This window comes from Bradyrhizobium sp. CAR08 (assembly GCF_052871955.1).
In genome coordinates this window covers 1-227,801 of the sequence record NZ_JBIXJX010000002.1, presented here as the reverse complement: position 1 = coordinate 227,801, position 227,801 = coordinate 1, and the positions used below count along the sequence as shown (strand labels likewise).

Below are 227,801 nucleotides of genomic sequence, written 5' to 3'. Positions count from 1 at the left end.
GCCACCGCGCGCACGCGGTCGCTGTCGTCCATGCCTGCGATGTTGACGCCGTTGACGACGGCTCTGATCTCGTCGCGGAACTCGGTGAGAAAGCGCAAGGGATCACGCTGCTCGTTGGCGACGCGTGCGATCAGTCCCGTGATCAGGATCTGACACGCGATCAGCTTGCCGTTCAGTTCGTCCATGCTGCGCTCCCGTTGTGGCGCGTCGATATGACCGATGCCGGTTTCCCTGACAACCGAAACGAGCTCCGCACGATTAGAACCGTCCCTGCCAGCCGTCGCCTTGCGGCCCATGCGCGGCGCCGCTCAGTCCAGAGCACACCGCTTTCGAGCATTGCACAAACTTTGCACGCTGATCGTTCCTGAGGGGGAATGCAGCACGGCACACCGTAGTGACACGGAGCTGCCTAACCCGTGCAAAGCTTTCCAATTGTTTAGGATTCTCAACCGATAGTGCTGTTTACACTGGAACTTGGCGTGTATTATACAAGCCTCCTGGAACCCTATGATTGCCTCATAATTCGTAGCTTAGGGCATAAGAGCCGACACGAGACGATATGAAAAAGTCCCGGCCGATCCTCTGGATTCTGATCATCGCGGCCGTGGCCTCCGCAGGTTACTATGGTTGGCAGAAATTCGGCTCGCCCGACGCCGGAAAAACCCAGACCGCACAAAAGGGGCCGCAGCGCCCGTCCGCCGTCCCTGTGAGCGTTTCGCCGGTTCAAAAGGTGGACTTTCCGGTTTACCTGACCGGTCTGGGCACGGTTGCGGGCTTCAACACCGTCCAAGTCCGAACCAGGGTGGATGGCCAGATCGACAAGATCGCCTTCACCGAAGGCCAGATCGTCAAGGAGGGCCAGCTTCTCGCCTCGATCGATCCCCGTCCCTATCAAGCCACGCTCGACCAGGCCAAGGCCAAGAAGGCCCAGGACGAGGCAAATCTGGCCAACGCCAATCTCGAGCTCCAGCGCGCCATGAAGCTCGGCGAATTCGCCACCGCCCAGCGGGTCGACACCCAGCGTTCCACGGTCGCCCAGCTCACGGCGCAGATCGCCGCCGACGATGCCGCGATCTCCAACGCGCAGACCCAGCTCGACTACACCCAGGTCAAGGCGCCGATCACCGGCGTCGCGGGCCTGCGCCAGGTCGACATCGGTAACATCGTCAACGCCTCGACGCAGACCGGTATCGTCACGATCTCGCAGGTCGAGCCGATCTCGGTGATCTTCACCGCGCCGGAGGATCAGCTGCCCTATATCAGCGAGGGCCAGAAGGCCGGCGCGCTCAGGGTGATCGCCTTCACCACCGACGGCAAGAAGACGCTGGCCGAGGGCAAGCTTGCCGTCATCAACAACCAGGTCGACACCAGCAGCGGCACGATCCGGCTCAAGGCGGTGTTCGAGAACAAGGACCACGCGCTTTGGCCCGGTCAATCGGTGTCGACACGCCTGCTGGTGCGCACCCTCAAGGATGCGACCGTTGTCCCGGATGACGCGGTCCAGCACTCCACCAACGGCCTCTACGCCTATTCTGTCAATCAGGACAACAAGGCCGAGGTGCACAAGATCAAGGTCAGCTACAGCATCGACGGACGTTCGGTCGTCGACGAAGGGCTGACGCCCGGGCAGCAAGTGATCACCGGCGGCCAATTCAAGGTCCAGCCCGGAAGCCTCGTCTCCACGGCCGTGGCGAGTACGGATCCGGCCCAGAACAAGGTCCGACAGGAATGAACGCGGGCGGGATTTCGGCACCTTTCATCCGTTATCCCATCGGCACCTCGCTGCTGATGGCCGGCATTCTCTTCGTCGGTCTCGTCGCCTATCCCCTGCTGCCGGTCGCGCCACTGCCGCAGGTAGACTTCCCGACCATCCAGATCACAGCCAATCTGCCGGGCGGCAGCCCAGAGACCATGGCTTCGTCGGTGGCCCAGCCGCTCGAACGGCAATTCGCCCAGATCCCGGGCATCGCCCAGATGACCTCGACGAGCTATCTGGGCACCGCGTCGATCACCATCCAGTTCGACCTCAACCGCAGCATCGACGGCGCCGCCAACGACGTGCAGGGCGCCATCAACGCCGCGAGCGGTCAGCTGCCGAAGAACCTGCCGTCGCCGCCGACCTACCGCAAGGTCAACCCGGCCGACGCGCCGATCCTGCTGCTGTCGGCAACCTCAGACACATTGCCGCTGACCAGCGTCAGCGACGCGGTCGACGCCCAGCTCGCCCAGCAGATCAGCCAGCTCTCCGGCGTCGCGCAGGTCTTCATCGGGGGCCAGCAGAAACCGTCTATCCGCATCCAGATCGACCCGGCGAAACTCGTCGCCAAGGGCCTGTCGATGGAGGACGTGCGCAGCCAGATCGCGATCACCACGGTCGACAGCCCCAAGGGCAACATCGACGGCCCGAAGCGCGCCTACACGATCTACGCCAACGACCAGCTCACCCAGGCCAAGGACTGGAACGACGTCATCATCGCTTATCGCAATGGCGGTCCCTTGCGAATCCGCGATGTCGGCCAAGCGGTCAGCGGCGCCGAGGACGCCAAGCAGGCGGCCTGGGCCAACGGCAAGCGCGGCGTGTTCCTGGTGATCTTCAAGCAGCCGGGCGCCAACGTTATCGAAACCGTCGACCGGATCAAGGCCACCCTGCCTCGCCTCGTCGCCGCGATCCCGCCCGCGATCAAGATCGAGCTCATCAGCGACCGCACCACGACGATCCGCGCCGCGGTCGAGGACGTCCAGTTCACGCTGCTGCTGACCATAGCGCTGGTGGTCATGGTCATCTTCATTTTCCTGCGCAGTTTTTGGGCGACCGTCATTCCCACAATCACAGTGCCGCTGGCGCTGCTGGGCGCGTGCGCCTTGATGTGGGTCGTCGGCTATTCGCTCGACAATCTGTCGCTGATGGCGCTCACCATCGCGGTCGGATTCGTCGTCGACGACGCTATCGTGATGCTCGAGAACATTACGCGCTACATCGAAGAAGGCGAATCGCCGATGGCGGCGGCCTTCAAGGGCTCCAAGGAAATCGGCTTCACCATCGTGTCGATCAGCATCTCGCTGGTCGCAGTGCTGATTCCACTGCTGCTGATGGGCGGCATCATCGGACGCCTGTTCCGCGAATTCGCCGTCGTGCTGGCGATGACAATCTTCGTTTCGATGTTCGTGTCGCTGACCCTGACGCCGATGATGGCCTCGCGCTTCCTGCGCGCCCATGGCGAGGTCACCCACGGCAAGTTCTACCAATGGAGCGAGCGCGGCTTCGATGCAATGTTGCGCGGCTACGAATGGGTGCTCGACCATGCCCTGAGCTGGCGCCGCACCACGCTCACGATCTTCTTCGCCACCCTTGCCCTGTCGGTCTATCTGTTCGTGCTGATCCCGAAAGGCTTCTTCCCGCAACAGGACGTCGGCCTGATCACGGCGACCTCGGAAGCCTCCCAGGACATCTCGTTCGCGGAGATGCAGCGCCGCCAGGTCGAGCTCGGCAAAATCGTAATGGACGACCCCGACGTCGCAACGATCGCGATGAACATCGGCGGCAGTGGCCGCGCCGGCAACAACGGCAACATGTTCATCACGCTGAAGCCGCTCAGCGTCCGCAATGCCTCGGCGCAGCAGATCATCGCGCGGCTGCGTCCCAAGCTCGAGAAGGTGTCCGGCGCCCGCCTCTACATGCAGGCGGCCCAGGACGTCCGGCTCGGCGGCCGGCCGACGCGTACGCAGTTCGAGTTCACCCTGCAGGACGCCGATCTCGCCGAGCTCAATGACTGGGCGCCGAAGATTCTCGCCAAGATGCAGACCTTGCCGCAACTGCGCGACGTCGCGACCGACCAGCAGACCCAGGGCACCACGGTTCAGCTCAAGATCAACCGCGATACGGCTGCGCGTTACGGCATCCAGCCGCAGCTGATCGACGACACGCTGTACGACGCCTTCGGACAGCGCCAAGTCACGCAGTATTTCACCCAGCTCAACACCTACAAGGTGATTCTCGAGATCCTGCCGGAGATGCAGGGCAGCCTCGAGAGCCTGAACAAGCTCTACCTGAAGTCTCCGCTAACTGGCGACCAGGTGCCGCTGTCGACCTTCGCGACCTGGAGCACCGATCCGGTTCGCCCGCTCTCGATCAGCCACCAGGGCCAGTTCCCGGCGATCACGATCAGCTTCAACCTCGCCCAGGGCGTCGCGCTCGGCCAGGCTACGGAGGCCGTGCAGAAGGCGATGGCGGACCTCGGCGCGCCGCCGACGCTCAATTCGAGCTTCCAGGGCACGGCACAGGCGTTCCAGCAGTCGCTCGGCACCGTGCCGCTCCTCATCCTCGCCGCGCTGGTCGTGGTCTATCTGATCCTCGGCATCCTCTACGAGAGCTACATCCATCCGATCACGATTCTGTCGACGCTGCCCTCGGCCGGCGTCGGCGCGCTCGCGATCCTGATGGCGGCGGGCTTCGAGTTCAGCCTCATTGCTTTGATCGGAGTCATTCTGCTGATCGGCATCGTGAAGAAGAACGGCATCATGATGGTGGACTTCGCCATCGCCGCGGAGCGCGACGAGCACAAGACGCCGGCGGAATCGATCCGGCAGGCAGCGCTGTTGCGCTTCCGTCCGATCATGATGACGACGATGGCTGCCCTGCTCGGCGGCGTGCCCCTGATGCTGGGCCACGGCACCGGCGCCGAGATTCGCCAGCCGCTCGGCTACGCTATGGTCGGCGGTCTGATCGTCAGCCAGGCGCTGACGCTGTTCACCACCCCGGTCGTCTATCTCTATCTCGACGAGCTCAACAACTGGTTCTCGGGCTGGGGCCGCAAGGGTGACGGCGAAGGCGACGAGACGGTCGAGCACGGCACCGTTAAGGAAGCTGCCGAGTAGCAGCTTGCACCGCGCGCCTCACGACGTTACAGCGAGACCCTCGGTTCACGTCAACGCGGTCTTGCCATGCCCATCCAATCCAGACTTGTCGCGCTTGCCGCCGCTGTCCTGTTGTCGGCGGGTGCCGCGCATGCCCAGCAAGGCGCCAAGAAGAACGCAGCTCCGTCTGCCCCGGCGGCACAGCCCGCACCGGCTCCGACGCAGCCGCAGGCTGACGGCGCTGCGGCGCAGCAGCCCGGCTGGGTCGTGCGCTGCACCAGCGTCAGCCGCGACGCACCGCTCGAATGCGCGATGGAGCAGAACGCGGTGCTGACCAAGACCGGCCAGACCATCGTTTTGATCAACATCCGCATCGCGCCCGACACCCGCACACCGGTGGCGCTGCTGCAATTGCCGCTTGGCCTCAACCTTCCCATCGGCGCCAAGCTCCAGGTTGACGAGGGCAAGACGGTCGATCTCCAGATCCAGACCTGCGAGAACCGCGGCTGCTACGCCTCCACGCCGATCGCGCCGGACCTGCTTGCGACCTTGCGGTCGGGCAAGCAGCTCAAGGTCTCCTTCCAGAACATGGCCAAGGAAACGATCGCGATCCCGATGCCGCTCGGCGATTTCGCGGCGGCCTACGACAAGATCAAGTAGCGACGCCTCGCCGTTACTGTTGCATATCCATTTTGCAGCCTAACGCCGCCGATACCGGGCGCCTCCAGGCGGAAAATCGGTCAGTCCACGCCCAGATAAGCCTTCTGCACCTGCGGATCCTCCGCGAGCGCCGCCGCCGTGCCCGACAGCACGCTCTTGCCGACCTGGAGCACCGTGGCGAAATCCGAGACCTCCAGTGCGAGCTCGATCGACTGCTCGGCGAGCAGAATGGTCAGGCCCTCGCGATGCAGGCGGCCGAAGGTCTCGTACATGGACTCGACCACCGCCGGCGCGAGACCGAGCGAAGGTTCATCCAGCATCAACAGCTTCGGGTCGCTCATCAGCGCGCGCCCGACCGCGAGCATCTGCCGTTCGCCACCGGACATGGTGCCCGCACGCTGGTTGCGGCGCTCCTTCAGGCGCGGAAAGATCTCGTAGACACGTTCGAGCAGCGTGGCCTGGCGCGACTTGTCGCGCAGCGGCGTTGCGCCAAGCATCAAATTGTTCTCGACGCTCTGCTGCACGAACAGCCGCCAGCCTTCTGGCGACAGCGCCAGCCCCTTGCGCACGATCGCAAAGGCTCTCTCGCCGGCGATATCCTCGCCGCGAAAGCGGATCGATCCGGAATGCACGGGAATGAGGCCGGCGATCGCGTTCAGCGTCGTGGTCTTGCCGCCGCCATTGGAGCCGAGTAGCGCCACGACGCTGCCTTCAGGAACCTCCAGCGAGACGTCGGACACGCCGATGAGATCGCCGTAGCGCACCTCGAGGTGCTCGATCCGCAGCAACGGCCCGCTCATAGGTCCGGCCCGCCCATCAGTTCGACCGGCGTGTGGCCGGCCGCTGCCTTGGCTGCACGCTTGCCGAGATAGGCCTCGATCACCGCCGGGTTGGATGTGACCTCGCGCGGCGATCCGCGGGCGATCTCCTTGCCCTGGTGGAACACCATCACGCGGCTGGCGAGTGACATGATCACTTCCATGATGTGCTCGACGATCACGAGGGTGATGCCGGAACGATGGATGTCGCGCACGAGGTCGATGGCGAGCCTCACCTCATGGGCGTTGAGGCCGGCCATGGCTTCGTCGAGCAGAAGCACCTTCGGTTCGGTTGCCAGCGCCCGCGCGATCTCCAGCCGCTTGCGACCGGGGGTGCCGAGCGAGCGCGCCGGCGCATCCGCAAGCCTGATCATGCCGACGCGCTCGAGCACCGCGCGCGCCCTGGTCTCGGCGTCCTTGCGATGCGAGGTGCGCAGGAATGCGCCGATCATGACGTTCTCCAGCACCGTCATGCCCTCAAATGTCTGCGGCACCTGGAAGGTACGAGCGAGCCCAAGCCCGGCGCGCAGCTCCGGCGCGAAGTCGGTGATGTCACGGCCCTCGAACAGGACGCAGCCCGAAGTGGTCTTGAGATCGCCAGTCAGGCAATTGAAGAAGGTGGACTTGCCCGCGCCATTCGGGCCGATCAGGCCGAGGATGTCGCCTTGCTCCAAGGTCACGGAGGCATCGTCCACCGCCTTGAAGCTTCCGAACGCCTTCGTAATTTCGCGTGCCTCAAGGAGCATGGCCAGCTCCCGTGTCCTTCGTCGGCTTGCTGCGCCGAGTGAACAGGCTGAGCAGACCGCCGGGCTGGAAGCGCGCGATCACCACGATGATCGCGCCATAGAGCACGAAGGTGAGCCCGGCGCCCTTGCCGCCGAGCCAGCTGTTCGAGATCTCCTCCAGCGGCACCAGGATCGCGGCACCGACCAGGGGCCCGAACAACAGCCCTGCCCCGCCCAGCGCCGCCATGATCAGGATTTTCACCGAAATCAGGATCCCGAACCCGGACTCGGGGTCGACGAAGCCGAACATCATGGCATAGAGCGCGCCGGCGACGCTCGTCAGCGCCGCACTCAGCATGTAGGCGTAGAGCTTGGTGCGACTGGCGGGTGCGCCGAGCGAGCGCGCCGCGCGCTCGGAGTCCTTGATCGCGCGCAGGTAAAATCCCATGCGGCTGTTGGTCATCCACCAGGTGATCAACAGCGTGATCACGAGGATTGCGAGGAAGAGATAGTAATACGGCAGCGACGACAGGAACGAGAGATCGAAGATGTTGCGCGGCACGGTCGGCCCTGAGAGCCCGACGGCCGCACCGAGCCAGTCGGTGTTGGTCACGATCAGCCGCATCGTCTCGGCGACCGCGATGGTCGCCATACTGAAATAATGGCCCGACAGACGCAGCGTCGGCACGCCGATGATCGCGGCCAAGCCCACGGCGAGCACGATCCCGCCGGGGATGCCGAACAGGGGCGACAGGCCGAATTTTGCGTAGGATCCCATCGCGGCATAAGCACCGCAGCCGAAGAACACGACGTGGCCGACCGAGACCTGGCCGGCATAGCCGCCGACGATATTCCACGCAGACGCTGCAATCGCATAGAGCAGCACCAGCGCGCCCAGACGCTGCTGGAACGGCGAGGACAGCAGCAGCGGATAGCAGATCGCGAACGCTGCGACGGCCGAGAGCCAGATCAAGCGCCGCATCACAGCTTTCTCATCAGGTCTTGCCCATCAGGCCCTGCGGCCGGAACCAGAGGAAGAGCAGGAACAGGACATAGACGACGATGTCCTTGTAGATCGCGCCGATCAGATAGCCCGACAGTGACTCGATCACGCCGATCAGCAGGCCCGCGACGAGGGCGCCCGGCACACTGCCAAAACCGCCGAGCGACACCGTGACGAAGGCGACAATGCCGAGCGTCTCGCCGACGGTCGGCACGATGTAGAAGAAGTTCGCAATCAGCGCGCCGGCAAGCCCGGTGGCACCGGCCGCAATCGCCCAGGCGATCGCCTGCATGGTGTCGGGACGGATGCCCATGAGCTGGGCCGCGGTTTGATCCTCCGCCACCGCCAGCATCTTCGAGCCGAGCGAGGTCCGCGTCAGCAGCAGATGCAGCCCGAGGGTAACGAGCAGCGCAACCACGCCGGCAAGCAGCCGCGAGGCCTCGATGCGCAGGCCCGCGAACGCATAGGTGCCGCCCACGATGTCCGGAGGCATCGACAGGAAGTTGGCCCCGAACCACCAGAACACGGAATAACGCAGCAATAGCGCAAGCCCGAAAGTGCCGAGGATCTGCGCCAGCATCGGTCCCTTCATGATATCGCGGATCAGGGCGAAATAGACGACGACGCCGACGGTCGCGAGCACCAGGGTTGCCAGCGGCGCGCCGAGGATCGGCCCTCCTCCCAACAGCGTGTAGACGACATAGGCGACGTACATGCCGAGCATGACGAAATCGCCATGCGCGAAATTGACGATGTTCATCATGCCCCACACCAGCGTGAGGCCTGAGGAAAACAGGGCATAGACAGCGCCAAGCAGAAGTCCGCCGACGATCACCTGCACGAGTACAAAGGACATGAGCCAGCGTTGCTCTGATCAAATCATTTCGGAAATGGCGGGGCGCGCAGCCCCGCCTTCAATCTCACCAGCCCTTGTAGGGCAGCACCGGCGCCTTCGCGGCGTTGGCCTTCGGCCATACCGCGGTGTAGTTCTCGCCATCCTGGAGCTGGATGATGAGCCCGGAGGCGAGGATATTCTGGCCCCTGTCGTCAAACTTCACGCCGTTGTAACCCATCATCAATTGCTCGGGCTTCAGATCGGTCGTCTTCAACGCGGCCTGGATCTTTGCCGGGTCGGTCGAGCCGGCGCGGTCGATCGCGTCGGCCAGCACGAAGAAGCCCTGCATCTGACGGCCGACGGTGTCGTCCATCTCCTCGCCGCTCTTCTTCTTGTACATGTCGGCGATGATGGCCGATGGTGAGCCGGCCGGCCCCACCGACCATGACGAACGGTTGAAGACGCCTTGCGATATCTTGCCGACCGCCTTGATGAAGGAGGGATCGGAATAGCCTGCGTCGTCGGCCAAAAGCACGGCCGGCTTGTAGTCGAGCGACTGCATGGTCTTGGCGAACAGGATCGCATCCGACGTGTAGCTGATCATGATGATCACGTCGGGCTTCTTGTCCTTGAGCTGGAGCACCTGTCCCTGCACGTCGGTCGCGTTGACGGGATAAGCGACGTCAACTGCGATGGCCTGCCCCTTCTCCTTGAAGGCGGCGCTGATCGTGTTGGCGACCGAGGTGCCGTATTCGGTGTTGTCGTGAACCAGCGCGATTGCATCGGTCTTGGCGCCTTGCGCCTTGATGTCGGCGAGGAAATCGACATAGGCCTTGGCGAAGTCGGTGGCGATCGGCGTGGTGCGGAAGAACCATTTGAAGCCCCGCTCGGTGAGATTGGCCGCGACCGACTCGGAGTTCAGAAAGGGAATGCCGTATTTCTCCGCGATCGCGCTCGAGGTCAGCGTGACGCCGGACTGATACGAGCCGAACACGGCGGCTACCTTGTCTTCCGTGATCAGGCGCAGCGCCTGGTTCTGGCCTGTCGCCGGGTTGCCCTGGTTGTCGGCGAACACGATCTCGATCTTGGCGCCGCCGAGGCCCGCAAGGCCTGCGTTCTTGGCCAGCGGCAGAGTGCCGAGCTCGGGATGAGCGTTGTTGATGATGTCCATTGCGACCTCGAGCGCCGCCTTGGCGTGCGCCCCGATCGAGGCGGTGCCGCCGGACATCGGCAGGATCGCGCCGATCTTGACGACCTTGTCCTGGGCCTGCGCGGCTGAAGCGAGCGCAAGGGACATCGCGGCCGCGCAAAGCAGCCCGGTGACGTGCTTCAATCTCATGAAATCAAACCTCCCAAGGGTTTCCCCAACCAGTTTTTTTGGAAGCTCGGCTAAGCGCCCGCTTCCGGTTGTTTATGCCTGGCGATGAGAGGATGGCATGCTGGCCCCGTACCGGCAAGTAAAACGGCTTGCCACGACGCTGCATGGACAAGCACCGACGTGTGGGCCGGGTCAGCGCCCTTACCCCATCACGTCGCTCGCCCGCAGCAGCGTCGTGAAGCCGCCGTAGATCATGCGCTTGCCGTCGAACGGCATACCATCCAACTTCAGCCGCGGGTCCGCCATCACCTTCTTGTTGACGGTGTCGCGAGTCTCCCGGTCGCGATAGACGATCCAGGCGAACACCACGATCTCGTCCTCCTTCGCCATCACCGCGCGCGGAAACGAAGTCAGCTCGCCGTAGGGCACGTCGTCGCCGATGCATTCGACATAATCGAGCGCACCGTGCTCCATCCAAATCGCGCAGGCCGTTTGCGCCAGCGCCTTGTAAGCCTCGATGTTGTCCTTCGGCACGGCCAGCACGAAACCATCGACATAGGGCATCACGGATCTCCTTGGGTTGTGTGTCCGAAGGACGATGCGGTGCGTGACGATCCGACCAGGAACCGTGATTTTCGGATGAGGCAAACGGTCGCGCGCCGCCGCGGCGCTCCGCCGGAGCCCACGATGCCACGGCCCGCACGTCCCATGTGGACCGCAAAACATCCCTGCGTCGCAGCGCTTGCCAGCCCACAGCCGAGCGGGTAGAAACCCTCCACGCCTGAGCCGTGATTTGCGCGATAAGTGCCATCGGCCACAGCCGGACAAATCAACAAGTCATTGAATTTGTTCGGCTATTCCGTTGGGGAATGGTGTAACGGTAGCACAACAGACTCTGACTCTGTTTGTCTAGGTTCGAATCCTAGTTCCCCAGCCACCGCAGGTTAAGCAGCTCACAATCAGACCGTCAGAGGTTGCGCTCTCTTTGAGCGGTGCCGCTAAATCACGACGCGATCGAAGTCGGCGGCGATCCGCGTGTTTGGAAAAATCGTTGTCGCTTCGGCCAGAATCTCTTCGTCGCGATAACGCCCCGACATGTGATTCAGCACGAGTTGCCTGACGTTGTTCGCGGCGGCAAATGAAGCCGCCTCGCGCGCGGTGAGATGACCATAGCCCCGGGCGGTCGCGGCGTCGCGATCGAGGAAGGTCGCCTCGATCACCAGCAGATCGGCGTCGGCGACATGCCTGGACAGCCCGTCAGTGGTTTCGGTGTCGCCGATGACCACAAGCTTCCTGCCGCCGCTCGGCGGCCCCATGACGTCTTCGGGATAGATCGTGCGGCCGGCGATCACGACTGGTCGTGCCGCGGCCAGTTCTCCGCGCAGCGGCCCATCGGGAACACCGAGCTCGGCGAGGCGCTCCCGCTCAAGATGGCGGCGTGCCGGACTCTGGAAGCAAAAACCAAAGCTGTCGGTGTCGCGGTGAGGGACCGGAAAGCAATCGATGGTGAAGTCGCCGGCGTCGATAACCTGTCCTTCGGTCAGCGGTGCGAACTCCACCGGGATCGGCGCCCTGCCCGCGCCCCACAGGCCGGCAAGCATGCGGATGACGACGTCGAGCGTGCCCTGGCCTCCATAGACGGTCATCGCGTCCGATTGCTGACGCAACCCCAGCGTCGAGAAGAGACCGGGGATACCGAGCACGTGATCGAGATGGGCATGCGTCAGCAGAATGCGGTCAAGCCGTCGAAAGCCCGCGCCGCTGCGCAGCAACTGGCGCTGCGTGCCCTCGCCGCAATCGATGAGGACGCGCTTGCCCGTGGCCTCCACCAGGAGAGCCGGATGGTTGCGCTCCGCCGACGGAACGCTGGCGGAGGTCCCAAGGAATGTCAGGGCGAACATGCTCGTCAGTATCCAGGCTTCGCCGCCCCCAATGCCACGTGAGCAGCAGCCCGTACAGAGCCCATCGATCGCGCATAGACCGCGGCAAGCAGTGCGTATCCCGCGATCTGATGGCCAGGCGCCGCCTCCGGCCCCCGACCGGCGGACAGATCTGGTTCCCGTTGCGTGGCCTCCTCATACCATCCGCCAAATTGCATGCTCGATACTCGGATCGATTTGCAGCCGAGCGACATCGACGCGGCGATGCAAGACAATGGAGATCGTGATGCCGCCCGGATTGACCGCCACTGACTGGGACTACGGCTCGATCAGCACATTGCTGAGCGCCCTGCACGCGCGCAAGCTTTCTGCGTCCGAGTTGATCGAGCATACGATCGCGCGCATCGAGGCGCTGGACGGGCAGATCAATGCCGTCATCGTTCGCGATTTCGATCGCGCACGAGACGCCGCGCGCGCCGCCGATACCGCACTTGGTCGCGGCGAGCGGCAGCCATTGCTCGGCATCCCCTTGACGTTGAAAGAACCGTTCAACGTCGCCGGCCTGCCGACGACGTGGGGCTTTCCGCATTTCAAAGATTTCCAACCCGCGGAGGACGCCCTTGTCGTCTCGCGGTTGAAGGCGGCGGGTGCTGTCATCATCGGCAAGACCAATATCCCGATCGGCCTCAGAGATTTCCAGAGCTACAATGACATCTACGGTACGACGAACAATCCGTGGGATTTCGGCCGATCGCCCGGCGGCTCTTCAGGCGGATCAGGAGCGGCGCTGGCTGCGGGATTCGGACCGCTGTCGATCGGCTCGGATATTGGCGGCTCGATCCGGGTGCCCGCGCATTTCTGCGGTGTGTTCGGACACAAGCCGAGCCTCGGCCTCGTCCCGCTACGCGGATACAGCCTTCCGCCGGCACCGCCCGTTGCCGGCCAGGGTGATCTCGCCGTCGTTGGACCAATGACGCGCACTGCCTCGGATCTCGCACTCGCGCTCGACGTGATCGCCGGCCCCGACGAGACGCGCGACGGGATCGGCTATCGTCTTGCGTTGCCGGCCTCACGACACGACCAGCTCAGGGGTTTCAGGATTCTCGTGATCGATACGCATCCGTTGATGCCGACAGGCGATGCCGTGCGTTCCGCCATCGGGCGGTTGTCGGAACGGCTCGAACGATCAGGCGCACGCGTCGCGCGCTCGAGTGCGTCTCTGCCCGATCTCGCCGAATCCGCCCGCCTTTACATGAAGCTGTTGAACGCAGCGCGAAGTCCACGCCTGACACCGGCCGCCCTCGCAGAGGCGCAAGGAGTTGCCGCAGAACTCTCGCCCGACGACCGCAGCCTGCAGGCCGAGCGCGCGCGCGGCTGGGCGATGGTCCATCGCGAATGGCTGGCGACCGACGCGGCGCGCCTGCGGCTGCAACAACGATGGCAGGAGCTGTTCCGCGAGTTCGACGCAGTAATCTACCCGGCCGCCGCCGTACCGGCCTTTCCCCAGGACCAGTCCGAGCCGTTCGACGCGCGGCAACTCGATATCGATGGACAGCTCTATCCCTATGCCGATGCGTGCTTCATCTGGGCAGACCCCGCTTCGACCTGCGGACTGCCTGCAACGGCCGTTCCGATCGAGCGCACGCCATCGGGCCTGCCGATCGGCGTCCAGATCATCGGGCCTTATCTCGAGGACCGCACACCGATTGCGCTCGCCGGACTGATCGAACGCGCGTTCGGCGGCTTCGTCCCGCCGCCGTCGCTGTCTGCCACGCAATCGGTGAGATGATAGAGGCGAAGACGACAACGCTCGTCATGTTCTTGCAGTCGACTGCGCCTCGACCGCCTGCACCGCCACGCTCGCGACCTGCTGCAATGCCTCGCGGTCGGAGCCTGAGGACGCCATCACGCCCATGCCGACCGAGACGGCCGAAACGTAGCGCGCGAGTGCCGCGGGATCCGAGGTCGGCTTGAGATCGCCTTCGGCCTTGGCGCGAACAAAACGATCGCGAAGCTGGTCCTCGTTCTGGGCGCGCCGAGCGGCGAGTTCGAAGGGGACGCTTTCTGATCCGGTGCCGCATGCAATGCCGCCCTGCACGAGCAGGCAACCGGGCGGGTTGGCGGGATCGGTCTGCTTGTCGGCGATGCCCATCAGCATCCGTTCGGCGACGTCGCGGGCAGTCGGCGCTGCCACGACCTCGTCCATCCAGACGGTGCGCAGTTTGGTATAGCGGTCGAGCGCGGCCTTCAGCAGCCCTTCCTTGTTGCCAAAACAGGCGTAGAGGCTGGGCGGATTGATCCCCATGGCCTCGGTCAACTGAGCGATCGTGGCACCCTCATAACCATGGCGCCAAAACACTTCCATCGCCTGGTCCAACGCCGTTTCGGCGTCGAATTCGCGGGGGCGTCCCATGCCCATTTGCCTGTTCTCCTCGAAATCGGCGTCGTCCCTGACCCTAACGCCGGATCCTATCTCTTTGTTCTCGCTTTATTTTCTCTTCCACTTGCCAATACTTGCGGTAAGCGGCTACAATTTTCTTAGCGAATGGTACATAAGTATCTTGCGCTGCGGTATCCAGCTCCACATCTGTAGTGAACACTACATATATGGAGCGCAAATGCCCCCCTCCCAAAATACCACTCGCCCCGGCCATGTCCGCCGCCTTCTGAGCGGCGTCGCCATCGTGGGCGCTCTCGCCGTAGCCGGCTCGATCGCGACCGGCCATTACTTTCGTGCCGCGCAGGCGACCGCGACCGCCGCGGCCGAGCAAGCCGTCCCTGTCACGGTCGCGCTGATCGAACCAAAGCAGACCGTGCTGTGGGACGATTTCTCCGGTCGGCTCGAGGCCATTCAACGCGTCGAGCTTCGCCCGCGCGTGGCCGGCGCGATCCTGTCGGCCAACTTCATCGAAGGCGCGCTGGTGAAGGCTGGTGACATCCTGTTCAAGATCGACCCGGCGCCCTACGCAGCCGAGGTCGACAAGGCCGCGGCCCAGCTCGAAGCTGCGAAAGCGCGCGTCGTGTTCACGCAGAATGAACTTGAGCGCGGCGCGCAGCTGGTCGGCAACGCCGTGGTGACGCGGCGCGACTACGACCAGCGCGACAACGCCAACCGCGAGGCCATCGCCAACGTGAAGGCAGCCGAGGCGACGCTCCAGACCGCAAAGCTTAATCTCGACTACACCGAGGTACGTGCACCCGTGGACGGCCGCGTCGGCAAGATCGAAATCACCGTCGGCAATCTCGTCGCCGCCGGCACCGCCTCCCCCGTGCTGACCTCGCTGGTCTCGGTCAATCCGATCTACGCGTCGTTCGATGCGGATGAGGAGGTGGTGCTGCGGGCGCTGAACTCGATCGCAGATGTCTCCGGCAAGCGCGGCAATTTGGACCAGATCCCGGTGGAGATGACGACCTCAGGCGGCCTCTCGGCCAAGGGCCACATCCAGCTCATCGACAACCAGGTCAACGGCCAGAGCGGCACCATCCGTGTCCGCGCGGTGTTCAGAAACGAGGACGGGCGTCTCATCCCCGGCCAGTTCGCCCGCGTGCGCATGGGCCAGCCCAAGCAGCAATCGCTGGTCATGATCGACGAGCGCGCGATCGGTACCGACCAGGACAAGAAGTTCGTGATGGCGGTCGGCGACGACAGCCGCGCGGTCTACCGGCCGATCACCCTCGGCGGCTCGGTCGACGGGTTGCGTATCGTGACGACGGGACTGAAGACCGGCGATCGCATTATCGTCAACGGCCTCCAGCGCGTGCGTCCCGGCGCCCTGCTCAAGACGGAGATCGCGTCGATGGGCGCGCGCGGGCCGCAGCAGGCCTCCAACCACAGCAAACAGGACGTGGTGCAACGCTAGCATTCTCCGCTTCCGGAGCGCGCGGGCAGCGCGAGCCGGAATGTCGAATTTGTTGAACTACCAAGACATCACTTCTGGATTTCCGGATTTGCGGGCTTTTCCCGCGCCCGGGAATGGCGGGAGGGTCGTCTCTCGCGCAGGGGCAAAGCCATGAATCTCTCGAAGTTCTTCATCGATCGTCCGATTTTTGCCGGTGTGCTCTCGGTCCTGATCTTCCTCGCCGGCCTGATCTCGCTGTTCGCGATGCCGATCTCGGAATATCCCGATGTCGTGCCGCCCTCCGTCCTCGTGCGCGCGACCTATCCCGGGGCCAATCCCAAGGTGATCGCCGAGACGGTGGCGACTCCCATCGAAGAGCAGATCAACGGCGTCGAAGGCATGCTGTACATGTCAAGCCAGGCGACCACCGATGGCGCGATGACGCTGACGGTGACATTCCGGCTCGGCACCGATCCTGACAAGGCGACGCAGCTGGTGCAGAACCGTGTGCAGCAGGCCGAGCCGCGCCTGCCCGCCGTGGTGCGGCAGCTCGGCATCATCACCAAGAAGTCGTCGCCCGACCTCACCATGGTCGTGCATCTGTTGTCGCCCACCGGCCGCTACGACATGACGTATTTGCGCAATTACGCCGTGCTCAATGTCAAGGACCGTCTTGCACGGATCGACGGCGTCGGCGACGTCCAGCTCTATGGCGCCGGCGACTATTCGATGCGGGTCTGGGTCGATCCGCAGAAGGCTGCCGAACACGGGCTCACCGCAAGCGACATCGTCAAGGCGATCCAGGCGCAGAACGTCGAGGCCGCTGCCGGCGTGGTCGGCTCCTCCCCGAATGTCAAGGGCATCGACCTGCAGCTGTCCGTCAACGCGGAAGGGCGGCTTGCGAACGAAGAGCAATTCGGCGACATCGTGGTCAAGACCGGTACGCGTGGCGAAGTCGTGCGCTTGCGCGACGTCGCCCGCATCGAGCTCGGCGCGTCCGAATACGGCCTGCGCTCGCTACTCGACAACAAGCAGGCAGTGGCGATTCCGATCTTCCAGGCGCCCGGCTCCAACGCGCTGGAGATCTCCGATCATGTCCGTGCCACCATGGCCGAGATCAAGAAGAATATGCCGGAAGGCGTGTCCTACCAGATCGTTTACGATCCCACCCAGTTCGTGCGCTCCTCGATCGAGGCCGTCATTCACACGCTGCTGGAGGCGATCGCGCTGGTGGTGCTGGTGGTGATCCTGTTCCTGCAGACCTGGCGCGCCTCGATCATTCCGCTGCTGGCGGTGCCCGTGTCGATCGTCGGCACATTCGCGGTCATGCACGTGTTCGGCTTCTCGATCAACGCGCTCAGCCTGTTCGGGCTCGTGCTCGCAATCGGCATCGTCGTCGACGACGCCATCGTCGTAGTCGAGAACGTCGAACGCAACATCGAGGGAGGGCTGTCGCCGCGCGACGCCACCTACCAGGCGATGCGCGAAGTGTCGGGGCCGATCATCGCGATTGCGATGGTGCTGATCGCGGTGTTCGTGCCGCTCGCCTTCATCTCCGGCCTCACCGGGCAGTTCTACAAGCAGTTCGCGCTGACGATCGCGATCTCGACCGTGATCTCCGCCATCAATTCGCTGACGCTGTCGCCTGCGTTGTCGGCGCTGCTGCTCAAGGGACACAATGAGCCGAAGGACCGGCTGACGATCATCATGGAAAAGGGCCTTGGCTGGTTCTTCCGTGGCTTCAACAAGGTGTTCACACGCTCGTCGGAGAATTACAGCGGCACCGTCACCAAGGTGATATCAGGCAAGGCGGCCGTCATGGGCCTCTATGTGCTCCTGGTCGGCCTCACCGCCTTCCTGTTCCAGCAGGTCCCGAGCGGCTTCGTGCCGGGTCAGGACAAGCAGTATCTGGTCGGGTTCTCACGACTGCCTGATGGCGCAACGCTGGACCGTACCGAAGACGTCATCCGCAAGATGAGCGACATCGCGCTGACCCAGCCCGGTGTCGAGAGTTCGGTCGCCTTTCCGGGCCTGTCGATCGCCGGCTTCACCAACTCCTCCAATGCCGGCATCGTGTTCTCCACGCTCAAGCCGTTCGACGAGCGCAAGGATCCTTCTCTCAGCGGCCCCGCGCTGGCGGCCGAGCTGAACAAGAAATATGCCGGCATCCAGGAAGCCTTCATCGCCATGTTCCCGCCGCCGCCGGTCAACGGCCTTGGCACCATCGGCGGCTTCAAGCTGCAGATCGAGGACCGTGCCGGTCTCGGTTATGAGGCGCTGAACGAGGCGACCAAGGCGTTCATGGCCGCGATGCAGAAGGCGCCGGAGATCGCCGGCGTGTTCTCGAGCTTCCAGGTCAACGTGCCCCAGCTGTTCGCCGACATCGATCGCACCAAGGCGCTCCAATTGGGCGTGCCCGTGACGGAGGTGTTCAACACGCTGCAGATTTACCTGGGCTCCTACTACGTCAACGACTTCAACAAGTTTGGCCGCACCTATTCGGTCCGGGTGCAGGCCGACGCGCCGTTCCGCGCCCGCGCCGACGACATCCGGCAGTTGAAGGTGCGCTCGTCCTCGGGCGACATGGTGCCGCTCTCGGCGCTCTTGAGCGTTCGCCAGAGCGCGGGACCCGAGCGGGCGATCCGCTACAACGGCTTCCTGTCCTCCGATATCAACGCGGCGGCTGCTCCCGGCTTCTCCTCCGGACAGGCGCAGGAGGTCGCGACGCGGATCGCGGCGGAGACGCTGCCGCCCGGCTTTGCCTTCGAATGGACCGACCTGACCTATCAGGAGTTCATCGCCGGCAATTCCGGACTGTGGGTGTTTCCGCTGGCGATCCTCCTGGTGTTCCTGGTGCTGGCCGCGCTCTATGAGAGCCTGACCTTGCCGCTCTCGATCATCATGATCGTGCCGATGGGTCTGCTGGCTGCTATGTTCGGTGTCTGGATCTCCAAGGGCGACAACAACGTCTTCACCCAGATCGGCTTGATCGTGCTGGTGGGACTCTCGGCCAAGAACGCGATCCTGATCGTCGAATTCGCGCGCGAGCTCGAATTCGCAGGCCGCACCCCGATCCGGGCCGCAATCGAGGCGAGCCGGCTGCGGTTGCGCCCGATCCTGATGACGTCGATGGCGTTCATCATGGGCGTGCTGCCGCTGGTGCTCTCGACCGGGGCCGGCTCGGAGATGCGGCGCGCCATGGGCGTCGCCGTGTTCTCCGGCATGATCGGCGTCACCGTATTCGGCCTGTTCCTGACGCCGGTGTTCTATGTGCTGCTGCGGACCGTCACTGGCATGAAGCCGCTGACGCATCACGGCAGCGACACCAGCGCGGCGCCGGTGCAACCCGTCGAGCACTAGATCAGGGAAATCCCCGACAGCAACAACAAAACGAGCACGGTCTTGCGAAAGACCGTCTCGTTGACCCTGTGGAACGCGATCACGCCCAGCGCGGAGCCTGCGAACAGCGCCGGCAGGCTAACCGCGAGATCGACGAAGACCTTTGACGACAGATCCTGATGTCCGAACAGCAGCGCGATCGCGAACAGCTGCATCGCGGCGATGAACGGCTGCACCAGGCCGCGCTGCTCGCTCTTGGGCATGCCGCGCATGTCGCACCAGATCGTCGGGATCGCGCCCGGCATCGCGGTCAGTCCGCCGACCAGTCCTCCACCGAACCCGATCAACGCGACCCAGTGCCGCCCGACCGCCTCGCCGGCCGTCACCAGCGTCGGCCGCAGCAGCATGTAGGCCGCATAGAGCGCAACGATAATGCCGAAGCCGCGCCGGAGCAGATGCGTATCGGTGCTCTGGAGCAGCGACACCGCGATGGCAACGCCGATCAAGCCGCCGACGATCAGCAGCAGACTGCCTTCCCAGCGGATATTGCGCCGAAGCGACCACAGATTGGTGGCCTGCACGCCGATGCTGCACGCCATCATCAGCGGTACGGCTTCGAGCGGCTGAAACACCCGGAGCAGGATGGCGCCCGCTACCGCGGAAAAGGCAAATCCCGAGAGTCCGGAGACAAAGGCGCCGGCGAACACGGCAACGCTGAGCAGCATCAGAGTCGTGACATCAGGCACAATTTGCCCTCCGATCAATCGTAGGGAATTTGCGAGACGGGGACATCGGTGCTCTCGGTGCAAACGGTCGGCACGAGTGGAACCGACGGCTGCGCGTAAGCATGAGATCGCTCCAGCATCGCGAGGCCGACCAGTTCGAGAGCGACGAGCGCTGCCGTCAGCGCGATTGCGACGATGCTGGCGTTACGCACGTTCGAATTTGGGGTCGCTCGTGCGCTCGCGCGGATCAACTCCGTTGGCATTTTCAAAGATATCCTCTTCACGGGAAACGGGAATAATTTCATTCAAACACGGCGCTTCGTGCGGCTGGTCCAGCAGGTGGCGATAGCGCCGCAACACGCGCTCCGCGTCGATTTCCCGCTGCGCGCGGAGTACCGCGCCCATGCGGGCGACGATATCGCGGAATCTTCCTGTCAGAACTGGTGACGCCGTCCGCATGACAATCTCCTCTCAACCTGCACGAGAGATTGACGGAATTCGTTTCCGCTCGCAGTGAGTTGCTTCACAACAATGTCTGGTAGGTCGAACAACAGATCGTGTGACGTCTAGTAGAAGACAACGCGGAAAATCGCGTCATTCGATCGAACGACGTGCGATAACTTTCTAATGATGCTTGTGATTGAACCTATTGCGAGCTACGGCGACTCGCCTGCGTTTTTGAACGCGTCTCAGTGCACGAGCGGATTGGAAAATCCAGCTGCGAGCTTGACGAGATCGGCCTGACGAGAAACGCCGGTCTTGGCGAACACGCGATGCAGATGCGTCTTCACCGTCGTCTCGGCGATACCGAGCGCAACCGCCGTCTCCGGCACGCCGCCGACATCGACGATTGACTGCAAGACCCTCAGTTCGGCAGGCGTGAGCTCGAAGGTGCGGTCAATGAGCCCGGCACACGAGCGGCCGTCGAGTTCCGCTTTCCAGATGAACAGCGCTCCCACTGCCGAACTGCGCTCGGCCACCCCGTCGCGCAGCAATGATGGCAGCGCGATGATTTGCGCGACGTAGTAGGAACCGTCATGCGACATCAACGGATTTTTCCGTCCCGAAGATGCCGCCAACGCGACCTCGCTGGTGTCACGGAAAATATCGCGCAAGGCTGAATTAGCAGCGGAAGATCTTGCCACCAACCTGCCCGAGACAGACCGCAGGACATCGTCGACGTCTAGGATCGTCGCCGCGGCCGGATTGCTGTGGATGATATGACAGGTCGAATCGAGCAGGATGACACCGGCATTCAGTCGGTCCACGACGTCGGCAAGCGCGACCGCGCGCTGCTGCTTCCGCTCGATCGCCCGGTTGATCAACAGCGCCCGGCTCGCATGCGGAGCCAGGAACTGCATTCGCGCCCGCTGTTCCGCGCCGAGCATCTCCCTGCCCGGGATCACGGTCATTAGCATCGGACACGGCGACTTCGACTGCTCCAGCACCACGTTGGCGACGTCGACGCAGCCCTGGGGGCGCAGCCATTCCTGGTAGAAGCGGCCGCGGCGGTATTCGTCGAAATCCACGAGATCAGGGATATTGCGCACCTCGCCATAGCGCGGAAGCCGAGCAAGCGGGTCGTATCGGGAGTAGGTCTCCGCATAGAGCTGAATGTAGTACGGATCGACCCCGCAATAATAATGCGTCGCGCCTGATTTGCTGACCGGGTCCTTCGAAATCAGACCACAGGCTTGGCTGCCAATGAAGGCATTGAGTTTGACAACGACCTCGCTCCACAACTCCGGGTGGAGACCCGCGTCATAGATAGTCTCGATCAACTCGGACGGTTTTGGAGGTCGGGGCATCGGAAGAGCCGATGGTGACACATGGAGATGGCGAAATGTTCTTCATGCCTGGCGGCTTCCGTGAGTCTTTCGCGGGAGCGAAAGGTTCAATCGTGAAGGCAAAATTCAACAGTCTAATTCACAAGCGGATTGGAGAATCCTGCCGCGAGCTTAACGAGATCGGCCTGACGCGAAACGCCCGTCTTGGCGAACACGCGATGCAGATGCGTCTTCGCCGTCGTTTCCGCGATACCAAGCGCGACCGCCGTCTCCGGGACGCCGCCAACCTCGACGATCGACAGGAACACGCGCAGCTCGGCCGGCGTAAGGTCGAATGTCCGCGCGATCAATTCGCCATAGGACTGTCCGCCGAGCGATACCTTACGCAGCAGCGGCGCACCGACGGCATCGACCACCCGCTCGCTGCCGTCCCGCAGGACGGACGACAGCGGCAGGATGTGCGCGACGTAGCGCTCGCCCGAAGGCGAAAGCAGCGAAAACGCATGCCCCTTTGCGGCAAGCAGCGCAATTTCATGGCGGGTCGCGAACGCTTCCCGCAGCGTCTGATTGGCCTCCGCACTGCTGGTCACCAATTGCCCGGCAACGGACCGAACCAGATCCTCCGCCGCAAGCAAGTCGTGCCCCGCGGAATTCGCGTGCACCACCCGGCAGAATCCATCGAGCAGGAAGATGCCGCAGGCCAGATTGTCCGGGACCTCTGCCAGCGCCGTCGCCAGCGTCAGCTGCGAGGTCATGGCGCGGTTGATCAGCAACGCACGGCTGGCGTGCGGGACGATCAGCGAGAGGCGGTGCTTCATCACCGGATCCACCATCCGGCGACCCGACAGCACCGTCATCATCACGGGGCAGCTCGCATTCGAATTCTCGAGCACGACGTTAGCCGCATCGCTGCAACCCTGCGGCCGCATCCATTCCTGGTAAAAGCGTCCTCGCCGATATTCATCGAAATTGACGAGATCCGGGATGCTGACGATCTGGCCATGCGGCGGCAGGACCGTCAGCGGATCGAACTTCGAATGCGTCTCGGAATAGAGCCGGATGTAGTGCGGGTCCGCCCCGCAATAATAGTGCGTGACGCCGAATTTGCTGATCGAGTCCTTGGAAAACAGCCCGCAGGCCTGGCCGCCGACGAAGTCGCGGATGCCGGTGACGACGTTATTCCACAGCGAGGGATCGAGCCCGGCATCGTAGATGGCCTCGACCAGGTCGGGCAGTTTCCGTGGTCCGTGCATGGCTATAAATGGCCTGGGTCATCAATATCACCAAGCATACCACAACCACAGCATGCGGCATCCTCCGATCGGATGAGGCGTCGGCCGGTAACGAGCGGATATTCGTTTCGGGTGCTACTGATGCAGAGTCGCGATACCGCACCGGGATGCTCACATCTCGTCCCAGCCGACCTTCTCCAGATTCTCCGACCAGACCGCGGCGCGATAGATCTCGCGCCCGTCGGCGTTTCTGACCCGGATGCAGGCATCGCGGTCGCGCAAATCGTCGCGCCAGACGAACAGGTGGCTTGCCATCTCGTTGGCCACCACGAATGTCGCTTCGGGGCATTCGAACACCATGCCGCCCGGATCGATCTTCACGATATTGCCGATCATAAGAAAAAACGGCGCATGCAACACTCCAACTGGGGGCGGCGCACGCCCGCCCCTGCCGTCTCCAAGCGGCATTTGACTTGAAACTCAGTCGTGCGCGGTCACGACATTTCGCCGCTCCTGACGTCACTGGGCGTGGCGCCATAAGTTCGACGGAAGCAGCGGTTAAAATAGGAGAGATCGCCGAAGCCGACATCGTAGGCGATCGAGCTGACCGTCCGCTCGGCGTATCCGGGTTCCCGCAACATGCGATGGGCGCGCTTGACGCGTTGTTCGATCACGAAGGACGAGAACGTCTTGCCGTCGGCCTCGAACAGGCGCTGGAGATAACGCGGCGTCACGCCGAGCTCCTGGGCGACTGTGGCCACCGACAGGTCCTGCCGCCAGCAATTGTTGGCGATGGAGACTTTGGCCTTCTGCAGCCGTGCCGCCTTCACGCCGCGCCGCCCGGCCAGCTCCCGGGGCTCGTTGGTGGCACCGAGAACGATTGCCAGAAGATCGTGCAGATGCCCGACCCCGAGCTGGCGCAAATTTGGCGTCGCGAACGCCTTCTCCCGCACCAGTGTCTCCGCATAGTTGACCAGCAATCGAAGTCCTGTCGAGCTCTCCGGCATGACACGCATTACGGCGTCATCGACATCCACGATCATCGGCGCCAGCACGCGTCTCGGCACGCGTAGGGAGAAGCAGCTACCCAGCGACAATCGCTCGAACGTCGTGACGTCCTCCGCGCTGGTCAGGACCGCCTCCCCTGCACGAAGGCTCAGATCGTGTCCCCGCTCGGATATTCCAAGTACGCCAGATCGATTCACGATCAGGGCCAGGCTGTCGTCGCCATCGGCAACCAGGTGTTTGGTGCGACTGACGCGCGCTCCGCACAATCCTCCGATCAGCAATTGGGCTTCCGGCAAGACGTGGGACGTGAAGCTCGCCGTAGCCGGCTTTCCTTCTCTCGCCTCGACCTCCGCCTTCAACACCCCGCGGCAGTAGAAATCGCGAAGCAGCGGGATACGCTCGTTTTCGGGAATTTCGTTCGTCGAAACATTAATAATGGAAAAATCAAACTGGCTCACTGCAATCCTCCAACCGACGAGCAGGTCCGGCCGTGCGCTGTCGTTTCCTCACACTCGCGTTTGACGCCGTCGTCGCATCTCTTCGTGGCGCTTGCTGCTCTTCACTTTTCTGGATCGCGATATACGAAAGTATCAAATGACTCGCGTCCTGCATTCGGAGGACACGGGAGCTCGGCTCATCACAATGCATTGAGATCGCGGCACATATCGGCGAGCCTTGTGAAATGGATCACACGGCGTCGCCACTGCCGTTCGTTCGACGCGCGAATGGAACGGCAAAGCCGGTGGCGATCTTGACCAGGTCGGCCTGCCTGCCGGCGCCGGTCTTCTCGAACAGGCGGCCGAGATGCGTCTTCACCGTCGTTTCAGCGATACCGAGCTTTGCAGCGATGTCGGGAACCCCGCCAATCTCGATAATGGCCATCAATACGCGCAGTTCGGACGGCGTCAGCCTGAAGGCCGCAGCGATCGCATCGGCTGCGAGCCATGTCGCCGCCGAGGCCTTCTGAACGAAGAGCACCGTGGCTGCAGCATCTCGCGATGGAGTGCGATCGCGCTTCAAGGGAAAAGCGTGGAGCAGATAGTGCTGCCCATCAACCGACGTCGCAAGCTCGATCTGGCGGCTGGCAGCGGAACGAGCTTCACTGCCCGATTCGCACAGGCCGCGGAATATTTTGTCGGTCTGGGTGTTGCGGGCCACGATCCGGTCGCCGACCATTGCGAGCAGGCTGGCATCGGCGAACAGCCCGCGGCATGCTGCGTTGGCATGTACGACCCGGCCATCTGCGTCGAGCAGGCAGATCGCCGTGCTCAGCCCATCCAAGACATCTGCAAGGTCGTCCACGGTATGCGAGCGTGCCCTGATCTGCCGGCCCATGATCCTGGAGCGCTGGAGGTGCGGAGCAAGCAGCCGCATGCGCTCACGCATCGGCTCGTCAACGAGTCCGCGCGACCGGTGGCGCAACACCTGCAGGATCGTGGTGCGTGCCTCCGACTTCTCGAGGGCAACGGTTGCAAGGTCTATCGCTCCTTGCGGCTCCACCCACTCGCGATAGAAGCTCGTTGCCAGGAAATCCGCTTGAGGCATGATATCGGCGACGCCGATCGTCTGTTCCGCCGCGAGCATGAGATGACGATCGAGCAGAGGGTCGAGTTCCACATATCGGTCGCGATAAAGCTGGCGGAAGCGGGATTCGCTGCCAAAATGCTCGTGGATCTCGATCGAGAGCCTGGCTCTATCCCTGGACAGGATGGTCGCGGCACATCCGCCGACGAAATGCGAAACCTGTTCCAGCACCCCGCTGCGCAGCGCGGGATCGACCGCGGCGTCGTAGATTTCGCCGACAAGGGACGAGAATCGATTTGCGTGGAGGATTGTCATCGGCCGGACGACGCAATCTGCGTATGGCTCGGGCGTGCGAGAAAGATCGCGATCCGGGGACTGGCGAAGGAGAGGGGCCGTTCAATGGCCGCCTTCGACGGGGAGAAAACGTTGCAACGAAATGCTGGAATATCGAACATCGTCCTTGCGTAACGTCAACCGCAGGATGCGGCTTGGACGTTTTCGCCAAAGACTAGGATAAATGCGAACAGCGCGCGGACTGTATGCGATGAGTCACGCGTGCGATGCGTCAGGCAGCGCGCGCACCGCAGAACCCTGTCGCCACCGATCCCGCCGGCCTCGCATTCGGCTCCGGCAATTTACTTGCGATTCTCCTCGCAGAATTTCAATGCCGCCAGCGCTTCACCGGCACGCGGCACCTGCATCTCGATGCTGTCGTCGTCATCGTCCTCGAAATCGAGCGAGAGACGCTTGGCCCTGGACAGCCGGTCCATCATGGACTGATCGTATTCGAAGATGCCGCGAACGGTGGTCTTGTCCATGACCTCCCACTTGGCCTTCTTCATGATATCGGCGTCATCGGTGCCGACATCGGCCCGGAGGATCTCGCCCACCTTGTCCCACTCCCAGCCGTCATAGATCATGACGATGACGATAGCTTTCTCGGAATAGGTGACGACGATGACGTAGTCCCGGTTCTCGTCTTCCTTGTCCTTGTAGCCGCGGCTCGCATTGCAATGCGCGTCCTGCGTACGCTTTTCGATGGTCCAGTCGCCGACCTTGGATTGTTGCGCCTGCACCGGTCTTGCGGTCAAAGCGACGGCACTCAAGGCGCCGGCCAGCAGCCCGGCGGCGAGAAGAGGTCGTTTCATGTCAGCCTCCAGCGTGTTCCCCGGACCGAGATGACCACCTCTGCCGGTGACCCGCAAGGGCTTCAGGCGGTTGCGTAGGGCGCCGACCCTGCCCTACTCCCGCCGGGGCACGATCGCGATCGGGGTGAAGGTGTAAACCTCCTCGCCGTTCTGATTGAACATCGTCCATTTCACCAGTGCGATGCCCTGCGGCTTCGACTTCGATGGCGTCAGGCTCATGACCTCCCCGACCAGATGCAGGCGGTCGCCGGGCCGCACCGGGATGGTCCAGCGCAGCCCGTCGACGCCGGCACCGATCAGCGGATGCGGGCCGAACGGACGGGTCTGGATCGCGAGGCTCATGGCAATCGCGGCGGTGTGCCATCCCGAGGCAGCGAGACCCCTGAACAGGGTCTGCTTGGCGGCTTCGTGGTCGAGATGCATCGGCTGCGGATCGAACTCGGCCGCGAACCGCTTGATGTCGGCCTCGGTGACGTGAACTTCGGGGGATTTGAACTGCATTCCAATGGTGAGATCGTCGAACCACTCGACCTGCGCCATGATTTCGCCTCGCAATGTGATGCGCCGCCTCGCGGCTAATGGGATTGAGCAAGAGCGGGATGTAGCGGCTCCGCAGCGCACAAACCAGCCCGGGGTTCCCCAAGAAACCCGTTTCCAGATGCGACGAAACACGCCTGAAACAGATGGTCGGTTATCTCGTTGTCAAAAGCATACAGGGACGGCCACCATGCAATTCTTCCTCAACCTGATCTGGGATTATTCCTGCTGTCAGCACCTCGTCGCCCTGCCGCCGCAGGAGGACGAACTATGATCGAGCTGATCTCGGCCTTGCTCGCGCTTTGCAGCGTCGGCGTCTTTGCAGCGCACGCGGTGGATGCCTATCGCTCCACCCATTACTGATAGCCCACGCCCTAGAACGGCCGCCGGTAGAAGTGCTCCGAATGCGTCGCTGGCGGAAACCTGTTGGCGAGCGCGAGAGCTCCCCTTTCGTCGGTTTCGAGCGCGATCTTCTGTGCGAGCATCACGTCGCCGGGAACGAGAAAGCCTGACGGGACGAAGCACCACCCCATCGTCGCATTTCCGGCCTCGTCGATCTCATGGACGTTGGCGGCGGTGCCATAATGGATGCGATAGGTCTTGCCGGTATCGCCGCCGACGACATCGAAATACCGGTGCTGCTCGAATTGGGCGCGCTGCGCCGGTGACAGCCATTCGGCCAGGAGCCGGCGACCGCGAGCATCCGGCGTGTTCTCGCCGAAAAAGCGCCGATAGAGTTCGCGGAGCGCATGCAGACGCGCACGCGCCGGCCCACGGAGCCAAACTGCCGCGATCATGAGCAGCTCAGATCAACCGCCAACCAGGCGGGGATAGAACAGCGTTTCCTGCGCGGTCGGGTCAAACGATCGGATCCGGGTGACTTCGCCAGGTCCGGTTCGCAGCGCGGCGGTGAAGCCCGCTCCGGTCAGCTCCCGAAAGCGCCGCTCGGCTCGCGCCAGCGCTTCGGCATTGCCAGGATCAAACTCGTGGCGCGTGTCGCCAGTCTGGTCCATCACGATCTGGGTTGCCATGTTGAGTCTCCTCATGCCCAGCCCTGTTCGATCAAAGCAAACCTCGTGCCGTCGGTTCCAGTTGGCAACAACTTTCTCTTGCCGGCGCATCACGCCTTGCTGAGCAGGAGCGTTCTCAAGCGAAGTGGATGCCGGTTCGCATAAAGCAAACGCGGCAAAACCAAGAAGCTTGAGCCCCTTCGAAACGCGGCTCTGGTCAGCGCGAGGCGGCCGTACCTCCGCCCTCGTCGATCTGCCGTCCCATCAGGGCGATCGCTTTCTGATAAACGCCGGCGGCATTCCAGGCTTCGATGGCAGCGAAATTCGGCTCGCCCGGCTGGTAACCCGCTCCTGCACGCCAGCCATGGGCCTTGAGGAAATTCGCCGTCGAGTTCAGCGCATTGGCGGCAACTTCGAGATTGCCGGTGCCGTAGGCCAGGATGTTCTTGGGCATGAACTGGGTCTGACCGACTTCGCCGTGCATCGAGCCGCGGGTTGCCCCCGACAGCGTGCCGCGATCGATCAGCTTCAGCGCCGCATAGAGCTGCTCAGTGAAGAATTCGGGACGGCGGCAGTCATAGGCGAGCGTCGCGATCGAAGAGAGCATATTCTGGTTGCCGCGCTGGCTGCCGAACCCGGTCTCCATGCCCCAGATCGCGATCAGCGGCCCCGGCGGGACGCCATAGCGCTGCTGGATCGAGGTGAACAAGGCGGCTTGCGACTGCTTGAGCTGGCGACCCTTGGCAACGATGGTGGTGGCGCCGCGCTTGGCGAGGAACTGGTCGAGCGTCAGCGAGAAGCTGCGCTGGCCACGGTCGGCCGCGATGGTGGCACTGGCGTAATTGGTCTGCATCAGCGCCGAGAGCGCAGTCTGGCCGACGCCCTTGCCCTGCGCCTCCGCGCTGAACTCGCGCTTCCAGGCCTCGAAGCCGGCCGACGAACTGCCGCATTGCGCGGCGTGGGCGGCGGGCGCCAGGCAGCCGAGCAGCGTCATCGCCCCAAAAACCGCCGCAGCTACAGTTCTGCCCCTGATCATGTCCGACGTCCTCTCCCTGGGTGATCCAATGCCCGAGCTTACCCGGACGAAGGCGCCGACTCCATGGCGTGATCATACGACAGTTCCAGTCCATCCAAATTGCCCTCCTGGCGCCACTTGTCCAGCAGCCGCAGGAATGCCACCGGCCCGCGCCAATACTGGCTGTTTCTCGCCGCGATCGGATCGAACACGCCTTCATTGTTGTAATAGCCGGGCGTGCATTCGGCGAGATAGGTCTGGCGGCCGAGCGCAGCTTTGACCACCTCCTCGACCCAGGCGTTCTCGGCATCGAGCGTCGGCTCCAGCGTCCGGGCTTTGCGCTTGCGCGCCTCGGCTATCACATAGGCGATGTGCTGCGACTGCTCGTCGATGATGTGCGGGAAGTTGGCGCTCTGGCCGGCCTGCACCATGACGATCAGGAAGCAATTCGGGAAGCCGCGACTGTAGAAGCCGTGCAGCGTCTTGACGCCATCGCGCCAGCGCGCCGACAGGCTCACGCCGTCACGGCCGTAGACCTCAAAGCCCATGCGGCGGGCGTAGTCGGTGCCGACCTCGAAGCCGCTGGCATAGATCAGGCAGTCGAGCTCATAAGCCCTGCCGTCGACCACGACCGCGTTCTCGGTGATGCGCTCGACGCCCTGTCCCCTGGTGTCGACGAGATGCACGTTGGGACGATTGAAGGTGTCGAGATATTCGTCGTGGAAACACGGCCGTTTGCAGAATGCCTTGTACCAGGGTTTCAACGCCGAAGCCGTCGCCTCATCCTTGACGATCGCATCGACGCGCGCTCGGATCTCTTCCATCTTGCGATAATCGGCCTGCTCGATGACCTTGAGCGCCTCCTCGATCGAAGTCACCGGCTGCGGCTGGCGGCGCGGCGCCAGCAGGATCTCGCCGAGCAGGCCGGTCCAGCCGTCCTGCACCAGATCCTGTTCGAATGGCTCGCCCGAGATCACGGCGGTGAAATTGTCCATGCGTTCGCGCTGCCAGCCGGGCCTGAGCCCCTGCGCCCAGCTCTGATCCGTCGGGCGGTCGTCGCGCACGCCGATCGCCGACGGCGTACGCTGGAAGACGTAGAGCTCCTTGGCCGAGCGGCCGAGATGCGGCACACATTGCACGGCGGTGGCCCCGGTGCCGATGATACCGACGCGTTTGTCGCCAAGACCACTAAGATCACCTTCGGCCGTGCCGCCGGTGTAGGCGTAATCCCAGCGGCTGGTGTGGAAGCTGTGTCCCTTGAAGCTTTCGATACCGGGAATGCCCGGCAGCTTCGGACGGCTCAGCGGGCCGCCAGCAAGGATGACGAAGCGCGCGCGGATGCAATCACCGCGATCTGTCTCGACCAGCCAGCGTGCCTCCTGCTCCCGCCATTCCATGTGGGTGATGACGGTCTGAAACAGCGCGCGCTCATAGAGGCCGAAATGACGGCCGATGCGGCGCGAATGCTCGTAGATCTCGGGGGCTCGCGCATATTTGCGCACCGGCATGTAGCCGGTCTCTTCCAGCAACGGCAGGTAGATGTAGCTCTCGGTATCGCAGGCCGCGCCAGGGTAGCGATTCCAGTACCAGGTGCCGCCGAAATCGGCTGCCTTTTCCACGACCCGGAAATCATCGATGCCAGCTTCGCGCAGTCGCGCGCCGCACAGAAGGCCGCCGAAGCCGCCGCCCACGATGAGCACCTCGGTCTGTTCGCTGACAGCCTCGCGCGCAAATCTGGAATTGGCCCAGGGATCGTCGAGATAGCGTCCGAACTCGCCGGTCACCTCGACATATTGCGCCTTGCCTTCGGCGCGCAGGCGACGATCGCGCTCGTCGCGATAGCGCGCTCGGAGTGCGGCAATGTCGATTGTAGATTCGCCGGCTGCGCCGGTCTTGTGTCTTTGCGCTGACATCCGTTTCCTCCCCCGGCGGACACTGCTTCGCCGGCAGCTAGCATCACTTAGCCCTGAAAAAGTGACGCATGCAATCGCGTCTCTCGCTTTTTGCGTGAACGTGGAGTGGCGTTCCGCTAACCTCAAGCGCACATCACAAGCGTACGTCATGCAACGACATGGCGGTCCGGAGGAGACGATGCAGGGATTGATGATGGACATGCCGCTCCTGATCAGCGGCCTGATCCAGTATGCCGCCGACTATCACGGCGAGGCTGAGGTCGTCGCGCGCGAGATCGAAGGCGACATCCATCGCTACACCTATGCCGACGCCCACCCGCGCATCAAGCGCATGGCGTTGGCGCTCAAGAGGCTCGGCATGATGTCCGGTGACCGCGTCGGCACGCTGGCCTGGAATACGCACCGGCATTTCGAGATGTTCTACGCCGCGCCGGGCATGGGATATGTGCTGCACACCATCAACCCGCGGCTGTTTCCCGAACAACTCGTCTACATCGTCAATCATGCCGAGGACCGCCTGCTGTTCATCGACCGCGCCACGCTGCCGATCGTGGAGACGATCGCGCCGCAGCTGAGATCGATCGAAGCCTATGTCGTGATGTGCTCGCGCGAGCGAATGCCGGAGACCAAGCTTGCCAACGTTCATTGCTACGAGGACCTGCTGGAGAACGAGCACGACACCGGCTTCGCCTGGCCGGAATTCGACGAAAAATCGGCATCCACGATCTGCTACACCTCGGGCACGACAGGCAATCCCAAGGGCGTGATCTATTCGCATCGCGCCGCGATCCTGCAGACCATGGTCTCCTGCAATTTCGACTTCCTGCCCGGGCACCTGGAAGGCGTGCGCGAGGTGATGATGCCGATGGCGCCGCTGTTCCACGGCAACGGCTGGAACATGCCGTTCACCGCGCCCTATACCGGCTCGAAGCTGGTGCTGCCCGGCCGCAATTACGAGCCCGACAAGCTCTACGAGCTGCTCGAAGGCGAGAAGGTGACGCTGTCCGCGGGCGTGCCGAGCTTCTGGCTGATCCTGCTCGACTGGCTCGGGCGGACCGGCAACAGGTTCTCGACACTTCGTGCAACATTGTCGTCGGGCTCGGCACCCCCGCGCGCGATGGTCGAGAGGCTCAAGCGCGAGTATGACATCGACTACGTCCAGGCCTGGGGCATGACCGAAGCCTTGGGCTGCTCGATGCCGGGCTTGCGGCCGGGCTCCGAGCATCTTGAGGACAAGGAGAAGTTCGACCGCCGCCAGGTGTCCGGCCGCGCCTGTTTCGGCACCGCCTTGCGCATCGTCGATGACGGCGGCAACGAGCTGCCGCGCGACGGCAAGAGCGTCGGCCATCTGCGCGCGCGGGGACCGTGGGTTGCGTCCGGCTACATGAAACTCGAAGAAGGCCTGGACCGCGACGGCTGGCTGATCACCGGAGACATGGCCGTGATCGACCCCCAGGGCCACGTCACGCTGACCGATCGCTCCAAGGACGTCATCAAGTCCGGCGGCGAATGGATCTCCTCGATCCAGCTCGAGGACGTCGCCCTGTCTCACCCTGATGTGCTGCAAGCCGCCGTGGTCGCGATCAATCATGAGAAATGGCAGGAGCGGCCTCTGCTCCTCGTCGTCCGCAAGAAGGGCGCGACCGTCGACGGCAAGACGCTGCTCGAGCACATGCGCCCGAAGATCGCGAGCTGGTGGATGCCCGACGCCGTTGAGTTCATGGACGAGTTCCCGATGACCGGCACCGGCAAGGTGCTCAAATCAGCGTTGCGCGAGAAATTTAAAGGGTATCGCGTCGCCTGAGCCGATTGCGCCCGGCCTGTCCATCGACCAAGGAGACAAAGATGCTCTACCCGATGTCGCCCAAAGTCGTCGAGCTCAAGCGCAGGCTCGACAGTTTCATGGACCGGCACATCTATCCGAACGAGGAACGCTTTTATCGCGAGGCGGAGGAGCTGGGGCCTTGGAAGGTCTATCCGGTCGTCGAGGAGCTGAAGCCGCTGGCACGTGCCGAAGGCCTCTGGAATCTGTTCCTGCCGGACTCCAGCCACGGTGCCGGCTTGACCAATCTCGAATATGCCCCGCTCTGCGAGGTCATGGGCCGCTCGCATCTCGCACCCGAAGTCTTCAACTGTTCGGCGCCCGACACGGGCAACATGGAGGTGCTGGAGCGCTATGGCACGAAGGAGGACAAGGAGCGCTGGCTGAAGCCGCTCCTCGCAGGCGAAATCCGCTCCTGCTTCGCCATGACCGAGCCTGCCGTCGCCTCATCCGATGCGACCAACATCGAAAGCTCGATCGTTCGCGAGGGCGACCATTACGTCATCAACGGCCGCAAATGGTATACCACCAACGCGACCGACCCGCGCTGCAAGATCTGCATCTTCATGGGCAAGACCGATCCCGACAATGCGGACCGCCACAAGCAGCAATCCATGATCCTGGTGCCGATGGACACAGCGGGCGTCGAGGTCAAGCGTGCCCTGCCCGTGTTCGGCTTCTACGGCGTGCCCGACCGTGCCTCCGAGGTCGTCTTCACCAACGTGCGTGTCCCCAAGGAGAACATGCTGCTGGGCGAAGGCCGCGGTTTCGAGATCGCGCAGGGCCGCCTCGGCCCCGGCCGCATCCACCATTGCATGCGGCTGATCGGGCTTTCCGAACGCACGCTGGAGAAGATGTGCCGGAGGGTGCGCAGCCGCGTCGCCTTTGGCAAGCCGGTTTCCGAGCAGACGGTGACGCAGGAGCGCATCGCAGAGGCCCGCATCATGATCGAGCAGGCCCGGCTGCTGACGCTCAACGCCGCATACGCGATGGACACCGTCGGCAACAAGGTGGCGACAGCGGAGATCGCGATGATCAAGGTCGCCGTGCCCAACATGGCCTGCCAGATCATCGACTGGGCGATCCAGGCCCATGGCGGCGGCGGCACGTCGAACGACTTTGGATTGACCCAGGCCTATGCGACCGCGCGTTTGCTGCGTCTCGCCGACGGCCCGGACGAAGTCCACAGGAACCAGATCGCGCGGTTCGAGCTGAAGAAATATTCGAACGCCTAGCGTCGCAAGCATTCCGCCCGTGCGGCTCGCTCTCTTTCCTTCTCCCCTTGCGGCAGAAGGTGGCGCGAAGCGCCGGATGAGGGGTCTGCTTCCGCGGAGACAAACCCCTCACCCCAGTGAGCTGCATCAACCAGCGGAGCTGCCCTCTCCCGCAAGGAGCGAGGGCAGGATGACACGCAGCCCGATTACAACCAGCGCCGTGGCGCCCTCACTCAATTCACCACGTACACATCGGGATCGAAGCTTGAGCTCGGCTTCTTGAAGGCGTTGCGCAAGGCGCCCGACATCGGGACGTTGTAATTGAGGCCGTTCGGCGGCGTCGGCGATTCCAGCCACTTCTTGTAGAGGGCCTCGATCTCCGGGCTCGCGTACAGCTCTGCAGTCGCGCGGTCGGCGAGCGCCTTGAACGGCGCGTCCTCCCGCCGTAGCATGATCCCGTAAGGCTCCGGCTTCGAGAAGGTCTCCTCGCTAATCATGAAGAGCTGTGGTTCTTTCGAGCGCGCGATCGCGACCGCGAGCTGCACGTCGTCGAGCGCGTAGGCTTGGGCGCGATCGGTTTCCAGCAGCAGGAAAGCTTCGGCCTGGTCCTTGGCCGGCATCACATTGATGCCGAGATTGCGCTCGGTGTTAACCTTGGCGAGCTGCGTCAGGTTGACCGAGCCGGCCACCGCCGTCACCGCTTTGCCCTTGAGATCGTCGATGGTGTTGATCTTTGCGGCTTTCTTGGCCGCAAATCGCGTGGCGCTGAGGAAGTGCGTGTTGGTGAAGGCGACCTGCTTCTGGCGATCGGCATTGTTGGTGGTCGCCGAGCAATGCAGGTCGAGCGTCCCGTTGACCATCAGCGGAATCCGGTTCGACGATGTCACGGCGAGGGTGTCGACGGCGATGTCGGGTATACCGAGCTGCTTCTTCACGGCATCCACGATCCTGAGGCAGATATCCATGGCAAAGCCGACCGGCTTCTGGTTGCCGTCGAGATAACTGAACGGGACCGAGGCCTCCTGGTAGCCCAGCGTGATTTTCTTGGTCTCTTTGACCTTCTGAAGCGTACCCGACAGGTCTTCGGCGGAGGCGGCAGTTGCAAGGCATGTGAGGGCCAGGACAACGGTGGGTAAACGCATCGGGAACTCCTTGAGGAGGCTTGCGCCCCCATGCCGGGCGCAGCAATCGCGCCGTTGATAGCGCAGGCGCGCGGCAGCCGCCAGACGAGCTTGCACCTATCAGCTATCGCGGCTTGCGATAGGGTGGACCGGCCTTTTGTCCCCCTGGAGTCGGGGCGCTCAAGCGCCAGGATGGCGCTTACGCGTCGATGCCGCGCTGGACCAGGATCCGCTCGGCGCTGTCGTTCCAGACGTCCATCTTGGTGATCTGGCCATTCCGCACCACGAAGCGGTCGACATAGCGGTTGCCCTCGAACGCGGACCCATCCATCCATTCGCCGTAGAGCGTGCCGACGCTATAGACCACGGTCTCGCCGTCGCCGGGGCAGACGTCGAAACGGTCCATCTTCTTCTTGACCCAGCGGTAGCGCTTGGCGTTGAAAGCGGTCGGGCCGCGCGGATGATCGAACTCGCGCCCACCGGTAAAGGTGATCACCGTGCCCGGCGCCATATAGGCAGCCGCGGCGTCCGGATCGGGGATCATCGACGCCGTGAGATAGGCTTCCACGATCCCGGCGTCGGACGACGGGCCGGCTTCGGCTTTTGCGGCAGCGGACATGGCTCATTCTCCAGGGCTTGCGAATACTAGCGCCGCTCTCGGGGAATACGTGCATATATTTTGAACATTTCCGTCGCTACACTGCCGACAATCTGGAGCCGCCAAACGCGGCCGAATGCACTAAATTCCTTCCGCAAGAGCCATGACCGCCCAATCCGCCTTTGACCTCATCTTTCGCAACGCCTTGCTGCGTGGTGCCGCCGACCCGATGGACATCGGCGTCACGCGCGGCCGGATCACCGCCATCGAACCGACGCTCGCTTGCGAGGCCGCCGAAGTCGATGTCGGCGGACGCCTCGCCCTGCCCGGCTTCGTCGACAGCCACATCCATCTCGACAAGGCCTGCCTGCTCGGCCGCTGCGGGCATGATCACGGCAGCGTCTCCGAAGCGATCCGCGCCGTCTCCGAGATGAAGAAGGGTTTCTCGGTCGAGGACGTCTACGCGCGCGGCGCCCGGGTACTCGAACGTGCTATCGTCCACGGCACCACGCGCATGCGAACCCACGTCGAGATCGATCCCCGCATCGGATTGCGCGGCTTCGAGGCGGTGAAGGCGCTGAAGCGTGACTATGCCTGGGCGATCGACCTGTCGCTCTGTGTCTTTCCGCAGGAAGGCCTCACCAACGATCCCGGCAGCGAGGAGCTTCTGATCCAGGCGCTGCGCGATGGTGGGGAGGTGATCGGCGGCTGCCCCTACACGGACACCGACCCGAACGCCCATCTCGCACGCATCTTCGACCTCGCCGAGGCGTTCGACCTGGACGTCGATCTCCATCTCGATTTCGATCTCGATCCCTCCTGGTGGCACCTCGACGAGGTCTGCCGGCAGACCGAGCGGCGCAACTATGGGGGGCGCGTGGCAATCGGCCACGCCACGAAACTCTCCGTACTGCCACCGGAGCGGCTGAGGGCCGCCACCGCGCAGCTGGCCAAGGCTGGCGTTGCCGTCACCGTGCTGCCGGCAACCGATCTGTACCTGATGGGGCGCGAAGCGACCCACAACGCGCCACGCGGGCTGACGCTCGCCCACAAGCTCGCCGCCGACGGCGTGCTGTGCTCGATCGCGACCAACAACGTGCTCAATCCCTTCACGCCGTTCGGCGATGCCTCACTGCTGCGAATGGCGAATTTCTACGCCAACGTCGCGCATGCCTCGGTGAACGACTTCGATACCTGCCTTGATCTCGTGACCGAGCTGCCGGCGCGGCTGATGAACCTTGGGGATTACGGCATCAAGGTCGGAAACCCCGCCGATCTCATCGTGCTCGATACGCAAGACAGCCGCTTCGCCGTCGCCGAGCTGCCGGATGTCGTAATGGGCTTCAAGAGCGGCCGGCAGACTTTTGCGCGGCAACGGCCCACTGTGTTCCGCCCCGGCTCCTGAGCCGCTCTGGACGCATATCTGCATTGAAGCGGGGCGAATTGCCGCGTTATTTCCGTTAGATGTTACCGTCGATCGCTCTCATATTCCGAATCCGGTAGAATACCGGATAGTCGATCCGCGCTGATTGCCGATAGCTGAGCGTATTGCCAGTCCCGCGGTGCCGTTCAAAGCAGAACCTGCACTGAAGTCTGCATTCAACGGGGAAGCATCGACATGTTCAGCGCATTCAGCAGCATCGACCATCGCGCCATTCGAGCGAGAACGCCCGGCGATGCCGCTATAAAACGGCTCGACGGCATCGGGCATGTCCTGTCAAACCTCGATCTGGCGAGCATCCGGACCCAAGATGACTTGACGCGCATGCTCCTGACGCTCGACACCGCCGACAAGTGCATTCGGGTGATCCGCGCGGAATTCCGGACCCAAGTCGCGAACGATCGGCTGGCCCGCAAGTCCGAAGACCTGATGGCGTTGATCGAACACGTCCGCGACGAGCTCACGGGCTGTTGCACCGTAAAATCCTGAGCAAGAGCCGCCCTATTTCTCGCGATTGATCTTCGCCAGGATTCGGTCCGCCTCGATGCGCCAGTCAGCGTTGCGAGCGAACTCCTTGGTACCCTTCGTTCCGAACAGGCCCTCGTCGGCGAGGTCCGCCACCCAGGCCTGCCGCTCGGCGGTGCCCTGCGCGGACCACGGCGTCAGCCCCGCTTCACGCACGGTCTCGGCGACCTCGCGTACTTCCTCGGCGCGGCGGCGGCCATGCTCGATCACACGCTGGAAGCAATAAGCACCCTGCTTCTCCCAATCGATCGTGGGAAAGGTTTCCGCCAGTGAAGCCAGCACCGCATCCTCGACGCCATGGGCGCGCGCGGTGGTGAAGCTTTCGATGACCATGGCCTCCAGCCCCTTGATCATGATGCTGCGACACATCTTCACCGCCGATGAAACACCGAGCTTGTCGCTCGCAACCTTGGCCGCAAAACCCATCGCGTTCAAAAGCGGCTCCAGCTCCCTGGCCCCGGGACCGCCGAGCAGCAGCGGCACCTTGATGCGATAAGGCGGCACCGACGTCATAACCGCGCCCTCGACATAACGTCCGGCGGCGCCATCAATCAGCGCGGCAGCGCGCTGCTTGGCGGCGGGAGACGCCGAATTGAAATCCAGGAACCAGGTGCCCTGATTGATCGCGGCCGCGCAGGCCTTTGCCACCGGCACGGCCTGGCTCGCGGTGACCGCGGAGATGATGAAATCGGACTTGGCGGTCAGCTCGGCGTGCGAGGCTGCGAGCCCCACACCGACTTTTTCAGCATGCTCGTGCAGCGAACCACCCTGCTCGCCCGCGAGCTTGATGTCAAAGGCTGTGACCTTGATGTCCTGCTGGCGCAAATCCTCGGCCAGAATCCTGCCGACCTCGCCATAACCGACCAGCCCGACCTGCCATCGCTTGGGATCGCCCGCCATCAGTTCAGTCCTCGCGTTGTTGCGTCGAACAGGTCCTCAACCGCATAGCGGCGCGGGATCAGCGCCTGCTGGAACGCGTAGTCGACGATCAACTCCAGCGACCTTCTGTTCGCTTCGATTCCGAACGGAACCAGGTCCGGCGTTGCCGCAGGCCCCGCCTGCGCCTTATTTTGCTTGAGGAGATCATAAATGCCCGAAACTACGTCAGGACGCGATTTCGCTAGCTGCTCGGTCACGACCACGAGATGGTTGACCGGCACGACGCCGCGGCGCGCGTACCATATGGCGGCTTCCGCGGCCGGATCGGGGAACAGCGGCCTCAGCTTGGGATCGTTCGAGGCCTCACCAAGGACGACGTCGAGCTCGCCGTCGAGCAGCATCTGAAGTATCTTCTTGTGCTTCGGCGCGCGCTCGGTGGTGTCGACATATTCGGCGACATGCGGGTCTTCGAACGTGACCCAGCGGATCTTGTCGAGGTTGACGCCGTAGTCGTTGGCGAGGATGCCCCTGATCCAGGCGCCGGTCGTAGTCGTGAACGAACGGATGCCGACGCGCTTGCCTTCGAGATCGGACGGCCCGAGGGTTCCCTGCGCAGGACTATAGAGCGCGTAGGAATGCTGGAAGCGGCCGAGCATTGTGGCAGGCAGCAGCACCAAGGGCTTGCCTTGCGCCTTTGCCATCAGATAGGTGACGATCGCCATCTCGCAGACGTCGAACGCTTGCTCGCGCACCATCGGTTTGAACGCAGTGTTGGTCGGCGTGTATTCGATGAAGTCGAGGTCGAAGCGGTTGGAGCGGAGCTCGCCGCTCTTCACCGCCTGGACATGGGGGTGACTGCCGAGCACGGCCTTCAGCTTGAGACGATCCATCGGCCCACTCCGCTGATTGTTTTAGACGTCCTCGGGATTGTCGACATAGACGAGCCCGGCCTTCGCCAAGGCCTCGCGCATGCTGTACATGTCGAGGCCCAGCTCGCCCGAAGCCAGCCGCTTGCGTTTGCCGCCTTCGTCCGCGTTGCGCTTCCTCGCCTTCTCGGCGACCTCGGCCGCGTAGCGCTTCGGCACCGCCACGACTCCGTCGTCATCGGCCACGATGATGTCGCCGGGATCGACGTTGACGCCGGCGCAGACCACGGGGACATTGACCGAGCCGAGCGTCGCCTTCACCGTGCCCTTGGCCGAGACCGCGCGCGACCACACCGGAAAGTTCATCTCGTGCAGTGCCCTGATGTCGCGGCAGCCGGCATCGATGATCAATCCCTGCACGCCGCGCGCCTGCAGCGAGGTTGCGAGCAGCTCGCCGAACATGCCGTCGGTGTTGTCGGTGGTGCAGCCCACGACGAGGATGTCGCCCTTCGTGCACTGCTCGACCGCGACATGAATCATCCAGTTGTCGCCGGGCTGCGCCAGCACGGTGACGGCGGGGCCGGCGATCGCCGCGCCGGCCCAGACCGGCCGCAGATACGGCTTCATCAGTCCGAGCCGATCATAGGCCTCGTGCACGGTCGAGACGCCGTACTCCGCCATCCCAGCGGGATCGGCACGCTTGATGTTGCGAACGACGACCGGCTTCATGCCAGCTCCTCCGCAACCGTCGGAAACAGCCGCTGATAGGCCTCGCCATAGGTCATGGACACGCCGGTGTTGCGGCTGCCCTGGATGCCGCGGTTGAGCGCGACGCGCTCGTAATATCCCCACAGGTGCTTCTGCGCGGCGAGGATCTGGAACGCCTCGTACTTCTCCTTCCAGACCTCGTCGATCTTGAGGAGCAGGTCCGGCTTGTAGTTGCATTGCTCCGGCTGGTGCGGCTCGAACAAAAACACCGGCGGGGCCGAATATTTGTACTGCGCGCCGGGCTTGTGGCCCATCGCCTGCGCGACCACGCGGGTTTCCTGCGCGAAATGCGCCGCGTTCGGATGGTCGAAATTATAGGGATCCTCCAGCGCGTGCGTCAGCACGAAGCGCGGATTGAGCTCGCGGTAGATGTCGACCATGCGGTCGAAATGGGCCTCGGCGAGCTTCAGCGGATAGTCGCCGCAATCGAAGAACTCGATCTCGGCGCCGAGCAGCTTGGCCGCCCGCTCCGCCTCGTCCTTGCGGCCGGCCTTGACCGATTCCAGCGTCGCACCCTTCTCCTTCCAGGCGAACTGGCTCTCGCCGCGCTCGCCGAAAGACAAGCAGACGATCTTCATGCGGTAGCCCTTCTTCGCATGCAGCGCGATGGCGCCGCCGGCGCGCCAGACGAAATCGCCCGGATGGGCCGTGATCACGAGACCTGTTTTCATGGGACAAACTCCCTCTATCGTTCGTCAACGTCATCGGTTCATCGAGTCGCGACAGCGGATTCCTCGCCGTCGAGCACGCGCTTCAGGCGGTCGCCATCGAGTGCGTCTTCCCATTTGGCAATCGCGATGGTCGCGACCGCGTTCCCGATCAGATTGGTTGGCGTCAGCCCCTGCGACATGAGGCGGTGGATGCCGAGCACGAGCGCCACGCTCGTCACCGGAATGCTGCCGGTGGCGGACAAGGTTGCCGCCAGCACGACGAAGGCGGCGCCCGCGATTCCCGCCGCGCCCTTGGAGGTCACGAGCAGGATCAGAAGCAGCTCGATCTGCTCGGCTAGCCCAAACGGCGTGTTGGTCGTCTGTGCCAGGAACACCGAGGCGGCGGCAAGGTAGAGGCAGGTGCCGTCGAGATTGAAGGAATAGCCGGTCGGGATCACCAGCCCAACGACGCTGCGCTCGCAGCCGGCCTGCTCCAGCTTGGTTAGCATCCGCGGCAGCACCGTCTCGGACGATGTCGTGGCGATGCAGATCAAGAGCTCTTCCCAGATGTAACGGATCAGCTTGAGCAGCGAGAAGCCACACAGACGCGCGACCGGGCCGAGCGCCACGATGATGAAGATCACGCAGGTGAGATAAAAGGCGCCGAGGAGCTTGCCCAGCGAGGCCAGCGAGCCGACGCCGAACTTGCCGACCGTGAAGGCGATGGCGCCGAAGGCGCCGATCGGCGCAGCCCACATCACGAATCCGACGATGGTGAATACCATCTTGGCGGCGATGTCGATGAGATGGACCAGCGGCGCGGCGCGCTCGCCGAGCTGCACCAGCGCAAATCCGCACAGTACGGCGATGAAGAGCACCTGGAGGATGTTGCCCTCGGCAAAGGCGCCGACGAACGTCGCGGGCAAAATGTTTATCAGGAACGGCACAAAGCCGATCACGCCCGACTGCTTGACATAGGGCTCGATCGCGCTGGCATTGATGCTGGCGGGATCGATGTTCATGCCGACGCCGGGCTTGAGCAAGTTCACCGCAATGAGACCGATGATCAGCGCGATCGTGGTCATGATCTCGAAATAGACGATCGCCTTGACGGCGACGCGCCCGACACGGGCCATATCGGCCATATGCGCGATGCCATGGACGACCGTGCAGAAGATGATCGGCGCGATCAGCATCCGGATCGCCTTGATGAAGGCGTCGCCAAGCGGCTGCATCCTGGCGCCCCCCTCGGGATTGACGATCCCAAGCGCGATTCCGGCCGCCATGGCGATCAGCACCTGGATCCAGAGCTCCTTCCACCAGGCGCGGCCGCGCGGCTTGTCGATCGCGAGCGCCGTCATTGGTCGAACTCGAACAGCCGCGCTGGATTATCGACGAGGATCTTCTGCTGATACTCCGGCTCCGGCGCGAACAGCGGGATCAGGTCGACGAGATCGCCGTCGTTCGGCATCGCCTTGACATTGGGATGCGGCCAATCGGTGCCCCAGATGACGCGGTCGGGCGCCGTCTCGACAATTTTTCGCGCGAACGGCACGGCGTCGGTGAACGGCGGACCGGCCGATGACACCCGCTCCGAGCCGCAGATCTTGACCCAGCATTTCTCGTCGCGCTGCATCAGCTCGACCAGGATCTTGAACGGCAGCTGGTCGAGCCCTTCGGACGCCTTCACCCGTCCCATATGGTCGATGGTGTAGCTCAGCGGCAGCCTTATCAGCATGTCGGCATGTTCAGGCAGGTCGATCGCATCGAAATGCAGATCAATATGCCAGCCGAGCGGTGCGACCAGCGCGACGATGCGGTCGAACACCTGCTTGTCCGGGACCCCGCCGAGATGGCGGACGAAATTGAAGCGGCAGCCGCGGAAGCCGCCCTCATGCAGCACGCGAAGCTCGCGCTCGGTGATGGTGTCGTCGATATTGGCAACCGCGCGATAGGCCCCGTTGCTCTGCGCGATGGCGTCAAGCGCCACCGTGTTGTCGGTGCCATGCACACTCGCATTGACGATGACGGCACGTCCAACGCCGAGCTTGGCATGCAGCGCGCGGAAATCCTCGAGCGGCGCATCTGGCGGCGTGTAGGAACGCTCCGGCGCGTAAGGGTATTTCGCGCCGGGCCCGAAGATGTGGCAATGCGCATCGCAAGACAGGTTCGGCAGTCTGAACTTCGGCGTGCGCGTGTCCGGATCGGGCGGCGGAATGGTCGGCGTGTACATCATTGCCATCGGATAACCCGCCGAAGAGACCGCGTGTTCAAGTCTTGCTGACGACCGGCCGTCGCCGTGCTGGCGCCTGATCCAGCGCCGGCGCCTGGAACGCGGCCACGGTGGCTTGCACCAATTGCTCGATGGCACTTGCGGCATCGCTGCCGTCGGCCTCGCCGCGCGACAGGCGCGAGACGCGATCCGGCGTCACCAGCGAATAATAGAGTGCGCCAAGCAGGAAGTGGCTGCGCCAGACGATATCGGTGCGCGGAACGTGCGGCAGGCTTTCGTGAACAGCATCGATGAAGGCGTGGCTGGTGTCGTCAAAAGTCTGTGCGATGATCTTTCGCGCGACTTCATTGCCCTCCGCGGACATCACCGCGCGCAGCCGCGTGAACCGCGCCCCGCCCCCGGCAAGATCACTGCCCGAGGTGAAGGCCGGCACGACATAGGCCCGCACCACCGCTTCGAGCCGGTCCTGGAGATCACGCACGCGCTTGGCGGCCGCGAGCAACTCGGAACGGCGCAAATTCATTGGCCCGCAATGACGCCGGTAGATCTCCAGCAGCAGGCCGTCCTTGGTCTTGAAATGATAGGTGACGCTGCCGGGATTGGCGCCGGCGGCCTGTGCAATATCGCGCACCGACACGGCGTTGAAGCCGTTGGTGGCAAACAGCTCCTCGGCCGCGGCGAGAATAGCCTCGCGCATGTTCGGCTTGCGGGCCGTTTCCTTGCTGGCGGGGTTGCGGATCATGTGATTTGTACTATCGTACAAAAGATCAGGTCTCGTCAACAAAAACCATGGATGACACCCGGAAAGGCCGAGAGACCGCCGCTGGGTGCAAAGGAGTGCTGGGAAATGCTGGGTTTCAACAAGACCATCAGCGGTCTGATCGTGGGCGCCGGTCTGCTGCTCGCGGGGACCGCCGCACAGGCCGACAAATATCCGAGCAAGCCGGTCCACATCCTGGTGCCTTATGCGGCCGGCGGCGCCGTCGACGTGCTCGCGCGCACCTTGGCTCAGGCGCTGGCCGGGACTTGGGGCCAGCAGCCGGTGATCGACAATCGTCCCGGCGCCGGCGGAATCGTCGCGTCCCAAGCGCTGACGCAAGCCGCGCCCGACGGCTACACGCTGATCCTCGTCGCGAGCGGCCATCCACTCAACCAGTTCATCTATCCGAGGGTGCCCTATGACACGTTCAAGGATTTCACCGCGATCAGCGAAGTCGCCTCCTCCCCGCTCGCGATCGTCGTGGCCAAGGACAGCCCCTATAAGACGCTCAGTGATCTCCTCATCGCGGCAAAGAAGGAGCCGGATAAGCTCTCCTACGGCATGTCCGGCAACGGCACCTCGGCGCACCTCGCGGGTGAGCTGTTGAAATACATGTCCGGCACCAAGATCGTCGCGATCCCCTACAAGGGCGGCGCCCCCGCGCTGACCGCCGTGATCGCCGGCGACATTCCGCTCAGCATCAATCCACTTGCGGAAGCCATCAGCCAGATCGAAGGCGGCGCGGTGCGCGCGCTCGCGGTGACCTCGGCCGAACGCTCCAAGGCGCTGCCCAATGTTCCGACCGTCGCCGAGTCGGGCGTGCCGGGTTACGACGTCTCCGTCTGGTGGGGCGTTCTTGGTCCCGCAAAAATGCCGCCGGAGATCGTCACGAAGCTCGAAAGCGATCTGAAGGCGGCGCTGCAGGACCCAAACGTACTGTCGACACTCAGCAAGATCGGCGCGGCCCCGGTCGGCTCATCGTCGAGGGATTTCGGCGCCTACATGCATGCCGAGGCGACCAAATGGGAGCCGGTGCTGAAGGCCGCCGACATCCGCGCGCAGTGAGGTGCTTCGCATGAGGACCAGCGCGCTGGACACGATCCAGCGCCAGGCAGGCTTGCGCGGCGCCACGAAGGCCGACGCGCAAGTAGGTCAATTGCGTGCGCTCGCCCGCATCTTCTCCGGCGGCGCGGGACGCCGCACGAAATCGGCGTCATCGTCGCCTCCTCCCGACGGGATCAGGATCGCGCGCTCGCGCGGCAGCGCTTCCGGCATCTCGTCCCGGATGAAGGCGATGAGCTTCTCCCTCATCTCGCAGCGCAGGTCCCAGGACTGCGGCGCGTTCCTGGCGCTGACGAGGGCGCGGAGCTCGATGGTGCGAGCATCCGCGTCGATCACCTGGAGATTGACCACCTCGCCGTCCCAGAGCTTGGACTCCTTCACTGCTTCTTCCAGCCAGCGCCGGATCCGCGGCACGTCGGCACGATAATCGACATGAAACGCAATCACGCCGATCAGGGACGCAGTGTCGCGGGTCCAGTTCTGGAATGGCTTTTCGATGAAATAAGACAGCGGCACCACCATGCGGCGCCAGTCCCACAGCCGGATCACCACATAGGTCGCGGCGATGTCCTCGACCCAGCCCCACTCGTTCTCGATGATGACGGCATCCTCGATGCGGATCGGCTGGGTGATTGCGATCTGCATGCCCGCGATCAGATTGCTCAGCAGCGGCCGGGCGGCAAGACCAACGATGATACCGGCGGCACCGGCGGAGGCGAACAGGCTGACGCCGTATTGCCTGACCGAGTCGAATGTCATCAGCGCGGTCGACACCGTGATGATGACGATGATGATATCGGTGACGCGCTTGAAGACGCGGACCTGGGTGACGTGCTTGCGCGCGACAAAATTCTCGGTGACGTCGCGAAAGTTCTGGAGATACCGTGCCGCGCTCATATCCACGATCCGGATCGAGATCCAGCCGATCAGCGCAATGAAGGCGACGACGAACAGGCGCGTCAGCGGCGTGCGGAAGGCGTCGTCCAGCGGCGCGAGCGGCAGCACCAACGCTACGGCGGCAAGACTGAGGGCCAGCTGAGTTGGGCCCGCGGTGCGGGCGATGAACACGCTCACGAGCGGGAGGCGGGTTCCGAAGGCGCGGTTGAACAGCCAAACCGAGAGGCGATAGATCGACAGGGCGATCAGGATCGCGCCCAAGACTAGAGTGAGGCCGACGAACCACGACGGGATCCACCCGAACATCCTGTCGATGTCGGCCAAAAGGGTCTGCCAATCCATTAATGTCCCCGCATTGCATCCGCGCTTGCGTTCAACGCGTTGCAGCGTCGTTCGCTCCCCCGCTCGGTGCAATGCAGCATCCCTCTGGTGCAATCGTCGCCGAACTGCGCTATTTCTGGTCAATCATGACTCGACGGACCGGCAGCGCCGATCTTCCCCTTCACACTGGCCGGGTTCCGCCCTGGCTGGCGACCCGCATGTCTTCGCTAGGCGCGATCGTCACACAGGCGATCGTCCATCATTACGGGCGCGATGCATTCCTCCAGCGGCTCTCGCACCCTTTCTGGTTCCAATCATTCGGGGCCGTGATGGGTATGGACTGGCACTCCTCGGGCATCACGACCTCCGTGATAGGTGCGTTGAAGCGGGGCTTAGGCCCGCTCCAGGATGAGCTCGGAATTTACGTCTGCGGCGGTCGCGGCCAGCATTCGCGCAAGACCCCGGACGAGCTGTTGCAGTTGGGCGACCGCGTCGGCTTCGACGGCGCAAAGCTCACGCGTGCGAGTCGCCTCGTGGCGAAGGTTGACAGCGCCGCGGTCCAGGACGGCTTTGACCTTTACCTGCACGGCTTCTTCGTCACCGCCGACGCCAAATGGACCGTGGTGCAGCAAGGCATGAACGGCGACAAGCGGCAGGCCCGCCGCTATCACTGGCATTCCGAGGCGCTGAAGAGTTTTGTCGACGCACCGCACAGCGCGATCGACGGGCCGCGGCAAGGCGAGATCGTCAACCTCACCGACCATCGCGCCGAGATCTCGCGCACCGCGCAACTCGAGCTTCTGAGCGATCTCGGCCCGGATCGTATCCTTTCCGAATTCGAGCGGCTCACCGGAACTGCGCCCGCGCCTGCACAGGCGACGCTGCCGCACCTGATCATGCCCGGGCATCACGACGTGCGGCCGAAGGACGTGTTTGCGCGCCGCCTGCACGGCACACTCGCGGCTGCGGCCGAGCGCGGCCCGGTCGACTTTCCGGAGCTGCTGCTGACTCCCGGCGTTGGCGCTCGCACCGTGCGTTCGCTGGCGATGGTCGCCGAAGTCGTGCACGGCGCGCCCTACCGCTTCAACGATCCCGCGCGCTTCTCGCTTGCCCACGGCGGCAAGGACCGGCATCCCTACCCTGTTCCACTCAAGGTCTATGACGAAACCATTCGCGTGCTGAAGGGGGCGATTCAGAACGCAAAGCTCGGGCGCGAGGAAGAGATGCAAGCCATCAAGCGTCTCGACGACCAGGCGCGGCGGCTGGAGCGCACCGCGCATGGGCCATCCGTCGAATCCTATATCGCCGGAGAGCGTGCGGCCTCGCCCGATCTCGATGGCCGTTCCGCGTTCGGCTGGGAGCGTGATCTCGGGCCGACAAAAAAGCAGACCGGCTGAAAGCCGGTCCGCGAGTTCAGCGGGAAGGAACGCCGCTCTCAGGTCTCGTCGGTGCCCGGCTCCTCGTCGAGCCGGTTGGCCGAGTGGTCCTGATATTGTTCGGTTTGGATCGCCTTGCCGTCCATGCCGCGAATGTCCGAGTGCTGCGCCTTGTCGCGGTTTGACAGCACCATGTTGTCGCCGATCTTCTCCTTGGGCACGTCCGTCATGGCACCCGTTCCGTCGCCCTTGCCGTGCATGCCCGATCTGAAATGCGTCTTGCTGCCACGACCACCTGGCATCTTTTTCTCCTCTTGCTTTGATCGCCCGTGCAGCTCAATGCTTCTGCTGTGCCGGCGTCGGTTTCGGCGGCTTGTGTCCGCTTTGGCCGGAATCATTGTGCTTGTTGTGATCGCTTTCCTGGTTGAGGCCGCCTCGGCTCACCGGGAATTCACTCTGTCGCGCCTCAGGTCGCGCCCGGTGAACGGCCGTATTCTCCGGATTGTGGCCGAGGGCGCGCTCAAGCTCTCGCGCGTCTGGGACATCCGGCTTGCGCTCGAGGATGCGAACCTGTTGCTCGTGGGTCTTCTTGCCTTGCATGCTCGTCCTCCGGAGCTATCGGCCTCTTCGGTGCGTGCCACTGCGTGCGATGTCCTTGTCGATGCCGCCAGCGGCGTTCACGTCGTTCTCGACGTCGCCTTCGATCGTGTTCTCGCCCAAGGCGTCCTCGAGGTCCTCAGGCGAGATACCGGCCATCGTTGCGCCCTTCGATCCGCCGATCATGGGGTTATTTTGCATATCCTTTTCCGTCGGTGCGTAGAGTTTGGGTTGCTTGTTGGTCATGCCTCACCTGCCTCCGCCTTTTCCGGCCTCGTCATGCCTGTGGTGTGAATCGTGCTCGCCACCTCCGCCGGAGACGCGGCTGTGGTTGCGCTGCGGGTCGTCCGCCGCGGGCTTCTTCACTTCGAGCGGTGCCTTCGCATTCTCATGCGATGCGCCTGGTCCGCCCTGACGGATGCTGTTCGGTGTCTTGGTGGATGTCGACATGAGGGTCCGCTCCTCAGCGATCTTGCTGATAGCCTTGGTTGGTGGTGTTCTGCTTGATGTTGCCCTGCTGCCCTTGCTGGTCCGGATTTTGCGCACGCTGCTGGCCGCGCGGGGCAGTCGAGGACACTTGCTTGCTGTCGCCGGTTCCCTTCGGACTTTGATTCTCGGCGGGAACAGGTGGCATCTTGCCGGTCATGATGCTGTCTCCTGTTGTTGATCTGCGACATCGACCGGAGGAACTCGTCGCGGCTTTCGATGTCGCAAAAACAACTAGAGCAACGGCATGCCGTTCCTATCGACGAGTGCAGAGAAATTTTCCGCAAGGTGTAAGTCTCAGCAGGCCACTGGCTGGGAACGAACCAACATCGATCCAGCTGATGCTGTCGCCTGTGCTGCGTGGCCGTCGGGCACGACAGGGAGGTTCGCGATCGCTCGCATGCCCGGTCGCTTGCGCCAGTGGATCTGAGACACGTCCACAGCAAAGCCAAGCCGCGGCCATCGCACAAACAACGCTTCCAGGGCACACGCTGCCTCGATGCGCGCGAGTTGATGGCCGAGGCAGAAATGGATGCCCGTTCCGAAGGACATGTGACGGTTCGGCTTGCGCGCGGGATCGAGGCTCTCGGGGCGCTCATGCATCGCCGGGTCCATGTTCGCGGCGGCGAGCATCACCATGACGCGATCGCCCTTCTTGAGACGCACGCCCGCGAGCTCGATATCCCGCCTCACATAGCGGGGCTTGGAGAACTGCACCGGCGACACGAAGCGCAGGAATTCCTCCACCGCAAGCCCGACGCGGCTCCAGTCCTGTGCCAGCCAGTCGCGGACGCCGGGATTTCTGAGGAGCTCGTAGACAGAACCGCTGATGAGATGCGTGGTGGTCTCGGAGCCCGCCGCGAGCAGTAGGAACACCATCGACACCGTTTCGTCCGGCGTGATCTGGCCGCCCTCGCGCTCGACCTGAACCAGCTCCGCGATCAGGCCTTCGCCGCCCCGCACGCGGGCAATCTGCAGCTGCCGTTCGAGGTAGGCTCGCATCTTGCGGAACGCGAACAGCATGCGGAAGAAGCTGGCGACGTTCGTAAGCGAGGACATCGTATTGGCCCAGGCGATGAAGCGAGGGCGATCGGCCAATGGCAATCCGAGCAGCTCGGAGATGACCGCGAGCGGCAGAATGCGCGCATAGCGCTGGACGAGATCGGCCGGGCTTCCTGTCAGGAACAGCTCGTCGGCGAGACCGTCCGCGATGGCGCGGATGCGCGGCTCCATCGCGACGATCGCGCGGCGGCGGAAGGCCTCGTCAACAATGCTGCGCAGCCTTGTGTGGTCAGGCTCGTCCATTGTCAGCATGTTGTTGGCGATGGTTCTGACGTAGTTCGGCATCCACCAGCGCAAACCCGCGACGTCCCCATCCTCCTTGCGCAGCGTGAAATCGGTGCCGTCCTTCAGGACCTGCGCGGTGGCCTCATGGGTCGTGGTGATCCAAACATCGCCGACGAGAGGAAATCGCGCCGCGACCACAGGACCGGACATGCGCAACGTTGCGATCGCCTTGGGCGGATCGCGAAAGAAGGCCTCGCTGGTGAAATCGAGGCGTGGTGCCATGTGATCACCGAAGCGGTTGACGGGGTCTCACCAACATGGTGCACGACGCCGCCCGCGCAAGGGATACGGAACCTCCGCTTCGGCTTCGGTGCAGGCGTGAGAGTCGAGTCTACCCCCGCCCCGGCGAACGCGGGCCGATCTTGCGCTGCTGCTGGTTGGTGTAGGCGTCCCAATTGCTCCAGCTGCCGTTGCTGAGGCTTCGCAGGTCGGTGGTGAGCGGACGGCGCGTGCGCTTGTCGTGATCGGCGATCACGCGCTCGGATTGCACGATCTTGCGCTTGAGTTCCCCGAGCGCCTTCTGGGTCTGGCCGTTCCGCTTCGAAGACGCGATCTCGCCCATCGTGAAGCGCGCGGTTTCGAGCGCCTTCAACTCGGCGCGGTTCTTCTTCAACTGAACCCGGTGCCAGGCGATATTGCTGTCGCTGTCCGCAACCATGTGGGAACTCCGCTGATTCGTTCCCACAGTGTATCGCGTGCCGAATCGACGCCGCAACGGGCGCGCGGCGGCGAAAATACGGTCTTCTTGCGCGGGGGTTCCGGGCTCAGCGCTCGGCGAAGGCCTTTTCGACCACGAATTGGGCCGGCTCGCCGTGATTGCCCTCGACAAGACCCCGCTCGCCGAGGAGCACGCGGGTATCCGCCACCAGCGCCGGGCTGCCGCAGATCATGACGCGATCGTGGGCCGCTTCCAGTGCCGGCAGGCCGATGTCGGAAAACAGCTTGCCCGACGTGATGAGATCGGTGATGCGCCCGCGATTGCGGAAGGGATCGCGCGTCACGGTCGGATAGTAGATCAGCTGGTTGCGGATGTACTCGCCGATCAGCTCGTCCTTGGGCAGCGTCTCGGTGATCATCTCGCCATAGGCGAGCTCCTTCACGTGTCGGCAACCGTGCAGCAGCACGACCTTCTCGAACCGCTCGTAGGTTTCGGGGTCCTTGATCACGCTCAGGAACGGCGCAAGACCCGTACCGGTGCCGATGAGGTAGAGGTTGCGGCCGTCCTCCAGATTGTCGATCACCAGCGTGCCGGTGGCCTTGCGGCTGACGATGATCTCGTCGCCTTCCTTTAGATGCTGGAGCCGTGAGGTGAGCGGGCCGTCCGCGACCTTGATCGAGAAGAACTCCAGCGTGTCCTCGTAATTGGCGCTGGCGACGCTGTAGGCCCGCAGCAGCGGCTTCTCGCCGACCTTGAGCCCGATCATGGTGAATTCGCCGTTGCGGAAGCGGAAGGTCGGGCTGCGGGTGGTCTTGAAGGAGAACAGCGTGTCGGTCCAGTGGTGGACGCTCAAAACGGCTTCCTGATTGAAATTGCTCATCTCACCCTTCCGTGGCGCGTCGTGGCGGTTTTCAAGGCGGCAGCTAGGCGTCGTTTGTATACGATCATTTGTATACTAATGAATAATCCGACTTGATCCCGCGGTCAAGGCTGCCCAAGATCGGAAGCGTTGCAGTTAAGGACAAGGACCCATTCCATGGCGCATGACGCACCCCAGGCCACCGGACCCTCGAAGCTCGTGATCCGCAATATCGGCCTGATCCTGTCCGGCGCGCTGGAAAAGCCGATCCTGGACGGCGACACCATCGTCGCCGAGAACGGCAAGATCACCGCGATCGGCCGCTTCAAGGACCTCAACACCGAAGGCGCGACCACCATCGTCGAGGCCAACGGCACCACGGTGGCGCCCGGCCTGATCGACAGCCATGTCCATCCTGTTGCGGGCGACTGGACGCCGCGCCAGAACCAGATCGGCTGGATCGACAGCAATTTGCATGGCGGCGTCACCACGATGATTTCCGCCGGCGAGGTGCATATGCCCGGCCGCCCGCGCGACGTCGTGGGGTTGAAGGCGATGGCCATCTTCGCGCAGCGTGCATTCTGGAATCTGCGGCCTGGCGGCGTGAAGGTTCACGCCGGCGCGCCTGTGATCGAGTGCGAGATGGTGGAGGAGGACTTCAAGGAGTTGGCCGCAGCCGGCGTCAAGCTGCTCGGCGAAGTCGGCCTGGGCGGCGTCAAGGACGGCCCCACGGCGCGAAAAATGGTCGGCTGGGCCCGCAAATATGGCCTCCAGAGCACGATCCACACCGGCGGTCCTTCGATCCCCGGCTCCGGATTGATCGACAAGGATGTGGTGCTTGAGGCAGACACCGACGTGGTTGGCCACATCAATGGCGGTCACACCGCGCTTCCCGACGACCAGATCCGCTGCATCTGCGAGGGCTGCAAGCGCGGCCTCGAGCTCGTTCACAATGGCAACGAGCGCTCGGCGCTGTTCACGTTGCGCATTGCGCGCGAGATGGGCGATCTGCACCGCGTCATCCTCGGCACCGATGCGCCGGCCGGCTCCGGCGTGCAGCCGCTCGGCATTCTCCGCATGGTGTCGATGCTGTCCTCGCTTGGCGACCTCCCGGCCGAGGTCGCGTTTTGCCTGGCCACCGGCAACACGGCGCGGATGCGCGAATTGGATTGCGGCCTGATCGAAGTGGGCCGCTCGGCCGATTTCGTCATCATGGACAAGGCGCAGCACTCGGCCGGCAAGAACATTTTGGACAGCGTCCAACTCGGCGACCTCCCCGGCATCGGCATGACCATCATTGACGGTATCGTGCGCACCCAGCGCAGCCGCAACACCCCGCCGGCCGGCAGGGTGCCCGAGGTGGTGGCGAAGTGACGCAGCCGGAGCGGCTCGCCGCTCCCGTGCTCCCTTGACAGCATTGAACAAGTCGTCGGCCTGCTGCGTCTAACGCAGGCAGTTCATTGCTGGAACGCTGAGGGAGACATGAAGAATTCGTCGCGGATTGCCGCCGGTGTTGCCGGTGCGGTCGGAGGTTATGTCGCGACCTTTGTGCTGTTTTCAGTGCTCGATCTGGGCAACCGGGCGGACCCGATCACGTCTGGCCTGTTGGCACTGTTCGTCTACTCACCCATCGGAGCGATCGCTGGCGTGGTGCTTGCCAGCTGGCTGGTGACGCGTTCCGGCACGGATGCAGGCAATAGCGGTCTCGCGCGCAACAGCCTGAAATCGCTTGGTGTCGTGGTCCTGCTTTGCGTGGCCGCCGCCGCCACCTACCTGGGCGTCGCGTACATGACGGCCACGCCCTGGCTCAACCGAAACGGCGCCACTCCTCTGCTCGTCTTCGAGGTTCGCCTTCCGGCCGGCGCAACCGTGCCGAAGTCACCGCAAGATATCACCATCGAATTGCAGACGGACCTCAACACCATGCCGGGCCAATCGAACGCAGCTGGCTTCCATAGTGACGGCGATCAGCCCGTCATCGCAGGCGAAGTCGAACTGGCGTTCCGAACCTCGCACCGGCAACTCGCCGTCAACATCCAGGGACAGCCCAGCCGAATCTACCCGATCGGATTGACGGCCTCGGCTCCGCATACGCCGGAGTTCGGAACGTGGCGGCGGCTCGCCGATGGCAGCGAAATCCGCTATCGCGCAAAATGGCCGGGGAAGACGTAGCAGGATCACCGCGGTTTCGCTATCTCACAACGCACATAGGTCTGGCGCTTGCCCGGCCCGACCGGGCTGTTGTCCATCACCAGCTTGCCGTCCGCGGCAATGGAAACCCGGGGACTGGAGCGATACTTCTCACCCTCGCCTTCGCAGGCGAGCTTCATTTTCCAGGCGAGCTTCCCGTCGGCAGTGATCTCGCTGGCGCGGCACCGGGTCTCGTACCAATACAGACGGTTGCCGCCCTCGATGCTCATGCGGTTGGCGCTGTCCTCGTCGCGGCAATCCTTTTTGGTTGACGCCCAGAACCCCTCATAGGCTTGCGCCGCCAGGGCGGGAGCAGACTGGCCCGCCAGCATCACACTCATGCTCAGAGCCATAGCAAACCGGGTCGCCGCTCTCATGTCAAAAACCTCGACAAGACCTTCACCGAGGTTAGTCGCGCCTCACCGCAGCTTGTTCAACAGCGCCATCAGCATCTCGCGCTCCTTTGCCTCGAGCGGCGCCAGCGTCTCTCGTGTGATCGCAAGCGCATTCGGCGCGACCTTTTCCGCCAATTGCTGGCCCGCGCGCGTCAGGCTGACCAGAAGCCGCCGTCCATCCTCCGGATCCTGGCTGGTCTCGGTGAGGCCGCGCGCCGTCAACCGATCGATCACGCCCTTGATGGTCGCCACGTCCATCGCAGTCAGGCGCCCGAGCTGGTTCTGCGAGCATGGCCCGGCCTCGGCGAGCTTCGACAGCGCCGCCCATTGCGTCGGCGTAATGTTGGTGCCGATCTCGCGAGAGAAGATCGCGCTGTGGCGCTGCCAGACCTGGCGAAGGATGAAGCCGACCTGCTCGTCGAGCACATAAGGCGGCTTTGCCGGTTTGACGCTTTTCTTCGCCGCGACGCTTCTCGCCATCCGCTCGATGCCCTTGCCCTTTGCCTTCACAACGACAGATGCGCGTCGCGGATATCCGGACGCGCGTCGAGCTCGGCCATGGTGCCGCCGAAGCAGATGCGGCCGCGCTCGATGATATAGGCGCGATCGGAGATCAGCCGCGCAAAATGCAGATTCTGCTCGGAGACGACGATGCTGACGCCCTCCTTCTTCATGGTCAGGATGGCCTCGACCATCTGCTCCACGATTTTCGGCGACAGGCCTTCCGAGGGCTCATCCAGCAGCACCAGCGATGGATTGCCCATCAGCGTGCGCGCGATGGTGAGCATCTGCTGCTCGCCGCCGCTCATGCGGCCGCCCGGGCGATTTTTCATCTCGCCGAGGTTAGGGAACAGCGAAAACAGCTTGTCGCGAGTCCAGTGCGGCGCGTTCGGGCGCTTCGGCTGGCGGCCGACCTCGAGATTCTCTTCCACCGTCAAATCGGTGAAGATACGCCGCTCCTCCGGCACGTAACCAAGCCCATCCCGCACGATCTCATGTGTCGGACGCGCCGAGACATCCTTGCCTTCGAACATGATCCGCCCCGACCGCTGCGCGACGAGCCCGACGATCGAGCGGAACGTCGTCGACTTGCCGGCGCCATTGCGGCCGAGCAACGCCACGACTTCCCCCTGGCCGACCTCGAACCCGATGTCGAACAGGATATGCGCCGGGCCGTAATGACTGTTGAGATCCTGTACTGTGAGCTTCATGCCGATGCTCCCTCGCGATGCCCGGCCTCGTAAAGCAGGCCCTCGCCGAGGTAGACCGCCTGCACTTGCGGATTGCCGCGGACCTGGGCGGGCGAGCCCTCGGCGATCAGCGTGCCGCGGTTGAGCACAATGATGCGGTCGGCGTGCTCGAACACCACGTCCATGTCGTGCTCGGTGAAGAGAACGCCGATCGATTTTTCCCGGGCGATCTGCGCGGTCAGCCGCATCAAATCGACCCGCTCGCGCGGCGCCATGCCGGCGGTCGGCTCGTCCATCAGCAGCAGCTTTGGCTGGTTGGCGAGCGCGACGGCGAGCTCGAGCCGCTTGAGATCGCCATAGGCAAGCTCGCCGCAGGGGCGATCGGCGTAACCGCCCATGCCGACCAGCTCGAGCAGTCGCCCGGCTTCGCCGCGGTCGAAGTTCGGCGCCGAGCCCCAAAGATTGTACAATTGCTTGCCATGCGAGATCAGCGCGACTTGCACGTTCTCGCGCACCGTCATGGTCGCGAAGGTCGCGGTGATCTGGAAGGTGCGACCCACGCCCATCCGCCAGATCTCGCGCGGCTTCCTGCCGGTTGTGTCCTCGCCGAGCAGGCGGACGTGGCCGGTATCAGGCTTGTTCTGGCCATTGAGCATGTCGAAACAGGTGCTCTTGCCTGCGCCGTTCGGTCCGATCAGCGCCAGGATTTCACCGGCGCGCAGCGAGAACGAGACGCCGCGCACGGCATGGACGCCGCCATAGGATTTGGTCAGTCCTTCGACCGCGAGAAGTGGGGGCGCGACGCTCATTCGGCGGACTCGATCGGCTTGGCAAGCAAGGGTGACCCCGGCGGCGACGTCTTCCTGCGGCGCTGCGCTAGCATCTCCAGCATGCCGACGATGCCCTTGGGGAAGACGACGACGATCAGAACGATGAAACCGCCGAGCACGAGTTTTGACAGGTCGGTCTGACTGACCAGCCAGATGTTCAAGGCCTTGTAGACGATGGCGCCGATCACCGCGCCCGACACCGTCTCGACGCCGCCGAGCAGCACCATGACAAGGGCGTCGACCGAGAGCGAGATGCCGAGATTGTCCGGAAAGACGCTGCCCTTGAGGTAGGCGAACAGCGCGCCGCCAATGCCCGCGGTCGTGCCCGCGATCACGAAGGCGGTCCACTGGATACGCTTGGTGTTGATGCCGACCGCTTCGCTGCGCAGCAGCGAGTCGCGCGTCGCCCTCAGCGCATAGCCGAACGGCGAGAACACCATGGCCCGCAAAGCGATCGTCACGAGCGCCGCAACACCGAGCGACAGCCAATAGAAATGCGATGGGCTCGCCGCCCAGCTCGAGGGCCAGACGCCCAGGATGCCGTTGTCGCCGCCGGTGACGCTCACCCACTGGAACGCGATCGACCAGACGATCTGCGCGAAGGCGAGCGTCAGCATCGCAAAATAGACGCCGGAGAGCTGCACCGCGAAGAAGCCGAACACGGCAGCGCCCATGCAGCCGAGCAGCGGACCGAGCAACAGGCAGACGATCATCGGCAGTCCCGCCATCTTGGCGAGGAAAGCGACGCCGTAGGCGCCGAGGCCGAAATAGGCGGCGTGGCCAAAGGACGCGAGCCCGCCGACCGACATCAGGAAGTGCAGGCTGACGGCGAAGATCACCGAGATCGCGATCTCGGAGCCGACGGTGAGCGCATAGTTGCCGGCGAACAGCGGCAGCGTCGCCGCAACGACGAGCGCTGCAAACGCAGCCAACCGCTCATTCGACGTCAGCGGTCGCCAGGGATTGACGGTGAGACCGGGCGTCTTGCGGGCCGGCGCCTCGGGCCTGCCGAACAAGCCCCAGGGCCGCACGATCAGCACCACCGCCATCACCAGGAAGACCAGGATGATAGAAATTTTTGGAAAGATCAGGATGCCGAAGGCGTTGAGCTCGGAGACCAGCACAGCCGCGACGAAAGCGCCGATGATGCTACCGAGGCCTCCGATCACCACGACGACGAAGACCTCGACGATGATGCGCAAATCCATCGCATGATGCACGGCATCGCGTGGGATCTGGAGCGCACCGCCGAGAGCGGCGAGGAAAACGCCGACCGCAAACACGCTCGTGAACAACCATTTCTGATTGACGCCCAGCGCCGCGACCATGTCGCGGTCCTGCGTCGCTGCGCGCACCAGAACGCCCCAGCGCGTGCGCTGGAACAAGAGCCAGAGAATGCCGAGCACGACCGGTCCGAGCACGATCAGAAACAGATCATAGCTCGGAATGTTCTGGCCGAAGAAGTCGATCGCCCCCTTGAAGCCGGGCGCACGGCGCCCCACGAGATCGTCTGGGCCCCAGATCAGGACGACGAGGTCCTCGACCATCAAGGTCAGGCCGAAGGTCGCAAGCAGCTGGAACAGCTCGGGCGCGTGATAGATGCGCCGGAGCAGCACCATCTCGACGATGACGCCGATCAGCGCCACCGCGAACGCCGCCGCCACGATGCCGCCCCAGAAGCCGAATGCACCTGACAGCCGCTCCGTCAGCGTGAAGGCGACATAGGCGCCGATCATGTAAAAGGCGCCATGCGCAAAATTCACGATCCGCGTCACGCCAAAGATGATCGACAGGCCCGACGCCACCAGGAAAAGCGACGCTGCGCTGGCGAGACCGGTCAGAAACTGTACGACGTAAAAGGCCATCTGCGGTCCGGGTTAAGCGTAAGTCGCAATATTAGGCTTCATCCTTCGAGACGGCGCTACGCGCCTCCTCAGGATGAGGTCCGGGACCCTCATGGTGAGGAGCGCGGCTGCGCCGCGCGTCTCGAACCACGAGGCCCCGGTCTCACTTTGGATCAATCCTTCGGACGCAGCTTCTCGACTTCGGCATCACTTGGTAGATAGTCCGCGCCCTTCTTGTAAGACGAGTCCACCATCACGCCCTTACCGTCCTTCAGCGCGGTCTTGCCGACATAGGCACCGAGCGTCGACTGGTGATCGATCTTGCGGAAGGTGATCTCGCCCAGCGGCGACGGCATCGAAAGTCCTTCCGCCGCAGTGATCAGCTTCTCCGGATCGGTCGAATTGGCCTTCGCCAGGATCGCCGCCGCCGACTTGATGGTCTGGTAGCCAACGATCGAGCCGAGGCGCGGATAGTCGTTGTACTTGGCCTGATAGGCCTTCAGGAACGCGTCGTGCTCGGGCGTCTTGATCGAGTACCAGGGATAGCCGGTGACGATCCAACCCTCGGGCGTCTCCTCCTTGAGCGGATCGAGATATTCCGGCTCACCGGTGAGGAACGAGACGACCTCGCGTCCCTTGAACAGGCCGCGGGTGTTGCCTTCGCGCACGAGCTTGACGAGATCGGCGCCGAAGGTGACGTTGAGGATCGCTTCGGGATTGGCCGCGGCAACCGCCTGCACTACCGGACCGGCGTCGATCTTGCCCTGCGGCGGCCACTGCTCATCGACCCACTGGATGTCGGGCCGCTTCTCCGACATCAGCTTCTTGAACACCGCGACCGCGGACTGGCCGTATTCATAGTTCGGCGCGATCGTCGCCCAGCGCTTTGCGGGCAGCTTGCTGGCCGCTTCCACCAGCATCGCGGCCTGCATGTAGTTCGAAGGACGCAGTCGGAACGTGTACTTGTTGCCTTTCGACCAGGTGATGGCGTCCGTCAGAGGCTCGGCCGCCAGAAAGAACACCTTCTTCTGGTTGGCGAAGTCGCTGACCGCAAGACCGATGTTCGACAGGAACGTACCCGTCAGCATCGCCACGCCCTCGCTCGACACCAGCTCGTTGGCCGCGGTCTGCGCATCTGCCGGCTTGCCACCATCGTCCTTGGAGACGACGATGAGCTTCTTGCCGTTGATGCCGCCGGCCGCATTGATCTCTTCGACCGCGAGCTGCCAGCCCTTGCGATAGGGCTCAGTGAACGCCGGCAGCAGCGAGTAGCTGTTGATCTCGCCGATCTTGATGTCCTGCGCAAGGGCCGAATGAGCCATGCCGCTTGCCAACAGCGCGAACGCCGCCCCGACAAAATAGTTCTTTGCTCGCATCCCAACCTCCACTTTCTGAAAAGATTAACGCAGTCCGTCTTCGCCCTTGATCTCCGCAACGGTCAGCCCGCCGACGCGCGGCAAAGGACGGCCACTGTCGGTGACGGCGACCGCGACCATGATCTCGTTGGCGCGCGGCGCGTCGTTGATCTGCACTTCCATGCCATCGAAATGACTGCGCACGAAGGCTGCATCCTTGTGGCCCAGCGGAACGTCCAGCGTCGTGCCGGGTCCACTGCGCTTCTTCGACGACGGGATCAGCGCAGCGCCTTTGCCCAGCACTTTACGCACCGGCGCGCCCATTTTCGGGTGAAGGATGGCGGCTGCATGCTCCAGCTCGCCATTCTCGCCGACGGCCGCGGCCTTGCCATAGCTCTGCGCCTTGGACCCGTCGATGCCGAGCGCCGCCACCGCGCGCTTCGAGAGCAGCTCGCCGAGCTCCTCGCCAATCGCGATCAGCGGCGAGAGATCCTCGACATACTTTCCAGCAAACGGATTCTCGATCACGGCGATCGCCGCCGCACGCCGCGTCGGCGGTGAGACCTGGCGGCCCATCTCCATCTGCGTCTCTTCGACGACGGTGACGATCTTGCGGATGATCGCGCTCATGATTGTTTCCTCAAACCGCTTCCCAGTTCAGGCATGGACCGCGTTCTCTTGTACAAGCGGGCGCGATCGTTGCCGTTCAATATCCTTGGTCCCGATGACAATCATATCACCACAAAGCTGCAACACGGCACCCTCGATCAATCCGCGATCGAATAATTGCCGTGCACATTCCGCGCCAGATTCGAGCGCGGTGGTGATCTCGTTCTGCGACAATCCACCAACGTTGCGGGTCACGAGCCGCGCGCCAAGATCGCTGTCGGGCTGAAGTTCGTTCGCAGGTTTTCGGATGATGGCGGGATGCTCCGGCAGATCGACGGCGTTCGCAACGATCGTCGCGGCCGCGTCGGCTTGCGACGCCGTTCCGGCCAGCACGGTCACCGCATCGGCAATCCCGAGGGAAAAGCTGCGGCCGTGCCGTCCGCTGGTCGCAATGCCACGCACGGGATCATCGGCGTCCACCCTGATTGTCCGCATCACGCCGTCGCGATCGGGCCGGTCCATCAGGCCGACCGAAAAATGCTCGCCCTCGCCGAGATGCAGGGCAATGTCTCCGCCATTGTTGACATAGGCCCGATCGAGCGCCGCAGCGTTCAGCATTGCGCCCAACACCTCCTCCGCCACGCTGCCGGCCACAGCGGCCATCGGCGTGATGAAGCCATCACCGGCATAGGGCGCCACCGCGGCGTGCATGCGACGCGCCACAACGCCTCTCAACGAGGTCCGCTCCTCGACAGCGGTCCGCAGTTCCGGCAGTTCCGCGCAGAGCTCGTCGAGAAGCCCGGTGAACCGTTCGGCCGCAGCCTTATAGGCCTCGCGCACTGCGTCGGCCGCCCCCCTCGCCTCGACGATCAGGTCAATCGGTCCATCCTGCAAATGCAGCCGCCGGCCGTCAGACAGCAACGCGATTTGCGGGAGCCTTGTCATGCCCGGGGTCCCGGGATCGGGTTCTGCCAGGGCAATTGGCGGACATCGTCGCCGCCCTGAACTTCGGCGAGCGGCTTCACATAATCCATGTGCCCGCCGAGCGCCGCATAGTCCGACAGCTTCATCGTGAATTCGATCGGCGCCACCAGCGCGGGCGTCGGCACGTAACCGAATGCCCCCGCCGGCATCTGCGTCACGTCGACCATGTAGGTGATGCCGCCGCCCGGCCAGACATAGACCGGCGCGCCGCCACTGGTGACGCGCGTCAGCGCGTCCTTCACCGAGCGCGTCAGCCGCACCGGATTGTCGGTCACGCCCGCCCGCAAGGAACCACCGGCGCCCGCCATGAACAGCACCGTACACAGCGCCGGTTCGCAATTCTCCTGAATGCGCTCGACCGAAAACTTGAGGTCCTCCGGCATCTGGGTCTCGACCGGCTTCAAGGCTTCGTCGAGCACGTAATAGGACGAATGCTCGCCCGTCGTGGAGACCATCAGCATCGAGAGGCCAGGCTTGGCCTCCTTCGCGTCGAACGGTCCCAGGATTGCGAGCGGATCGGAGATATTGGTGCCGCCCCAACCCGTGCCGGGATCGGCGACCTGGAAATAGCGGCCGGGCGTCGAGCGGCGCCCATTCATCTTGATGCCGGTATCGGCGATGTCGAGCAGCTTGCCGGCCTGGTGCTCCGAGAGCACGCCGGTGATATGGTCGTCGACCACGACGACCTCGTCGACCTTGCCGTGCCATTGCTTGGCGAACATGCCGATGGTCGCCGAGCCGCAGCCGACGCGCATGCGCTCTTCTTTCATGCCGTTGACGATCGGCGGCTGGCCGGCCTGCACCACCACGCTCGCGCCGCCGTCGATGGTGAGTTCGACCGCCTTGCAATTTGCGAGGTCCATCAGCGTGTCGCAGGTGACGCGGCCTTCCTTCTTGGAGCCGCCGGTCAGATGGTGCACGCCGCCGAGCGACAGCATCTGCGAACCGTATTCGCTGGTGGTGACATGACCGACCGCCTCGCCTTGTGCACGGACGGTCGCCGTCTCCGGCCCGAGATAACGGTCGGTGTCGATCTTCACCTTGATGCCGCAGTACGAGAAGATGCCCTCGGTGACGACAGTCACCATGTCGACGCCATCGACCTCCGCCGAGACGATGAACGGCGCCGGCTTGTAGTCGGGATAGGTGGTCCCCGCGCCGATCGCCGTTACAAAGGTGGAAGGCTCGTGGACGATCTTGCCGTCCCAATCTTCGGTGCGGCTGAACGGAACGAGCTTGCCGCCATGCGACACGGTGCGCTCCAGGATCACATGCGGATCGACGCGGACGAGCTTGCCTTCGTGATTGGCATAGCGGTCGCAGGCGCCCGCCGCGCCCGGCTTGATGTAGCACATCACCGGACACGCATCGCAGCGGATCTTGTCGATGGCGGCGCTCGTAGGTTCAGTCACCATGTCAAAGCCAGCCGACAGTGCAGTTATCATTTGTACACGAACGATGTTGCGCGCCCTCCCGATGACTGTCAAGCGGCGGTGCGGCGCAAAACATACGCCTGCCGCATAAAACCTCATTTGCCTATCCGCCCTGTCCACAAAGAAGGCACTCGCGCTGCACTGCGGCATGTCTGGCTTGCACGTTTGTGTACAAACGGTATCGTCGCAACGTAGATTTTGCGCGGACTTGGAATTCGCGAAGCCTTGGCCGCGGCGCTCAACGACTCGACTTGGGAACGAGGATGACGCAGACACCGATCCGCATCACCGTGAACGGCAGAATCCACGAGATCACTGCGGCGCGAGACACGCCGCTGCTCTACGTGCTGCGCAACGATCTCGCGCTCAACGGTCCGAAATACGGTTGCGGCCTCGGTGAATGCGGCACCTGCACTGTCCTGATCGGTGGCGCTGCGGCGCGCTCCTGCGTCATTCCGATCAGTGGCTGCGCCGGCCGCGACATCGTGACGCTCGAGGGGCTCGGCACCCGCGCCGAGCCGGATGTGGTGCAGCAGGCCTTCATCGACGAGCAGGCCGCGCAATGCGGCTATTGCCTCAACGGCATGATCATGACGACCAAGGCGCTGCTTGCGATCAACCCTCAGCCCACCGAACAGGAGGCGCTGGCGGCGCTGCGCTACAATCTCTGTCGCTGCGGCACGCATATCGAAATCCTTCGCGCCGTGATGCGTGCGTCTGGTCAGCTTGCCGAGGCCGGTGATTGATGGCCTCCCCGCATCCGAACGGAGCTGAGCTGCAATCCGGCTCGCTCGTCGTCGTCCGCACGGTGGACGAGTGCACATCCGAGACCTTCGTCCGCATCACCGCGGACGGTTCGGTCACAGCCTACAATGGTCATGTCGATCTCGGCACCGGCATCCGCACGGCGCTTGGCCAGATCGTGGCTGAAGAGCTCGACGTCTCCTTTGCCCGCCTCGTCGTGGTGCTCGGCGACACCGCAACGGTGCCGAACCAGGGCGCCACGATCGCAAGCGAGACCATTCAGATCACTGCCGTTCCCCTGCGCAAAGCCGCCGCGCAGGCGCGTCACTTCCTGATCGCACGTGCGGCCGAGCGCCTGGAGCTGCCGGCAGCCGATCTCAGGATCGAAGACGGCCTCGTGCGCGGGCACGACAATCGCAGCGTCAGCTATGGCGAGTTGATCGGCGGAGAGACCATTCGTCTCGAGCTTGCCGACGACGTCGCCGTCAAGCCGGTCGGCGATTACGCCATTGTCGGCCAATCGATGCCACGCGTCGACCTGCCCGCCAAGGCCACGGGCGAGCTGACCTTCGTGCACGACATCCGTATGCCGGGCATGCTGCACGGCCGCGTGGTGCGCCCGCCCTATGCCGGCGTCGACGCCGGCCCGTTCGTCGGCACCAGCCTGATTTCGGTCGATGAATCCTCGGTGCGCGACATTCCCGGCATCATGGCCGTCGTACGCATCGGCGATTTCGTCGGAATCGTCGCGGAGCGCGAGGAGAACGCGATCCGCGCGGCGGAGCAGCTTGCGGTGAGCTGGCGACCGACGCCGGATCTGACCGATCTCGCCAACGTCGAAACGGCGCTGCGTGCCAGCCCGTCCACGCCGCGCACGCTGATCGACAAGGGCGACGTCGATGCTGCCATTGCCGGTGCGGCCAAGCCGATCCGGCGCACTTACGTCTGGCCATATCAGATGCATGCCTCGATCGGCCCGTCCTGCGCGGTCGCCGACTTCCAGGACGGCAACATCCGTGTCTGGTCGGGCACGCAGAACCCGCACGTGCTGCGCGCAGACCTGTCACTGCTGATCGAGCGTCCCGAGAGCGAGATCGAGGTCATCAGGTTGGAGGCCGCCGGATGCTACGGCCGCAACTGCGCCGACGATGTCACCGCGGACGCTTTGTTGCTCTCGCGCGCGGTCGGCCGGCCCGTGCGCGTACAGCTGACGCGCGAGCAGGAACACGCCTGGGAGCCCAAAGGCGCCGCGCAGCTCATCGACGTCAATGGCGGTCTGGATGCGGCGGGCGACGTCGCTGCCTACGATCTCGCTACGCGCTATCCGTCGAATGCCGCGCCGACGTTGGCGCTGTTGCTGACGGGACGGATATCGCCGAGGCCGGACGTCCTCCAGATGGGCGACCGCACCGCGATCCCGCCTTACGATTACGGCCACATGCGCGTCGTAGCCCACGACATGGCGCCGATCGTGCGCGCGTCCTGGTTTCGCGGCGTCTCGGCCCTGCCCAACACCTTTGCGCATGAATCCTATATCGACGAGGCCGCAACCGAGGCCGGCGTCGATCCGATCGAATATCGCCTGCGTTACCTGAAGGACCAGCGCGCGGTCGATCTCGTCCATGCGGTCGCCGAGCGGGCGGGCTGGACGCCGCGGCCGGTGCGCGAAGAGAAAGACGGCGAGATCGTGCATGGGCGCGGCTTTGCCTATGCGCTCTACGTCCACAGCAAATTCCCCGGCTATGGCGCGGCTTGGTCGGCCTGGGTCACCGACGTTGCCGTGAACAAGTCGACCGGCGAGGTCAGCGTGACGCGCGTGGTTGCTGGGCAGGACTCCGGATTGATGATCAACCCGGACGGTGTGCGCCACCAGATCCATGGCAACGTCATCCAGTCAACCAGCCGCGCACTGATGGAGGAGGTCTCGTTCGAGCGCGGCGCAGTCGCGGCGCGGGAATGGGGCGCCTATCCGATCATCCCCTTCCCTGACGTGCCCAAGATCGACGTGTTGTTGCTGCCGCGGCCGGACCAGCCGCCGCTCGGCGTCGGCGAATCCGCCTCGGTCCCGAGTGCGGCTGCGATTGCGAACGCGATCTTCGATGCCACCGGCGTGCGATTTCGCGAGCCGCCGTTCACGCCCGAGCGCATCCTGAATGGATTGCACAGCGGCGGGCCGGCCACGCCGCAGGCGCTGCCCGCTCCCGCTGCGCCACAACCATCCCGTATCTGGGAGAATCCATTCGCCAAACGCGCCGGCATCTTCGCGACGGTCGCGGCCGTCTGCACCGCGGCGATTGGCATCGGTGCGGCTGTTTTGCCCGGCCGCGCCATCGCACCGATCGCGCGGCCAGACCCATCGGTCTATTCCGCAGCGACGATCGCGCGCGGGCAACAACTGGCCGCACTCGGCAATTGCGCGGAGTGCCACACCATGATCGGCGGTGCGCTCAACGCCGGTGGCCGCGCGCTGGAGACGCCGTTCGGCACGATCTACGCGACCAACATCACGCCCGACGTCGAGACCGGCATCGGCGCCTGGTCCTATCCCGCATTCGAGCGCGCGATGCGCGACGGGCTGCATCGCGACGGACGGCAACTCTATCCCGCCTTCCCCTACACGCACTTTTCGAAGACTGGCGATGCCGACATGCAGGCGCTTTATGCCTCTCTAATGGCACAGCCTGCGGTGCGCGCGACGCAGCCTGCGAATACGCTCGCCTTTCCGTTCAATCTCCGCCCGCTACTTGCCGGATGGAACGCGCTGTTCCACCAGACGCGAGAGTTCAAGCCTGATCCCACGAAATCCGAGGTCTGGAATCGAGGCGCTTATCTCGTCGAAGGTCTCGGCCATTGCACCGCCTGCCATTCGCCGCGCAACACGCTCGGCGCCGAGCAGCGTGACGCCTATCTCGCCGGCGGTTTTGCCGAGGGCTGGGAGGCGCCGCCGCTGACGTCGCTGTCGCAAGCGCCGATCCCGTGGAACGAAGACGAGCTTTTCGCCTATTTGCGCACGGGCCACTCGCGGTATCATGGCGTCGCCGCCGGACCGATGGCGCCTGTTGTCAGGGATCTCACAGCCTTGCCCGATCAGGACATCCGCGCCATGGCCGTCTATCTCAACTCGTTCTATGACACCGCGACCGACGCGAAAGCGCAGGATGCGATCGCTCTGAAGCTAGAAGCTTCAACGCAAGTCACGATGGCGTCCTCCACCGGCGCACGGCTCTATCAGGGCGCCTGCGCCGTCTGCCACGAAGTCGGTGGCCTGCCGCTGTTCGGCAGCCGCCCCTCGCTCGCGCTCAACAGCAATCTGCACAGCGCCACATCGGACAATCTCGTGCAAATCATCCTGCACGGCATCGCCGAGCCGGTGTCGAGCGATCTCGGCTACATGCCGGCCTTCAAGAACAGCATGAGCGATGCGCAGGTGGAGGAACTGGTCACATTCCTGCGCAAGCAGTTCGCACCAGACAGGCCGGCATGGACCGGCGTGCGTGAGACGGTCACGCGCCTCCGGACCTCAGCACATTAAGCGTGCTTCTTCACGTCCACCGGCGGCGTGCCGTGCGTATGGAAGGACTCGATCGTCTTCAGGCCCCACGCCTGCCCCTTCTTGCGTTCCTCTTCCGTCCATACGATCGGCTTCCAGTCGGGCGCGAGGATGAGGCGCGCGCCGGCATTGGCGACTTCGACGCGATTGCCGCCGGGCTCGTAGACGTAGAGAAAAAAGGTCTGCTGGATCGCGTGCTTGTGCGGGCCGGTCTCGATGTGGATGCCGTTCTCCAGGAAGATGTCGGCGGCGCGCAGGATCTCCTCGCGGCTGTCGAGCGCGTAGGTGACGTGATGGAAGCGGCCGGGCGTGCCGGAATGGTCGAGCGAATAGGCAAAATCGTAGCTCTTGTTCGACATCGTCAGCCACATCGCCGCTTCGCGGCCGTCGTTCAGCACGATCTGCTCGGTGAGCCGGCAGCCGAGATAGTTCTCGAAGAACTCGCGGTTGGCCTTGATGTCCACGGCGAGGCAATTGAGGTGGTCGAGGCGGCGGACATTGACGCCGCGCGCGGGAAAGCGCTGTGCCTGGTTCTTCAGGGCGGGCTTCAGCTCGGGCGGCGCCTGATACCATTCGGTCTCGTAATAGAGCTCGACGATGTGTCCATCGGGATCGCGGCAGCGGAAGGTCGGCCCCTGCCCCATGTCGCCGTCGATCCAGCCGATGTCGAAGCCGGACCCCTTCAGCGCCGCGACGCGGCGCTCCAGCGCCTGCTGGCTGCGCGCACGCAACGCCATGTGCTCCATGCCTGACGTCTTCGACGCCGTCAGTTTGAGCGAATAGCGCTCATAATCGTCCCAGCCGCGCAAATAGACCGACTCGCCCTTTTCTCCGCTGACGGTCATGCCCATCACGTCGACGAAGAATTTCAGGCTCTCGTCCGGCTTCGGCGTCAGCAGCTCCATGTGGCCGAGATGAGCGAGATCGAAGATCGGTTCGGGCTGCATGGGTCTCCTCCAAGACGTGGCTTGCGATCCGCTGGACCGGTCCCGCGATCCGGCGCAGGCTGTAATGCGCTCACGAGCCGGTGGGCGGCAGCGAGGCCGCCGGTTTATTTGTACTAATGTACAAATGATTAGGTCTCGTCAACAAATCCAGCATCGGCGCTGCGAATGACGGGCCGTTCGGGACGACGAGCCGTCCCCAGAAAGGGGACCGACTGCCCGAATGGTAAAATCTTCCTTAAACGTCCCGGGGCCCCGGCCGGCAAAAAGCAGCATTCCCACCGTTTCTGCCCACAAGTATGTATGGGAACAAACCTCGCACCCGAATTGTCGCGGATTTAACGAAGCGCCGGCGCCTGCCGCTTAACCGTTTGTCCAGCGACGGCCGTGCATAGTCCGGGCAACCCGTTGCTCTTGCCAGGTTCATTCATTGTGACATCCTTTGGACGCGTGATTTCGGTTCGCGGATCGCTCGCCCGGGTCGGGCTGCTGGCTGAAAGCCGCATGCCGGTCTCGGAAGTTCGGGCCACCGTCGGCCGCTTCGTCAGTATCCGCTGCGCCAGCTCGGTCATCGTCGCCATGATCACCGAGGTGTCCTGCGAGAACCTCTCGAGCAACGACAATCTGATCGCCATCGCCTCGGTCGACCTGCTGGGCGAAATCCTCAACGCGACCGGCAAGGCCAAATTCCAGCGCGGCGTCACCAACTATCCGACCATCGGCGATTCGGTCGACCTGATCACGAGCCAGGAGCTGCGCACGATCTACGCGCCCACCGGTTCCGACCAGATCAATGTCGGCTTCCTTCAGCAGGACAGCTCCGTCGTCGCCTATGTCGACATCGAGGAAATGCTCTCCAAGCACTTTGCAGTGCTGGGATCGACCGGCGTCGGCAAATCGACCGGTGTGTCGCTGTTGCTCAACGAGATCCTCAAGGCACGCCCGAACCTGCGCATCTTCCTGCTCGATGTGCACAACGAATATGGCCGCTGCTTCGGCGACCGCGCGCTGGTGCTCAACCCGCGCAATCTGAAACTGCCATTCTGGCTGTTCAATTTCGAGGAAATCGTCGACGTGCTGTTCGGCGGCCGCGCCGGCGTGCCCGAGGAGCTCGACGTCCTCGCCGAGGTCATTCCGCTCGCCAAGGGCGTCTATACCCAGTACCAGAACGCCGACCGCATCGGCTTGAAGCGCATCGATCCCAAGCAGATCGGCTACACCGTCGATACGCCGGTGCCTTATCGCCTGGTTGATCTGATGTCGCTGATCGACGAGCGCATGGGCAAGCTCGAGAACCGCTCCTCGCGCATCATCTATCACAAGCTGATCTCCCGCATCGAGGCGGTCCGCAACGACCCGCGCTACGCCTTCATGTTCGACAACGCCAATGTCGGCGGTGACACCATGGCCGAGGTGATCAGTCACCTGTTCCGCCTGCCGGCCAACGGCAAACCGATGACGGTGATGCAGCTCGCCGGCTTCCCGGCCGAGGTCATCGATTCCGTCGTCTCGGTGCTCTGCCGCATGGCCTTCGACTTCGGCTTGTGGAGCGACGGCGTTTCGCCGATGCTGTTCGTCTGTGAGGAGGCTCACCGCTACGCCTCGGCCGATCGCAATGTCGGCTTCGGGCCGACCCGCAAGGCGGTGTCGCGCATCGCCAAGGAAGGCCGCAAATACGGCGTCTATCTCGGCCTCATCACCCAGCGTCCGGCCGAGCTCGACGCCACCATCATCTCCCAGTGCAACACGCTGTTCACGATGCGCCTTGCCAACGAGCGCGACCAGGCGCTGCTGCGCGCCGCGGTGTCGGATGCGGCCGCGAACCTGCTTTCGTTCGTGCCCTCGCTCGGCACCCGAGAAGTGCTGGCATTCGGCGAAGGTGTCGCGCTGCCGACGCGGCTGCGCTTCAAGGAGGTGCCGCCGCATCAATTGCCGCGCGGCGAAGCCACCATCAGCAGCGTGCCCTCCGTCACCTCCGGTCACGACATGCATTTCGTCGGCGCCGTGCTCGAGCGCTGGCGCGGTGCCACCTCGCAGCGCGACGTGCCGAACGATCCGGTGTTCTCGGCGCCGCCCGCGAAGACGCTCTCCAGCATCGAAACTCCGATGCTGCAACCCTCGATGGGGTTGGATCCGGACCGCTTCTCGCTGCTGAAGAAGCCGCTGCGGTAAAGCGACGCTCGTTTTCCAGCGCCGGCATTGCGAGCCTGGCGTCACGTTGAGCATGGCACCCGCATCGACTATGGTTGCCGGCCCCAAGCCGGAATCCATGCCCATGACAAAGCCTGTGCAACGCTTCGCCGCTCCCGCCCTCGATGCGCTCCCTGACGACATCCGCACGCGTCTCCTCGCCGTCCAGGAGAAGAGCGGCTTCGTGCCGAACGTGTTCTTGACGCTGGCCTACCGCCCGGACGAGTTCCGCGCCTTCTTCGCCTACCACGACGCACTGATGGAGAAGGACGGCGGCCTCAGCAAAGCCGAACGCGAGATGATCGTGGTCGCGACCTCGGCAGCCAATCAGTGCCAGTATTGCGTGATCGCGCATGGCGCGATCCTGCGTATCCGTGCCAAGAACCCGCTGATCGCCGACCAGATCGCCACGAACTACCGCAAGGCCGACATCACGCCGCGGCAAAAGGCGATGCTCGACTTCGCGATGAAGGTCTCGGCCGATGCGCAGCGGATTTCCGAGGACGATTTCACCGCGCTCGCGCCGCATGGCTTTAGCGACGACGACATCTGGGACATCGCCGCAATCTCCGCCTTCTTCGCACTGTCGAACCGGCTGGCGAATTTCACCGGCATGCGGCCGAACGACGAATTCTATCTGATGGGACGGTTGCCGAAGAAATGACCGACCGCCGCGAGGGCGGAAGGAACGCATCGCCACAATGCAGCGGATGAGTTCCCGCTTGACGGGAACTCTGTGTTTTCGCAATCGCACACGTTTAATTAAGAATCTCACCCTCAACTAGCACAAACGCCTTGGCACAACTTGCGCAGTTTCCGTCCCCGGAGACGCGGATGAGTCGTGCCTGTTGGGGGGCTTCTCATGAACGTGCGGGCATTTGTTATCGCGACCTGTATTGGCACGACATTCTTCGCTGCCGGATACGCATGGAACTATCAGCCGGAGATCATCAACGCGAACGAGATATGGAGCATGTTCGAATCGGAGCACGGCAAGGCGCGGGCTGCCGTCTTACGCGTCCTCGTTGCGCCGAATTCAGCTCACTTCAACGGCCTGCGAACGATCGATGCAGACCAGGCAAGATACGTATGCGGCTCCGTAAAAGCGATGGACAAGGAGAGGCAGTATGTCGAGGCCGCGTTCGTTTACACCGTCTCGATCGATTTTGCCCGTATCGACGACGACGGCCGGATGACGTCGCAGCGCTCTGCTTACAAGCCCTGCCCAGGCGCGGCCGACGACAAAATTGCCGACCAGAACACGCTGATATCGCCAGGCGCGCTGTCGATGATCAAGACCATCGAAAAAGTCATCCCCAAGTCGAGCGGCGGAACGATGGAACAACAGCTTGGCCAGCTGGCCGGACAGACAGCGGCGGTGGCGCCAGGTTCGGCGGTCCCGCGGAGATCAGCCGGCTCATCGGGTTCGCCAGCCTCAGCAGGGGCAGGATGGGCGCCAGCAGCACAGCATTCAGGTTCGGGCGTGGAGGCGCGACAAGCAGATGAACTGACGTGGCGTGTCGATCAGCCGCCGGCTGCATGGCCAAGTTTCCCCTCGGACCATCCGCTGGCGAAATCGGCGCAGAAGCGGACGAGCGCCGAGGCCCTGGCTTTCGCAACAGATATCGAGGCTCGCTGGGAGAAGGCCAAATCATCTGGCGTTCCGGCCAAGCGTCCTTCGCCTGAGGAGATCAAGGAAGCATGCCGCGCGCTACTTACGATTGATCCCGCGGACAAGGATTATCCGCGGGCCTGGGCCGCCTTTGTGCGGTTGCGCAAAATCGATCGCGACGCTGCTGGTTGAACTGGCGTGAACCTGTCCTAGCGCTGCGCCATCAACTCGAGCGCCGGGGCAAAGCGCTCGGAAAACGTCAACGTCTTGGCATGGTGAACTGCGGCAAACGATGCCGAGATCCCGGCTGAAGCGACCACGAGCAGGGCAACGGCGAAAATCAGACGGCGCATTTCGGCCTCCTGTGTGAGCTCGACAATTCCAACAGATGGCACGGCTTGGTTTCAGCACTGCTTCGTGCGGACGGAAGATGGTTTCGCTCAAGAGGCTGTGATCAGATCCAGTTTGCGGAGCCGCATGCCTGCTGCTGCGAGCGTTGCGCCTAATCATCCTCCGCTGGCCCACACCAGCCGGGCAGATAGATCGCATCCTTGCTCTTGGCTGAGGACATCGCCTTCTCGAGCGCCTTGTCGAAATTGGCATCCACAGTCTTGCGCGACAGCTTTCGACGCAGATAGTCGGCCCACAGGAATTCGGAGAACGGCGTGGTGTCCTTGGCGAAGCCGCCCATGCGGCGCAGTTCGCCGGCAAGGCTCCGGAAGGGATCGTCCTTGAGGTCGACGACGGATTTGGGCAAATCGCGGAATGGTCGCCGTTCGCCCTTGGCGTCGTAGGGGTAAACCCAGCGCTTGTTGTCCATCACGCCCCAGAACGCTTCGCGCTCGACCATCCTGAGGTCGCCGATGATGGTGACCAGCACCTCCTTGACGCCCTCGTCGTGCAGCGCGCGACCGAGATGATGATGGTCGATCACGTAATAGCGCTCGTCGGGGCCGTGCACGACGGGGATCATATGCTTGCCGAGCAGATCGGCCTGCTTCTTCTTGTCGTGCTCGCGCCAGCGCTTGCGCTTCTCCTTGACCTCGCGCATCCCGACCGTCATCTGCGTCGGCCGCAGCGACAGGATCGACACCGGATGCACTCTCGGTTCGCGCGTATTGGTCATGGTCGAAAGGCCCCTAACATGGTTGCAGCTGCGTGGTCAGGTTCCCTGGACTATGTCATGGGCACCGCGCCGGCAAATGCATTCGGCTCGGTGGATATTATTGCATCGCACCCTCTGCAGGCCCGGAACGACCACCACGGTCCTTCGTTCGCAGTCCTGCAGGATAGTGCGAACGCGCAATGCACGTGCGCGTTGAGAAAATTTTCTGCAACGCGTTCACTACGTATGCTATCTAAAAATCGCTGCTTCGGAGTGATCCCTGCACCATGACAACCCAGCGGCCCATAAGCTCGGATGACGAGCACCGGGTGCTCCAGTTCAGGCCGCGCACCTCGCCTTCCCCGACGGCCCACCGCGGCAACGCTAGCGTGCAGCAATTGCGCGTCGCGCCCGAGCGGCTCGACCTGTCGCGCTACGAGGAGCCTCGCACCGAACCGGACGATTTCCGCCGTCGCATGCTCGCCAATATCGCGGCGCTGGCCTTCACCATCGCACTGACCGCGATCGGGATCTGGCTCGCGGTGAGCATCGCCGACCTGCGCCGGACCCAGGATTGCGTGCTGATGGGCCGCCGCGACTGCGTCAAGATCACGACGCCGCACATCTAGGCAGGACATCTGGTAAGCAAGACGTCTGGTAGGCCCGCTGGCGCTCCTTCGGCCGAAACGGCTCAGCCGGGGCGTCCCCAGCCCGGTCCCCACACCCGTCCGGCTCCATTGAACTCAGGGCGGCGCTCCGATATACGGGCTTTCGACCCGGCCAGAGGGGGGTTGAGGGCGTCATCGGGGCGCGATGCCCACCCATCGTTCCACTCTGGAAAATCTGACAAACATCTGCAATATATCAAAGGCTTAGTGATGTCCTCCACATTCGATCAGGTCGCTACGATCATCGCTGAAACCTGCGACATCCCGCGCGACACGATCACGCCGGATAGCCATGCCATCGATGACCTCGGCATCGACAGCCTCGATTTCCTGGACATCGCGTTCGCGATCGACAAGCAGTTCGGTATCAAGCTGCCGCTGGAAAAGTGGACTCAGGAGGTTAACGACGGCAAAGCGACCACCGAGCAGTATTTCGTGCTGAAAAACCTGTGCGCCCGCATCGACGAACTGGTTGCGGCCAAGGGCGCGAGCGCCTAAGCGCGCGGTCATGCAACTCGAATACTTCCACATGATAGATCGCGTCGTCGACCTCAACGTCGACGCGAAGACGATTGTTGTCGAGGCTCAGGTCCCGATGGAGAGCACCATCTTCGAAGGGCACTTCCCGGGCTATCCCCTGATGCCCGGCGTGCTCCTGATCGAATCGATGGCGCAGGCCTCGGGCTGGCTTCAGCTTGGCGTGCTCAAATTCGAGCGTATGCCGATCCTGGCTGCCGTCAAGGAGGCCAAGGTCCGCGGCTCGGTCTTCCCCGGCGATCTCATGAGCATCGAGGCGAGCCTGGCCCATCAGGGCTCAGGCTACGCCGTGACCGAAGCCAAGATCAAGGTCGGCGGCAAGCTGCGCGCGAATTCGACGCTGACCTTCACGCAGATTCCCTTTCCCCATGCGGATATGCGCGCCCACATGGACGCGGTCGCCAAACGCGTCGGCTTTCCGCAACAGGCCGTATTGCCATGACCGAGACTGCTTCGAAGCCTGCCCAGACGGAAGTCTGGATCACCGGCATTGGCCTGGCCACCTCGCTCGGCGAGGGCCTGGACGCCAACTGGGCCGCGCTTCAGGAGAAGCGCATCAATGTCGACGAGAAGGGCTTTGCACCCTACATTGTGCACCCCCTGATGCCTGTCACCTTCGACAGCCAGATCCCCAAGAAGGGCGACCAGCGCCAGATGGAAGCCTGGCAGCGCATCGGCACCTATGCGGCCGGGCTTGCGCTCGACTCCGCCGGGATCAAGGGCAACAAGGACATCCTGTCGAAGATCGACATGGTGGTCGCCGCCGGCGGCGGTGAACGCGATCTCAACGTCGACACCGGCGTGCTCACGGCCGAGGCCAAGGGCGCCAACGCGCCCGGCTTCCTCAATGAGCGGCTGATGAGCGATCTCAGGCCGACGCTGTTCCTGGCCCAGCTCTCCAACCTGCTCGCCGGCAACATCGCCATCGTGCACGGCATTGGCGGCACCTCGCGCACCTTCATGGGTGAAGAGGTTGCCGGCGCCGATGCCGCCCGCATTGCATTGTCGCGCATCGCCTCCGGCGAGAGCGACATCGCGCTGATCGGCGGCTCGCACAATGGCGAGCGCAAGGACCTGATGGTCCTCTACGAATTCGGCGACTTCAATCTGAAGGACAAGTTCGCCCCCGTGTGGGCGCGCAAGGACCACGCCGGCTTCGCGCTCGGCTCGGCTGGCGCGTTCCTGGTGCTGGAATCGAAGGCCCATGCGGAAGCGCGCGGCGCAAAACCATTCGCAAAGCTGTCGAGCGTCGTTGCCGACCTTGCCCGTCGTAAGACCCCCGGCGACATGGCCGCGACGCTGGAGAAGCTTTGGACAAAGTTGCCGAAGCGCGACGGCAAGGGCGCGATCATATCCGGCGCGACCGGCGCGGAGCCTGCGACATCAGAAGAGCGCGCCTTCCTGAAGGGCCACGCCGAGTTCCCGGTGCGCTCGACCGGCACGATGTTCGGCCACACCATGGAGACGCAATTCCCGCTCGGCATCGCGCTCGCCGCGCTGTCGATCTCTCGCGGCGCGCTGTTTCCGCCGAACGATTCCACGGGCACCGAGATTGAAATGCAGGGAGCGCCCACCCAGATTGTGGTGGTGGGGGCCGGACACTGGCGCGGCGAAGGCATGGCGCTGGTCGAGGCAGTAAGCTAAAGCGCGTTACGCTTTGGCAGGTTATTGTTTGGGTATGATCTTCTCGGAAAACCGCGTCACGCTTTTTCGGATCATGCTCCAGCTCAAGCGGGGATCGACATGACTGCACCACGCGACAAACTCGGGCGTCCCGTCGTCGTCGTCACCGGCATGGGCATCATGACCTCGCTCGGCAACGGCAAGACCGACAATTGGGCGAAGCTCGTCGCCGGCGAATCCGGCATCCGCACCATCACGCGCTTTCCGGTCGACGGCCTCAAAACCACGATGGCCGGCACGGTGGATTTCGTCAGCGTCGATCCGTTCTCCTCCACCGGCCTGTCCGAACGGATGGCCGAACTGGTGACGCAGGAAGCGCTGGACCAGGCCGGGATCGGCACCAAGGCGGATTTCCCGGGTCCTCTCTTTCTTGCGGTCGCACCGGTCGAAGTCGAATGGCCGCAGCGCCGCGAACTCGGCCGCGCCGTCGGCAAACCCGACTTCAATTACGACGATCTGCTGCGCATCTCCGGTGGCGGCAAGTACAGCGCCTATCACCACCGCTTCATGTTCGGTTCGGTCGCGGCCTACCTCGCCGAGACCTTCGGCACCAAGGGCTCGCCGATCTCGTTGTCGACGGCCTGCGCTTCGGGCGCGACCTCGATTCAGCTCGGCGTCGAGGCGATCCGCCGCGGCGAGACCGATGCCGCGCTGTGCGTGGCGACCGACGGCACCGTGAATCCGGAGGCGCTGGTGCGCTTCTCGCTGCTCTCGGCGCTTTCGACCCAGAACGACCCGCCGCAGGCGGCCTCCCGTCCCTTCTCCAAGAACCGCGACGGTTTTGTCATGGCCGAAGGCGCCGGTGCGCTGGTGCTCGAAAGCTATGAAGCCGCCACCGCGCGCGGCGCAAAAATACTCGGCGTAATCGCCGGCTGCGGTGAGCTCACCGATTCCTTCCATCGCACCCGCTCCTCGCCCGACGGCAAGCCGATCATCGGCTGCATGAACAAGACGCTGGCCGATGCCGGCATGACGCCGGATCAGATCGACCACATCAACGCGCACGGCACCGCGACGCCCGAGAACGACAAGATGGAGTACAATACGACATCGGCCGTGTTCGGCGAGCTCGTCTCGAAGATTCCGGTCACCTCCAACAAGTCGATGGTCGGCCACACCATCTCGGCCGCGGGCGCGGTCGAGGCGATCTTCTCGCTGCTGACGCTGGAGCATCAGCGTATCCCGCCGACGATCAACTACGACAATCCGGATCCCACGATCCTGTTCGACGTCGTCGGCAACAAGGCACGCGATGCCCGCGTCACCGCGGTGATGTCGAACTCGTTCGGCTTCGGCGGCCAGAACGCCTCGCTGATCCTGACCCGCGAACCGGCCTGACCGGACGCATGGCGCTGCTTCCGGCGAGGACGAAGGCCCGCGCGCGGCAGACGGCAAAGTCGATCGGTGGAGGGCTGATCGGCGCTGCCACCGTCGGCATGTTGCGCACCACGCGTTATTTCGATCCAGCCAAGACCTCGGACTTTTTCGCACGCGTCACCAAACTGATCGGCCCGCGCCTGCGCGAGCACCGCATCGGCCGCGCCAATCTCACCGCGGCGTTTCCGGACAAGTCGCCCGAGGAAATCGAAGCCATCCTGATGGGCGTCTGGGACAATCTCGGTCGCGTCGGCGCCGAATTCGCCCATATGGACCAGGTCTGGGATTACGACCGCGATCATCCAGAAAACAGTCGGATCGAACTGCCCAGCCGCAGCATCGAGCTGTTCGATCAAATCCGCGACGACGGCAAGCCGGCGTTGATCTTCGCCGCACATTTGGCCAATTGGGAATTACCGGCGCTCGCCGCGGTCGCACACGGGCTCGATGCAGCGATCCTCTACCGCCGCCCGAATATCGCCTCCGCCGACCGCATCATCCAGGAGATGCGACAGGTCAACATGGGCACGCTGATCCCGGCGGGGCGCGACGCGCCGCTGCGGCTTGCCCAGGCGCTCAAGGACGGCAAGCACGTCGCGATGCTGATCGACCAGTATCTGACCGGCGGAGTCGAGGTCACCTTCTTCGGCCGCAAGACCCGCGCCAATCCGATGCTGGCGCGCCTGTTACGACAGGTCGAATGCCCGATCCACGGCGTCCGCGTCATCCGCCTGCCCGGCGGCCGCTTCACCGCCGAGATCACCGAAGAGGTCCACCCGGTGCGCGACGCCGACGGCAAGATCGACATCCAGGGCACCACGCAGGCGATCACGAGCGTGGTGGAAAACTGGGTGCGCGAGCATCCGGAGCAGTGGCTGTGGCTGCACCGCAGGTGGCGGTAGCGGACAGTAGTGCTTACCGCCCCGTCTTCACCCTGGTCCAAAGCCTATTGATGACCCGCTGGGTCGCGGGCTCACGCGCCGTGATGACGAACAGCTTTGCGAGCGTCGCCTCGTCCGGATAGATGTTCTTGTCGCTCAAGATTTTCGGATCGACCAGTTTCTGGCTGGCGAGGTTGCCATTGGCGTAGGACAGGAAGTCCGTATTCCTGGCGGCCACGTCCGGACGGTAGAGATAGTTGATCAGCTCGTAGGCTTCGCTGACGTTCCTGGCATCCGCGGGGATCGCGAGATTATCGAAGAACATCTGCGCGCCCTCCTTCGGGATGGCGTAGCCGATCTCGATGCCGCTTTTGGCTTCGGCAGCGCGGGCGCGGGCCTGCATGATGTCGCCGGACCAGCCGACCACGAAGCAGATCTCGCCGGTGGCGAGCGCGCTCAGATATTCGGACGAATGAAACTTGCGCACGGAGGGCCGCACCTTGGTGACGACATCGGCGGCCTTTTCGAGGTCGGCCTGCTTGGTCGAGTTCGGATCGAGCCCGAGATAGTTCAACGCCGCCGGAAAGATGTCGTCGGCGGAATCCAGCATGTGGACGCCGCAGTCTTTGAATTTCGCGAGGTTCTCCGGCTTGAACACGACGTCCCAGCTGTCAATCTTGGCATCCGCTCCGAGAATCTGCTTCAGCTTTGCGACGTTGTAGCCGATGCCTGTCGTGCCCCACATGTAATTGACGGCGTAGACGTTGCCGGGGTCATAGATCGCGAGACGTTCGGTTACCACCCGCCAGGCATTGGCCAGGTTCGGCAGCTTCGACTTGTCGAGCTTCTGGAAGATGTTGGCCTTGATCTGGCGCTGGAGGAAATAGGCGGTGGGCACCACGACGTCATAGCCGGATTTGCCGGCCATCAGGCGCGTCTCCAGCGTCTCGTTGGCGTCAAACGTGTCGTAGACCACCTTGATGCCGGTCTCCCTGGTGAAGGCCTCGAGAACGTCGGGCGCCACGTAGTTCGACCAATTGTAGAAGTTGACGACCCGCTCCTCGGCCGCGGCAGGAGCGGAGAGCAACGTCAGCGCGGCGGCGATCGCAAGGCCAAAACCACAGCGGCTGACGTTGGTCATCTCCCTACCTCTTGCGCCCGCGCACCGCGTCCGACAGTCGCTCCAGTGCGGTGTCGAGCGTCTCGTCCTTCTTGGCAAAGCAGAAGCGCACCACCGAGGTCACAGGGTCCTGCTCGTAGAAGGCCGAGACCGGGATAGCCGCGACCTTGTAGTCCTTCACGATCCGCCAGCAGAACTCGGTGTCGCTCTCGTTCAGCCCGAGCGGGGACAGGTCGACGGTGAGGAAGTAGGTGCCCTGCGACTTCAGCACGGGGAAGCCGAGGCTCTCCAGGCCCTTGGCGAGGCGGTCCCTGCTCCGCGTCAGGTCCTTGCGCATCGACAGGAAGTACTCGTCGGGCTTGCCGAGGCCGTAGGCGACGGCGGCCTGGAGGTTCGGCGCGGTGGTGAAGGTCAGGAACTGGTGCACCTTGGCGGCAACGCGCAGCAACGGCGGCGCGGCGCACACGAAGCCGATCTTCCAGCCTGTCAACGAGAAGATCTTGCCGGCCGAGCCGACCTTGATGGTGCGGTCGCGCATGCCGGGGATGGTGATCAGCGGGATGTGCTTGTGCTCGTCGAAAGTGACGTGCTCCCAGACCTCGTCGCAGATCGCGATGACGTCGAACTCCTGGCAGTAGCGCGCCAAAAGCTCGAGGTCCTCCCGCGGAAACACCACCGCGGACGGATTCAGGGGGTTGTTGAAAAGCACCGCCTTGGTCTTTGAATTGAAGACACTTTTCAGCATGTCCTCATTCAGCCGCCAATGCGGCGGCTCGAGCCGGACCAGGCGCGGAATGCCGCCGGCCTGGCGGATAATCGGCAGATAGGAATCGTACACCGGCTGGAAGCACACCACCTCGTCACCGGGCTGGACCACGGCGAGGATGGCCGAGGTCAGGGCCTCGGTGCCGCCGGAGGTCACCATCACCTCGCTCATCGGATCGAGCTCGAGGCCGTGCCAGTGGCCGTAATGGGTCGCGATCGCCTGACGGAGTTCCGGCAGGCCCATCATCGACGGGTACTGGTTGTAGCCGTTCAACGAGGCCTCGGCCGCGGCGCGGCGGATGTCCTCGGGCCCGGGATCGTCGGGAAAGCCCTGCCCAAGATTGATGGCGGCACTGTCGCGCGCAGCCTGCGACATCGCCTCGAAGATGGTGACGGGAAGGTCTGCGAAGACCTTGTTGAGGGACGAGCTCTTGGACATCGGCGGGGTCAGCCGCCGACCTTGCTGGGAAGACCCGCCGCCTTCCAGCCCAGCATGCCGCCGGCCAGATGTTTGTCGTAAGGCAGGCCCGCGGCCTGCGCCGCCAGTGAGGCCGTCACCGAACGCTTGCCCGAGCGGCAGGCGAACACGACCTCCTTACCCTCCGGATCGGGGATCGCTTTGCGATCGAAGGTCGAGAGCGGCACGACCACGCCGTAGGGATAAGCCTCGGCCTCGACCTCGTTCGGCTCGCGCACGTCGACGAGGAGATAGCGCCCTTCCGCAACACCCTTGGAGACCTCGTCCGGGGTCAGATCCTGTACTTGATTTGCCACATCATCCTCCAACGTCGCGGGCCGCTGCCGGGGCGATCCCGGCGGCCGGCAACCTCGCCTCTTGGCCAGCGAAAATCAAGCGCTACAAAGGCTTGAGCTGCCTTGCGCAAGTTAAAGCTAAATCGCAGCGACTTGAAGCGCGACCTTCCAACGGAGGATCAGATCGTCACTTAGATGGTCACCTGGGTGCCGACCTCGACGACGCGGCCGGAGGGGATCTGGAAATAGTCGGTGGCGTCGTTGGCGGAACGGCTGAGCGAGATGAACAGCCGGTCCTGCCAGCGCGGCATGCCCGAATGGGCGGCCGGCTTGAGCGCCCTCCGCGACAGGAAGAACGAGGTCGACATGATGTCGAACTGCCAGCCGAGCTTGCGGGCGATCGCCAGCGCCTTCGGCACGTTGGGCGATTCCATGAAGCCGAACTTCAGCGTCACCTTGGAGAAGGTCGGCGAGATCTGTTCCAGCTTCACCCGCTCGGCCGGATCGATGCGCGGGGTCTGCGCGGTCTCGATGGTGAGAATGACGTTCTTCTCGTGCAGCACCTTGTAGTGCTTCAGACTATGCATCAGCGCGGTCGGCGCGCTCAGGGGGTCGCTGGTCAGGAACACGGCGGTGCCGGGCACGCGCTGCGGCGGCCGCTTCTCCAGCATGGCCACCAGGTCGGCGAGCGGGAATTCGAGCTTGCGCGACTTCTCGAACAGCAGCCGGCTGCCGCGCCGCCACGTGTACATCAGGATGATCATGAGCGCGCCGAGCGCCAGCGGCACCCAGCCGCCCTCGAACACCTTGAGCAGATTGGCGGCCAGGAAGGTGAGGTCGAGAAACAAGAACGGCGCGATCAGGGCGGCAGCCGTGAACGGCGACCACCGCCATACCTTCCAGATCACCACGAAGCCCATCATCGCCGTAACCACCATGGTCCCGGTGACGGAGATGCCGTAGGCCGAGGCCAGCGCGCTGGAGGAGCGGAATAAGAGCACCAGCAGGACCACTGCGACGAGCAGGAGCTGGTTGATGCGCGGGATGAAGATCTGGCCGGAATGGGCTTCGGACGTATGGCGAATTTCAAACCGCGGCAACAGACCGAGCTGGATCGCCTGACGCGTCAGCGAATAGGCACCGGTGATGACCGCCTGGCTCGCGATAACCGTTGCGGCGGTCGCCAGCACCACCATGCAGCCGCGGAAAAAACCTTGCGGAAAGAGCTGGAAGAACGGGCTCACGATCGCGCCGGGGTCGCCGAGCACGAGGGCGCCCTGCCCCAGATAGTTCAATGCCAGCGACGGCACCACGATGAACAGCCAGGCAGTCTGGATCGGCCGCTTGCCGAAATGGCCGAGGTCGGCATAGAGCGCCTCGGCACCGGTGACCGCCAGGAACACCGCGCCGAGCGTCACGAAGCCGATGATGCCGTGGTGGATCATGAAGGACACGGCGTAGAGCGGGTTCAGCGCGAACAGCACCTGCGGTTGCTGGATGATCGGGTGGATCGCCGCGATCGCGATCACCGCGAACCAGACGCACATGATCGGGCCGAAGAAGGCGGCGACGCGAGCGGTGCCACGGGACTGCACGGCAAACAGACCGACCAGGATCATCACGGTCAGCGGCACGATGTAGGGCTCGAAGTGCAGGGTGACGTCCTTCATGCCTTCGAGCGCCGACAGCACCGAGAGCGCCGGCGTGATCACGGCGTCGCCGTAGAACAGGGCTCCGGAAATGATGCCGAGCAGGACGATGGTTGTTCCGCGGGTGCCGACTGCGCGCTGGGCCAGCGCCATCAGCGCCAACGTGCCGCCCTCGCCGTTGTTGTCGGCACGGAGCAGGATCACGACATATTTGAGCGTCACCACGACGATGAGCGCCCACAGGATCAGGGACAGCACGCCGAGCACGGCCGCCGGCGTCGGCACCCCCTCCGCGCCAGAAGCCGCCATCACCGCCTCGCGGAACGCGTAGAGTGGGCTGGTGCCGATATCACCGTAGACGACGCCGATGCTGCCGAGTGTCAGCGCACCGAAGCCGGCGGTGGTGTGGGCGTCGCCATGCCCATTGGCCGCCGCCGTTTCCGGGGCGGGAATCGCGATATCACTTGTCATGGGAGAGCCTGGTGGCCTCTAAAAATGCTTCACTGCACAACGGCAGAAGGGCGCGGGGCTTATAGGCCCGCGCTGCCGGCATAGCCTAGCCAGATTTTGGACCTTAGCCATGCACATTTGCATGGCTTGGCCGGCCGCCGTTTAGATGGTGACCTGGGTTCCGACTTCAACCACGCGTCCGGTGGGAATCTGGAAATAGTCGGTGGCGTCGTTGGCGGACCGGCTCAGCGCGATGAACAAATGGTCCTGCCAAAGCGGCATGCCGGACTGCGCCGACGCCTTCAGCGAGCGCCGCGACACGAAGAATGAGGTCGACATGATGTCGAATTGCCAGCCCTGCTTGCGCGCGATCGCGAGTGCCTTGGGCACGTTCGGCTGCTCCATGTAGCCGAAGCGCAGGCGGACCTTGAAGAACTTGTCGCTGATCCTCTCCATCCGGAACCGCTCCGACAGATCGACCCGCGGCGTATGCGCGGTCTCGATGGTCAGGACCACGTTGTGCTCGTGTAGCACCTTGTTGTGCTTGAGATTGTGCAGCAGCGCGGTCGGCACGAAGGAGGGATCGCTGGTCAGGAACACCGCGGTGCCCTTGACGATGTGCGGCGGCCGCTTTTCCAGGCTCCGGATCAGATCGTCCAGCGGCACCTCGATGCGGCGCGTTTTCTGGATCAGGATCCCGGACCCTCGCCGCCAGGTCCAGATTGTCCCGGCCATGATCACGCCGAACAGCAGCGGCACCCAGGCGCCTTCGAGCAGCTTCAGAAGATTCGCGCTGAAGAAGCTGATGTCGACCACGACGAAGGGCAGGATCACCGCTGCGGCCGTCGCCGCGCGCCAGTTCCACAATTTCCAGATCACGATGAAGCCCATGATGCCGTCAGCAACCATGGTGGTGGAGACCGCAATACCGTAGGCCGAAGCCAGATTGCTGGGGGTGTGGAACAACAGCACCAGCAGCATCACACCGATCAGCAGCAGCCGGTTTACACGCGGCAGATAGATCTGGCCGGCATGAGTTTCCGAGGTGAAGCGCACCTCGAAGCGCGGCAGGAGGCCGAGCTGCACTGCCTGATAGACCAGGGAATAGGCCCCCGTGATTACCGCCTGGCTCGCGATCACGGTCGCCGCGGTCGCAAGTCCGACCAGCGGCAGCACGAAATGCTCGGGCACCATGCGATAGAAGGAGTGTTCGATCGCGCTGGGATCCGACAGCACCAGTGCGCCCTGCCCGAAATAGTTGATCAGGAGCGCAGGCAGCACGAAGAACATCCAGGCCGACTGGATCGGCTTGCGGCCGAAATGGCCGAGGTCTGCGTAGAGCGCCTCGCCGCCGGTCACCGCGAGGAACACCGCGCCCAGTGTCACCAGGCCGATCGTGCCGTGCGACAGCAGGAATTGCAGGGCGTAATAGGGATTGATCGCTGCCAGCACCGACGGATCGTCGGCGATGTGAACGGCACCCAGCACGGCAAGAACGGTGAACCAGACGACCATCACCGGCCCGAAGGCTGAGGCGACCAGTGCCGTCCCCTTGCTCTGGACCGCGAACAGCAGCGTCAGGATGAGAACGGTCAGGGGAACGACATAGTGCTCGAAGGCGGGCGTTGCGAGCTTCAGACCCTCGACCGCCGACAACACCGAGATCGCCGGCGTGATCATGGAATCGCCGATAAACATGGAGGCGCCGACGACGCCGAGCGCCATCAGGAACCAGCTCCGCCGCCCGAGCGCGCGCTGGCCGAGCGCCATGAGGGAAAGCGTGCCGCCCTCCCCGTTGTTGTCGGCGCGCAGCAGCAGCAGCACGTATTTGGCGGTGACGACGATCAGCAGCGCCCAAAGGATCAGCGAGAGCACGCCGAGCACCATGACCCGCGAGACCGGCTGGCCATGGGCCGCGCCCCTGACGGCCTCGTGGAATGCGTAGAGCGGCGACGTGCCGATGTCGCCGAAGACGACGCCGATGCTCCCGAGCGTCAGGCCCCAGAAACCCGAGGTGACCGGCCCGTCCGGAGCTTCGGTCGATGTGATGCTCGCCGTCATATGAAACTGGAACGCTTCTGCCCGAGAATTGATCCGGCGCCTTTTGACGGTTCCGGCGCCCCTGTCAATCGGCACATCACCATAGCAGGCACCGGGCCAGATGCTGTGACGGCGCAGCAACGGTCGTTGCCCACGCGACGACATGCCTCAGGTAAGATGGTGGCACAAGAGCCCTGAGCCTTTCAGTCCCCGATTGAAGGGGAATTGGCTCTACATCCTTGTTTTGTCACGCTTCTTCGCGCGAAACAGGGTCCACTTCGCTCGAATGCGCCCTACGGCTTCAGATTCGGCGGCAGCGGCGGATCTTCGCGCATCAGGGTGATGGTCACCCGCCGGTTGGCCGCGAGCGAGGGATCGTCCGGAAACAGCGGCTGGGTATCCGCCTTGCCGGCGACGGCGAAGACATGGGCGGCCGGCAGGCCCTCGCGTTCGAGGATCTGACGCACGGCATTGGCGCGGTCGGCCGACAGATCGAAGGCGCCGTAGTCGCTGCGGGTCGGCACGAATCCAGCCGCGGTGTGGCCGGCGATGGAGACGCGCAGCGGCGTCGCCTTGAGCGGGACAGCGAGCTTCTCGATCAGGCGGCGGGTGCGGTCATAGGGGACTTTGGAGCCGTCGGCGAACATCGAGCGACCGTCCTGGTCCACGATCTCGAGGTTGAGGCCCTGCTTGGTCTCCTCGAACATGATGTGCTTCGACATCTCGGTCAATTCCGGCATGTCCTGCAACGCTTGGCGCAGCGAGGCCGCCGCCAGCGCAAAATTGCGGTCGACCTTGATCTTGGCGCCCGACGTGCGGTCACGATCCTCCTGGTCCGGCGTCGGCGTGTTGGAGGAGTCCTCGGGCTGAATGTGATCGACGTTCTTCAGCCGAGGGCGGGTCGGCAGCCCGTCGGACTCGACGATGCCGGAATAGCGCGCTTCGGTCTGGACACCGAAGGCGTCGCGCATGGAGCCTGCGACGACCTTCAGCTTGTTGGCATCCTGGGTCGAGAACGCGACGAGCATCACGAAGAAGCTCATCATCAGGCCCATCAGATCGGCGAAGGTCACGAACCAGCCGTGACCGCCTCCGTGTGAATCGCCGCGCTTCTTCTTGGCCATATCTCAAATCCCGGCGCGCGGCCTCAGGCCGGCACCGGCTCGCCTTCAGCGTGGCGGTGCTTCTCGGGCAGATAGGCCAGCAGCATTTCGCGGACCAGCGTGGGGCTCTTGGAGTCGCGGATCATCAGGATGCCGTCGATGATCAGCGTGCGGTTGGTCTCTTCGTCCAGGAGCTTTCCATGCAGCTTGTCGGCGATCGGGGTACAAAACAGGTTGGCGACCAGCGCGCCGTAGAGAGTCGCGAGCAGCGCGGTCGCCATGAACGGGCCGAGCTTTGACGGGTCGGTCATGTTGGCGAACATCTGCACCATGCCGATCAGCGTGCCGACCATGCCGAAGGCCGGGGCGCAGTCGCCGATGGCGCGGTAGATCTTGCTGCCTTCATCCAGATGCATCAAAAAATTATCGCGGTCGCGCTCGAGATTGTCGCGAATGAAGTCCAGGTCGTAACCGTCGGCGACGTAGCGGATGCCCTTGGCGAGGAACGGCTCGTCGGTCTCGACCTTTTCCAAACCCACCGGCCCTTGCTTGCGGGCGATCTCGGCGATGCGGGCGAGTTCGTCGACCAGATCGTGCGCCGACAGACGGCTCATAGTGAAGGCAAACTTGGCGCCGAGCGGTAGGCCGTGGATCAGCGTCGAGAGCGGAAAGCGGATCATGGTCGCGGCCGTCGAGCCGCCGAAGATGATGATCATCGCATGCTCGGAAACGAACATGTGGAGATCGCCGCCCAGCAGCATCATCGTCGCGATGACGACAATGCCCGCCACGAGCCCGATGCTCGTCATGATATCCATGGGAGACTCCAACGCGAACGCAACAACGGCCGTCCTGGCCGATGGCGCGGCCCAACCCCGAACCGCATCGGAAACCCTAGTGAGCCGCGATTAAAGACGCGTAAAGGTTAAGTTGAGCCGGCGCGCCTGGCGGCCGCAGCGCGCTGAAAGGCGCCGGCTTTTTGCCGACTGCCGACACGGATCTCAACATTTTGCTAACCATACGGTGTCGCGCGCACCCGTCACCCGTGCACGCGATCCCTTCGGCTGCGGCCCTGCGCCACATCGGGGGCGACCGATCAATTGGTATTCTGGACCCGGCCGGCACCTCATGGCGGAAGGCATCGCAATGGTGACGCTGTTCAGTCTTCTCACCGCGCTTCCCGCAGTGCTGGCGCTCCACATGCTCGAACCCGGGCTCGTCCTGCCGGCGTTCAGCGTGCTGCTCTTTGCCGAGGCGGCCCTCGCCGGGATCGCAGCGCACCTGATCCACATGCCGGACAATGCGGAAGATATCACCCTGTGGGATTTTGCCGGCGGCTTCACCTTGATCGGATGCGCTGCCGCGGTGCTCGGCGAGCCGGATCAGGCCGCCTTGTTCCTGACGGAACAGGGCAGCCTGCGAGCGGCGTCGCAACCGTAGATCATCGCGGTCCCGCCGTTAGTGAATCTCCGCCGAGCGCTTCAGCGCAGCCTTCAACTTCTCCAACGAGAAGTCGGGGCTGCGGGCGATCTCGAGGATCGGCGTCTCGCGGCGGCCACAGAGTTCGGCGGCCTCGGGCAGCTTTGCGGCAATATCGTGCGGAATTACGACGGCGCCGTGCTGGTCGGCATGGATCAGATCGTCCGACTTCACGGTCATGCCGGCGACGCGCACTTCGCCGCCAAAGCTCTCGGCGTGCACCCAGGCATGCGACGGGCCGATCGAGCCGGCCAGTGCCTGGAAGCCCGGCGCCCATTGCGGAATGTCGCGGATCGAACCGTCGGTGATGACGCCGAGGCAGCCGAGCGCCTTGTGCACGTTGCTCTGCACCTCGCCCCAAAACGCACCGTAGCCGACGTCGGGACCGTCGATGTCCTGGATCACCGAGATGCGCGGACCGTGGCCGGTACCGACATATTCGTAATATGCGATGCGGCGCTTGGACTGCTCTTCCGGCGGTAGTGAATTTTTCAGCACCGAGCGGATCGCGACCGTGCGGGCATAGCCGACGATCGGGGGCAGATCGGGAAATGGGCAGACCAGTGGTTTGGTGGTGTAGCCGATCAGCCGGCGCTCGGGCGCCACGATCTCCATGGCATTGCAGATCGTCGGCGTGTCATAGCGGCCCAGCGCTTCGAGGACGGAAGCGGGCAGCGGCCCGGTCGCAGTATTCGTCACAGCGTTCTCTCCCAGATTGGCGGCCGCTGTTGGTGCGGTGCCGCCTGCACCGGGCGATATAGCCGAGATCGGGCCTCAACCCAACTCAGGGCGCCTCATGGCAGATATCCAAGTCTCGCTGTTCAGTGCCTTGGCTGCTTGGCGCTTGCCGTTCAGTGCAGCCGGTCGGGCCGGTCGTCTTCGCGCGGCGGCTCCGACAGGTTTGCCAGCGTCGGCGCCGACGGCGGCGAGGAGACCTCGCCTCCAGCCGGCGCGGTGGCTTCCATCGCGCGCGCCTGGTCGCGATAGGATTTGTAGCCGAGCGGCAAAGCGAGCAGATACAGCACCGTTCCGATGGACAGCACGTGCCAGGGATAGGCGATCAGGATCGCGATGAACACGACCACCGCGACGAACGCCGGCAGCACCAGCTCGGGCGGCACGCGCATGCGCTTGGTCTTGCCGGAGAACACCGGCAGGCGCGACACCATCAGGAAGGCGATCAGCAGCGTATACGCAGCCGTCACCGCCGCAGGCAGCCGGCCGAGATCGAGGAACGCGACATAGATCGGCAGCAGCACCGTGATCGCGCCGGCCGGCGCCGGCACGCCGGTGAAGAAGTTGGCGGCAAAGGCCGGCTTGTTGGGATCGTCCATGGTGGCATTAAAGCGCGCCAGGCGGAGGCCACCGGAGATCGCAAACACCATGGCGGCGATCCAGCCGGCATTGCCGAGCTCGTGCAGCTGCCAGAAATACAGCATCAGGCCGGGCGCCACGCCGAAATTGACGAAGTCGGCGAGGCTGTCGAGCTCGGCGCCGAACTTGGACTGCCCCTTGATCATGCGCGCGATGCGGCCGTCGATGCCGTCGAGTGCCGCCGCGAACACGATGGCGTAGACCGCGAGCGACATCCGCCCCTCGATCGAGAGCCGGATCGAGGTCAGGCCGGCGCAGATCGCCAGCAGCGTGATGACGTTGGGCACCAGCATGCGCACCGGGATCGGGCGGAACCGCCGGCGGCGCACATCAGGATCTTTGAAGTCATAAGGCGTCATGGCTCGTCCTCACCTTGGGGCGAGATATAGCAAGCCGCGTTCCCCTCCGCCATTGCGGCGGAAGGCCCCTCAGGACCGACTTATTGGTTAATTGGCACGGTAGGCGCGGCTCGGGTCGTCTCCGGCAAGATCCGCCAGAATCGTCTCGCCGGCGATCGCGGTCTGGCCTTCCGAGACCAGCGCCTTCGTGCCCAGCGGCAGATAGACGTCGAGCCGCGAGCCGAATCGGATCAGACCGAAGCGCTCACCGGCGCCGATTGCCTGCCCCTCTTTGACGAAGCAGACGATGCGCTTGGCGACCAGACCCGCGATCTGGATCACGCCGATCCGCGCCGTCGGCGTCGTGATCACCAGCGCGTTGCGCTCATTGTCCTCGCTCGCCTTGTCCAGCTCGGCATTGATGAACAGGCCGGGCCGGTAGGCGATACGGTCCACCCGGCCCGCGATCGGGCTGCGGTTCACATGGCAGTTGAACACACTCATGAACACCGAGACGCGCGGCAGCGGCCGATCGCCGAGCCCGAGCTCGGCCGGCGGCAGCGCCATAGTGATCATGGAGACGCGGCCGTCGGCGGGCGACACCACGAGCCCCTCGCGCACTGGGGTCACGCGCACGGGGTCGCGGAAGAACAGCGCGCACCACACGGTCAGGATGGTGCCGATCCACCCCAAAGGCGACCACAGCCAGAACAGGAGGAGGCTTGCCAGCGCAAAGCCCCCGATGAAGGGATATCCCTCCTTGTGGATCGGCGGGATCTGACGCTGGATCGAATCGAGAATGGACATCGCTATCTGCCGCTCAGGGTTGATGGCGCAGGTCGTCCCGCGCGGTGGTGTTGTTTAGGCCAGAGTTGGGACCTGAGACAAGGTCACTCCGCGGCCGCAGGCGCCGTCAGGACATCGGCGACCGGCGGTGGCTCCCGGTTGGGCGCCTCGCCGGAATCGGCCATCCTCGCCAGTTTCTCGCGCGCCGCCTCGGCCTCGCGCTGCCTGTTCCACATGCTGGCGTAAAGTCCCCCCTCCGCAAGCAGTTTTGCGTGGGTGCCGCGCTCGGCGATACGGCCCTGGTCCAGCACGATGATCTCGTCGGCGCCGACGATGGTCGAGAGCCGATGGGCGATCACCAGCGAAGTGCGGTTCTTCGCCACGCGCTCGAGCGCACCCTGAATTTCGTGCTCGGTGTGGGTGTCAAGCGCGGAGGTCGCCTCGTCCAGCACCAGGATCGGCGGCGCCTTCAACACGGTGCGCGCGATCGCGACCCGTTGTTTTTCGCCGCCGGACAGTTTCAGGCCGCGCTCGCCGACCTGGGTCTCGTAGCCTTTCGGCGCCATGCGGATGAAATGATCGATCTGCGCCAGCTGCGCTGCCTGCTCGACCTCGGCATTGCTGGCGTCCCAACGCCCGTAGCGGATGTTGTAGCGGATGGTGTCGTTGAACAGCACGGTGTCCTGCGGCACCATGCCGATGGACGCGCGCAAGCTCGCCTGCGTGACTTCGCGAATGTCCTGGCCGTCGATCAGGATCTTGCCGCCCGAGATGTCGTAGAGGCGAAACAGAAGCCGCGAGATGGTCGACTTGCCCGCACCTGACGGGCCGACGATCGCGACCGTCTTGCCGGCCGGCACCTCGAAGCTGATGCCCTTGAGGATCGGACGGGAGGGCTCATAGGCAAAGCGCACATCCTCGAAACGCACATTGCCCGCGGAGACCACCAGTGGCTTCGCGCCCGGCGCATCCTTGATCTCGGCCTCGCGCCCCAGCACGTTGAACATCTTCTCGATGTCGATGATCGCCTGCTTGATCTCGCGATAGACCATGCCCATGAAGTTCAAGGGCTGGTAGAGCTGGATCATCATCGCGTTGACCAGCACGAAATCGCCGACCGTGTTGGTGCCGTTGCGCACGCCGATCGCGCACATCAGCATGGTCGCGGTCAGCCCCAGCGTGAAGATCACGGCCTGCCCGGTGTTGAGCACGGCCAGCGAAGTATAGGCCTGGACGCTCGACTCCTCGTAACGCGCGACCGACCGGTCGTAGCGCTGTGACTCACGGGCCTCGGCGCTGAAATATTTGACGGTCTCGTAGTTGAGCAGCGAGTCGATCGCCTTGGTGTTCGCCTCGGTGTCGGCATCGTTCATCTTGCGGCGGATGCCGATCCGCCACTCGGTCGCGATGTAGGTGTAGTACATGTAGACCGCGACAGTGACGAGGGTCGCAAGCACGTAGCGCCAATCGAACTGCCACAGCAGCACGGCCATCAGCAGCGAGACCTCGACGATGGTCGGGATCAGCTGCAGGATCACCATGCGCACGATGACCTCGATGCCCTCGCGGCCGCGCTCGAGCACGCGCGTCAGGCCGCCGGTCTTGCGCTCCAGGTGGAAGCGCAGTGACAACTCGTGCATGTGGATGAAAGTGATGGTGGCGAGCTTGCGCACCGCGTGCATGGCAACGCGCGCGAAAATGCCGTCGCGCCATTGCGTCAGCACCGCCATCACGATGCGCATCACGCCGTAGCTGGCGGTCAGCAGCAGCGGCGAGGCGATCACCCAGAGGTGCCAATTGTCGGCCTGAACTGGCGCACTGTTGGCGCCGGTCAGCGCGTCGGTCGCCCATTTGAAGCTGAAAGGAACCGTCAGCGTGATCAGCTTGGCGGCGAGCAGCAGCACCATCGACCAGACCACGCGCATCTTCAGGTCGAAACGGTCGCCCGGCCAGATATAGGGCCACAGATGCGCCAGCGTGCCCATCAGCGTGGCCCGCTCCAGCGGCCCCCCGGCGGGATCAGGAACGTTGGCGCCGGCGGGCGATTGAGCTTGGTCCATCAAGAAGCCTGAAAAGCCCGTCGAATGCGGGCTGCGTTGCCATTAAGGATTTTCGTTTGTCATATAGAGCCTTACCGATGCCCATGCACCCCGCCAGATGGCGAATCTTGGATTGTTCGTCGTGGTTTACCGGTAGATTTCCGGAAGCCCCGAATCACCGATTGGGCTTGACGCCCCTTCGCTGCAATGCATCATGGCACCAATGAGCACGATCAAAACCGTCTGTGTCTATTGCGGCTCCGGCCCAGGAACCAATCCCCGTTTCACCGAAGGCGCCAAGGCGTTCGGCAAGGCGCTCGCCGAGAACAACATCCGCCTCGTCTATGGCGGCGGCTCGCTCGGCCTGATGGGCTCGGTGGCGACCTCCGTCCTCGATCACGGCGGCACTGTCACCGGCATCATCCCCGATTTCCTGCGGATGCGGGAAAACGCGCTGACGCGCGTGCAGGAGATGATCGTCACCCCCGACATGCACGAGCGCAAGCGACTGATGTTCGAACGCTCCGACGCCTTCGTGGCGCTGCCGGGCGGCGTCGGCACGCTGGAGGAGTTGGTCGAGCAATTGACCTGGAAGCAGCTCGGACGTCACGCCAAGCCGGTGCTGCTGGCCAACATCGATAATTTCTGGGAGCCGCTGTTCTCGCTGCTGTCGCACATGCGCCAGACCGAGTTCATCCGCGCCGGCCTTTCGGTCGACATCCTCAAGGCCGATCGGATCGAAGAGATTTTGCCGAAGCTGAAATCGGCTGCAGCGCAGATCGAAGATGCGGAAAAGCAGCTCGCACCGGAAATGGCGCGCAAGCTCTAGTCCGCAGGAAACGTCACCGCCTCGATCCGGTTACCATCGGGGTCGACAACGAAGGCTGCGTAATAACGCACGCGATCGTGCGGGCGGATACCCGGCGCGCCGTCGGATGCGCCGCCGGCCGACAGCGCTGCGGCGTGAAATGCATCGACCTCGACGGTCGTCTTTGCCCGCAGGCAGATATGGACGCCGCTCTCCGGCGGCACGTGCGGCATGCCCTCGCGCAGATTGATCCAGAATTCGGGATAGGCCTTGCCGAAGCCGATCGTCCGCGGCCGCGTGACGAGGCGAGCGAGACCGAGCGCGGCGAGTGTTGCCTCGTAAAATGTCGCCGAGCGCTGGAGATCGCTGACGCCGACAGAGATGTGATCGATCATGGGTCGCGCCCCCTCTCCTGCTCGTCATCGCGTTTGTGGCACCGCCGCCCTACGCCGGCGCGCCCGACTTCACCAGCTTGTAGATCACCGAATCCATCAGCGCCTGGAACGAGGCGTCGATGATGTTGGGGGACACCCCGACCGTGGTCCAGCTGTCGCCGTTCTCGTCCTCGCTCTCGATCAGGACGCGCGTGACCGCGCCGGTGCCGCCGTTGAGGATACGCACGCGATAGTCGATCAGCGTCAGGCCTTCGATATATTTCTGGTACTTGCCGAGATCCTTGCGCAGCGCGACGTCGAGCGCGTTGACGGGACCGTTGCCTTCGGCCGCCGAGATCAGATGCTCGCCGGCGACGTCGACCTTGACCACCGCCAGCGCCACGGTGACGCGTTCGCCATGCGAATTGTAACGCTGCTCGACATTGACGTCGAACTGCTCGACCTCGAAATAGTGCGGCACCTTGCCGAGCGTGCGCCGCGCCAGCAGCTCGAACGAGGCGTTGGCGGATTCATAGGCGTAGCCCTGCGCCTCGCGCTCCTTCAATTCCTCGACCAGCCGCGACAGTTTCGGATCGCTCTTCTCATAGGCGATGCCGGCGCGGTCGAGCTCGGCAATGACATTGGAGCGGCCGGCCTGATCGGACACCAGCACCTTGCGATGATTGCCGACCAGCTCCGGCAAGACATGCTCGTAGGTCTGCGGATCCTTCAGCACGGCAGAGGCATGGATGCCGGTCTTGGTGACGAACGCGCTCTCGCCGACATAGGCCGCATGCCGGTTCGGAACGCGGTTGAGCATATCGTCGAGCGTGCGCGACACCTTGACCAGGGTCGCGAGCTTCTCCGCCGTGACGCCGATCTCGAACGCGTCAGCAAACTCGGCCTTCAGCTTCAAGGTCGGAATCAGCGAGCAGAGATTGGCATTGCCGCAGCGCTCGCCGAGGCCGTTCAGCGTGCCCTGGATCTGCCGCGCGCCGGCGCGCACCGCGGCGAGCGAATTCGCCACCGCCTGCTCGGTGTCGTTATGGGCGTGGATGCCGAGATGATCGCCGGGGATGTGCTTCGTCACCTCGGTGACGATCGCTTCGACCTCGTTGGGCATGGTGCCGCCGTTGGTGTCGCACAGCACCACCCAGCGCGCGCCGGCTTCATAAGCAGCTTTCGCGCAGGCGAGCGCGAAACCGGAATCCTCCTTGTAACCGTCGAAGAAGTGTTCGCAGTCGAGCATCACCTCGCGGCCGGCAGCCTTCGCCGCTGCGACGCTGTCGCGGATCGAGGCGAGGTTCTCCTCCTTCGTCGTCTCCAGGGCAACGCGCACCTGATAGGCCGACGACTTCGCCACGAAGCAGATCACGTCGGCCTTGGCCTCCAGCAGCCCGGCCACACCGGGATCGTTGGAGACCGAGCGCCCCGCTCGCCGCGTCATGCCGAAGGCGGTGAAGCGCGCATGCGAAAACTTCGGCTTGGTGCCGAAGAACTCGGTGTCGGTCGGATTGGCGCCGGGATAGCCGCCCTCGACATAGTCGATGCCGAGTTCATCGAGCATCTGGGCGATGATTTGCTTGTCGGTCAGCGTGAAATCGACGCCGTTGGTCTGCGCGCCATCGCGCAGCGTGGTGTCGAACAGATAGAGGCGCTCCTTGCTCATTGCAGCGCTCCCGACGCGGGTCCACTGCCGAGCGTCTTCTGCATGGTGGTGCTGGCCAGCCATTCGTCGTTGACAGTGATGCTGTTGCGCTGCATGGCGACATAGCCGCGCTTGGCGAAAAAGCCCTGCGCGTTGTCGCTGGCATCGACCGTCAGCTTGTCGGCGCCGCGGCCGCCCGCAAGCTTTTCCAGCGCATCGACGAGCATGGTCGCGAGGCCCTGCCCGGCCACGGCCGGATGCACATAGAGCATGCGGATATGATCCTTGCCCTGCAGCGAGGCAAAACCCACCGGTGACCCCTCCAGGGTTGCGATCAGCGTCAGGTCGGAGGCGAGCCCCTTGCCGAACTCTTCGTCTTCCGCCGACGCCATCCAGGCCTGTTGTTGGGCCTCGCTATAGTCCTCGCCGGTCAGCTCTTCGATGCTGGCGGTGAAGATCGCGGCGAGAACCGGCACGTCCTCCGGCAGGAAGGGCCGCAAGCCAGGCTTTGGGAGTGCTTGTGCCATCGTCTTCACCACATCCCATAGAGTTTCAGCGCCAGCGCCACGGCAGCGCCGAGCAGCAGGATTTTCAGCGCGATGTAATAGAACCAGTGCCGCGGAAAAGGCGTATCGGGTCGCTTCATCGTGCGACCTCCCACGTCGTCCCTTCCTTGGAATCCTTGATCGCAACGCCCATCGCGGCAAGCAGATCGCGGATACGATCGGACTCCGCAAAGTCCTTGCGCGCACGCGCCGCCGTCCGCTCCGAGATCAGGCGCTCGACTTCCTTGGCATCGACGCCGCTCGCCTGCTGCTTGCGTCCTTCCCACTGCGCGGCACTCTCGGAGAGAAAGCCGAGCAGACGCAACGAACCCGCGAGGGCACCAACATCGCTGCCGCGCAGCCCATGCAGCGCCGCGATCGCCAGCGGCGTGTTGAGGTCGTCGAGCAGCGGCTCGACCACTGAGGGGGCGGGCTTGCCGGATGCGACGTCAGCCGCAACCCGATACCAATCGTCGAGCGTCCTGGCGCTCTCCTCCAGCGACTTCATCGTCCAGTCGATCGGCGAGCGGTAATGCGTCTTGAGCATATTCAGGCGCAGCACTTCGCCCGGCCAGTCCGCGAGCAGCTCGTGAATCGTGACGAAGTTGCCTAGCGATTTCGACATCTTCTCGCTCTCGACCTGCAGGAAGCCGTTGTGCATCCAGTAGTTCGCCATGCGCTCCCGGTGGAAGGCGCAGCAGGTCTGCGCGACCTCGTTCTCGTGATGCGGAAACACGAGATCGATGCCGCCGCCATGGATGTCGAAGTGCTCGCCGAGATGCTTCCAGGCCATGGCCGAGCACTCGACATGCCAGCCCGGGCGCCCCTGCGCGGCGACGCCGGCGGGTGACGGCCATGACGGCTCGCCGGGCTTGGACGGCTTCCACAGCACGAAGTCGGTGTTGCCTTTCTTGTAGGGCGCGACATCGACGCGGGCGCCGGCAACCATCTCGTCCAGCGAACGATTGGACAGCGCGCCATAGCGCGGCAACCCGGCATCGGCCGCGTTCATCGCCTGCGGCGAGAACAGCACGTGATCCTCGGCAACATAGGCAAAGCCGCCGGCAACCAGCCGTTCGATGATCTCGCGCATCTCGCCGATATGCTCGGTGGCGCGCGGCTCGACGCTCGGCCGCAGCGCGCCGAGCGCGTCGACGTCAGCGTGAAACTGTTTGCCGGTTTGCTCGGTGACTTTCCGGATCGCCTCGTTCAGCGGCAGGCCGGGGAAATCCCGCGCGGCGCGGTCGTTGATCTTGTCGTCAACGTCGGTGATGTTGCGGACATATTTGACGTGCGCCTCACCGTAGAGATGGCGCAGCAGCCGAAACAGCACGTCGAACACGATCACCGGCCGGGCATTGCCGATATGGGCGAAGTCATAGACCGTCGGTCCGCAGACATACATGCGGACGTTCTTGGCATCGAGCGGCACGAAGGTGCGCTTTTCCCGGCTCAGCGTATCGTAAAGGCGCAATTCCATAAGGATACCCGTCGGCTGTTGGCCGGGCGTCCAGTGCTCTCAATGGTTTTGAGAAAAGACGGCTCCAGCCAGCGAATCGCTAGCTCGTAATCTCGCGGCAAATGGCGCAAATGACGAGGAGACCGTTCATGACGGAACATATGGGCTATGAGGCGGCCCCGCGTCAAGAGAGCCGCGAAAACGCCGTCTTATCTCCGCAATGCGCAGCCGCCGCGCGCAGATGGTTCATCTCCTTAACCATTTGAGCCCATTCTGGAACTGGCAGTTCACATTTTTTGCCCCGGTGTTTTCATGCGATCATTGCTCGCGCTCATGTCCTGCGCCTCCATCCTTGCGGCGTCCAGCGCTCTCGCGGAGACCCGCGTCTTCATCATCCCAAACCAGGCGGACGGCTACGGCGTCGATCAGTGCCTGGCCAAGAGCGACAAATGCGGCGCGCAGGTCGCCCGCACCTACTGCCAGTCACGCGATTTTGCCCAGGCTTCGGCCTATCGCCGGGTCGATCCCGACGAAATTACCGGCTCTGTCCCCAAATCCGGCGCAAACTGCTCCCATGGCCATTGCGACGAATATGTCGCAATCACCTGCCAGCGCTGAATTCGCTCGGAACTGGCGTACCTTAGGCCCAATCGCTGGCCTCTGAAACGACGTGACGATGCCGCAGGAAGCGGCTATGGGAGGGCGCGCTCCGGCCTCCCCACATCACGCGTGGCCGTGACCTCGCTAGAATGGCGGATATGCCTGAATTTTTGTCTCTCTCCCGTGCTCGCTCGATCCTTGCCTGTGCCGTGCTCTTCAGCACGGTTGCGCTCGCCAATAACGCGTTCGCACAGGCCGGCCCGCCGGGACCGCCGCCTCAGCCCGGCCAGAACGGGCTCGGACCCAACCCGATGTGCGCGCGCCTGGAAGGTCAGCTCGCCGGTCTCGATCGTGGCGGCGGCGGTGATCCCGCGCGCGAAGACCAGATCCGCCGCTATCAGGAATCTCAGACCAAGCAGCAGGCCGAGCTCGATCGTGTCACCATGCAGGCCAAGCGCATGGGTTGCGATTCCTCCGGCTTCTTCTCGCTGTTCAGCGGCCAGTCGGCGCAATGCGGTCCGGTCAACACCCAGATCCAGCAGATGCGCGCCAATCTGGACCAGATCACCGGCAATCTCGAACGCCTGCGCGGCGGCGGCCCCGGCGGCTTTAGCCCCGAGCGTGACAACCAGCGCCGCTCGGTGCTGGCAGCGCTGGCGCAGAACAATTGCGGCCCGCAATATGCCAATGCGGCGCAGTCGCAAGGCGGCGGCAATTTCCTGAGCAATCTGTTCGGCGGCAACAACCCCAATAATCCGCAAGGCGTGCCGCCGTCCGATCTCGGCCCGCAATCAGGCACCTATCGCACCGTGTGCGTGCGCACCTGCGACGGCGCCTACTTCCCGGTCTCGTTTGCGACCGTGCCGGCGCGCTTCCCCGACGACGAGAAGACCTGCAAGGCGCTGTGCCCGGCCGCCGAGGCCGTGCTCTACACCCATCGCAATCCCGGTGAAGACATGAACTCCGCGGTCTCCACCAGCGGCCAGCCCTACACGGCGCTGCCGACCGCGTTCAAATTCCGCAGCGAGTTCAACCCGTCCTGCTCCTGCAAGGCCGCGGGCCAGACCTGGGCGGACGCGCTCAAATCGGCCGACGACAAGGCGTCGGCCGAACAGCAAGGTGACATCATCGTCACCGAGGAGAGCGCCAAGAAAATGCAGCAGCGGCAGCTCAACAAGGGCACGCCTGCCGCCAATGGCAAGAAGGGTGCGACGCCGACCACGGCGGCTGCACCTGTCGCGACTCCGCCTGCCGATACCGGCACCGCTACGACCTCGTCCGAGAACAAGCCGATCCGTTCGGTCGGACCAAGCTTCTTGCCGCAGCAGCAGAAGTAGGTCACGTCCTCCGCTGTCATGCCCCCGCGAAAGCGGGGGCCATCCTGTACGCTGGCATCAGCTGGTTTTCACGACGACCGGCGCAGCCTACTGGATCATCTGCTTTCGCGGCTGATAACAGCGAAATGGGTGGCGAGACCGTTTGCCTCGCGAATCATCCAATCAATTGCGCGCAAGAGTTCCCCGACCCGGCCGCCGCCAAGCGGCGCTGTCGGGTAGCGCCCCAAGACACGAACAAATCTAGGCGTCGCGCGCCGGGCGGCGTGCTCAATATAGTCTACACCGACACCGGGATTCGCAGCCGTTTCGAGTTCGAGGGCCCGTGCGGCGTGGGCCGCCGCGCCAAGAATGTGCCTGACCTGGGTCGATCGAGCCAGGGGATGAAGATACGCCGCGGATGAGGCACTCATCGCCGCGCGTGCGGCTTGGCTGGCTGCCGCACCTTTGGATTCGTTTGCTGCCTTCAGCGCTGCCCAGGCTGCATCGCGCAGGGTCTTTACCCGCTTGCCTCCCTTCGCGAAGGTCCGCGCTGCTTCGACTGCGTCACGGGGCCGGAAATCCACTGGATGCGCCCGCTCGAATATTTCCAGCACGTCCGCGGCATTTGCCGCCGCATAGGCTGCAACCTCTCGGAGATCATCCATGTCAAGGGAGATTTCGTCTGCCATGCTTTCGCCCACCACCAGCTCCGGAGCACACCTATGAATGCTCTATGGTCGAATTCGATCGCCCAAGCAGGATGCCAGAAGATATGGATCACCTCATTGGATGACGACAGCGGAATGCAATCTCCAAGCTACCCGAACTGGCACCCCCTACCCCTCAAACGCGTCGATCGAGGCTTTGCTCCCACGCGAGACCAGCGTCTCATCCGGAGCGGCGAGCTGCTCGCCTTTGTCGCGAAAGCGGTTGGTGATGGGATAGCGGCGGTCGCGGCCGAAATTCCTGGCTGTGACCTTGACGCCGGGCGCGGCCTGGCGGCGCTTGTATTCGGCGACGTTGAGGAGATGGTCGATGCGGGTGACCGTCTCGCGGTCAAAGCCCGCGGCGATGATTATATCGAGCGGCTCTTCGCGCTCGATGAGACGCTCCAGGATGGCATCAAGCGCGTCGTAAGCCGGCAACGAATCCTGGTCGGTCTGGTTCTCGCGCAGCTCCGCGGTCGGCGGACGCGTGATGATGTCGGGCGGGATCACCTCACCGGCCGGCCCCAGCGCCCCCTCGGGCTTCCACGAATTACGCAAGCTTGCCAGCCGAAACACCTGCGTCTTGTAGATGTCCTTGATCGGATTGAAGCCGCCGTTCATGTCGCCATAGAGCGTGGCGTAGCCGACCGACATCTCCGATTTGTTGCCTGTGGTCACCACCATCAGGCCGGTCTTGTTCGAGATCGCCATCAGCAGCGTGCCGCGGGTGCGGGCCTGGAGATTCTCCTCGGTGACATCGGGCGGCAGATTCTTGAAGACGCCGGACAGGATGGTCTCGAACCCGGTTACCGCTTCGGCGATCGGCAGCACCTCGTAGCGGATGCCGAGATGGCCGGCGAGCTCGCCGGCGTCCGCAATCGAGCTTGCCGCGGTGTAGCGATAAGGCAGCATCACGCCGTGCACCTGATCGGAACCGAGTGCATCGACCGCGATCGCCGCGCACAGCGCGGAGTCGATGCCGCCGGAAATGCCGAGCAGCACGCCGGGAAAGCCATTCTTGGCGACGTAGTCGCGCAAGCCCAGCACGCAGGCCGCGTAGTCGGCGTAGTCTGCCTCGGGCTGCGCGGCGATCGGCCCGGTGCAACGCCAATCGTCGCCGCTTCTCGTGAAGTGCAGTGTGGTGATGCTCTCCGCGAACGCCGGCAATTGCGCTGCGAGCGAAAGGTCGCCGTTGAGCGCAAAGGAGGCGCCGTCGAACACCAACTCGTCCTGGCCGCAAACCTGGTTGAGATAGACCAGCGGCAGACCGCTCTCGGTGACGCGCGCGACCGCGACCGACAAGCGCACGTCGGCCTTGTCGCGGGCGTAAGGCGAGCCGTTCGGCACGAGGATGATCTCGGCGCCGGTCTCGGCCAGCGTCTCGACCACGTTCTCGTAGTTCTCGGACTCCTCAAGCCAGATGTCCTCGCAGATCGGCACACCGACGCGCACGCCGCGCACGGTGACGGGGCCGGCGGCAGGCCCGCGCGAAAACAGCCGCTTCTCGTCGAACACGCCGTAATTCGGTAGATTGCATTTGAAGCGCAGGCCAGCGATACGGCCGCCATCGAGCAGCGCGCAGGCATTATAGAGCCTGCCCTCCTCGACCCAGGGCGTGCCGATCAGCATCGCCGGCCCGCCATCGGCGGTCTCGCGCGCCAGCGCTTCGATCGCAGCGCGGCAGGCGGCCTGAAAGGAAGGCTTCTGCACGAGATCTTCCGGCGGGTAGCCGGCGATGAACAATTCCGGAAACAGCACGAGATCGGCACGGTCGGCGGCTGCCTGCACGCGCGCCGCGCGCGCTTTCGCGGCATTGCCCTCGATGTCGCCCATGGTCGGATTGAGCTGGGCGAGCGTGACCGCGAATGCGTTGAGACGTTCGGTCATGGCGCTCCGATCAGAGCATGATCCGGAAAAGAGTGAAGCGGTTTTCCGAAAAGATCATGCTGAAAAAACAGTTTAAAGCGCGATACGCGCTTTAAAGAAATCCCAAGCGCTCGATAATGGCGATGATCCAGAACGCGCCGGCCATCAGCAGCGCGACACCGACCGCGGCCGAGCCCATGTCCTTGACCCGTCCGATCTGCTTGTCGTGATCCATGGTCAGCCGGTCGGCAAGCTTCTCGATCGCCGTATTGAGCAGCTCGACCACCAGCACGAACGCGACCGCGCAGATCAGCTCGACCGCGCGCATCGCGGTCGCGCCGACGAACCACGCGAGCGGCAGCGACAAGAGGAGCGCAACGATTTCCTCGCGGACGGCCTGCTCCGAGCGGAACGCAAAGGCCAGACCGTTACGGGAATTGATCGTGGCCTTCCAGATTCGCAGCAAGGTCTCAGAGCCCCGCTGCGACCGGCATCGGCCTGACCTTGCCGGCGCGTTCCTGCTTGAGCAGTTCTGCGACCAGGAAAGCCATATCGATGGATTGCTCGGCGTTGAGCCGGGGATCACAGACCGTGTGATAGCGGTCGTTGAGATCCTCGTCAGTGATCGCGCGGGCGCCGCCGAGGCACTCGGTGACGTCCTGGCCGGTCATCTCCAGATGCACGCCGCCGGCATGGGTGCCTTCAGCGGCGTGGATCGCGAAGAACGACTTCACCTCGGACAGGATGCGGTCGAAGGGCCGTGTCTTGTAACCTGATGTCGAGGTGATGGTGTTGCCGTGCATGGGATCGCACGACCACACCACCACTTTGCCCTCCCGCTTCACGGCGCGGATCATGTTCGGCAGGTGCTCGCCGATCTTGTCGGAGCCGAAGCGGCCGATCAGCGTCAGCCGGCCCGGCTCGTTGTCGGGATTGAGCACGTCGATCAGCTTCAGCAGTTCGTCGGGCTTGAGCGACGGGCCGCATTTGAGCCCGATCGGATTCTTGATGCCGCGGAAATATTCGATATGGCCGTGGTCGAGCTGGCGAGTGCGGTCGCCGATCCAGATCATGTGCCCCGAGGTCGCGTACCAGTCGCCGGTGGTGGAATCGACGCGGGTCATGGCCTGCTCGTAGCCGAGCAGCAGGGCCTCGTGACTGGTGTAGAAATCGGTGGCGCGCAGCTCGGGATGGGCCTCGAGATCGAGGCCGCAGGCGCGCATGAAATTGAGCGCATCGGAGATGCGGTCGGCCAATTCCTTGTAGCGACGGGACTGCGGACTGTCCTTGAGGAAGCCGAGCATCCACTGATGCACGCTGCCGAGATTGGCGTAACCGCCGGTCGCGAACGCACGCAGCAGGTTCAGCGTCGCGGCCGACTGGCGATAGGCCATCAGCTGGCGCTGCGGATCAGGGACGCGCGCTTGCTTGGTGAAAGCGATGTCGTTGACGATGTCGCCGCGATAGCTCGGCAGCTCGACCCCGTCGATCTTCTCCATCGGCGAGGAGCGCGGCTTTGCGAACTGGCCGGCGACGCGCCCGACCTTCACCACCGGGACGGCGCCGGCATAGGTCAGTACCACCGCCATCTGGAGCAGCACGCGAAAGAAGTCGCGGATGTTGTTGGCGCCGTGCTCGGCAAAGCTCTCGGCGCAGTCGCCGCCCTGCAGCAGGAAGGCCTCTCCGGCCGCGACCCGCGCCAGCGCCTTCTTCAGATTGCGCGCCTCGCCCGCGAACACCAGCGGCGGAAAGGTCGCAAGCTGCGCCTCGACGTCGGCCAGGGCCTTGGCGTCGGGATAATCGGGCACCTGTAGCACCGGCTTGCTGCGCCAGGACTCGGGCGTCCACCGCTCGGACATCGCAATCTCTCCGTGAAGCAAAAAGCACAACCTGATCTGTGGGTTGCGAGGGTCGCCTTATACACAGGCTGGCCACCGGCCGCCAGTTGTAAATCCGTCTGGCACTGCAAAGCCTTGCGGGGAAAGCCAAATTCGCATTTGCTGGGAAACGGCTTGGAAACTGGCAGATACCTTCGGTCCATGGACGCGGCACTGGACGACGTTTTCATCGACGAGATCAGCTTCCCGGCGACCGACGGGTATGCGCTGGCTGGCACGCTATTCCTGCCCCGCGGCACCAAACGTCATGCCGTGTTGGTCAATTCGGCGACTGCCGTCCCGCGAAAAATCTATCGCGGCTTTGCCTCCTATCTCGCCCATCGCGGCTGCGCAGTCCTGACCTACGACTATCGCGGCATCGGCGACTCCCGGCTGCCGGCGATGGTTGGCTACAACCAACCGAAATCGCTGGTCGGCTTCAAGGCCTCGATGTCGGACTGGGCCGCGCTCGACGTCACCGCCGCAGTGCACTGGATGCGCGAGCGCTACCACACTCTGCCCTTGGCCTATGTCGGGCACTCCTTTGGCGGCCAGGCGCTCGGGCTGATCGCGAACAACGCGGACATCTCGCGCGCCGCGTTCGTGGCCTCGCAGGCGGCGACCTGGCGGCTGATGACGTCGCCGGAAAAATACCGCGTCTTCGCCTTCATGAATTTTGTCGGCGTGCCGCTCGTCCACGCGCTCGGTTACGCGCCGGGCTGGGCCGGCATCGGCGAGGATCTGCCCAAGGGCGTCTTCCTGCAATGGGCCGAGTGGGTCTCGAGCCCCCGTTATCTCTTCGATTCAAAGCTGCCGGCGCTGGAGAATTTCGCCAGGTTCAAGGGCGAGTTGCGCACACTCTGCTTCTCCGACGATCCCTGGGCGACGCGGCCCGCGGTCGAGCTGCTTGCGAGCGGATTCACCGCAATCAAGCCGGAGGTAATCAACGTGAAGCCGTCCGACGTCGGCGCCAAGGCGATTGGCCATTTCGGCTTCTTCCGCCCCGAACATCGCGACACATTGTGGCGCGGCGTCGCGGAATGGATCCAGGGAGAATAGACAGTGCTTACCGGAGGATCGTGGTCAGCGACGAGTAGCGCTTGTTCGGCTTGGCTTCGCCCGGCGCGAATTGCGCAAACGCCTCGCTGACGCGGACCGCCGGCGGCGTATCGCCGGCGAAACGAAACTCCTTCGGCCGCGGCGCATAGAAGCTGGCGCTGTAATAAACGTCGTCGAAGCGCGCCTCGCCGATCCCGAACATTGCGTCGCACGCAAACAGAAGTGCGTAGACTCCCGCGATTGCGACGACGACCTCCCTGAGAACTGACATGCTGATGCCCCACCCTTTTGCAGGCAGGATGCACGCCGGTTCCAAAGCCGGGGTTTAAGGCCGCGCGGTTCTTGTCCGCACGGTTTGCCGCAGCTGAGCGGAATGCAGACAATTTTATCGATCTCGAAAAAGAGCCCGCCTGCACGGGTGGTCAGGCGGGCTCCAGGCTTGGCCACTCGGGAGGTATCAAACGGCCAGATTCATCCAGACCGCCTTGGGCTCGGTGAAATTGTCTAGCGCGGCGGTGCCGTGCTCGCGGCCGAGGCCGGAGTCGCGCTCGCCGCCCCAGGGCAGCCGCACGTCGGTATAGCCATAGGTGTTCATCCAGACTGTGCCCGCGCGCGCTCGCTTGGCGAAGCGCTGCAGCTTGCCGATGTCGCGGCTCCAGACGCCGGCGGCGAGACTGTAAGCCGTGCCGTTGGCAATCCGCAAAGCGTCGGCCTCGTCCTTGAACTTGATGACACTGACGACCGGGCCAAAGATCTCTTCCTGCGAGATCCGCATCTCGTGCGCGACATTCGCGAACACCGCGGGGCTGATGAAGTAGCCGCGATCGCCGACCTTCTCGCCACCGGTGACGAGGGTCGCGCCCTCCTTCCGGCCGATGTCGACATAATCGAGGACCGACTTCATCTGCTTCTCGGAGATGACGGGACCGAGCACCGTCTTGCGGTCGAGCGGGTCGCCGATCCTGAGCGACTTTGCGCGCGCCGCCAGCCGCTCGACGACCTCGTCATAGGCCTTCTCCTGCACCAGCACGCGGGAGCCGGCCGAGCAGACCTGGCCCGCATTGAAGAAGATGCCGGAAGCCGCAGCTTTCGATGCCGCTTCGAGATCGGCATCGTCGAAAATGACGTTGGCCGACTTGCCTCCCAGCTCGAGCGAGATGCGCTTGAAGTTGCTTGCGGCGCCCTTCATGATTCCCCGCCCGACACCGGGAGAGCCGGTGAAGGTGACCTTGTCGACGTCAGGGTGATTGACCAGCGCGTCGCCGACGACGCGGCCGGGGCCAGTGACGACGTTGAAGACGCCCGCCGGCAGGCCGGCTTCGAGCGCGAGCTCGGCGATGCGTAGCGCCGACAGCGAGGTCAGCTCGGCCGGCTTCATCACGATGGTGCACCCGCAGGCCAGCGCCGGCGCGAGCTTCCACATCCCGATCATCAGCGGGAAATTCCAGGGCACGATCGCCGCGACCACGCCGACCGGCTCGCGCACGGTGTAGGTCAGGGCATCATCGCGCACGGGCACGACGTCGCCGCTGATCTTGTCGGCCCAACCGGCGTAGTAGATCAGCGTGTCGACGGCGGCCGGAAAATCCTGCCGCGATGTCGCGGCGATCGGCTTGCCCGCATCGATCGACTCGAGTTCGATGATCTCCTCGGCGTGAGCCTTGAGCAGGTCTGCCCAGCGTAGCAGGATCTGGCCGCGCTCGGACGCCCGCATCGTGCGCCAGGGGCCTTCGAAGGCCCGGCGCGCGGCCGCTACTGCATGATCGACATCGGCCTCGTTGCCTTCGGCGACGATGGCGATGACCTGCCCGGTGGCCGGATTGAGCGAGTTGAATGTGCGACCGGAGCTCGCCGGGACGCGGCGACCGTCGATCAGCAGATGCTGCGGCCGGGACATGAACTCGGTGGCCGGCGAGTGTGCAAAGTCATATGCAACAGACATCATATTCCTCCAGTTCTGGTATACCAGACTAGGCGCCTGTGGACGGGAGTAAATATGATATGGATTGCAAATGGACGGCGGTCATATGAAATGTAGTTCATAGGGAGGACCAATGCTTCAGATCGAGATCGAGGCCGTCTGGCGGTTTCGCCGGGAGGGCAATCCGCGCACCGCCGTCATCATGCTTGGCGTCCTCAACGAGATCAGGAGAACCGGGAAGATCACCAGCGCGGCCAAGGATGCGCACCTCTCCTATCGCCATGTCTGGAATCTGATCGAGCAATGGTCGGAGTTCTTCGGCACGCCGCTGGTGGAAACCCAGCGCGGCAAGGGCTCGAAACTCACGCCGTTCGGCGAGCGGCTGGTGTGGGCGGGCGAGCGCATGCAGGCCCGGCTCGGACCTCAGCTTGAGAATCTGGCACAGGAGCTGGCGAGCGAGATCAAGCCGTTCCTCGAGCAGCGCCCGTCGGTGATCCGCGTGCATGCCAGCCACGGTTTTGCGGTCGCAAAACTGCGCGAATTCCTCGACCGCGAGCCCGGCATCGGCGTCGATCTGCGCTATGTCAGCAACCAGCATTCGCTGGTCTCGCTGGCGCAGGGCGCCTGCGATCTCTCCGGCCTGCATCTGCCGCACGGCGCGCTACGGGCTCAGGGCATCAAGGCTGCGCGCGAATGGCTCGATCCGCGCGAGGATCGCATCATCAGCTTCGTCACACGCGAAATGGGATTGATGGTCGCGCGCGGCAATCCGCTGCGCATCGCTTCGCTCGATGATCTCACCGGACCAAAAGTCCGCTTCGTCAACCGCGACCACGATTCCGGCACGCGGCTTCTGTTCGACCAACTGCTTGCGGCAAACGGCATCGACGAGAGCAGGATCAACGGCGCGCAGCAGATCGAATTCACCCACGCCGCGGTCGCAGCCTATGTCGCGAGCGGCATGGCTGATGCGAGCTTCGGCGTCGAAGCCGCCGCCCGGCATTTCGGCCTCGATTTCATCCGGCTCCTGACCGAGGATTATTTCTTCGTCTGCAAGCGCGCGTTCCTGGACACCGGGCCGATGCAGCGCATCCTGGAGATCATCCGCAGCGCCGATTTTCGCGCAGCCATCGCCACCCTGCCCGGTTATGTGCCGTCGGATACGGGCACCGTCACCGGCGTGAAGGCATTTCTGGAGATGCACGCCGTGCGATGATGCCGGAGGATGCCATCGCCTTGTCCGCGCCGGTCAGATCGCCGGCTCGCCCTTGAGCGCCGACGTGACCCGCTCGCCCTGCGCGGTCAGCCGGTACGTCACCAGCGGACGGCTCGACGGCGGCTTTCGCGCGAGCTCGACGATGTAGCCGCGCACCATCAGGGCTTCGAAACTGCCGTAATAGCCGAACATGCTGATCTGGTTCTGCCTGAGCAGCTTGAACTCGCGCAAGAGCCGTATCTCGTTGCCCGACAGCAGCGACCGGCGCACGCGCTGAACGAACCGCGCGCGCTGCTCGAACCAGTTTTTATCCGGCAGTTCGTGCGAGGCTGGTGCGGGGGCCCGTTCGCAGGGACGCGCGTCCTGCGCAATCTCGACCATCACCTGCGGCAGGCACGGCATGCTGCTGGCGACAACCGCGTCCTTCGCAACGTCGAGCAACGCGAGCGGCCAGCGCCGCTTGTTGTCCACCATGACCGGCGGTGGCACGACGCTGTCGCGCACCAGCTGCTCGAAGCGTCCGGCGGTCACGCCGACATAGGCCGCCGCGCGACGGCGATCGACCAGACGCGTGTCCGGCGCGACCTCGCAAACAATGTTCTCGTCCACCCGGGATCCCCTGGCGCCTCGTTGCGCATGGCATGACGGCCCGACAGGACCGGCCAAGCCGGCGGCGAACCTAGGTGGGAGGAGCGCACTCGAAAAGCACAGAATTTCGTACACGTTGATGCCGTTTCGGCAACGGCTATAGTCCGGCCGGGGGTCCCATGCGATTTCACTCACCAGCCATCCAGTACTTCCACGCCGTCCGCCGCACCGGCTCGATCCGGGCCGCTGCGCGCATGCTGAACGTTGCCTCGTCGGCCGTAAGCCGCCAGATTCTCAAGCTTGAACAAGAGGTTGGGTCACCCTTGTTCGAGCGCAATGCGCGCGGCCTGACGCTGACGACGGTCGGGGAGATGTTGGCCCGGCACGTCATGAACGTGCTCCAGGACCTCGACCGCTTCCGCTCGGACGTCGCGTCCCTGTCCGGGACGTGGCACGGCACTGTCAGCATTGCCTGCATCGAGTCGCTCACGGAGTCGGTGCTGCCGGACCTGATCGCCGCCCATCGTGGCCGCGCCCGGCGCGTCAGCTTCACCACCGAGGTGAAGGGATCGTCGGATGTGCTGGAGGCCTTGAGCCGCGGCGAGGCCGACATCGGCATCGCCATGGCGCTGCGCCATCCGCCGGATCTGCGCCAGGTCGCCTTGAAACGGTTTCGCCTCGGCGCGGTCGTGGCGTGCGATCATCCACTGGCGCGCGGCAAGACGGTCACGCTAACCCAATGTCTCGCCTTTCCCGTCATCCATGCGCTGCCGGAGCTGTCGATCTACCATCTGCTGCAGCCGCTGATCGCGCAGCTGTCCGAGACGCCGGAGCCGGCCATCCAGGCCAACTCGATCGACCTGATGCGCGAACTCGCCGCGCGCGGCGTCGGCGTCGCCTTCCAGACCCAGCTCGGCATCGACCGACTATCGCGCGACAGCCGGCTCGTCTTCCTGCCGCTCGACAACGCCGGCAGTCCGGTGTGGTCAGATCTCGGCATCTACGTTCGCGCCGAGCGCACCCTGCCCGCCCACACGGAATCCTTCCTCCAGGAGCTGGTGCGCGAATTGGGCGAGCGCGAGCGGCGGGAAAACGCGGCGCATCCGCAGATCGCCTGATCAAACGCCGACGTCTGACGCTCAGCCGTGGCCGGCTCCCTTGCGCTGGCCGCTATCGCCGAGGCGGTCGACCCAGGCGATGCCGATCGCGGAGATGATGAAGGTCAGGTGGATCAGCACCTGCCACATCACGCCGCTCTCGGTGAAATTGCTCCGCGTCGTGCCGAGATTGCCCGCCTCGATGAAGGTCCTGAGCAGCGAGATCGAGGAGATGCCGATGATCGCCATCGCAAGCTTGATCTTGAGCACGCTGGCATTGACGTGGCTGAGCCATTCCGGCTCGTCCGGATGACCGCTGAGGTTCAGGCGCGAGACGAAGGTCTCGTAACCGCCGACGATCACCATCACCAGCAGGTTCGAGATCATCACGACGTCGATCAGCCCGAGCACGACCAGCATGATCTGCTGCTCGCTGGCGTCGAACGAGTGCACGACCAGGTGCCAGAGCTCCTTCAGGAACAGCAGCACATAGACGGCCTGCGCGACGATGAGGCCGACATAAAGCGGGACCTGCAGCCAGCGCGAGCCAAAGATGAGTTGGGCAAACGGGCCGATTTGCGGCGCCGGCACGGAATCCGCCGAAGGTGCTTTGGGTTCGGACGTCATTGATCACTCCGGATGATGGACAGGCGCGTTGCCTCAGAGACTCGCGATCACAGGCGCGAGCTCGAGCGATCCGCGATAGATCATCTCGAAGGCGACGTAAACGATGATGGCGAGGCCGACATAGCCGATCCAGCGCTGCTTCTGGAGCACGCGGCCGAGCAAATCGGCGGCGACGCCCATCAACGCGACCGACAATAGCAGGCCGAAAGCGAGGATGTAGGGATGCTCGCGCGCAGCGCCCGCGACCGCGAGCACGTTGTCGAGCGACATCGAGACGTCGGCGGCGACGATCTGCACCGCCGCCTGCCTGAAGGTCTTTCGGGACGCAGGCGCAGCGCTGCTGCCGCCATGGCTGAACGCGAGCTCGTTCGCATGCGCGGACTGCTCGCGCAGCTCCCGCCACATCTTCCAGCACACCCAGAGCAGCAGCACGCCGCCGGCGAGCAATAGCCCGATCACTTGCAGAAGCTGGGTCGCGACGCCGGCAAAGACGATGCGCAGGGCGGTGGCGGCGATGATGCCGACGACGATGGCGCGCCGGCGCTGCTCGGCCGCGAGGCCGGCTGCGGCAAGGCCGATGACGACGGCGTTGTCGCCGGCGAGCACGAGGTCGATCAGGACGACCTGAAGCAGCGCGGTCAGCGCTTCGGTGGTGATGAATTCAGTCATGATTGGTCATTTTTCGGTGCGGACGGATCGAGCCAGTGCGGCTTCTTCCGCTCGACCCAATCCAGAACCTTGGCGCGCGCGGAGCGCAGCGCGGGCACGTCTTCCGCGAGCAAAGCGAGGCCGAGCGGTAGCATCCAGACACCGAGCACCGGCAGGAAGGAGAGCACGCCGCCGACAATCAGCAGCGCACCCGAAGGGATTCTCACCCAGCGGCTGGATGGCTTGAGCAGATAGGTGACGGTGTCGCCCATGCGCGGCGGCAGGCGACGGACAAGCTTGTCGAGGCGCGGGTCGCCGCCAGCCATCTGGCCGCTAGCGCCCGCAGTCCCTGTCTTATCCTCGTCCGAAACTACGCTCATGCTTACTCCTCGGCGGCGATGCGGTGTTCGGCGCGCACTGCACCCGGCGTCACCTGCTTTGCGCGCGGCAGCACCAGCGTCAGCAGGCGCAACAGCTTGATCGCCTGCACTTCGTGGGGATGCACGTCCTCGTCTGCGGCCGCGACGCGCTCCGACAGTTCCATCAAATGAGCCGACAGCGGCAGGTCTGAAACCGGACGCAAATTCTCGATCACCACATTGGCGAAATCCGGCTCCTCGAGTCGTTCAGCAAGCTCGTCGAACATCGCGTAGAGCCGGTCGTCCGAGATATGCGGCGCCAGCTTGCGATCCCGGATGAACCGGACGACCTCGTCGCGTTCGACCGGCGAAACTTGCCGGTCGGCGACGGCAACCAGCGCGCCGACGATCACCAGTGCCACCGCAGCCTGCTCGTTCAGGCTGGACGGCTCGGTGATCTCGATTTCGATCGGATTTGAATGCTTGGCGTCGGACATCGTTGCTCCCTTATCTTGCGAAAGACCGCACGGAGCTGCGATGGGGACGATTCGGTCGGAGAGACTCTCAAGAAGGCCCGACGATCGGCCGATCCATCGCATTCGCGCGGGACAGGTCATCCGACATCACGAGGTTTTGCCGACAGCGTCGACTTCCTCGCCAGAGGGGCCCGGATTCTTGTTCGTTTCACACATAAAGATGGGGCTGTCGGAATCAAGACGACGCGACTGCGACCAGCCGCCGCATCGGGTTCCGTGTTGCCACATTGGCTAAGCAGTTCTGCGCGCTCCGCACCTGCGATCATGTCTTTTACTGTCATCGCCCGCGCAGGCGGGCGATCCAGTACTCCGAGACGCCCGTAGTTTGTCGAGAAGCCGCAGCGTACTGGATTCCCCGCCTGCGCGGGGAATGACAGCGGAGTGCGGAGCACTCAGCCTACCCCACCCGCTCGACAAGATGCGACCGCGAGGGCGACGGCTCGAACCTGTCGCCGAAATATTGAGTCTCGTGCGCCACGAGGCCGTCGCGGAATTCCATGATGCTCACTACGTAAGACGGCACCCCGTCATAGGTCAGCACGAATTCGCTCACCCAGAGATCGTTACTGCCGACGATCCGCCGAACCGTGAAGCGCTTCTTGTTCGGCTGCACGAACCGGCTCTCTTGAATCTTCCTGCGACCGCGAATGCGCTCGCCGGACTGCGGATAGTCGAGCACCGCGTCCTCGCGATAGATGTCGTGCTCGGCCTCGAAATCGTTCGCATCCGAAGCATCCCAATGGCGCTGGAGCGCGGCCAGCTTGCCCTGATCATCCATCGTGATCTCCCGTTGTACCGACTGCGTTTACGTTACGCATTTCAAATTGGCCTCAGGGCCGCCGGTGGCAAGGCTTGCTCGCAACGTCTAACAACGACTAACGAGCCAAAAACCCCATCCGGATGCAAGGATGACGGCAGAACCACGCAGCCAGATCGGGAACACGGAATGGCACGTCTGCTTTCGGTCAATGTCGGCCTGCCGCGCGACGTCGCTTGGCAGGGTCGGACCGTCCACACCGGCATCTGGAAGGCACAGGTCACAGGCCCGCGCAGGGTGCGCCGGCTCAACATCGATGGCGACGGCCAGGGCGATACGGCCGGTCATGGCGGCGAACATCGTGCCGTATTCGTCTATCAGGATGAATCCTATCGGTACTGGCAGGAGCATCCGGGTCGATCCAACCTCGTTCATGGCCAGTTCGGCGAGAACTTTACGGTCGAGGGCCTCGCCGACACCAACGTGTGCATCGGAGACCGCTACAGGATCGGCTCCGCGGTGTTCGAAGTGACGCAGCCGCGCGTCACCTGCTACCGTCTCGGCATTCGCATGGACGAGCCGGACATGGCCGCGCTGCTCGTCAGGCACGGGCGGCCCGGATTTTATTTCCGTGTGATCGAGGAAGGCGACGTCGAAGCCGGTGACGAGATCACACAGATCGCTGTGGGACCCGAGCGCATGAGCGTGTTCGAGATCAATGCGCTGCTTTACCTGCCGCCTCATCCGCGCGAACGCCTGGAGCGCGCGCTGCGGATTCCCGCGCTGAGCCGCGGCTGGCGCCGTTCTTTCGAGGCGCTGCTCGAGCAGCAGAAGGACAACAAGACCGCGGGAAACGCCGGGCTTGGGCCGGCGGCGAGCCCAGCTCCGGCCTGGCGCGGATTCCGCTCCTTTCGCGTGGCGCGAAAGATCGCCGAAAGCGGCAACGTGACGTCGCTGATCCTCGAACCCGCCGACGGACATCCCGTGGCGACCGCCCTGCCCGGTCAATTCGTCGTCATCAAGCTCGAGCCCTCCGGTGCGCAGGCGATGACACGCAGCTATTCGCTGTCGGGCGGCGCCGATGCCGCGTCCTATCGCGTCAGCATCAAGCGCGAAGTTCACGGCGCCGCCAGCCGTTACATTGCCGACGAGCTGCTGGCCGGCGCTGCCGTGCAACTAGGTGCGCCACGCGGCAGTTTCACGCTCCGGCAAGATGCACGCCCCGTCATCCTGTTGAGCGCCGGCATCGGCGTCACCCCTTTGCTCGCAATGCTTCACGCGCTCGCCGCCGAAGCGACGACGCGGGACGTGTGGTGGCTGCACGGCGCTCGCAATGGCCGCGAACATGCGTTCGCCGCCGAGGCGCGCGAATTGCTAGGTGGGCTCTCTCGTCACCATAGCCACGTCTGCTACAGCGCGCCTGACCCGGACGATCGTCTCAATGTGGCGTTCGACACAGCCGGACATCTCGACGCATGCCTGCTCCAGACCCTGAGCGTGCCGCGTGACGGCGATTTCTATCTGTGCGGACCGGCAGGTTTCATGAACGATCTGAAAGCTGGCCTCACCACGTTGGGCGTCGCACCGGATCGCATCCACACCGAATTGTTCGGCGCCGGACCGTCCTTGACGCCCGGCATAGCGTCCTCCCCGCAGAAGCGGGCGCACCCGCCGATCGGTGCCCCCGGCCCCGGCCCGATGGTTTCGTTCGCCCGGAGTGGCCTCAATGTCCGCTGGGGACCATCCTATGCCAGCCTGCTGGAATTGGCCGAGGCGTGCGACGTCCCCGTGCGCTGGTCGTGCCGGACCGGCGTCTGCCACAATTGCGAGAGCGGGTTGATCGCGGGGACGGTTGACTATGCGCCGGATCCGCTCGATCCGCCGGCGGACGGCAATGTCCTGATCTGCTGCTCACGACCCCGAAACGACGTCGTGGTTGATCTGTAAAAGTGGGAGAGCGCAATGCGACCTGACATGATGCCGGGAGTAACCTTCCCGGATTACGAACTCAGCGACCACACCGGCAAGCACCGGAAGCTCTCCGAACTGCAGGCGGGCGATCCAATGGTGCTCGTGCTCGGCCGCGGCGGATTTTGTCCCAAGGATCGTCGCCAGGCCGAAGGCTTGCTGCAACTCCATCGCGAGATGGAGGTGGGCTATTGCCGGATGGTCACGATCACGACCGACAACATCACCCAGACCAGCGAATATCGCAGCGGCGTCGGAGCGCACTGGCCCTTTCTCTCGGATTCGCGGCGCCTCGTTCAGAAAGATCTCGACATCGCCGAATACACCGACCCCGTCCACAATCCGATGATTCCGCACGTGATCGTGCTCGAGCCCGGCCTCGTCATTCACAAGATCTACAACGGCTACTGGTTCTTCGGCCGTCCAACCGTCGAAGAGCTCCGCCAGGACCTCAGGGCAGTCGGCATGAAGTGCCGGCCGGATTGGGACATCGCGGCGCCCGGCCTCAGGGCACTGTGGGACCAGGGCCGCAGGGAGCATTTTCATCCCTACGGCAAGGCTTACGTCGAAACTCTCGGCGAACGGGATTAGAACCACATTCCGACATCGTCCGCTCGGGCGAATGCCGGTTCGGAATGTGGATGATCCAGATGAAGACCAATCCCGCGCCCCGTGCCGACCGCATGGGCGCGCGCCAGATCTACGAAGTCCTGCGGGATCAGATCATGGCACGGGTGTACGGGATCGACGGGGTGCTGCCGTCCTCCCGCGCGCTGGCCGGTGAGATGGGCGTGGCGCGCTCGACCGTCACGATCGCCTACGAACAGCTCGCCGCCGAAGGCTTCATCGAAACACGCCATGGCGCGCGACCGCGCGTGGCTCGCGCCGTCGTCGAGCGAGGACGCACGCGCGTAGTGTCGCGGCCGTCGGCGCGGAAGGTGCGGCTGTCGGCCTTCGGGAACCGGTTGCTTCAAGACCCGCCGCGCTGGTCCGAGCCGCCGCGCGGGCTGGTCGCGAACTTCCGCTATGGCGAGCTCGCGCCGTCGGATTTCCCGGTACTGGCATGGAAAAAGGCCGTGACCGCTGCGATGGCGCGCAAGCCCGAGCGGCTGGCCTATGACGATCCCTGCGGGGCGCTGCGGCTGCGGACCGCGCTTCAAGGCTATCTCTGGCGGTCGCGTAGCGTCCGCTGCGAGGTCGATCAGATCGTCGTCGTCAACGGCTCGCAGCAGGGCCTCGACATCTGCGCGCGCCTGCTGCTCGATGCCGGCGACCGCTTCGTGATGGAGGATCCCGGCTACCAGATGGCGCGGCATACTTTCGCAGCGACGGGCGCCGAGACGATCCCGATTCCCGTCGACGTGGATGGACTGGAGACAGCGCGGCTCGATGGCGTCGAAGCCCGCCTCGCCTATGTCACGCCGTCGCACCAATATCCGCTCGGCGGCGTCATGCCGATCGGCCGCCGGCACCAATTGCTCGCCTGGGCCAGGGCAAACGACGCCTACGTGATCGAGGACGATTACGACAGCGAGTATCGCTACGATACCAAGCCAATCCCGCCGCTGCACGCGCTGGAAGGCGGCGGCAATGTGATCTATCTCGGCACCGTCTCCAAGACGCTCTCGCCGACCTTGCGGATCGGCTTTCTGGTGGTGCCCTCCGCCCTGCGATCCCTGATCGCCGCCGCCAAGCAGATCATGGACCGGCACACGCCGCTGATCGAACAGGACGCTCTCGCGTCGATGCTGGAAAGCGGCGCCTATGACGGCCACATCAGGCGCGTGCGCCGGCGCAACGCCGAACGCCAGCGGGCGCTGCTCGACGCGCTTCGCCGCAGGTTCGGGGACCGCGTCCGGATCGAGGGCACGGCCGCCGGCCTGCACATCGTGGCGTGGTTCGACGACCTGCCGCAGAAGCGAGAGGACGCGTTGATCAAGGCGGCCCGTGCAAAGGGCGTCGGCATCTATTCCGTCTCTGCGCTGTTCGTCGGACCTCGCCGACCGCGGAAGACGGTCGGCCTCGTCATGGGCTATTCGGCATTGGAGGTGGCACAGATCGAGCGCGGCTGCAGGCTTCTCGCACAAGCCGTCGCCGAACTGGACTGATCAAATAGACGATAACTGGCAGTTTCTTACAGGCCAGATTCCGGCTATCTCCAGAGCAACACCGGAGATAGACATGTACATCCCTCCCGCCTTCAAGGACGACATCGAGAGCATCCGAGCGACCATTCGCGGCGCCCGCCTCGCCAGCCTGGTCACGGCCACCAGCGAAGGCCCCGTCGCCACGCCGCTGCCGCTGCTTCTCGACGAGAGCGAAGGCGAACATGGCGTGCTGTACGGACATGTGGCGAAAGCCAACCCGCAATGGAAACTGCCGCCGATCGGAGATGCGCTGGCGATCTTCAGCGGTCCCGACGCCTATGTGACGCCGTCCTGGTACGCGACCAAGCAGGAAACCGAAAAGGTCGTGCCGACCTGGAACTACGTCGCGGTGCATGCCTACGGCCCGGTCGAATTCTTCCAGGAGCCCGAGCGCCTGCTCGACGCCGTGACGCGGCTCACGAATAGGCATGAAGGATCGCGTGCAAAGCCGTGGGCCGTTACCGATGCCCCCGAAGATTTCATCGCAACTCAGCTGCGCGGAATCGTCGGCGTGCGCATTCCCGTCGTGCGGTTCGAAGGCAAGCGCAAGATGAGCCAGAACCGTCCCGAGGCTGACCGTGTCGGCGTCGCGCAAGGTCTCGCAGCGAGCGAGAACGCTGGTGATCGCGAGGTTGCGCCATTGATTCCGGTTCCGGTTTAGTGGCCACTTGGTTCCCGACACTCGCTGTCGGGAACCATCGTCCTGTCAGGTTCGTTGATACATTTCAGCAAGCATCTCCTGACGGAATTCCTATGTGCCGCTGGATCGCATACCGGGGCGAGACCACGTCCTTCGAGCCCTATGTCACCGAGCCCGAGCATTCGCTCATCGCGCAAAGCATCCGCTCGCTCCAGTCGACGGCGGGCTCGAATGGCGACGGCTTTGGTCTCGGCTGGTACGGTGAGCATCCGGAGCCTGGTCTTTATCGTGAAACACGCCCCGCTTGGTCGGACGAAAATCTCCGCTACCTCTGCCGCCATTTGCGCTCGCATCTGTTCTTCGCCCATGTGCGCGCCGCCACCGGCACGGCAGTGACGCGGCAGAACTGCCATCCCTTTGCCTGCGGCCAGTGGATGTTCATGCACAATGGTTTCGTCGGCAGCTGGAATCGCCTACGGCGCAAGGTCGAGGCGCTGATCCCCGATGCCTACTACCCCTCGCGGACAGGCACGACCGATTCGGAAGCCGTGTTTCTCGCCATGATGGGCGCGGGTCTCGACGCCGATCCGCTCGGCGCAACGCATCGCGTGCTGCGAGCCCTCGTCGGCCTCGTCAACGAAGGCGAGCTTCGTGAGCGGCTACGCTTCACCAGCGCCCTCGCCAACGGCCGGGATCTCTATGCCTTCCGGGTTGCGGTCAACGATGCCGCCAACACGCTCTATTTCCGCGAGGCTGGCGGCCAAGTCATCGTCGTCTCCGAGCCGTTCGACAAGGAAACAGACTGGACGGAAGTGCCCGCGAATCACGCGCTGGTCGCACGTGCGTCCGAGAGCGCGAAAATTGTTCCGTTCGATCTTGCAATTTCCAGTGAGGTCGACGCGGAACCCGCTCCTGCCAGAAGGATTATCGCCCGCGGGTAAATACCTTGGCCGGGTGGCACGATGACATTGGCGTCAGACGTCTTGAAACTGCTGCGGCTCGATTCCTCCGAGGACAGGCAGCACCTCGTCATTCGCTCGGCCGGCGGACGCGGCAAGGCTGCGGAATACTCGTTCGGTATCGAGGAGGAATACTTCCTCGCCGATCGCCGCAGCCTGGAGGTCGCGATCCAGACCCCGAATGAGCTATTCGAATCTGCGAATTGGTCGACAGGCGGCCAGGCGATGCGGGAGATGTTACAGTCGCAGCTCGAGGTCGCCACCAACGTGCATGTCGACGTCGCCGACGCGCGCGAAGAGCTTCGCTTCCTGCGTCGCGAAGTCGCAAACGTCGCGGCACAATACGGCTTCGTGATCATGGCCTGCGGCACGCACCCGACCGCGGTCTGGCGCATGTCGCAGCCGAGCCCGAAGCCACGCTACGAGGAGATGATTGAGGATCTGCGCAGCATCGGCCACCGCAACCTGATGTGCGGCATGCACGTGCACGTCCAGTTGCCCGATCCCGAAAAGCGCATGGCGGTGATGCGAGCGATGCAGCCGCATCTGCCCTTGTTCATCGCCCTGTCGGCCTCCTCCCCGTTCTGGAATTCACACAAGACCGGACTGAAGGGCTATCGGCTCGCCGCCTATTCCGAGCTGCCGCGCACTGGCCTGCCCGAATTATTCGAGAGCCGGCAGGATTACGACGAATATGTCGGCGCGTTGCAGCGCTCGGGCGTCATCCCCGATGAAAGTCACATCTGGTGGGCCATGCGCCCCTCGATGAAGCACCCGACCCTCGAGCTGCGTGCGCCCGATACCTGCACCTTCGTCGACGACGCCGTTGCCATTGCCTCGCTCTATCGCTGCCTGACCCGCTATCTCTACCTGCGACCTCATCTCTCGAAAGAGGTCACCGCGGTCGAACGCGCAATTGCGGTGGAAAACAAATGGCGCGCCCAGCGCTACGGCACCGATTGCATCTTTGCCTCCAAGGACGGGCCGGTCGAGATCTCCGAGCTGCTCTCCCGTGTGATCGAGCACATCGCCGAAGACGCCGCCGCGCTGAACTGCATGGCCGAGGTCGAACACTGTCGCACCATCGTCGAACGCGGCAGCTCGGCCGAATTCCAGCTTCGCGCCTTCCGCGACAATGCGGAAGACATCGCCGCCGTGTCGCGCTGGATCGCAGACGCGACGATCTCGGGCACGAGCACCCCCGCCGCAGGCGTTCCCGCGCCTTCATAGCGCCCGCGCAAGCTTCGGGAGCAACAATGTCGGTCCTGAATGCGTAAGGTCGCGGAGAGAACGATGAATCACGTCAAATGTTGCGCTGGCTGTGGCCATGGCCTCATTCCGATGCTCTCGGCCAAAGGGCGCGCGGAGCTCAGCTGCCTCTGGTGCGAGCTCATCGAGGCGCGTGCAGTGGACATGGCGAAGTGGGCTGACAGCCCGTACGGCAAGCCCGAGCGGACCGTCCGTCGAGCTTTCGAATGAACGGCTTCAGCCACCCGGCCGCCGACTTCTCCTGATCGGCGCAGCTGCGCATCCGCGCCAGAATGCCGCCAAATTAGACAAGACACGTCTCGTCACCAGGATTGCAGACTGGGCGAACATGGCCATGCAGGCTGGTCAAGCGCGTCATCTAACCTCAAGTGCAACCTCGATTTTTCATCGCGTGGCGGCGAGTCGCAAAGCCTTGCGTGCCGCGCACCGCCTCGACTGGCCTAAAATTCGCAAGGCAGCATCAGGCCTGATCCCCTGCTCTCAGCAAGATGCGTGCGCCGAGACAGGGTGAGCGGGCCAGATCGGAGAATTCCATGAACGTGCATGCCACCGGCGATCTCAAATTCACCGGCCTCACCCGCCCGGACGGCGCGCCCCTTCGCCTCAACGATCAGGAGTTCGTGGCGATCGATCGCGACCGGAATGCGAAGTTCGAGGCAACGTACCGGCCGCAGGCCCTCTACAATCGCGCCAACGAGGGTTTCCACGCCAACAACGAAACCTTCCTGCTGCACGAGGTCGCGACCAATCTGCCGATCTATCTGCCCGACACCGGCCCTACCGACTTCCATCTTCATCTGCCGCCGGGCGGCTTTCAGCTCGTGCTGGTCACGTCGGGCGCGTTCACGTTCGACTATGACGGGCGCTTCTATAATGTCGGCCCCGGCGCGGTGATGCTGCAAAGCGCGATCGTGCACCGACAGCTGTTCTACACCTGGTCGGGACTGTCGACCGAAGAGAATCTGAAGACGCCGCAGACGGTGGTGCCGGATCCAATCTCGATGGGCTATTCGGGCAAATTCCTCGAAGCCTTCATCACTGACCCGACGACGTTTCCAAACCCGACCATCGTCGGTCCGGACCAGATCAACGAAGCCGAGACGCCGCGGGTGGCATGGAGCCACTCTCTGCATGATCGCCCGGTCGATGCAGGCTTCTGGCTCCAGGACCCCTTGGCGCTGGATGCGCTGTTCAAGCCGCTCACCGACAGCCCGATCAAATCGGCCATGCCGGTTTACGTGCGCGATATCGGGATCGAGGCTCCGAGCGGTCACCTCGTCGCCGGCCACATCATCGCAACCGATCCGCGCGGCCAATCGCTCTTGTCCAAGAGCACGTCGTCAGCGGCGGACACCACATGTTTCGCCAAGGGCGAGGTCGTGATCTACCGCGTGATCCGCGGCACGGCCGAATTCAGGAACAAGACTGGCGAGACCTTTGAGCTCGCGGCCGGCGATGTGGTGACGGCGGGCAAGAACGCCACAAGCCTCGTCGGTGTTGGTGAGAACACGCAGGTCCTTCGGCTCGGCCTTCTCAAGGGCATGAACGACCTCCGCAGCTGGACGCCGACGCAACGCGACGAGATCGACGGCCTCGCCGGTCAGATCATCACGCAGAAGGACATCCGTCCGCTGCGCACCGAGGGCAAGCCGGTCGGATACCTGTACGGCTGAGCGGAGTTACTCCGCCGCTTGGCGGACGTGGCGGGCGGTCGGGGTGCGCATGGTGACGAGCTCTTCGGACGCGGTCGGATGCAGCGCGATCGTCGCGTCGAAATCGGCCTTGGTCGCCTTCATCTTCACCGCAATCGCGACTGCCTGCGTGATCTCGGCTGCGGCATCGCCGACGATGTGACAGCCGAGCACACGGTCGGTTGAACCATCGACGACGAGCTTCATCAGCACGCGGGTATCGCGGCCCGACATCGTCGCCTTGATGGGCCGGAACGTGGTCTTGTAAATGTCGATATGGCTGAATTGCGCGCGGGCTTCCGTCTCGGTCAGGCCGACGGTGCCGACCTCCGGCTGCGAGAACACGGCGGTCGGGATGTTGGCGTGATCGACCTGCACCTCGCGCTTGCCGAACACGCTGTCGGCGAAAGCATGGCCCTCGCGGATCGCGACCGGCGTCAGGTTGAAGCGATGGGTGACGTCGCCGATCGCGTAGATGCTGTCGACCGAGCTCTTGGAGAAATGGTCGACCGCGATGCCGCCGTTCCGCGGGTTGATGGCGACGCCGGCCTTCTCCAGGCCGAGATTGGCGACCGCGGGATGGCGGCCGATCGCGAACATCACCTGGTCGGAGGCAAGGCTCGATCCGTTCGACAGATGCGTGGTGAATTCCTCGCCGTGCCGATCGACCTTCGTCACCGTGCAGCCGGTCAGGATGGTGATGCCCTGCTTCTCCATCTCGGCGCGGACATGGGCGCGAACATCCTCGTCGAAGCCGCGAAGAATGTTGTCGCCGCGATAGATGACTGTGACGTCGGAGCCGAAGCCGGCGAAGATGCCGGCGAACTCCAGCGCGATGTAGCCGCCGCCCTGGATCACGATCCGCTTCGGCAGCTTGGCCAGGTGAAACGCCTCGTTGGAGGAGATCACGTGCTCGATGCCGGGAATCGGAGCGCCGTGATTGGGCGCGCCGCCGGTGGCGATCAAAATGTATTTTGCAGTGATCTTCCGGTCGTTCTCGAGCAGGCGGACGGTGTGCTTGTCCTCGATCACCGCGCGGCTCTTGACGATTTGCGCGCCCGACTTCTCGACATTGGCGGTGTAAGCCGCCTCCAGACGCGCGATCTCCTTGTCCTTGTTGGCGATCAGCGTCGGCCAGTCGAAGGTCGCAGACGGAACGGTCCAGCCAAAGCCGGCGGCGTCCTCGATCTCATGGCGGAAATGCGAGCCGATGACGAACAGCTTCTTCGGCACACAGCCGCGGATCACGCAGGTCCCGCCCATGCGGTACTCTTCCGCGATCATGACGCGGGCGCCGTAGCCGGCCGCGATGCGGGCGGCGCGCACGCCGCCCGAACCGCCACCGATGACAAAGAGGTCGACGTCGAATTCAGCCATTGTCCACTCCGACCTCTTTCAGAACATGATCCGGATTCCGATCAGATAGGGACTGTCAGATCTCCTTGCCACGCTTGCGCATCTCGGCGCGGAAGGCACCCATCACGGTCTCGGAGAAGTTCTGAGCCCAGGAGTTCATGAAGGCCATGCTCAGCCCGATCGCGCGCGGCTCGGCTTCGATCAGCTTCTTGCCCAGCGGCGACTTGTAGAAGGTGACGAGATCCTTCAGCTCCTGCTCGGTGAACTCGCTGGCATAGACCTGCGCCATGCCTTCTCCGATCTCCTTTTCGCGGCCTGCCAGCTGCTGGTTGACGACCCCGGCGACCTCGGTGAGATCCTTCTGATAGTTGAGGTTCTGCTGGATCAGCGCGATCCTGGTCTTATCGACCAGGCCGGGCACGGCGTTGGCATACATCGCACTGGCGTTCTTGATCGCGAGGATCTCCTTGGCGGCCGCGATGGCCGTCGGCGACGATTTCGGCGGAGCCGCCTGCTGGGCCCCGGCCGGGGCGACCGAGAGGGCCAGTCCCACAGCGAGGGTCGCGACCGGCAACAATTTCAAAACGCTCTTCATTCCTAGTCTCCTTTCGGCTTTCGCCGTTCAATCACGCGAATTCCCTCGCCACCCGCCAAGACAGCCGAGCTGGCCAAGCCGATGAACAAACCATGCTCGACGACGCCGGGGATCGCGCTCAACGCCGTGGCGAGGCGGGCGGGATCCTCAATCTTTTCGAGCTGGGCATCGAGGATCCAGTGGCCGCCATCGGTGACGAAAACGTGGCCGTCCTTGCCGTTGCGGACCGCCATCTGCCCGGAAACGCCGCATTCCGCAAACGCCTTCTCGATCGCGCGACGCGTTGCGCCGAGCCCGAACGGGATGACTTCGACCGGCAGCGGAAAGCCGCCGAGTGTCGGCACCCATTTGGTGTCGTCGGCAATCACGATCATGCGATCCGAGGCGGCCGCCACGATTTTCTCGCGCAACAGCGCGCCGCCGCCGCCCTTGATCAGATTGAGTTCGGGATCGATCTCGTCGGCGCCGTCGACGGTGATGTCGAGATGATCGATCTCATCCAGCGTGGTCAGCGGCACGCCGCAGCGGATTGCATCGAGACGCGTCGCCTCGGAGGTCGGCACGCCGATCACTTTCAGTCCGGCGCGGACCCGCTCGCCGAGCAGCTCGACGAAATGTTTGGCAGTCGAGCCGGTCCCAAGCCCGAGCTGCATGCCGTCTCGGACGTCCTCGAGGGCGCGCGCCGCTGCCTGCCGCTTCAACTGGTCCATGTTCACGTTGCGCCGTCCCTGAATTACGAGTGTGCTGCCTCATAGGCTCGCGGCGGCCTGTGTAGCCTCGTTTTCCCTCGGAGAACAGGGTCTGGGGGAACCGGCCTCCGGACCCACCTTATAAGGTGATCTTATGGCTTCGGCCCTTGCGCGGGCGGGGCCGGGCCGGTAGCGCTGGACCATGACCCCCTCCCACACCATCGTCTTCGATCTCGACGGCACGCTTGTGGATACGGCGCCCGACCTGATCACGGCGCTCAATTACGTGCTCGACCGCGAAGGGCTGCCGCCCGTGCCGATGGCCTCGGCCCGCAACATGATCGGCGCCGGCGCCCGCAAGCTGATCGAGCGGGGGCTGGAGGCCGAGGGCCGCAGCGTCACGGTTGCCGACATGGACCGGATGACGGCCGATTTCATCGCCTATTACGCCGACAATATCGCCGTCGAATCCAGGCCGTTCGAGGGGCTGGAGGCCGCGCTCGACCAATTTGCGGTCCAAGGCCATCGTCTCGCGGTCTGCACCAACAAGCTGGAATGGTTGTCGAAGCGCCTGCTGGATCAGCTCGACCTGAGCCGGCGCTTCGCCGCGATCTGCGGCGCTGACACTTTTGGCGTCCAGAAGCCCGATCCGACCATTTTCCGGGAAACGGTGGCGCGGGCCGGCGGCGAGGTCAAAGCGAGCATCATGGTCGGCGATGCCGGACCCGATGTCGGCGTGGCCCGGCGCGCCGGAGTTCCCGTGATCGGGGTCAGCTTCGGCTATACGGACGTGCCGATCGCCGAGCTGAAGCCGGACCGGCTGATCCATCACATGCGCGACCTGCCGGCCGCCGCCAGCAGCCTGATGACTGCGCAGGAAACTCTCAAGTAGCTGAAATAGTTTGATTATTCCGCAGAATCCCGCATTAACCATCTGCTAACTATGCGCGGCCCGCCGGTTGCTCGCTGGAAACGACGCTCCTAAGTTCGCGTGGAGTGTGGCGGTTCGTCGCAGCAAAAGTGGATGGTCCATGCGTCGTGTCATCTCGTTTGCGTTAGCTGGAGTAAGCGTCATCGGGGCGACAAGTCTTGCCGGCTGCTCCTCAATGTCTTCGACTTCCTGGGACATGTTCAAGTCGGCCCCGCCGATCGTCCAGGTCCGGCTCGAATCCAATCCCCCGGGCGCTGACGCCACGACCTCGCTCGGACAGGGCTGCAAGACCCCCTGCTCCGTGTCGGTTCCCGCCCCCGACGCCCCCTTCACGGTCGCTTTCGCGCTGCCGAAATACCAGCCAGTAAGCGTGCCGGTGAACGTCATCAGGAATCCCGGTGACTTCACGACCCCCGCCTCGATCACCACCGACCCCAACCCGGTTTTCGCGGAGCTCCAGCCGGCCGTTCCGCCAAGACCGGTCCGCAAGCCGCACCGCCCGAAGAAACCGAAACCGGCGGCGGCCGCGGTCGCCCCGGCTGCTGCCGCACCGGCTGCGGGCTCGCCTTTCCCCGATCCGAACGCGGGCAAGCGCTGACCTCCGTCATCCCCCATTTGTCTCTGACGCATTCGATGCTTAGATTGCTTCCAGGACACCGCTGGAGCAAAACTGCTCGCGTTGCCGCAAGTGACAAGGCATTTGGTATGAACGGACTTTCCGCGAGCCCCCTGTCGAGCACGATGACCGATCCGTTCGGACGGACCATCTCGTATTTGCGCGTCTCCGTCACCGACCGCTGCGACCTGCGCTGCTTCTACTGCATGTCGGAAGACATGACGTTCCTGCCCAAGGCGGACCTGCTGACGCTGGAGGAACTCGATCGGCTCTGCTCGGCCTTCATTGCCAAGGGTGTGAAGAAGCTGCGGCTCACCGGCGGCGAACCGCTGGTCCGCCGTAACGTGATGACGCTGGTGCGCTCGCTGTCGCGGCATCTCAAGAGCGGCGCGCTGAGCGAGCTGACGCTGACCACCAACGGCACCCAGCTTGCGAAACATGCCAGCGAGCTCGCCGATTGCGGCGTCCGCCGCATCAACGTCTCGCTCGACACGCTCGACCCGCAAAAGTTTCGCGAGATCACCCGCTGGGGCGAGATCGACAAGGTGCTGGAAGGCGTCGAGGCGGCACGCGCCGCGGGCCTCGCGGTCAAGATCAACGCCGTGGCGCTGAAGAACCTCAACGAGGATGAACTTCCCGACCTGATGCGCTGGGCCCACGGCAAGGGCATGGGGCTGACGCTGATCGAGGTCATGCCGATGGGCGAGATCGGATCGGGACGAATCGACCAATATCTGCCGCTGTCGCTGGTGCGCGCGCGCCTTGCCCAGCAGTTCACGCTGACCGATCTGGCCGAGAGCACCGGGGGGCCGGCGCGCTATGTCAGCGTCGCCGAGACCGGCGGCAAGCTCGGCTTCATCACCCCGATGACCCATAATTTCTGCGAATCCTGCAATCGCGTGCGCGTCACTTGCACGGGAACGTTGCACACCTGCCTCGGCCACGAGGATGCCTCCGATTTGCGCAAACCTCTGCGTGCATCGGACGACGATTCGCTGCTTGCGGATGCGATCGACCGCGCCATTGGGCTGAAGCCCAAGGGCCACGATTTCATTATCGACCGCCGCCACGACCGCCCCAGCGTCTCCAGGCACATGAGCGTCACCGGCGGCTAACATCGGCTGGCCGGCCGCGGCTTATTCCCCTTAACTATCAACAAACTTCCGATTGACTGGCGGCACGCTCGCTGGTTTGGTGCGGCAGCCTCATGCCTGCGCGGCGAGACAAGCCAACGCGCCCACTCGGCGCAGTCAAGACGGCCGGGGCAAATCGGGGAGGACCAATCTTGCAAGCGCTCCTGAAGCTGAGCAATGGAATTGACGCGTTCACACGTTGGACGGGCAAGCGTCTGGCTTGGCTGATCCTGCTCGCCGTCGTCATCTCGGCGCTGAATGCGATCATCCGAAAGACATTGGACACGTCCTCCAACTCGTGGCTCGAGCTGCAATGGGTGCTTTTCAGCATCGTGTTCCTGCTATGCGCGTCCTGGACGCTGCTCGACAACGAGCACATCCGGATCGACATCTTCAATAGCATGATGCCGAAACGGGCTCGCAACATCATCGACATCATCGGGCACATCTTCTTCCTGATCCCGCTGACCGTTGTCATGATCGTGACCGGAATACCGTTCTTCCTGCGCTCGCTCCAGATCAACGAGCAATCCGGCAATGCGGGCGGCCTGCCACAATGGCCGGCAAAAGCGCTGATCATGATCGGCTTCGCCCTCCTGCTCGTTCAAGGCATCTCCGAGCTGATCAAGCGAATCGCGATCATGCGCGGCATGATCCCGGACCCACACGAGTCGCAGGTGTCCGCACTGGAGGCCGAGGTCGAGCACCTCGTCGAAGCGATCGAAAAGAAGTAGCCGTTGGCGACGGTTTAGGGGGAAGTCATGACCGCGTTTATTATCGCCAATCTGGCGCCCATCATGTTCGCGACGCTCGTGATCGTGCTGCTGCTCGGCTACCCGGCAGCATTTTCGCTCGGCGCCGTCGGCCTGTTCTTCGCCATCATCGGCGTTCAGCTCGGCCAATTCCACCCGGACTTTCTCCAGGCCCTGCCGGAGCGCGTCTACGGGGTCATGAACAACGACACGCTGCTCGCCATTCCCTTCTTCACCTTCATGGGATTGGTGCTCGAGCGCTCCGGCATGGCGGAGGATCTGCTCGACACCATCGGCCAGTTGTTCGGCACCATCCGCGGCGGCCTCGCCTACGCGGTGGTGTTCGTCGGCGCGCTGCTTGCGGCGACCACCGGCGTCGTGGCGGCCTCGGTGATCTCGATGGGCCTGATCTCGCTGCCGATCATGCTGCGCTACGGCTACGACCGCCGCGTGGCGACCGGCATCATCGCGGCCTCCGGCACGCTGGCGCAGATCATTCCGCCGTCGCTCGTCCTGATCGTGATGGCCGACCAGCTCGGCAAGTCGGTCGGCGACATGTACGAGGGCGCGTTCATTCCGGGCCTGGTGCTCGCCGGCCTCTATGCGGGTTACGCGTTCCTCGTGACCATGATTTTCCCGAAGGCGGCGCCTGGTCTTCCCAAGGAGGCGATCGGCTTCCGCGAGGAGAGCGGCGACCGCGGCCTCAAGTCGCTCGGCGTGCTGTTCCTGGCGAGCTGCGTCTTCGGCTGGTTCATGATGCGGAATTCGGAGACACACGGCGCCGACTTCGTCGTGCTCAGCATGTTCTTCGGCATCCTCTTCGCGTTCTTCGTCGCCGTCGCGAACTGGGTCCTCGACAAGCTGACGGGCTACCGCTTTCTCTCGAAGATGGCGCAACAGACCACCTTCGTCATGGTGCCGCCGCTATTCCTGATCTTCCTGGTGCTGGGCACGATCTTCATCGGTGTCGCGACGCCCACCGAAGGCGGTGCGATGGGTGCAGCCGGGGCCCTCATTCTCGGAGCCGCGAAGCGGCGGCTGACCTGGGACCTGATCCGTCAGGCTACCGAATCGACGGCGAAGCTGTCCGCGTTCGTCGTCTTCATCCTGGTCGGGGCACGCGTGTTCTCGCTCACCTTCTACGGCGTCAGCGGCCACGTCTGGGTCGAGCACCTGCTGACCTCCCTGCCCGGCGGCCAGATCGGCTTCCTGATCTTCGTCAACGCCTTCGTCTTCGTGCTGGCGTTCTTCCTCGACTTCTTCGAACTCGCCTTCATCGTGATCCCGCTGCTCGGGCCGGCTGCCGAGCATCTCGGCATCGACCTGATCTGGTTCGGCGTCATCCTGGGCGTCAACATGCAGACGTCGTTCATGCATCCGCCGTTCGGATTTGCGCTGTTCTATTTGCGCTCGGTCGCGCCGAAGGAACGTTATACCGATCGCGTCACCGGCAAACGCATGGAGCCGGTCACGACGGGACAGATCTATTGGGGTGCGGTGCCGTTCGTCGTCATCCAGATGATCATGGTGCTGCTCGTGATCATGTTCCCGTCGATGGTGATGCACTACAAGGGCGTGCAGTCCACCGTCGATCCCAACAGCATCAAGATCGATATTCCCCAGATCGATCTGCCGCCGCTCGACTTCGGCCAGCCGAAGCAATAGCGCCCGGCCCGCCTGCAAAAAAGAACCCGGAGCGAAAGCTCCGGGTTTTTTCGTTTGGGCCGATCGTGCGCTCTGCGATCAGCTCTGCGAGTTGCGCGCCATGAAGTTGTCATAGCCGACTTCGGCGACCTGGAACCACTGATATCCGTTGTTCGAGAACGCGGTCAGCGATTCGTAGACCTTCTTGAAGTCCGCGTTGGTAGCCGAGACTTCGGTGTGCAGCTCCTTTGCCGCCTTGAAGCAGGCTTGCATGACCTCGGGCGAGAACGGATGCAGCTTGGCGCCGGCTGCGAGCAGGCGCCGCAACGCCGGTGGATTGGACTGGTCATACTTCGCCATCATCCAGTTGTTGGCGTAGTGCCCCGCCTGCTCGAGGATGCTCTGATAGTGCTTCGGCAGCGCGTTCCACTTGTCCTGGTTGACGAAGGCCAGAAGCATCGGCCCGCCTTCCCACCAGCCCGGGAAGTAATAATGCGGCGCGACTTTCACGAAGCCGAGCTTCTCGTCGTCATAGGGCCCGACCCATTCCGCGGCGTCGATGGTGCCCTTCTCCAGCGCCGGATAAATGTCGCCGCCGGCGATCTGCTGCGGCACCGCGCCGAGCTTGGCCATCACCTTGCCGGCGAAGCCGCCGATGCGGAATTTCAACCCGCTGAAGTCCTGAGGCGTCTTGACCTCCTTGCGGAACCAGCCACCCATCTGACAGCCAGTGTTGCCGGCAAGCAGCGAGACGACGTTGTACTTCTTGTAGAACTCGTTGAGAATCTCCCTGCCGCCGCCCAGCATGTACCAGGCCTGGTTGATGCGCATGTTCGGTCCGAACGGCACGGCCGAGCCGAAGGTGAAGGTCGGGTCCTTGCCGAAATAATAATAAGACGCGGTGTGGCCGATTTCGCAGGTGCCGTTCTGCACGGCATCGAGCACCTGAAGGCCCGGCACGATCTCGCCGCCGGCAAATGTCTGAATCTGGAATTTGTTGTCGGTCGCTTCCGCGACCATCTTGGCCATCATCTCGGCGCCGCCATAGAGCGTGTCGAGCGATTTCGGCCAGCTCGTCGGCATGCGCCATTTGATCTCGGGCGTCGTCTGCGCGATCGCTGGAGCGGCGAGCGTGGCGACACCCGCCGCACCAAGCCCGGTGACCTTGATGAAATCTCGTCTTTTCATGATGTCCTACCCTGATGGATTGTGACGATGGGCCTTCTTGCCGAGGCTTGGAGGCCAGCATGGAACATGTGTCGTCCGATTTCCATCCCTCACGATGTGAGGGACGAAAATGCCCAGCTCCCGCGCCATCCGGTTCTACGACTTTAGGCTTAGACGGCCCGCGGCCCTGGCCGTTCCCATCACGCCCGCCTCGGCCGGGCATGACGGGCGCGCCGGGCACGTGACAAGCGCCGGAAACACGGGCATACCGCGCCATTCCCCCAACCTAAGGCCGCCACGCATGTCGCGATCCTACCCTGCTCCATCGCTCGTTGGTTCGTTGATCGCGTCGCTCTGGCTGGGATGTGCGGCAATGCCGGCGCATGCTGAGCTGAGCGCGAATGTCATGGCCGACGTCCATGCGTTGGCGCAAAAAGAGCAGCAGCCGCTGCTCGACACGCTGCGCGATCTCGTCAGCATCGAATCCGGCAGCAAGGATGTCGAAGGTCTGAACCAGATCGCCCAGCGCGTTGCCGGCCAGCTCAAGCAGCTCGGCGGCACGGTGGAGATCCTCGAACCCACCGACGTCTATCGCCTCGACGACACACCCGAGAAGATCGGCCCGGCCGTACACGCCGTATTCAAGGGCACCGGCAGCAAGAAGATCATGCTGATCGCCCACATGGACACCGTGTACCTGAAGGGCATGCTGAAGGATCAACCGTTCCGCATTGACGGCGACAAGGCCTACGGCCTCGGCATTGCCGACGACAAGCAGGGCGTCGCGCTCATTCTTCATACCGTGGCGTTGCTGCAGAAGCTGAGCTTCCGGGACTACGGCACGCTCACGGTGCTCACCAATGGCGACGAGGAGATCTCCTCACCGGGCTGGCGCAGCACCATCACCAGGTTCGCTGCGGATCAGGATGTGGTGTTCTCCTTTGAAGGCGGCGGTACCGACGGCACGCTGCGGCTGGCCACCAGCGGCATCGGCTCGGCCTATCTCACGGTGCAGGGCAAGTCGTCACATGCAGGCTCACGGCCCGAGGGCGGCGTCAACGCGCTGTACGAACTCTCCCACCAGCTGCTGCAGATGAAGGACCTGTCCAAACCAGAGCACGGCCTGAAACTGAACTGGACGGTCTCCAAGGCCGGCACCAACCGCAACGTGATCCCCGCGGAGGCCACGGCCCAGGCCGACGCACGTGCACTTAAGGTCACCGATTTCGACGAGCTCGAGAAGACACTGCAGGAGAAGATCAAGAATCACCTGCTGCCCGAGTCCAAGGTCGAGCTGAAATTCGAGGTGCGCCGTCCGCCGCTGGAGGCCAACGACGCCTCACGTCGAGTCGCGGCCCACGGCAAGACGATCTATGAGGAGATCGGACTGCCTCTCAAAGTCGACGAGAAGGCGACCGGCGGCGGCACCGACGCGGCGTTTGCCGCACTCAAGACCACCGGAGCCGTGGTGGAAGGCATGGGCCTGTCGGGGTTCGGCGCGCATTCCAACGATGCCGAATATGTGCAACTCAACAGCATCGTGCCGCGGCTTTATCTGACCACACGCATGATCATGGATCTGTCCACCGGCAAGCTGAAATAGCCCGATCTTCCTTCTCTCCTCACGTCCGCCGAAGCCTTGGCAAAGGCGGATGTGGGAGAAAGTGGCGCGTCAGCGCCGCGCCGCGTTCAAATCAACGTCGCCCGACTTCTCTGCCAGCCTGAACCGCAGCGTGAACTGCGCGCCGCCGCCCGGAAGATTCTCCACCGCAACCGTCGCCGCGTGATCATCCGCCACGCCGCGCACGATCGACAGCCCGAGGCCGGCGCCGTCGCTGCGCTGGCGGTCGGCGCGCCAGAAGCGGTGGAAGATCAATTCGCGCTCGGCTTCCGCGATTCCCGGCCCGCAATCGCGCACGCGCACCGCGCCATCCTCGCTCACATCGACATCGACCGACGTGTCCATTGCCGTGAACTTGATGGCGTTTTCGGCGAGATTGAAGATCGCGCGCTGGAGCATCACCGAATTGCCGTGGATCAGCACCGGCGCCTCGGTGCCCCTCAGCGCGATATCCTTGTGCTGTGCGATCGCGAGCGGCGCGATCGAACCGACCACCTCGGCGCAGACCGCGCGCAAATCCGCGGTCTCGCCGGGATCGAGCACCAGCGTGTCGAGCTCGGCGATCTCCAGTAGCTGCGCGACGATGCGGCTCATGCCCTCGATGTCCGCATGCAGCGCATGCCGTGCGGCGCCATCGCCGAGCGTCTCGATCCGCGTGCGCAGGATCGCGAGCGGCGTGCGCAATTGATGCGCGGCGTCGGCGGTGAACTGCCGCTGCACCCGAAAGCCGTCCTCGAGGCGGTCGAGCGCCTGGTTGACGGCGGTGACGAGCGGCATGATCTCGCGCGGAATCTGCTCCGTCGGCAGGCGGATGTCCGTGCGCGCTGGGCCGATATTGCTCGCCTCCTCGGAGGCCTTCCATAGCGGCGCAACAGCGCGGCGAAAGATGATGATGTCGATGCCGAGCAGGACCAGCAGGATCGGAATGGTGATCCATCCGACCCGCCGGAAGAAGTTCGATACGATGTCGTCGATGATGACGTCGCGGTGCGCGAGGTCCTCCGCGACGCGAATGCGTATCACCTTGCCGCCGATGGTGCGGGTGACTCCGGCCCCGGAAATCGTTTCGGAGAGCGGCGGTGGCGCGGCCGCCGCAGTGCCGGTCTTGCGCCGCGACGAAAACAGCAGATTCCCCCCGGCATCGCGAATGTCGTACTGGTAGCGGCCATAGGCTTCTGAATAAAGGCCCTTGAGACTGTCCGGCAGGTTGAACGTCAGCAGCCCGTCGGGCTGGGCGACGATGCGCTCGGCCAACACCTCGGCCTGCGCGCGCATGGCATCGCGATGCAGCTGGTCGATCTCTGAATTGAGCAGCCAGAACAGCACCAGCGGCAGGAAGATCGCGACCACCGCGACCGCCACGATGTGCAGGAACACGATGCGCCAGATCAGCGATTTGAACGTCGGCGACCTCCCATGGATCCCGGCGCGGAATCCGGCGTGAGATCCGATCCGGGCCACGCTATTTCTCCTCGGCCATGAGATAGCCGACGCCACGGATGGTGTGGATCACGACCTTGGCGCCATGCTCGGCGAGCTGCTTGCGCAGCCGCGAGACGTAGACCTCGACCGCGTTAGAGGCGACCTCGCCATCGAGGCCGAAGATGTGGTCCTCGACGTTCTTCTTCGGTACCACCCGCCCCTGCCGGCGCAGCAGGATCTCGAGCACCGAGGTCTCGCGCGCGGAGATGATGCGCGGCTGGTCGTCGACGAAGATCTGGCGGCTCTCGGTGTCATAGACGAGGTTGGCGAGGCGCAGCGAGCGGCCAAGCAACTGGCCCGGACGGCGCAGGATCGCCTCCAGTCGCGCCACCAGCTCCTCCATCGCGAACGGTTTTGCGAGATAGTCGTCGGCGCCGCTGCGCAGGCCGCTGACACGATCTTGCAAGCCGCCGCGCGCGGTCAGCACCAGCACCGGCAACGGCTCCATCTGCCGGCGAAGCTCACGCAGCACCGACAGGCCATCGCCGTCGGGTAGTCCGAGGTCGAGGATCATCGCGGCATAGCTGACGCTGCTGACCGCCTCGCGCGCTTCGGCAGCGCTGCCGACGATGTCGCTCTCATAGCCGGCCGCCGACAGCCCGCCGGCAACGAGCCGCGACAGCTCGGCATTGTCCTCGACGATCAGAAGGCGCATCGCATTTTCCCGCGGGATGTTCCGGTGTCACCGCACGGCTTCCGCCGCATCTTCGCTGTCTTCCATCATCCGGGGCATCTCGGCCAGCGAAAAAGCACCCGGCGGGCCGGCCGCTCCCTTCCGTCAGGTTCCTGTAAGCCAGTCCGGGCACGAGCGGATGAGGTCGCGGATGGCCCGGAAATTTACCTCCTTGGGCCCCGCCGCCGTCGGCCCTGCCGAGGAACGAACACCCCCGCGAACCGTTCAACTCAGCTGCAACATTTCTCATTTGATGGGGCGTCGTGCAGACCACCTAAGGTAATGCACATGCGCCTTGCACGACGAACACGTTCCAGCTCCCTTCTATCCGATTGCTTGGGCGCCATCACGCGACATCCAGGCGCCGCCGCGTTTGCTGCCGCAGGTACCCTCGTTGCGGCTACCGCAATCATAAACCGGCGGCTCGCGAACAAAGCGCAACGCGATAATCCTCCGCAGGGTCGGTTCATCGACGTCGAGGGGGTTCGCCTGCACTATTTGGAACGCGGCAGAGGCAAGCCGCTAGTCTTGTTTCACGGCAATGGCAGCATGGTCCAGGATTTCGTCTCGAGTGGATTGATCGATCTCGCAGCCGAGAACTACAGGGTCATAGTGTTCGATCGTCCCGGTTTTGGGCATAGCTCGCGGCCAAGGCACGTCGTCTGGACTCCGGATGCCCAGGCGGACCTGTTCAAGAAGGCCCTCGATCAGTTGGGCGTCTCTCAAGCGATTGTCCTTGGCCATTCATGGGGAGCGTCGGTTGCGGTTGCGCTGGCGACAAGACATCCTTCGTTCGTGCAGGCTCTCGTATTGGCCTCGGGCTATTATTTCCCGACTCCCCGCGCGGACAGCGCGGCGTCGGTGCTGTCCGCCCTACCGGTGGTCGGGGACGTCATCAGCTCCACGATTTCGCCGCTAGCCGGTCGGATGATGTGGCCCGCGATGTTGCGCAAGCTGTTTGGCCCCCGGCCGGTCCCGAACAAGTTCGCCGGCTTTCCGAAAGAAATGGCGTTGCGCCCATCACAGATGCGGGCCACAGCGGCCGAAGCGACGATGTTGATCTCCGCCGCATTCTCAGGTTCGAAGACTTATGCAGAACTCAAGATGCCGACGATCATTATCGCGGGCCAGAACGATCGTCTGATCGATATCAAGCAGTCGGTCAGGCTGCATGGCGAGGTCAAGCAGAGCAAATTGCACCGGATCGACGGAGCGGGACACATGATTCATCATTCCGCAACCGCTGATGTGATGGCGGCCATCGACGAAGCTGCTGCCGAGGCCGTGTTGACCCATGGACGGGAAGGCCCAGGCGTTTCGCGAAGCAACGCGTAATCGCTCACGAACAACGCCGCTGATCGCCGTCGGCGAACCTCACGGCTCGTTTGCGGAGGATCGCTTCTGAGCCAACTCGGGCGCGGGACCACACTTCAACCCGCCCTCTCGGTCGAACGGAGACCTTTTCGACCGGGTATGGTATCTGTCGATCGCCCGTTGGCCGAGGTGCCGATTGGTCAGATAAAGCGGGAAAACGAAGCACAATGGTTCCTAGCCAGGTGACGATGCCCTTGTGGCACGAAAAGCACCTCCGGGCTGCCACTCGCGCCGCCGGTGTCGCTCTATGGTCCTGGAACGTTGATACCGACGCCATCACCATGGATGAACCCGCGTACGACCTTTGGGAGGTGCCCAAGGGCGAGCAGAAAATTACGTTCGAGATACTGTCCAAGAACATCCACCCCGCCGATCTTGAGAGGGTGAGATCGGCATTTGCCGCTACTCGCGCAGTCGTAGGCTCTTACGAGATAGATTTTCGTATTCTGACCGGCAGCGATATCCGTTGGATTTCCGCGCGGGGCCAGGGCGACGATGCCGACATCGCGGATCGAACGATGTTCGGTATTTTCCTGGACGTCACCCAACGCAAGCAAGCCGAGGAAGCCAACGAGCTCCTGGCGGGCGAGATGAGCCACCGGCTGAAAAACCTTCTCACCGTCGCAACGGCGCTGACGCAAATGAGCTCACGCTCGGCAGCATCAAAAGAGGATATGGCCCAGGAGCTGACCAGTCGCCTGATGGCTCTTGGACGTGCTCAGGACCTTGTGCGCCCGGTACCGGGACGAAATAGAGAAGGGACGCTTCTCGGAGACCTCATCTCTGTTCTGCTTGCGCCGTACGATGAGGAAGGAGCCAGCGTTCGTATTCGTGTCTCGGTCCCCAAGATGAACGTGGGAGAGGCTTCCAGCACAGCACTCGCCTTGGTGATGCATGAACTGGCAACCAACTCTGCGAAATACGGTGCGCTGTCCCTTTCAAGTGGCACCCTGGACGTATCGTGCAACGCTCACGAGGACGAGGTCGTGGTCAAGTGGACGGAGCGGGGTGGTCCCCCCGTTGTCGCTCCAACAAAGCTCGAAGGCTTTGGAAGCCAGTTGGTGCACCGAAGTATGGCCGCCCAGCTTGGCGGGACTATAACTTTTGACTGGTCGGAAGAGGGTGTGGTGGTCATCCTGCGCATGAGCAAAGACCGTCTTGCGAATTGATGTTGAGCTGATTTCCCGCGCCCACTCCTGTCACCCGTCTGCGATTGGCCCTTGGCTTTACTTCGTACGACGCTCCTGAAAAGCCTCTCTGAGTTCGGCCAGTTCATCGCTTGTCGCTCCCAATTCCACATCGGCACGGCTTGCAGGTAAATCCCTGTAAGCAATCGGCTGATCGAACTGGCTGGCCGTAAAGTCGTACCGCCGACCACCGATGCGATTGTAAAAATGGTCGCCGGCCGGCAGCGGCGTCCTCAGCAACTCGCCGCCGAAGAGCTCGTGGATCAGCAGCGAGGTGACGTTGCATTGCCCCGCCGCCGGATTGCTCGCCGTCCATTGACTGGCGGTTGCCAACGACCAGGCCTTGCGCAGCGCGCTTTGAACCTCATCGGGATCGAAGCTCATCATCAACCCCAGGCCAGCCGCCGAGGCGCTCATTTCGGATTTTGCGATAATGCCTTTATGCCACTGTTTTGCCCGACGAGTCAAACGATCTCGCTGAAGCACGCGCGCCTGCCCGCTTTGACGCCCAAAAATACGAAGTTGCCCTCGACCGCGCGATGCTCGGGCGTGCCTGCCAATTAGCCCATCGCATCAAGCTGTTGGCTACACTCGCAACGCCTTGTCCTCTCACCCCTCGTCTACTGTGCATGGGGTTGTTTTTCAGATTTTTTGTTGGAGGCCCCGCCCGTCCCCCGGCGACACCGCCGCTCGCCGATATCCGCTCGCCTATTCCGATCGCGTCGCCCCAAAGAAAAGCCCGGCCTCGCGAACGAGACCGGGCGTGTCGTCTTGCGACTTGCTCGAAGATCAGCCGCGGGTGCGCGAGCGGATCATGAAGCTGTCGTAGGTGTATTCGGCGACCTGCCACCACAGATATTCGTCGGAGCGGTAGGCCTGCATGGCGTCGATCGACTTCTTGAAGTCGGGATTCTTGGCCGAGATCTCGCCCCACAATTCGTTGGTCGCCTTGAGGCAGGCTTCCAGAACCTCATTGGTGAACGGGCGAAGCTGCGTTCCGCCGGCGACCAGACGCTTCAGCGCGCCGGGGTTCACCATGTCGTAGCGCGCGGCCATCCAGGTGTTGGTGTTGACGGTCGCGTTGGTGAGGATCGCCTGATAGTTCTTCGGCAGCTCGTTCCACTTGTCGATGTTGGCGAAGGCGTGAACGGTCGGACCGCCTTCCCAGAAGCCCGGGTAGTAGTAGTACTTGGCGACCTTGGCGAAGCCGAGCTTCTCGTCATCGTAGGGACCGACCCATTCGGCCGCGTCGATGGTGCCCTTCTCGAGCGACGGATAGATGTCGCCGCCGGCGAGCTGCTGCGGCACCACGCCGACCTTCTGAAGCACCTGGCCGGCAATGCCGCCGATGCGCATCTTCAGGCCCGACAGGTCGGCAACGGTCTTGATCTCCTTGCGGAACCAGCCGCCCATCTGGGTGCCGGTGTTGCCGCAGGGGAAGCCCACCACGTTCGTCTTCTTGAAGAACTCGTTGGCGAGCTCGTTGCCGCCGCCTTGGTACAGCCAGGAATTCTGCTGGCGTGCATTCAGGCCGAAAGGCACCGACGCGAAAATCGCGAAGGTCGGGTCTTTGCCGACGTAATAATACGACACCGTGTGGCACATCTCGACGGTGCCCTTCTGGGTCGCATCCAGCGCCTGCAGGCCCGGGACGATTTCACCCGCCTGGAAGACCTGGATCTGAAACTTGTTGTCGGTCATCTCGGCGACGTACTTCGCCATCTGCTCGGCACCGCCATAGATGGTGTCGAGCGACTTCGGGAAGCTCGACGTCAGGCGCCACTTGATCTCGGGCGAGGACTGCGCGATCGCCGGCGAGGCCACCGCGGCGGTCGCCGCCGCGCCGGCTGCCGACACTTTCAGGAAATCACGACGCTTCATCTTCAGTCTCTCCTTGTTGGGGCGTTTCCCCTAACTTCCTCTTTGCTGCCGCTCATTCCGGCGACGCGTTCTTGGGCCGCGTCGAACCGAAGGGGCTTGACTGCCGTGGGCCTTTAACACGGAAGCCCTGCTTTCGAAACGCGACATTGGCATGACAGGGCTCTACGAAAGTCGCATGTCCCCAAGGTATTGGTTTCAAGGGATCGGCTTGGATCCGCTTAGGCCGCGGCGATGACGCCCTTGAGCTGGTCCCGCACCTGTCCCGCAATGGCGCGGTAGATCGCCGCATGGGGACCATCCGGCTCGCTGTCCACTACGGGCGTGCCCGCATCCGAGGTGGCGCGAATCGCCATGTGCAGGGGGATCTCGCCCAGGAATGGTACCCCGAGCTTCTCGGCCTCGTGGCGCGCGCCGCCATGGCCGAAAATGTCGGATTTCGTGCCGCATTGCGGGCACTGGAAATAGCTCATGTTCTCGACGATGCCCAGCACGGGCACGTTGACCTTCTTGAACATCGCAAGCCCCCGCCTTGCGTCGATCAGCGACAGGTCCTGCGGGGTCGAGACGATCACGGCGCCCTTCAAAGGGACGTTCTGCGCCAGCGTGAGCTGGGCATCGCCGGTGCCTGGCGGCATGTCGACGACGAGCACATCGAGCTGGCCCCATACGACGTCGCGCAGCATCTGCGTCACTGCCGACATCACCATCGGCCCGCGCCAGATCATCGCGGTCTCTTCCTCCACCAGGAAGCCGATCGACATGATGGCCAGGCCAAAGCGCTTGAGCGGAATCATCTTGCGCTCGTCGTTCAGCTCCGGCTTCTCATGCAGGCCCGTCAGCCGCGGCACCGATGGGCCGTAGATGTCGGCATCGAGCAGCCCGACCTTGAGGCCGAGATCGCGCAGACCGAGTGCCAGGTTGAGCGCGGTGGTGGATTTGCCGACACCGCCCTTGCCCGAGGCGACCGCGATCACGGCCGCGACGCCCGGAATCTCGGACTGCCGCGCCATCGGCGATTGGGCGCCGCCCTGCGGCGGCGGCTTGTGGGCGTGGACGGGCTGCACGCCCGGCGTGCCGCGGCTGGGAGTTGGCGGCGGTGGCGGCGCCGCGCCGGCCTTCCGCTCGGCGGTCAGCGCCACCATGACGGTGGTGACGCCGGGAATGGCGCGCACCGCGGCCTCGGCCTCGGCCCGGACGGATTCCCAGGCTCGCGCTTCGGCGGCTTCGACATTGATCGAGAAGAACACCTTGCCGTCGGCCGCGCTGATCGCGCTCAGCACATTGGCATTGGTGAGCGCGACCCCGCGGGGCGACTTGATCCTGGCGAGGCTGTCGAGAACCTGTTGCTGCGTCACGCTCAAAGCGCATCTCCTAGAATTCAAGATGCCCCATTAGAGCGGAAACGCCCAAAAGGCTACTGCCTGCCGATATCGTCAGCCATCTCGGCGGGCGCGGCCCCCTGCTCCAGGGCCGCCTCGTAGTTGAGCTCGATCATGACCCCGTTGGGGTCGTGGACGAAGATCTGCCAGAGCTCACCGCCGGGCACTTGGCGGGAGTCGAACTTCATCCCCTTTGAGGCCAGCCGCTGCTTCATGCCGTCAAACCCGCGGCTGGCGAAGGCGACGTGGTGGACAACGCCGGAATCCGGCTTTTGTGGCTCGGCAGTCGGAGAAATATCGACGAGGTGCACCACCGGCTTTCCCTCGCTGTACATCCAGGCGCCGGGGAAGGCGAAATTCGGCCGGGCGCCTTTTTCCAGGCCCAGCACGTCCTCGTAGAAGCGGACGGTTTCGGCCAGATTCCGGGTCCGGACATTGAAATGATCGAGCACGCCCACGCTTACGCCGCCCATGCCTTCGCTCCCTTTTTTTGAAGTCCTTAGGTCCACCATCCTAACACAGGCGGGGGCCAAACGAACCCGTTGCCCTCCGGCCTCAAGGGTTTATGGTGCGCCCGATCTGCCGCAATGGCGGAACCGGACGGCCCTCGCCCGGCAAGAACCGTAAAACCCAAACTACGGACAAGGTACTACAGATGGCTAAAGTCGCTTTCCTCGGTCTCGGCGTGATGGGCTTCCCCATGGCCGGACACCTCGTGAAAAAAGGGGGCCATGAGGTCACCGTCTATAACCGCACCGCGGCCAAGGCGAAGGAGTGGGCGGACAAGTTCGGCGGCAAGACCGCGGCGACCCCGAAGGCCGCGGCCGAGGGCCAGGATTTCGTGATGTGCTGCGTCGGCAACGATAACGATCTGCGCGCGGTCACGATCGGTGCCGACGGCGCGTTCGCCGGCATGAAGAAGGGTGCAACCTTCGTCGACCACACCACCGCTTCCGCCGAGGTCGCGCGTGAGCTCGATGCGGCCGCGACCAAGGCCGGCTTCAAGTTCATCGACGCACCCGTGTCCGGCGGCCAGGCCGGCGCCGAGAACGGCGTGCTGACGGTGATGTGCGGCGGCGCGCAGGACGCCTATGCCGGCGCCGAGCCGATCATCACAGGCGCCTATGCGCGGATGTGCAAATTGCTGGGGCCCGCCGGCTCCGGCCAGCTGACCAAAATGGTCAACCAGATCTGCATCGCCGGCCTCGTCCAGGGCCTCTCCGAGGGTATTCACTTCGCCAAGAAAAGTGGCCTTGACGTCGCCGCCGTGATCGAAACCATCTCCAAGGGCGCCGCGCAGTCCTGGCAGATGGAGAACCGCTACAAGACCATGAACGAGGACAAATACGATTTCGGCTTCGCGGTCGAATGGATGCGCAAGGATCTCTCGATCTCGCTGGCCGAAGCCCGTCGCAATGGCGCCAATCTGCCGGTGACCGCGCTCGTCGACCAGTTCTACGCCGAGGTCGAGAAGATGGGCGGCAAGCGCTGGGATACATCGAGCCTGCTCGCGCGCCTGAATCGCTGACACCTCACGAAGTGATCCTGCCTTGCTGACCGCACTCGCCGCAATCTTCATCCTCGCCTATGCGGCGATCGCGCTCGAGCATCCTATCGGGGTGAACAAGAGCGCGTCTGCGCTACTCGGCGCGGGCGTGCTCTGGACAATCTACGCGCTCGCGACCGGCGACCACACGCTGGTCGGCCGTCAGCTTGACGAGTCCGTCGCTGCCACCGCGCAGATCGTGTTCTTCCTGGTTGGCGCGATGACCATCGTCGAGGTCATCGACGCCCATGACGGTTTCGAGGTCATCACCTCCCGCATCAGCACGACCAGCCAGGTCCGTCTGATATGGCTGATTGGCTTCGTTACCTTCTTCCTCAGTGCAATCCTCGACAATCTGACCACCACCATCGTCATGGTCTCGCTGATCCAGCGGCTGATCGCCAAGCGCGACGACCGCTTGCTGTTCGCCTCCCTCATCGTCATCGCCGCAAATGCCGGCGGCGCATGGACCGTGATCGGCGACGTCACCACGACCATGCTGTGGATCGGCGGACAGATTTCGCCCCTGAAAATCATGAGCGCGGTGTTCCTGCCCTCCTTGCTCAACCTGCTGGTGCCGCTCGCATTCATCAGCTTTTCACTCAAGGGCAAGACCATCGCACCACCGCCGAAAGAGGACGGATTGCAGGGCGTCGATCCGTTCGAGCGGAACGTGATGTTCTATCTCGGACTCGGCGTACTGATCGCGGTGCCCGCCTTCAAGACGGTCACGCACCTGCCGCCCTTCATGGGCGTCCTGCTCGGGCTTGGCATCGTGTGGTTGGTCGGCGAGATCGTTCATCGCAAAAAGGATGAGCATGTCCGCGGTCCCCTCACGCTTGCGAATGCGCTGACGCGGATCGACATGGGCTCGATCGTATTCTTCCTCGGCATCTTGCTCGCGGTCGCCTGCCTCGAACATGCCGGCCTGCTCTCCATGGTGGCCAAATGGCTGGACACCGCGATCGGCCGACAGGACATCATCGTGATCGTGCTCGGCCTGCTCAGTGCTGTCATCGACAACGTGCCGCTGGTCGCCGCGACGATGGGCATGTACGACCTCGCGCATTATCCACCCGACAGCTTCATCTGGGAGTTCATCGCCTATTGCGCCGGAACCGGCGGCTCGATCCTGATCATCGGCTCGGCCGCAGGCGTCGCCGCCATGGGGCTCGAGCGCATCGAGTTCCTCTGGTACGCCCGCCGCATCGCCGTTCCCGCGCTCGCCGGCTATCTGGCGGGCGCCGTGGTGTACATCGCGCAGCACGCGGCGCTGCATTGAGCGGCTCACGCCGGATCCAAAATTAACGCCGGGTTAACGTAATTCTTTAGCTCCTTAAGTCACCTCTTAAGGATTTCTTGCCAGAGATAGACAATGCAGAAGGCCCGTCCCGCGCGGGCAGGAATTGTTGTTGTGCGATGAGTAAACCCGCTGAAAAGCCCGAGGTTGTGCAGCTTCCGGCCGAGCCGGTGAGCGTGCCGTCGGCGAGCCATCGCCGGGCTGCGGCACAGCGGGTGCGCGAGGCGCGCGATAAGTTAACGTCGACCAGTGGAACCCGGCCGGCTTTCGATGCCGAAATGCTGCGCCAGTACGCCCAGACGCGGCTGTCGGCCTCCTATGTCGTGATGCTGCTTGTGGTCGCGACAGGCGTGCTGTTTGGGCTGTGGATGCAGCCGATCCCGGCCGCGGCCTGGACCGCCGGCATGCTTTGCATTCATGCCGCAATGATCCGCAGCTGCCACCGCTTCCTGGCCGAGCCCGCCTCGCCCGCGGCAACGCGCGCATGGCAGACGCGTTTCGTCGTGCTCGACCTGCTCTATGGCCTTTGCTGGATGGCGATCCTGATCCATCCCGTGCTCGACATGATCACGGAAACGCTGATGATGTTCCTGATGCTGCTGGTGATCGCAGTATCAAGCATGCTGGCCGCCAATCTGCCGATCGCCGCCCTCGCCGCCACCGCACCGGTCGCGGTCGCGATGGCGCTGAGCTTCGTGATGACTGGCTCGCTGGATAATTACATCCTGGCCGCGCTCGCCGTCGCCGCCGAAGGCTATTTCGTGTTGCTGGCTCACCGCCTGCACTCTTCGACCTTCGCCACGCTCGAGGCGCGGGCCGAGAAGGACGCGCTGATCGGCGAGCTCGAACAAGCCAAGGCGATCTCGGACGAAGCGCGCCACCGCGCCGAATCCGCCAATGTGGCCAAGTCGCGCTTTCTGGCGCAGATGAGCCACGAACTGCGGACGCCGCTCAATGCAATCCTCGGCTTCTCGGAAGTGATGAAGAGCGAGATTTTCGGCGCGCATGCCGTGCCGGTCTACAAGGAGTACTCGGCCGACATCCACAATTCCGGCGTCCACCTGCTCAACCTCATCAACGAGATCCTCGATCTGTCGCGGATCGAGGCTGGCCGCTACGAGCTCAACGAGGAAGCGGTCTCGCTGGTCGGCATCGTCGCCGACTGCCATCATTTGATGAAGCTGCGCGCCTCGAGCCGTGGCATCACCATCCACGAGGTGTTCGAGCAGGCGATGCCGCGGCTGTGGGCCGACGAGCGCGCGATCCGCCAGGTCGTGCTCAATCTGCTCTCCAACTCGATCAAGTTCACTCCGCAGGGCGGCGAGATCTGGCTCAAGGCCGGCTGGACGGCCTCAGGCGGACAATATCTCTCGGTAAAGGACACCGGCTCCGGGATTCCCGAGGACGAGATCCCGGTCGTGCTCGCATCGTTCGGCCAAGGTTCCAATTCGATCAAGTCGGCCGAACAGGGCGCCGGTCTCGGCCTGCCGATCGCCAAGAATCTGGTCGACCTGCATGGCGGTACGTTCACGCTGAAATCGAAGCTGCGCATCGGCACCGAAGTGATCGTCACCTTCCCGCCCGAGCGCGTGATGAGCGCGCTGGCGCCGATGTCGGATGATTCTCCGCCGCTCCAACCCGAGAGTTCCGCGGTAGCGGACGAGAAGCGCCGGCCCCGCCGCAAGCCGATCATGAGCGCAGGTACGGGCTCGTAACGAGGTGCTTGCAGACATGCCCGACCATCCGCCACTATGCCCCAATGAGCAAAGAAACGCCTTGCGTGGCCGTCTGCATGATCGATCCCAAGACCAGGCTGTGCTTCGGCTGCGGACGCACATTGCCGGAGATCGCGCGCTGGCACGCCATGGAGAGCGCGGAACGCCTCACGGTCATGGCGCTGTTGCCGGCGCGCATGAATCAGGCTGGACTTCCGCCCATCGCGGGATCGCCGAAACACACCTGATCGGTCGGCGCGCATCTGGAGATGCGCAATGATCCGGTCCCTGCTCGTTCTCATCATGCTCGCCTGCACGGCCGGTGCCGTCGTCGCCTATGGCGATTCCGACCAGATCGCGCGCGCGAGCAGCAAGGTCTCGCATATCTTTCGCACGCAGACCGCAGCGCCCGCGCCCGCGCCCGCCGTGCAGATTCCGCGCGGCCAGGGCGGCGAATTCGCGCTGCGCGCGAAGATCAACGGCGTGGCCGCACCGATGGTCATTGACACCGGCGCGACCTCGGTGGTGCTGACCTGGGAAACCGCGAAGGCGATCGGGCTGCCGCTCGAGATGCTCGAATACGACGTCGATCTCGAAACCGCGGGCGGTCACACCAAGGCGGCCCGCCTCACGATCGACCGCCTCTCCGTCGGTCACCTCGTCGAGAAATCGGTGCCAGCCCTCGTCGTGCAGCGCGGGCAGATGAAGACCAATCTGCTCGGCATGAGCTTCCTCGATCGCCTGGAGAGCTGGGGCGTGCGCGCCGACAGGCTGATGCTCACGGGTTATCCGGAGCTCCAGACCAGTCGCCGCCGCTCGCGCCTGGCAGTCGACTAGACTCTTGCAATCCGGCTCGTCATGCGATTACGGCTAGGCCGCCGCCTCCGCCGGTGCGTGCGCACCGACACGCGCAATCGCTTCGCGTAGCACCTCGAGGCCAGCGCCCGGCTTCACCCCCTGCTCGGCAAGATGCCGGCGGAAGGCGCGCGCGCCGGGGACGGCGTGGAATGCGCCGACGAAATGCCGCGTCATAGAGTGCAGCCTCGTGCCGCGCGCGAGTTGCTGTTCGATGTAGGGCACCATCCCTTCGAGCGCATCCTGCATCGAGGCATGCGGCGCCGCCTCGCCGAAAATGTCGGTATCGACCGAGAGCAGCCGCCACGGCTCCTGATAGGCGGCTCGTCCAAGCATCGCGCCGTCAACGTGATCGAGATGTGCCCTTGCCTCGTCGACACCGGGGATGCCGCCGTTGATGATGACAGGCACATCCGGCATCGCGCGCTTGAGGCGATAGACGCGATCATAGTCGAGCGGCGGGATGTCGCGATTCTCCTTCGGTGACAAACCGCTGAGCCATGCTTTCCGGGCATGTACGATCAGCGCATCGCAGCCGGAGTCAACGACTGCGTGCGCAAGGTTGTCGAGCGCGACTTCGGGATCCTGGTCGTCGATCCCGATGCGGCACTTCACGGTCACGGGCACGGCCACCGCACCCTTCATCGCCTCGACGCACCTCGCCACGAGATCAGGCTCTGCCATCAGGCAAGCGCCGAAACGGCCGTCCTTCACGCGGTCGGAGGGGCAGCCGACGTTGAGGTTGATTTCGTCATAACCGAACTCCTCGCCGATCCGCGCCACCAGCGCCAGCTCGCGTGGATCCGACCCGCCGAGCTGAAGCGCGACCGGGTGCTCGACCAGGTCGAACCCAAGCAGCCGCTTCCGGTCACCATGAATGATGGCGCCAGTGGTCAGCATCTCCGTATAGAGCAGCGCCCGCCTCGTCAGGTGACGGTGGAACACCCGGCAATGCCGGTCGGTCCAATCCATCATGGGCGCCACGGAAAAGCGATATTCTTGATATTCCAAGTAGTTATCCTATCCTTACAATGGACTAGAGCAGGAACAAGTGCACACGTGTGCACTCCAAACTAGCCAAAATTGCACACGTTTGTACCGCGTTTGATCTCCCGGTGCACACTAGCGCACATGAAATCCGGGTGGAGCGCACACGCGGTGCCGACCTTTAAGAAGCTCAAGTCGGGCAGCTGGCGCGTTCAAGTCAGGAGGAATCGTATCGCACTTCGTAGTGCTGGCCGTTAGCCACGCGGGCGCGATCTTGTTTGCGTCCCCGTGCGGTCTTCTTCTTCGCTGCCATCTGCTCCTCCGCCCGCGAAACTCATCGCGGTGCGACGCTTCAAGGAATCGCGAGTTCCTTCAAAGAAGCTGTTGCGAGCGCGAGGCCGAACGAACGCGAGCGACGCAGCATCGCGGCTCCAACTTGGTGGGCTTTTCCATTTTCAGTTCCTCGACCGCCTGCACGAAGGCTTCGTCGCGCCGCATGAGCAAAGCGGCCATTTGGCGCACGTCGCGCGAGCTGGTTTGCTCCGGACTTTCGCCCGGAGCCCGCTCCCGTTTTCTTGCAGATGCTTCTCTAGATCCTCCTTTCCAAAACCCACGGCTCGGGAAAACTTGGAACTTCTCAGCCCAGCGTAGGTTGGTTGCCGATCGTTGAACTCAGGAGCCGAAAATGAGCCGCGGAATGCCATCGATGACCGCCCTCTTGGGTATGCTCGCAATCGCGGGGTATCAAAATCGGGACAAGCTGGCGGACATGTTTCGCAATGCGACCTCCGGCCAGCCGGCGGGTGCCAAGGATTCCCTGAGCGGCATGCTCGGCAGCCTTGGCGGCCTAGCGGGCACCGGAGGCGTGGGTTCGCTGCTGAACGGCGGGATCGGCGAATTGCTCGAGCACTTCAGGCAGAACGGGCAAGGCGATGTGGCTCAATCCTGGATCAATCAGGGGCCGAACCGCGAAGTCACCCCGCCCGAACTCCAGCAGGCTATCGGTCCGGACGTCCTTCAAAAACTGGAGCAGCAGACCGGCTTGTCGCAGCAGGAGATTCTCGACCGTTTGTCCCGAGAGCTTCCGACTGCCGTGGACAAATACACGCCTGATGGACGTCTTCCGGCTTCATCGGCGGGATAACACCACAGCGATCGAGGGAGAGACATGAGCATCATCTGGACGATCATCATCGGTTTCATCGCAGGCGTCATCGCGAAGTTCATCATGCCCGGCGACAACGAGCCCTCGGGTTTCATCCTGACCACCATCCTGGGAATAGTGGGCGCGTTCGTAGCGACCTATCTTGGCCAATCTCTCGGCTGGTACCGGCCAGGAGAAGGCGCAGGACTAGTGGGGGCAGTGGTAGGCGCCATCATCGTGCTTTTCGTCTACGGTTTTGTAGCCGGTCGCAGCCGTCGGGCGATCTAACCACAGTGAACGGAATTCTGCGCGTAAGCGGAGAATTCGCCCGGTGTGAAAGGCGATCGGCAAGATGAAATGGATGCTCGTTGTCCTGGTAGGAGGCATGACCCCGGTCAACACCGACCTGGTTTTCGACAAGTTCGCCGATTGCCTTGCCGCCGAGGAGCAGATGCGAAAGCACTATACGGACGCTTTCGAGGCCTGGGACCGATGGGCCGCGGCCAATATCGAGCGACGACGCGAATACTCAAAGGTCCGCGACCTCCAGGCCAAACGCCTGCTCAGCAACATCGGTACGTGCGTCCCTCATGCGGGTGGCGACCCCGCGGCGCTTCAGCAGCAGAGCACTCCGACACCTCCTCAAACTCCTCAAGCCGGACCTATGCCTCAGCCAAGTCCGAAAACGTGACGTCTGAACGTTTCGAACAGGCGCAGCCGCAAACGAATGTTGCAGCTGCGCATTCATCGCCCCTGCCTTCATTGTTCTCGCCCGCGCTGACCTTTGGCCTGCTGACGATTATAGGTGCACGCCTAAATGTCGCCCTGACGGACCTGCGGGCAGAGATGTCGGCCGAACTATAGCGCAAGCACCGGCTCAAGGCCCTCCTGCCGCGCCACAAGCTGATCGCGTTCAGCAAGCACCGCAGCCAAAGTAAAGGATGAGCGGGTCACGACCTGGGTGCATCCTTCGTAGGTCGCGGAAGTGAAATTAGCGGAGTGGACCAGCACGGGCGAGCTGCGCCAGCCGGTCTATCTCGGCCTGAGGTCGGACAAATTGGCCGAGGACGTCGTTCGCGAAAAGAAATGGCCGCGAAAATAGTACGCCGAGACGAAACGTGGACCCCAGGAGTTCAACCAGCGGTGCGCTCGGATGCCGAAGGCCACGGCGGCAGGGGCGGCAGTCCGAGGGCCTTGCGTACAGGTCCGAACGACCTCCGGTGAGCTGCGCATGCACCAAGCCTGGCGAGCGCCTCATAATGAGCCGGCACCGGGTAGCCCTTGTGATCCGCGAACCCGTAGCCGGGGTGACGCACGTCGAGCGTCCGCATGACCATATCGCGCTCGACTTTCGCGAGGATGGAGGCGGCCGCAATGCTGGCGGACTTGGCGTCACCTTTAATGATGGACTGCTGAGGGATCTCGATTTCCTTCAACCGCTTCGCGTCGATCAGCAAGTGCTGCGGCGCCAACCCTAGGCCCCGGACCGCACGCTGCATCGCCTGGATGCCTGCCCAATAGATGTTGATCGCGTCGATCTCCTCGACCTCGACGAATGCTACACACCAACTCTCTGCCTTCTCCTTGATTTCCCTCGCGAGTTCTTCGCGAGCGGCGGCATCGAGTTTTTTCGAGTCGTCGATTCCGATTATCCGCGTGCCGGGCTTCAGGATCACGGCGCCAGCAGAGACTGGCCCGGCGAGAGGGCTCATTCCCGCCTCGTCCACGCCTGCCACGGCATGATGGCCGCTTTCCCAGAGAGAGGTCTCGAAGCGGAGCATCTTTCGCAGGCGCTGCCCCTCGGACCTATTTTCGGAGCGCCGTTTATCGATTGAGGCCAGGATGGCACGGGCTCCCGCGCGGGCGTCGGCCCGCAAGATCTGCTCGATGCTGGCTTCGAGCGGTCTTTTCTCGACGACATAGCGCCGACGCAATACATCGAGTGAATACTGGGACATGGCGGCCTTCCTGAAGATTGACTGTGGGAAGCGTGTCGGTGAAATTTGTGGCGATTGTCTGAAGCTAGACCATGCCGTCATCGACTGCGCAGCGCCTTGTCGAAAGAACCGGACCGGCTCTCCATCTGAGGTCCCGCTATTCTGGAGGGCCACTGATCCACACCTCGCGTCCACCGACCTCCGAGCGGAACCAACCGGTGTCTTCATCCCTTTAGAAAGAGTGGAGCCTCGATCCCAGGGTGCTTCCGAGGGACCGGCCCATGCTCCGACAAACCAGCAACGAAGAAGAGGTTCTGGACCGCACCGCCGAGGTCGCGGCCACCATCGCGGAAGAAGGCCTCCGGTATGTCAGCGACTCCGCGCCGGGGTACACGCGCAAGCGGACTGGAACCACTTTCAGCTACTACGACAAGGACGGCAAGCGAATCACCGATGCCGCCGTCATCCGACGCATCAAAGCAATCGGCATCCCGCCGGCCTACGAATCCGTGTGGATCTGCCCGTCTTCGAACGGCCACATCCAGGCAACCGGGCTCGATGCGCGGGGCCGCAAGCAGTACCGCTACCACGCAAAATGGCGCGAGTTGCGCGACCAGAACAAGTACGAGCACATCATCCAGTTCGCGACCGCGCTGCCAGCGCTGCGGGAGCGGGTCGCCGCCGACATGAAGCGGGACGGACTGCCCCGCGAGAAGGTGCTGGCCACGATCGTCAGTCTTCTGGAGAAGACGTTGATCCGGGTGGGCAATGCCGAGTATGCCGAGCAAAACAAGTCCTACGGGCTCACCACCATGCGCCGCAAGCACGTCGCGGTCGGGCGCGGCGTCCTTCGGTTCGACTTTACGGGCAAGTCGGGCAAACAGTGGAAGCTTCGCGTCGAGGACAAGCGGATAGCCGCGATCGTGAAGCGCTGCGCGGAGATCCCCGGACACGAGCTCTTCAAGTACCTGGACGACGACGGACAGCCCCGCACCGTCGATTCCGGCGACGTCAACGCCTACATCAAGGATATCACGGGCGAGGACTTCAGTGCCAAGGATTTTCGGACTTGGGCGGGAACGGTTCTGGCGGCGTTGGCCCTGACCGAATTCAAGAAGTACGATAGCCAGGCCGAGGCGAAGCGCAACGTCGTCGCCGCCATCGAAAGCGTCTCGAAGCAGCTCGGCAACACACCGGCGATCTGCCGCAAGTGCTACGTGCACCCGGAAGTCCTGAACGCCTACATGTCTGGTGACCTCGTGAAGATGATTGATGCCAAGATCGCGCAGAAGTTCAAGCGCCAGTACGCCAAGCTCACTCCCGACGAGATCGTGGTGCTGGCATTTCTCCGCAAGCGTCTCAATTCTCTGAAGGCGCCCGCCTAGCCTCGCGTACCAGTCTCCGGACGCCCGCGTCCTCCTCGATGCCTGCGCGCACGCCTCGGCAGGTGCCGGAAGCTGTCGAAGGCGAACAGAAGCTGGCCGGCGTGCTTGTTATTGTCGGCTTGCTTGCCGCCTTCGCGCTTTCTAATCTCGGCCAAACGTAAAAGGGCATTGGACGCCTTCTGAATCAATCACGTGTTGGCCCACCTGCCAGAGTGCATAAATTCAGGCGCGGCTTTGAGGTCAGCCGCCGTCGCGTTCATCGTGGCGTGCCATTCTTTTTTGTTTGACCGAGTTCAGACGTATCGCGACGTAGACCGAGGAAGCCCCCCTTGCAACGACAGCTTTTTAGTAGCTCCTCTATTCCTCTATTCCGAAAGTTCGATTGCAATGGGTTGGTGATCGGATGCATCCGTCGCTTCGTTGACCTCGATGCTGCGAACGTAGCCGGTCAAATCTTCCGTCACGAAAATGAAGTCGCGGCAGTCGGGCCCGTCGGCCCACTGCGCGCGGTCGTAGATTCCGCAAGTCGGCGCACGCGCGCGGCCGGGACGATCGGCGGTCCATGCATCCCGATACGCCAGACGAGGCCGGCCAGATCGGGCAATCAATGCGTGCTGAGGGTCGGCAACATCAAAATTGAAATCACCACACAGCAGGCTCGACGCCGCGACGGTCTGACTTCCATACGGCTCATCGTGCCGGAAGCCGGCCTGCCTCGGACTCATTGACGCATCCTCCTGCAAATCCAGCAGGCGAGCGATCTGCGCCTCGCGCTGGCCGGCCGAATGGAACTCGAGATGCGTGTTGACGACGCGGACCGCGCCAAACGAGGCCTGAACCGTCACCTCCAGGGCGTGACGGCGCATGCTGCGCACCGCGGCTACGCCCGGCCATGGCAGCAGATGGTTGGCAATCTGCAACACCGGCAACCGCGACAGCGTCATGTTGCCGAAGCGATGGAGGTTGCCATCAGGATCGACAGTTTCGATCGCAGGCCGGAATATTGCGGAGTAGCCGGGCAACAGGGCTGCCAGCTGTGCGCTCTGATCCGCTCCATCACCAAATCTCGAGAAATTCGCGCTCACCTCCTGGAAGCAGAACACGTCGGCATCGAGCGTCTGTCGGGCGACGGCAACGATCCTTGCCAGATCGGTCACGCCGTCGCAGCCCTTTCCGCACTGTATGTTCCAGGTGAGAAGTCTCATTAACGGATGCCTGCACGCATGAATGACTGGACGAACTGACGCTGGAACAGCAGAAACGCGATCAGCAGCGGCGCCATCGTCATCACGGTTGCCGCCGTGATCACTGACCAATCCACGCCGGTCTCAGGCGCGCCGAACACGGCAAGCCCCACGGTGAGCGGCCGCGCTTCCACCGAATTCGTGACGATCAACGGCCACAGGAAGTTGTTCCAGTGATAGCTGACGGAGACGAGGCCAAAGGCGACATAGGTCGGGCGAGCCAGCGGGACATAGACCCGCCACAGGATTCCGAGCGGACCCGCTCCCTCGACCCGCGCGGCTTCGACCAACTCCTGGGGCACACCCTTGAAGGTCTGCCGCAGCAGGAAGATGCCGAAGGCGCTCGCGAGATAGGGCAGCGCGATCGCAAGGATCGTATCGAGCAATCCCAACCTTGCGATCGCGCGGTAGTTCTCGACGATCAGGACGTCGGGCATGATCATCAGTTGGAGCAGAACGAGGGCGAAAGCGATGCCGCTGCCCCTGAACCTGAAGCGCGCAAAGGCATAGGCGGCCAGCGTCGACAGGATGAGCTGACCAACCAGGATCAGCGTCACCAGCACCACCGTGTTGAGATAGTACCGAGCGAACGGCGCCTGGTTCCAGGCCCGGGCAAAATTCTCCAGCGTCCAGGGCGCGGACAGGCTGAACGACGTGGCGTAAGCGGCCGGATGCAGCGCGCTCCAAAAGGCATAGGCCAATGGGGCAAGCCAGATCAAAGCCAGGAGCCATGCTGCGACGGCCTCAATGGGGCGTGTCCGGCCTCTCATTGATAGTGGATCCTGCGATCGAGATAACCGAACTTGATCAGCGCAACCGAGCTCAGCAGCATCAGAAGCACAACCGTCAGCGTTGCCGCGTAAGAGGAATCTTGGAAGGTGAAGGCAACTTCATAAATGTAGTAGAGCAGCAGCGTGCTGGCGTTGTTCGGACCGCCCTTGGTCATGATGACCAGATGGTCCACCAACTTGAAGGAGTTGATGACTGCGTTGATCGTCACGAACAACGTGGTCGGCATCAGCAATGGGAACGTGATCCGGCGGAACGTATACCACCGGCTCGCGCCTTCGATGGACGCGGCCTCTTCGAGGTCCGGCGAGAGCTGCTGCAGCGCCGCCAGGTAGAAAATCATGAAGAAGCCGGCCTCCTTCCAGATCACCATCAAGACCAGACAGCCCATCACCGTCGAGGGATCGCCCAGCCAATTCCAGCCGCCGAAACCGAAAAGGCCGCGCAACTGATCCAGCAACCCGTAATCCGGCGTGTAGAAGAACAGCCAGATATTGGCGACGGCGATCATCGGCAGCACGGTCGGCGTGAAATAGGCCAGTCGCAGAAAGCCGCGGCCGCGTATGTTGCGATTGACCCAGATCGCCATCACCAGGGCCAGGGCAATCGAGGTCGGGATCGTGCCGAGCGCGAACCAGAAATTATTGACCAGCGCCTTCCAGAAGATCGGATCGGCCGCCATGGACCGATAGCTGTCAAGCCCGACGAAGGCCTCCGTGCCATTGCGGCGCGTGACGAACAGCGAATGCCGGATCGTCGCCAGAATCGGAAAGTGCGTGAATGCGAGTAGCAGGACGGCCGCCGGCAGCAGCAGCAGCCAGGCATTCACGGTGTTCCACCACGCTTGCGATCGGGCACGGCGCGGGGCTATTGGCGATGAGACCATGGAGTCGGACATCTGTGAGCCGGCGGGATGGCGGTGGCGCGCCATCCCGCCACGTCCCTATTTGTAGGCGCGCAAGACGCGGTCGGACTGCTGTTGCGCGGCGGCCAGCGCTTCCTGCGGCTTCTGCGCGCCCGTGATCGCGGCCTGCACGGCATCCCCGATGAACTTGTAGATGCGGCCGTTCTCATGAACGGAGAGCTCCGGCACCGCGTGCTCCAGCTGATCGCGCGCAACTGTGGCCTGCGGGAAGGCCTTTGCGTAGGCCTCCATCGTCGGCGTCTTGTAGGCGGCCGGCGACACTGCCACGTAGCCCGTCTTCATGCTCCATTCGGCCGCGCGATCCGGAGCCGTGATCCATTGAATGAACTTGACGGCCGCCTTCTGCTGTTCGGGAGACGCACTCTTGAAGATGTAGAAATTGCCGCCGCCGGTCGGTGATCCGCGCCGCTCCCTGGCCGGCAGCATGGCCACACCGAACTGGAATTTCGCGGCGTCCTTGACCGCCGTCAGATTGCCGGTGGTGTGCCACATCATCGCCGTCTTGCCTTCGAGGAAATCGTTGCGCAGCGTCGCCCAATCGATGCTGCCGGCCGGGGCGACGTTGTGCTTGCGCGACAGGTCGACCCAGTACTCGAGGGCAGCGACCGTCTTCGGAGCGGTCAGATAGACCTCGTTGCCGGGCTCGTTCATCATCTTCTGCCCGTTCTCGATCGCCAGCGCCTGCAGCATCCAGTAGGCATATCCGGTCGAGGGAATTTCGATGCCCCAGCGCGTCGTGTTGCCGCCATCCTTCTTGACCAGCTTCTTCGACATCTCGACCATTTCGTCCCAGGACGCCGGCGCCTTCTCGGGATCAAGGCCCGCCTCTTTGAAGGCGTCCTTGTTCCAGTACAGCACGATGGTCGAACGCTGGAACGGCACGCTCCAGGTCTTGCCGTCGATCTGCCCGTTCGCCATGAACGCCGGATAGAACTCCTTGAACCAGGCCTTGTCGCCGACGAGATCGTCAAACGGCACGATCGCGTTCTCGTCCATCAGCGTGAACACGTCGGTCGACAGCAACACCGACAGTTGCGGCGGCTGCCCGCCCTTCATGGCGGTCATCGCCTTGGTCATCGTATCCGTGTAGTTGCCGGCATAGACCGCCGTCATCTTGATGTCGGGATTGTCCTTCTCGAAGCGCGAGACCATGTCGTCGATGATCTTGGTGACGGGACCGCCGACCGCGACCGGATAGTACATGGTCAGATCCACTGCGGCAGCCGGGCGTGCAGCCATCGAGAGTACGGCAAACGCCGCTGCCATCAACATCGTTCGTCGCGCAAACATGGGACAATCTCCTTCGTTACTGCGTTTGAAACAGCCGCTGCTATCGACCGGATATCGCCCGCTGGCCCTCTGTGACGATGGTCTCCAAGCGAGTTTCCGAACTTGAATCGAACCGATGCTCGAGCCCGGGTTCCCACGCGATCCGGACATCCTCGCCTGGCCGAACCTTGCTGAAACCTTCGAGCCGCACCGAGATGGGCTGACCATCGACCTCGCACAGAACGATGCTGTCGGCCCCAAGATGCTCGATCGCCCTGACGCGCGCAAAATGGTCCCCGCCCGACACGATGCGGATATGCTCGGGCCGGATGCCGATGAGATGATCACCCTGGCGCAACAGGTTCATCGGCGGCGTGCCGATGAACCGCGCCGTGAATGCCGTCGCCGGCCGGTTATATAGCTCCTCTGGTGTGCCATTCTGCTCGATACGACCATCGCGCATCAGCACGACGCGATCCGCCATCGTCATGGCTTCGGTCTGATCGTGGGTCACGTAGACCATCGTCATTCCGAGCCGCTGTTGCAGGGCGCGGATCTCCGTCCGCATCTCATGCCGCAGCTTGGCGTCCAGATTTGAAAGCGGCTCGTCCATGAGGCAGACCCGCGCTTCCGCAATGATGGCTCGTCCCAGTGCAACCCGCTGGCGCTGGCCGCCAGATAGCTGCGACGGCTTGCGTTCAAGCAGATGCGCAAGGCCAACAATCTCGGCCACACGCCGGAGCCGCTCGTCTCGTTCCGCGCGCGACACGCGACGCACACGCAGTCCGAAGACGATGTTCTCGGCTACGCTCAAATGCGGAAACAGCGCATAGGACTGGAAGACCATGGAGATATTCCGCTGCGCCGGGGTCAGATGGGTCACGTCGACGCCGCCGATGGCGATCGTACCGGCATCAGCATCCTCAAGCCCGGCGATCAGCCGCAGCGTGGTCGACTTACCGCAGCCGGACGGTCCCAGCAGCACAAGTAGCGAGCCCTCGTTCGCTGTCAGACTGACGTCATCGACGGCGCGCATCGCGCCCCAGAACTTGGAGACATGACTCAGCGTGATCGCTGACATGGCCTGTTCGCTCTCACCGTGATGCGGCTACGCCGCTGGCGACGGCTCGCTGCAACGGACCCATGCAAGGCCGCTCACCGCAGACAGACCGGTCCATGCGCCCTCCCTCGTGCCACGCGCATTCGTCGGCGTAGCCACCACGATGTTCATTTGAACATAGCGTAACGCCATATGAAACCAGAAAATTGCGTCCTTGGAGTTCAAATGATACTTTCGTTGAGAACGGAGGGCCTATGCTCAGGACCGCCACGACCCGTCAGACCCACATACTAGAGATCGTGCGCGAGCAAGGCTTCGCCTCCATCGAGCAGCTCGCGGTGCGTTTCGATGTCACTCAGCAGACCATTCGCCGCCTCGTGAATGCACTCTGCGACCAGGGCCTGCTCCGGCGGGTGCATGGCGGGGTCGGCCTCCCGGTCCAGAACCAGAACCTCGCCTATGGCAGCAGGCACAGGTTAAACGCCAGCGCGAAACGGCGGATCGCGCACGCGACCGCCAACCTCATCCCTGACGGGACGTCACTGATGATCGGACTTGGCACGACGCCCGAATACGTCGCGCAGGCGCTCTCCCGCCGTCGGGATCTGCGGGTGATCACCAACAGCCTGAACGTGGCCGCAGCATTCGCGCACAATCCGGACGTGGAGATCAGCATCGCGGGCGGCACGCTGCGGCAACTCGATCGCGATATCATTGGCGAGTCGGCTGCGCGCTTCTTCGCGGGTTTCCGCGCCGACTTTGGTATATTCGGTGTCGGGGGGATTGATGAGGACGGCACGCTGCTCGATTTCCATGCCGATGAAGTCAAGGCGCGTCAATCCATTGTGGCCAATTCGCGAACGTCCGTGCTAGTGGCCGACATCACCAAGTTCGGTCGCAATGCGACGGTCCGGGGCGGCCATCTCGACGACTGCCACCATCTCGTCATCGATGATCGATTGCCTGGATCGTTTAAGCCAATCGCGGACAGGTATGGCGGTCTGATCCACACGGCCCGCGACGCCCGCGCAGATTTCGAACGCCTTGGCCATACCTAGCGGACAACATAGACTCCCTTGCTCAGATCGATCGCGGACTTCAACGCACGGCCGACAATCCGCGCCGCAATCGGCACTGAGCCAGTCCCACGTGCCGCGCACCTACGGGGGCGAGCTCGAGCGGTGGGGAGCTGTTTTCCCGGTGATCCGAGCCCTCGGCTTGAACCAATTCAAGCGTGTTCATCCGGTCTACCTCGGAACAGGCGCTTCCGATTCCAGCAGGGACGCGGCCTTGAGATCGCTCCAGAGCGCGCCCGGCACTGTGGTGGTCAGCGCTGCCACATTGCGCTCGACCTCCTGCGCATTATGCGCCCCGAGAACCACGCTCGCGACCGCGGGATGACCCAGCGCAAAATGTAGAGCGGCCGTCGGCAACGCTACGTCATGAGCTGCGCAGATACGCTGGATCTCAGCAACCTTCGAAAGGATCTGCGGCGGTGCGTCTTGATAATTGTACTTGGCGCCCTTGATGGCGCCCGTCGCCAGAATCCCCGAATTGAACACGCCGCCAAGCAGCACCGCGATGCCCTGCTTCAGCGCCAGCGGCATGAACTCCTCGAGTGCTGGCTGCTCCAGCAGCGAATAACGCCCGGCGAGCAGCATCACCTCGAAGGACCCGGCCTGCGCAAAGCGCACGCACATCTCCGCCTCGTTGACGCCGATCCCGATGCCCGCGACCACACCTTCGGAACGAAGTTTGTCCAGCGCTACATAGGCCCCGGACATCGCTTCGCGAAACCGATCCTCGATCGCGTCCTTACCGTGGGTCCACACATCGACATCATGGATCAGCAACAGGTCGATCCGGTCGGTGCCAAGCCGCAACAGCGACTGCTCGACCGAGCGCATGGTGCCATCATAGGAATAGTCGACGACGGCTCGGTGCGGCTGTCCACCAATAAATCCGGACCGAGTCTCCGGCTGGTGAAACGGATCCATCCAGCGACCGGTTTTTGTGCAAAGCACCACATCCTTGCGCGGCACGCGCCGGAGCGCCGTTCCGCAGCGATGCTCCGACAGGCCGTTGCCATAGTGCGGCGATGTATCGAGCAGATTGATGCCGAGCTCGAAGGCACGGCTCGCTGCGGCAATTGCAGTGTGGTCGTCGAGCTCGAGAAAGAGATCGCCGAGCGGTGCGGTTCCGAACCCGAGGATGGAAACTTCGAGACCGGTCCGGCCAAGTGTGCGGCGCGGCAAAGCCGATTGCGAAACCATGGTGGATTGCACTTCCTTCTCCGCGCCTCGATCCGCGCTAGTCTCATTGCAGCGACGCGCAGCGTATGTATTTGCCGTCAGGTGTCAACGCGAGGATTACGGGTCTCGTACAAGACTATTCCGCTCATACATTCGGGTTGCTAAGAAAAGCGGAACCGGCACGCGGGCACTTCACGGCCTGCGGCAACGAGGAGGAACGATGCTCCCCTATGTTACGCACGACGCACGCTTTGCTCGCCTGGTCTTTGGTCACGCCAATCTCGAAAAACTCACCAGCGGCTGCCGCTGGGCCGAAGGACCCGCTTACTTTCCGGCCGGCCGCTATTTGATCTGGTCCGACATTCCGAACAACCGGATGATGCGCTTCGACGAGACGGATTCATCGGTGTCGGTGTTCCGCTCGCCGAGCTTCAACTCGAACGGCAACACGACCGATCACGAGGGGCGGCTCGTCACTTGCGAGCACTTCATGCGCCGCGTCACCCGGACCGAGCATGACGGCTCCATCACGGTGCTTGCCGAGCAGTTCGAAGGGCGTCGGCTGAACTCGCCCAACGATGTCGTGGTGAAATCGGACGGCTCGATCTGGTTTTCGGATCCGACATACGGCATCGACAGCGATTACGAGGGCCAGCAGACCAAATCCGAGATTGGCGCCTCCCACGTGTATCGGATCGATCCAGCGGGCGGCGAGATCAGCCTCCTCGTCTCTGACCGCGTGCAGCCGAACGGGCTGGCGTTCTCGCCAGACGAGAAGCTGCTTTATGTCGCCGATACCGGCGCGACCCACGTCGACGGGCTGCCCGCGACGATCTGGTCCTACAAGGTCCGGGGAAACAAGGTCGCTGAGCCCTCGCTGTTTTCCACCTGCCCCGACGGCCTCTACGACGGATTTCGCTGCGACATCCATGGCAACGTTTGGACGTCGGCGGGACGGAGCGTGTTCTGCTACGCAGCCGACGGGACACATATCGGCACCATTCCCATCGGCGAGATCGTGGCGAATGTCTGTTTCGGCGGTCCGCAGCGCAACCGTCTCTACATTTGCGGACAGACATCGCTGTATTCGATCTTCCTCAATACGCGCGCGGCCGTGTAAGGGAAAAGGCGGCGCGGGGCGGCGTGCGGCGCCATCCTCAGCCGTTCTGACCGCGCTTTCGCCGGCCGTCGGTGCCCTCGTCGCCCTGCAGATCGGATTCAAGTTCCTCGATAGCGCGCGATCCGAACTTGCCGGTCTCTGAGCTCGCGGATACTGTGTCGAGCAAGGCAGTTCGTTTCGCTAAAATTTTGATTTACGATGATTTCCAATTTGTAAAGAAGGCGGGCCACCTTAGGCTGGCCATCTAGCTCGTGACGCGTTCGCCCCGCCCGTAGACGAGCAGCATGAAGATGATAACGAGACCATAGATCACTTGGCGGCCCGCCTCCGGCATCTCCATGATCGACAATACACTGTTCAGGAGCACGATCAGGACGACGCCGATCAGCGTGCCGAGATAGCGGCCGCGGCCGCCGAGGATGTTGGTGCCTCCAATCACGACGGCGGCGATCGAGGGCAGCAGATAGGCGTCTCCCATGCCTTGGTAGGCCTTGGTGGAATAGCCGGCGAGCAGCACGCCCGCGAGCGCGGCAGCAAGGCCGCAGAGGACGAAGCAGACCACCGTGACGCGGCGCGTGTTGACGCCGGCGAGATAGGCCGCCGCCTCCTTGTTGCCGATGGCGTAGATGTAGCGGCCGAGCGACATGCGCTGCAGGATCACGACCACCAGCACGGACACCCCGGCCCAGACGAACAGCGCGTTGGGAATGCCGAGCGTACGATCGCCCGCCAGCATCCGCATCAGGTCGGTCGCCCCGGTCTGAGGTGCGTAGCCGCCAGTATGCGCGACCATCAGGCCGCGCATCACGGCATTCACGCCCAGCGTAAAGATCATCGAGGGGACCCGCAGATACGCGACCCCGACGCCGTTGACGAGCCCGACCAGAACGCCGACCCCGAGCCCGACCGGAATTGCGAGAGGACCGCCGACCGAGGTCGCCATCATGGCCGCGGCCGCGAGCGTCCAGGGCACCGACAGATCAATCTGCGCTATCAGGATCACGATCATCATGCCGGCCGAGACGATCCCGAGGAACGCACCGATCTGCAATTGCTGCAGAAGATAGGCCGGAGACAACAGGGGAGCGCTGCCGAAACGGGCGAATGTGTAAACCGTACCCGCGACGAGAATGACGACGATGAACACCGCCGCAATCAGGATCGGGCGATCGTCGCGCGAGAGGCTGAATGAGGCCGCCGTCATCGAAACAGCTCCAACGTGTTCTTGACGCGCAGCATACCCAACGCGCCGATGCTGACGGCAGCGAGCAGGATCACGCCCTCGAACAGCGGCTGCAGAAGAGGGGCAATGTCGAAGATGCGGAAGAAGAAGGAAATCACGCGCAAGACCATAGCGCCGAAGATCGACCCGATCGCACTGCCGGTTCCGCCAAGCAGCGAAGTGCCGCCGATCACCACGGAGGCGATCGAGTTGAGCGTATAGGCGCCGGCCTGCGGAATGTCCGCATTCCCAGACGAAGTCTGGATAGCAAGGAAGAGACCGCCGCAGCCGGCGAAGAAGCCCGCGAGCGTGAAGGCGGCGATCTTGGCGCGCTCGATCGGAAGGCCGGACATATAAGCTGCGCCCTCGGCCGAGCCGATCGCATAGACGGCGCGGCCGAGAACGGAGCGGCGGAACGGCACCCATACCAGCAGCGGAATGAGAACGAGAAGCACGAAGGGGACCGGGATCCAGGCGAACGGCGCAAACCAGGCAGCCGCGCCATCGTCGAAGATGTGCACGGTCGAGGCGAAATCGCCGAGCGAGTTAGTCAGCGCCCAGTTCAGATCAACATCGATCTTGCCGCCCGGGGTCGGACGCAGGAAAAGCGCGATGCCGATGTAGACCGCGCCGGTCGCAAGCGTCGCGATGATCGGCTGGATGCGCCCATAGACGACGACGCAACCATTGATAAAGCCGGCCGCCGCGCCGATCACAAGGCACACGGCGATCCCGAGCAGAATGCCGCTCACGCCGCCCGGAAAGGTGCCGAGGCCGAGATGCACGCCGAACAGGTCGAGATGCAGCGGCGCACCACCTGCCGCGCCGGTCAGGAGGTAGCTTGCAAAGCAGCCGACCATGGTCATGACCGCTCCGACGGAGAGATCAAGGCCCGACATTAAGACCGGCACTGTCTGCGCCATCGCCAGCATGGCGAGCGCAAAGATTTCGTCGCCATTCTGCACCAGCACGGCGGAGGAGAAGCCGCGGGGATGCGCGGCGTTGTAGAAAATGTAGAGAGCACAGAACAACAGGATGGCGGTGACCAGACCAATGTTCTGGCGGATCCTGATCGCGAGATCGTCAAGCATGCGCCGCCCTCGCTGCGGTATCGGTGTCGACATTCAGGGAGCTTGCGACAATGTTGGTCTCGGTGAGGTCGTCGCCCTCGAGCTCGCGCACGATGCGGCCGTCATACATGATGACGACGCGGTCGCAGCAGCCGATCAGCTCGTCATAGTCGGTTGAGTAGAACAGGATTGCGGCGCCCTGGTCGGCGAGTTCGCGCATCAGCCGGTAGAGCTCCTGCTTGGTGCCTACGTCGATTCCGCGCGTGGGATCGTTGAGCAGGATGATGCGCGGATCGGTCATCAGCCATTTGGCGAGCACGACCTTCTGCTGGTTTCCGCCCGACAGCGTCGAGACCGCATCACTCGCGGCGTCCAACTTGATCTGCAGCCTCGCGATGGCTCGCTGGATCGCGGTGCGTTCCTTCCCGGTATCGATGAATGGGCCAGTCGAAAGCGCGTCGAGCGATGCGATCGCAAGATTGTCTGCGATCGACATCGGCAGCATCAGTCCTTCGGTCTTGCGGTCCTCAGGCACGAGTGCGATGCCGACCGATTTTGCCGCCGCCGGGGAGCCGGGACGTACCTCGCGATCTGCCACCGTGAGGCGACCAGTGACACCGCGCAAAACACCGAACAGCGCAAGCAACAGGGATTTCTGGCCCTGCCCGTCGAGACCGCCGAGCCCGACGATCTCGCCGGCGCCGATGCTCAGTGAAATGCGATCGAGCTGCCTCTCCCAGCACAGGTTCTCGAGCGCCAGCACCGGCTTCGCGGCATTTCGCGCCGGCTTGGGCGGATACTGGGCCGCGATGTCACGCCCAATCATGAGCTGGATGATATCGGCCGTCGAACGCCTCCCCTTGTCGAAGGTCTCGATATGGCGGCCGTTGCGAAACACCGAGGCCCGGTCGGCGAGCGCCTCGACCTCGTGCATGCGGTGCGAGATGTACAGGATTGCGACGCCCTCGGCCTTGAGCCGCGCCAGCATCGCATAAACCTTCTCCACATCGGCGCTCGTCAGTGCCGATGTCGCCTCGTCGAGGATCAGCAACTGCGGCCGCTTGCCGAGCGCCTTCGCGATCTCGACCACCTGGCGCCTCGATAGGGGCAGATCGCGCACGCGCCTCAGGGGGTTGACGTCCTCACAGCCGATCTCGGACAAAAGCTCTTCGGCGCGGCGGCGCTGCGCCTTCGCATCGATCAGGCCGAACCGCCGCGGCGGGGATGCAATGGAGATGTTGTCCGCGACCGAGAGGTCGGGCATCAGCGATAGTTCCTGAAAGATGCAGACGACACCGGCCGCATTCGCCGCCGACGGCGTGGCGAAGCTGACCTCGCTCCCCGCGAGGCGCATGCGACCGCTGTCGGGCTGCACCACACCGGCAATGATCTTGATCAGGGTCGACTTGCCGGCGCCGTTCTCGCCCAGCACGGCATGAATCTTGCCGCGTTCGCAGGCGAAGTCGACGCCTTCAAGCGCGCGAACGCCGGCATAGCGCTTGGAGATGCCGGCAAGCTCCAGGAAGGCGGATTGCGTCGGATCGGCAGCCGGCATGGCCGGGCCTTCACGCAACGACGGCCCGGCGAATGCCGGGCCGTGACAGAGACATCGCTGGAGCCGTCACTGGGTGTTCTTCTCGCTCTGCGACATGATCTCCGGTGCAGTGAAGTTCACGCCGCACGGTGTGAACTGGTTCGGCGCAAAGAAGTTGGCATTGAGCTCGGGCCAGTAATTCGTGCCCGGCTTGAGATCCTTGTAGGTCGCCACTGGAATCGGGATCGAGATCAGCTGCGGCATAATGTTGCCCTGCAGCGCCGAGATCGCCGCCTTGGTCGCGATCGCCACCAGCGCCGGCGACTGGCCGTAGGACATTCCCTTTAGTCCGTCCTTGGCGTGATCGGCAATCTGTTTACGGTACTCGTTTTCGCCCTCGCCCGACATCGGCACAAAGGGATGCTTGGCAGCCATCAGTGCCTGCACGGTGCCGTCGGATCCGCCTTGGGTGAATACTCCGTCGAAATGACCATGCACAGCTAACGCATCTGCAGTCACCTTCTGCGAGGTGCCGGTGTCCCAATTACCAACCACCTCGGTGATTTTGAAGCTGTTGCCGGGCGATTCTATTACCTCGCGGAAACCGAGATGACGATCGCGGTCAACGGAGTTTCCCGGGAGGCCACGGACTTCGAGGATGTCGCCGGATTTCTTGCCGCTCTCGTCGATCAGCCATTTGGCCGACATGCGGCCCATTTCCTTCTGGTCCTCGTTGACCATCATCACCTTGTCGGTGTCGAGGACGTTGTCGAACGGCACCACCACGACGTTGTTCTTGTCGGCAAGACGGATGATGCGATCAAAACCGTCGGGAGCTACCGCAATGGTAACGATTGCGTCGAAGCCTTGGTTGATGAAATCCTCCATCGCGCCAAGTTGCGCCGCGACATCGGTCCCGGTGGAAACAACCTTGAACTCCTTGATGTTCTCCTTGATACCCGGCTGATCGGCGAAAGCCTTGGCAGTCTTCACCATCTGGATGCGCCAGGTGTTGCCGACAAAACCGTTGACCAGCGCGATTCTGTAGGGGCCCGCCTTCTTGGGCCACTGAAAGAATTTGGTCTCGGACGACCACGGCTTGAAGCAGGCGGGGTCGGCGCCGGGACCGGAGACGACCTTTGGACCTGCCAGAGCACTCACCGATGACAACAGCAAGCCGGCGCAAGCCAGCCCCGCCAGACGAAGCGTCCACACCATGTCGTGTCTCCCTGAGCGTTTGTGTTCCACCCTAACGCGGCGCGTAGCCATGCCGGGAATTGACTTTCCCATGCGCGTGTCGGGCTAGGATGGCACGCAGCTTGCGATGCTGACAAGCCGAGGGCGGACGCTCCGGCGCGAGACACGATCTGAACGCACGGCCAAACCGACGGCAATTGTGGAAGCAGAAAACGTAACAATGACAGTCGGGTGTTCGTGGGCGGCAAGGGATTGTGCAACGGCGAAGCTGGCGATGGCCGGGCTTTCATGGTGGCATCCACGCGCGTGACGAAAAAAATGACACTCAGGGAAAAGTGTGAATCGCTACGCGAAGCCGAACGAAGCCCGCTTGCGGAAGCCGGGTTTTGAAAACCAGAGGCTGGGACTACTTGCTTTCGTCCGGCGGCCTGGCGCTCCTCCGCTAAGATAATGGCTGTAGCAACGCCGATCGCTCGCAGCTCCTCACTCAGCAGCTCGACGGCGAGATCAGGTATCGCACCGCGACGGTGGCTGGCGAACATGTCACTTGCTTGACACGTTCTGAAGCGCCGGTCTCTAATGTCCTTCAAGGTCCTGCGGTTGGACAGGCAACACTTTCTGCCCCCAAGCAAGAACAGGCTCGACTGCCCCACCCAGCGACTGTCAGGTCAAGGGTGCGGAATCCAAGATCGTTTCCTGGGAGGGAACAATGGACAGACGCCAGACGCTCAAGCTGATCGGTGGTACGGCCGCGTTGGCCGGTGCCGGTTTTCCGGGCTTTGCCTTTGCGCAAGCCCAAAAGGAAATGGTCACGGTCGTGAAGATCGCGGGAATTCCGTGGTTCAACGCACTTGAAAAGGGAATCCAGAAGGGTGCGAAGGATTTCAGCATTAATGCCACTATGGTTGGCCCGGCGAACGTCGATCCGGCACAGCAAGTAAAGCTGCTTGAGGATCTGATTGCCAAGAAGGTCAACGTGATCGGCTTGGTGCCGCTTGATGTAAAAGTCTGCGAGCCCGTACTGAAGCGCGCCCAGGCCGCCGGAATCAAGGTCATCACGCATGAGGGTCCGGAACAGGAAGGCCGTGACTGGAATGTGGAATTGATCGACTCCGTTCGGTTCGGCGAGGTGCAGATGGAACGTCTCGCCAAGGACATGGGCGGCGAAGGTGATTATGTGGTTTATGTCGGGACTCTTACGACGCCACTTCACAACAAATGGGCCGATGCCGCGATTGCCTACCAGCAGAAAAATTTTCCAAAAATGAAGCTCGTCGCCGACCGCTTCCCTGGCGCCGACGAGATCGACACCAGCCAGCGCACGACGCTTGACGTGATCAAGGCCTATCCCAACCTGCGTGGTATTCTCGGCTTCGGTTCGAACGGACCAATCGGGGCCGGAAATGCTGTGCGTCAGCAACGTCTTGGCAAGAAGATCGCCGTTGTCGGCACCGTGCTGCCAAGCCAGGCGAAGTCGCTTATCGCGGATGATACGATCCGCGAGGGTTTTCTGTGGAATCCCACCGATGCGGGTTACGCGATGGTCGCGGTGGCCAAACTCGTGCTCGATGGCAAGCCGATCACGGATGGCGTCGATGTACCCGGCCTTGGCAAGGCAGCCGTCGACGTTGCAGGAAAGCAGATCAAGGTGGACAAGATCATGCGCATCAACAAGGAAACCATCGACGGTCTGATCGCCGGAGGGCTCTAGGCCGGACCGGTTTAGTCGCCTCGTCGCGCTGCATTCCCGGCCCTTCCGGTCGGGAATGCGGGACCACTCGAGTGATCGCACGACTCCATTGCAGGCGAACCTTTGGTGACTTTCCTGGAAATGTCCGGCATATCGAAGCGCTTCGGCGGCGTGCACGCGCTCCGCGACGTCGATCTCACTCTGGAAGTCGGCGAGGTGCATTGCCTGGTCGGTGAAAACGGCTCCGGCAAGTCCACCCTGATCAAGATCATTTCGGGCGTCGAGGCAGCGGAGCCTGGCGGCCGTATCGCAATTTCCGGCAAGGAATATCCTAAACTGAACCCGGTCTACTCCACGCATTGCGGCATTCAGGTCATCTACCAGGATCTTTCGCTATTCCCCAACCTCACCGTCGCCGAGAATATCGCGATGGCGCACCATCTTGGCGGCCTCCATTCGGTGAACTGGGCCTCAATGCGCGCCACCGCGAAGGCCACAATGGCAAAGATCGGCGTTGCGTTCGACCCGGACGCGAAAGTGTCAGAGCTCAGCATTGCCGGACGCCAGCTGGTCGCGATCTGCCGCGCCTTGGCTGCGGATGCCAAACTCCTGATTATGGATGAGCCGACGGCATCGTTGACCCGCCACGAGGTGAACGCCCTGATCGCGCTCGTAAGCGAGCTGAAGCGTGCCGGCATCTGCGTCGTTTTCGTCAGCCACCGTCTCGATGAGGTGCTTGAAATCGCCCAGCGCGTAACGGTGCTGCGGGATGGCGCCAAAGTCGGTACTTTTGCCGCAGACACAATCGATGGGCGGAAACTCAGCCAGCTGATGACTGGCAAGTCCTTCGAGTATCAGATACAGGCGCCTGAGCTTGCCGCTGGCCCGGTTGTGCTGGAAGTTAAGGGCCTGGGCCGCGAGGGCGAGTATGAGGATGTAAGCTTGCAGTTGCGCGCGGGCGAAGTAGTGGGTCTCACCGGTCTGCTCGGCTCAGGGCGAACCGAATTGGCGCTATCCCTGTTCGGCATGAAGCCGCCCGATCGCGGCACTATCGCACTTGACGGGCGGCCCATCGCCCTCCGTACAAATGCAGAGGCGATCGATCGAGGGATCGCCTACGTATCCGAAGATAGGCTTACGCTTGGTCTCATCCTGAATCAGTCCGTCACGGCGAACGTCACGCTTACGGTGCTGGATCGTCTGGCTGGCGCGTTCGGCCTGATTGCCGCACGCGCGCGACAGACCCATGTCGCTCGGTGGGTTGCTGAACTCGGGATCAAGGTCTCCAATCCCGCCAACCCGGTGAAGACGCTCTCCGGGGGCAACCAGCAGCGGGTCGTGCTCGCCAAATGGATGGCGACCAATCCGCGGGTGCTTATCCTCGATAGCCCCACGGTGGGCGTCGACATCAGCGCCAAGGACGGCATTTACGAAATCATCCGGCGGTTGGCCCGCGACGGCGTCGCGGTCTTGATGATATCGGACGAAATCCCCGAGGTCCTTTATCATAGTCATCGCGTCTTGGTGATGCGGGAAGGTCGTTTGACAACCGACGTGCCTGCCGCAGCCACTTCCGAAGATGCGCTTCGGCAGGCCGTCAATGCCTGAATCGCACATGGCATCATTCGGCAGGTTTCGTCGCAGCCATGAGTTCTGGCTGCTGATAGTCATCCTTGGGCTCTGCGCCAGCTTGGGCTTCGCGAACGCCCAATTCCTGACCATGCAGAATCTGTTTGATCTGCTGACCTCCTATGCATTTGTCGGCATCCTAGCGCTCGGGCTGCTGGTCGTCCTGATCGCCGGCGGAATCGACATCTCATTCACCGCGACCGCGTCGGTGGCGCAATATGTCACACTTTCGCTTGCCAATGCTTACGGGGCGAACTGGATCGGCGTCTTCGCCATCGCGATTGGAATTGGCGGTGCGCTCGGTGCCCTCAACGCGATTTTCATCCAGAAACTTCGAATACCATCGATCATCGTTTCGGTCGCGACGCTGAACATCTTCTATGGGCTTCTGATCTTCTTCACCGGCGGCAAATACATCTATTCGTTGCCCGACTGGTTTGCGACCGGAATATTCTGGTTCGAGTTCGAATGGGGCAAGGATAGCTCGTACGGTGTCAATCTGCAGATCCTCGCGCTCGTGCTGGCATTTCTCGTCACCTGGCTCCTGCTTAACCGAACCAATATCGGCCGGCAAATCTATGCCATGGGAGGCAATACCGACGCCGCACAGCGGCTCGGCTTCCACATTTTCGGCCTCAATATACTGGTCTATTGCTACATGGGTGTCATGGCCGGAATCGCCTCCCTGATTCAGGCACAACTCGCGCAGTCCGTTGCCCCGACGGTGCTGGTGGGCAAGGAACTCGATGTGGTCGCTGCCGTCGTGCTCGGCGGCGCCAGCCTGATGGGCGGCGTCGGCACGGTCTTCGGCACGTTTTTGGGCCTGACACTGCTCGCGGTACTCCAAAATGGAATCATTTTGCTGGGCGTTTCGTCCTACTGGTCGCCGTTCTTCGTCGGCTTGGTTATTCTCATTTCGGTCTCTGCGACCGCCTGGTCGCAGCGCGAGCGGCGAACCCGGAGCGCGCCCCGATGAGCAACGCCCCTGCCCTCTCGCTTCGCCGGCGCATGGTCGGTCTCGCCAGCAGCGGCACAGTCGCCACCCTCATCCTGCTGTTGTTCGCACTCTGGGTCGTGTTCGCGATCACGATCGGCGATCGGTTCTTCTCGGTCAACACGCTGCAATCCATGGCTTTCCAGATGCCCGAACTTGGCATCCTCTCACTGGCGATGATGCTGGCCCTGCTATCTGGTGGACTCAACCTTTCCATCATCGCAACCGCCAATCTGTCCGGACTGACCATCGCCTTCCTGCTGACGCGCTACATCCCGGGGAGCCAGGGCCTTGCCTGGGTCGGCATTCAGGTCTTTGCGATCGCTGCAGGATTTGCAGTGGCTGCATTGGTCGGCCTCCTCAATGGTTTTGTCATCGCCTATCTCGGCGTTTCGCCGATCCTGGCCACGCTCGGCACGATGACGCTCTGCAAGGGTCTCGCGATCGGCCTGTCGCGCGGTAACGTCATCTCCGGATTCCCGGAGCCGATTGTGTTTATCGGCAACGGAACGGTTTTCGGGGTACCCTTTGCTCTGATCGTACTTGCGTTCTGCGCCTTGCCCGTCGCGCTCATGCTGAACGCGACGCCGTTCGGTGCAAAGGTTTACATGATCGGCTCGAACGAGAAGGCGACCCGTTACTCCGGCGTCAATACCCGCGCCGTCCTCCTCAAACTCTATGTATTTTCCAGCTTGCTCGCGGGCGTGGCGGCGGTCGTCATGTTGGCACGTTTCAATTCGGCCAACGCGGCATACGGCGAGAGCTATCTGCTGGTCACCATTCTCGCGGCCGTGCTCGGCGGCATCGATCCGTTTGGCGGCTTCGGCAAAGTCGGCGGGCTATTGCTTGCGTTGATCATCCTTCAGGTGATCTCCTCGGCATTCAACCTTCTGAACCTCAGCCAATTCCTCACGCTAGCGATCTGGGGTGGAATCTTGATTGCCGTCGCGGCGGTTCCTCATGTCGCCGGCAAAGCGCCGCGGTAGCCGGCGATGATGCGCTCGATCGTCTCGAACCCTATTGCAGTTCTCGACATCGGCAAGACCAATCTCAAACTGGTCGTGGCGAGCGACGACGGCTGGCCGCTCGAAACACATGGGCTTCCAAATGTGCCTATGGCTCAGGGGTCGTACCTCGCCTATGACCTTGCCGGGTTAGAAGAGTGGTTTCTCGATACCCTTGCCGACGTGTCTCAACGCCATGCCATTGGCGCCGTGATCGTGGCTGCGCATGGATGCGGCGCGGTTCTCGTCGACGGTGATACGCCAGTGCTGCCGATGATGGACTATGATGCCGTCTCTCCGCCCGCAATCGATGAAGCATATGCCCGGATCGCGCCTGGTTACGATGAGGTGTTTTGCGGAATCGGAGGGGCGATGCGGCTCGGAAAACAGCTGCTTTGGCAGGAAAGCGCGTATCCCGTCGAATTCGCTCGCGCAAAAGCCTATCTGACCACCGCGCAGTTTTTCGCCCTGCGGCTTGGTGGACGTGCGGCCAGCGAAATCTCGCAGCTCGCGGCTCAGAGCCATATCTGGGACCTCATCCACCGTCAGCCTTCTTCTCTTATGCGTAAGCGCGGTTGGAGCCATCTGTTGCCCGAATGCGTACCCGCCGGTGAGGTGCTAGGGACGGTTTCGGAATCTGTAACCAGGCGCACTGGCCTGGCGCAATCGACCGAGATCCTCTGCGGCGTGCATGATTCCAACGCCAACCTGTTTCGCTACAAGGCCGCCGGCATGGCCGATGCCTCGATCCTATCGACCGGTACTTGGATGATCGGCTTTCAGCGCGGCCTCCCCCTGGACAAACTCGATTGCGCGCGCGCGATGGTTCTCAATATCGATGTCGATGGGGAGAATGCACCTTCGACGTTGATCGCGGCCGGCCGCGAATACGACCTCATCCGCGGGGAACATTTTACTTCTGATGCAGCCGTCCTTGCCGCATTGCCCACCCTGCTGTCGGGAGGAACCCTGGCGCTCCCCTCATTCGTCGGCGATGATGGATTGTTTCCGGGCGCTGCTCGCCGCGGACGGGTCATCGGGCCGCCCCCCGAAACGCCTGCCGAATGGCAGGCATTGGCGGTGCTCTACGCAGCGTTCAGCGCAAACCGCTGCCTTGATGCGCTCGAGAGCTCAAAACGCATAGTCATCGATGGTGGCTTTGCCGCAAACCTGCCCTTCGCCCGTTGTCTTGCGACTTTGCGATCCTCGCAGAGTGTCTGGGTGAGTCGATCTCCCGACGGAACGGCGCTTGGCGCTGCGCTGCTGTGGCGGCGATTCTCGCGTACGCTGCCGGTTTCAAGCGTGATCCTTGAAGCCGTCACATCACTCAGCAACGATAGGTTCGAACCGCGCGACCTTTCCACCGCTTACCAGTCCTGGATCGCTTTCTCGGAGCCCGCTTCATGACAGACCGTAATCATGCCGATCTCCGCCAAGGCATTGTCGATACCTGCAGGGAGATGAATCGAAACGGTCTCAATCAGGGCACATCCGGCAATCTTTCGCACCGGATTCCAAACGGCATGCTAATCACGCCTACCAGTCTGCCCTATGATCGGATGCAGCCAGAGGACATTGTCGCGATGGATTTTGCCGCGAACTACCAGGGCAACCATCGGCCTTCATCCGAATGGCGCTTTCATCGCGATATTCTGCGAGCACGCGAAGACGTCAACGTCGTGCTGCATACGCATTCCACCTTCAGCACGATTCTCGCCGTTCACGAACGTGATATTCCCTGCTTCCACTATATGGTCGCAGTTGCGGGTGGCAACGATGTCCGGTGTACGCCATATGCTTGTTTCGGCACGCAGGCACTATCGGACTACGCCCTCAAGGCCCTCGAAGATCGCGACGCTTGCCTCCTTGGCCATCATGGCTTGATCGTGACGGCCCAGACCTTTGAAAAGGCGCTTTGGCTCGCCTTGGAGGTGGAGACGCTGGCGAAGATGTATGTCCATGCGTTGGCTATCGGCGAGCCGCCGCGCCTCAGCGACGCTGAAATGGCGCAGGTACATGAGCAGATGAAACGCATGGGATACGGCCAGGCGCCTGACCTTGACGATGTCGGCGATGTTCCGCGCGCCTTACTGGACTCGAAACGGACAGCACATTGATGGTGGATTTCACGGACAGCTGCCACCGAGTTCGGTCAGCACCGGCCCACGCGAATGTTGCAACAGTCGCAAAGGTGTCAACGGACGTTGGCTAGGGTGCTTTCAAGCTGAGAGTGGCGGAAGAGTGAGGCCGCCCACCACCGATTCTACACGCAAGCAAGAGCAACGGGCTTTGGACTCAAAGCACAGCAGGCCACCTGGATCTCCGGAGAGAGCAATGGCGATGAGCGAAAGAGGTTACCGTAAATCATAAACCAGCGTCTACGTTTGAAGAAACGTTAGCAGCTTTGAGCAGCTTTCGCGAGAACTGTAGTCGCACGACTCCACCGTCCTCAAGAAATATGAGGCAGCGACGACCGCGCATCGACATATTCGGCAGAGTTTCCGGCGCCCCTGCCGACCGCAACCTGATCGACCTTTATGCCGACGCCGGCCTGGAGTTCATCAGCGACAAAACGTCCCGATGACAAGCTTGGGATCGCGTTTGGTTATGCGCATATCTCGAAACGCGCCCAGCAGCTCGACAGCGATTACCGAACTTTCGTGGCATCCACTGACTACAACGCGCGTTCGTAATCCGGAAACTACGCGGGGCATGTCCTGGCCGCTAAGATCGCCCCGTGTTTTTCCTGTGGAATGGGTCCATGTCGGGCGGAGGGGCCCATTCTATGTCGCCGAAGGCTTTTCTCGCAGCCGGACTCGTTTTCCGGTAAGCCTGAACGAGATCACTTTTTCTGACGCTAGTTTTCTTGCTGGTCTACTTCAAGGCCATGAACTCGCTGCTCGACCTGTCACGCTTGGTCCAGGTCGTCGCGCCGCCCATCCTGGTCTTGGTCTGCGACCGCTTCTTCACCGCGCCTTTGCGCGTTGTCGCCGACCGGTTTGTCGGCAGCCACGGAGTCATCCTCCTATGTTGGTGTGGTGATTGATCACTGGAATGATGGTAACTTGCCGGCTGGCCTCGTCCTCAATTGCGATGCGGCGCGGGTCGTGCACGCGGGGGGCAGACGCAATCTCGCTGGCGGTGGTCCTGGCTTTGGCCAGGGCATCTTCATCGTCACGGCAGTCCAATCCCGATGGATCCTTCAATGCCGTCCCGTCCGGCCGCCAACCCAGCACGCTTCAGCTTGACGAGCTGCTGAAACCTCTGCTGGCGGCGTGGAATGAGCAGCGCTCCACGCTGCGTAGTCCGAGATAACCGACCCGCAAACGGATCCGCTGTCTTAAGCATGACGAACGCCCGGGCCTTCGTTTTCTATTGCGCGCAATGAAGGCTCACTAGCTCACGTTAGCAACGGGTCACAAGCCGCCGACGCTGGCCCCTGGCTGCAAACTTCCGGTCTGCCCTTGTGAACCGACATGCAGCGACACCGCGTAAGGAAGCGATGGGCCAAAAGCTGGCCTCGCGCCAATTGCTCAATTTCTCCGAATTGGTCGAATGAATCTTTAGCGAGGCGAGGCTAATTGCGAGAATGGTAGTCAACCCGGGAGCGAACGATGAGATGGCTCAGGTGGCAGCTCGCGCGCAGTGACGTCTTCGTCGTCCTCTTTGCCGTTGTTCTGATATGTGTCTGTGCTGTCGTTCTTGTTCGATATCCGTCCGTTCATCAGGCATCTGGCTTCGGCCCAGATTGGGATTGCAAGAGCGTCCCCAACAGTGAGCCAGTTTGCATCAAGAAAACTAGCCATTAGCTTGACGACTGCTGTGGGTCACCGCAATCACCCCGAAGCAATTCATGGCTAAAAGGAGGACATTCCCGGCGATGTCGAGCACAACGGTTATCCCGTGCTGTGGCATGGAGTAGGTCCCCAGCACGTGTTCGTAAAGACGAACGCTCGAAGCTTTTGCAATGGGTCAAAATGCGAAGAACTCAAGTTGAACAACCTAGTCTGCTGTGGCGCGATGAGCGGACCTCCTCCGAACGAGGCGCAACTTGATGGGCCACAAGGGGGTGCAGTCCACTCCCCTCAGGTGCGCGGACCCGGCGCTCCAGGTCATCAGTAGGCAGGGTGGCTATGTTGAGCAGCCTATGTCGGAGATTTAGTTCGCACTCAGGGACGAGTGCGCCATGTTCCGTGGCTAAGTGACGACTTTGAGCGATGGTTTCGTTGGCTCGCTCGAGCCGGCGGCGTGTCTCGGTGCTGAATTCTTCGGCCATTTTGCGCTCCTAACATGCAGGCGGGAGCGCGGAATTGTCTCTCAGCCACCGGCGCCTACGGTTAGACCCTCGGCCGGCGATGCGTATCAACGTGCGGAGCCGCTTATCATTGCTGGCGCTTCCCTGGCTCTCGTCCAAGGCGCGGTAAGCCAGCGCTTGGAGAGGTTTAGGAGGAAGCCCACCATCCGTCGGGGAATGGCTCCAGCAAAGTCCGATTGACTTGGTTGTCGTTGTCAGGGGCTGATAGCGCCTGCACTCCAGCTTGGTGGCGCGCGGCGACGGAAGCGGACAGACAGGGCGCCTGGTTCACGAGTTCGAAGGCGGCGCGAAGCAGGACGTGTCAAGCGTAATGGAGGCACACCGCGGGCGCTTCGCTCTGCTTCTTCGACTAGACCTCGAATATATTCCAATTCTGAGAGCTGAGAGGTGAGTTCGCTAAGTCGTTGGGCATAAAGGATTGCACGAGAGCTTCGCATGAATGTTCTCCCCTGCGCAAAAAAATATCGGGAAAAACCAGCAAATCAATTTAACTATGTTAACGGGCTCGGTCACGAAAGTGCGCCCATAAGTTGCTCCAAGGCTATTCGAGGCTTCGCTACTCCCTCAGGGCAGCGCGATGCGCTGGAGTCCGCTTTGGGGCCACTAGCGGACCTGCACCGCAGCAACTTTCAGCTTCGCGTGTTCACACGGAAAACAATGCAGCACGACGGGATGGGACCGAACGCTGTCTGGGACCGACCATAACCCGATAACCTCGTCGCGCCCCGAAGTAGGCACGAGGCTGAATGTATGTCGATCACATTTTTAAACGAATTAAATCATATATTTGAAATCGACAGCTATCGTCACGAGAGAAGGTTCTAGCCCGGATTGATCGAATTCGGGGCCAAATGCAGTACCGTGCCTAGTCCGCAACGTCTCTAAAACGGGGGGCGTCTCTCAACGTGAGCAGCCCATTCGGCATTCCGGACTTTTTCACGCGGGTTTTGACGTTGGAAGGTCGATGGCGTCCAGCTCGGATCATCGGGCGCAAAGACGTGCAGATTGCCTCGCGTTCGAGAGAGTCCTCCGAAACCCGAGCGCCGCAAAGGCTCGCCCGATCAAAGCTCCCGGTGCACTGCGGGATGATCCGGTTCTTGACCTCTTCACCCAGTGCTTTTGCCGCCCTTCCGGTATGGCCGATCGCGTGCTTAGAAGGCCCGAGCGCCTTGAACATTCTTCTGGAGGAGATCGGCCCTTTAATTGCGGTTTGTTGTCAAGTTACCATTCTTCCTCTCTCCAGTGACACGCCCGTAGCGATTGCTCCGTCGGAGCTGGTCAGGTTGCGGAGACGGAGCGATCGCGGATGGCGAGACGATTGCCTAGCGGGATTGGCAATCGACATCGTTGGCGGCTTCAGCGAGTTGGGTTGATGTCGTAGATGGGGTCATGGTCCTTTCCGAGGTCGCGAGCGCCTCATGATGATGTCCGGATCGGGCGCCTCAACGTCTGCAGCGGAGTGCGGGCGAACCGCCACCAGCCGATTGACCGAGGTCACCACAACCACCGTCCCAGCGGGACATCGCCAGTCCGGCGGACCGGACCAGGAACTTGCGAGCAAATATTAGATTGGCTTCGGCTGGACCCAGTCGAACGATGTGCCATCGACCCAGATGCAGTGGAGAATCACGGCGATCTTTCGGGCAATTGCGACCTTTGCCTTCTTCATGCCGATCCGGTTGGCGAGCTTCATGCCTCAGGCCTTTAGAGAAGACCACTTTTTGGTTCGAGAAAGAAGGACAGTGGCGGCCTCGAACAAGTAAGTTCGGAGAAGCCGGTCGCCCCGTCGAGATATCTTTCCGTTGGTGTCGGTTTCGCCGGATTGGCTACGTCGCGGCGCAAGGCCGAGGTAAGCGCCGACTGTCGACGCCGATCGGAAGCGCGAGGGATCATCGATCGTGTGGCGGAACGTTAGGGCCGTGACGACGCCGACACCCGGGACCGGCATCAGTCGCCGCGTCGTCTCGTCCAGCTTCGCCAACTGGCGGACCTCGTTGTCGAACTTTTCCTGTTCTCGACAGATGTTCTCATGGATCGAGAGCAGCGGCGATATCACGTTGAGGAGTAAATGATCAGCGCCTAAGAATTCGCTGACCTGGTTGCGGAACTGTTGGCCGATCGCGCGAGGGAATAGTAATCCAGATTCTTTGATCAAGCCACGAATCTGGTTCTCAATGTCTCGGCGCATCGACACTAGCCGAGATCTGGCGACAAGGATCGCTCGGATCTTTTGGCTTTCCTCACTTTTGACCTTGACCTCTCGATACCATCCCACTCGCACCAGTTCTGCAAGGCCTCGCGCATCATTCTGACCGCTCTTGTTCATACGGACCGACAAAGCTGCGTGCGCATGCCGAGCGTCGATGCAGACCACCGGAAGCTCAACCCTGCGGAGTTCATGCCATAGCCAACTCGCCATCGCACCCGTCTCGAAGCCGATACGCTCGGATTGAGGCGCATGTTGCGAAGCAGGTCGGTCAAGGCACCAGGATTAGACTTGGCTTTTCCTTCGAAGATTACTTGGCCAGTCTCGTTGACAACGCATACGGCGGTTTCTCTCTGTGAGACGTCCAACCCGACGTACTGCTTCATGGGAGCTCCTTCGAATCAGGTGATTGCGAGGGCTCGACGATAATGCGGCTTGCATGCCACGAGCGCCGACCGCAATTACGTCATCGTTGCAAATTTGCCCCCTCATCGGCGTCCAATTTTGACCCCTTTGCGCGGCGGGGTTTGCTGGTAGCGCTCGTCTCGTCGGAGCTGGCCGGGATAGCGGAGGCGAGACGAGCGCGGGTCGCGTGATCGTCGTCTCGGCTTTTGAACCGCCAGCTATCGTTGCCGGTCTCGACGTGAAAAGCCGTTTTAATTCGGTCTTCTCAAACCGTGGATCGGCCTAAGGCTTTGCGAGGTGCGGTGGGCGGGGCCCAAACCTGGGACCCGCCTGATTAAGAGTTTAGCCACGAGTTAAGAACGTTCAATGATTAGGCAGTCGCCGCCTGAGCATATTCGGCCGAAAATTGGCATCCGTCCCACAGGCATAGAGCGTCCGCTCCGAGGACACTCTTCCGGTTCCCGAGAAGGCGGACGAGCGATAGGCTCGGCCGACATCAACTGCAATGCCCGCGAGCCTGCCGGTCTCCAGTTGGCGCCAATCGCAGGATCTCGCGGGATCGTGCGTGGCGGTGCCGTCGCACACGCACGACTCCCAATTGGAACCATATCTCCGGTGACCGATTGGATCGCTGTTGAGTAGTGCAGACCAGCTGGCACCAGCCGGCACGAGACCTAGCGCCGGACATCGGTGGGGACGAATCCCATGATGGACCACGCGACCAGAGTTGGTAATCGATTGTTAGCAGCCTTGCCGCCGGCCGATTTCGCTTTGCTTGCGCCTCACCTGCGGAAAGTCGTGCTCGAGCGCGACGCCGTACTGGTCCGATCGGGAGATCGGATCGAGCACCTTCTCTTCCCCTGTGGCGGCGCGATTGCCTTCATCGTGGACTTGCCGAACGGGCAGACTGCCGCCACAGCGGTGATCGGTCGTGAAGGTGCGATCGGTCTAACGTTGGCGCTTGGCACATCCCACTCATCTGTGACGGTAGTCGTCCGCGTACCAGGGCCCGTGCTGCAGATTCCGGCGGCGCAATTTTTGTCAGCTCTGGGGCGCAGCCCCGCCATCGCATCCATGGCGCAGATTTTCACGAGATCGCTGCTGACGCAGGTTCAGCACGTCGCGGCTTGCAATGCACTGCATTCCGTCGAAGCCCGGATGGCCTGCTGGCTGCTTCAAATTCACGACCGGGCGAATAGCAGCAATCCCCTCCCTTTGACACAGGAGACTATGTCGGAGCTACTGGGGGTCCGGCGCACCACGGTCACGCATGTTGTGAGGGCATTGCGCGCGTCTCGAGCCTTGAAATCCAACCGCCGCGGTCAGCTCGAGATTGACCGGCCGCGGCTCGAAGCCGTGGCATGCGAGTGCTACAAGGTGATGAGCCGCAGAATCGATCGGATCGTTTCGCGTGGCGCAGCAGGACTTATTCACGCCGCGCCGGCGCGAGACGCCTGCCAGCCGCCCGGCAACCGACTATCCAGGGCAGGCTCGTAGACCCAGGGCTCTCGCGCGAACCACTCGTGTGTAGCCGCGCAGACCCGGCAATAGGTGCGCGAAAGAATACCGCGCTGCAACGAAACCTTTCGCGATCGGTTTCGATACCCGTCGAAATGGCGTCGCCCGTTTCCGGGCATTTGATCATCACCACACCCATCTTGATCTCCTGCAACCTGTTGCGCGGTCAGGGCACGCTGCCCCGCCATCGACTGGACCGAGCGTCCCCTCGTCGCGGAGATGTCCGTCCAGTCGAACCGTGCGGCCGGTAGCCTCGGTTCAGACGGTCTTGTGAAACACCCTATTGAAGCTGGTCTTGATGGGCTCGGTCGTCTCGATCGCAACTTTCTGCGCGAGCTCCCAGAGCTCCCGATTCTGTGCGGAGACGACTTCGAAAGCCTCGCGGCTTCGGGCGGTCGAAAGATGCACGATATCCAGCAGCGACCTGGTCTCAGCGAGCCGGGATAAAAACTCCAGGGTGGCCCTGGTATTGTCTTTGGAAATCTCGATGACCTTGGCACCGTAATCGACGGCCCCTCTGGCGTTCATTGAGCAGGCTTCACGGAGAATGTCGCTGATCTCCTCGGAAGTCGCTTTCATGCTCGCGATATTTTTCTTGGTCTGTGCGGCGCCCTGCTCGGCGAATCCACGGAAGAGTTCCTGGAAATTCAAAAGCGGCAAATCGATCCTTGGTTTTGCACCATTCGTATTCTCATTCACCGGATCGGCCTGCGTTTCGACTTTCACATTGGCATCATTCACGAGCTTTCATCCTTTCAAGCGAAACTAGTTAATGGATTGAAGACCCCCGCTCCCGGCACGTACTGCGCCAGAAAACCAGCGCCCCTGTTCTCGGCGTGACCGGAGGCTGCTGCGGATGAACCGCTCGCCCCCTGCCGAAGCCAAATATGATCGATTAAATTCGAAACATCCGTTCGCTTTCGGACTCTCGCTGAAATAATTTGATGGGTTGCGACAAGGCGGAGCTTTAGATCTGCGACGTTGCAGCGACCGCTCCGTTGCACTCTGAGCTTGCTCGTCGTTTGAGATAGCCGCACTGGCGCCGCTCGCGCTGATGGTTCTCTTCTCGATCCACCCGGTCCCTGAGACTCTCAAGTTCTGCGAGTTGAGAGGCAAGGGCTTCGAGACGCTGGCGAAGAACAGCGGCAGGGTTGTCCACTCGAGCGCAGATTTTCATGTGAGTTCTCCTAGCAATATGTCCGCGAGAATTCCGCCAGCTTTGACTTGGGCAAAAATATGCAATCAAAGGAAAACGCGACTAATTCGGCATGCTGCGTTGCCGATGACGATGCGGCGGCGCGTTAAAAAAGTACTCATGTGCCCCGGCGCGCGGCACGCTCCATTGGGTCTGGCTGCTCAGCTTGCAACAACAGCGGATCGAACCGTTGTTAAGGCTCGGAGCGGGTTGCGCTCGAAAGTCGAGTGGCGGCTCGCTCGCACTCGGGCTTGTGCCTCCGCTCGTCGTCTTCTTCATCTGCACAATCGACCCCTCCATATGCGGCCGGATTTCCGGAGTTCCCTCCCGTCGCGAAAGGTCCTTCGCCACCGGTCGCTCCGCCGGATCCGCCGCCACCGCCGGATGGCCCTCCGGCAGCAGATGCCCCACCACGCCGCCCCCCAGGTCCGCCACCGCCTCCAGGTGCCCCGCCTCCAGATGCCCCGCCTCCAGATGCCCCGCCGCCAGAGGACCCCGACGCTGCAGAGGACGGGCGATCATTGTCGAGGAACGACTGGCCCTTGTCGTCGCCATGCGTTGCTCCGTTCTGTCCGCCTGAACGTGCGATGGCTGTCGAGGTCAGCGAGGTCGACAGCAGCAGCGTCATGACGGGGGGTGTCACGGCCGCGAATCTTCCGCAGGTTTTCAGGAACGCCCGCCGGTCGTCATCTTCATTGCCACTTTGGCTCACGATGCGCTCCCCTTGATTTAAATTTACTTTATTGGTATTATATATTAAATAGACTTTCAACCAAAATTTTGTTTGAAAAATGGAGATTGCGAGGCGTGCGCCGCCGGCAGACTGCCAGCATTTCCATGGCCTTTCGGGCTTGCTAGCCCGTTGCCGGAGCCCCAATCGAGAGTATCAAATTAATATTTAATATGCATATATCTGATTAGCTGGGTCAAGAGCAGCGCACGACGGATGATTGCCATGCCACTGCAATTTCACCGGCCAATCGAAAACATGGAGATCTGGAGCGCGAGCGGCGATGGCTTCTCGTTTGTGATCAGCCTGGAGAGCCCTACCGGTCCAGGCTTTCACGGACGCTTCGGGTACCTGGCGAGTTGGCGACCACTCTACGAGAACAACGGCGCGATCAAGATCAGCGGGTCGCCCTTCCGAACATTGGCTGAGGCCGAAGGAGCCTGCCGCAACATGGCCGAGCATCTGCGCGCCGCAACCGATGCTCACCGCCCAGCATGATGCGATGTCCAGCTAACGCGTACGTTCCGGAAGGACATTGCTACGCTTGACGTCCTCGTCGTTTCGAACCGACGAATCCTGCTGTAGTAGGCCGGAAGGGGCGAGTTCACGTGCGGCCGCATGTTGCCCGTTTTGCGAAATTGCAAATGCCGCGAGAACTGTTCGATTGCTGATATCGAGCTTCTGGAAGATGTGGTGAAGGTGGACTTTGATCGTACCATCGGTAATGTTCAGGAAACGCCCAATCTCCTTGTTCGACAGCCCCTCCGATACAAGTCTCATGATCTGCCGTTCCCGGTCGGTCAGCTGCGTCGGAGCCTTTTCCTCACCGATGTGAGACTCCCCACGGACCTCGCCCCCTGTGCACGGCGACCGCGATGCCGGCCCCTGGCGTTCCGCAACCTTCCTCAGGGTCGCGACCAGCATCTCCGGCTCAGCATCCCTCGTGAGGACGAGGCAGGCGCGGCCCGCGGCCAGCGTCTGCGACCTTTGATCGCCGGCCTTCTCAGCGAAGAAAATGACCCGGGTACCTTGGCCAGCGGTGTTTGCGATAGCCAGAATGTCAGGTCGACTGATACTGGGCATTGCAATATCGACCAGTGCAATGTCGGGCACCAAAAGTCGGATGGCCCCAATGCAGCTTGCAGTATCGCCGCAGGCGGCCACGATCGCGAAATCGCGCTGCGCCGCAAGGACGCTGCTGATCCCCTGCAAGACGATCGGGTGCCGATCCGCGATGACGACTCTGATGCGGCGCATGCTTCCCCTGCCTATTCCTGATACCCCGCGCGGCAGTTTTTATTCCTGCATTCACCTCAAGACGCGCGGGAAGCACAACAATCCGTTCTGCCAAAATGCCGCACTGTCAATTCGTCACGGCGATCGGCAACGCATGATGGCCACACCACTGTAACTCGCTTTGAGAATGCGTGCAGCACCGTAGGATTGCGGTCCTCCATGGAAAATCCGAAGCAGTCGATTCATCTACAAAACAGCGCCTTCTCTCCTGGCTATGATCTGCAAAACTCTCCCGCAGATCTGGCGGTCCAGTATGTGGCTGCCTGTCAGGATTGGTTAACCGCCATCAAGCTCATCACCGACCACTTATTACGAACGATATATAGTCACATTCACGATTCAAATCTAACATTCGACAAACTTGACCGGAGCGAGGCAGCTGAAAGCCTCGCCCCATAACACGAAGAGGAGGCTCAAAAAGTAATACTATTCATCCAACATCAATATGAGGAGTGGAAATTTTCCAACCATTAATCAGACGTCGCGAACGATAACGGCTCTGCTTCGGCAGTAGCACCGATGAAAACCTGGTCAGCAAAGTTCGGGCGACATTTTCGCTAACCCGGCAAACTTCAATCTGCGGTCACGGGACATCGCTGGTAATGAGTAGGTGGTCATATGTATTCTTCGGCTGTTTTGCGGCAAACGCATGAATCTCTGATCGTTCAATTCACCGAATTGCAGAATTTACGTAGTCGCGTGTCGATGGCCGAGCAGCGCTTGCTCGGCCCGATGCGAAGGGTCCGCCGGCGGAGACCGGCTGGGAGGCGACCGGCCGGTCGAAGGCACAGGCCCGGCTGGTAGCGCCAAGAAGTACCGCACTGCACACTAGAGTTCTGTGCGCGGGCCGATCAGGCTTGCCCGACGGGGCTTCGACCTGATAAGCCCCCCTCCTATTTCAAATCGGAAGTAGTGGGGACGGCTTCCATGGGGAACGAAGAGTGGGCATCCGCGACCACAGCTGAGCTGTGGCGGCTTTACGATGAAGTGACGACTGTTCTTAGTCGGAGAATGATTGCGGAAAAAGCCAAGCTCGAAGAGCGGCTTCGCAGGATCGAGGGAACTTCCGGGGCCCCCAACGGGGAACGTGCGCGCCGCCCCTACCCGCCCGTGCTGCCGAAGTATCAAAATCCGAAAAACCCGTCCGAGACCTGGTCCGGTCGTGGCAAGCAACCCCGCTGGCTGAAGGCGCAGCTCCGAGCCGGCAAGAAGCTGAACGATTTGTTGATCAACCGTTCATCCAGCCACAAGCGCCGCCGCACCGGTTGAGCCCCGCGACGGTCGCGACGCCGTAGACACTGCTATGGCGCGGCTGTCCACAGCAACATCTAGCGATCGCGATCCTCTTTATTGTTCGGACTGCCGTCACCGCCGCCGTTGCCGTAGCCATTGTTGCCATGAACAATATGACCGCCTGAACTGGCTATCGCGGTTGACGTAAGAGAGGTGGACAGCAACAGCGTCATGGCAGGAGGGGTGACGGCGGCAAATTTTCCGCAGCTCTTCAAGAACTCACGACGATCTTCGCCGTCGGTATCGAGATGGGTCATGGGATCATCCTGCAACAGCCAGCCCTCAATTAAATGGTACGTCAAACTAGCGGAAGAGCAACTTAAATTTGTTAATGCAGTAATTTATTCCTCAGCTTGCCCGTTGATATTTGCCATTAGATCGGTGGAGACCGGAGTTGCGGCGAAAATGGAAACTTGGGCCGGCCGCGGATTGCATTTATTTCGACGTTGAGGGCCGCTGAAGGCGCGCAGGACAGCCAAACGCCTTCGCACCTGTAGGAATATCCCTGTTGACCAGTGAATTTGCACCTACGATCGCGCGGTCGCCGATCGTTACACCCATTTGGATCACGGAATTAGGGCCCACATATACTCCATTGCCGATCCAGGTGGGTGCGTAATCGATCGGGTCCCTGCCGAGCGAAATAGAACGATTTACGGTGTTATGTGTGTAGATCTGGACGCCAGCGGAGATGGAGCACCAGTCCCCTATCTGCAAATCTCCCCCCGAGCCATCCAGGATACATCCTGGTCCAATCCAGGTATTTCGTCCGACATTGACAGATCCCAGCACGAGCACGTTGTCGTACATCGTGGTCCCCTCGCCGAAGCCATATGCTGCGGCGTTTTCGTCGCGTTCGGTGAGAAGGTCTCCGATCGGGACCCTCCGGTCGAACTGCTCCCTCTTGCGAATTGCGAGAGCCCGCAAGAACTCGCGCGCAAATGCGAGCCATTGATCCAGGCGGTCATCGGACATTCTGGGATCGTGCTGTGAATGCATAATTGGCTCATAACAGCAATGACCAACTAGAGGACAACAAAGCCTCCGATACAAGTGTAAAGTGGCGGCAATGGTGCTTGGGGAACGCTCCTTGGCGCAGCCGGCCGGTATCGCCCCCACCCAGTTGAACAGCTCCGCAACCCCGGGACCGGCTTTTCCCTGGCCGGCACGCCCACTCGATTGATGGAGACCGTGCCGTAGCGGCAAATGGATGGCCCTCTTTGTGGGGTGGCCCTGCCTCCCGCGAGCGTTTCGAAGCGACACCCCACGCAGGGGGCGCGCATTCGGAAGATGAAAGGATAGAGGACGCCATGAATTTGGAAACCTGCTTTGATTCTCCTCAACAAAATTGGCTTCGTTCTGCAGAAATTCGCGCTACCTTGTCTTGCCTGGACGGAGCAACGCGCGAAAGGCCCGGTCGCGGCGCGCCAGCGCACGCGACTCGTATCGGTCGAGCTTGGCAAGCTCGGGTAGGGCACGACGGATGGCTTCCGTGCATCGATCCCGCCCTGGCGGCGGCATTGTCTCGGAGGGCAGATTCAGCGGCTTTTCACCGCAGCTGCCGAGCCATACTCTCATCTCACGCATAAAAACGACGTCGGAAACATCCTGCGGCGATCCCGTCGCGTAAGTACGCTCGAGCCAGGCAATGCGCCATAGCTTGACCCGCACCAAGATAAATTCAGCATGCGCGGCGTCAAGCGCATGCTGGAGCAGCATCGGATCGGCGGCTTCGTTGGCGAATTGCCGCGCGAGCTCGTTGATCTCCGCTAGCGCGTCGCAACTGAATACCGCGGCCAGGCCATGCCGGCTGGCGTTTTTTCGCGTCCGCCATGTGCCTGCAGCACTCCGCGGCCCGGTGCTCTTGCGGGCGTTGAGGCGGTTGGCGGCGATTTGCCCTGCGCTCGCCATCTTCTATTCAGCCCTTTCAGAACGGCGGCCCTCCGCTTCGTTTTCGGCAATGATTCGGTTTGAGACTTCCCTCGCCCTCCTCGCGAGCGGCGCTTCACTTTCCGAGAGGAGACGCAACGCTTTGTTGCGTCGCTTCAGCGCCGATGTCAGCAGACTGTCCAACACTTCGAGATCCGGAAAAACCATTCTGATCGCTTCGGCCTCAATGGCGGTCTCGTTAAGGCTAAACGGCTCGAGCCGCTTGGCTACTTCCTGCTTGCCTGCCCTGGTGCCGAACCACCCATCGGCAAGATGCAGAGCGATTAGCTCATCAACATCCGCAACGTGCTGCAGCAGATTCGAAAGCGCGTTGCGGTACTGAGACTGGATCAAAGCTGTTCGAGTGCGCTGGTACCGAACGATCTCCCATGTCGCCTGGATCACGTCCATGACCCAACTTTCTCGGATCGGGTCATCAGGCTTGATGTACTCGATCATAGCGATCGCGAGCGCGTCGAACTCCTCCTGCGATTCACTGGTGAGCACCGGCCGTGCAGAAAGCAGCTGAAGACAACTAAAGTTTGATCGCGCGGTCATTTTCCCTGCCTCTCGCATAAGAGATTGCATTCGTCCGACCTTGATGTCTGACGAGCTGCTTCCCGGAAAAACACCGCCACTGGGAAAACGCTAATCCGAATCGTGGAAGTTCGCGTCACCACAAGGCTGACAGGCCGGGGGTTAAAACAGGCCTAACGAGTTCTTCGATTCTCGCTGCGCGAGCTATGCAGCGACCCCATGCTTCGGGCTCGAGGCCGAGATGCTTATCCGCACGCGCTAGTTGACAGCGAAGGCCCATTCGAATGTCTGAGCTATGAGCGTGGTCTTTCGCTGGCTCCTTTCCGGAGGCGGGCTCCGGGACCTCCGCCATTCTCGTCGATGAACTCGACGCCGGCGGACTCGAGAGCTTGTCGAAGGGCCTGCTCGTTCGCAGCGGTGACCGGGATCTCTCCGTCAATGACCTCTACCCGGCGGATAGTCGCTACGCCGACCTTTGAGGCCTTAGCCAAGTCGGGCGCACTCCACCTCAGTAAGGCACGAGCAGCGCGGAGCTGAGCACTAGAAAGTCCCATGCACGCCCTTGACTTTTCAGATGGATTTTCCGCCAAAACGAATACCTGATTCAGTGACTCGCCGCTCGTTCATCGGCGGGTCGGATGCCCGCATAATCATGGGCAGCGACGCGGGGGCGCTCCTCCGGCTCTGGCAGGAAAAACGTGGCGAGGTCGAGCCTGCGGACCTGTCGGGCGATATGATCGTCCAGCTCGGCACCGCGACGGAGCACCTCAACCGCGCCTGGTACGAGCGCCAAACCGGCCACGCGATCGAGCACATTCAACGGCGGGTTTTCCACCCCGTGCACAAGTGGATGGCCGCGACTCTCGATGGGCGGGTACACCAAACTGCCGCGGTGTTTGAGGCCAAGTTCATGCTGCCCTGGAATTTTTCCGAGGAGGCGGCGGCCGACAAGCACATGGCCCAGCTGCAGCACAACATGTGGGTTGTCGCCGCAGGCACCGCGGTGCTGTCGATCATCACCGGTGGTGGCCGGTGGGTCGAAATCAAGATCCATGCCGATCCGCTTTATCAACACCTGCTGCTCACCGCCGAGAAGAAATTCTGGCGCGGTGTGCAAAATGGCGAGGCGCCGCAGCTGTTTGGAGTCGAACCGCCCCGGCCGCGGCTGGCGGCGGTGCGTGTGGTCGATATGACAGGATCGAACGCCTGGGCTGAATTTGCGGCGCTCTATCGCAAATCCAACGCCGTAGCGCGCGAGCATGAGCGGGCGAAAACAGAGCTCAAGGCGCTGGTGCCGGAAGACGCAAAGGAGGCCAGCGGCCACGGCTTGCGCGCCAAGCGCTCGAAGGCGGGCGCGATCAGCTTCGACATGGTCGACGCCGCATAATCCGTCCGCCAAGCTCAGCCCCGGCTGCCGCTTGTCCCAGCTCGAGCCACCCGCTTCGGAGCCTCTGCCGATGCTGCCGCCCTTTGACTTCATCCACCTCGATCCCTCCTGTGATCCGCCGCATTCGTACCAAGCGGCATTCGAATTGTTCGCTGAACTGTGGGCTAAACTGCGCGGCTTTGAGGCGAGTTCCGCCCAAGACTACGTCCTTCTCGCCGTGATCCGTCACCTGGAGAACCAGCTGGTCATCGCCGGACTCATGCTGGCCACCCAGCTCGACCTCCTGAATGACAGATAACCCTCAAGCAGTGGAGATAGCCATGCAGCGCTGCAGCGGGACCATCAGCCAGATCGCCGGCGCGCTGGCCAAGGCGCAGGCCGAACTGGAAAACCCGGAAAAGTTATTAACCGCGACCATCGTGTCGCTGTTCCCGCGCGAGGAAAACCGCACCTTCCGCTATGCCTCGCTTGCCAGCGGGCTTGAGATCGTGCGCAAGTGCCTCACCAGATACGAGATCGCGACCGTGCAGGCCACCGCGATCGATGCCGACACCGGGCTGATCAGGCTCTCGACCACCCTGCTCCACACCTCGGGCGAATGGATTGCCTCTGATTGGCCGGTATGCCCGGTCGCCGACACCGCCGCACCGCACCGAATGGGCGCGGCGCTGACCTATGCGCGGCGCTATGCGCTGTTCACGCTGGTCGGCATTGCCGGCGAAGACGATCTGGACGCCCCCGATGCGTTAGCCGGCCCGCCCGCTGCGGCGTCGCAACCAGCCGTTGGCGCGATAGCCAAGCCCGCCAAGGGCGTGCTCAACCGCGCGCCGGTGCTGGGGCCGCCAAGGTCCGCCGAGCTCCGCGAGCAGCTGTTGCGCCAGCTCGCAGAGCTGTCTGGCAGCACTGACCTGCTTGCCTGGGCCAAGGCCAGCCTTCCTCTCAAGAACAGCCTGCTGGAGGCTGACGCCCGCTTGGTCGAGGCCGCCTATCAGAGCAAGCTCGAGGACGCCATCCCTCCCGCAGCCAGCAGGGTCGAACAAGCGCACGCGTTAGATCGCGAGCCAAGCCTGGCAGAAGAACCGCTGCCGGCAGCAGTTGCGGGCACCGAGACCACGCCGCAGCCGGCCCTGCCAGCGGCGCCCGAAACGGGGCTCGCTCATCCCAAAGAGCCTCCCCGCAAGCGCAGCAAGGCCCACCTGCTGTTCGTCCGCAAGCAGCCCTGCCTCGTCTGCCAGCGAGCCCCGTGCGATGCCCACCATCTGAAATTCGCCCAACCTAGGGCGCTCGGCCGCAAGGTCAGTGACGAGTTCACCGTCCCCCTGTGTCGCACCCATCACCAGGAGCTGCACCGGCATGGCAACGAACGGGCCTGGTGGGCCAATATGCAGATCGCGCCGCTGCCGGTGGCGCAGGACTTGTGGGTGGCGAGCCCAGTCCACAGCCCGTCCAGTGCCGCCGTCCTGAGCGCGGCCGTGCCCTCACGCACCGGGGAGGAGGCCTCGCCGCTATGAACGGCGCCTTCCAAACGGCGCGCCCGCGCTGCCGGCGGAGTTCAGTCGCCGAACTCTCCTGGGAGATTCAGCGCTACCGCGTACTGCGCCACAAGCTTCTTGAGACTTATAGCCAAAAGGCGATTGAGGCCACGCTCCGCCGCATCGGCATGGTAGTGATCGCCTCGGAGTTCGAAGACAAGGCCGTGTACTACACGCTGCAAAACGCGCTGAGCTGGCGGATCGATCCAATCGCTACGTTCGAGATCAACGCGCGTCTTGCGTCCTATGGATTCGATGCGACGCCATCAACACGGAAGTCTACGCGCAGGCGCGCGAGCTCTTGGTCCTGTTCGACGGCTTACTCAATGCCGCGCAGACAAAAGCGCATGTTGCTGCTCCACGAGATCCGGAAACTCGTAAGCGGGCCCATGCGTCGAGGGGCGTCGCCATGCCGCTCACGGAGCGCTTGAAGTCGGGCACAATTAGCTCCGGCTTGTGGCCATCGAATAGGCCGTCACACGATCAAGACAATCCATCTTGCCGCAACGTACGGCCGATTTTCTGTGTCCACCCGCGCACACATCCACACATCTTGCGTTAGAGTCCACGATGGCACAGGCGGATTTGTTCTGGACCAAAGATCTTCTCGTTAAAGACTAACGTTGGGGCGAATATCGGACACAGCTCACAGGCATGGCAAAATTACAAAGCCGGCACGACGTACTCCGTCAAAGCGTACGTAGATAACTGAGGATGGCTCGGCGTTCTGTCGCGCTGACATCACCGGGGAAATCCATTCTCGTTCCAGGACAGAAGACGCTTGGTGCTTTGAGGAACTCGTTAAGGCGCTCTTCGGTCCATGTGCCCCCTACCCGGCGCAAACTCGATGAATAATCCGGATAGCTCGTGACCGACGCGACTTGACGACCAACAATGCCGACTAAATCTGGTCCGATCCGATTGCCAATCATCAAGTTCGGCTGATGGCAGCCGCTACACTTCTCCGCGAAAAGAGTTTCACCCGTGGCACCTTCCTTGGGACGAAGGGAGATCAATTTCTGTTCATCCGTCCATAGCAAGAGACTGCCATCATTGCCCTCGATGAGGTCGCGGATGCGACTCCCGATCGCGATCGGCTCGAGGTATTTGACCTGACCGTCCCGCACACGCGCGCGAAACAGCGTCGCCGCCTTGAGTGTGGCGATCAGGAGATCACCTTGCCACTGCGCAAACAATCCACGCTCCACCCCGACTAAATTAGAAACTGCGATCGAGGGGACCCAAGCGAACACTGGAGCTTCATAGCCCTTCTGCTCCGCAACAGGTTTATTCAGCGGCCACGAGAACGAACCATAGTCTGTTCCATAGGTCGCAAATGGCCAACCATAATTGGCGCCCCGGACCAGCTGATTGAGTTCGTCGCCGCCCTGCGGGCCATGCTCGGTCGACCAAATCGTTCCAGACCGATCGATATAGAGGCCTTCCGCATTTCGGTGACCAATCGTAAAAATTTGAGTGTTTCCATCCGTAATGTTAATGGCCAGTGTTTTGCCGTACGAGGCTGCCGGGTCCTGTGCATAGGCGTGAACCGAGGCAGCCCCGTCGAAGCCAAAATCACCGACGGTCAACAGCAGCGTTTCCGGATTTAAGAGAGCCATCCGGCCCCCACCAAAATAACCGACAAAAGGAATCCCGCGGCGGCGGTGTTCGCCGCGCGTTGGCAGGCAAGGTGAGGTCTCATATAGGGTTCTCCATCCGGAGACAGATTCCCCGCCAAGTAATGCCGCGCGGTTCGCCTCGAGGACGGAGATGCGTTCGGTCCAACATTCCTGACCAACATGCCAGTAAGCGTGCGAGACGAAAATGCGTGTACTGGCGCTGACCTCCTGAACCAGCAGGTCATACGTTCGGAACCACTCAGGATTAAGAACCTCGTGTCCGGCCTCTCTGCTCTGGGTCTCTTGAGGCACCCAGTCGGAGCGGTCTGCCCATGGACGGCCTGCAGCCGCGGAAAACGCCTCGCCGTTGATCGGTACCAGATACGGCAGCGTGTGGACGGTCATGTGGTCGACCGCTTCCCAGGAGAAGACATGGAGATGGCCGTCTCCGCTCACGAGAAGATAACGATCGCCGATCCGGGCCAGTGCTCCGCCGCGCACCGCAGATCTTGGAAACGCGTTCGAATAAGTATGAACGTCCAAATTGTAGAACTCAGTCTTGATCAAGGTATTACTGTGCACTGCTACCTGGGGTGTAACCCGCAATGCGAACGACCCCGCGGCCGCCGCTGCCAGCAGCCCGCCAAGCGCCAGAGCTTGGTGCAGCGCCGCAGTTCCTACGAAGTACGGGGCGGGGACGAGCACCAGGGCAGATGTGAAAATCCCGAGGGTGATGGCGCGGGAGTAATCGGTTCTGGTGAGGACAAACCCCAAGAAGACCACACCAAAAATCGCCATTGTGGACGCGATTGTCCCACCCAATCCCCGCCCCGGTGATGAGGGCCTAATCAAGAGAGTACATGCGGCGCTTAGGACGAAAGACGCCATAAGACAGCCAAATGGAAGCGACTGGGCAGGAGGAAGCCGCCAAAATGCCATCCCGTAGGTCAGTACTGGAAATAGCAAAAGCAGCACGACACACATGGCATACCACACCACCGGATAGTGCCATTGTCCGCGCCGATGAGGTTTTCCTTTGGATCGCGTTTGATTGAGAAAGTCGAAGTGTGGACCCACATCCTTTTCCGACGGTGGAATCAGCCACACCCTTCGCAATCCCTCAGTCTCCACCTCCGTGGATCCCCGGAACTCCATTTGATTCTCCCTAACGCTTTAACTCGTACAAGCGTGCCGCGCCGCAATCTAAATTCATTGATTTCGAGCTCATGCCCCTAGCCGCCCAACCACGGCCCACAGCCCGTCCCTGCCGGGGCTCTGGACCCGAACCCAGCGATAGGGCGTCCGCCACCAAGGCTTGATCTGCGGGGTGAGATTGTCGAGAACCACATCGCCGCTCCTGGTACGCACGAGAAGCACCAAATGGTGCTCTCCGGAGCCGACCACGACTTCGCTCAATAACAGGACCCGCGCCGGCCAGCCCCGCTGAAGCAGCTCGTGGCGCTTGCTGACTGCGTAATCATTGCAATCGCCGCCAGCGGGGTTGATGATCCAGGTCTCGCCAGCGAGTCCGAGCTCGTTGCGAACCGGCGCTATCGCCGAATTGACCGTGCGATTGATTTCCCTCAGGTCCGCCCATCGCTTCTCAATCAACCGCACCGGCCCGCCGCGGAAGAAGCGCCGCGGGCGACACTCGGTCTCATAGCGCTGGCAAAACACCGTGTAGCTGAAGGGCGGAAGCGTCGGGCGCCCCAGCTCGATATGTGCAAGAGCCGCCTGCGGAGCCGTCGGCATGGTCAACAACGCCGCTCGCCCGCACGGAGCGCCTCCTATCATGACAGCTATGGCTGCCGCGACGACTGGCCCGGAGGTTCGTTGCATCTGCCGATCCCCTGCGAACGCCAAGCTGAGGCCCGGATTCACCGCCCAGCGCGGCGGCCCCGGCCGCGGGGACGATTATCTCTCATATTATAATATTTAATACTATTTAGATTTAATTCGACCTGCAAGAATAAATAACAATTAAATTGATGCAAAAGTCGCTCGCAAGGAGTCGTCGCGCCAGCGGCCCTGCCGAGGGAGAGACGGGAAGAATGAACGGAGCGGGAGGTTGATCGGCGCGGGTGTCCCGGTGGAGAGGTCCGTCAAGCGCCGCACGGAACGTGCTTCGCGCATCCAAGGGTCAGGCAACAATTTAGCGCGCCACCATGATTTGTTGATTTAATCATCCACCGAGGTCGTCAAACGGTGCTTCCTCGAGCAGGACAGTGTCATATGCCAGGTGAGCTACTTCATATGCCAGGTGAGCTACTCGTCATCCCTGGGGGCTGAGGCTTCAATACTTGTCTTCGTCGCGGCGATGACCCTGTACGTCAGGCGAATGGACGTCTGAGCGGACGGTCGTTCGAGCGGTCCGTAGCCTTGTCCACGGACAACAGGCATCCGCTGCGGTCGATCCGTCCAAAGCCGCGCGATCTATTGCAGTTGATCAGGAGGTGGGTCGATCTCACCGCGCTCGCCCCACCAAATCTCTTGCGACGACCAGACATTACCAGAACGCCGCGGTCGAGCCTTCAAACCAGACCGCAGGCTCCGTCCTGGCTTGTGACGCGCACTCGTCGGCTAGCCACGCCCGCTGCGGATGCTTCCAGCCGCCCAGCCGTGCCTTCCTTCAGAGGCTAATCGCAACGCTGGCGCCCACGGATAGGGCGCCAGCCCGAATTCGCGCAGTCGAGCCGTACTATCTTCCCGCGAAGAGTCAGCGCTCCTTGAATGCGCGCTCCGCCTGATCCTGCAGCGGCTTGAGCAGGTAGGACAACGCGGTCCGACCTCCCGTCTTGATGAAGACCTCGACGGGCATGCCGGGCAACAGCTTGGCCGACCCGAGTTTCGCCAGCTCTTCCGGCTTCAGCAGAACGCGCCCCGTGTAGTAACTCGTGCCGGCACGCTGATCCTGGGTGATGTCTGCCGAGACCATGCTGACCTCTGCGTCGATTTCCGGCGTGGTCTTCTGGTTGAACGCCGCGAAACGCATTGTCGCGGTCTGCCCCACATAGACCTGGTCGATATCGCGCGGTGCGATCTTGACCTCAACCGCAAGCGAGTCCGCATCGGGCACGATCAGCATGATCTGCTCGCCGGGAGAGATCACACCTCCAACCGTGTGGACGCTCAGCTCGTGGACGCGGCCGGATTGCGGCGCCCGGATATCGACCCGGTTCAGTTGATCGACCGCCGCAGTTTTGCGCTCGCCCAGCTCGGAGAGTTTCGAACGCGTTTCGATCAGATCCTTGCCGACTTCCGTCCGCAGGTCCTGGTCGATCTGAATGATCTGGAGTCCGATTTCGGCGATCTTGCCCTTCGACTGAGCGATCATTCCTGCCAGCTGACTGCGCTCGCCTTCGAGGCGGGCGGAATCACGCTCGAGGGAATTGAGCCGCGTGATCGGCACCAGATTTTTTTGCCAGAGACTGCGCACGCCCTCCAGCTCCTGCCGGATAAATTCGACTTCCTTCTGCTTGGCCTCGGTCTGCCCCGTAAGGCCTTTGATCTCGTTTTCCAGCTGCGCGCTTTTTTCCTGCAACTGCGCTTTTTGGCCGCTCCTCGCCTGACGACGCAGGTCGAACAGCTTTCGCTCCGCGATGATTGCACGGCTCGCCTCGGAGTTGCTCTCCTTGGCCCGGTCGAGCAGCACCTTGGGAAACATGACGTGCTCGGCACCATCGCGCTCGGTCTCGAGACGAGCCTGCCGCGCGAACAGCTCATCGAGGCTGTTGGTGACGATCGTCGCATTCGCGAGCGTCTGGGTCTCGTCGAGGCGGATCAAAATATCCCCTGCGTTGACCCGGTCGCCCTGCCGCACGCGCAGCTCTCCCACGATCCCACCGGTGGAATGCTGAACTTTCTTGACGCTTGAATCCACCACGACCACTCCTTGGGCGATCACCGCGCCCGACAATTGGGTCGTTGTCGCCCAACCGCCGATCCCAAAGGTGACCAGACCGAACATGATCATACCGACGATCATGTAACGCTGGATGGATTGCATTGCCGGAGCCACCTGGCCGTTCATCGGCTGCCTCCTTGAGCTTCCGCCACGACCTTGAGCGCAACGGGATTTCGCAACACTCTGTTGAGAACCTCCTCTCTGTTGCCGAAGGACTGAACCTTGCCTTCCCCGAGGCACAGGACATGGTCCACGGCCTCCAGCGCCTTCGGACGATGCGCGATAACCGCAACAATCCCACCCCGGCGGCGCACGTTCAGGATCGCCTCGGTCAAGGCTTCCTCACCCTCGGCGTCAAGATTGGAAGAGGGCTCATCAAGCACGACCAGAAAAGGCTTGCCGTAAAAGGCCCGCGCGAGCCCGATACGCTGCCGCTGCCCCGCCGACAGCGCTACCCCTCCCTCGCCGATCTTCGTGCTGTAGCCGTCCGGAAGGGAGAGGATGAGATCGTGTGCGCCCGCGGCATGCGAAGCTTCCAGAACTGCGGCGGCCGTTGCCTGCGGATCGAACCGTGCAATGTTCATTGCAATGCTGCCGTCGAACAATTCGACGTCCTGAGGCAGATAACCGATGTGCTTGCCGAGGGCGTCCGAAGACCAGTGATCGAGCGAAGCCTTGTCGAGCCGGATCCTGCCTCGAATGCACGGCCAGACCCCGACCAGCGCACGTGCCAACGTCGATTTGCCGGATCCGCTCGGACCAATGATTCCGACCGCCTGCCCCCTCCGCAGCTGGAACGACACTTCACTGACGGTGGGCCTCTCCGAGTTTGGCGCGCCGATATAGAGCTGCTCGACGGTGAGGGTTTCAACAGGCGCAGGCAATGCCAACCGCTCCTCCTCCTCAGGCAGAAGCTTCAGCAGGCGATCGACTCGCTGCCCCGATTGCCGCGCGGCGACGAACCCTTTCCAGTTCGCAATGGCCAATTCAACGGGCGCCAGGGCCCGCGCGGTGAGGATCGATCCGGCAATGATGATGCCGGCCGTCGATTCCTGGTTGATGACGAGAACGGCGCCAACGGCGAGGACCAGCGATTGCAAGATCGCCCGAAAAATCTTGGAGGCGCCACCGAGTCCGTTTGCGACATCGCTGGCCCGCTCATGGGCTGCGAGGTATTTCGCGTTAACATCCCGCCAGCGCAAGGCCGCCTGTTGCCGCATGCCCATGGCGTGCAGGACTTCGGCATTTCGTCGCCCCTCGAGCGCCAGTGCGGTCCGCGAAACTGCGAGACGCGAGGTCGCCTTTGCCGGCCCTCGGGTGCGCGTTTCCGTGAGCATCGTAATGACGACTAGGACCAGTGCGCCGGCCAGCGCAGTGACGCCAATCCAGAAGTGAAAGAGAAAGCAGACGCCGAGATAGATCGGCATCCAGGGCAGATCGAAGAGCGCCGTCGGCCCTCCGCTCGACAGGAAGCTGCGGATTTGATCAAGGTCCCGCACCGGCTGCAAGCCATCGCCGTCGGCTCTGGTCTTCAAAGGCAGGCGAACAAGCGCGTCGAATATGCGAACGCTGAGCCTTTCATCGAAATACCGGCCGACCCGGGCGCTGATCCTGCTCCTGACGAGGTCGAGCCCACCCTGGAACAGGTAAAGAACGGTGGCCAGAACCATCAAGGCCATCAGCGTCGGTATGCTGCGCCCGGGCAGAACCCGATCATAGACTTGCAGCATGAAGAACGAGCCGGTGAGCATGAGAAGATTGCTCATCCCGCTGAAGGCCGCGAGAGCCCAGAAAATCCGGCGGCAAGACCGCAGGAAAGCGGACATCTCTGACTGCGGCTCGTCATAATCCTTCGCCGACCGGGATCGATCAGCGAATATCCGTTGCCGCAGGACTTCGACCGAGCGCTTTGCCCAGCCGATCAGTCGCGGCGTCCGCAGTTCGGCGTCATCCGCCGACTGTCCTCCGCCAGCCCATAGTCCTGATATGTGCAGAAGTGGAATGCGAAAAAGATTCGCAGGCGGGGGGATCACCCCCCGCCGTCTAAAGTCCATCATGGCAGCCGCCCTTGAGTCATGCCTTGTCGGGGGATCCCCCAAGAGATCCCTCGAGGCCGTTGTTGAGTACTTTCTGTGTGGTTACGCAGTCCCTACGCGAAGTGGAAGTCGTGGCTGGTCAAACCATCCAGCTTGGTGTTCTTCAGCGTGAGCGTGTCGCTCCCCGTCGCGATCACGACGTCGCCGCCTGACTGGGCCGCATGGGAGAGAACGCTCGCGAAACTGTCGAACACGGTCTTGCTGAACTCGACCGTGTCGTGTGCAGGTCCGCCGGCAACGAAGCCCTTGATGACGTCGTTGCCGAAATTCGCGGCAAACGAGAAAGTGTCGGCCTTGCTGGTGCCAACGAAGAGATCATTGCCTGATGTGCTCGTCTGTGTGTTGCTGCCTGTCGAGCTCGAAGTAGCAACGACCTGACTGTTGCTCGTGGAGGACGTAGCTACGCTGGAAGCACCGATCTGCCCGTCACCATTGAGATCCTGGTGAAAGCTCGTCTCGAGCGATTTAAGTCCGGAGTTCGTACCCGACACGGAGCCGCCGGACGTGGAGCCGGTCAGGCTGCTGACATGAGAAACGTAGTTGCCGTTGCTATCGGTGTTCCACGCCGTGTACTGACCCGTGCTCGTCTCTTTCCAGACGACCTGATAGCCCGTCGCAGTCTTCTCCGCACCAATCGGCGCCCAGTTGCCGTCTGACCCGTCGACAAACTCCACGCCGTGATACTTCAGCGACGGGCCCGTCCCGGTGCTGCTGTTGAGGTAGTATTTGTCGCTGCTCTCAACGAGACGTGTTGCACCAGCCGACTCGATTACCGTGCCAGCAGTTGGCGGTGGCGACGTCGGTGAGGTCGGTGTGGTCGGTGTGGTCGAACTGGTAGCACCGATCTGCCCGTCACCGTTCAGATCCTGATGGAAGGTCGTCTCGAGCGACTTAAGGCCCGAGTTCGTACCGGACACCGAGCCGCCCGACGTGGAGCCGGTCAGGCTGCTGACATGGGAGACGTAGTTGCCGTTGCTGTCGGTGTTCCACGCCGTGTACTGACCCGTGCTCGCCTCTTTCCAGACAACCTCATAGCCCGTGGTCGTCTTCTCCGCACCAATCGGCGCCCAGGTGCCATCTGACCCGTCGACAAAATCCACACCGTGAGACTTCAGGGACGGGCCCGTCCCGGTGCTGGTGTTGAGGTAGTATTTGTCACCACTCTCCACGAGACGTGTCGCACCGGCCGACTCGATCACCGTGCCAGCAGTTGGCGACGTCGGCGTGGTGGGGGACGTCGGTGTGGTGGGGGAAGTCGAGGTACCGATGCTGGCCGTAACCACGGCGGACGCCACACTGGTATTACCCGCCACGTCCATTGCCTTTGAGGTGAGGCTGTGCGAACCGGCCGCAAGAGCGGCGGTGGTATAGGCCCAAACGCCGCTGCTGTTGGTCGTCGCGGTCCCGATCTGGGTCGTGCCGTCGAACACCTTTACGACGCTGCTCGCTTCGGCATTGCCCGACATCACCGCCTGATTGGCGCTGTTCACCGTATGGCTGACAATTGTCGGCGCCGTCGGCGCTTTAGTGTCGACGGTGACTGCCAGCGCAGACGATGCCGCGCTGGTCTCCCCCGACGAATTGGTTGCCGTTGCGGTGAGCGTATGCTTGGCGTCAGTCAGGACCTTTGTGATATAGTCCCAATTGCCGCTCGAGTTCGCAGTCGTCGAACCGATCTGGGTCGTACCGTCGTAGATCTTGACAGTGCTCCCGGCAGCAGCGGCACCCTTGAGCTCGATGGTATTGTCGTTGGTGATCTTGTCGCCTGCGGTGCCGCTGTCGGTCGAGAACGACGCGATAGTGGGCGCACCCGGCGCGGTCGGCGTCGCCGGTGCGGTGGGCGCAGTCGACCCTTCCACCGGTAGAGGGGGGGCGATGAGACCACCCGGGACGAGTTGACCATTCACGATAGTTGCGGAGCGTACATTGTCCCACTCCGTGATGTGGATCTTCGCATTGACCTGCTGAAAGAGAAAGTCGTCGCCGCTAAATGGGCCTACAAAATACACGTCCTTGAGGGCCACGTAGCAATCGTCTGCATCCGCCGCAATACGCAGGCCAAACGGGCCACCCTCGAACACGACATTATTGAAAGTGAACGTTCCGCTGTAACCGTCTGCAACCCACACCCCAGCGGTTGCGTTACTGTCGTGTGAGACGATCGTCGAATTTGTGATCGTCAAACTTCCGGTGGCGCCGGGGGAATAGGCCTGAATACCGTCGGCGTGATCGCCCGATATTCCCGTAGTTTCAATGTACGAATTGTTGATTTTTATATCCCCGCCCCCCGCAATGCGCACACCTTCTCTTGAATTAATTCGAACCTCGTCGAGGGTGAACGAGCCGCTGCCCATGACGGACGCAACAGAGCCGGTGTCGGTAATGCTCGTGTTCGAAAGCGTTCCGCCATTTTGCAGAGTGACTGCCTGCGAAGTCGTATTGCTGCTAAACATCGGGTCATTCCAGCTCAGAGGAATGGCTGCCATTCAATTTTCTCCTGATAGCTTCGATTGGTTGTTGATAGCTTCGAATGGTTGTCCGTGGCACGCGCCCAATTTAACTTTTTCCGAGCGGCGATACCCCAAGTGCGACTCTGCTAGCGCAGCGCCGTTCGGTTCGTCTTCACGATGGGTGGAGGCTTTTTTGCGACGACACGACGGCCCACCCAAGGTAATTCCCAGCTAACCCAGCCAAAATCGCACCGCCCACGAATTCAATACATCCGAGATTCTTTAATTAACTCAAGCATCAAGTCGGCGTTCAACAGCTACGCCAATAACATCAACCTATACCTAGGAATACTGGACCGACGATCTGCCGTTCGACAAAACCCTATTGGAGGTCAACGGGTCCCGAAAACAAATTAATAATATTGGGACGACAATCCCATCGAACCAACCAAAATATAATCGATGAACCAAACGCAATTTTCAATATTGCCGAGTAGTCGACTCGCCGGACCCCACCGCCGGTAGGGCAAAAATCTGCTGCGTGCGTTGGGACCTCGGCGGGATCGGCGCCCCGATCAACCGAGCTCTTGCGCGCCGGGCACCGCATCCGGCCGCCCTGTCTTGCCTTTTGCGCCGTCCAGCAAACCCACGAAAGCAACTCTTGCGGCCGGCACAGAGCCTTTGACCATATATCGTGCTGCGAACAACACTCCGACTCCGAAATGGCAGATCCAGCGCCATCCTGCAAAGCGCCGCGCATAGAGAATTCCGTTACGGGCAGACAGATAAATCGAGAGATGCGAGCGTTTCTCGGGAGCAACGGCAGATCCGATGGTCGTTCCGCCAATGTGGCGAATGATCGCTTTGCTCGCGAAGCCGATGCGGTGCTTTCCGCGCCGCCGCCCCCAATCCAGATCTTCCATATAAAGGAAATAGTCCTCAGCCATGAGACCGACGTCTTCGACGAACGCTCGCGTTGCCAGAACACACGCTCCGCTTACCGCATCGATCCGACCAAGATCTTCGACGGAGGGGGCACTACCAATTGGCGCATTCCTTCCTACGGCAACAACGCGGCCTGTCGTTCGAGACCAATGCAGTCCGTAGTTGATGATCTTGTCGGGGGCATCGTGAAAGACCAGGCTTCCGCCCACCATGCCAAATCCCTCAGCAGACTTGGCAATCAATTCGGACAGACCGCGGCTATCCACTTCGGTATCGGGGTTCAGGATTAGCACTGAACTCCAACCGGGGACACCGCGCAACGGCTCAAGCCACGCGTTTACGCCGCCCCCGTAACCGAGGTTCTCAATTGCGAGCCCAACTCGGACAGCATTCGTGCGATCCTGAAATCGGCATTTTGCCACTGCGGCCAATCGCTTCCGTGGCTGGTCAAGAGTATCCGGCGCATCCGATGCTCCTTGCAATGTTCGGTCCGGTCCCACGAGCGCCGCCAGCAATCTCCGGTAGGCTGCCTCCCCGCCATTTTCGCAAATGAAGACCTCAAAATGATCCCAATCCGAACGAGCAAGCGACTTCAAGCAACGATCGACATCGGCGACATTGCAGTATGAGACAATTATGATGGCAATCTTGGAGCTGATGGTCGACATGGCTCAAACCGCCTTTTCATTTTCTGTCGATGCTGACGGACGACCATTGCCCACTTGGCAGCTTGCACATGCTCGAACGCTGCTTCCGAACAAAAGCCCGTCCCAGAGGAGATGCTGAGATCCACAACGTGCAACCGGGCAAGAGAATGGACCCCTTTGCAGAAAGAAAAGCGATCTGCTCACGCGCCTGCCTGTCGTTGATCGCCACCAGCCCTGAGACGCAGGACTCCTGCGGATCACAACCAAGGACATCGGCCCGACGCTCCGGCAAAGAGGCGCCGGCGCCCCGGCAATGGATGCAGTGAAAGAGAAAAGTATCGCACCGACGAGTTTGACAGAGTCATTATTCATGCTTTGATTTTCGATCAGAAAATGCGAGAGTACGACTAATTCAAGATTGGTGCAGTTATGCACACACGTCAAATGGGAACAGCCTAGAACAACAGCCAGCTTCCAGATTATTCTTGGGCGTGAGCATCAATGAATCGCAGCTTCTGCTCTGGTTCGATCGAAGGCTGCGTGCCTAGTAATTGGCCACATAATCATCTTGTTTCGGCCATGGAGAACCGCAATTCTCGAACAGCACACTTGTTACAGCGAATTCTAGTTCTGACAGGGGCGCGCGCCGCTTCACCTAACAATGTCGTCTACTAGCGTTCATCGGACTGAGTACGCGCAATGTCATCCAGTGGAACGATGTCAGGAAACTCAACAGGACTCCAGTCCCAAGCGCGCCAGTACGGCGCCGCAGATGTGGAAGTGAAAGACGACTATCTGAACAAGTCCGAGCAAGAGCAGATATATGAGTTCTTGCAGGGCCCGGGCTGGGTTTACGGCGCGCGTTCACATATGGGCAACGACGCTAGCCGTTACTGGTTCAAGCACTTTGCCGGGTTCTGGAAAGTGCCGACTGCGGGGCTTGAGCGACATGCGCAGACCGAGCAGGAACTGAGCCAATATCCACTGGTTGAGGCAATGTGGCAGAAAGTGCGCGGGTCGTCGCGGCTGGTGCGCTGCTATGCCAACGGTTATCCATTCGGTGCCGAAGGCGGCGTGCACAAGGATTCGATGTCGGCCGAGCACTATACGCTGCTGTATTACCCACATCCGCATTGGAACCCGGACTGGGCGGGCGAGACGCTGTTCTTCAATGAAAATGGGGATGATCTGCTGTGCGCAGTATACCCCAAGGCGAATCGACTTGTGAGATTTCCCGGTTCTATCCCGCACGTGGCGCGAGGCATCTCGCGCCTGTGCCCGCTCTTGCGCATCACGCTGATGTTCAAAGTCTCATCGGCGAACTAGCCGATCATTGCAAAAGAGAACTGGGTCGCCGCAACCGGCGACTCCTTGAGTACCGCTCGGGCCCAAGATCAACTCGCTCCCCGAACGTCGGAGTTTGACGCACCTCCATGATACCGAGATCAGGCTCTCGATAGCGGCGTTTATGAGCTATTTTGTGATAGCGCGCGGCATGCCCCCGCAAGCAGCCTGCATGCGGCGTTCCTCAAACCAACGGAGAATCTTCCCGAAGCGTTGCGCTGGTTCGGATGGGCAGAGATTCGGCAGAAGTTCGCTTTAGGAGAGCTTCCATGCGCTACCTCATAACCTTGACCCTGTTGCTGGTAGGGGCCGTTATTGTCCAGCCGACCGTTTCCTCGACGCGAGTCGAAACTGCGAAATTGACGTGCCTTGATCCCGGGGGCGCATTACTCTCGAGCGCCCCCCATGCTAATGGCGTGCGGGAGACCTGCAGAAGCGGCGCCTTAGCGACGCCAGGCAAAGAGTTCGAGATTCACCCCGGCAGCTATCGCACCACAGCAACGGGTCGTGTGACGGTCGTTCCTGCCGCGATGCCCGATCCCACGCCTAATCCGGAGAACTCGGCCGGCGTTCCGTTGAGCTTCAATGATCCCGTCTATGCAAACGTTACGAGCGGCACGAGTCGTATCGCATTGTCGCCGGAATCGTCCCTAACCGACTTGTCAATCGTTGAGAACTCGGGGGAGCCGACGATCACCTGCGGCGGCTCCTGTAGCCTCACGCGGGTTCGCATTCAGTCACGAGAAGGGGTTCGGTGCATCAGCGGCAATATTAATCTGACTTGGGTCTATATCGCGGCAACGGGAGTCGGCGACGATCACGCGGATGGCTTGCAGTGCTATGCGCCAGACTCCACGGGCACCGTCACAGTCAAGAACTCGACGTTCAAGCTGGCTGGAGCCTCGACGGCGGGTTACTGGTCGGCCGATAACTGGCGAGGCTCACACGTCTTCGAGAACGTGCTGTTCGAGGGTGGCAATCATGGCCTCCGTATCCCGGCAGACGGCGGCTCCTCGGTGAGCCTGAAGAATGTCTATTTCGTGCATGGCTCCTTCCGCTATGGCGCGTTCCTGTTCGACGTGGTCAAAGGGCGGCGCATCAACATCGTGCAATGGGAGAACGTCCGCTGGGCGGGATGGCATGGCGACAAACTCGTCCTTGGAGAGCTCATACCGCGGCCGTCTGCAATGCCCCGCCTGCCCGCAAACCCCTGACAGGCCTGCAGTGTACTTTAAACTATCTGTGTTGAAACGTTGAAACCGACCCATTGTGCAGAGCCCCGCGAGGCCCCTCGGAGATGGCCCATGGCTTTCTGCTCGGCTGCGGGTAGGCCAGAACGAGCTTCCGCTGGATTCACCCCGTGAGGCAAGGGCCCTGCTTCGCAATTACTCTACGAGATTCGTCAAATCGATTTTTCACATCGCCACATAGGTCGGAACGGCTACGGTGGCGAAAACGCCCGTCAAGTGTTCCTTATGAGCGACGTCGATTCGTAGTCACGCAACCACGCCAGCCGGCCGGACCGTGCGGTTCATTGCGAGGCGCTTCCGATCCTCGCCACAAGCCGTGCGATGAAAGTGAGTGAGCGTTGTGAGCGGCGGACTGGGCGGGAGGGTCCCAGTTACCCTGCTCAAACATCCACATGCCGCTACCGAGCAGGAAAATGAGCAGGACATAAGGAGCATCCCACAAGTGGACGGTGCAACTGGCGAGGGCTAGTCCACAAAGGGCGATAATGAGACCCTTTCGGCATTGCGCCGCCTGGAATGACAGATTTCTGATCCGTCCCAGTCCAAAGCAAACCGAAAGAAATCCGCCAGCGAGGAACAAAAGGCCGGGGATACCGTAGCGCACGGCAGTGACCAACCAGAAATTATCTATGCTGCCGCCCAGCCACTCGGGACGTTCCCAATCACCGAAGCCAATTCCAAAGATCGGGTGCTCCATCACTGATCGCGTCGCGTAGTTCCAGATATGCACACGCATGTAGGAATTGTCCGCGTTAAAGGTCAGGTACGAAATAAAGATAGTGAAAGGGCTGCGATTCGAGTTCAAATCCACGACAAAATAGGCAGCAATTACAAGCGTGCCCAATATTCCCCAACGTCGCGCCACGCTAGCTGTGATCTTGTCCCAAACGATCAAGATGGCCTGAACGGCAACGGATAGAAGAGCACCGGCGGAAAGGGAGGAGAATACCGCTATTGCCACCAAACCCGTTGCTAATCGTCCTCCCCGGCGCGCGAGGCCAAATACATAAAAGCTCAAGGCGAATACACTTGAGCAAACGACACCAAATAAAATGAAGTGTTCGAACGGGCCCTGAGCTCGTCTAAGCCCGAACCTTGGTTCACTGCCAGCGATACCGTAAACGGAAAACACCTTGCCGAACAATTCAATCAAGATCGGCGAGCCGGTGACATTCTCATAGAGGGCGAATGGCAGAAGAATAAGAACCATAAGCACCAAAGAACCCACCATGCGCTGGAACGCGAAGACATCCCGAATGAATCGCCTTGCAAAAAGGAATGTTCCTAATGTCTCTATGACGAATATCCCTCCAGATTGCAGACCTTGGTCAATGCCGTGCACGCTCACCAATATAACCGCACCCCATATCGCCGCCAAAAGCATCCAGATATCCGGCAGCCGTATGCGCCCGACCGAACCAGATAACCACGCCATCAAACACGGAATGAAGGTCAGTACCAGCACCAGCCGGTAGGGCGACAAGCGTGTCGGGCCGAGATAGAAATGCATCGGCATAGCCAAGGCGAAAACGAAGATAGGAATGAGTGGGGAGATCTTGGGGATCCGCCTCGGCCGCGCCGCCGCGGCTTGCCCGCCCGCGAAAGCCAGCGAGTCCATAACATCACGCGACTCACTCGTTGCAAGGCGTTCCATCCGATCCATCCGCTAGGCAGGAGGCGCGATACCGCAAGGTAAAGATGTGACGCCCAGAGCATCGCCACATTTAATTTTATTATTAATAGGGAACACCCCGGGAGACAAGAGCCCTACCCGCCCATGTGTTTTAATTAACCATAATCGACCCTGACGCACTGATTAAAACAACTTTTGGGAGCCAACCGCAGAACTGCCAGTTCCAGCGAAGCCCGGGGTCAAGCGCCCCGGAGCCATCGCCAAAGGCCGACACCGGGCTTCTAGCTGCCCAGGAAGCCACCCGCATTTAAATTCATCATTCAATTACTATTGATATTCTAATTATGTCAAATATAATAACCATCAATTAATCCAACGTCTCGCATTTAAATTTCGAGAGATCATCCATGGACACGTACGTTGACAGTCGGTCCCGCGAGGCGTGGAACAACCCCACTTTAGCAAAGAAGGGAGAGGCTCGCCTGGACGCCGCTGGCAAGTTCAGGATTAGTGTCTTCGGGATAGGTTATGTCGGCATAGTTTCTGCCGCCTGTCTCGCACGAGACGGACACGACGTGGTGGCGGTCGATGTCAATCAAGACAAGGTCAATCTTCTGAACCGCGGGCTGCCGCCTATCGTCGAGCCGAAGCTCGCCGAACGTATCCGCTCTGTAGTCCGCGCCGGTCGCCTGAAGGCAACCACCGATTCTTTGGCCGCCGTCTCGTCGACGGACATTTCATTGGTCTGTGTCGGAACACCCTCGCAGGATAACGGCTCCCTGGAAACATCATTCGTGAGCCGGGTAGCGCAGGAGATCGGAGAAAGTATCCGCAATACTACTAACTTTCATTCCGTTGTAATGCGCTCAACGATGCTGCCAGGCACGATGGAGAATATCGTCATACCTATTCTGGAGCGGACGTCTGGCAAAAGAGCCTGTCAAGATTTCGGGGTCGCCTATCTTCCCGAATTCCTGCGAGAAGGAACGGCTATCGCCGACCACGATGATCCAGGAACTATTGTAATCGGCGTAGACAACGATCCTTTAACGCTACGGCGGCTCCTGAAACTTCACGCACACTTTTCGGCAAAGCCTTGCATCCTTTCAATTCGCGGTGCAGAGGCCGTCAAATATGCAAACAACGCCTGGCATGCGACGAAAATCAGCTTCGCGAATGAAATGGGATTGCTTTGCAAGGCCATGGGAGTCGACAGCCACCAAGTCATGAACGTCCTGGTCGCTGACAAGAAGCTGAATATCTCCCCGGCATACCTCAAACCAGGGTTTGCATTTGGCGGGTCCTGCTTGCCAAAGGACATCAGCGCTTTGCGCTACGCCGGAAGAAATGCCGATATCGACACGCCATTGCTAGATGCCGTGTTGCAGGCGAATGAGAACCAAATTCAAAGCGCCTTCCGACTTATTACTGCGACCGGGAAGCGGCGTGTTGGACTCATCGGACTGAGCTTCAAGCCGGACACCGACGATCTGCGCTACAGTCCGATGCTCGAGATTGCCGAAAGATTGATTGGTCGCGGTTATCAGCTCGCGATCTATGATTCGAACGTTCGCCTATCCCGACTCACGGGGGTCAACAGGGATCACCTGACGAGTCGCCTGCCGCACATTGCCTGTTTGCTTCGAGAAAAAATGAGCGATCTCGCCTCCTTTGCCGAGGTCCTCGTTGTGGGAAACCGCAAGGAGTTCCTAAAGAACTCATCGATTTTGAAGGGGCATGATAAAATTATCATCGATCTCGTACGCATCGCGCCGGAAAGGCAGACGGGAAGCGACTATCGCGGTATATGTTGGTAAGTCGCGGGGATGGCGATCATGCCGTTGACATCGGTAGTTGACGCCACGCGCAGCATGCGCCCCCGAAAAATCTTGATCATTGTTGAAAATCTCCCCGTTCCGTTCGATCGCCGAGTCTGGGCGGAGGCGCAATCATTGCAGAGAGCCGGATACGAAGTGACGGTGATCTGTCCCCGCGGTCCGTTCGCAGAAGCTCCGTTCGAATCGATTGACGGCATCGAAGTTTATCGCCATCCGCAGCCAATCGAAGCCAATGGCAAGCTTGGCTACATCGCCGAATACAGCAGCGCGCTATGGTGGGAATTCGCCTATTCGCTCAAGGTGTTTTGGCGGCGAGGTTTTGACGTGATTCACGCCTGCAATCCGCCGGATCTCATTTTTCTGGTTGGGGCGTTCTACAAGTACGTATTCGGCAAGAAGTTCGTGTTTGATCATCACGATTTGAATCCCGAGCTATTCGAGGCGAAATTTGGACGTCGCGGACTGGTCTGGAAGGCGCTTGTCCTTCTCGAGCGAATGACTTTCAGCGTGGCTGACGTATCAATCGCCACCAACAAGTCTTACGCCGACGTCGCCATCCAGCGCGGAGGGATGAAGCCCGATCGCGTATTTGTTGTCCGCTCCGGGCCAAACCTCGCGCGCGTGCGTGAGCTCGCTCCTGACAACACGTGGCGCAATGGCCGGTCGCATCTGGTCGCCTATGTCGGTGTGATCGGAGAGCAGGAAGGCATTGACCTCCTGCTAGAGGCGGTTCGGCACATCACATCCGCATGCCGACGCAACGATATCCAGTTCGTCATCATGGGCGCGGGACCAAGCCTGGACAAGCTCAAAGAGACCTGTGCGCGGATGCAACTTTCGGAATTTGTCACCTTCACCGGCAGGATCGACGACACGACGCTTTTCAAGGTACTCTCGACTGCAGATGTCTGCGTCAATCCAGATCGCCCCAACGCGATGAACGACATGTCGACCATGAACAAGGTCATGGAGTACATGGCGCTCGGCAAGCCGATCGTGCAGTTCGACCTAGCCGAGGGACGGGTATCCGCACTGTCCGCTTCTCTCTACGCGCGCAACACCGACACGACTGATTTCGGTGACAAGATCCTCGAACTCATCAATGACCCATTGCGGCGGCGCGATATGGGCTTGTACGGACGCAATCGTGTACGCGACGAGCTGTCCTGGGAGCATGAAGAACCAAACTTGATGGCGGCCTACGACGCTGTTTTCAACAGAGCCTCTCCGGCGCGAAACGATCACGATTCCGCGTCCCGATTCTCGCCAAGCTAATGGTCCCGCGGTTTCAGGTTTGAAAACGATCGGCTTCCCCGCCAAAATGTCAAAAGATAGCAAGGAGCTTCCGAGCCTCCAACCGGCAACGTCAACATCTGCTGCCGCGGGTCCCACGTTCGGATTACACCGTGACGACATTTTGACTGGTACCGACACTGAGAACACTCGTCTATCAAGTGTCTACCAGTATCACGCTATCGATAGCGCCAGCGCATCAATCGGCGATAGATTCCCAGCTTTGTGCTGACCCTCCAGGCAATGCCACGCATCGCAGCCGGATCAAGCAAGTGCCGTCGCATGTACTCCGCATCCATGTTGTTCGTCAGACAAAGGCGGGAATAGAGAAAGGATTCGAATCCGCGATGATACCCAAGCTGGATTGTAAAGAGGTGCGTATAGCCAGCCCCCAAAGCCGCCTCCCAAACCCGTCGGGAAAAGCGCCCGTATGGAAACGCAAAAAGAGTGACCTCTTGCCCGAGGCGATCCTCCAGCATTGACTTCGAAACCACAAGCTCGCGCTCGAGTTCGACATCCGAAACAATGGTCAAATCGACGTGCCCCATGCCATGTGAGCCAATCGCGATACCAGCCCTGCCAAGCTCCTGAATCATCTCCCAGCTCATACGCCCCCGTGTCCCTACAAAATCCACTGGAATAAAGGACACGAAGCCCGGAATTCGACCGGTCTTCAAGTAGCGAGCATAGGCAAGTGTGTAGTCCGAAAGAAATCCATCGTCGAAAGTGAGGAGGACCGCGCCGGTGGCGCTGGCTTTGGGACCGGTGCAATGCTCCAGAAAACTCTGAGGCGAGATCAGTCTGTCCCCGCAAAGTGCAAGATGCGCGTCGAATGCGTCTTGGGTCAGGCACCACGCATTCGAAGGCGAGGCTTCCACCAATTCGTGATAGTTCAGAACAATCATAGAGTTCGCATCAGATCTGAGACTCGCCGTCCCCAGGTCTGCCAGTTCAGTCGAGCCTCGAAGGCGTCACGGCTCGATCGTCTCAGGCGCGCCAGCCGGTCCGGGTTCGCAAAAATCTCGAAGATGACCGTCGCATAGTCCGTCTTCGTGGCATTCGGCGGCAACAAGATGCCGGTCTCGCCGTCGCGGATAGCGCAGGGGACGCCACCAGTGGCCGGCGCAATGCTCGGTACCGCATGGGCTGCAGCTTCACAGAACACGATGCCGTAGCAATCTGCCCGGGTTGGCAGCAGAAAGAAATCCGCGTCGCGATAGAGTTGATCCAGTCGTTTGCGCTGTTCGCGATCATTCTTGTCGAGATAGGGGATGATCGTCAAACCATCTCGAGTGAGCGGTTTACGCGGAGTACATCCGCAAATCACGAGTTCCGCCTCTACGCCCCTGTTTCTCAACTCAGCGAGGGTTCGGACCGCGATGTCCGCGCCCTTCTCCACCCAGTTGGCACCTATGAAGAGGAGCCGACAGGGACCAGGTTTGCGGCCTGCAAGCACGGAGGCGCGATACGGCGTTTCATCAAGGTTGGCCCCCCACGGAATGACATGCACACGGGCACGGTCGGCACCGTAATCCCTAATGGCGGATTGGGCTGCCCATTCCGACGGGTAGAGGAGCAGATTAGCGCGCGCGATCGTGTTGCGTTCCAAGCGTTCAGCGATGTCCCTGGCAGCGCGCGACAAGTTTCGATAGTTCGGATGGTAGTTCTCAACGAGCCGAAAGGTCGCGTCGGAAGCATAGACGAGCGGAATGCCCTCGGGCACGCTCCAAGCAAAAGTGGATCCGGCGGGCGCGAAGACGACATCGGGCGCGGCCGCGCGGATCTTGCGCTCTGAGTCAGCTGCATACTGAGCGACTACTGACCCCGCATGGAATGGAGAAAGGCCGCGACTGCGAAAAACACGGCGAACTCTGGAATACGCCTTGTATAGAGGCAGAATCGGTGCGTTTAGGGGACCGATATGGACCACCTCATGACCTTCATCTGCTAGCGATTTCGACATGTGAAACGGAGTGCCGGACCAAAACTTAACGTCGCGCGAATCGCCGATCGTGGCGAAAGCAATCCGCCGCGCTACCTGGTTGCCGGCGACGTGGCTCTGAGTCATTTTATTCCCTTACGGACACAGCAATCGACTGATGTACAAAGAGCGACAAGGTGGCCCCTGTCGGAAGGATGCCTCACCGCATCGATTTAAGCACAGGAGTCATGAGTGCGAACCGGCGGGTAACGTCCGACGTGAAGTGTCATCTCGTTGCCACACGGCACCTTTGACACCAGAAAGAATTACCGCTCTAAATCGAGCAAGAATATTGACATAGCAATAGATCAATAATCCCGGCCACAGGCGAAAGTCCCTAAATAATTGCATGAGCGTTCGATCGTTGGTTTCGCTCCTGTTCACGGAAAGGTCGGGAAAGCGACGAGCGATTTCAAAAATCCCCGCATAGGCGCGACTTCTGACAGAGATAAGCTTCGGGATTGTGCGCGCGGGAAACACCATCGCTTTGACGGAAGTGAGCGTCTCGCGTTCTTCCGCTTTAAAATGAAGGCGAACATAGATGTCATCAGCAATGACGTCTGGAAACTGGCCGAACCGCCTGCGCCCCGCCTCAGATAAGGCGTAGACGCCGGAACCGCCGATTCCCTCGCGCGAGGAAGGCAGCAGCAATCGAATTGCGTAGTATTTGCGGACCAACAAGGAACAGCCCGCCAGGTTGATATCGGCCGTGGGTGCTACCGCCAAAACATCGCCCTGCTCAAGGCGCTTTGCCAAAGCTCGAATGGCGTCGGCTGTAATAACGATATCGGCATCAGCATAAATCCGCGGAAACGCGGCCGAGATTTGATCGCCGACGTTTAGGGCGTCCGTTTTCCCTGCGATATCCGTTTCGATAACATGGACAGTCGACCCGAAGCACCGAGCGACATTCGCAGTGTCGTCTGTACACCCGTTACAAACAACGACGACGCCGATCTCGTCCGAAGCCGGGGTGCTGACCCATTGGCTCAACGTCCGTGCAATTACAGAACTCTCGTTGTGGGCGGGGACGACAATCGAAATCATTGATGGCCCGGTCGGAATGGATCAGGTCTCGGACTTTTCGAGGCTGCGATAGGTTCAGCTAACCTCATGGCGCCTTCCCCTCGCTCGGCCCTGAGAACCGGCGCGACGGGATAACTCCATGAGTGCACGTGCAGCCGCCAACTGGTATTATTTAAATCGACCGCGGCTTTAAATCAATCATAAAAATGGCCATACGCGCACATGTTAATAGTCACCCTTAGCCGGTCGCGGTCCTGGAGCCCGGGACGCAAGACTCCGGCAGCCTTACGGCAATCACGTCCACGAGATTCGGGTTAACCGACGAAATCCCTGAAAGCCTGCCGCTTGGCATAACGTGAAATAGACGGAGGATTAACCAAAGCGGCATTATATCGCTCAAAAAATAAAATCATTTAAATGTAGCTTTCGTACTTGGGTCGCAGTACAATTAAATGATGTCGATTTTGACGAGCTACAGGAAGTGCCTATGGATACCTGCACTTTTTGCGATTTGGATGCTCTATCAATAGGCGGACGACCGATCGTCGTTCCTCTGAGCGACCCAGCCGCGCGCGCATGCAAAGCTGCGGTCGGCGAGTTCGGTCCAACGCGACAAGCGACCCTCCCCCATTCGCCGTCTCATAATCATCAAGTTCGATCCCTGACTTCGGCCGGGCTCGATGAGACGTTGCCAGCATAGAGAGAAATGGTGCTAAAGATGTCAGATAGATCCGTCGGCGTTGGCGTTATTGGATATGGTTACTGGGGACCAAACCTCGTACGCAACTTCGCCGCTCACCCCTCCGTACGCCTGGTTGGCGTGAGTGACCTCGACCCGAAGAAGCTCGCGGCCAGCAACCGCCTTTATCCAGGAATCGCAACGACATCCTCTTATCACGATCTACTCGAGAACCCATCTGTCGATGCAGTCGCAATCGCAACGCCGGTGCATACTCACTATGAACTTGCCCTTTCGGCCCTCAAGGCAGGCAAGCACATCCTGGTGGAGAAGCCGTTTGCGCAAAGTTCGGATCAGGCCCGGGGCCTGATAGACGAGGCGGCCCGTCGCGGTCTGACGCTGATGGTCGATCACACCTTTCTCTACACTCCGGCCGTGCAGAAGATCCGCGAGCTCTTACTCAAGAAGGAGCTTGGCAACGTCTATTACTACGACAGCACACGCTCGAGCCTTGGCCTGTTCCAAAGCGATGTCAATGTGATCTGGGACTTGGCGGTGCACGACATCTCGATCATCCACTACATCTTGGCTGAAGAGCCTGTTGCAGTTTCGGCGACAGGGTCATGTCATGTGGCCGGCTCGCCGGAAAACATGGCCCACATCACATTGTTTTTCGATAGCGCATGCGTGGCCCATATCAGCGTCAACTGGCTCTCGCCAATCAAGGTCCGCCAGACCTTCATTGGCGGCAGCAAGAAGATGATCGTCTATGACGATCTTGAACCGACCGAAAAGATCAAGATATATGACAAGGGTATCACCCTGGATAGCCCTTCCGACAAAGCCCACCAATTCCGGATCGGTTACCGGGCTGGCGATATGTGGGCGCCTCACGTCTCCCCCAAGGAAGCGCTCCAAGTCGAGGTCGAGCACTTCATTGATTGCGTGCGTAGCGGCACGCGACCGATTTCGAGCGGTATGTCGGGACTGCGGGTGATCGAGGTCCTGGAGGCCGCGTCCCGCTCGATTGCCGAGCAGGGCAAACCGGTCCTCCTGAAACGGGAGCAGCGCAGGGTCCCGGAACGCGCGACGGCCTGAATCAATGGCGGGCGACATGCAATGCGCGAACAGCGCGACGGTCTCGCTATGAACTCGATACAACGTTCGATCTTGTTTTCGGCAATCGACCGCTATGGCAGCCTAGTGCTTTTCATGGTTGCGACAGCGGTCCTCTCTCGACTGCTATCGCCGGCGGAATTCGGTGTCTATGCGGTCGTCAATGCCGTTACCGCGGTGATTGGCGCATCCTTTCAGGAGTTCGGGGGCGGAAACTACCTGATTCAGAAGCGTGAATTGTCTCCCGCCAATGTTCGCTCGGCTTTCACCGTCGCGCTTGGAATCTCGATTGCGATTGCGCTTCTTCTTTTTGTTCTTGCGCGTGCGCTCTCAGATCTTTTTGCCGAGGAAAGCCTCAAGAGGGGCATCGAGGTTTCAGCGCTGAATTTTCTTCTGGCACCATTTTCCGGGACAATTTCTGCCTTGCTGCGTCGAGACATGCAATTCGGTACGTTGGCCCTTTGCAACTTCGCAGCAAGTGTGGCGGTTGCTCTGGTCTCAATCGGACTTGCGATCGCGGGATTTAGCTATATGGCCCCAGTATGGGGGGCCCTGGCGGGAAGCGTGAGTCTGACTCTGGCGCTGCTCGCCAGTCATCGAGACTTCGGCGCACTGCGTCCCTCGCTCCACGAATGCCGCGACATCGTCAGCTTTGGCCTCTATTCGAGCGGGGTCAGCGTCATCAACGTATTCTACAATCTGGCGCCCCAGCTGTTCCTTGCAAGAATTATGGACTTTATGTCCGTCGGACTGTACAGCCGAGCGATCAACCTGACGCAAACGTTCGACAAGCTCGTTACGCAGGTATTGAACCCTGTAATCATGCCGGTGATTGTCGCCAGGCGCCAAGCGGGGGACGACCTGAAGGCCGTTTATCTTGAGGCAATCGAGCTACTTTCCGCCGCGCATTGGCCGTTCCTGATATTCGTGGCCATTATGGCCCGACCGATCATCGCGATCTGGCTCGGCGAGACGTGGCTAGAGGTCGTGCCTCTCGTGCGCCTGCTCTGCATCGCCAACACGGCGCTTTTTGCAGCATGCTTGAGTTATCCCATGCTTGTAGCGGTTGGAAGCGTGCGGGACGCTTTGGTCTCTTCTTTCATCTCGCTACCTCCGTCGCTGCTTGTAATTTTTGCCGCATCCTTCTTCGGTGTGCAGGCTGTCGCCGCCTCCGCGGTTTTGACGTTGCCCTTCCAGGCGGCCGTGGCGATCTATTTTATCGGGCGGCATCTAGGCCTCAAGCCGACAGATATTACTCGCACGTTGATGAAGAGCGGTATCGTCACGGTGGTAACCGCTTTCGGCACATCCGGCTGCGCGGCGCTGACGGAAGCGGGAATGTTGACATCGCTCGGAGGTTTGGCCTCGGGCTTGGGCGTTGCGGCGCTTTGCTGGTGGCTAGGGCTGCTGATGACCGGCCACCCGCTACTGCATCATCTCCATATCGCCGCAGCTGGTCTCGCCCGTGTTGCACCCAAACTGAGGCCGTCACGTTCGGCCCTATAAGGCATTCTGGCGATTTTTGGAGGCGGAGATGCCCATCACAAGCGACGTAAAGCTCGGCAAAGACGTCACGATCTTTCATCCTGATCTAGTCAACCTGTATGGTTGCGTCGTCGGTGACGAGAGCAAGATAGGAACCTTCGTGGAGATCCAGGCGGGGGCAAAGATAGGTGCACGTTGCAAGATATCGTCGCACAGCTTCATCTGCGAGGGAGTCACGATCGAGGATGAAGTGTTCGTCGGTCATGGCGTAATGTTCACGAACGACAAACACCCGAAGGCAACGACGGCGGATGGTCGTCCTCAGCAAGCGTCGGACTGGACGCTGCAGCGCACTCGCGTCGGTAGGGGAGCTTCGATCGGCTCGAACTCCACGATTCTGTGCGGAGTGACGATTGGAGAGGGGGCCTCCATAGGTGCGGGTGCGGTGGTGACGAGAGACGTTCCGCCTGGGGCTGTCGTCGCGGGAGTGCCCGCTCGGGTATTGTCTGCGGCTGAAACGGCGGTCTTGGGCGATCGCGGCTCAGCAGAGGCGCTTCGTAAACCATTTTAAATTCCCACATAAACGGTAAGATTTAATGATTGATTAAATACAATAATGCGGGTTAAATGTATTATAATGTTGGTCCAATAGAGGACTTGAATCTTGATACCCTTCCTGGATCTGAAAGCCCAATATAGCCAGATCAAGCCGGAAATCGACGCCGCGGTCGCGAGAGTCGTCGGCAGCGGGCACTTTGTGCTCGGCCCAGAGGTCACTGCCTTTGAGGGTCGCTTCGCGGAATATTGCCGGACCGCCCATTGCCGCGCGGTGAACAGCGGAACCTCGGCACTTCATCTTGCCTTGCTGGCGGCGGGCGTCGGAACCGGTGACGAAGTCATCACGGTGTCCATGACCTTCGTCGCGACAACCGCAGCGATCCTCTACAGCGGAGCCAGGCCGGTGTTTGTCGACGTTGACCCGGTAACATGGACGATGCATCCCGGTTCGATCGAGGCTGCGATAACACCGCGAACGAAGGCGATCCTGCCGGTTCATCTCCACGGGCAGATGGCCGACATGGACTCCATTATGGAGATCGCGCGTCGTCACGGTCTGGTAGTCATCGAGGACGCCGCGCAGGCGCATGGCGCGGAATACCGCGGACGTCGCGCGGGCTCGATTGGCGATCTGGGATGCTTCAGCTTTTACCCCGGCAAGAATCTTGGAGCCTTTGGCGAGGGCGGGGCCGTCGTAACCGATCGGGCTGAATTGGCACGCCGCGTGTCATTGCTGCGGGATTGGGGACAGGAGACGAAATACAATCACGTCATTCCCGGATACAACTATCGCATGGACGAAATTCAGAGCGCGATACTGAACGTCAAGCTGAACTACATTGAGCGCTGGACGGAAGCTCGTCGTTCGCTCGCTGAGCGATACAATGCACTGCTGTCTGATCTTTTATGCCCGCGTCCCCAGCCGCCCCCGTACGCCCGTCACGTGTATCACGTCTATGCGGTCAGGTTGCCGTGGCGCGACGAAGCGCTGACGCTATTGCGTGAAGCCGGTATCGGCGCCGGGATCCACTATCCCGTTCCGGTGCATCTGCAGACTGCCTATGCAGAACTCGGTTATCGTGCCGGTGATCTTCCCGTCACCGAGATGTTGGCGAACGATTTCCTCTCTCTTCCCATTTATCCAGAGTTGCTGCCGGAACAGGTGGTCGAGGTTGCCTCCACACTCAGGAACGCGGCACTGCGGCCCAGCGAAGTGACAAGCGACCGAGCAGAGCATCCAGAGAGTCTCGTGACAAGGTCCCACAACAGGAGAGCGTCTTGATTGATCTCAAGGGAAAACGCGTTCTGGTCACCGGCGGCGCAGGTTTCATCGGCTCCCACATCATTGATCTGCTCTGCGATGAGGGCTGCATCGAGATCGTTGCCATCGACAACATGATAAGAGGCCGGCCGGAAAATCTCGGGCGCGCGCTCGGACGTGGCCCGGTGAGAGTGGTTCATGGCGACATACGCGATCGCAAGCTGATGGAAGCGTTGCTCAAGGCTGCTGATATTGTATTTCACCAGGCGGCGCTCCGAATCACTCATTGTGCGGCCGAACCACGCCTTGCCAAGGAGGTCATGGTGGACGCCACCTACGACCTGCTGGAGTTGTGCATCAAGCACGATGTTGAGAAGATCATCGCGGCGTCGTCGGCATCCGTATACGGCATGGCAGAGGAATTTCCCACCACCGAGCGCCAGAATGCGTACAACAACCGAACTCTCTATGGAGCCGCTAAGGCCTTTAATGAGGCTTTGCTGCGTACCTTCAACGATGCGTACGGGATCGACTACGTCGCACTTCGATATTTCAACGTCTACGGCGGGCGGATGGACATCCACGGCCGGTATACTGAGGTCTTGATCCGCTGGATGGAGCGGCTGGAAGCCGGATTACCTCCGATCATTTTTGGTGACGGTCATCAAACCATGGATTTCGTCCACGTCCGCGACATCGCGCGTGCCAATATCCTTGCGGCCAGGGCAAAGATCACTGATGAGGTGTTCAACGTCGGGAGCGGCACGGAAACCAGCCTGACGGGGCTGGCTACGGTGCTTGCCTCCGTGATGGGACGCCGCGGCCTGGCACCCGAATTCGCGCCGGAACGCTCCGTTAATCCGGTGCCTCGACGGCTGGCATCAACCGGCAAAGCAGAGCGTTTGCTGGGGTTCCGCACCACGGTTTCGCTGGAACAAGGGCTCGCCGAGCTCGTGAAATGGTGGCGATCCGAACGCGAACTTGGTTCCGGCTCCCAGCGGCAGGCGGCGGCATCGTGATTCCGATCGCGGCGCCGCTGCTTGCGGATGAAGAAGCCGATGCTGCGCGCGCGGTCGTGCTGTCGGGCTGGGTGTCGCAAGGCCCGGAGGTGGCCGCGTTTGAGGGTGAGTTCGCCGCACTTGTTGGCGCGCCGCACGCCTGTGCCGTCGCCAATTGTACGACCGCACTTCAGCTTGCTTTGGCAGCGTTGGGTATCGGCACCGGCGACGAGGTGATCACGGTTAGCCACTCCTTCATTGCGACGGCGAACGTCATCCGATACCAGGGCGCCACTCCGGTTTTCGTCGATATCGACCCGGAGACCTACAATTTGGATTGCGCTCGGCTGGCCGAAGCCATCACCGAGCGCACGCGTGCGATCATCGCGGTCCATCAGATGGGCATGCCGTGTGATATGGCAGCGCTCATCGCGGTGGCGCGACGCCACGGCATCGCGGTGATTGAGGACGCGGCCTGTGCCGCCGGATCGCAGATCCGGATGAACGGCGAATGGGAGCCGATCGGCAAGCCGCATGGAGACATTGCCTGCTTTTCCTTTCATCCGCGAAAGGTAATCACGACAGGCGAGGGTGGAATGCTCACCACCGCTGACGCCGAGCTTGATCGCAAGTTTAGGCTGCTACGCCAGCACGGTATGAGCGTTCCGGACACGGTACGTCACAACTCCTCGTCCGTGATCTTCGAGGAGTACGTCGTTCTCGGCTACAATTACCGAATGACGGATATGCAGGCCGCAATCGGGCGCAAGCAGCTCGAGCGGCTTCCGGACCTCGTGGCGCGACGTCGAGCGGTCGCTGTCGGATACAACGAGTTACTTGGGACACTTGAGGGGCTGCATCTGCCGCTGGAAGCCGAGTGGGCCAGATCCAACTGGCAGAGCTACTGTGTGCGTCTGTCGGACAGGCTGGACCAAAGAGAGGTAATGCAGACCCTTCTTGACCACGGCATTGCGACACGCCGTGGAATTATGTGCGCACACCGCGAAGCCCCTTATGCCCTCGAAAAACGGCATCACAAGTTGCCCCAGTCGGAGCTGGCGCAGGATCATTCGATTCTGCTTCCACTCTATGCGCAAATGACCGAGGAGACTCTTGTCTACGTAGCGAACGCTCTCAGAAGGGTGGTTAAGCCGATGCCCGCTGCCCATTCCTAGTATCCGGCCGCGGGTTGTTATCGAACTCCGCTCAATCTGTGCGTTTTGGCAAAATGCGTGCCGACTTCGTGAGGCCTGGCGATTCAGCGCCGCCGCTAGCGCGCACTAGTCGACGCACTGAGTTCGCAATGATCCGTCTGAAGATAGAGCCGCCCTCTCCTCTGCTAACAAACGCGAAGCTAACAACCATCTACAGACGACCAAACTGAGGACAAGATGGATACGTTTGGTGTAAAGCCTACACTGATCTTCTTTCAGCACAAATATGACGACAGGCTGCCTGCTTTTCTGCTCGCGCACAAACGAGAACACGTCAAGTGCTTATCGCAGTTCTTCAACGTCGTGGTCGTCGATCACGATTGTGATTACGAACAGACCTGCGATATTCATCAACCCGATCTAACCCTCTTTGAGAGCGGTGTTCCGTTTCCTACCTGCCATAAACCACGAATAAGTCACGCGCACGCGTATCCCCATATCCCGAAGCTCGGCCTTCTCAACTCAGATGCGTTCTGCTGTGGTCGCGCCGGCTTTTTGTCCGACATGGATCAATTGGGAATTTCGACTTATTTTGCGATAGCGACCGCAGCAGCCGAAAACACCCCGGCGATTTTGGATTCGTTATTTACTTGGCCCAACTTCGTCGATCCCGATATCTACCACGACTATGGTCAATGGAAGAGCATCCCCGTCCTCTTTGCGGGCAACAGCACAGCGCTGTATCCCTGGCGCCGGCGGATGACCCGCCTACTCTCGAAACACTACCCCTCCTTGATCTGCAATCATCCCGGCTATGCGCCCAAGAACACGCAGCAGCCCATAAGGGTCGGCGAGCCCTATGCTCGGATGTTGAATGCATCTTTGTTTGTGCCATCTTGCGGAACATTAGCAAAGGAAGTCGTGAGGAAGCACTTTGAGATTCCCGCATGTAACTCCTGCTTGGTAGCAGAGCCGTCCTCGGCACTCGAAGCTGCGGGCTTCAAAGACATGGTCAATTGCGTATTGGCCGACGAACATGACGTGTTGGACAAACTATCCTTTCTGTTCGACAACCAGGATGCACTTGAGGCCATCGTTCAAGCAGGATTCGAGTTTGTCCACCGCTTCCATACGATAAGGCAACGCGACCAGATCCTTCAATGGTACGAACTCAACAAAGTAGTTCAATCCCACCAGAAGATTGTCCAGGCCGGCCCGTTCGGGCCGCTTCGCCTTGTGAATGCACAGTCTAGCGGCAACGCTTCTGGTTTTGTGTGCGGTGGTTTACATCTGCAGCTCTTGCAACAGGGTGACGCACTACTCCGCGACCACGACTACGAGGGCGCGGAACGCCTTTATATGAGGTGCGCACAATACATTCCATGGATGCCTGAGCCGAAGTTGAGGCTTACGCTATGCAACCTACGCAAGGGCAATGCGAAGGCGGCGCTCTCTTGGATTTCTGAGCCGATCCAATTCACTCTTTCCGAGTACAAAGCGGTAGATCCCGATCCCGTTGAATGGGCTTACTTTATCATCGCAACCATCTGCACCGGAGATTTAGGCGAGGCAATCGAAGCCGCCAGCCAATTTCCTTGGCTCAGTCACGACGAATTGAATCGAGCACGACGCGCAACGATGATTCTCGCTAATCGGGACCCTTCACTTCCTCGCGAAGACAGCCGGCTGCCAAAACAACGACGAAGTATTCATCAACTGCCTCAATGCAGTGAGCACGCGTGGTTCATGAACCTGTGTGACATGCTTGCAGCATGCAATCGAACTGAACTGGCCGAGCGGCTGAGAAACAATTTGTATCGCGACGCTGGCATGTTGAATAATCTGAACCTCTGCCAAGTCCCTGTGCGCCATGAGAACGAGAGTAATAGTGAACTTGCCAGGGGCGCTCATCCAGCAACACCTCAACGGTCGACAAGGCACTTTAAGAGGAAGCTTCGCTCCGACAAATTACGGGCGAGCTTCAGGCAGCTGGTAAAACGCGGGATCTATAGGATTGAGGAAAAGTACGGATACTTCATGCCGCATCACCTTTCGAGCAGCAGAAACGATGAATTTTACAAGCAGATCTATGACTTGGCCCGCGGGGAGAAAGTCGCAACGGCGCTGGTTATCGGCGCGGATCAGCGATGGCGCGGAACTCAAGCACTTATAGCCGGGTTCCGTGAGCGAGAAGAACAATCACGCGTGATATGCTTGAAAATGCGTGGACGCCATGAGGCTACTGCTAACGGCCAGGCACCCGAAGAGGATCTTGTAAAATGGTATGGGCCATTACCGCTTGATTCCGGCGACCTGCGAGATCAGTTTCAGAAAGCGATAACGAGGATCAGGGAGGACAACAATATTGTACAATTTGATATCTTGCTGATTAACGGCACCGTGCGCTCTCAGGGAGAGAGTGTTTACGAGACATTACACGAATTGCTACGAAAGGCAAAGTACGTGCTACTCGACGATGTTAGTAATGTGCGTATCCATGAAGTATATAGGCGCCTGAAGAACGATGGGCGGCATCGTGTGATAGATGAGAACCCTGCTCTCCGGGACGGGTATGCTGTCTTCGAGGACCAATGCTAGGGTGCTTTTTCCGAACGTCGGTGACGACGATGCTCCTGTAGTATCATTGAACTCCACCAATGCCGGTCTCGAAATGAGTGACCAAAACAATGAACTATCACCACTGGACCCGACTTGAAATCGAGCCGCTCCTGCCCGATCAATGTACCCGTATACTCGAAGTGGGAGCCGGGGCCGGCGCCACGTTAAAATGGCTAAAAAGCCTCTATCCCACGGCTGAAACGACTGCGGTCGAGATAAACCCAGCCATGCTAGAAGAATTGAAGGTGAATGCTGATTTGGCCATTATTGGTCCCGTCGACCAAATCATTATACGGCTTAAAACCTATGACCTAATTCTTTTGCTTGATGTTCTCGAACATCTTCCCGATCCAGACGAGACCCTACGAAACCTAACAAAGCTGCTGAATCCCAAAGGCCGGGTGATCGTTTCAGTTCCCAATATTTCTCATTTTAGTGTTTCTATACCGCTCCTGGTCCAGCGCCGCTTCGATTACCGGGAGGCGGGCATTTTGGATCGGACTCACCTTAAATTTTTCGTAGAGAACACTGCCATCAAGCTCCTCAACGATGCAAACCTAAATGTTTCAGAGGCCCTTATCTCCGGAATGGAACGAAGGGCCAGAACGTTCAATTTTTTCAGCCTCGGCCTATTGCAGCACTATCTGGCTCGGCAATATATCCTGCTCGGTGAGTTGAACGACGGCGATTTCAAACAGCAGAAGGTTCGGTGGAAAATCGCGGGCTGACGGGAAGCAAAGCGTCAGTGCTACCGATACTACCGATCACAATGATGAATCGGGTCCGTTGTAACGCTTTTTGCCCTGCATCAGCGCAAGATACTCAATAGCCTTGGAAACAACCCTCGAAGTCGGACGCCAACTGCCAACGTTTGCCTCCGAGCTGAATTGCTGATCTGTTCGCGTTTTGGCAAAAGGCTTACTGCTGTCCTTCGCGTAGTTGTTAGGCAAGTGGTAGACCCAGGACCAAGATGGTGTCGTCAGCGTGCTTAGGTCGATGGGCGATACGTAACGTGCAGTGAAACCTGCTGGCGGGTTCTCGAAACACAAGCCCATTGCTGCGCGACAAGCAACATCCCACTCTGGTCGCACAAGCTTGCTCCGCTGGCGGTCAAACGAGGGTGTTTCCACGTACTCCAGCGCGAGCTCTCTGTCCAAGATGAACATCGCGTTGAATGGATAATCCAGATTGACGAACGCATACCCATCTAGATCCACCCGGGTTTTTAAGCTCAGATCAGTCACACCGACCTGATCGACCAGATACAGGTGATTGTCAGCGTCATTGTATTCGATGCGCTGAAAGGAGGGTATCAACCTTCTCTCGTTGAGTATTTCCCGATAATGGATGAAATAGCAGAGATTGTCGAAGGACAGTAACACATCATCTTCGACGTATATGAAATGAGTGTAATTCACTTTCGCTCTAAGAAACTGCTCCGCGATAAGATGCTTGTGGCCCCAAGGCAGGAGCCAGGGATCGGAAAGAGTTGGAAAGCTTTCAATCGAAAGGTTCTTGCTTGAGTTTGGACGCGCGGGAAACGGTCTGAAAAGCGGTGCACAAACGTCTCTAATCTGTTTGAACGCATCATCCCGGTCGACATTGGTGGTGATGACAATATCCAGGACTTCCACAGGATATTCACAAAGCGCTCGAACGACCTGAAAAAGATACTGGAGCCGTGACTCCCGGAAATGAAAAGTCACCGTAGCAAGAATTCGAAGCGGACGTTCAGTTACATCTCGCATACCTTTACTACCTTCAGCTTATGGGCGCCAATTCTGGCGTCTGAAAGAATTGAAATGATAGCATTTTTGGATACATTAGAAACCTATGTTGCTGTCCGACCCCATTGCGCCACGACGTCGTTCGCGCGGCCGCTCGCATGATCGCCCCGAGCCCGCTGGGAGGGGCCGAATGTTCAGTCCTGCAACAACTGATTGCAAAAGCCCGATGGTGGGCGAGTTCCGACTAATCGGCCCCAGCGTGCCAAGCCAACGGCACAATTTCGTACCTTTAGGATGAGACCTCTCCAGGAGATCGAGGCCGTCGGGCTGCCGCGAGATCGACATCCCGAGCACGATATTGAGCGTATGAAACGCATCCCTGCGCGGTAAGAATCATTTGGCTGGGCGCGCCAGTCCAGATGCCGGATATGCGCCAGCGGCCGTGTGTCGGCAGCCAGCACCGCTCCCGTCAGCGGAGAGCACAGGTCACGATTGGTAGTACATTCGGAGAACATTGCGCGTCCATCTCTACATCAAGATCCGGACTGAGCTTCATGAAACATTCCAAGCCGAGTCAGTATTCGCGGATGCTTTCGTCCAGCCCGCGAAGCAGGGGATAGAGGAAATAAGAGATGATAGTGCGCTGCCCGACCTGCATTTCGGCGGTAACCGCCATGCCGGGAATCAACTGAACGCGTTCCAGCTGCAGCCGAAGGTGCACGTCCTGCAAGTCGACCAGTACGCGATAATAGGGAGCTGTCGTGCGGCGCACACCTTCGGCCTTGGGGTCCGGTGAGAACGAGTCCTCACTGATGACCCGAACCTCACCCACGGCTGTCCCGTACTTCTGGAATGGAAATGCCTCGAACTTTACCCGCACCGGCTGCCCTACCGCGACCTGGCCGATGTCCCTCCCCTCCACGTTGACTTCGGCCTGGAGCTGCCCGTCCCGGCGAACAAGCACGAATAACGTTTCAGCCTCGCGGACCACGGAGCCAACGGTGCGGTTGGCAATCTCGAGCACAACTGCATCTGCGGGAGCCTGCAGCACGATCAGTTGCCGGCGAAGCTCGGCCTTCTTCAGTTCTTCAAGGGCACCGTCGCGCTTGCCGGTGACCTCGACCAAATCTTGATAAACGGTACGACGAAAGTCCTCAGCGAACACGTTTTCATCAGCCAGGGCCTTATCCAGACGATGCCGGTTGTCTTCGATATTGCCCCGGACGCGCGCGAGATTGCTCTCAACCTCCAGCCGCGCGTCACGCGACAACAAGAGGTTCAGTTTTGAACCGACTTGGTTAGCCATCAACGCGCTTCGCATCGTCTCGATCGACTGCATGGTCTCCAGTCGCTGAACCAAGACCGCTTCTTCGTCACGCGCTGTTTTCAGGTTGGCTTGAGCTGAAGCGATCTGCGCTTCGCAGTTCCGGATCTGGGCGTCGTAGGCGGTCCTTCTCTGTAGAAACAACTTATGCTGGAGCTGCTCGTCGTTATTGCTGGCGTTGCTGACGACGAACTCGGTTCGATCCAATTCGGCGCGGAGCCGGCCAATAGCCGCCTCGAAGGCGGCGACTCGGATGCGCAACTGGTCGACGTCAGCTTGCGAAAAGGTCGGATCGAGCGTAGCCAGCAAGTCGCCGCGCTTCACTCGATCGCCAGGCTTGACGTGAATTTCGCGGATCACCGACGTTTCCAGCGGTTGCACCACAAGGTTTGGACGCGTCGTGATCAACTTCCCCTGTGCGGTAACGATCATGTCCACTTGCGATACCGATGCCCACGCAACCGCGACGGCGATCAGCGCAACGACAAGGTAGAGCGTCACATGAGCTAGCCGTGGCGGAATTCGCTGCTCAACCTCGATTGCATCAGGCTGAAATTCTGTAACGACGCGCGGTCGCCGCGGGGCCGGGCGAAACATGGTTCGACGCCTACGCGGGACCGTATTCGCTCTCGATGTCTCACGCAGTTGTTCTACCTTGCTCATGCGAACTGCTTCGTCTGCTGATTCCAGAGATGGCGGTAGATAGTGGATTTGGAAAGCAGCCGGTCGTGGTGATCCACGTCGACAATACGACCGCGGTCGATCAAAAGGATCTGGTCCGCTTCGGCCAACATGGAGAGGCGGTGCGAAACGATGATAACGGTCCTTCCCGCAGCGAGGCGGCGCAGGTTGCGCCTAATGATCATCTCGCTCTCGGGATCGAGTGCGCTCGTCGCTTCGTCGAGAATCAGAATGCGCGGATTGGCAATGAGAGCCCTCGCGATGGCAAGCCGCTGCTTTTGTCCTCCAGAGAGGTTCGACGCCTCCTCTTCGAGCATGGTGTCGAACCCCCGGGGTAGCCGTTCGATAAACTCGTCCGCACCCGCGAGCTGCGCTGCCCTCACAACCTCCTCGAAAGTCGCATCCCGCTTTACGCAGGCGATATTTTCGCGGACGGTTCCGCGAAACAGGAAAGTGTCCTGCAGGACCACTCCAAGATTCCGGCGCAGATGGGTTAGATCCAGCTCCCGGGCATCATATCCGTCGATGCGGACCAGTCCCTGCTGCACGGGATACATTCCCGAGATCAGTCTCGTGAGCGTCGTCTTGCCGGAGCCGCTCCGGCCGACGATCCCGAAGATGGAGCCAGGCGCAATGGAGAAGGAGACTTGATCGAGCGCCGGAGCGCCTTCGGATCCATAACGGAACGAGACACTTTCGAACTCTATCTTTCCGGCGAAGTCGGGGCGCAAGCCGTCTCTCTTGCCGTCACGCTCGGCTTTGTGGTTCATCACCTCACCAAGCATTTTAACTGCGAGGGCGACCTCCTGATATTCGTGCACCATAGTCACGAGCTGGACCAGCGGTCCCGAGACCCGCCCCGCCAACATATTGAAAGCGACAAGCGCGCCGATCGTCATTTCCCTTCCGAATACGTCAAGTGCGCCCAGGGCGATGATCCCGATCGTCATCATCTTCTCGAGAAATCCGGTGACCGCCTGGGCGCCCGCTGAAATTTTCTCGACTCCGAATCGCATTGTGACCGACTGCGCGCAGCGGTCGTCCCACACCCTGCTCTGCAGCGGCTCCATCGCCAGCGATTTCACCGTGCGCATGCCATGAACAGTTTCAACTAGGAGCGCCTGCCGTGCGCCTTCCGCTTGATAGAGATCATAGAGGCGCCGTCGGAATGGCCCCATCAGCACTGCGACGACGATCGCGCTAACCACGGTGAAGGCCAGAACCACACAGGTCAGTTTGGCACTGTAGAGCGCCAGAACAGGGATGAAGACGAATAGCGACAGCGCATCCAGCGTGGTGAGGAACAGTCGCCCGGTCAGAAATTCGCGGATTCGCGCAGCCTGCTGCATATGTTTCACCAGGACGCCCGCAGAGATGTGTTCGAAGAAGGTCACGGGCAATCGGAGAAGATGACCGAATGTCTTCGTCGCAACCCGGATATCCACCCTGTTTGTTGCGTAAATCAAAAGGTAACGCCGCAGAAATCCAAATATTGCGTCAAACGCGAGCGCGGCGGCCGCGCCGGCCGTGAGCACGTAGAGCGTCGTGAAGCTCTCGTGCACAAGAACCTTGTCTATGACCAACTGAAAGAAAATCGGAAGCACGAGGCCCAGCGCGTAGAGAACGATCGCGGCAACCGCCACGTTGCCGAATAGCCGCGATTGCCGGAGAAGTTCCGGTACGAACCACCGCAGTCCGAACGTCCTCCCTGTGTCTGACGATAGACGTTCGCGTTTCAACAGGATGACCTCTCCCGTCCAGCACGCGCAGAAGCGGTCTTTCGCAACGATCAGAGGCTCGTTCTTACGGTCGGCAAGTGGATCGAGCGTCGCGACGGTCTCGGCACCGGCACCCTCCGCTCCGGCGCCAAGGATAACAATCCAGTTCTCATTTGTAAGCCGAGCAATGGCCGGATATGCCTCTCCCAGACGACACAGCGCACCCCAATCGAGATGCGCAGTTTTCACCCGGAGTCCAGCCTCGCGTGCCATGCGCAGCAGCAGGTCTGTCGAAAAGCACTTGCCGTCAACGGCATAGGTGTGGCGCAGGCGATCCACGGGCAGGTCGATGCCGTGATGAGCAGCGACTTTGGCAAGGCATTCCAGCGCGGTCCAGGCAGCCGACTGCGGCGCTTCGGAAGAAGTCGCCACCGCCGCCTCCGGGGCGGGGCTTTCAGCTGAAATTACTTGAGACATTCGGCGACCGTGCGCTGTTCATCACGGAGGGACCGCGCTCCACGGGCGCAATGTTGTGCGGAGGCTCCGCCGATGTGCTCGGCTGGCCGCGCCGCACCGCCCCAGCATCGATCAGGCCCTGCAGCGCGTTCTGCATTACTTCAACCGAGTTCGCGAAGGACTCCACCGAAAAGATCAGCCTCTGGCAGAAGGCCTTCTTGGGCGCGTGATTGGCGTCTCGCTCCGTGGGCGAGAAACTCATCAGATCGACGCGTACGATCGACCCACCGATTGTGATCTCGTCCACTCCATCGGTATAAATCTCGGCGTGCATCTATGGCTCCTATGCTGCGAGCTGCGGCCTGAAGATGACGTCGACCGCATAGCTGGTGGAATTGAAGGTATTGGTCGGGAACAGGCTGCCGGTCCCGTAAGCGTACACGCCATTGCCACCGCTGGACGCGGACGACGGTGCGGTCAACGGCCCGTTGGTGACCGAACCAGCAAAGAGATTTGGATCTGCGGAGTAGCTTCCCGCAGTGTGGTAGGAAGCAATGTAGGTCGTTCCCGCCGCTATCGTCACGGGCGCACTGAAGTTGACCTGCTGCCAGCCGCTCGCTGTCTCGTTGGTAAAGGTAGCAGTGGCCAGTAAGGTGCCAGCGCTGCTCCAGAGATCGGCGACGTGCGTGCCTGTATTGTTCGATCCTTTGTAGAAGCGCAACCCGACAATGTCGCCTGCCGTGGAAGCCACGAATTTCATGCCAAGTTCCACCGAGTTTGGATCATTGACGGAGACAATGCTCGGCGTTGGATTCGAGCTGAACAAGCTCACGGTGCTGGACGATGCCGCCTGAACCGTGACGCCTACCATTGCGCTGGCCGTACCGCCACGGCCATCCGAGATAGCGTAGTTGAATGAAGCCGGTCCGGTATAACCGTTGGTCGGGGTGAACGTCACCGTGTTGTTTTGTACGTTGAAGCCGGCGGCGCCGTTGACGCCTCCGCTGACGCCCGTAATCGTCAGGATGTCGCCGTTTGGATCTGTGTCGTTGGCGAGCAATGCAGTCCCTGCAATGGAAAGTGGGGTGTTTTGGCTGGCATTGAAGCCGCTGTCATTGTTTGCGACTGGCGATTGGTTGGCACCACCGCCAGAGCCGTTGAACACGACGTCGACCCAGTAGTTCGTGGCGTTGAAGGTGCTGGTCGGAAACAGATTTCCGTTACCATACGTGTAAGCGCCATTGCCGCTCGCTGGAGCCGTCAGCGGCCCATTGCTGTGCGCAGTGGTGAAGTAGCTGGGCGTGGCGGTGTAGCGACCGTTGCTATGGAAACTAGCGACGTAGGTGGTACCGGCCGTGATCGACACGGGACTGCTGAACGTGACGGTTTGCCAGCCGCTGCTGGTCTCGTTACTGAACGTGGCTGTCGCCAGCAGCGTACCCGTGCTGCTCCACAATGAGCCGGAGTGCGTACCCGTATCACTGGCACCCTTGTAGTACTTGACCCCAGTAATAGTACCTGTAACGGACGAGGTGAATTTCACACCAAGGTTGACCTGTGACGTGTCGGAACTCGACAGCACTGACGGCGTATCCGAGCTCGAGAACAAGCTGACGGTTGATGCAGTGGTCGTCACGGTAATATTGAACGTCTCGCTCGCAGCGAGACTGCCGAGGTCGCTCGCCGTGGTGTTGATACTGACCGTCCCCACGTTTGCGGATGTCGGTGTACCGCTGAAGGTGCGGGTCGAGGCATTGAAGCTCAGCCAGGAGGGCAGTCCGGTCGCTGAGTAAGCGAGCGAATCTCCGGAATCGACGTCGGTGAAGGTGCCTGCAGGCAGCGTCAGGGAGAACGCCGTGCCGACCGTCGCGGTCTGGTTGGCGGTCTGGCTCGCCAGCACTGGCGCGTCGTTGGCGCCATGAATGGTGACGGTTAGCGTGCTCGACGATGTCGCACCGGCGGCGTCGTTCATCGTGTAGTTGAAGGCATCGGTCAGCGTAGTGGTCGAAAGCCGCAAAGCCTGCACAGCCGCATCGGTTTCATTAACGGTATACGTGAACGCACCGGCGGCATTGAGGACCAGGTTGCCGTGCGCGCCATTGAGGGCCGCACCGAGTGTACCGGAGGTCGAGCCGAAACTAACCGCGGTAACCGTCTTGGTATCGCCAGCGTCGGGATCGGTATCGTTGGTCAGCACATTGCCTGTGCCGGGCGAGCCGGCCGTGCCGTTGTTGATACCGCCCTTCTCCGTGGCGTTCGCCGTGTCCGCGACGGCGGTCGGTGGCGTGTTTGCAGTGGTCGTCACGGTAATATTGAACGTCTCGCTCGCAGCGAGACTGCCGAGGTCGCTCGCCGTGGTGTTGATACTGACCGTCCCCACGTTTGCGGATGTCGGTGTACCGCTGAAGGTGCGGGTCGAGGCATTGAAGCTCAGCCAGGAGGGCAGTCCGGTCGCTGAGTAAGCGAGCGAATCTCCGGAATCGACGTCGGTGAAGGTGCCTGCAGGCAGCGTCAGGGAGAACGCCGTGCCGACCGTCGCGGTCTGGTTGGCGGTCTGGCTCGCCAGCACTGGCGCGTCGTTGGCGCCATGAATGGTGACGGTTAGCGTGCTCGACGATGTCGCACCGGCGGCGTCGTTCATCGTGTAGTTGAAGGCATCGGTCAGCGTAGTGGTCGAAAGCCGCAAAGCCTGCACAGCCGCATCGGTTTCATTAACGGTATACGTGAACGCACCGGCGGCATTGAGGACCAGGTTGCCGTGCGCGCCATTGAGGGCCGCACCGAGTGTACCGGAGGTCGAGCCGAAACTAACCGCGGTAACCGTCTTGGTATCGCCAGCGTCGGGATCGGTATCGTTGGTCAGCACATTGCCTGTGCCGGGCGAGCCGGCCGTGCCGTTGTTGATACCGCCCTTCTCCGTGGCGTTCGCCGTGTCCGCGACGGCGGTCGGTGGCGTGTT

Annotated in this window: 211 protein-coding genes, 1 tRNA gene and 5 pseudogenes (1 of these 217 running past the window's edge); 88 read left to right on the top strand and 129 right to left on the bottom strand. The window is 62.0% G+C overall.

Translation table 11 applies throughout. The annotated features are described in order from the left end of the window. Positions 1-185, bottom strand: partial view of a hypothetical protein gene (locus ACIPUD_RS04750; protein ID WP_018459258.1) — the 5' portion only. The gene continues 55 nt to the left of window position 1, outside the view; the window shows 185 of its 240 coding nt (coding positions 1-185); it begins with the start codon at positions 183-185; the stop codon falls past the left edge of the window. 374 nt (positions 186-559) lie between these two features. Between ACIPUD_RS04750 and ACIPUD_RS04745 the strand changes: the two genes are divergently transcribed. From ACIPUD_RS04745 to ACIPUD_RS04735, 3 genes are all read left to right on the top strand, one after another. Continuing rightward, positions 560-1,732: an efflux RND transporter periplasmic adaptor subunit gene (locus ACIPUD_RS04745; RefSeq protein WP_204510936.1), complete on the top strand. Its 1,173-nt coding sequence runs from the start codon at positions 560-562 to the stop codon at positions 1,730-1,732. Next, positions 1,729-4,875 carry an efflux RND transporter permease subunit gene (locus ACIPUD_RS04740; protein WP_085395899.1) on the top strand — a complete coding sequence of 1,049 codons (3,147 nt, stop codon included), beginning with the start codon at positions 1,729-1,731 and terminating at the stop codon, positions 4,873-4,875. The genes ACIPUD_RS04745 and ACIPUD_RS04740 overlap by 4 nt, the downstream gene beginning before the upstream one ends. A 66-nt stretch (positions 4,876-4,941) precedes the next feature. Next, positions 4,942-5,514: an invasion associated locus B family protein gene (locus ACIPUD_RS04735; RefSeq protein WP_204510935.1), complete on the top strand. Its 573-nt coding sequence runs from the start codon at positions 4,942-4,944 to the stop codon at positions 5,512-5,514. 80 nt (positions 5,515-5,594) lie between these two features. Here ACIPUD_RS04735 and ACIPUD_RS04730 read toward each other — a convergent pair whose 3' ends face one another. The 6 genes from ACIPUD_RS04730 to ACIPUD_RS04705 all read right to left on the bottom strand — a co-directional run bounded on the left by ACIPUD_RS04730 (position 5,595) and on the right by ACIPUD_RS04705 (position 10,777). Next, a complete protein-coding gene (locus ACIPUD_RS04730) occupies positions 5,595-6,314 on the bottom strand; it encodes an ABC transporter ATP-binding protein (RefSeq protein ID WP_085352790.1) in 720 nt (239 codons plus the stop codon). Then, the gene (locus ACIPUD_RS04725; protein WP_018459263.1) at positions 6,311-7,078 is read right to left on the bottom strand and encodes an ABC transporter ATP-binding protein; all 768 of its coding nucleotides are present in this window, start codon (positions 7,076-7,078) and stop codon (positions 6,311-6,313) included. Before ACIPUD_RS04725 ends, ACIPUD_RS04730 begins: the two co-directional genes overlap by 4 nt. After that, positions 7,068-8,039: a branched-chain amino acid ABC transporter permease gene (locus ACIPUD_RS04720; RefSeq protein WP_446480199.1), complete on the bottom strand. Its 972-nt coding sequence runs from the start codon at positions 8,037-8,039 to the stop codon at positions 7,068-7,070. The genes ACIPUD_RS04725 and ACIPUD_RS04720 overlap by 11 nt, the downstream gene beginning before the upstream one ends. A 13-nt stretch (positions 8,040-8,052) precedes the next feature. Continuing rightward, positions 8,053-8,916 (bottom strand): branched-chain amino acid ABC transporter permease, encoded by an 864-nt coding sequence (locus ACIPUD_RS04715; protein WP_247398215.1) that lies wholly within the window; start codon positions 8,914-8,916, stop codon positions 8,053-8,055. 64 nt (positions 8,917-8,980) lie between these two features. Then, positions 8,981-10,234 (bottom strand): ABC transporter substrate-binding protein, encoded by a 1,254-nt coding sequence (locus ACIPUD_RS04710; protein ID WP_446480198.1) that lies wholly within the window; start codon positions 10,232-10,234, stop codon positions 8,981-8,983. 180 nt (positions 10,235-10,414) lie between these two features. Then, a complete protein-coding gene (locus ACIPUD_RS04705) occupies positions 10,415-10,777 on the bottom strand; it encodes a DUF1428 domain-containing protein (protein ID WP_018459267.1) in 363 nt (120 codons plus the stop codon). 299 nt (positions 10,778-11,076) lie between these two features. On the opposite strand from ACIPUD_RS04705, the gene ACIPUD_RS04700 reads away from it, so the two are divergent. Then, positions 11,077-11,150 (top strand) — tRNA-Gln (locus ACIPUD_RS04700). A 61-nt stretch (positions 11,151-11,211) separates the two neighbouring features. Here ACIPUD_RS04700 and rnz read toward each other — a convergent pair. Then, positions 11,212-12,114 carry a ribonuclease Z gene (rnz, locus tag ACIPUD_RS04695; RefSeq protein ID WP_446480197.1) on the bottom strand — a complete coding sequence of 301 codons (903 nt, stop codon included), beginning with the start codon at positions 12,112-12,114 and terminating at the stop codon, positions 11,212-11,214. A gap of 265 nt (positions 12,115-12,379) precedes the next feature. Between rnz and ACIPUD_RS04690 the strand changes: the two genes are divergently transcribed. Then, positions 12,380-13,882, top strand: coding sequence for an amidase (locus ACIPUD_RS04690; protein ID WP_446480196.1), 1,503 nt, complete (start codon positions 12,380-12,382; stop codon positions 13,880-13,882). A gap of 24 nt (positions 13,883-13,906) precedes the next feature. On the opposite strand, the gene ACIPUD_RS04685 is transcribed toward ACIPUD_RS04690, so the two are convergent. Then, the gene (locus ACIPUD_RS04685) at positions 13,907-14,512 is read right to left on the bottom strand and encodes a TetR/AcrR family transcriptional regulator (RefSeq protein WP_018459270.1); all 606 of its coding nucleotides are present in this window, start codon (positions 14,510-14,512) and stop codon (positions 13,907-13,909) included. 199 nt (positions 14,513-14,711) lie between these two features. Here ACIPUD_RS04685 and ACIPUD_RS04680 point away from each other — a divergent pair, with 199 nt between their 5' ends. Beyond that, a complete protein-coding gene (locus tag ACIPUD_RS04680) occupies positions 14,712-15,953 on the top strand; it encodes an efflux RND transporter periplasmic adaptor subunit (protein ID WP_085352784.1) in 1,242 nt (413 codons plus the stop codon). A 150-nt stretch (positions 15,954-16,103) separates the two neighbouring features. Beyond that, a complete protein-coding gene (locus ACIPUD_RS04675; RefSeq protein WP_446480195.1) occupies positions 16,104-19,292 on the top strand; it encodes an efflux RND transporter permease subunit in 3,189 nt (1,062 codons plus the stop codon). On the opposite strand, the gene ACIPUD_RS04670 is transcribed toward ACIPUD_RS04675, so the two are convergent. The 14 genes from ACIPUD_RS04670 to ACIPUD_RS04605 all read right to left on the bottom strand — a co-directional run bounded on the left by ACIPUD_RS04670 (position 19,289) and on the right by ACIPUD_RS04605 (position 31,170). Continuing rightward, positions 19,289-20,017, bottom strand: a complete 729-nt coding sequence (locus ACIPUD_RS04670) for a sulfite exporter TauE/SafE family protein (protein WP_247409062.1) — start codon at positions 20,015-20,017, stop codon at positions 19,289-19,291. The genes ACIPUD_RS04675 and ACIPUD_RS04670 overlap by 4 nt on opposite strands. Before the next feature lie 14 nt (positions 20,018-20,031). Beyond that, positions 20,032-20,208 (bottom strand): hypothetical protein, encoded by a 177-nt coding sequence (locus ACIPUD_RS04665; RefSeq protein ID WP_231188607.1) that lies wholly within the window; start codon positions 20,206-20,208, stop codon positions 20,032-20,034. Continuing rightward, entirely contained in the window at positions 20,201-20,455 is a 255-nt protein-coding gene (locus ACIPUD_RS04660; protein ID WP_446480194.1) for a hypothetical protein, read from the bottom strand. Before ACIPUD_RS04660 ends, ACIPUD_RS04665 begins: the two co-directional genes overlap by 8 nt. 230 nt (positions 20,456-20,685) lie before the next feature. After that, a complete protein-coding gene (locus ACIPUD_RS04655) occupies positions 20,686-21,804 on the bottom strand; it encodes a helix-turn-helix transcriptional regulator (RefSeq protein WP_446480193.1) in 1,119 nt (372 codons plus the stop codon). A 113-nt stretch (positions 21,805-21,917) separates the two neighbouring features. Then, the gene (locus tag ACIPUD_RS04650) at positions 21,918-23,036 is read right to left on the bottom strand and encodes a helix-turn-helix transcriptional regulator (RefSeq protein ID WP_446480192.1); all 1,119 of its coding nucleotides are present in this window, start codon (positions 23,034-23,036) and stop codon (positions 21,918-21,920) included. Positions 23,037-23,186: 150 nt separating this feature from the next. Further along, positions 23,187-23,411 carry a hypothetical protein gene (locus ACIPUD_RS04645; RefSeq protein ID WP_446480191.1) on the bottom strand — a complete coding sequence of 75 codons (225 nt, stop codon included), beginning with the start codon at positions 23,409-23,411 and terminating at the stop codon, positions 23,187-23,189. Positions 23,412-23,509: 98 nt separating this feature from the next. After that, the gene (locus ACIPUD_RS04640) at positions 23,510-24,481 is read right to left on the bottom strand and encodes a helix-turn-helix transcriptional regulator (RefSeq protein WP_018459279.1); all 972 of its coding nucleotides are present in this window, start codon (positions 24,479-24,481) and stop codon (positions 23,510-23,512) included. A gap of 229 nt (positions 24,482-24,710) precedes the next feature. Continuing rightward, positions 24,711-25,862 (bottom strand): helix-turn-helix transcriptional regulator, encoded by a 1,152-nt coding sequence (locus ACIPUD_RS04635; protein WP_446480190.1) that lies wholly within the window; start codon positions 25,860-25,862, stop codon positions 24,711-24,713. A gap of 320 nt (positions 25,863-26,182) precedes the next feature. Then, positions 26,183-26,695: a hypothetical protein gene (locus tag ACIPUD_RS04630; protein ID WP_247297580.1), complete on the bottom strand. Its 513-nt coding sequence runs from the start codon at positions 26,693-26,695 to the stop codon at positions 26,183-26,185. Between the two features lie 93 nt (positions 26,696-26,788). After that, positions 26,789-27,235, bottom strand: coding sequence for a MaoC family dehydratase (locus ACIPUD_RS04625; protein ID WP_446480189.1), 447 nt, complete (start codon positions 27,233-27,235; stop codon positions 26,789-26,791). Between the two features lie 371 nt (positions 27,236-27,606). Next, positions 27,607-28,029, bottom strand: a complete 423-nt coding sequence (locus tag ACIPUD_RS04620) for a hypothetical protein (RefSeq protein WP_018459285.1) — start codon at positions 28,027-28,029, stop codon at positions 27,607-27,609. 12 nt (positions 28,030-28,041) lie between these two features. Continuing rightward, positions 28,042-28,263, bottom strand: coding sequence for a hypothetical protein (locus ACIPUD_RS04615; protein WP_007592399.1), 222 nt, complete (start codon positions 28,261-28,263; stop codon positions 28,042-28,044). 196 nt (positions 28,264-28,459) lie between these two features. Beyond that, positions 28,460-29,278, bottom strand: coding sequence for a lytic murein transglycosylase (locus tag ACIPUD_RS04610; protein WP_085352771.1), 819 nt, complete (start codon positions 29,276-29,278; stop codon positions 28,460-28,462). A 38-nt stretch (positions 29,279-29,316) separates the two neighbouring features. Next, complete coding sequence (locus ACIPUD_RS04605) at positions 29,317-31,170, bottom strand: flavin-containing monooxygenase (RefSeq protein ID WP_247398252.1); 1,854 nt, start codon at positions 31,168-31,170, stop codon at positions 29,317-29,319. Positions 31,171-31,348: 178 nt separating this feature from the next. Here ACIPUD_RS04605 and ACIPUD_RS04600 point away from each other — a divergent pair, with 178 nt between their 5' ends. Both ACIPUD_RS04600 and ACIPUD_RS04595 read left to right on the top strand, forming a co-directional pair. Then, positions 31,349-32,974, top strand: coding sequence for a long-chain fatty acid--CoA ligase (locus ACIPUD_RS04600; RefSeq protein ID WP_247398256.1), 1,626 nt, complete (start codon positions 31,349-31,351; stop codon positions 32,972-32,974). Between the two features lie 41 nt (positions 32,975-33,015). After that, complete coding sequence (locus tag ACIPUD_RS04595) at positions 33,016-34,227, top strand: acyl-CoA dehydrogenase family protein (RefSeq protein ID WP_085353044.1); 1,212 nt, start codon at positions 33,016-33,018, stop codon at positions 34,225-34,227. Positions 34,228-34,439: 212 nt separating this feature from the next. Here ACIPUD_RS04595 and ACIPUD_RS04590 read toward each other — a convergent pair whose 3' ends face one another. Both ACIPUD_RS04590 and ACIPUD_RS04585 read right to left on the bottom strand, forming a co-directional pair. Further along, a complete protein-coding gene (locus tag ACIPUD_RS04590) occupies positions 34,440-35,348 on the bottom strand; it encodes an amino acid ABC transporter substrate-binding protein (protein WP_247398259.1) in 909 nt (302 codons plus the stop codon). A gap of 178 nt (positions 35,349-35,526) precedes the next feature. Continuing rightward, complete coding sequence (locus tag ACIPUD_RS04585; protein WP_446480188.1) at positions 35,527-35,946, bottom strand: nuclear transport factor 2 family protein; 420 nt, start codon at positions 35,944-35,946, stop codon at positions 35,527-35,529. Positions 35,947-36,088: 142 nt separating this feature from the next. Between ACIPUD_RS04585 and ACIPUD_RS04580 the strand changes: the two genes are divergently transcribed. Further along, positions 36,089-37,330 carry an amidohydrolase family protein gene (locus ACIPUD_RS04580; protein ID WP_085352768.1) on the top strand — a complete coding sequence of 414 codons (1,242 nt, stop codon included), beginning with the start codon at positions 36,089-36,091 and terminating at the stop codon, positions 37,328-37,330. A 213-nt stretch (positions 37,331-37,543) separates the two neighbouring features. Next, positions 37,544-37,855, top strand: coding sequence for a hypothetical protein (locus ACIPUD_RS04575; protein WP_377827354.1), 312 nt, complete (start codon positions 37,544-37,546; stop codon positions 37,853-37,855). A 12-nt stretch (positions 37,856-37,867) separates the two neighbouring features. Here the strand turns inward: ACIPUD_RS04575 and ACIPUD_RS04570 are convergent, their stop codons facing one another. From ACIPUD_RS04570 to ACIPUD_RS04540, 7 genes are read right to left on the bottom strand one after another with little or no spacing between them, the layout of a single operon-like run. After that, positions 37,868-38,791: an NAD(P)-dependent oxidoreductase gene (locus ACIPUD_RS04570; protein ID WP_085352766.1), complete on the bottom strand. Its 924-nt coding sequence runs from the start codon at positions 38,789-38,791 to the stop codon at positions 37,868-37,870. After that, on the bottom strand, positions 38,791-39,660 hold the full coding sequence (locus ACIPUD_RS04565; protein WP_018459295.1) for an ABC transporter substrate-binding protein: 870 nt from the start codon (positions 39,658-39,660) through the stop codon (positions 38,791-38,793). The genes ACIPUD_RS04570 and ACIPUD_RS04565 overlap by 1 nt, the downstream gene beginning before the upstream one ends. 21 nt (positions 39,661-39,681) lie before the next feature. Then, positions 39,682-40,365 (bottom strand): 4-carboxy-4-hydroxy-2-oxoadipate aldolase/oxaloacetate decarboxylase, encoded by a 684-nt coding sequence (locus ACIPUD_RS04560; RefSeq protein ID WP_085352765.1) that lies wholly within the window; start codon positions 40,363-40,365, stop codon positions 39,682-39,684. Then, positions 40,362-41,075, bottom strand: a complete 714-nt coding sequence (locus ACIPUD_RS04555) for a PIG-L deacetylase family protein (RefSeq protein WP_018459297.1) — start codon at positions 41,073-41,075, stop codon at positions 40,362-40,364. Before ACIPUD_RS04555 ends, ACIPUD_RS04560 begins: the two co-directional genes overlap by 4 nt. Positions 41,076-41,113: 38 nt before the next feature. After that, positions 41,114-42,415, bottom strand: coding sequence for a C4-dicarboxylate transporter DctA (gene dctA, locus ACIPUD_RS04550; RefSeq protein WP_446480187.1), 1,302 nt, complete (start codon positions 42,413-42,415; stop codon positions 41,114-41,116). Continuing rightward, positions 42,412-43,296 (bottom strand): amidohydrolase family protein, encoded by an 885-nt coding sequence (locus tag ACIPUD_RS04545; RefSeq protein ID WP_446480186.1) that lies wholly within the window; start codon positions 43,294-43,296, stop codon positions 42,412-42,414. Before ACIPUD_RS04545 ends, dctA begins: the two co-directional genes overlap by 4 nt. Before the next feature lie 28 nt (positions 43,297-43,324). After that, positions 43,325-44,029 (bottom strand): TetR/AcrR family transcriptional regulator, encoded by a 705-nt coding sequence (locus ACIPUD_RS04540; protein ID WP_446480185.1) that lies wholly within the window; start codon positions 44,027-44,029, stop codon positions 43,325-43,327. A gap of 105 nt (positions 44,030-44,134) precedes the next feature. On the opposite strand from ACIPUD_RS04540, the gene ACIPUD_RS04535 reads away from it, so the two are divergent. Then, positions 44,135-45,112 (top strand): tripartite tricarboxylate transporter substrate binding protein, encoded by a 978-nt coding sequence (locus tag ACIPUD_RS04535; RefSeq protein ID WP_446480184.1) that lies wholly within the window; start codon positions 44,135-44,137, stop codon positions 45,110-45,112. Positions 45,113-45,199: 87 nt separating this feature from the next. Here ACIPUD_RS04535 and ACIPUD_RS04530 read toward each other — a convergent pair whose 3' ends face one another. Beyond that, positions 45,200-46,348 (bottom strand): mechanosensitive ion channel family protein, encoded by a 1,149-nt coding sequence (locus tag ACIPUD_RS04530; protein WP_446480183.1) that lies wholly within the window; start codon positions 46,346-46,348, stop codon positions 45,200-45,202. A gap of 125 nt (positions 46,349-46,473) precedes the next feature. On the opposite strand from ACIPUD_RS04530, the gene ACIPUD_RS04525 reads away from it, so the two are divergent. Continuing rightward, positions 46,474-47,724: a DUF763 domain-containing protein gene (locus tag ACIPUD_RS04525; RefSeq protein WP_446480324.1), complete on the top strand. Its 1,251-nt coding sequence runs from the start codon at positions 46,474-46,476 to the stop codon at positions 47,722-47,724. A gap of 38 nt (positions 47,725-47,762) precedes the next feature. Here ACIPUD_RS04525 and ACIPUD_RS04520 read toward each other — a convergent pair whose 3' ends face one another. The 8 genes from ACIPUD_RS04520 to ACIPUD_RS04485 all read right to left on the bottom strand — a co-directional run bounded on the left by ACIPUD_RS04520 (position 47,763) and on the right by ACIPUD_RS04485 (position 51,671). After that, positions 47,763-48,005, bottom strand: a complete 243-nt coding sequence (locus ACIPUD_RS04520) for a hypothetical protein (protein WP_446480182.1) — start codon at positions 48,003-48,005, stop codon at positions 47,763-47,765. Between the two features lie 34 nt (positions 48,006-48,039). Beyond that, positions 48,040-48,303: a hypothetical protein gene (locus tag ACIPUD_RS04515; RefSeq protein WP_018459305.1), complete on the bottom strand. Its 264-nt coding sequence runs from the start codon at positions 48,301-48,303 to the stop codon at positions 48,040-48,042. 15 nt (positions 48,304-48,318) lie between these two features. Beyond that, positions 48,319-48,546, bottom strand: coding sequence for a hypothetical protein (locus ACIPUD_RS04510; protein WP_018459306.1), 228 nt, complete (start codon positions 48,544-48,546; stop codon positions 48,319-48,321). A 3-nt stretch (positions 48,547-48,549) separates the two neighbouring features. Continuing rightward, a complete protein-coding gene (locus tag ACIPUD_RS04505) occupies positions 48,550-48,750 on the bottom strand; it encodes a hypothetical protein (protein WP_204510917.1) in 201 nt (66 codons plus the stop codon). A gap of 13 nt (positions 48,751-48,763) precedes the next feature. Further along, positions 48,764-48,946 (bottom strand): hypothetical protein, encoded by a 183-nt coding sequence (locus tag ACIPUD_RS04500; protein ID WP_018459308.1) that lies wholly within the window; start codon positions 48,944-48,946, stop codon positions 48,764-48,766. A gap of 137 nt (positions 48,947-49,083) precedes the next feature. Further along, entirely contained in the window at positions 49,084-50,355 is a 1,272-nt protein-coding gene (locus tag ACIPUD_RS04495) for a cytochrome P450 (RefSeq protein ID WP_446480181.1), read from the bottom strand. A gap of 109 nt (positions 50,356-50,464) precedes the next feature. Next, complete coding sequence (locus tag ACIPUD_RS04490) at positions 50,465-50,791, bottom strand: hypothetical protein (protein ID WP_018459310.1); 327 nt, start codon at positions 50,789-50,791, stop codon at positions 50,465-50,467. A gap of 106 nt (positions 50,792-50,897) precedes the next feature. Then, the gene (locus ACIPUD_RS04485; RefSeq protein WP_018459311.1) at positions 50,898-51,671 is read right to left on the bottom strand and encodes a ferredoxin--NADP reductase; all 774 of its coding nucleotides are present in this window, start codon (positions 51,669-51,671) and stop codon (positions 50,898-50,900) included. Between the two features lie 156 nt (positions 51,672-51,827). On the opposite strand from ACIPUD_RS04485, the gene ACIPUD_RS04480 reads away from it, so the two are divergent. After that, the gene (locus ACIPUD_RS04480) at positions 51,828-53,024 is read left to right on the top strand and encodes an amidohydrolase family protein (RefSeq protein WP_446480180.1); all 1,197 of its coding nucleotides are present in this window, start codon (positions 51,828-51,830) and stop codon (positions 53,022-53,024) included. A gap of 108 nt (positions 53,025-53,132) precedes the next feature. Further along, positions 53,133-53,822, top strand: a complete 690-nt coding sequence (locus tag ACIPUD_RS04475) for a hypothetical protein (protein ID WP_446480179.1) — start codon at positions 53,133-53,135, stop codon at positions 53,820-53,822. A gap of 5 nt (positions 53,823-53,827) precedes the next feature. Here ACIPUD_RS04475 and ACIPUD_RS04470 read toward each other — a convergent pair whose 3' ends face one another. From ACIPUD_RS04470 to ACIPUD_RS04430, 9 genes are all read right to left on the bottom strand, one after another. Then, positions 53,828-54,217: a hypothetical protein gene (locus tag ACIPUD_RS04470; RefSeq protein WP_018459313.1), complete on the bottom strand. Its 390-nt coding sequence runs from the start codon at positions 54,215-54,217 to the stop codon at positions 53,828-53,830. 42 nt (positions 54,218-54,259) lie between these two features. Beyond that, on the bottom strand, positions 54,260-54,715 hold the full coding sequence (locus tag ACIPUD_RS04465) for a MarR family winged helix-turn-helix transcriptional regulator (protein WP_007592445.1): 456 nt from the start codon (positions 54,713-54,715) through the stop codon (positions 54,260-54,262). 26 nt (positions 54,716-54,741) lie between these two features. Beyond that, positions 54,742-55,446 carry an ABC transporter ATP-binding protein gene (locus tag ACIPUD_RS04460; protein ID WP_018459315.1) on the bottom strand — a complete coding sequence of 235 codons (705 nt, stop codon included), beginning with the start codon at positions 55,444-55,446 and terminating at the stop codon, positions 54,742-54,744. After that, entirely contained in the window at positions 55,443-56,234 is a 792-nt protein-coding gene (locus ACIPUD_RS04455; RefSeq protein ID WP_018459316.1) for an ABC transporter ATP-binding protein, read from the bottom strand. The genes ACIPUD_RS04460 and ACIPUD_RS04455 overlap by 4 nt, the downstream gene beginning before the upstream one ends. Next, on the bottom strand, positions 56,231-58,120 hold the full coding sequence (locus tag ACIPUD_RS04450) for an ABC transporter permease (RefSeq protein ID WP_247370839.1): 1,890 nt from the start codon (positions 58,118-58,120) through the stop codon (positions 56,231-56,233). Before ACIPUD_RS04450 ends, ACIPUD_RS04455 begins: the two co-directional genes overlap by 4 nt. Positions 58,121-58,272: 152 nt before the next feature. Then, the gene (locus ACIPUD_RS04445) at positions 58,273-59,475 is read right to left on the bottom strand and encodes an ABC transporter substrate-binding protein (protein WP_018459318.1); all 1,203 of its coding nucleotides are present in this window, start codon (positions 59,473-59,475) and stop codon (positions 58,273-58,275) included. Between the two features lie 24 nt (positions 59,476-59,499). Beyond that, complete coding sequence (locus tag ACIPUD_RS04440; RefSeq protein ID WP_085352760.1) at positions 59,500-60,084, bottom strand: amino acid synthesis family protein; 585 nt, start codon at positions 60,082-60,084, stop codon at positions 59,500-59,502. Between the two features lie 27 nt (positions 60,085-60,111). Next, positions 60,112-61,008, bottom strand: a complete 897-nt coding sequence (locus tag ACIPUD_RS04435; RefSeq protein ID WP_085395876.1) for a UPF0280 family protein — start codon at positions 61,006-61,008, stop codon at positions 60,112-60,114. Further along, positions 61,005-62,462: a 6-hydroxynicotinate reductase gene (locus ACIPUD_RS04430; protein WP_446480178.1), complete on the bottom strand. Its 1,458-nt coding sequence runs from the start codon at positions 62,460-62,462 to the stop codon at positions 61,005-61,007. The genes ACIPUD_RS04435 and ACIPUD_RS04430 overlap by 4 nt, the downstream gene beginning before the upstream one ends. 281 nt (positions 62,463-62,743) lie before the next feature. Between ACIPUD_RS04430 and ACIPUD_RS04425 the strand changes: the two genes are divergently transcribed. After that, positions 62,744-63,226 (top strand): (2Fe-2S)-binding protein, encoded by a 483-nt coding sequence (locus ACIPUD_RS04425; RefSeq protein ID WP_085395874.1) that lies wholly within the window; start codon positions 62,744-62,746, stop codon positions 63,224-63,226. Continuing rightward, positions 63,226-66,756, top strand: a complete 3,531-nt coding sequence (locus tag ACIPUD_RS04420; protein WP_446480177.1) for a molybdopterin cofactor-binding domain-containing protein — start codon at positions 63,226-63,228, stop codon at positions 66,754-66,756. Before ACIPUD_RS04425 ends, ACIPUD_RS04420 begins: the two co-directional genes overlap by 1 nt. Here ACIPUD_RS04420 and ACIPUD_RS04415 read toward each other — a convergent pair. Next, positions 66,753-67,721, bottom strand: coding sequence for a catechol 2,3-dioxygenase (locus ACIPUD_RS04415; RefSeq protein ID WP_085395872.1), 969 nt, complete (start codon positions 67,719-67,721; stop codon positions 66,753-66,755). The two genes, ACIPUD_RS04420 and ACIPUD_RS04415, sit on opposite strands and share 4 nt — an antisense overlap. 429 nt (positions 67,722-68,150) lie before the next feature. Here ACIPUD_RS04415 and ACIPUD_RS04410 point away from each other — a divergent pair, with 429 nt between their 5' ends. The 3 genes from ACIPUD_RS04410 to ACIPUD_RS04400 all read left to right on the top strand — a co-directional run bounded on the left by ACIPUD_RS04410 (position 68,151) and on the right by ACIPUD_RS04400 (position 71,712). Next, positions 68,151-69,890: an ATP-binding protein gene (locus ACIPUD_RS04410; protein WP_026233778.1), complete on the top strand. Its 1,740-nt coding sequence runs from the start codon at positions 68,151-68,153 to the stop codon at positions 69,888-69,890. A gap of 103 nt (positions 69,891-69,993) precedes the next feature. Continuing rightward, on the top strand, positions 69,994-70,572 hold the full coding sequence (locus ACIPUD_RS04405) for a peroxidase-related enzyme (protein ID WP_026233779.1): 579 nt from the start codon (positions 69,994-69,996) through the stop codon (positions 70,570-70,572). A 198-nt stretch (positions 70,573-70,770) separates the two neighbouring features. After that, a complete protein-coding gene (locus ACIPUD_RS04400; RefSeq protein ID WP_085395871.1) occupies positions 70,771-71,712 on the top strand; it encodes a hypothetical protein in 942 nt (313 codons plus the stop codon). Positions 71,713-71,729: 17 nt separating this feature from the next. Here the strand turns inward: ACIPUD_RS04400 and ACIPUD_RS04395 are convergent, their stop codons facing one another. Together ACIPUD_RS04395 and ACIPUD_RS04390 are read right to left on the bottom strand one after the other, a co-directional pair. After that, entirely contained in the window at positions 71,730-71,873 is a 144-nt protein-coding gene (locus ACIPUD_RS04395) for a hypothetical protein (protein WP_201263842.1), read from the bottom strand. A 149-nt stretch (positions 71,874-72,022) separates the two neighbouring features. After that, on the bottom strand, positions 72,023-72,646 hold the full coding sequence (locus tag ACIPUD_RS04390; RefSeq protein ID WP_085395870.1) for a ParB-like protein: 624 nt from the start codon (positions 72,644-72,646) through the stop codon (positions 72,023-72,025). Positions 72,647-72,912: 266 nt separating this feature from the next. Between ACIPUD_RS04390 and ACIPUD_RS04385 the strand changes: the two genes are divergently transcribed. The 6 genes from ACIPUD_RS04385 to ACIPUD_RS04360 all read left to right on the top strand — a co-directional run bounded on the left by ACIPUD_RS04385 (position 72,913) and on the right by ACIPUD_RS04360 (position 77,792). Further along, on the top strand, positions 72,913-73,254 hold the full coding sequence (locus ACIPUD_RS04385) for a hypothetical protein (RefSeq protein ID WP_085352754.1): 342 nt from the start codon (positions 72,913-72,915) through the stop codon (positions 73,252-73,254). 249 nt (positions 73,255-73,503) lie between these two features. Continuing rightward, positions 73,504-73,791 carry an acyl carrier protein gene (locus ACIPUD_RS04380; RefSeq protein WP_007592476.1) on the top strand — a complete coding sequence of 96 codons (288 nt, stop codon included), beginning with the start codon at positions 73,504-73,506 and terminating at the stop codon, positions 73,789-73,791. 10 nt (positions 73,792-73,801) lie between these two features. Beyond that, on the top strand, positions 73,802-74,272 hold the full coding sequence (locus ACIPUD_RS04375) for a 3-hydroxyacyl-ACP dehydratase FabZ family protein (RefSeq protein ID WP_085352753.1): 471 nt from the start codon (positions 73,802-73,804) through the stop codon (positions 74,270-74,272). Continuing rightward, a complete protein-coding gene (locus ACIPUD_RS04370; protein ID WP_446480176.1) occupies positions 74,269-75,474 on the top strand; it encodes a beta-ketoacyl-ACP synthase in 1,206 nt (401 codons plus the stop codon). Before ACIPUD_RS04375 ends, ACIPUD_RS04370 begins: the two co-directional genes overlap by 4 nt. Positions 75,475-75,573: 99 nt before the next feature. Further along, positions 75,574-76,851, top strand: a complete 1,278-nt coding sequence (locus ACIPUD_RS04365) for a beta-ketoacyl-ACP synthase (RefSeq protein ID WP_018459333.1) — start codon at positions 75,574-75,576, stop codon at positions 76,849-76,851. 8 nt (positions 76,852-76,859) lie between these two features. Further along, positions 76,860-77,792, top strand: a complete 933-nt coding sequence (locus tag ACIPUD_RS04360; RefSeq protein WP_204510907.1) for a lipid A biosynthesis lauroyl acyltransferase — start codon at positions 76,860-76,862, stop codon at positions 77,790-77,792. A 13-nt stretch (positions 77,793-77,805) separates the two neighbouring features. Here the strand turns inward: ACIPUD_RS04360 and ACIPUD_RS04355 are convergent, their stop codons facing one another. The 7 genes from ACIPUD_RS04355 to ACIPUD_RS04325 form a co-directional block, all read right to left on the bottom strand. After that, the gene (locus ACIPUD_RS04355; RefSeq protein ID WP_446480175.1) at positions 77,806-78,912 is read right to left on the bottom strand and encodes a polyamine ABC transporter substrate-binding protein; all 1,107 of its coding nucleotides are present in this window, start codon (positions 78,910-78,912) and stop codon (positions 77,806-77,808) included. A gap of 4 nt (positions 78,913-78,916) precedes the next feature. Continuing rightward, complete coding sequence (locus tag ACIPUD_RS04350) at positions 78,917-80,095, bottom strand: aminotransferase (RefSeq protein WP_446480174.1); 1,179 nt, start codon at positions 80,093-80,095, stop codon at positions 78,917-78,919. An 8-nt stretch (positions 80,096-80,103) separates the two neighbouring features. Further along, positions 80,104-80,430: a rhodanese-like domain-containing protein gene (locus tag ACIPUD_RS04345; protein WP_446480173.1), complete on the bottom strand. Its 327-nt coding sequence runs from the start codon at positions 80,428-80,430 to the stop codon at positions 80,104-80,106. 170 nt (positions 80,431-80,600) lie between these two features. Continuing rightward, the gene (locus ACIPUD_RS04340; protein ID WP_446480172.1) at positions 80,601-82,529 is read right to left on the bottom strand and encodes a potassium transporter Kup; all 1,929 of its coding nucleotides are present in this window, start codon (positions 82,527-82,529) and stop codon (positions 80,601-80,603) included. A 141-nt stretch (positions 82,530-82,670) separates the two neighbouring features. Beyond that, on the bottom strand, positions 82,671-84,569 hold the full coding sequence (locus ACIPUD_RS04335) for a potassium transporter Kup (RefSeq protein ID WP_085385797.1): 1,899 nt from the start codon (positions 84,567-84,569) through the stop codon (positions 82,671-82,673). Between the two features lie 272 nt (positions 84,570-84,841). Further along, positions 84,842-85,672 (bottom strand): OmpA/MotB family protein, encoded by an 831-nt coding sequence (locus ACIPUD_RS04330; protein WP_007592497.1) that lies wholly within the window; start codon positions 85,670-85,672, stop codon positions 84,842-84,844. 23 nt (positions 85,673-85,695) lie between these two features. Further along, on the bottom strand, positions 85,696-86,469 hold the full coding sequence (locus ACIPUD_RS04325) for a motility protein A (protein ID WP_018459340.1): 774 nt from the start codon (positions 86,467-86,469) through the stop codon (positions 85,696-85,698). A 328-nt stretch (positions 86,470-86,797) separates the two neighbouring features. On the opposite strand from ACIPUD_RS04325, the gene ACIPUD_RS04320 reads away from it, so the two are divergent. Continuing rightward, positions 86,798-87,091, top strand: coding sequence for a hypothetical protein (locus tag ACIPUD_RS04320; RefSeq protein ID WP_085353034.1), 294 nt, complete (start codon positions 86,798-86,800; stop codon positions 87,089-87,091). An 18-nt stretch (positions 87,092-87,109) separates the two neighbouring features. On the opposite strand, the gene ACIPUD_RS04315 is transcribed toward ACIPUD_RS04320, so the two are convergent. From ACIPUD_RS04315 to ACIPUD_RS04300, 4 genes are all read right to left on the bottom strand, one after another. Continuing rightward, positions 87,110-87,829, bottom strand: coding sequence for an RraA family protein (locus tag ACIPUD_RS04315; RefSeq protein WP_018459343.1), 720 nt, complete (start codon positions 87,827-87,829; stop codon positions 87,110-87,112). Between the two features lie 152 nt (positions 87,830-87,981). Continuing rightward, a complete protein-coding gene (locus ACIPUD_RS04310) occupies positions 87,982-88,863 on the bottom strand; it encodes a CDP-alcohol phosphatidyltransferase family protein (protein ID WP_018459344.1) in 882 nt (293 codons plus the stop codon). 87 nt (positions 88,864-88,950) lie between these two features. Further along, positions 88,951-89,655, bottom strand: a complete 705-nt coding sequence (locus ACIPUD_RS04305) for a phosphatidylserine decarboxylase (protein ID WP_446480323.1) — start codon at positions 89,653-89,655, stop codon at positions 88,951-88,953. 77 nt (positions 89,656-89,732) lie between these two features. Continuing rightward, positions 89,733-91,688 carry an ABCB family ABC transporter ATP-binding protein/permease gene (locus tag ACIPUD_RS04300; RefSeq protein ID WP_446480171.1) on the bottom strand — a complete coding sequence of 652 codons (1,956 nt, stop codon included), beginning with the start codon at positions 91,686-91,688 and terminating at the stop codon, positions 89,733-89,735. Positions 91,689-91,890: 202 nt separating this feature from the next. On the opposite strand from ACIPUD_RS04300, the gene ACIPUD_RS04295 reads away from it, so the two are divergent. Next, positions 91,891-92,496 (top strand): LOG family protein, encoded by a 606-nt coding sequence (locus tag ACIPUD_RS04295; RefSeq protein ID WP_018459347.1) that lies wholly within the window; start codon positions 91,891-91,893, stop codon positions 92,494-92,496. On the opposite strand, the gene ACIPUD_RS04290 is transcribed toward ACIPUD_RS04295, so the two are convergent. From ACIPUD_RS04290 to cysS, 4 genes are all read right to left on the bottom strand, one after another. Next, complete coding sequence (locus ACIPUD_RS04290) at positions 92,493-92,870, bottom strand: VOC family protein (RefSeq protein WP_018459348.1); 378 nt, start codon at positions 92,868-92,870, stop codon at positions 92,493-92,495. The two genes, ACIPUD_RS04295 and ACIPUD_RS04290, sit on opposite strands and share 4 nt — an antisense overlap. 49 nt (positions 92,871-92,919) lie before the next feature. Then, on the bottom strand, positions 92,920-94,518 hold the full coding sequence (cimA, locus tag ACIPUD_RS04285; RefSeq protein WP_018459349.1) for a citramalate synthase: 1,599 nt from the start codon (positions 94,516-94,518) through the stop codon (positions 92,920-92,922). Further along, entirely contained in the window at positions 94,515-95,024 is a 510-nt protein-coding gene (locus ACIPUD_RS04280) for an N-acetyltransferase family protein (protein ID WP_446480170.1), read from the bottom strand. The genes cimA and ACIPUD_RS04280 overlap by 4 nt, the downstream gene beginning before the upstream one ends. Positions 95,025-95,139: 115 nt before the next feature. After that, positions 95,140-96,522 carry a cysteine--tRNA ligase gene (gene cysS / locus ACIPUD_RS04275; RefSeq protein WP_018459351.1) on the bottom strand — a complete coding sequence of 461 codons (1,383 nt, stop codon included), beginning with the start codon at positions 96,520-96,522 and terminating at the stop codon, positions 95,140-95,142. Between the two features lie 291 nt (positions 96,523-96,813). Here cysS and ACIPUD_RS04270 point away from each other — a divergent pair, with 291 nt between their 5' ends. Together ACIPUD_RS04270 and ACIPUD_RS04265 are read left to right on the top strand one after the other, a co-directional pair. Next, on the top strand, positions 96,814-97,119 hold the full coding sequence (locus ACIPUD_RS04270; protein WP_026233782.1) for a hypothetical protein: 306 nt from the start codon (positions 96,814-96,816) through the stop codon (positions 97,117-97,119). A 131-nt stretch (positions 97,120-97,250) separates the two neighbouring features. Beyond that, positions 97,251-98,438: a DUF2865 domain-containing protein gene (locus ACIPUD_RS04265; RefSeq protein WP_247297624.1), complete on the top strand. Its 1,188-nt coding sequence runs from the start codon at positions 97,251-97,253 to the stop codon at positions 98,436-98,438. A gap of 95 nt (positions 98,439-98,533) precedes the next feature. Here the strand turns inward: ACIPUD_RS04265 and ACIPUD_RS04260 are convergent, their stop codons facing one another. The 4 genes from ACIPUD_RS04260 to ACIPUD_RS04245 all read right to left on the bottom strand — a co-directional run bounded on the left by ACIPUD_RS04260 (position 98,534) and on the right by ACIPUD_RS04245 (position 102,849). Continuing rightward, positions 98,534-99,106, bottom strand: a complete 573-nt coding sequence (locus tag ACIPUD_RS04260) for a putative immunity protein (RefSeq protein ID WP_204510900.1) — start codon at positions 99,104-99,106, stop codon at positions 98,534-98,536. 147 nt (positions 99,107-99,253) lie between these two features. Then, on the bottom strand, positions 99,254-101,011 hold the full coding sequence (locus ACIPUD_RS04255; protein WP_446480169.1) for an NAD+ synthase: 1,758 nt from the start codon (positions 101,009-101,011) through the stop codon (positions 99,254-99,256). 91 nt (positions 101,012-101,102) lie between these two features. After that, entirely contained in the window at positions 101,103-101,456 is a 354-nt protein-coding gene (locus ACIPUD_RS04250; protein WP_018459355.1) for a diacylglycerol kinase, read from the bottom strand. Between the two features lie 4 nt (positions 101,457-101,460). After that, positions 101,461-102,849 (bottom strand): class II 3-deoxy-7-phosphoheptulonate synthase, encoded by a 1,389-nt coding sequence (locus ACIPUD_RS04245; RefSeq protein WP_085395858.1) that lies wholly within the window; start codon positions 102,847-102,849, stop codon positions 101,461-101,463. A gap of 180 nt (positions 102,850-103,029) precedes the next feature. Here ACIPUD_RS04245 and ACIPUD_RS04240 point away from each other — a divergent pair, with 180 nt between their 5' ends. Continuing rightward, on the top strand, positions 103,030-103,926 hold the full coding sequence (locus ACIPUD_RS04240) for an alpha/beta hydrolase family protein (RefSeq protein WP_085362159.1): 897 nt from the start codon (positions 103,030-103,032) through the stop codon (positions 103,924-103,926). Between the two features lie 7 nt (positions 103,927-103,933). On the opposite strand, the gene ACIPUD_RS04235 is transcribed toward ACIPUD_RS04240, so the two are convergent. Both ACIPUD_RS04235 and ACIPUD_RS04230 read right to left on the bottom strand, forming a co-directional pair. Then, positions 103,934-104,197, bottom strand: coding sequence for a hypothetical protein (locus tag ACIPUD_RS04235; protein ID WP_085352740.1), 264 nt, complete (start codon positions 104,195-104,197; stop codon positions 103,934-103,936). A 186-nt stretch (positions 104,198-104,383) separates the two neighbouring features. After that, positions 104,384-105,868, bottom strand: coding sequence for an aldehyde dehydrogenase family protein (locus ACIPUD_RS04230; RefSeq protein ID WP_085385795.1), 1,485 nt, complete (start codon positions 105,866-105,868; stop codon positions 104,384-104,386). 112 nt (positions 105,869-105,980) lie between these two features. On the opposite strand from ACIPUD_RS04230, the gene ACIPUD_RS04225 reads away from it, so the two are divergent. Continuing rightward, positions 105,981-107,063: a helix-turn-helix transcriptional regulator gene (locus ACIPUD_RS04225; protein WP_085395855.1), complete on the top strand. Its 1,083-nt coding sequence runs from the start codon at positions 105,981-105,983 to the stop codon at positions 107,061-107,063. Between the two features lie 33 nt (positions 107,064-107,096). Here ACIPUD_RS04225 and ACIPUD_RS04220 read toward each other — a convergent pair whose 3' ends face one another. Continuing rightward, positions 107,097-107,672, bottom strand: coding sequence for a hypothetical protein (locus tag ACIPUD_RS04220; protein WP_018459360.1), 576 nt, complete (start codon positions 107,670-107,672; stop codon positions 107,097-107,099). Positions 107,673-107,830: 158 nt separating this feature from the next. Between ACIPUD_RS04220 and ACIPUD_RS04215 the strand changes: the two genes are divergently transcribed. Further along, positions 107,831-108,769, top strand: coding sequence for a LysR family transcriptional regulator (locus ACIPUD_RS04215; RefSeq protein ID WP_247297641.1), 939 nt, complete (start codon positions 107,831-107,833; stop codon positions 108,767-108,769). A gap of 21 nt (positions 108,770-108,790) precedes the next feature. On the opposite strand, the gene ACIPUD_RS04210 is transcribed toward ACIPUD_RS04215, so the two are convergent. The 5 genes from ACIPUD_RS04210 to ACIPUD_RS04190 all read right to left on the bottom strand — a co-directional run bounded on the left by ACIPUD_RS04210 (position 108,791) and on the right by ACIPUD_RS04190 (position 111,696). Then, a complete protein-coding gene (locus tag ACIPUD_RS04210) occupies positions 108,791-109,375 on the bottom strand; it encodes a TIGR00645 family protein (RefSeq protein ID WP_018459361.1) in 585 nt (194 codons plus the stop codon). A 33-nt stretch (positions 109,376-109,408) separates the two neighbouring features. Then, positions 109,409-110,044 (bottom strand): YjbE family putative metal transport protein, encoded by a 636-nt coding sequence (locus ACIPUD_RS04205; protein ID WP_446480168.1) that lies wholly within the window; start codon positions 110,042-110,044, stop codon positions 109,409-109,411. Beyond that, positions 110,041-110,403 (bottom strand): hypothetical protein, encoded by a 363-nt coding sequence (locus ACIPUD_RS04200; RefSeq protein ID WP_247391213.1) that lies wholly within the window; start codon positions 110,401-110,403, stop codon positions 110,041-110,043. The genes ACIPUD_RS04205 and ACIPUD_RS04200 overlap by 4 nt, the downstream gene beginning before the upstream one ends. Before the next feature lie 2 nt (positions 110,404-110,405). Further along, entirely contained in the window at positions 110,406-110,879 is a 474-nt protein-coding gene (locus ACIPUD_RS04195; RefSeq protein ID WP_085352736.1) for a tellurite resistance TerB family protein, read from the bottom strand. A 436-nt stretch (positions 110,880-111,315) separates the two neighbouring features. Continuing rightward, positions 111,316-111,696: a nuclear transport factor 2 family protein gene (locus ACIPUD_RS04190; protein WP_247454193.1), complete on the bottom strand. Its 381-nt coding sequence runs from the start codon at positions 111,694-111,696 to the stop codon at positions 111,316-111,318. A 168-nt stretch (positions 111,697-111,864) separates the two neighbouring features. On the opposite strand from ACIPUD_RS04190, the gene ACIPUD_RS04185 reads away from it, so the two are divergent. The 7 genes from ACIPUD_RS04185 to ACIPUD_RS04155 all read left to right on the top strand — a co-directional run bounded on the left by ACIPUD_RS04185 (position 111,865) and on the right by ACIPUD_RS04155 (position 120,331). Beyond that, entirely contained in the window at positions 111,865-113,622 is a 1,758-nt protein-coding gene (locus tag ACIPUD_RS04185; protein ID WP_446480167.1) for an MOSC domain-containing protein, read from the top strand. Between the two features lie 15 nt (positions 113,623-113,637). Continuing rightward, positions 113,638-114,234 (top strand): redoxin domain-containing protein, encoded by a 597-nt coding sequence (locus ACIPUD_RS04180; RefSeq protein ID WP_026233787.1) that lies wholly within the window; start codon positions 113,638-113,640, stop codon positions 114,232-114,234. A 50-nt stretch (positions 114,235-114,284) separates the two neighbouring features. Then, positions 114,285-115,751, top strand: a complete 1,467-nt coding sequence (pdxR, locus tag ACIPUD_RS04175; RefSeq protein WP_247297645.1) for a MocR-like pyridoxine biosynthesis transcription factor PdxR — start codon at positions 114,285-114,287, stop codon at positions 115,749-115,751. A gap of 73 nt (positions 115,752-115,824) precedes the next feature. Further along, positions 115,825-116,451 (top strand): FMN-binding negative transcriptional regulator, encoded by a 627-nt coding sequence (locus tag ACIPUD_RS04170; protein ID WP_018459369.1) that lies wholly within the window; start codon positions 115,825-115,827, stop codon positions 116,449-116,451. A 92-nt stretch (positions 116,452-116,543) separates the two neighbouring features. Beyond that, positions 116,544-117,371, top strand: coding sequence for a class II glutamine amidotransferase (locus ACIPUD_RS04165; RefSeq protein ID WP_085352733.1), 828 nt, complete (start codon positions 116,544-116,546; stop codon positions 117,369-117,371). 21 nt (positions 117,372-117,392) lie between these two features. Continuing rightward, positions 117,393-118,619 carry a carboxylate-amine ligase gene (locus tag ACIPUD_RS04160; protein ID WP_143273417.1) on the top strand — a complete coding sequence of 409 codons (1,227 nt, stop codon included), beginning with the start codon at positions 117,393-117,395 and terminating at the stop codon, positions 118,617-118,619. Between the two features lie 572 nt (positions 118,620-119,191). After that, the gene (locus ACIPUD_RS04155) at positions 119,192-120,331 is read left to right on the top strand and encodes a hypothetical protein (RefSeq protein WP_018459373.1); all 1,140 of its coding nucleotides are present in this window, start codon (positions 119,192-119,194) and stop codon (positions 120,329-120,331) included. A 6-nt stretch (positions 120,332-120,337) separates the two neighbouring features. Here ACIPUD_RS04155 and gor read toward each other — a convergent pair whose 3' ends face one another. The 3 genes from gor to rpiA are packed head-to-tail and all read right to left on the bottom strand — an operon-like array spanning position 120,338 to position 123,016. Further along, positions 120,338-121,726 (bottom strand): glutathione-disulfide reductase, encoded by a 1,389-nt coding sequence (gene gor, locus ACIPUD_RS04150; RefSeq protein WP_018459374.1) that lies wholly within the window; start codon positions 121,724-121,726, stop codon positions 120,338-120,340. Between the two features lie 55 nt (positions 121,727-121,781). Continuing rightward, positions 121,782-122,300 (bottom strand): DUF2059 domain-containing protein, encoded by a 519-nt coding sequence (locus ACIPUD_RS04145; protein ID WP_085352730.1) that lies wholly within the window; start codon positions 122,298-122,300, stop codon positions 121,782-121,784. Between the two features lie 2 nt (positions 122,301-122,302). After that, positions 122,303-123,016, bottom strand: coding sequence for a ribose-5-phosphate isomerase RpiA (rpiA, locus tag ACIPUD_RS04140; protein WP_085352729.1), 714 nt, complete (start codon positions 123,014-123,016; stop codon positions 122,303-122,305). 175 nt (positions 123,017-123,191) lie between these two features. On the opposite strand from rpiA, the gene ACIPUD_RS04135 reads away from it, so the two are divergent. The 5 genes from ACIPUD_RS04135 (at position 123,192) to ACIPUD_RS04115 (ending at position 128,086) form a co-directional block, all read left to right on the top strand. Further along, positions 123,192-123,881: an HAD-IA family hydrolase gene (locus tag ACIPUD_RS04135; protein WP_085395850.1), complete on the top strand. Its 690-nt coding sequence runs from the start codon at positions 123,192-123,194 to the stop codon at positions 123,879-123,881. Between the two features lie 139 nt (positions 123,882-124,020). Beyond that, positions 124,021-124,518, top strand: coding sequence for a hypothetical protein (locus ACIPUD_RS04130; RefSeq protein ID WP_446480166.1), 498 nt, complete (start codon positions 124,021-124,023; stop codon positions 124,516-124,518). A gap of 107 nt (positions 124,519-124,625) precedes the next feature. After that, positions 124,626-125,651 (top strand): GTP 3',8-cyclase MoaA, encoded by a 1,026-nt coding sequence (gene moaA / locus ACIPUD_RS04125; protein ID WP_085352728.1) that lies wholly within the window; start codon positions 124,626-124,628, stop codon positions 125,649-125,651. A 170-nt stretch (positions 125,652-125,821) separates the two neighbouring features. Further along, positions 125,822-126,403: a TRAP transporter small permease subunit gene (locus ACIPUD_RS04120; protein ID WP_018459380.1), complete on the top strand. Its 582-nt coding sequence runs from the start codon at positions 125,822-125,824 to the stop codon at positions 126,401-126,403. 27 nt (positions 126,404-126,430) lie between these two features. After that, positions 126,431-128,086, top strand: coding sequence for a TRAP transporter large permease (locus ACIPUD_RS04115; RefSeq protein WP_247406586.1), 1,656 nt, complete (start codon positions 126,431-126,433; stop codon positions 128,084-128,086). A gap of 78 nt (positions 128,087-128,164) precedes the next feature. Here the strand turns inward: ACIPUD_RS04115 and ACIPUD_RS04110 are convergent, their stop codons facing one another. Next, positions 128,165-129,253 (bottom strand): TRAP transporter substrate-binding protein, encoded by a 1,089-nt coding sequence (locus tag ACIPUD_RS04110; protein ID WP_085352726.1) that lies wholly within the window; start codon positions 129,251-129,253, stop codon positions 128,165-128,167. Positions 129,254-129,533: 280 nt separating this feature from the next. On the opposite strand from ACIPUD_RS04110, the gene ACIPUD_RS04105 reads away from it, so the two are divergent. Then, on the top strand, positions 129,534-130,835 hold the full coding sequence (locus ACIPUD_RS04105) for a M20/M25/M40 family metallo-hydrolase (protein ID WP_446480165.1): 1,302 nt from the start codon (positions 129,534-129,536) through the stop codon (positions 130,833-130,835). Positions 130,836-130,904: 69 nt separating this feature from the next. On the opposite strand, the gene ACIPUD_RS04100 is transcribed toward ACIPUD_RS04105, so the two are convergent. Together ACIPUD_RS04100 and ACIPUD_RS04095 are read right to left on the bottom strand one after the other, a co-directional pair. Continuing rightward, positions 130,905-132,314: a sensor histidine kinase gene (locus ACIPUD_RS04100; protein WP_446480164.1), complete on the bottom strand. Its 1,410-nt coding sequence runs from the start codon at positions 132,312-132,314 to the stop codon at positions 130,905-130,907. 1 nt (position 132,315) lies between these two features. Further along, positions 132,316-132,990, bottom strand: a complete 675-nt coding sequence (locus ACIPUD_RS04095) for a response regulator transcription factor (protein ID WP_007592584.1) — start codon at positions 132,988-132,990, stop codon at positions 132,316-132,318. A gap of 306 nt (positions 132,991-133,296) precedes the next feature. On the opposite strand from ACIPUD_RS04095, the gene ACIPUD_RS04090 reads away from it, so the two are divergent. Further along, positions 133,297-134,343, top strand: coding sequence for an alpha/beta fold hydrolase (locus ACIPUD_RS04090; RefSeq protein ID WP_204510888.1), 1,047 nt, complete (start codon positions 133,297-133,299; stop codon positions 134,341-134,343). A 206-nt stretch (positions 134,344-134,549) separates the two neighbouring features. Next, a complete protein-coding gene (locus ACIPUD_RS04085) occupies positions 134,550-135,551 on the top strand; it encodes a sensor histidine kinase (protein ID WP_085385591.1) in 1,002 nt (333 codons plus the stop codon). A 57-nt stretch (positions 135,552-135,608) separates the two neighbouring features. Here ACIPUD_RS04085 and ACIPUD_RS04080 read toward each other — a convergent pair whose 3' ends face one another. The 4 genes from ACIPUD_RS04080 to ACIPUD_RS04065 all read right to left on the bottom strand — a co-directional run bounded on the left by ACIPUD_RS04080 (position 135,609) and on the right by ACIPUD_RS04065 (position 139,302). Beyond that, on the bottom strand, positions 135,609-136,055 hold the full coding sequence (locus ACIPUD_RS04080; RefSeq protein ID WP_438286320.1) for a YunG family protein: 447 nt from the start codon (positions 136,053-136,055) through the stop codon (positions 135,609-135,611). A gap of 303 nt (positions 136,056-136,358) precedes the next feature. Further along, entirely contained in the window at positions 136,359-137,450 is a 1,092-nt protein-coding gene (locus ACIPUD_RS04075) for a TRAP transporter substrate-binding protein (protein WP_018459388.1), read from the bottom strand. 218 nt (positions 137,451-137,668) lie between these two features. After that, on the bottom strand, positions 137,669-138,811 hold the full coding sequence (locus ACIPUD_RS04070) for an Mrp/NBP35 family ATP-binding protein (RefSeq protein ID WP_085352723.1): 1,143 nt from the start codon (positions 138,809-138,811) through the stop codon (positions 137,669-137,671). Positions 138,812-138,864: 53 nt separating this feature from the next. Continuing rightward, positions 138,865-139,302: a VOC family protein gene (locus ACIPUD_RS04065; RefSeq protein ID WP_018459390.1), complete on the bottom strand. Its 438-nt coding sequence runs from the start codon at positions 139,300-139,302 to the stop codon at positions 138,865-138,867. Between the two features lie 182 nt (positions 139,303-139,484). Between ACIPUD_RS04065 and ACIPUD_RS04060 the strand changes: the two genes are divergently transcribed. The 5 genes from ACIPUD_RS04060 to ACIPUD_RS04040 all read left to right on the top strand — a co-directional run bounded on the left by ACIPUD_RS04060 (position 139,485) and on the right by ACIPUD_RS04040 (position 144,227). Continuing rightward, positions 139,485-140,357, top strand: coding sequence for an NAD(P)-dependent oxidoreductase (locus tag ACIPUD_RS04060; protein ID WP_026233796.1), 873 nt, complete (start codon positions 139,485-139,487; stop codon positions 140,355-140,357). A gap of 22 nt (positions 140,358-140,379) precedes the next feature. After that, positions 140,380-141,657 (top strand): sodium:proton antiporter NhaD, encoded by a 1,278-nt coding sequence (nhaD, locus tag ACIPUD_RS04055; RefSeq protein ID WP_018459392.1) that lies wholly within the window; start codon positions 140,380-140,382, stop codon positions 141,655-141,657. A 137-nt stretch (positions 141,658-141,794) separates the two neighbouring features. Next, positions 141,795-143,390 (top strand): sensor histidine kinase, encoded by a 1,596-nt coding sequence (locus ACIPUD_RS04050; RefSeq protein WP_018459393.1) that lies wholly within the window; start codon positions 141,795-141,797, stop codon positions 143,388-143,390. Between the two features lie 44 nt (positions 143,391-143,434). After that, positions 143,435-143,638, top strand: coding sequence for a DUF1289 domain-containing protein (locus tag ACIPUD_RS04045; protein WP_085385590.1), 204 nt, complete (start codon positions 143,435-143,437; stop codon positions 143,636-143,638). Positions 143,639-143,666: 28 nt separating this feature from the next. Next, positions 143,667-144,227 (top strand): TIGR02281 family clan AA aspartic protease, encoded by a 561-nt coding sequence (locus tag ACIPUD_RS04040; protein WP_446480163.1) that lies wholly within the window; start codon positions 143,667-143,669, stop codon positions 144,225-144,227. Between the two features lie 33 nt (positions 144,228-144,260). On the opposite strand, the gene dusA is transcribed toward ACIPUD_RS04040, so the two are convergent. The 3 genes and pseudogenes from dusA to ACIPUD_RS04025 form a co-directional block, all read right to left on the bottom strand. Continuing rightward, entirely contained in the window at positions 144,261-145,256 is a 996-nt protein-coding gene (gene dusA / locus ACIPUD_RS04035; RefSeq protein ID WP_085385586.1) for a tRNA dihydrouridine(20/20a) synthase DusA, read from the bottom strand. Between the two features lie 199 nt (positions 145,257-145,455). Beyond that, positions 145,456-145,545: pseudogene (locus tag ACIPUD_RS04030) on the bottom strand (DUF3606 domain-containing protein); the annotation flags it as partial. 59 nt (positions 145,546-145,604) lie between these two features. Next, positions 145,605-145,745 (bottom strand): hypothetical protein, encoded by a 141-nt coding sequence (locus tag ACIPUD_RS04025; RefSeq protein WP_018459397.1) that lies wholly within the window; start codon positions 145,743-145,745, stop codon positions 145,605-145,607. Positions 145,746-145,917: 172 nt separating this feature from the next. On the opposite strand from ACIPUD_RS04025, the gene ACIPUD_RS04020 reads away from it, so the two are divergent. The 4 genes and pseudogenes from ACIPUD_RS04020 to ACIPUD_RS04005 all read left to right on the top strand — a co-directional run. Then, positions 145,918-146,376: a YidB family protein gene (locus ACIPUD_RS04020; protein WP_026233798.1), complete on the top strand. Its 459-nt coding sequence runs from the start codon at positions 145,918-145,920 to the stop codon at positions 146,374-146,376. A 24-nt stretch (positions 146,377-146,400) separates the two neighbouring features. Further along, positions 146,401-146,664, top strand: a complete 264-nt coding sequence (locus tag ACIPUD_RS04015; RefSeq protein WP_018459399.1) for a GlsB/YeaQ/YmgE family stress response membrane protein — start codon at positions 146,401-146,403, stop codon at positions 146,662-146,664. A gap of 64 nt (positions 146,665-146,728) precedes the next feature. Continuing rightward, entirely contained in the window at positions 146,729-147,067 is a 339-nt protein-coding gene (locus ACIPUD_RS04010) for a hypothetical protein (RefSeq protein ID WP_085395844.1), read from the top strand. A gap of 237 nt (positions 147,068-147,304) precedes the next feature. Beyond that, positions 147,305-147,478, top strand: a pseudogene (locus tag ACIPUD_RS04005) (ATP dependent DNA ligase); the annotation flags it as partial. 31 nt (positions 147,479-147,509) lie between these two features. Here ACIPUD_RS04005 and ACIPUD_RS04000 read toward each other — a convergent pair. Next, on the bottom strand, positions 147,510-148,334 hold the full coding sequence (locus tag ACIPUD_RS04000) for a ribonuclease HII (RefSeq protein ID WP_085395842.1): 825 nt from the start codon (positions 148,332-148,334) through the stop codon (positions 147,510-147,512). A 260-nt stretch (positions 148,335-148,594) separates the two neighbouring features. Here ACIPUD_RS04000 and ACIPUD_RS03995 point away from each other — a divergent pair, with 260 nt between their 5' ends. Then, the gene (locus tag ACIPUD_RS03995; protein WP_446480162.1) at positions 148,595-149,698 is read left to right on the top strand and encodes a DNA topoisomerase IB; all 1,104 of its coding nucleotides are present in this window, start codon (positions 148,595-148,597) and stop codon (positions 149,696-149,698) included. A 365-nt stretch (positions 149,699-150,063) separates the two neighbouring features. Here the strand turns inward: ACIPUD_RS03995 and ACIPUD_RS03990 are convergent, their stop codons facing one another. The 5 genes from ACIPUD_RS03990 to ACIPUD_RS03970 are packed head-to-tail and all read right to left on the bottom strand — an operon-like array spanning position 150,064 to position 155,006. Continuing rightward, entirely contained in the window at positions 150,064-150,903 is an 840-nt protein-coding gene (locus ACIPUD_RS03990; RefSeq protein WP_446480322.1) for an endonuclease/exonuclease/phosphatase family protein, read from the bottom strand. Next, entirely contained in the window at positions 150,903-151,712 is an 810-nt protein-coding gene (locus ACIPUD_RS03985; RefSeq protein ID WP_446480161.1) for a carbohydrate ABC transporter permease, read from the bottom strand. The genes ACIPUD_RS03990 and ACIPUD_RS03985 overlap by 1 nt, the downstream gene beginning before the upstream one ends. Then, on the bottom strand, positions 151,709-152,617 hold the full coding sequence (locus ACIPUD_RS03980; protein WP_446480321.1) for a carbohydrate ABC transporter permease: 909 nt from the start codon (positions 152,615-152,617) through the stop codon (positions 151,709-151,711). Before ACIPUD_RS03980 ends, ACIPUD_RS03985 begins: the two co-directional genes overlap by 4 nt. Positions 152,618-152,674: 57 nt before the next feature. Beyond that, positions 152,675-153,928, bottom strand: coding sequence for an ABC transporter substrate-binding protein (locus ACIPUD_RS03975; protein WP_085357364.1), 1,254 nt, complete (start codon positions 153,926-153,928; stop codon positions 152,675-152,677). 58 nt (positions 153,929-153,986) lie between these two features. Further along, positions 153,987-155,006 carry an ABC transporter ATP-binding protein gene (locus ACIPUD_RS03970; RefSeq protein ID WP_085357362.1) on the bottom strand — a complete coding sequence of 340 codons (1,020 nt, stop codon included), beginning with the start codon at positions 155,004-155,006 and terminating at the stop codon, positions 153,987-153,989. 233 nt (positions 155,007-155,239) lie between these two features. On the opposite strand from ACIPUD_RS03970, the gene ACIPUD_RS03965 reads away from it, so the two are divergent. After that, positions 155,240-156,043 carry a DeoR/GlpR family DNA-binding transcription regulator gene (locus tag ACIPUD_RS03965; protein ID WP_204510883.1) on the top strand — a complete coding sequence of 268 codons (804 nt, stop codon included), beginning with the start codon at positions 155,240-155,242 and terminating at the stop codon, positions 156,041-156,043. A gap of 189 nt (positions 156,044-156,232) precedes the next feature. Here the strand turns inward: ACIPUD_RS03965 and ACIPUD_RS03960 are convergent, their stop codons facing one another. Next, positions 156,233-157,258, bottom strand: a complete 1,026-nt coding sequence (locus tag ACIPUD_RS03960; protein ID WP_018459411.1) for an aldo/keto reductase — start codon at positions 157,256-157,258, stop codon at positions 156,233-156,235. A 199-nt stretch (positions 157,259-157,457) separates the two neighbouring features. Here ACIPUD_RS03960 and ACIPUD_RS03955 point away from each other — a divergent pair, with 199 nt between their 5' ends. After that, positions 157,458-158,357 carry an SMP-30/gluconolactonase/LRE family protein gene (locus ACIPUD_RS03955; RefSeq protein ID WP_446480160.1) on the top strand — a complete coding sequence of 300 codons (900 nt, stop codon included), beginning with the start codon at positions 157,458-157,460 and terminating at the stop codon, positions 158,355-158,357. A 244-nt stretch (positions 158,358-158,601) separates the two neighbouring features. Here ACIPUD_RS03955 and ACIPUD_RS03950 read toward each other — a convergent pair whose 3' ends face one another. The 4 genes from ACIPUD_RS03950 to ACIPUD_RS03935 all read right to left on the bottom strand — a co-directional run bounded on the left by ACIPUD_RS03950 (position 158,602) and on the right by ACIPUD_RS03935 (position 163,401). Beyond that, positions 158,602-159,561: an ABC transporter permease gene (locus ACIPUD_RS03950; protein ID WP_018459505.1), complete on the bottom strand. Its 960-nt coding sequence runs from the start codon at positions 159,559-159,561 to the stop codon at positions 158,602-158,604. Further along, positions 159,558-160,670 (bottom strand): ABC transporter permease, encoded by a 1,113-nt coding sequence (locus ACIPUD_RS03945; RefSeq protein WP_018459504.1) that lies wholly within the window; start codon positions 160,668-160,670, stop codon positions 159,558-159,560. The genes ACIPUD_RS03950 and ACIPUD_RS03945 overlap by 4 nt, the downstream gene beginning before the upstream one ends. Next, positions 160,663-162,204: a sugar ABC transporter ATP-binding protein gene (locus ACIPUD_RS03940; RefSeq protein WP_018459503.1), complete on the bottom strand. Its 1,542-nt coding sequence runs from the start codon at positions 162,202-162,204 to the stop codon at positions 160,663-160,665. The genes ACIPUD_RS03945 and ACIPUD_RS03940 overlap by 8 nt, the downstream gene beginning before the upstream one ends. A 66-nt stretch (positions 162,205-162,270) precedes the next feature. After that, entirely contained in the window at positions 162,271-163,401 is a 1,131-nt protein-coding gene (locus tag ACIPUD_RS03935; RefSeq protein WP_018459502.1) for a sugar ABC transporter substrate-binding protein, read from the bottom strand. A gap of 688 nt (positions 163,402-164,089) precedes the next feature. Between ACIPUD_RS03935 and ACIPUD_RS03930 the strand changes: the two genes are divergently transcribed. The 8 genes from ACIPUD_RS03930 to ACIPUD_RS03895 all read left to right on the top strand — a co-directional run bounded on the left by ACIPUD_RS03930 (position 164,090) and on the right by ACIPUD_RS03895 (position 171,743). Continuing rightward, on the top strand, positions 164,090-165,091 hold the full coding sequence (locus ACIPUD_RS03930) for an autoinducer 2 ABC transporter substrate-binding protein (protein ID WP_007608730.1): 1,002 nt from the start codon (positions 164,090-164,092) through the stop codon (positions 165,089-165,091). 102 nt (positions 165,092-165,193) lie between these two features. Next, positions 165,194-166,678 carry a sugar ABC transporter ATP-binding protein gene (locus tag ACIPUD_RS03925; RefSeq protein ID WP_026233826.1) on the top strand — a complete coding sequence of 495 codons (1,485 nt, stop codon included), beginning with the start codon at positions 165,194-165,196 and terminating at the stop codon, positions 166,676-166,678. Beyond that, positions 166,671-167,675, top strand: a complete 1,005-nt coding sequence (locus tag ACIPUD_RS03920; protein WP_018459499.1) for an ABC transporter permease — start codon at positions 166,671-166,673, stop codon at positions 167,673-167,675. Before ACIPUD_RS03925 ends, ACIPUD_RS03920 begins: the two co-directional genes overlap by 8 nt. Continuing rightward, entirely contained in the window at positions 167,672-168,679 is a 1,008-nt protein-coding gene (locus ACIPUD_RS03915; RefSeq protein WP_018459498.1) for an ABC transporter permease, read from the top strand. Before ACIPUD_RS03920 ends, ACIPUD_RS03915 begins: the two co-directional genes overlap by 4 nt. Positions 168,680-168,685: 6 nt before the next feature. After that, positions 168,686-170,104 carry a carbohydrate kinase gene (locus tag ACIPUD_RS03910; RefSeq protein WP_446480159.1) on the top strand — a complete coding sequence of 473 codons (1,419 nt, stop codon included), beginning with the start codon at positions 168,686-168,688 and terminating at the stop codon, positions 170,102-170,104. Continuing rightward, the gene (locus tag ACIPUD_RS03905) at positions 170,101-170,814 is read left to right on the top strand and encodes a class II aldolase/adducin family protein (protein WP_026233824.1); all 714 of its coding nucleotides are present in this window, start codon (positions 170,101-170,103) and stop codon (positions 170,812-170,814) included. The genes ACIPUD_RS03910 and ACIPUD_RS03905 overlap by 4 nt, the downstream gene beginning before the upstream one ends. Before the next feature lie 420 nt (positions 170,815-171,234). After that, entirely contained in the window at positions 171,235-171,390 is a 156-nt protein-coding gene (locus ACIPUD_RS03900; RefSeq protein ID WP_247369116.1) for a carbohydrate porin, read from the top strand. A gap of 173 nt (positions 171,391-171,563) precedes the next feature. Further along, positions 171,564-171,743 carry a hypothetical protein gene (locus ACIPUD_RS03895; protein ID WP_143275436.1) on the top strand — a complete coding sequence of 60 codons (180 nt, stop codon included), beginning with the start codon at positions 171,564-171,566 and terminating at the stop codon, positions 171,741-171,743. On the opposite strand, the gene ACIPUD_RS03890 is transcribed toward ACIPUD_RS03895, so the two are convergent. The 3 genes and pseudogenes from ACIPUD_RS03890 to ACIPUD_RS03880 all read right to left on the bottom strand — a co-directional run. After that, positions 171,715-171,933, bottom strand: a complete 219-nt coding sequence (locus ACIPUD_RS03890; RefSeq protein ID WP_377791128.1) for a DUF6894 family protein — start codon at positions 171,931-171,933, stop codon at positions 171,715-171,717. The two genes, ACIPUD_RS03895 and ACIPUD_RS03890, sit on opposite strands and share 29 nt — an antisense overlap. 2,643 nt (positions 171,934-174,576) lie before the next feature. Then, positions 174,577-175,604, bottom strand: a pseudogene (locus ACIPUD_RS03885) (IS110 family transposase). Between the two features lie 80 nt (positions 175,605-175,684). Then, positions 175,685-175,861: pseudogene (locus tag ACIPUD_RS03880) on the bottom strand (IS21-like element helper ATPase IstB); the annotation flags it as partial. A 467-nt stretch (positions 175,862-176,328) separates the two neighbouring features. Between ACIPUD_RS03880 and ACIPUD_RS03875 the strand changes: the two are divergent. Continuing rightward, complete coding sequence (locus ACIPUD_RS03875) at positions 176,329-177,120, top strand: Crp/Fnr family transcriptional regulator (protein ID WP_085352704.1); 792 nt, start codon at positions 176,329-176,331, stop codon at positions 177,118-177,120. Between the two features lie 279 nt (positions 177,121-177,399). Here ACIPUD_RS03875 and ACIPUD_RS03870 read toward each other — a convergent pair whose 3' ends face one another. Both ACIPUD_RS03870 and ACIPUD_RS03865 read right to left on the bottom strand, forming a co-directional pair. Further along, entirely contained in the window at positions 177,400-177,882 is a 483-nt protein-coding gene (locus ACIPUD_RS03870) for a phasin family protein (protein WP_085352703.1), read from the bottom strand. 860 nt (positions 177,883-178,742) lie between these two features. Next, a pseudogene (locus tag ACIPUD_RS03865) lies at positions 178,743-179,051 on the bottom strand (hypothetical protein); the annotation flags it as partial. Positions 179,052-179,291: 240 nt separating this feature from the next. Between ACIPUD_RS03865 and ACIPUD_RS03860 the strand changes: the two are divergent. Continuing rightward, positions 179,292-179,564 carry a hypothetical protein gene (locus ACIPUD_RS03860; protein ID WP_162847239.1) on the top strand — a complete coding sequence of 91 codons (273 nt, stop codon included), beginning with the start codon at positions 179,292-179,294 and terminating at the stop codon, positions 179,562-179,564. A 12-nt stretch (positions 179,565-179,576) separates the two neighbouring features. Here the strand turns inward: ACIPUD_RS03860 and ACIPUD_RS03855 are convergent, their stop codons facing one another. Continuing rightward, positions 179,577-180,323 (bottom strand): response regulator transcription factor, encoded by a 747-nt coding sequence (locus ACIPUD_RS03855; protein WP_085358734.1) that lies wholly within the window; start codon positions 180,321-180,323, stop codon positions 179,577-179,579. A 198-nt stretch (positions 180,324-180,521) separates the two neighbouring features. Here ACIPUD_RS03855 and ACIPUD_RS03850 point away from each other — a divergent pair, with 198 nt between their 5' ends. Beyond that, the gene (locus ACIPUD_RS03850) at positions 180,522-180,761 is read left to right on the top strand and encodes a hypothetical protein (RefSeq protein WP_085358732.1); all 240 of its coding nucleotides are present in this window, start codon (positions 180,522-180,524) and stop codon (positions 180,759-180,761) included. A gap of 528 nt (positions 180,762-181,289) precedes the next feature. Beyond that, on the top strand, positions 181,290-181,631 hold the full coding sequence (locus tag ACIPUD_RS03845) for an H-NS histone family protein (RefSeq protein ID WP_085358730.1): 342 nt from the start codon (positions 181,290-181,292) through the stop codon (positions 181,629-181,631). A gap of 59 nt (positions 181,632-181,690) precedes the next feature. Here ACIPUD_RS03845 and ACIPUD_RS03840 read toward each other — a convergent pair whose 3' ends face one another. The 4 genes from ACIPUD_RS03840 to ACIPUD_RS03825 form a co-directional block, all read right to left on the bottom strand. Continuing rightward, positions 181,691-181,912, bottom strand: a complete 222-nt coding sequence (locus tag ACIPUD_RS03840; RefSeq protein WP_085358728.1) for a hypothetical protein — start codon at positions 181,910-181,912, stop codon at positions 181,691-181,693. A gap of 178 nt (positions 181,913-182,090) precedes the next feature. Continuing rightward, a complete protein-coding gene (locus ACIPUD_RS03835; protein WP_240543185.1) occupies positions 182,091-182,630 on the bottom strand; it encodes an acyltransferase in 540 nt (179 codons plus the stop codon). 399 nt (positions 182,631-183,029) lie between these two features. Beyond that, positions 183,030-183,566 carry a hypothetical protein gene (locus ACIPUD_RS03830; protein ID WP_247821526.1) on the bottom strand — a complete coding sequence of 179 codons (537 nt, stop codon included), beginning with the start codon at positions 183,564-183,566 and terminating at the stop codon, positions 183,030-183,032. Between the two features lie 3 nt (positions 183,567-183,569). Next, a complete protein-coding gene (locus ACIPUD_RS03825; protein WP_143274089.1) occupies positions 183,570-184,142 on the bottom strand; it encodes a hypothetical protein in 573 nt (190 codons plus the stop codon). A gap of 553 nt (positions 184,143-184,695) precedes the next feature. Between ACIPUD_RS03825 and ACIPUD_RS03820 the strand changes: the two genes are divergently transcribed. From ACIPUD_RS03820 to ACIPUD_RS03805, 4 genes are all read left to right on the top strand, one after another. Continuing rightward, complete coding sequence (locus tag ACIPUD_RS03820) at positions 184,696-185,508, top strand: YqaJ viral recombinase family protein (protein ID WP_446480158.1); 813 nt, start codon at positions 184,696-184,698, stop codon at positions 185,506-185,508. Between the two features lie 70 nt (positions 185,509-185,578). After that, positions 185,579-185,806: a hypothetical protein gene (locus tag ACIPUD_RS03815; RefSeq protein WP_085358751.1), complete on the top strand. Its 228-nt coding sequence runs from the start codon at positions 185,579-185,581 to the stop codon at positions 185,804-185,806. A 22-nt stretch (positions 185,807-185,828) separates the two neighbouring features. Further along, entirely contained in the window at positions 185,829-187,019 is a 1,191-nt protein-coding gene (locus tag ACIPUD_RS03810; protein ID WP_247821524.1) for an ERF family protein, read from the top strand. Beyond that, positions 187,016-187,471 (top strand): hypothetical protein, encoded by a 456-nt coding sequence (locus ACIPUD_RS03805; protein ID WP_247821523.1) that lies wholly within the window; start codon positions 187,016-187,018, stop codon positions 187,469-187,471. Before ACIPUD_RS03810 ends, ACIPUD_RS03805 begins: the two co-directional genes overlap by 4 nt. A 258-nt stretch (positions 187,472-187,729) precedes the next feature. Here ACIPUD_RS03805 and ACIPUD_RS03800 read toward each other — a convergent pair whose 3' ends face one another. The 6 genes from ACIPUD_RS03800 to ACIPUD_RS03775 all read right to left on the bottom strand — a co-directional run bounded on the left by ACIPUD_RS03800 (position 187,730) and on the right by ACIPUD_RS03775 (position 198,722). Next, positions 187,730-189,457, bottom strand: coding sequence for a PQQ-dependent sugar dehydrogenase (locus ACIPUD_RS03800; RefSeq protein ID WP_446480157.1), 1,728 nt, complete (start codon positions 189,455-189,457; stop codon positions 187,730-187,732). Between the two features lie 426 nt (positions 189,458-189,883). Then, a complete protein-coding gene (locus ACIPUD_RS03795) occupies positions 189,884-190,498 on the bottom strand; it encodes a transglutaminase-like cysteine peptidase (protein WP_247821521.1) in 615 nt (204 codons plus the stop codon). Positions 190,499-191,375: 877 nt separating this feature from the next. Next, on the bottom strand, positions 191,376-192,689 hold the full coding sequence (locus ACIPUD_RS03790; protein WP_247821520.1) for an HlyD family type I secretion periplasmic adaptor subunit: 1,314 nt from the start codon (positions 192,687-192,689) through the stop codon (positions 191,376-191,378). Next, on the bottom strand, positions 192,686-194,389 hold the full coding sequence (locus tag ACIPUD_RS03785) for a type I secretion system permease/ATPase (RefSeq protein ID WP_247821519.1): 1,704 nt from the start codon (positions 194,387-194,389) through the stop codon (positions 192,686-192,688). The genes ACIPUD_RS03790 and ACIPUD_RS03785 overlap by 4 nt, the downstream gene beginning before the upstream one ends. 323 nt (positions 194,390-194,712) lie before the next feature. Further along, positions 194,713-197,145 (bottom strand): Ig-like domain-containing protein, encoded by a 2,433-nt coding sequence (locus ACIPUD_RS03780; RefSeq protein ID WP_446480156.1) that lies wholly within the window; start codon positions 197,143-197,145, stop codon positions 194,713-194,715. Between the two features lie 539 nt (positions 197,146-197,684). Next, the gene (locus ACIPUD_RS03775; protein WP_247821517.1) at positions 197,685-198,722 is read right to left on the bottom strand and encodes a glycosyltransferase family 2 protein; all 1,038 of its coding nucleotides are present in this window, start codon (positions 198,720-198,722) and stop codon (positions 197,685-197,687) included. A 759-nt stretch (positions 198,723-199,481) separates the two neighbouring features. Here ACIPUD_RS03775 and ACIPUD_RS03770 point away from each other — a divergent pair. Both ACIPUD_RS03770 and ACIPUD_RS03765 read left to right on the top strand, forming a co-directional pair. Beyond that, the gene (locus ACIPUD_RS03770) at positions 199,482-200,027 is read left to right on the top strand and encodes a hypothetical protein (protein ID WP_446480155.1); all 546 of its coding nucleotides are present in this window, start codon (positions 199,482-199,484) and stop codon (positions 200,025-200,027) included. Between the two features lie 287 nt (positions 200,028-200,314). After that, on the top strand, positions 200,315-201,259 hold the full coding sequence (locus ACIPUD_RS03765; protein WP_446480154.1) for a hypothetical protein: 945 nt from the start codon (positions 200,315-200,317) through the stop codon (positions 201,257-201,259). A 259-nt stretch (positions 201,260-201,518) separates the two neighbouring features. Here ACIPUD_RS03765 and ACIPUD_RS03760 read toward each other — a convergent pair whose 3' ends face one another. After that, on the bottom strand, positions 201,519-202,949 hold the full coding sequence (locus ACIPUD_RS03760) for an O-antigen ligase family protein (protein WP_247821514.1): 1,431 nt from the start codon (positions 202,947-202,949) through the stop codon (positions 201,519-201,521). 386 nt (positions 202,950-203,335) lie between these two features. Between ACIPUD_RS03760 and ACIPUD_RS03755 the strand changes: the two genes are divergently transcribed. After that, entirely contained in the window at positions 203,336-204,745 is a 1,410-nt protein-coding gene (locus ACIPUD_RS03755) for a nucleotide sugar dehydrogenase (protein WP_446480153.1), read from the top strand. An 18-nt stretch (positions 204,746-204,763) separates the two neighbouring features. Further along, entirely contained in the window at positions 204,764-206,041 is a 1,278-nt protein-coding gene (locus ACIPUD_RS03750) for a glycosyltransferase family 4 protein (protein WP_446480152.1), read from the top strand. 197 nt (positions 206,042-206,238) lie between these two features. Here ACIPUD_RS03750 and ACIPUD_RS03745 read toward each other — a convergent pair whose 3' ends face one another. From ACIPUD_RS03745 to ACIPUD_RS03735, 3 genes are all read right to left on the bottom strand, one after another. Continuing rightward, positions 206,239-206,964 carry a polysaccharide deacetylase family protein gene (locus ACIPUD_RS03745; protein ID WP_247821511.1) on the bottom strand — a complete coding sequence of 242 codons (726 nt, stop codon included), beginning with the start codon at positions 206,962-206,964 and terminating at the stop codon, positions 206,239-206,241. Then, positions 206,961-208,127 (bottom strand): glycosyltransferase family 4 protein, encoded by a 1,167-nt coding sequence (locus ACIPUD_RS03740; RefSeq protein WP_247821510.1) that lies wholly within the window; start codon positions 208,125-208,127, stop codon positions 206,961-206,963. The genes ACIPUD_RS03745 and ACIPUD_RS03740 overlap by 4 nt, the downstream gene beginning before the upstream one ends. A 99-nt stretch (positions 208,128-208,226) precedes the next feature. Beyond that, positions 208,227-209,087: a glycosyltransferase family 2 protein gene (locus ACIPUD_RS03735; RefSeq protein ID WP_446480151.1), complete on the bottom strand. Its 861-nt coding sequence runs from the start codon at positions 209,085-209,087 to the stop codon at positions 208,227-208,229. Positions 209,088-209,784: 697 nt separating this feature from the next. Here ACIPUD_RS03735 and ACIPUD_RS03730 point away from each other — a divergent pair. From ACIPUD_RS03730 to ACIPUD_RS03695, 8 genes are all read left to right on the top strand, one after another. Then, positions 209,785-210,843: a Gfo/Idh/MocA family protein gene (locus tag ACIPUD_RS03730; RefSeq protein WP_247821508.1), complete on the top strand. Its 1,059-nt coding sequence runs from the start codon at positions 209,785-209,787 to the stop codon at positions 210,841-210,843. Between the two features lie 21 nt (positions 210,844-210,864). After that, positions 210,865-212,367, top strand: coding sequence for an oligosaccharide flippase family protein (locus ACIPUD_RS03725; protein WP_446480150.1), 1,503 nt, complete (start codon positions 210,865-210,867; stop codon positions 212,365-212,367). A 28-nt stretch (positions 212,368-212,395) separates the two neighbouring features. Then, complete coding sequence (locus ACIPUD_RS03720) at positions 212,396-212,917, top strand: acyltransferase (RefSeq protein WP_446480149.1); 522 nt, start codon at positions 212,396-212,398, stop codon at positions 212,915-212,917. Between the two features lie 93 nt (positions 212,918-213,010). Then, a complete protein-coding gene (locus ACIPUD_RS03715; RefSeq protein WP_247411031.1) occupies positions 213,011-214,186 on the top strand; it encodes a DegT/DnrJ/EryC1/StrS family aminotransferase in 1,176 nt (391 codons plus the stop codon). Further along, positions 214,183-215,184, top strand: coding sequence for an NAD-dependent epimerase/dehydratase family protein (locus ACIPUD_RS03710; protein WP_446480148.1), 1,002 nt, complete (start codon positions 214,183-214,185; stop codon positions 215,182-215,184). The genes ACIPUD_RS03715 and ACIPUD_RS03710 overlap by 4 nt, the downstream gene beginning before the upstream one ends. Beyond that, positions 215,124-216,338: a DegT/DnrJ/EryC1/StrS family aminotransferase gene (locus ACIPUD_RS03705; RefSeq protein ID WP_446480147.1), complete on the top strand. Its 1,215-nt coding sequence runs from the start codon at positions 215,124-215,126 to the stop codon at positions 216,336-216,338. Before ACIPUD_RS03710 ends, ACIPUD_RS03705 begins: the two co-directional genes overlap by 61 nt. 216 nt (positions 216,339-216,554) lie before the next feature. Further along, positions 216,555-218,915: a glycosyltransferase family protein gene (locus ACIPUD_RS03700; protein ID WP_446480146.1), complete on the top strand. Its 2,361-nt coding sequence runs from the start codon at positions 216,555-216,557 to the stop codon at positions 218,913-218,915. An 89-nt stretch (positions 218,916-219,004) separates the two neighbouring features. Continuing rightward, positions 219,005-219,664 (top strand): class I SAM-dependent methyltransferase, encoded by a 660-nt coding sequence (locus ACIPUD_RS03695; RefSeq protein ID WP_247821503.1) that lies wholly within the window; start codon positions 219,005-219,007, stop codon positions 219,662-219,664. 36 nt (positions 219,665-219,700) lie between these two features. On the opposite strand, the gene ACIPUD_RS03690 is transcribed toward ACIPUD_RS03695, so the two are convergent. The 5 genes from ACIPUD_RS03690 to ACIPUD_RS03670 form a co-directional block, all read right to left on the bottom strand. Then, positions 219,701-220,570 (bottom strand): hypothetical protein, encoded by an 870-nt coding sequence (locus tag ACIPUD_RS03690; protein ID WP_446480145.1) that lies wholly within the window; start codon positions 220,568-220,570, stop codon positions 219,701-219,703. 667 nt (positions 220,571-221,237) lie between these two features. Next, entirely contained in the window at positions 221,238-222,584 is a 1,347-nt protein-coding gene (locus ACIPUD_RS03685) for an HlyD family type I secretion periplasmic adaptor subunit (protein WP_446480144.1), read from the bottom strand. A 62-nt stretch (positions 222,585-222,646) separates the two neighbouring features. Continuing rightward, positions 222,647-224,863, bottom strand: a complete 2,217-nt coding sequence (locus ACIPUD_RS03680) for a peptidase domain-containing ABC transporter (RefSeq protein ID WP_446480143.1) — start codon at positions 224,861-224,863, stop codon at positions 222,647-222,649. Continuing rightward, the gene (locus ACIPUD_RS03675) at positions 224,841-225,176 is read right to left on the bottom strand and encodes a hypothetical protein (protein ID WP_247821499.1); all 336 of its coding nucleotides are present in this window, start codon (positions 225,174-225,176) and stop codon (positions 224,841-224,843) included. Before ACIPUD_RS03675 ends, ACIPUD_RS03680 begins: the two co-directional genes overlap by 23 nt. Before the next feature lie 9 nt (positions 225,177-225,185). Next, a partial coding sequence (locus ACIPUD_RS03670) for a DUF4082 domain-containing protein (protein ID WP_446480142.1) occupies positions 225,186-227,801 on the bottom strand: 2,616 nt, incomplete at its 5' end.

Bases quoted from the DNA above. Each gene is read 5' to 3' on its own strand.
- ACIPUD_RS04745 (WP_204510936.1), top strand. From the start codon at position 560: ATGAAAAAGTCCCGGCCGATCCTCTGGATTCTGATCATCGCGGCCGTG.
- ACIPUD_RS04740 (WP_085395899.1), top strand. From the start codon at position 1,729: ATGAACGCGGGCGGGATTTCGGCACCTTTCATCCGTTATCCCATCGGC.
- ACIPUD_RS04735 (WP_204510935.1), top strand. From the start codon at position 4,942: ATGCCCATCCAATCCAGACTTGTCGCGCTTGCCGCCGCTGTCCTGTTG.
- ACIPUD_RS04730 (WP_085352790.1), bottom strand. From the start codon at position 6,314: ATGAGCGGGCCGTTGCTGCGGATCGAGCACCTCGAGGTGCGCTACGGC.
- ACIPUD_RS04725 (WP_018459263.1), bottom strand. From the start codon at position 7,078: ATGCTCCTTGAGGCACGCGAAATTACGAAGGCGTTCGGAAGCTTCAAG.
- ACIPUD_RS04720 (WP_446480199.1), bottom strand. From the start codon at position 8,039: ATGCGGCGCTTGATCTGGCTCTCGGCCGTCGCAGCGTTCGCGATCTGC.
- ACIPUD_RS04715 (WP_247398215.1), bottom strand. From the start codon at position 8,916: ATGTCCTTTGTACTCGTGCAGGTGATCGTCGGCGGACTTCTGCTTGGC.
- ACIPUD_RS04710 (WP_446480198.1), bottom strand. From the start codon at position 10,234: ATGAGATTGAAGCACGTCACCGGGCTGCTTTGCGCGGCCGCGATGTCC.
- ACIPUD_RS04705 (WP_018459267.1), bottom strand. From the start codon at position 10,777: ATGCCCTATGTCGATGGTTTCGTGCTGGCCGTGCCGAAGGACAACATC.
- rnz (WP_446480197.1), bottom strand. From the start codon at position 12,114: ATGTTCGCCCTGACATTCCTTGGGACCTCCGCCAGCGTTCCGTCGGCG.
- ACIPUD_RS04690 (WP_446480196.1), top strand. From the start codon at position 12,380: ATGCCGCCCGGATTGACCGCCACTGACTGGGACTACGGCTCGATCAGC.
- ACIPUD_RS04685 (WP_018459270.1), bottom strand. From the start codon at position 14,512: ATGGGCATGGGACGCCCCCGCGAATTCGACGCCGAAACGGCGTTGGAC.
- ACIPUD_RS04680 (WP_085352784.1), top strand. From the start codon at position 14,712: ATGCCCCCCTCCCAAAATACCACTCGCCCCGGCCATGTCCGCCGCCTT.
- ACIPUD_RS04675 (WP_446480195.1), top strand. From the start codon at position 16,104: ATGAATCTCTCGAAGTTCTTCATCGATCGTCCGATTTTTGCCGGTGTG.
- ACIPUD_RS04660 (WP_446480194.1), bottom strand. From the start codon at position 20,455: ATGCGGACGGCGTCACCAGTTCTGACAGGAAGATTCCGCGATATCGTC.
- ACIPUD_RS04655 (WP_446480193.1), bottom strand. From the start codon at position 21,804: ATGCCCCGACCTCCAAAACCGTCCGAGTTGATCGAGACTATCTATGAC.
- ACIPUD_RS04650 (WP_446480192.1), bottom strand. From the start codon at position 23,036: ATGCACGGACCACGGAAACTGCCCGACCTGGTCGAGGCCATCTACGAT.
- ACIPUD_RS04645 (WP_446480191.1), bottom strand. From the start codon at position 23,411: ATGATCGGCAATATCGTGAAGATCGATCCGGGCGGCATGGTGTTCGAA.
- ACIPUD_RS04635 (WP_446480190.1), bottom strand. From the start codon at position 25,862: ATGACAATCCTCCACGCAAATCGATTCTCGTCCCTTGTCGGCGAAATC.
- ACIPUD_RS04630 (WP_247297580.1), bottom strand. From the start codon at position 26,695: ATGAAACGACCTCTTCTCGCCGCCGGGCTGCTGGCCGGCGCCTTGAGT.
- ACIPUD_RS04625 (WP_446480189.1), bottom strand. From the start codon at position 27,235: ATGGCGCAGGTCGAGTGGTTCGACGATCTCACCATTGGAATGCAGTTC.
- ACIPUD_RS04620 (WP_018459285.1), bottom strand. From the start codon at position 28,029: ATGATCGCGGCAGTTTGGCTCCGTGGGCCGGCGCGTGCGCGTCTGCAT.
- ACIPUD_RS04615 (WP_007592399.1), bottom strand. From the start codon at position 28,263: ATGGCAACCCAGATCGTGATGGACCAGACTGGCGACACGCGCCACGAG.
- ACIPUD_RS04610 (WP_085352771.1), bottom strand. From the start codon at position 29,278: ATGATCAGGGGCAGAACTGTAGCTGCGGCGGTTTTTGGGGCGATGACG.
- ACIPUD_RS04605 (WP_247398252.1), bottom strand. From the start codon at position 31,170: ATGTCAGCGCAAAGACACAAGACCGGCGCAGCCGGCGAATCTACAATC.
- ACIPUD_RS04600 (WP_247398256.1), top strand. From the start codon at position 31,349: ATGCAGGGATTGATGATGGACATGCCGCTCCTGATCAGCGGCCTGATC.
- ACIPUD_RS04595 (WP_085353044.1), top strand. From the start codon at position 33,016: ATGCTCTACCCGATGTCGCCCAAAGTCGTCGAGCTCAAGCGCAGGCTC.
- ACIPUD_RS04590 (WP_247398259.1), bottom strand. From the start codon at position 35,348: ATGCGTTTACCCACCGTTGTCCTGGCCCTCACATGCCTTGCAACTGCC.
- ACIPUD_RS04585 (WP_446480188.1), bottom strand. From the start codon at position 35,946: ATGTCCGCTGCCGCAAAAGCCGAAGCCGGCCCGTCGTCCGACGCCGGG.
- ACIPUD_RS04580 (WP_085352768.1), top strand. From the start codon at position 36,089: ATGACCGCCCAATCCGCCTTTGACCTCATCTTTCGCAACGCCTTGCTG.
- ACIPUD_RS04575 (WP_377827354.1), top strand. From the start codon at position 37,544: ATGTTCAGCGCATTCAGCAGCATCGACCATCGCGCCATTCGAGCGAGA.
- ACIPUD_RS04570 (WP_085352766.1), bottom strand. From the start codon at position 38,791: ATGGCGGGCGATCCCAAGCGATGGCAGGTCGGGCTGGTCGGTTATGGC.
- ACIPUD_RS04565 (WP_018459295.1), bottom strand. From the start codon at position 39,660: ATGGATCGTCTCAAGCTGAAGGCCGTGCTCGGCAGTCACCCCCATGTC.
- ACIPUD_RS04560 (WP_085352765.1), bottom strand. From the start codon at position 40,365: ATGAAGCCGGTCGTCGTTCGCAACATCAAGCGTGCCGATCCCGCTGGG.
- ACIPUD_RS04555 (WP_018459297.1), bottom strand. From the start codon at position 41,075: ATGAAAACAGGTCTCGTGATCACGGCCCATCCGGGCGATTTCGTCTGG.
- dctA (WP_446480187.1), bottom strand. From the start codon at position 42,415: ATGACGGCGCTCGCGATCGACAAGCCGCGCGGCCGCGCCTGGTGGAAG.
- ACIPUD_RS04545 (WP_446480186.1), bottom strand. From the start codon at position 43,296: ATGGCAATGATGTACACGCCGACCATTCCGCCGCCCGATCCGGACACG.
- ACIPUD_RS04540 (WP_446480185.1), bottom strand. From the start codon at position 44,029: ATGATCCGCAACCCCGCCAGCAAGGAAACGGCCCGCAAGCCGAACATG.
- ACIPUD_RS04535 (WP_446480184.1), top strand. From the start codon at position 44,135: ATGCTGGGTTTCAACAAGACCATCAGCGGTCTGATCGTGGGCGCCGGT.
- ACIPUD_RS04530 (WP_446480183.1), bottom strand. From the start codon at position 46,348: ATGGATTGGCAGACCCTTTTGGCCGACATCGACAGGATGTTCGGGTGG.
- ACIPUD_RS04525 (WP_446480324.1), top strand. From the start codon at position 46,474: ATGACTCGACGGACCGGCAGCGCCGATCTTCCCCTTCACACTGGCCGG.
- ACIPUD_RS04520 (WP_446480182.1), bottom strand. From the start codon at position 48,005: ATGCCAGGTGGTCGTGGCAGCAAGACGCATTTCAGATCGGGCATGCAC.
- ACIPUD_RS04515 (WP_018459305.1), bottom strand. From the start codon at position 48,303: ATGCAAGGCAAGAAGACCCACGAGCAACAGGTTCGCATCCTCGAGCGC.
- ACIPUD_RS04510 (WP_018459306.1), bottom strand. From the start codon at position 48,546: ATGACCAACAAGCAACCCAAACTCTACGCACCGACGGAAAAGGATATG.
- ACIPUD_RS04505 (WP_204510917.1), bottom strand. From the start codon at position 48,750: ATGTCGACATCCACCAAGACACCGAACAGCATCCGTCAGGGCGGACCA.
- ACIPUD_RS04500 (WP_018459308.1), bottom strand. From the start codon at position 48,946: ATGACCGGCAAGATGCCACCTGTTCCCGCCGAGAATCAAAGTCCGAAG.
- ACIPUD_RS04495 (WP_446480181.1), bottom strand. From the start codon at position 50,355: ATGGCACCACGCCTCGATTTCACCAGCGAGGCCTTCTTTCGCGATCCG.
- ACIPUD_RS04490 (WP_018459310.1), bottom strand. From the start codon at position 50,791: ATGGTTGCGGACAGCGACAGCAATATCGCCTGGCACCGGGTTCAGTTG.
- ACIPUD_RS04485 (WP_018459311.1), bottom strand. From the start codon at position 51,671: ATGAGCAATTTCAATCAGGAAGCCGTTTTGAGCGTCCACCACTGGACC.
- ACIPUD_RS04480 (WP_446480180.1), top strand. From the start codon at position 51,828: ATGGCGCATGACGCACCCCAGGCCACCGGACCCTCGAAGCTCGTGATC.
- ACIPUD_RS04475 (WP_446480179.1), top strand. From the start codon at position 53,133: ATGAAGAATTCGTCGCGGATTGCCGCCGGTGTTGCCGGTGCGGTCGGA.
- ACIPUD_RS04470 (WP_018459313.1), bottom strand. From the start codon at position 54,217: ATGAGAGCGGCGACCCGGTTTGCTATGGCTCTGAGCATGAGTGTGATG.
- ACIPUD_RS04465 (WP_007592445.1), bottom strand. From the start codon at position 54,715: ATGGCGAGAAGCGTCGCGGCGAAGAAAAGCGTCAAACCGGCAAAGCCG.
- ACIPUD_RS04460 (WP_018459315.1), bottom strand. From the start codon at position 55,446: ATGAAGCTCACAGTACAGGATCTCAACAGTCATTACGGCCCGGCGCAT.
- ACIPUD_RS04455 (WP_018459316.1), bottom strand. From the start codon at position 56,234: ATGAGCGTCGCGCCCCCACTTCTCGCGGTCGAAGGACTGACCAAATCC.
- ACIPUD_RS04450 (WP_247370839.1), bottom strand. From the start codon at position 58,120: ATGGCCTTTTACGTCGTACAGTTTCTGACCGGTCTCGCCAGCGCAGCG.
- ACIPUD_RS04445 (WP_018459318.1), bottom strand. From the start codon at position 59,475: ATGCGAGCAAAGAACTATTTTGTCGGGGCGGCGTTCGCGCTGTTGGCA.
- ACIPUD_RS04440 (WP_085352760.1), bottom strand. From the start codon at position 60,084: ATGAGCGCGATCATCCGCAAGATCGTCACCGTCGTCGAAGAGACGCAG.
- ACIPUD_RS04435 (WP_085395876.1), bottom strand. From the start codon at position 61,008: ATGACAAGGCTCCCGCAAATCGCGTTGCTGTCTGACGGCCGGCGGCTG.
- ACIPUD_RS04430 (WP_446480178.1), bottom strand. From the start codon at position 62,462: ATGGTGACTGAACCTACGAGCGCCGCCATCGACAAGATCCGCTGCGAT.
- ACIPUD_RS04425 (WP_085395874.1), top strand. From the start codon at position 62,744: ATGACGCAGACACCGATCCGCATCACCGTGAACGGCAGAATCCACGAG.
- ACIPUD_RS04420 (WP_446480177.1), top strand. From the start codon at position 63,226: ATGGCCTCCCCGCATCCGAACGGAGCTGAGCTGCAATCCGGCTCGCTC.
- ACIPUD_RS04415 (WP_085395872.1), bottom strand. From the start codon at position 67,721: ATGCAGCCCGAACCGATCTTCGATCTCGCTCATCTCGGCCACATGGAG.
- ACIPUD_RS04405 (WP_026233779.1), top strand. From the start codon at position 69,994: ATGACAAAGCCTGTGCAACGCTTCGCCGCTCCCGCCCTCGATGCGCTC.
- ACIPUD_RS04400 (WP_085395871.1), top strand. From the start codon at position 70,771: ATGAACGTGCGGGCATTTGTTATCGCGACCTGTATTGGCACGACATTC.
- ACIPUD_RS04395 (WP_201263842.1), bottom strand. From the start codon at position 71,873: ATGCGCCGTCTGATTTTCGCCGTTGCCCTGCTCGTGGTCGCTTCAGCC.
- ACIPUD_RS04390 (WP_085395870.1), bottom strand. From the start codon at position 72,646: ATGACCAATACGCGCGAACCGAGAGTGCATCCGGTGTCGATCCTGTCG.
- ACIPUD_RS04385 (WP_085352754.1), top strand. From the start codon at position 72,913: ATGACAACCCAGCGGCCCATAAGCTCGGATGACGAGCACCGGGTGCTC.
- ACIPUD_RS04380 (WP_007592476.1), top strand. From the start codon at position 73,504: ATGTCCTCCACATTCGATCAGGTCGCTACGATCATCGCTGAAACCTGC.
- ACIPUD_RS04375 (WP_085352753.1), top strand. From the start codon at position 73,802: ATGCAACTCGAATACTTCCACATGATAGATCGCGTCGTCGACCTCAAC.
- ACIPUD_RS04370 (WP_446480176.1), top strand. From the start codon at position 74,269: ATGACCGAGACTGCTTCGAAGCCTGCCCAGACGGAAGTCTGGATCACC.
- ACIPUD_RS04365 (WP_018459333.1), top strand. From the start codon at position 75,574: ATGACTGCACCACGCGACAAACTCGGGCGTCCCGTCGTCGTCGTCACC.
- ACIPUD_RS04360 (WP_204510907.1), top strand. From the start codon at position 76,860: ATGGCGCTGCTTCCGGCGAGGACGAAGGCCCGCGCGCGGCAGACGGCA.
- ACIPUD_RS04355 (WP_446480175.1), bottom strand. From the start codon at position 78,912: ATGACCAACGTCAGCCGCTGTGGTTTTGGCCTTGCGATCGCCGCCGCG.
- ACIPUD_RS04350 (WP_446480174.1), bottom strand. From the start codon at position 80,095: ATGTCCAAGAGCTCGTCCCTCAACAAGGTCTTCGCAGACCTTCCCGTC.
- ACIPUD_RS04340 (WP_446480172.1), bottom strand. From the start codon at position 82,529: ATGACAAGTGATATCGCGATTCCCGCCCCGGAAACGGCGGCGGCCAAT.
- ACIPUD_RS04335 (WP_085385797.1), bottom strand. From the start codon at position 84,569: ATGACGGCGAGCATCACATCGACCGAAGCTCCGGACGGGCCGGTCACC.
- ACIPUD_RS04330 (WP_007592497.1), bottom strand. From the start codon at position 85,672: ATGGCCAAGAAGAAGCGCGGCGATTCACACGGAGGCGGTCACGGCTGG.
- ACIPUD_RS04325 (WP_018459340.1), bottom strand. From the start codon at position 86,469: ATGGATATCATGACGAGCATCGGGCTCGTGGCGGGCATTGTCGTCATC.
- ACIPUD_RS04320 (WP_085353034.1), top strand. From the start codon at position 86,798: ATGGTGACGCTGTTCAGTCTTCTCACCGCGCTTCCCGCAGTGCTGGCG.
- ACIPUD_RS04310 (WP_018459344.1), bottom strand. From the start codon at position 88,863: ATGACGCCTTATGACTTCAAAGATCCTGATGTGCGCCGCCGGCGGTTC.
- ACIPUD_RS04300 (WP_446480171.1), bottom strand. From the start codon at position 91,688: ATGGACCAAGCTCAATCGCCCGCCGGCGCCAACGTTCCTGATCCCGCC.
- ACIPUD_RS04295 (WP_018459347.1), top strand. From the start codon at position 91,891: ATGAGCACGATCAAAACCGTCTGTGTCTATTGCGGCTCCGGCCCAGGA.
- ACIPUD_RS04290 (WP_018459348.1), bottom strand. From the start codon at position 92,870: ATGATCGATCACATCTCTGTCGGCGTCAGCGATCTCCAGCGCTCGGCG.
- cimA (WP_018459349.1), bottom strand. From the start codon at position 94,518: ATGAGCAAGGAGCGCCTCTATCTGTTCGACACCACGCTGCGCGATGGC.
- ACIPUD_RS04280 (WP_446480170.1), bottom strand. From the start codon at position 95,024: ATGGCACAAGCACTCCCAAAGCCTGGCTTGCGGCCCTTCCTGCCGGAG.
- cysS (WP_018459351.1), bottom strand. From the start codon at position 96,522: ATGGAATTGCGCCTTTACGATACGCTGAGCCGGGAAAAGCGCACCTTC.
- ACIPUD_RS04270 (WP_026233782.1), top strand. From the start codon at position 96,814: ATGCGATCATTGCTCGCGCTCATGTCCTGCGCCTCCATCCTTGCGGCG.
- ACIPUD_RS04265 (WP_247297624.1), top strand. From the start codon at position 97,251: ATGGCGGATATGCCTGAATTTTTGTCTCTCTCCCGTGCTCGCTCGATC.
- ACIPUD_RS04260 (WP_204510900.1), bottom strand. From the start codon at position 99,106: ATGGCAGACGAAATCTCCCTTGACATGGATGATCTCCGAGAGGTTGCA.
- ACIPUD_RS04255 (WP_446480169.1), bottom strand. From the start codon at position 101,011: ATGACCGAACGTCTCAACGCATTCGCGGTCACGCTCGCCCAGCTCAAT.
- ACIPUD_RS04245 (WP_085395858.1), bottom strand. From the start codon at position 102,849: ATGTCCGAGCGGTGGACGCCCGAGTCCTGGCGCAGCAAGCCGGTGCTA.
- ACIPUD_RS04240 (WP_085362159.1), top strand. From the start codon at position 103,030: ATGGACGCGGCACTGGACGACGTTTTCATCGACGAGATCAGCTTCCCG.
- ACIPUD_RS04235 (WP_085352740.1), bottom strand. From the start codon at position 104,197: ATGTCAGTTCTCAGGGAGGTCGTCGTCGCAATCGCGGGAGTCTACGCA.
- ACIPUD_RS04230 (WP_085385795.1), bottom strand. From the start codon at position 105,868: ATGTCTGTTGCATATGACTTTGCACACTCGCCGGCCACCGAGTTCATG.
- ACIPUD_RS04225 (WP_085395855.1), top strand. From the start codon at position 105,981: ATGCTTCAGATCGAGATCGAGGCCGTCTGGCGGTTTCGCCGGGAGGGC.
- ACIPUD_RS04215 (WP_247297641.1), top strand. From the start codon at position 107,831: ATGCGATTTCACTCACCAGCCATCCAGTACTTCCACGCCGTCCGCCGC.
- ACIPUD_RS04210 (WP_018459361.1), bottom strand. From the start codon at position 109,375: ATGACGTCCGAACCCAAAGCACCTTCGGCGGATTCCGTGCCGGCGCCG.
- ACIPUD_RS04205 (WP_446480168.1), bottom strand. From the start codon at position 110,044: ATGACTGAATTCATCACCACCGAAGCGCTGACCGCGCTGCTTCAGGTC.
- ACIPUD_RS04200 (WP_247391213.1), bottom strand. From the start codon at position 110,403: ATGAGCGTAGTTTCGGACGAGGATAAGACAGGGACTGCGGGCGCTAGC.
- ACIPUD_RS04195 (WP_085352736.1), bottom strand. From the start codon at position 110,879: ATGTCCGACGCCAAGCATTCAAATCCGATCGAAATCGAGATCACCGAG.
- ACIPUD_RS04190 (WP_247454193.1), bottom strand. From the start codon at position 111,696: ATGGATGATCAGGGCAAGCTGGCCGCGCTCCAGCGCCATTGGGATGCT.
- ACIPUD_RS04185 (WP_446480167.1), top strand. From the start codon at position 111,865: ATGGCACGTCTGCTTTCGGTCAATGTCGGCCTGCCGCGCGACGTCGCT.
- ACIPUD_RS04180 (WP_026233787.1), top strand. From the start codon at position 113,638: ATGCGACCTGACATGATGCCGGGAGTAACCTTCCCGGATTACGAACTC.
- pdxR (WP_247297645.1), top strand. From the start codon at position 114,285: ATGATCCAGATGAAGACCAATCCCGCGCCCCGTGCCGACCGCATGGGC.
- ACIPUD_RS04170 (WP_018459369.1), top strand. From the start codon at position 115,825: ATGTACATCCCTCCCGCCTTCAAGGACGACATCGAGAGCATCCGAGCG.
- ACIPUD_RS04165 (WP_085352733.1), top strand. From the start codon at position 116,544: ATGTGCCGCTGGATCGCATACCGGGGCGAGACCACGTCCTTCGAGCCC.
- ACIPUD_RS04160 (WP_143273417.1), top strand. From the start codon at position 117,393: ATGACATTGGCGTCAGACGTCTTGAAACTGCTGCGGCTCGATTCCTCC.
- ACIPUD_RS04155 (WP_018459373.1), top strand. From the start codon at position 119,192: ATGAACGTGCATGCCACCGGCGATCTCAAATTCACCGGCCTCACCCGC.
- gor (WP_018459374.1), bottom strand. From the start codon at position 121,726: ATGGCTGAATTCGACGTCGACCTCTTTGTCATCGGTGGCGGTTCGGGC.
- ACIPUD_RS04145 (WP_085352730.1), bottom strand. From the start codon at position 122,300: ATGAAGAGCGTTTTGAAATTGTTGCCGGTCGCGACCCTCGCTGTGGGA.
- ACIPUD_RS04135 (WP_085395850.1), top strand. From the start codon at position 123,192: ATGACCCCCTCCCACACCATCGTCTTCGATCTCGACGGCACGCTTGTG.
- ACIPUD_RS04130 (WP_446480166.1), top strand. From the start codon at position 124,021: ATGCGTCGTGTCATCTCGTTTGCGTTAGCTGGAGTAAGCGTCATCGGG.
- moaA (WP_085352728.1), top strand. From the start codon at position 124,626: ATGAACGGACTTTCCGCGAGCCCCCTGTCGAGCACGATGACCGATCCG.
- ACIPUD_RS04115 (WP_247406586.1), top strand. From the start codon at position 126,431: ATGACCGCGTTTATTATCGCCAATCTGGCGCCCATCATGTTCGCGACG.
- ACIPUD_RS04110 (WP_085352726.1), bottom strand. From the start codon at position 129,253: ATGAAAAGACGAGATTTCATCAAGGTCACCGGGCTTGGTGCGGCGGGT.
- ACIPUD_RS04105 (WP_446480165.1), top strand. From the start codon at position 129,534: ATGTCGCGATCCTACCCTGCTCCATCGCTCGTTGGTTCGTTGATCGCG.
- ACIPUD_RS04095 (WP_007592584.1), bottom strand. From the start codon at position 132,990: ATGCGCCTTCTGATCGTCGAGGACAATGCCGAGCTGTCGCGGCTCGTT.
- ACIPUD_RS04090 (WP_204510888.1), top strand. From the start codon at position 133,297: ATGCGCCTTGCACGACGAACACGTTCCAGCTCCCTTCTATCCGATTGC.
- ACIPUD_RS04085 (WP_085385591.1), top strand. From the start codon at position 134,550: ATGGTTCCTAGCCAGGTGACGATGCCCTTGTGGCACGAAAAGCACCTC.
- ACIPUD_RS04075 (WP_018459388.1), bottom strand. From the start codon at position 137,450: ATGAAGCGTCGTGATTTCCTGAAAGTGTCGGCAGCCGGCGCGGCGGCG.
- ACIPUD_RS04065 (WP_018459390.1), bottom strand. From the start codon at position 139,302: ATGGGCGGCGTAAGCGTGGGCGTGCTCGATCATTTCAATGTCCGGACC.
- ACIPUD_RS04060 (WP_026233796.1), top strand. From the start codon at position 139,485: ATGGCTAAAGTCGCTTTCCTCGGTCTCGGCGTGATGGGCTTCCCCATG.
- ACIPUD_RS04050 (WP_018459393.1), top strand. From the start codon at position 141,795: ATGAGTAAACCCGCTGAAAAGCCCGAGGTTGTGCAGCTTCCGGCCGAG.
- ACIPUD_RS04045 (WP_085385590.1), top strand. From the start codon at position 143,435: ATGAGCAAAGAAACGCCTTGCGTGGCCGTCTGCATGATCGATCCCAAG.
- ACIPUD_RS04040 (WP_446480163.1), top strand. From the start codon at position 143,667: ATGATCCGGTCCCTGCTCGTTCTCATCATGCTCGCCTGCACGGCCGGT.
- ACIPUD_RS04025 (WP_018459397.1), bottom strand. From the start codon at position 145,745: ATGGCCGCTTTGCTCATGCGGCGCGACGAAGCCTTCGTGCAGGCGGTC.
- ACIPUD_RS04020 (WP_026233798.1), top strand. From the start codon at position 145,918: ATGAGCCGCGGAATGCCATCGATGACCGCCCTCTTGGGTATGCTCGCA.
- ACIPUD_RS04015 (WP_018459399.1), top strand. From the start codon at position 146,401: ATGAGCATCATCTGGACGATCATCATCGGTTTCATCGCAGGCGTCATC.
- ACIPUD_RS04010 (WP_085395844.1), top strand. From the start codon at position 146,729: ATGAAATGGATGCTCGTTGTCCTGGTAGGAGGCATGACCCCGGTCAAC.
- ACIPUD_RS04000 (WP_085395842.1), bottom strand. From the start codon at position 148,334: ATGTCCCAGTATTCACTCGATGTATTGCGTCGGCGCTATGTCGTCGAG.
- ACIPUD_RS03995 (WP_446480162.1), top strand. From the start codon at position 148,595: ATGCTCCGACAAACCAGCAACGAAGAAGAGGTTCTGGACCGCACCGCC.
- ACIPUD_RS03990 (WP_446480322.1), bottom strand. From the start codon at position 150,903: ATGAGACTTCTCACCTGGAACATACAGTGCGGAAAGGGCTGCGACGGC.
- ACIPUD_RS03985 (WP_446480161.1), bottom strand. From the start codon at position 151,712: ATGAGAGGCCGGACACGCCCCATTGAGGCCGTCGCAGCATGGCTCCTG.
- ACIPUD_RS03980 (WP_446480321.1), bottom strand. From the start codon at position 152,617: ATGGTCTCATCGCCAATAGCCCCGCGCCGTGCCCGATCGCAAGCGTGG.
- ACIPUD_RS03975 (WP_085357364.1), bottom strand. From the start codon at position 153,928: ATGTTGATGGCAGCGGCGTTTGCCGTACTCTCGATGGCTGCACGCCCG.
- ACIPUD_RS03970 (WP_085357362.1), bottom strand. From the start codon at position 155,006: ATGTCAGCGATCACGCTGAGTCATGTCTCCAAGTTCTGGGGCGCGATG.
- ACIPUD_RS03965 (WP_204510883.1), top strand. From the start codon at position 155,240: ATGCTCAGGACCGCCACGACCCGTCAGACCCACATACTAGAGATCGTG.
- ACIPUD_RS03960 (WP_018459411.1), bottom strand. From the start codon at position 157,258: ATGGTTTCGCAATCGGCTTTGCCGCGCCGCACACTTGGCCGGACCGGT.
- ACIPUD_RS03955 (WP_446480160.1), top strand. From the start codon at position 157,458: ATGCTCCCCTATGTTACGCACGACGCACGCTTTGCTCGCCTGGTCTTT.
- ACIPUD_RS03950 (WP_018459505.1), bottom strand. From the start codon at position 159,561: ATGACGGCGGCCTCATTCAGCCTCTCGCGCGACGATCGCCCGATCCTG.
- ACIPUD_RS03945 (WP_018459504.1), bottom strand. From the start codon at position 160,670: ATGCTTGACGATCTCGCGATCAGGATCCGCCAGAACATTGGTCTGGTC.
- ACIPUD_RS03940 (WP_018459503.1), bottom strand. From the start codon at position 162,204: ATGCCGGCTGCCGATCCGACGCAATCCGCCTTCCTGGAGCTTGCCGGC.
- ACIPUD_RS03935 (WP_018459502.1), bottom strand. From the start codon at position 163,401: ATGGTGTGGACGCTTCGTCTGGCGGGGCTGGCTTGCGCCGGCTTGCTG.
- ACIPUD_RS03930 (WP_007608730.1), top strand. From the start codon at position 164,090: ATGGACAGACGCCAGACGCTCAAGCTGATCGGTGGTACGGCCGCGTTG.
- ACIPUD_RS03920 (WP_018459499.1), top strand. From the start codon at position 166,671: ATGCCTGAATCGCACATGGCATCATTCGGCAGGTTTCGTCGCAGCCAT.
- ACIPUD_RS03915 (WP_018459498.1), top strand. From the start codon at position 167,672: ATGAGCAACGCCCCTGCCCTCTCGCTTCGCCGGCGCATGGTCGGTCTC.
- ACIPUD_RS03910 (WP_446480159.1), top strand. From the start codon at position 168,686: ATGATGCGCTCGATCGTCTCGAACCCTATTGCAGTTCTCGACATCGGC.
- ACIPUD_RS03905 (WP_026233824.1), top strand. From the start codon at position 170,101: ATGACAGACCGTAATCATGCCGATCTCCGCCAAGGCATTGTCGATACC.
- ACIPUD_RS03900 (WP_247369116.1), top strand. From the start codon at position 171,235: ATGCCGACGCCGGCCTGGAGTTCATCAGCGACAAAACGTCCCGATGAC.
- ACIPUD_RS03875 (WP_085352704.1), top strand. From the start codon at position 176,329: ATGATGGACCACGCGACCAGAGTTGGTAATCGATTGTTAGCAGCCTTG.
- ACIPUD_RS03860 (WP_162847239.1), top strand. From the start codon at position 179,292: ATGCCACTGCAATTTCACCGGCCAATCGAAAACATGGAGATCTGGAGC.
- ACIPUD_RS03855 (WP_085358734.1), bottom strand. From the start codon at position 180,323: ATGCGCCGCATCAGAGTCGTCATCGCGGATCGGCACCCGATCGTCTTG.
- ACIPUD_RS03850 (WP_085358732.1), top strand. From the start codon at position 180,522: ATGGAAAATCCGAAGCAGTCGATTCATCTACAAAACAGCGCCTTCTCT.
- ACIPUD_RS03845 (WP_085358730.1), top strand. From the start codon at position 181,290: ATGGGGAACGAAGAGTGGGCATCCGCGACCACAGCTGAGCTGTGGCGG.
- ACIPUD_RS03840 (WP_085358728.1), bottom strand. From the start codon at position 181,912: ATGACCCATCTCGATACCGACGGCGAAGATCGTCGTGAGTTCTTGAAG.
- ACIPUD_RS03835 (WP_240543185.1), bottom strand. From the start codon at position 182,630: ATGTCCGATGACCGCCTGGATCAATGGCTCGCATTTGCGCGCGAGTTC.
- ACIPUD_RS03830 (WP_247821526.1), bottom strand. From the start codon at position 183,566: ATGGCGAGCGCAGGGCAAATCGCCGCCAACCGCCTCAACGCCCGCAAG.
- ACIPUD_RS03825 (WP_143274089.1), bottom strand. From the start codon at position 184,142: ATGACCGCGCGATCAAACTTTAGTTGTCTTCAGCTGCTTTCTGCACGG.
- ACIPUD_RS03820 (WP_446480158.1), top strand. From the start codon at position 184,696: ATGGATTTTCCGCCAAAACGAATACCTGATTCAGTGACTCGCCGCTCG.
- ACIPUD_RS03815 (WP_085358751.1), top strand. From the start codon at position 185,579: ATGCTGCCGCCCTTTGACTTCATCCACCTCGATCCCTCCTGTGATCCG.
- ACIPUD_RS03810 (WP_247821524.1), top strand. From the start codon at position 185,829: ATGCAGCGCTGCAGCGGGACCATCAGCCAGATCGCCGGCGCGCTGGCC.
- ACIPUD_RS03805 (WP_247821523.1), top strand. From the start codon at position 187,016: ATGAACGGCGCCTTCCAAACGGCGCGCCCGCGCTGCCGGCGGAGTTCA.
- ACIPUD_RS03800 (WP_446480157.1), bottom strand. From the start codon at position 189,457: ATGGCGATTTTTGGTGTGGTCTTCTTGGGGTTTGTCCTCACCAGAACC.
- ACIPUD_RS03795 (WP_247821521.1), bottom strand. From the start codon at position 190,498: ATGCAACGAACCTCCGGGCCAGTCGTCGCGGCAGCCATAGCTGTCATG.
- ACIPUD_RS03790 (WP_247821520.1), bottom strand. From the start codon at position 192,689: ATGAACGGCCAGGTGGCTCCGGCAATGCAATCCATCCAGCGTTACATG.
- ACIPUD_RS03785 (WP_247821519.1), bottom strand. From the start codon at position 194,389: ATGTCCGCTTTCCTGCGGTCTTGCCGCCGGATTTTCTGGGCTCTCGCG.
- ACIPUD_RS03780 (WP_446480156.1), bottom strand. From the start codon at position 197,145: ATGGCAGCCATTCCTCTGAGCTGGAATGACCCGATGTTTAGCAGCAAT.
- ACIPUD_RS03775 (WP_247821517.1), bottom strand. From the start codon at position 198,722: ATGTCGACCATCAGCTCCAAGATTGCCATCATAATTGTCTCATACTGC.
- ACIPUD_RS03765 (WP_446480154.1), top strand. From the start codon at position 200,315: ATGCGCTACCTCATAACCTTGACCCTGTTGCTGGTAGGGGCCGTTATT.
- ACIPUD_RS03760 (WP_247821514.1), bottom strand. From the start codon at position 202,949: ATGGAACGCCTTGCAACGAGTGAGTCGCGTGATGTTATGGACTCGCTG.
- ACIPUD_RS03755 (WP_446480153.1), top strand. From the start codon at position 203,336: ATGGACACGTACGTTGACAGTCGGTCCCGCGAGGCGTGGAACAACCCC.
- ACIPUD_RS03750 (WP_446480152.1), top strand. From the start codon at position 204,764: ATGCCGTTGACATCGGTAGTTGACGCCACGCGCAGCATGCGCCCCCGA.
- ACIPUD_RS03745 (WP_247821511.1), bottom strand. From the start codon at position 206,964: ATGATTGTTCTGAACTATCACGAATTGGTGGAAGCCTCGCCTTCGAAT.
- ACIPUD_RS03740 (WP_247821510.1), bottom strand. From the start codon at position 208,127: ATGACTCAGAGCCACGTCGCCGGCAACCAGGTAGCGCGGCGGATTGCT.
- ACIPUD_RS03735 (WP_446480151.1), bottom strand. From the start codon at position 209,087: ATGATTTCGATTGTCGTCCCCGCCCACAACGAGAGTTCTGTAATTGCA.
- ACIPUD_RS03730 (WP_247821508.1), top strand. From the start codon at position 209,785: ATGTCAGATAGATCCGTCGGCGTTGGCGTTATTGGATATGGTTACTGG.
- ACIPUD_RS03725 (WP_446480150.1), top strand. From the start codon at position 210,865: ATGCGCGAACAGCGCGACGGTCTCGCTATGAACTCGATACAACGTTCG.
- ACIPUD_RS03720 (WP_446480149.1), top strand. From the start codon at position 212,396: ATGCCCATCACAAGCGACGTAAAGCTCGGCAAAGACGTCACGATCTTT.
- ACIPUD_RS03705 (WP_446480147.1), top strand. From the start codon at position 215,124: ATGGTGGCGATCCGAACGCGAACTTGGTTCCGGCTCCCAGCGGCAGGC.
- ACIPUD_RS03700 (WP_446480146.1), top strand. From the start codon at position 216,555: ATGGATACGTTTGGTGTAAAGCCTACACTGATCTTCTTTCAGCACAAA.
- ACIPUD_RS03695 (WP_247821503.1), top strand. From the start codon at position 219,005: ATGAACTATCACCACTGGACCCGACTTGAAATCGAGCCGCTCCTGCCC.
- ACIPUD_RS03685 (WP_446480144.1), bottom strand. From the start codon at position 222,584: ATGTTTCGCCCGGCCCCGCGGCGACCGCGCGTCGTTACAGAATTTCAG.
- ACIPUD_RS03680 (WP_446480143.1), bottom strand. From the start codon at position 224,863: ATGTCTCAAGTAATTTCAGCTGAAAGCCCCGCCCCGGAGGCGGCGGTG.
- ACIPUD_RS03675 (WP_247821499.1), bottom strand. From the start codon at position 225,176: ATGCACGCCGAGATTTATACCGATGGAGTGGACGAGATCACAATCGGT.